This window comes from Uniformispora flossi, assembly GCF_049534875.1.
Lineage (GTDB): Bacteria > Actinomycetota > Actinomycetes > Streptomycetales > Streptomycetaceae > Yinghuangia > Yinghuangia aomiensis.
In genome coordinates this window covers 57039-287724 of the sequence record NZ_JBMULZ010000009.1, presented here as the reverse complement: position 1 = coordinate 287724, position 230686 = coordinate 57039, and the positions used below count along the sequence as shown (strand labels likewise).

Below are 230686 nucleotides of genomic sequence, written 5' to 3'. Positions count from 1 at the left end.
CCGACGGGCTTGGGCACGTCGGGCATCCGCATCCCGGCGATGCTGCAGCGCATGCAGGCGCTCGGCTGACGGGTCGGCGCGGTCGTCGTGCCCCGGTGGATGGGAGGCCGCCGGGGCACGGCCGCGCCGGGGTGCCGGACGGGCTCGCGCAGGGTGGGTGACGTGGGTGGCTCCCCTTCCGCGGCGCCGCGCCGCGGATGCGAGAATCGCGGTCCGCGGCCCGGGTGCGTATGTCCCGGCCGGTCACACCGAGGGGGGAAGCGTGCTGGAACGCCACGAGATGGAGGCTTTTCTCGCCGTCGCCTCGGAATTGCACTTCGGGCGGGCCGCCGAGCAGATAGGCGTGTCACCGGCCCGGGTGAGCCAGGCCATCCAGAAGGTCGAGCGGCGCATCGGCGCGCCGCTGTTCGAGCGGACGAGCCGCCGGGTGGGGCTGACCCCGCTCGGCGCCGGGCTCTACGCCGAGGTGCGGCCGCTGTACGACGGCATCCAGGCGGCGCTGGACCGGGCCCGGGACGCGGCGCACGGGGTCGGCGGGACGCTGCGGCTGGGCATCATGGGCGCGCTCGGGCACCTGATCCTGGACACCATCGACGCCTTCACGGACCGGCACCCGGAGTGCGAGGTGCAGATCCGGGAGATCCACTTCAGCGACCCGTTCGGGGCGCTGCGCGCGGGCGAGATCGACGTGGCGGTGGTGTGGCTGCCGGTGCGGGAGCCGGATCTGCGGGTGGGGCCGGTGGTGGTGCGGGAGGGCAACGTGCTCGCGGTGTCGTCGCGGCACCGGCTGGCCGGGCGGGAGGCGGTGTCGCTGGAGGACATCGCCGACGAGCGGGTGATCGGGGTCGACCGGCCGGAGGTGCCGGAGTACTGGGAGATCGCGCACGCGCCGCGGCACACGCGGAGCGGGCGGGCGATCCCGCGCGGCGACCGGGCGACGACGTTCCAGGAGATCCTCGCCGCGGTGGTGACCGGGCCGGAGGTGTCGTTCGTCTCGGAGCACGCGAAGGACTTCTATGTGCGGCCCGGCATCACCTACATCCCGATCTCGGACGCCGCGCCGATCCGGTGGGGCCTGGTGTGGCGCGGCGCGGGCGAGCTGCACCGGGTGCGGGCCTTCGCCGAGGCGGCGGAGGCCGTGTCGCTGGCGAAGGGGATCCCGCAGGAGTGAGCGGCCCATCCGGAGCGTGTCCTAGCGGCCGGTCCACCGCGGCGGGCGCTTCTCCAGGAACGCGGTGAGGCCCTCGCGGGCGTCGGCAGAGGCGGTGACGGTGCGGAAGCCGTCCTCGGTGGCCTGCCAGCCGAGGTCGTCGTCGGCCGTGACGGCGCGTTCCACGGCTTGGAGGGTCTGGGAGACCGCGGTGGGCGAGTTCAGGCAGATCCGCTCGGCGAGTTCGAGGGCGGCGTCGAGGGCGTGGCCGGGGTCGGCGAGGCGGTTGACGACACCGAGCCCGTGGAGGCGTTCGGCATCGACGGGGTCGCCGGTGACGAGGAGTTCCCGCGCGACGTTGAGCGGCAGCGTCCGCGGGGCGCGGAAGATCGCGCCGCAGTTCGCCAGCAGTCCCCGGCGCACTTCAGGCAGCCCGAACCGGGCGCCGCGGGCGGCCACCACCAGGTCGCACGCGAGCACGATCTCGAAGCCGCCCCCGAGCGCGAGGCCTTCGACCGCGGCGATGAGCGGCTTGGTCCGGGGCCGGCGGATGATGCCGTACTGGCCGCCGCGCTCGGTCTTGGGTGCGTAGCCGGCGGAAAGGTCGGTACCCGCGGAGAACACCGTGGAGGTGCCGGTGAGGACCCCCGCCCACAGGTCGGGGTCGTTCTCCAGGACGTCGAGGGCGGCTTCGATGCCGTCGCTGATCTGCTGGTCGACGGCGTTGCGCTTGTGCTCGCGGCGGAGGGAGATGACGAGGACGCGGCCGTGGCGGGCGTGGGTGACGGTGGGGGTGTCCGAGCCGGCCTCGGTGCCCTTGGTGTCCTTGGTGTCCTTGGTGTCTTTGCCGTCCTTGGTGTCCGCCATGGGGGGCCTCCGCTGTCGCACTTTAACTTGACGAAGTCAACTTACTTGGCTCCGCTATACGGAAGCGAGCGCCGTCACCAGCGCGGACGTGGCCGCTTTGGCGGCGGCTTCGACCTGGCCGACCCCGGCGTCCATCGAGCCCTGGCCGTCGGACAGCACCACGACGAGGAGCTCACGGCCGCCGCGGGTGACCCGGCCGATGCTGTTGACCACCCACAGGCCGGTGTCGCCGCGCGGCAGCCAGCCGTTCTTCAGCGCGGTCGGCCCGGCCTCGTCGGCGGCGGAGACGCCCCAGGCCTGGTCGGCGTCGACGGAATCCATGAGGTCGAGCAGGTAGGCGCGCGCGTCGCTGTGCAGGGCCGAACTGTCGGAGGTGACGGCGGTCAGGAGGTGGAGCTGGTCGTCGGGGGTGGTCGTCGTCAGGCCCCAGTAAGTGTCCGTGCCGGGAGTGGTGGACGTGAGGCCGAACACGGTGTTGGCGGCGTTGAGTCCGGCGGCGCCGCCGATGTCGGCCCAGAGTGCGTCGGCGGCGTCGTTGTCGCTCTTCTCGATCATCGCGGCGGCGCTGGTGCGTTCGTCGGCCGTGAGGCCGCGGCCTTGCTGCTGTGCTTCGAGGAGGAGCGCGGCCAGGATGTCGACCTTGACGATGCTGGCGGTGGCGTAGGAGCGCCCCGTCGCCCCGGCGGTGGCCCGGCGGCCGGACGCGGTGTCGAGTATCGCCACGGTCAGGTTGCCCCCGGCGGGGGTGGGCAGGGCGGCGGCGAGCGAGGCGTCGAGGTCGACGGTGGTAGCGGCGGGCAGAGCGCGTTGCTGGGCGGTTTCGGTGGGGGTCGCCCTGGCAGTGTCGGCCGGGGTGGCCGTCGGGGTCCGGGTGGCGGTCGGGGCCGGGGCGGCGGCCGTCGGCGGAGTGGCCGCGGCGGTGACGGTCGTGGATCCGCCGACCCGGCCCCACGGGGTGAGGAAGAGCCCCGCGAGCAGCGCGATGATCGCGATGATCGCGACCGGCAGCATCGCCGAGGGGTGGATACGGTTGGCGTTGCCGCTGCGGGTGGTACGCCTGCTGCTCATGACACCCACGGTGGCAACCGGACCTGGAGAGAGGCTGAGGGGACTCTTGACAGGAGCTGAGAATCACCAGCCGCCCCGCACCTCAAACCGGACCGTTCGAGCGATACCGCCGAAGCGTCAGCGCCCGACGGCCACCCGGCCCGCGCGCTGCGCCGCCCGCACCGTGGTCCCGGTCGCGCTGCCGGTCCCGGTCCCGGTGGGCGCCGACACCATCGGCCCCGACGCCGGGGCCGCGCCGAAGCCCTCGATGACCGCGTGCCACGGCAGTTGCAGACTCGGCAAGGTCGATCCCACCGCCCACACCGAGGCCCGTCCCGGCCGGGCGCCCGGCACCACGGCCACCGAGAACAGCGACACTCCGGTCTCCGGCGCGGCGGCGACTTCCTGCCACGTGCGGCCGTCCCAGCGCATGGTCAGCGCCTTGTCCGCCGCATCGGCCCGCTCGCCCACGGCCCACACGTCACCGCGCTCGCCGGACACCCCGTGCAGCGTTCCGTCGACCGCGGGCATCGCGGCACGCGTCCACGTCCGGCCGTCCCAGTGGTAGGCCAGCGGCTGCGACGCGCCCACCGCCGTGCTCACGCTTCCGACCGCCCACACATCGTCGGGAGCCAGCACCGTCACGCCTTCGAGGCTGTACGCCTTGTCGGCGTCGTGCGGCACGTCCACGATCCGCCACGCCCGGCCGTCCCAGCGCTCGGCCAGCGGCCGCCCGGTGCCGTTCGCGTCGTAGGCGACGCCGACCGCCCACACGCCGCCGGCGCGGTCGGGCGCGGCCGCGAACAACAGGGCATGGCCGCCGGTGTCCGGAGTCGGGACATCCGTCCACGCCTGCCCGTCCCAGTGGTACGCCAAGGGCTTCGCGTCGTCGAGGCGGTCGACCGCGGTCGCACCGACCATCCACACGTCCGACGGCCCGAGCGCCGCCGCACCGAAGGCGTAGGCCGACACGTTCGCGGGCGTCGGCGGCACCGGCGTCTCACGCCACGTCCGCCCGTCGAAGTGCATCGCCAGCGCCCGGTCGTTGTACGCGGCCGCGTCGTTCCAGTGCCCCATCGCCCACACGTCGTGCGGTCCGACCGGCAGCACCGCGTCGAACTGGCCCTTGCCGTCGTGGCCGGACACCGGGACGTTGCGCCATGCGGTCCCGTCGAAGTGCTGGACGATCGGCGGTCCGCCGCCGCTGTCGCCCTGATAGCCCACCGCCCACGCGTCGCGGGGCCCGAGGGCCGCGACCGCGCGGAGTTCCTGGTCGTCCTGCCCGGAGCCGAGCGGCCAGACATGCCAACCGGGTTCCTGGGCACGGGAGTTGCCTGCCCAGGCGGGTCCGGCCGGGTGGGCGAGGGTCAGCGTGACCGCCGCCGTTGCGGCGGCCAGGACCGCCCTGCCGCGCGTACGCATGCCACGGCTCCTTTCGGGGGATGTCGGGCCGTCGACGTTACAAGATCGTTGCCTGGCGACCGCCCCTCCGATCCGCCCTATCGCCGCACCCCGGGGGGAAGTTCACCCGCCCGGCCCAGCCGCGCTAGGTCGCCCACGGGTGCGGCGAGGACGACGACCCCGATTTCGACGTCAAGACGAAGTAGGTCACCAGCAACCCTGCCGTCCACCCGACGGCGAAGAGCACCGCCCCCACCCGCCGCATGGTGAAGGCCGCCGCGCTCGGCTCCGCCGCGTCGGGGTTCTTGTACTTCCACGCCTGCGTGGCCCGCCACCCGGCCGACCCGGCCGTCATCCACTGGAAAACGCTCCCGGCCATCGTGATCAGCCACACCAGGAACAACCCGAACCCGAAACCCATCGCTCCCCCGTTCGCGGTCTCACGCCGCCGACGACGATCGACGCTAGACCCGCCCCGGCCGGAATCCATCCGTTCTCGTACTCAGTTCACCCGCCCACCGCCCGGCAAAGATGATCTTCACAGCATCAGACAACCGTCGATATGTTCGCCCGATGACCACCCCGAGACCCCTGGGCCGCCCGGCCGAGGCCCCCGAAATGCCGCACGCCTTGGTCGTCGCCCAGCGCCTGCTCTTCGTGCTGCCCGCCGTCTGCCTCGCCGCCATGATCTACGTGCTCGCCGTCGGCGACGACCCGTTTCTCGCCAGCACACTCTGCGGTTCGGCGCTCTTCGCCGGCATCGGCACCGCCCTCGGCGCCCGCTTCCGGAAAGGCCGCGACGGCGTACGCAAGGGCCTCATCGCCTGGGCGTCGTTCATGCTGCTCGCCGCACTGTCGGCCCTGGGGAACGGCGCCTCGGGCGCCTTCCTCCAGATGATCGTCCCCGGCGTCACGATCGCCCTGGTCAGTCAGCCCGACTCGCGCGCCTGGTTCACCCGCCGTTGGCGGTGACGCCTGCCCCGGTCCCGGTGAATTCACCCTCAAGATTCCACCAAATTGTTGAACACACAACGACTCGATGGTTGAATTCACAACGACCGGCACCTGCGGGTTCCTCCCCGGCATCGGCCCGCGCCGTCGTTTCCCCCCATCACTCCAGGGAGTTCCGCATGACCACCGCTCTCCAGCGCCCCGAACTCGCCGCCGGCACCTGGGTCGTCGACCCGGTGCATTCGGCCGTTTCGTTCACCGTACGGCACCTCGGCCTCGCGGGTGTCCGCGGCGCCTTCGGGCAGTTCTCCGGCGAGATCACGGTCGGCGACGACCCGCTGGCCGCCTCGGTGCGCGCCGAGATCGCGATCGCGTCCGTCACCACGCTCAACGAGATGCGCGACGGGCACCTCCTCAGCCCCGACTTCTTCGACGCCGAGGCCCACCCGACCGTCGTCTTCGCGTCCACCGGCGTCAAGCAGGTCGCGGGCGACGAGTACGTCCTGTCCGGCGACCTGACGCTCCGCGGCGTCACCAAGTCCGTCGAGCTGACGCTGGCCTACAACGGCACCCAGACCGACCCGCAGTCCGGCGCCGAGAAGGCCGGCTTCAGCGCGGTCGCGAACATCCTGCGCAGCGACTTCGGCGTCGGCCCGCAGATGTCGCTCCCGTCGGGCGCGCTCGCGATCGCCGACAAGGTGCGCATCGAGCTGGAGATCCAGGCCGCGCTCGCCGGCTGACCAGGCTGCTCATTCCGCGGTCGGGCGGCCGTCCACCAGGTAGACCGTGCCGCCCGACCCGCGCATCTCCAGCGCCACCGCCGCCCGCCGGGCCACGCGCGGGTGGAGCGCGGCCAGGGCGTCGTCCGGCGGCAGTGCGGCGGCGCCGACGAGTTCGAGGTCGACCGCGCGCAGGTCGCGGACCTCGGCGTCGGTGAGCGGACGCGTGTCGAAGACGAAGTGCAGGACCGGGCGCCCGTACACGGCCGCCGACGTCACGTCGCACACCAGCAGGCGCCCGATCGGCAGGTCGAGCCCGATCTCCTCGGCGACCTCGCGGGCCGCGCTTTCGTGCGGCGCCTCGCCCTCCTCGGCCATCCCGCCCGGCAGTTCCCAGCCGTCCTTGTACGCGGGGTTCACCACCACCAGACGCCCGGCCCCGTCGGTGACCACCACCGCGGCCGAGTACGGCGCCGCCGGGAAGTCCGCCACCAGGTCCTTGACGTCCTGCGGAACCTCGAGGTCGGCGACCCCTTCGCCCTGGTCCACACCCACCGTGCCCACCGTGCCTTCCCACGCCGATGCGGGCAGCCCGGATCAGGGCCGCCCGCATCGACGTTAGTGGCACCACCCCTCCGGCTACGGTGCCGACACCGCGCCGAGGATGTCCTGCTTGGCGGCCCGCGCCGCCGGCCGCGTCCCCGCGAGCAGTCCGCCCAGGGCCCCGGCGGCCAGCAGGATCGCGAGCTGCCCGGCCGGAACGCGGTACGGCACCGGCTGGTCTCCGGCGAGCACGCCGACCGCCGCCCAGGCGAGGAACGCGCCGAGCGCCAGCCCGGTCAGCGCGCCGAGGACGGCGACGAACGCCGACTCCCAGCGCAACGAGGCCCGTACCTGGCCGCGTTCCGCACCGATCGCACGCAGCAGGCCCAGTTCGCGGCGGCGTTCGTGGGCGGCCAGCGCGAGGGTATTGGCGATGCCGCCGAGCGCGATGAGCAACGCCAGGGCGAGCAGTACGTAGACCACCGTGACGAACTGGTCGACCATGGCGAGCGACGCGTCGATGTAGGCGTCGCGGTCGCGTACCGGCGGATTGCCGTACGCCGCCGCGGTCTTCGTGATCTCGGTCTTCACCTGCTTGACCGATGCCCCGTCGACGAGTCCGACCACGGCCATCGCGTCGACGTCCGCCACCGAGTGCGGCGCCCAGGCCTGACGGTCGATCAGGTAGTCGCCGGTCACCGTCGTGCGCGTGTAGATCCCGGCCAGGGTCAGCGACGCCCGCGTGCCGTCCGGGTAGACGACCGGCACCGCGGTCCCGACCCGCCAGCCGTGGTCCGACGCCACCGAGTCCGCCACCGCGATCTTGTCCGGGCCCAGGCCGGTGGCGGTCCCCGCGTCGAGCCCGAGATCGAGGACGCGGTCGAGCCGCCCGGTGTCCGCCGCCATGATCTGCTTGCTGGACCCGTCCACGAGCGCGTTGCCGCGCTGCATGCCGACCACCGCGTCCACGCCCGGCAGTCGGGCGATCTTCCGGGTCAGCTCCGGGCTGTGTCCGGAACTCGCCCAGCCCGCGGTACTGGTGGCGACCACGAAGTCGCCGGTCACGGTGTCGCGGGTCTCCCCCTCCGCGCCCTGCTTGAGCGACGCGGCGAAGATCGCCACGACGGTGACCACCGCAATACCGACGACCATCGCGGTCGCCGCGCCCGCCGTCCGCCGCGGGCTGCGCAGCACGTTCGCGCGGGCCAGCATCGGCCCGGCGCCCATCCGGGCGAACGGCGCGGTCAGCAGCCCGCCGAGGAACCGCACCACGACCGGCGCGACCATCAGCACGCCCGCCAGGCACAGTAGCGCGCCGATTCCGAACAGCAAGGCCGCCGATCCGGTGGCCGCGACCGCGATGCCCGCGGCCAGCAGGATCGTCCCGCCGACCGTCCGGCGCCGCGGGATGCCCGCGTCCTCCGCTGCGGTCGACCGCAGCGCCGCGATGGGCGCGACGCGCGAGCCGCGGATGGCCGGCACGAGCGCCGACACCAGCGTGACGACGATGCCCACGGGCAGCACGATCGCCGCGACCTGTCCGCGGAACGTCATGCCGCTGATCGGGAAGGCGAACCCGAACGCGGAGAACAGTTCCTTGAGCCCGACCGCGAGCCCTGCCCCGGCGGCCAGCCCGAGCAGCGACGCGGTCACGCCGATCACCAGCGCCTCGGCGAGCGCCTGTGCCCGGATCTGCCGCCGCGACGCGCCGAGCGCCCGCAGCAGCGCGGCCTCGCGCATGCGCTGCGCGGTGACCACCGAGAACGTGTGGTTGATCGAGAACGCGGCGACGACCAGCGCGATGGCCGCGAACGCGGACAGGAACGTCCGGAAGATGGTGAGGAACCCGTCCGACACCGCGTCGACCTGCTCCTGCGTCGCCTCGCTGCCCGGGAGCGCCTGCACGCCCGGCGGCAGCACACGCTGGATCGCCGCCGCGGCGGACTCCTGTGCGGCCTTGTCGGGTTGGCCGTTCAGCCTGACCGACACCGAGGTGACCTGGCCGGGGTCGCGGGCGATGTGCGCGCGGGCGCCGTCGAGGCTGAAGGCGGTGTAGGAGCTGCCACCGAACGCGTCCGCGTCGCCGAACGTCGCGATGCCGACGACGGTGACCGGCACCGGAGCGGGCGTCAGGACGGTGATGCGGTCGCCGACCTTGAGGTGCCCCTGCTTGGCGGAGGCCCGGTCGACGACGACCTCGTCCGCGGTCCGCGGCGCATGGCCGTTCGCCAGCTTGTACGGGTTGAGCGCCGGGTCGCCGACCCAGTTCCCGGCCAGGCGCGGGCCGTTGCCGGTGAGCATGTCGCCGTCCTTGCCGACGAGTTGGCCGTACCCGACGACGACGGGTTCGGCGGCGGCCACCCCGGGCACGCCGCGGACGGCATCGGCGACGTTCGCCGGGATGCCCGCCCGGTTGGTGCCGGGCTGGTCGGTGACGTCCGTGGCGTTGCGGACCACGACGTCGGTGCCCGCGCCGTTGTCGCGGATCAGGCCGGTGATGGACGACTTGAGCGTGTCGGACAGGATGAGCGCGCCGGACAGGAACGCGGTGCCGAGCAGCACCGCGACCATCAGGCCCGCGATGCGGCGCTTGTAGGCGGCGAGGTTGCGCAGCGTCAGCCTGCGGAGGCCGAGTCGGGGAAGTTCCGTGGTCGGTGTTCCCGGTGTTCCCGGTGTTCCCGGTGTCGTGGTGCTCATGACCGCACACCCGTCTTGACCGCGTCGAAGGCCTTCATGCGGTCGAGGACGGCGTCCGGGGTGGGCGCGTCCATGCGGTCGGCGATCCGGCCGTCGGCGAGGAACACCACGGTGTCCGCGCAGCCGGCCGCGACCGGGTCGTGCGTGACCATGAGCACGGTCTGGCCGAGGGTGTCGACGGACTCCCGCAGCAGTGCGAGGACTTCGGCGCCGCTGCGGGAGTCGAGGTTGCCGGTGGGCTCGTCGGCGAGGATCAGTTCGGGCCGGGTGGCCAAGGCGCGGGCCACGGCGACGCGCTGCTGCTGGCCGCCGGACAGTTCGGCGGGCCGGTGGCCGAGCCGGTCGCGCAGGCCGACCGCGTCGACTACGCGGTCGACCCACGCGGGGTCCAGCCGGGTCCCGGCGAGGGACGCGGGCAGGGTGATGTTCTCGCCCGCGGTGAGGGTGGGCAGCAGGTTGAACGCCTGGAACACGAAGCCGATGCGGTCGCGGCGCAGCCGGGTGAGCTGCTTGTCGGACAGCGTGCCGAGGTCGGTGTCGCCGAGCAGGACTTGGCCGCCGGTGAGGGTGTCGAGGCCGGCGAGGCAGTGCAGGAGGGTGGACTTTCCGGACCCGGAGGGGCCCATGACCGCGGTGAAGCGGCCGGGGGTGAAGCCCACGGTGACGTCGTCGAGGGCGCGGACTTCGGTGGCGCCCGCGCCGTAGGCGCGCACGCCGTTCCGTACGCATGCGGCGTACCGGGGAGACGTACCGGACATGACAGGGCTCCCGGATGAGAGGGGGCGGGAGGCGGGATTCCGGTCGTGCGACCGGGTCGCCTTGGATGCCTCCAGCCTTGTCGTGCGGCGGTGCGGAATCGTCCGGCGGCGGGAGGCTCGTGGCGGTCTCCCGGCGGAGGCGGCGGGCCTGCCGCGAGGGTGTCCGGCGTACTCCCCGGGGAGCAGTCCGCGCGGGCCGACTGCGCCGTGCGGAGTCCGGGCGATGCCGCCGCGCGCGGGACGGAAGCCGCAGGTCGCGCGCCCTAGAGTGGCGAAGGTGAGCAGAACGTCCCGAGTCCTCCCCGAAGCGGAACCCGATCCGGACGGCAGGCCTGCGGGCGGTGCCGGGCCGGCCGACGCCGGCGGTCCGCTGTTCGGTCCGCGGCTGTTCGGTCCGCGTTTGGCGCCGCCGCTGGCGTGGCTGCCGCGCGATGTGCTGCTGTCCGTGTTCCTGGGTGCCCTGCAGATCGTCGGCACGTTCGGTGCGGCGCGCGGCCAGCGGCACACCGCCGGGCTGCGCGATCTGGACGCGTTGGCGATCGTGCTGGCGTGCATCGGCCCGCTGCTGCTGCTCGTGCGGCGCCGCTACCCGGTGCCGGTGCTGATCGCGTCGGTGCTGCCTCCGCTGGTGTACGCGCTGCGCGACTATCCGCCCGGCCCGGTGTACCTGTCCCTGGTCGTCGCGCTGTTCACCGCGATGACCGCCGGCTACCGGGCGGTGTCCTACGTCGTCCTGGTCGCGGGCTACGTGGTCATAGGCTGGATCGTGCCGTGGGTGCGCGACGACGAGCCGCCGAGCGCGGCTTGGGCCGGTGGGGTCGCGGCGTGGCTGATGGTGCTCGCCGCGTTCAGCGAGGTCGTGCGGGTGCGGCGGGCGTACGTGGCCGCCGAGCGGCAGCGTGCCGCCGAGGAGCAGGCCGCCCGCGAGGAGGCCGAACGCCGCCGCGCGGGCGAGGAGCGGCTGCGCATCGCCCGCGAACTCCACGACGTGCTCGCCCACCACATCTCGCTGATGAACGTGCAGGCCTCGGTGGGCCTGGAGTTGATGGACGCGAACCCCGAGCAGGCCCGCACCGCGCTCACCGCGGTCAAGCAGGCGAGCCGGGAAGCGCTCGGCGAACTCCGGGGCGTGCTGGCGATCCTCAAGGGCGAGGGCGAGTCGGCGCCGCGTACGCCCACCGCAGGACTCGCCGACCTCGACGATCTGGTGTCCCGAGCCTCGACCGCGCATCTCGCGGTGCGGCTGGAACGCGACCCCGCGGTGCGGGACCTGCCCGGGCCGGTCGGATTGGCCGCGTACCGCATCGTGCAGGAGGCGGTGACGAACGCGGTGCGGCATTCCGGTGCCGCGCACGTGACCGTGCGCCTGTCGCTCGTGGACGGCGGCGGCGCGCTGCGGGTCGCCGTGGAGGACGACGGGCGCGGGCCCACCGGAGCCGCGGGCACATCCGGCGGCCACGGCCTGCGCAACATGCGGGAGCGGGCAAGTGCCCTCGGCGGGACGCTGTCCAGCGGCGCCCGTCCCGGCGGCGGCTTCCGGGTGGTGGCCGTGCTGCCGGTCACCGGCGACAATGCAGGCGACGCGTGGGACGGCCGCGCGGACGCCCACGAGGGAGACGGTGCCGCGTGATCAGGTTGGTCCTCGCCGACGACCAGGCGCTGGTCCGCGCCGGCTTCCGGGCTCTGATCGACGCGCAGCCGGACATGGAGGTGGTCGCCGAGGCCGCCGACGGCGAGGCGGCGTTCGCCGCGGTCCGCGAACACCGGCCCGACGTCGTGCTCATGGACATCCGCATGCCGGGCGTCGACGGCCTGGAAGCGGCCCGCCGGATCACCGCGAACCCGGACCTGACCGCGACGCGGGTCATCATCCTCACCACGTTCGACCTCGACGAGTACGTGTTCGAGGCGCTCCGGCACGGGGTCAGCGGCTTCCTGGTCAAGGACACCGAACCGGCCGAACTGGTGCGCGGCGTACGCTCCGTGGCCTCCGGCGACGCACTCCTGTCGCCCGGCGTCACCCGGCGCCTCATCGAGGAGTACAGCGCGCAGGCCACCCCGCCCGCGCGGACCCCGGGCCTGGAACTCCTCACCGGCCGCGAGCGCGAGGTCGTCGGCTTGGTCGGTCAAGGCCTGTCGAACGAGGAGATCGCGGACCAGTTGGTGGTGAGCCCGCTGACCGCCAAGACGCACGTCAGTCGCGCCATGGTGAAGCTTGCCGTCCGGGACCGCGCGCAGTTGGTGGTGTTCGCCTACGAGACCGGGCTGGTCCGGCCGGGGCGCCGCTGAATCCGGCAATTCGGGTTCTCACTAGGCCCGTTCGAGGGCAAACCGGTGGTCCGCGGGGAAAGCATCCCGGCATGGACGTCCACAGCCTGGCCGCCGTGCTCGGGGCCGCCGCGGGTCTGGCCGGTGCGTACCTCCATCGCCGCGGGCGGGTGCGGGCGTGGCTGCCGCATCTGTTCATGGCCGCCGCCATGGCCGCGATGGCACTGCCCGAACGCGATCCGCTGGGCCCGGCGGGCTGGATGCTGCTGCTCGGCGTGGGCGCGGCCTGGGCGCTGGGGCGTCCGGGGACGCGGCGCGGGCCGGGCCGTGCCGCCGCGGCCCTGGACTTGTACGCGATGGGCGTCCTCACGCTCCTGATGCCGGCCGTGCACGGCGGCGGGCACGCGCACCACGGGGGCGGCGCGGATTCGACGTGGTGGGTGCCGCCGTATGCGGCGCTGCTTGCCGTGTGGTTCGCGGCCCGCCTGGCGTTGGCCACCGCCGAGTACCGCCGTTACGCGGCCGTGCCCGCATCCGGTCCGCGGTTCGACGGCTGCGCGAATCCGTCGGTGTCGTCGGCGTGTTCGACGGCGATGATCACGTCGATGGCGGTGATGGCGTTCGCGGCGTAGCGGCCTTGCTGTGCGGTCAGTCCTCGCGGTCAGTCCTCGCGGTCAGTCCTCGCGGTCAGTTGTCGGCCATCAGCGCCAGCTTGGTCACCGTGTTCCAGTTGCGCGCCGTCCCGCCCGCCTTCAGCTTGCGTTCGACGACGAGCGGCAGCTTGGCTTCGTTGATGCCGCGCGGCAGGTTGTAGTAGATCTCCCGGCCGATGACGGCCATCTCGTCCGGCGGGTACGCGGCGGCGTCGAGGTCGGCCAGCTTGGCGGTGTCGACGGGCTCGGCGAAGAACGTCACCAGGAACTTCGACGGGTGGCCGACGTCGAGCGGGTTGGCGTCGACGACCGCGCGCATCTCGGCGCCGGTGCGGACCATGACGCGGATCGTGCCGCCGAAGGTCTCGGTGATCGCCGCTTCCACGGCGGCGGACACCGCGGCCGGGTCGGCGGCGTCGGCTCCGAAGACCGCGTTGCCGCTCTGCAGCAGCGTGGCGACGTCGGTGTAGCCCAACCCGTCGAGCATCGCGCGGAGTTCCGCCATCGGGATCTTGTTCTTGCCGCCGACGTTGATACCGCGGAGCAGAGCGACGAAGCGGGTCACAGGGGCGTCCTTTCGGGGGGGGCGGGGGCCGTGCGGCAGGTCGTGCCGGAGGTCAGAGCGACGAGTACAGCATCCAGGCGACGTGCATGACCTCCGGCTTGCCGGACTCGGGGAGCGTGTCGTCCTGGACGTCCCACACGGCGGACAGCACCGCCACGACGAACCCCAACATCGTCAGCATCTCGCGGCCGAGATCGGCCCCCGGTACCGCGCCGTCGAGTTCCTCGGCGAGCACGCCGATCCGGCTGTCGAGAATGCGCGCGGCACCGCAGCCGGTCGAGCGGCTCGGCAGCAGCCCCGGATTCCACAGCATGACCGCGGTGTCGAACCCGGGGTCGCCGCGCAGCCCCTTGGGGTCGATCGCCAGCCAGGTCGGGGCGCCGCCGCGGGTGGCGTGCAGCAGGTTGCCGTGGTGGAGGTCGCCGTGCAGGAGCAGGCCGGCGTACGGGGCGGAGGCCAGGTCGCGGAAAAGGCCACGGGCGGCGGCGAAGAGGTCCGGGTCGAGCGGCCCGGCGGTGGGGTGAGTGTCCGCATACCAGTCGAAGTCTTCGGCGTACTCGACGACTTCGGGGATGCGGACGGTGTCGGTGGTGCCGGGCACCGCGAGGGCTTCGGGGGCCGGCTGCCACAGGCCGCGCATCGCGGCGGCCAGGGCCCGGGTGGCCGCGACGTCGTCCGCCTTGATGCCGACCGCTGCGGCGCGCGGCGGCCACGTGGCGTCGGCGAGCGTCTCGGCGGTGTACCCCGGCTCGGCGCGTTCCAGCAGCATGATCCGGGCGTCCGGGTCGTGGTGGTGGAGCCGCGTCGCGCCGCGGCCCTGCCAGGCGGCGAGCACGGCGGCCTCCCGCGCCGCGGTCTCGGCCCCGGGCGGGGCGGCTTTGACCACGTAGCCGGTGCCGTCGGCCGCGTCGGCGGAGGCGACGAAGTTGTAGGAGAGCGGATAGGGCTCGCCGACGGTCAACCCGTGCGCGTCCGCGTACGCGCCGACCAGCTCGGGCAGCCCGGCCAGCCAGGCCCGGCCTTCGGCTCCGTACAGGCTGCTGATCGTGTTGCGGAAAGCCCGCGGCGGCTTCCAGTCCGCGCGCACGGCTGCTAGCTCGCGGCGCGCAGGCCGACGGGACGCGGCTGGAGCAGGGCGTCGACGAGCGGCGCGGACGGGTCGATCGTCAGATCGAGCGGCGCGGGCGGGCGTCCGGCCCGGATCAGCAGGTCGCCGACGGCGGCGGTCATCGCCCCGTTGTCGGTGCACAGCCGCAGCGGCGGCACGCGCAGCGTGATCCCGGCGGCCGCACAGCGCTCCTCGGCCAGCGACCGCACCCGCGAGTTCGCCGCGACCCCGCCGACCACGACGAGGGTGTCGACCCCGCGGGCCCGGCAGGCTGCCACGGCCTTGCGGGTCAGCACGTCCGCGATGGCCTCCTGCAGCGACGCGGCGGCGTCCGCGACGGCGGGTTCGCGCCCGGCACGCCGCTCCGCCTCGGCCCACCGCGCCGCGGCGGTCTTGAGCCCGGAGAACGAGAACCCGAACGCGGCGTCGCGCGGCCCGGTCATCGGCCGCGGGAAGGCGACCGCCTTGGCATTGCCGGTCTTGGCGGCCCGGTCGACGTTCGGGCCGCCGGGGTACGGCAGCCCGAGCACGCGCGCGGCCTTGTCGAAGCACTCCCCCGCGGCGTCGTCGACGGTGTCGCCGAGGTGCTCGATCGGGTCGGTGGCGAGGTCGCGGACGTAGAGGAGCGAGGTGTGGCCGCCGGAGACGATCAGCACGATCGACGGGTTCGGCAGCGGTTCGCCGTCGAGCGTGGCGGCGGCGACGTGCCCGGCGAGGTGGTGGACGCCGTACAGCGGCACGTTCAGCGCCAGCGCGTAGGCCTTCGCGGCGGCGACCCCGACCTGCAGTGCGGTGGCCAGACCCGGGCCGGCGGTGACGGCGATCGCACCGACGTCAGCGAGCGTGACACCGGCGTCGGCGAGCGCGGCACGGACCACCGGGGTGACGGAGTGCAGGTGCGCGCGGGCGGCGATCTCCGGCACGACACCGCCGAACCGGGCGTGCTCGTCCATGCTCGACGCGACCGCCTGCCCGAGCACGACCCCGTCCCGGACCAGCCCGACCCCGGTCTCGTCGCACGACGTCTCGATCCCGAGAACCACCGGACCCACCGTGACACCGCCTTCACCCTGGGAAACCGCGGCTCCTGCGCCGCACCGGGGCAAGGTTAGCGGGCCGCCACCGCAGAGCCGCGGTCCCCCGATCGGCGTAGCGTGGAGCGAGGGGCAACTCCAGCGCCATCGAGGGAGACGTCCAATGCCCGGATCGACCACCCTGAGCCGCCACGCGTCGGCGACATTTCTCGACCACACGGACGCGGAACGCCTGCTCGCCGTCGTCAACGAACTCGCCCGTATGACCGTCGACACCCCGAACCGCCTGTCGGACGCCCAGGTCGCCGCACTGTGCGGGACGGCGATGTCCGGCCGGGCCGAACTGGCCGCATGGCTCACCGGATTGAGCGTGACGGTGAGCGAGCAGCAACATCATGGTTTGGGGCACGCCTGAAAGTTGCTACGGTCTGTGGTGGGAGCCGCACCGGTTGTGACATGGAGGGGCCGTTGGCCGAAGTTGAAATCAGCGTTCGCATCGACGAGGCGGTCTTGGCGGAAGCAAAGTCGTTGATGCGCACCGAGGGCAACGAGGAGACGCTGCTCGAGGCCGTGACCGTGGCCATCGGCGCCGTGTACCAGCGCCGCGCCGCCTTGCAGCGGATGCAGCAGATGGCGGCCGATGGCGACCTGTTCACGGAGAACGTCCGGGAGAAGCGGCCGGCGTGAGCGAGAGCTACTTGATCGACGCGAGCGCCTGCCACCGGCCCGTCCGCAATGCAGCAGTTGCACGCGAGTGGAACGAGGTAGTCGAAAAGGGTCGGGTCGGCGTCAGCGGATATACCCAACTCGAACTCGTCCACGGCATGAGCGACCGCGCCCATCCGGCGTTCGTGGAACGCGATCTGCTGAATGCGCTCACATGGACCATCGATCCCGACGGTGTTGTGAGACGAGCCAAGCAGGTCCAGGGCATGCTGCGTGAGCGCAGTTGGCATCAGGGCCCCGGCGTCGTGGACCTGCTGGTCGCAGCGACCGCCCAGCTCCTCGGGCTGACGCTGCTGCACTACGACGCCGATTTCGAGACCATCGCCAAAGTCACCGGCCGGCCCCACCGCTGGATCGCGCTGCGCGGCTCTGTCTCCTAAGGCGTAGCACGTCTGCTGGCGGGGGTCGTCGCGCAACTCGCACACACTCCCGTCAGCGCCACCCCCATCGGGTCCAGCCTGAACCCCGCATCGTCCGCCAGGCGCTTGGCCGCGTCGTCGAGCAGGTCTCCCGCGGCCCGTGTCACCGTCCCGCAGACGTTGCAGCGGACGTGGACGAAGGTCTCGTCTTCCCCCGTCAGTTCGCCGGCCAGCCGGTAGGCCGCCGCGTCCTGGCCCATGCGCGTCTGGACGACCAGCCCCAGCCGTTCGAGCGCGTCCAGCGCGCGGTAGATCGTCGTGCGGTGCACGCCCGGCGCCGCACGGTTGACCTCGGCGAAGATGCCGTCCGCGGTGAGGTAGCCGGGAGCCGACGGGTCGGCCAGCACCCGCAGAACCGCCGTGCGAGCGACGGTGACCCGCTCGCCGTGGGCGCGAATCCGGCGGACCGCTTCGTCGACGGTTTGCGCCGGGGTGGGGTGTGGCGATGCGGGGTCCATATGCAACAGTGTTGCATGTAGCCCGCCACCCGGTGATCCGGGCCGGGCGTCGGAAGCCTTCGACGCGAAGGCGCGCACCGCACACCGGAGGGAGCAGCGCATGGACGGCACGCCCGTGGTCCGCGACCGCGCCGACGCCTGCCCCGGCGCGCTCGACGCCGCGCCCGCCGACGACGGACTGATCGCCCGCGTCCGCCTCCCCGGCGGACGGCTCACCCCCGCCGCGGCGCGCACGCTCGGCGCGTGTGCCGACGCGCTGGGCAAGGGCCACGTCGACCTGACCGTCCGCGCCAACGTCCAGATCCGCGGGCTCACCCCTGACGGCGTCACCGCCCTCGCGCCGCGCCTCGCCGCCGCCGGGCTGCTGCCGTCGCCGACTCACGACCGGGTCCGGAACATCGTCGCGTCGCCGTTCGCGGGCCGGGACCCGGGCGCGCTGGTCGACGGCGAAGCGATCGTCGCCCGCCTGGACTCCGCACTATGCGGGGATCCCGAACTCGCCGCGCTGCCCGGCAGGTTCCTGTTTTCCGTCGACGACGGGGGGTTCGCGGTGGCGACCCGCCGGCACGACGTCGCCCTGGTGGCGGTCGGCCCTGACACCGTCGCCTTGTGGGTGACGGGAACGGACACCGGGCTGCGCGCGACCGCCGCCGAAGCACCAGGCTTGGCCCTCTCGGCAGCGCGGGCCTTCCTGCAGCTGCGTGCCGCCGCCGGGAACGGCGCGTGGCATGTCCGCGAACTACCCGGGGGACCCGAGGAGTTGGCACGCGAGTTGGGCGGGACCGCCACGGTGGCCAAGCCGCGACGCGCAGACCCGAGGCTCGGTCCGCACCGGCAGGCCGACGGCCGCTACGCGGTCTCCGCTCTCGTCCCCCTCGGCCGCTTGGCGGCCCGGCAACTGACCGTGCTGGCCGACCTTGCGGACGACGCGGTCGGCTCGGATCGCGGTCGCCTCCGGGTCTCCCCGTGGCGCGGCATCGTCATCGGCGACGTGTCGGCCTCACGAGTAGCCGACGTCGTCGCCGCGCTGGCCGCGATCGACGTGCCTGCCGACCCCGACTCGCCCTGGCGCGACGTCAGCGCCTGCAGCGGCGTCGGTGAGTGCCGACGGGCGGACGCGGATGTGCGGGGGCTGGCGCGGGCGTTCGCCGAGACCGTGGGCGCGGCAGTCCACGAGCCCCGTCGGGAAACACCCGGCAGACAGGAACTTCGCCGCGCCGCGGTCCACTTCGCCGCCTGTGAACGGGCATGCGGACGACCCGCCGGAGCGGCGACCGCGCTGGCCCACGGCAGCACCACCGACGTGACGATCGTCGGCGCATCGGCGGAGATCTCCGGGGCCGTCAGCGCCGCAGTCGGCATCGCCGCCGCCGTGCTTGCCGGCACGTCACCCTCGGGCTCGCCCCCGCACGCCGACCCTGCGCCGAAGGCGCCCCTCACCCACGCCCCTTGCCCCCGCCCCGCCGAACCCGCCGTGGATCGGGCGGAGTCGGTGTCGGCTGCAACCGTCGTGCTTCCTTCCGACTGACCACTGCACTCCGCCACTCCACTCCCACTCCCCGCTTCTGTCTCCCCCGAAAGGCCGCCCGTGGACGACTGGATCAAAGACGGCGCCGAGATCTACCGCCGTTCGTTCGCGACGATTCGGGCCGAGGCCGACCTCGCGCGGTTTCCCGAGGACGTGTCGCGGGTCGTCGTCCGCATGATCCACGCGTGCGGCATGACCGATCTTCCGCAGGACATCGGGTTCCACCCGGACGTCGCGCGGGCGGCGAGTGCCGCGCTGCGCGGTGGGGCGACGATCCTGTGCGATGCGCAGATGGTGGCCTCGGGTGTGACGCGCGCGCGGCTGCCGCGGGACAACGACGTCAAGTGCCTGCTGTCCGACCCGCGCGTGCCGGAACTCGCCGCGGCGCAGGCGACGACCCGCAGTGCGGCGGCCGTCGACCTGTGGGGCGACGACCTCGACGGCGCCGTCGTCGCCGTCGGCAACGCGCCGACGACGCTGTTCCGGCTGCTCGAACTCCTCGACGCGGGCGCGCCGAAGCCCGCCGCGATCGTCGGCGTTCCGGTGGGCTTCATCGGCGCCGCCGAGTCCAAGCAGGCACTGGCCGAACGCGCCGGCGACATCCCGTACTTGGTCGTACACGGCCGCCGCGGCGGCAGCGCGATGGCGGCCGCCGCGCTCAACGCGATGGCGAGCGAGAAGGAATAGGCCGCCGGTAGCGCAACCTGCGGTGCTGTCCACCTAGCTGTTGTCCACGTACGGCGAAGCCCCCACGTTCCCCCACTCCCCCACGTCCCCCGCTCGACCCCGGAGACCCCTGTGACCGAGTCCGCCCCGCCCGCCCCCGTTTCCGCCGTGCCGCCGACCGGGCGGTTGTACGGTGTCGGACTCGGACCCGGCGACCCGGAGTTGATGACGCTCAAGGCGCACCGGATCATCACGTCCGCGGACGTCGTGGCGTACCCGGTCAAGAAGGGCGCCCCGGGGGTCGCGATCACCATCGCGGGTCGCTACCTGAACGACGGTCAGGTTCGGCTGCCGCTGGAGTACCCGGTGACCACCGGCACGACGGACCACCCGGGCGGCTACGACGGCGCCCTCGCCGAGTTCTACGACACCACCGCCGCCGAGATCGCCGCGCACCTCGATGCGGGGCGCGACGTGGCGGTGCTGTGCGAGGGCGATCCGTTCTTCTACGGCTCGTACATGTACTGGCACGAGCGGCTGGCCGACCGCTATTCCGCCGAGGTCGTGCCGGGTGTCACGTCGGTCAGCGGCGCGGCCGCGGTGCTCGGGCGGCCGCTGGTGCAGCACGACGAGGTGCTGACGATCCTCCCGGGCACGCTGCCCGCGGAGGTGCTCGCGGCCCGGCTGCGCACGTCGGACTCGGCGGCGGTCATCAAGCTCGGCAAGCGGCATTTCCCGGACGTGCGGGCCGCGTTCGAGGAAGCCGGGATCGCCGAACGGACGTGGTACGTGGAGCGGGCCACGACCGATCGCCAGCGGATCGAGCAACTCCCGGACGTGGCAGCCGAGTCCGTCCCCTACTTCGCCCTCGTGGTGGCCCCGTCGGCGTCGCCGGGCACGCCGTTCGCGACGAACCGTACGCCGGTCGAGCCGGTGGCGGAGTACGCGGTCCCCGCGCCCACCGGCGTCCTCGGCTCGGTCGACGTCGTCGGCCTCGGCCCGGCCGGCCCGGCGTGGCTGACGCCGGAGGCGCATGCCGCGTTGGCCGCCGCGGACGACCTGGTCGGGTACGGCCCGTACGTCTCCCGCGTATCGCCCCGCCCCGGGCAGCGCCGGCACCTCACCGACAACCGCGTCGAGGCGGAGCGCGCCCGGCACGCGCTGGCGCTCGCCGAGGCGGGTGCCCGCGTGGCCGTGGTGTCGAGCGGCGACGCCGGGGTGTTCGCGATGGCGTCGGCGGTGCTGGAAGCCGCGGACGAGACGAAGAGCCCCGTGCCGGTGCGCGTGGTGCCCGGACTGTCGGCGATGCAGGCCGTCGCGTCGCGGGCCGGTGCGCCCCTGGGGCACGACTTTGCGGTGATCAGCTTGTCCGACCGGCTCAAGCCGTGGGACGTCATCGCCCGCCGCCTGACCGCCGCCGCGCAGGCCGACCTCGCGGTCGCGATCTACAACCCCGCGTCGAAGACCCGCCGTCACCAAGTCGCGGATGCCCGCGACCTGTTCCTCGAACACCGCGACCCGGCGACGCCGGTCGTGGTGGCGCGGGACGTCGGCGGCCCGACCGAGGCGGTGCGGATCGTGGCGCTGGGCGACCTCGACCCGGAGATCGTCGACGTGCGCACGATGCTGATCGTCGGCGCGTCGACGACTCGCACGTACGCCCGCCCGGACGGGACGACGGGGGTCTACACGCCGCGCCGCTACCCGGCGTGAACCACGGCGGCACGGGGCGGGCGTGGGACAGTGGGCGCGCCATGAGCACCGTCACTCTCCACCGGTTCCGCGGCGGGTCGGCCCAGTTTTCGGGCCTACCGCAGGCCGCGCACCCACGCCTCCGCCTCGTCCGCACTCGCCACGCACCGCTCGGCGGTCACCGGCGGGCGGTCGATCATCACCACCGGCACGCCGAGTTCCCTCGCCGCGGCGAGCTTGGCGGCGGTCTGGGTGCCGCCGCTGTCCTTGGTGACGAGTACGTCGATGCGGTGGCGGCGCAGCAGCGCGATCTCGTCCTCGACGGTGAACGGACCGCGCGCGAGAAGCAGTTCGAACCGCGCCGGGACCGGTCCGGTGGGGGGCTCGACGCTGCGGAGGAGAAACCACAGGTCGTCGAGTGCGGCTGCGGCGTAGGGGGCGGTCTCCAGGCGTCCGGTGGTGAGGAAGACGCGGCGGCCGAGCGCGGGGAGCAGGGCGGCGGCGGCATCGGCGTCGGGGATCCGGCGCCAGTCGTCGCCCGCTTCCGCCGTCCAACCGGGACGCTGCAGGCGCAGCAGCGGCACGTCCGCCCGGGTGCACGCGGCGACGGCGTTGGCGGAGATCCGCGCGGCGAAGGGGTGGGTGGCGTCGACGACGGCGGTGACACCTTCACGGGCGAGGTGGGCCGCGAGCCCGTCCACACCGCCGAACCCGCCGATGCGGGACTCGCCGACGGGGAGCACGGGCGCCTTGGTGCGCCCGGCGAGCGACGAGACGACGCGGAGGCCGGGGGTGCCGTGCAGGCGCGCGGCGAGCGTGCGGGCGTCCGACGTCCCGCCGAGGATCAACACGTGCACGGGTACTCCTTTGCCGCTCCCCGCCCTGCCGTTCCCCGCCATCCCATCACCCGCGGTTCGGAGGCTCGCCGATGACCCGCCCCCCGGGACCGCTGCGCCGCGGCTGGACGACGGGCGCGTGCGCGACGGCCGCCACCACCGCGGCCTACCAGGCCTTGCTGACCGGGGAGTTCCCCGACCCGGTGACGATCACGCTGCCGGGCGGGCAGACCCCGGCCTTCGCCCTCGCCGTCGAGTCGCTGTCCGACGACGCGGCGATGGCGGGCGTGGTCAAGGACGCGGGCGACGACCCGGACGCCACCCACGGCGCCCTGATCCGCGCCACGGTACGCCGCGGCACCCCCGGCAGCGGCGTGGTCTTCCGCGCGGGCCCGGGCGTCGGAACGGTGACGCTGCCGGGCCTGCCGCTGGAGGTGGGCGAACCGGCGATCAACCCCGTCCCGCGCCGCATGATGCGCGACCACATCGCCGCGGTCGCCGCGGCCCACGGCGCCTCCGGCGACGCGGTGGTCGAGATCTCCGTCGACAACGGCGAGGAGATCGCCACCCACACATGGAACCCCCGCCTGGGCATCCTCGGCGGCCTCTCCATCCTCGGCACAACGGGCATCGTGATCCCGTACTCCTGCTCGGCCTGGATCGACTCGATCCGCCGCGGCATCGACGTGGCCATCGCCACCGGCGAGACGCACGTCCTGGGCGCGACGGGCACCACCTCCGAACGCGTCGGCGCCGAGATCCACGGCCTCTCCGGCACGGCCCTCCTCGACATGGGCGACTTCGTCGGCGCCCTCCTGAAATACCTCCGCCGCCACCCCATCCCCCACGTCACCATCGCCGGCGGCTTCGCCAAACTCAGCAAACTCGCCGACGGCCACCTCGACCTGCACTCGGCCCGCTCCCAGGTCGACCTGACCTCCCTGGCCGAACGCGCCGCCGCCCTGGGCGCCACGCCCGCCCTGACCTCCGCCATCCGCAACGCCAACACCGCCCTCCACGCCCTCCAACTCGCCGAAGCAGCCGCCCTGCCCCTGGGCAACGCCGTCGCCGCCGCGGCCCGCGAGGCGGCCCTGCGGCACCTGCACGGCAGCGCGATGCCGATCGAGGTGGACGTGATCGCGGTGGATCGGATGGGGAGGGTGGTGGGGAGGGCGGCATGAGACCCCGGCAGCCGACTGCGTGGAGGTGCTGCCTATATAGAGGTACAGTTTATATAACTGTACCTATACATTCGCGGAGAGGCCTGTGCGCAAGCCCGCCGAGATGTTCGATCGCGAGTACGAGTGGTCGGCACTGACGCGCTTCATCACCGACGAGCAGCCCGGCGCCACGCTCGGCGTCGTCTCCGGGCGGCGACGCCAAGGCAAGACTTTCCTGCTCGACGCGGCATGCCGGGCCGCGGGCGGGTTCTACTTCGGGGCGACCGAAGCCACGGACGCCGAGTCTTTGCGCCGCATCAGCACGTCGCTGACCGCGCACGTGCGGCCCGCCGCACCGTTCCATTTCGCCAACTGGAGCGAAGTGATGGACGCGCTGTTCGCGCTGGGCACGGAGCGGCCGGTGCCGGTCGTCATCGACGAGTTTCCCTACCTGGTGCGGGCCAATCCGGAGCTGCCGTCGATCATCCAGGAGGCCTTTCGGCCGCTGCGCGATGCCCGGGCGGCATCGCGCGCGCGCGTGCTGCTGTGCGGGTCCGCGCTGTCGTTCATGGGCAAGCTCCTGTCCGGCAGTGCCCCGCTGCGCGGACGCGCCGGGCTGGAACTGGTCGTCCGCACCCTCGACCACCAACTCGCCGCCGAGTTCTGGGAGATCACCGACCCGCACCTTGCGCTCCGGGTCAACGCCATCGTCGGCGGCACGCCCGCCTACCGGCGCGAATTCGCCCGGGGCGACAGCCCCAGGGACGGCGAGGACTTCGACCCCTGGGTCGTGCGCACGGTCCTCAACCCCGAGACTCCGCTCTTCCGGGAGGCTCGCTACCTCCTCGCCGAGGAACCGGACCTCCGGGATACCGCCCTGTACCTGTCCGTCCTCGGCGCGGTCGCCGACGGGAACGCGACGCGTGGCGGCATCGCCGGGTACCTCGGCCGCAAGGCGACCGACCTCGCCCACCCGATCACCGTGCTGGAGGACGCCGGACTGCTGCACAGGGACCAGGACATCTTCCGCGACAACCGCCCGACGTACCGCATCGCGGAGCCGCTCATCGGCTTTTACCACGCGGTCATGCGCCCGGTCTGGGACCAGCTCGAACGCCCCGGAAGCGCCGCCCGGGTATGGAAGGCCACCCGGCGCCGCTTCGTCTGCAACGTCGTCGGGCCGCACTTCGAGCAGGTATGCCGCGAGTGGGCACTTCACCACGCCGATCCCGAGCTGCTCGGCGGGCTTCCGGCCCAGGTCGGGCACGGAGTCGTCCACGACACGACAGCGCGCGTCGGCCACGAAGTGGACGTTGCCGTAGTCGGACTCGCCGACGGCCGCAAGCCGCCACTGCTCGCCATCGGCGAGGCCAAATGGAACGACGTCATGGGTCAGGCACACATCGAACGCCTGCGCCGCATCCGGGAAATCGCCGGCCGAGCGGGACGTTACGACGCCTCCGCCACCAAGCTCCTGTGCTTCAGCGGCGCGGGATTCAACGACAAGGCGCGGGCCGCGGCTGACGCGGACCCGACGATCGAACTGGTCGATCTCCGGATGCTGTATGGCTTGAGCTGACGTGGGCGGTTGTACCTGGGAGACCACCGGGCTCGGTCAGCTCGGCTCCGGCACCCAGCGGACGCCGATGGCGTCGAGCCAGGTGTAGTCGTAGCCGATCAGGTCGAGTTGTCGGCGCATCCAGGCGCGGCAGGAGTCGTCCTTGGACACCCAGGCGAGTGAGAGCGGGTGTGGCTGTATCGGGGGCTGACTGCGGCGCCGGAGCCGGCGACGGCGCGGGGGATCGGCGACCGCGCGCGTGGGCCACTCCATCACGAGTTCGGCGACGGCGTAGATCTGGCGGCGGGCGTCCGTCGTGCCGTTCCATCCGGAACCCGGGCCGTAGTACAGCCGGTCGCCCAAGGCCATGCTGCGGATTTCCCGGAGCGCGCGGTAGGACAGGAAGGCCATGGCGCCCTGGTCTTCCTTGGTCAGCGGCCGCGCCGTCACCCGGAGCACGTCTTCATGGGAGGTGATGATCCGCAGATCCGTGGCCATGTTGGCAATCGTAAGCGGCTGCCCCGGCCAGGGAGATCGCCCGGCGGTGCCTTCCGTCAGCTTCCCACCGTCGCCTCGGTCCGCAGTTCCTCGTGGTTCGGTTGCTGCTGTCGGTTGCGCGGCTTGCGCATAACGGCCACGGTCAGGGAGATCAGGGCCAAGGCCGTGACCACGCTGCCGTAGACGACTGCGGTGCGGAGGAGGCCCGCGTGGGGGACGGTGAAGCCGGCGATGACGGCGGGGACGCAGAAGGCCAGGTAGTTGAGGACGTAGAGGGCGGCGAAGAGTTCCGCGCGTTCGGCGGGGGCGGCGGTCGGGACGATGGTGGTCAGCGCGCCGAGGAAGGCCGCGCCGAAGCCGTAGCCCGCGACCGCGCTCGCCGCGAAGAACAGTGCGGTGTTGTGGAGGCCGAGCGCGGCGAGGGTGGCCGCGGCGCCGGCGGCGAGGGCGGTCGAGCCGATGATCAGGGTCGGGCGGGCCGCGCGGCCGCGCATCGTGAGGGAACCGGCCACCGCGCCGGACATCATCGTGGTGATGGCGAGTCCGGCGACGAAGTGGTTCTGCACGTGCAGGATTCCGGCCGCGAGGGTCGGCGCCAGGGACAGGTACAGGCCGCCGAGCGCCCACACCGCGACCAGCGCCGGGAGCACGGCGACCAGCGGTCCCCGCGACGCGCGCGGTAGGCGGACCTGCGGCAGCAGCGAGCCCGCCGCGCCGGGCCGACGGGTCACCGTCTCGGGTATGCAGACGAGGACGACCGCTGCGGCGAGGCTCGCGGCGAGCAGCACGACGAACACGGTCACGCGCGGCGCCGGCCCGTACTCGACCAGCAGACCCGAGCCGAACGCGCCGAATGCCAGGCCCGCGGTCGACGCCGCGCCGTTGATGAGCGCGCCGAGCCCCGGCCGGTTCTCCGGCTCCAGGTCGACCAGCGCCGCCGCGATCGCGCCGGTCGCGATGCCCGTCGCGAGGCCTTGGACGGCCCGCGCGGCCAGCAGCCACCCGACCGACCGCGCCTCGGCGAACACCAGCATGGCGACCGCTTCCACGACGAGCGCCCCGATCATCACCGGGCGTCGGCCGAGGTAGTCGGACAGGCTGCCCAGCGTCAGCAGCGCGAGCAGCAGGAACACCGCGTACACGGCGAACACCGTGGTCAGCATGCCCGCCGAGAAATGCCAGCGGGCCTGGTACACGACATACAGCGGGGACGGCGCCGACGCGGCGAACATCAGCACCAGCAGAGCGGCGGTGACCAGCCAGAACGCCGCGGTGCGGGACACGCGGAAGGAACCGGGCATGCGGGGGACCTCGGGGCGGCTCGAAAGCGAGGCGCAAGGCGGTGGACCGCGGCCCCGGGCAGGAGGTGGGTGCCGCGACGGCGTGCAGACCCCACCGCCCTAACACAAAGATCTTGGCTTTAATGGACGCTACACCTGACTCCGCCAAAAGCAAAAGTCCTGGCGTTAAGGTGGCGGAGTGAGCCCAGACACCCCGGTCGGCGCGGACGAGCGCCCTCCCGTCCGCCGCGAAGGCGGCCGCAGCGCGCGCGTTCGCGCGGCGGTGTTCGCCGCCGCCGCCGAGTTGATCGCCGACGGCGGCGCCGAGCGCCTCAGCATCCCCGCGGTCGCCGCCCGGGCGGGCGTCAACCCGACCACGGTGTACCGGCGCTGGGGCGACGCCGCCGGCCTGCTCCGCGATGTGACCGCCAACCGACTGGCCCCCCACGACCCGCCCCCGGACACCGGCACACTGCGCGGCGACCTGTCCGCCTGGGCCGCGCAGACCCTCGGCACCATCACCACCACGGAGGGCCTGGCCCTGCTCCGCGGGTCGGTCGCCTGCGCCGCGACGTCCGAGGGCCCCAGCCCCCGCATGGCCGCCCGCGAAGGCCAACTCGCCGCGGTCCTCGCCCGCGCCGCCGAGCGCGGCGATCCCCACCCGACCCTGCGCCAGACCCTGGACTACCTGCTCGCCCCCCTGTACCTGCGCGTCCTCCTCAACCTCGCCCCCGCCGACACCGACTACGCGGACACGCTGGTGGACGACTTGGTACGGCACTACGCGAAGCCCGCGTAGCGTGCGCGGCGACGGGGCGGGCGCCGGCGCCGGGACACCGAGACGACGTCATTGCGGAACAGCGATGAGTCCGTGCCCCCGCGCGGGTCTACCCCACGAGAGCTTCTCGACTTCGCCTGAAGGATGGTTCTGCCGTGAGTGATTCGTCCCGTTTCCCGGAAGACGTGCGCGCGCTCGTCGCCGGCACGAACATCGCGCACCTGGCCACGCTGCTGCCCGACGGGTCGCCGCATTCGGTGCCGCTGTGGGTGGGCCTCGAAGGGGACCGGATCGCGTTCCTGACCTCGCCGGAGTCGCGCAAGGCCCGGAACGTCGCGAAGGATCCGCGGGTGGCGCTGTCCTTGCTGGACGCGGAGCAGCCCACGCGGATGGCGCACGTCCGCGGCCGGGTCGTGGCGTCGGTCGACGGCGACCCGGGGTGGGCGATCATCGACCGCATGGCGCAGAAGTACCTGGGCATGCCCTACCCGCTGCGTGAGGACCGCGTGGTCTACCTCGTCGAGGTGGAACACGCCGGAATCATCGCGTTCTGAGGGACGGGACGCGCCGGGCACGGCCGCCGGCTCGGGAGGCAACAGCGAACTCCGGTTGCACGCCGTGGACATGCTGCGGCGTGCAACCGGAGTCACGCCGCGCGCCCCTGACGGGGCGTCGGCGTCGAGGGGTGGTCAGCGTTCGAGGAGCGCGATGCGGAGGGCTCGTTCGACGTGGGTGGCGGCGTTGGCGTGGCCCTCGGCGTTGGGGTGGACGAGGGTGACGCGCTTGTTGATGAGGCCGCAGTTCAGGAGCGTGCCGGGGAGGCTGCTGGGCCAGTAGGACTCCGCGTCGCCACAGAGTCCTTCGACCCACTTGGTGCCCGCGGGCTGGCACGCGTCGTGGCCCACACTGGAGGAGTAGATGTCGACGTAGCGGTCGCCGAAGAACGACGTGACCCGCTGGATCGTGCTGTTGAGCTGCTTGAGGACGTCGTCGCGGAGCCAGTCGACGTCGGCGTGGGTGATCGAGCCGAGTTCGGTGAGGGCGAGGCGGTTGCAGTCGCTGCCCTGCTCGGGCAGGACGGCCGGGTAACCGACCGTGATCACCTTGGCGTTGGGCGCGGCCTGGTGCACCTGCGCCAGCATCTCGATGTACTCGTCCTGGACCCGGGCCAGCTTGTCCTGGACGCTCTCCTCGCCCTGCGGCGGGCTGGTGTAGTACTCGCGGCAGGACTTGCCGACCAGGCCGGTTTCGAGGCACTTGAGGAGCATGCCGCCGAAGGGCAGGCTGTTGCCGCCGACCCCGATGGTGACGATGTCGGTCTGGTCGTTGAGCTTGGCCCGCTGGATCTGCGGGTCCACCGGCGACCAGCCGTCCGCGGGAGGCTGCACGGGGCTGATCGGCGTCTGCTTGGCGGTGGCGATGTCGGTGGTGGTGGCGCCACCGCAGCTGACATTGGTCAGGTGGACGGGCTTGCCCGGCGGGAACTCGGCCAACTCCCGGTCGACGACGTCGGGGTAGGAGTTCGTGGTGCGGTCGCAGCCGTCGCGCGCCGCGTCGCCCAGCGGGGGCTGCGGGTCCCCGACGAAGACGCCGGCGGTGTACGAGTCGCCCAGCGCGGCCCACTCGTACTGGTCGGCCGCCCCCGCGGAGCCCGAGGGCAGGAACGCGGCCGTGGCCAGCGCGAGTCCCGCGGCCAAGGCGCGCAGGCGCAGCCGGGAAACAGGGTGTCGCATGGATCCTCCAGGATCGGCGGAAGACACCCGGGCCGGGGCACGGCCGCGGGCGGAGGTCACCTCGGCGAGATCATCCACCTGGTTGGATGGTTCGACGGGCGAATGCCCCGCGCAGCCCCTGATCGGCCTAAATGGTCAGATCTTCGGCAGCCGCCGCCCCGCGGACGGGTGTCCGGGCACGCCGGATCGACACGCCCCCGACCGGAGCAATAGGGCTGCCGGTGTCGGGTCGTTGCGGAGTCTGGAGAGCGACAGGCCTCAGTCCCCTGTCGCTAAGGAGCCCTCATGAAGATCCGTCGTTTCTGCGCCGTGGCCACCCTGGCCGCCGCGGCTCTGGCCGTTGCCGCGCCTGTGGCGTCCGCCGGTGTCGATGTCCACAACGTGGAGAAGTCGCACGTCAAGGTCGGCCACCACGTGTCGGTGTTCCAGCTGAAGGTGCAGGACGTCAAGGTCGGCCACGGCCACGTGTCGGTCTTCCAGAAGACCGTCGACGCGGTCAAGGTCGGCTGACGCCGAAGACCGGAAGCCACACGCGCAACGCGACGGAGGCCGGGCCCCGGGAGACTCCCGGGTCCGGCCTCTCGCAATTGCGGGGGACAGCCATGTCCCGACGGACGCGCGGCGGGGATGGTCACGTCCCCGCCGGACGCGCGGAGGCCCGGAAGCTACGTCCCCGCCGCCGACCGCACCCGCTCCGGTGAATACAGGTGGCTCTCGCAGAACCCCGGTGCCGAGTCCTCCAGGACCCGGCCGATCATGATCACCGCGACGGCCTTCACCCCGTTGTCCCGCACCAGGGCCTCAAGGTCCGCCAGGCGCCCCCGCACCACCAGCTCGTCGGGTCGCGACGCGCGCGCCACGACGGCGACCGGGCAGTCGGTGCCGTACAGCGGGGTCAGCTCGGCGACGATCCGGGCCGTTTCGCGCACCGCCAAGTGCAGGACCAGCAGCGCACCCGAGTGGCCGAGGGTCGCCAGGTCCTCGCCCGGCGGCATCGCGGTCGAGTTGTTCGAGACACGGGTCAGGACGACCGTCTGGCCGACGCCGGGCAGCGTCAGTTCGCGGCCGAGGGCCGCCGACGCGGCGGCGAAGGCCGGGACGCCGGGGGTGATGTCATATGGGATCCCCAACGCCGCCAAGCGGCGGATCTGTTCGCCGACCGCGCTGTAGAACGACGTGTCGCCCGAGTGCAGCCGTACGACGTCGAGCCCGGCGTCATGCGCCGCCCGGAACTCCGCGACGATCTCGTCGAGGGTGAGGTCCGCGGTGTCGACGAGGCGCGCGTCCGCCGGTGCGGCGTCGAGGAGTTCGTGCGGCACGATGGCGCCCGCATACAGGCACACCCGGGCCGACTCGATCAGCCGCAGGCCCCGCACCGTGATCAGATCGGCCGCACCCGGGCCCGCACCCACGAAATGGACGGTCATGAACGGGGCTCCTCTGCCACGCGCGCGGCCTGGTCAGCCGACCGGCCCGGTGCCGGGTCGACGGCAGTCGGGCGGGTCACGATCCACTGGGTCACCGGCATCGACGCCCGCCACCCGGTGAACCTCCCCACCGGGGTCGACCGGCTGATCTGAATACGCGTCAACTCGCCGCCGAGCAAAGCCCGCTGACGCACGATCTCGGCCTCCGTCTCGACCGTGACCGCGTTCGCGACGAGCCGCCCGCCGGGTCGCAGCGCCGTCCAGCAGCGCGCCACCACCTCGGGCACCGTCAGGCCGCCGCCGATGAACACCGCGTCCGGGGCCGGCCCGTCGGACAGTTCCGCGAACACGTCCGGGGCCGCGCCCTGCACGACGACCAAGCCGGGGGCGCCGAGCGCGACGCGGTTTGCGGCGATGCGGCGGACGCGGGCGGGGTCGCGTTCGAAAGCCACCGCCCGCCCCGTCGGATTGGCCCGCAGCCACTCGATCCCGATACTGCCGCTCCCCGCCCCCACGTCCCAGAGCAGTTCACCGGGGCGCGGGGCGAGCGCGGCCAGGGTCAGCGCACGGATCTCGCGCTTCGTGAGCTGGCCGTCGTGGTCGAACGCCTCGTCGGGAAGACCTGGCGTGAGGACGTCCGTGAGGGGATCAGACCTCATCCTCGCCGCCCTCCAAATCCCCCTCGACCTCCAGGTACGCCTCCCGCAGCCCCTCCAGCGTCGCCGCGTCCGGCTTCGCCCAAAGCCCCCGGTCGGCGGCCTCGATGAGTCGCTCGGCGATCCCGCGCAGCGCCCACGGATTGGACGTGCGCATGAACGCGCGGTTGGCCGGGTCGAGCACGTACTCGGCGGCGAGCTTCTCGTACATCCAGTCCTGCACGACCCCGGTCGTCGCGTCGTACCCGAACAGGTAGTCGACGGTCGCCGCGAGTTCGAACGCGCCCTTGTAGCCGTGCTTGCGCATGGCCTCGATCCACCGCGGGTTGACCACCCGCGCCCGGAAGACCCGGGCGGTCTCCTGTTCGAGGGTCCGGGTGCGCACCGCGTCGGGCATCGTCGAGTCGCCGATGTACGCGGCCGGCGCCGTTCCGGTCAGCGCGCGCACGGCGGCGACCATGCCGCCGTGGTACTGGAAGTAGTCGTCCGAGTCGGCGATGTCGTGTTCGCGCGTGTCGGTGTTCTTCGCGGCGACGGCGATGCGCTTGTAGGCGCGCTCCATGTCCTCGCGGGCGAACACCCCGTCGAGTCCGCGGCCGTAGGCGTAGCCGCCCCACGTCGCGTACACCTCGGCCAGGTCCGCGTCGTCGCGCCACGTCCGGGCGTCGATGAGCGGCAGCAGCCCGGCCCCGTAAGCCCCCGGACGCGAACCGAACACCCGTGCCGTGGCCCGTCGTTCGTCGCCGTGCTCGGCGATGTTCGCCCGCACGTGCGCCCGGACGAAGTTGTCGTCGTCCGACTCCTCCAGCCCGGCGGCCAGGCGCACCGCGTCGTCGAGCAGCAGCACGACGTGCGGGAACGCATCCCGGAAGAAGCCGGAGATCCGCACGGTGACGTCCACCCGCGGCCGATCCAGCTCGGCCAACGGGATCGGCTCCAGGCCGGTCACCCGCCGCGACGCGTCGTCCCACACCGGGCGGATGCCCAGCAGGGCGAGCACTTCGCCGACGTCGTCGCCGCTCGTGCGCATCGCGCTCGTGCCCCACACCGACAGGCCGACCGAGCGCGGCCATTCGCCGTGGTCGGCGCGGTACTTGGTGAGGAGCGACTCGGCGAGCGCCTGTCCGGTCTCCCAGGCCAGGCGGCTCGGGACGGCCTTCGGGTCGACGGTGTAGAAGTTGCGGCCGGTCGGCAGCACGTTGACCAGGCCGCGCAGCGGCGAACCCGACGGGCCGGCGGGCACGTAGCCGCCGTCCAACGCGTGCAGCACGGCGGCGATTTCGTCGCCCGTGCGGTCCAGCCGCGGGACGACCTCGGTGGCGGCGAAGGCCAACACCTCGGCGACCGGGGGAGCTTCGGCACCGAGTACCGAGGACACGACCGCGGGCGCCGCGGCCGGGTCCCAGCCGCGCTCCTCCATCGCCGCGACCAGCGCATGCGCGGCCGCTTCCGCGTCGTCGGTCTCCCGGCGCGTCGCGGTGCCGCCCTCCACCAGGCCGAGGGCCTCGCGCAGACCGGGCAGCGCGGCCGTACGGCCGCCCCACACCTGCCGGGCGCGCAGCATCGCGGTGACCAGGTTCACCCGTCCCTCGCCGGTCGGGGCGGTGCCGAGGATGTGCAGGCCCTCGCGGATCTGCGCGTCCTTGACCTCGCACAGCCACCCGTCGAGGTGCAGCAGGAAGTCGTCGAACTCGGCCTCGTGCGGCCGGTCGCCGATACCGAGGTCGTGGTCGAGGCGGGCGGCCTGGACGAGGGTCCAGATCTGCGCCTGCACCGCCGGGGCCTTGGCCGGGTCGAGGGCGGAGACGTTGGCGTACTCGTCCAGGAGCTGTTCGAGACGGGTGAGGTCGCCGTAGGTCTCGGCGCGCGCCATCGGCGGCACGAGGTGGTCGACGATCACGGCGTGCGCGCGGCGCTTGGCCTGGGCGCCCTCGCCCGGGTCGTTGACCAGGAACGGGTAGACCAGCGGCAGGTCGCCGAGCACCGCGTCGGGCCCGCACTCGGCGGACAGGCCGAGGTTCTTGCCCGGCAGCCACTCCAGCGTGCCGTGCTTGCCGAGGTGGACGAGCGCGTTCGCGCCGAAGCCGCCGGTCGCGCGGGCGCTGTCCAGCCACCAGTAGGCGGCCAGGTAGTGGTGGCTCGGCGGCAGGTCCGGGTCGTGGTAGATCGCGACGGGGTTCTCGCCGAAGCCGCGCGGCGGCTGGATGATGAGGACGACGTTCCCGGCGCGCAGCGCGGCGAGGACGATTTCGCCGTCCGGGTTGCGGGAGTGGTCGACGTACAGTTCGCCGGGCGGCGGGCCCCAGTGCTCTTCGATGTTGGCGCGCAGGCCGACCGGGAGCTTGGCGTAGCGCTCGCGGTATTCGGAGGCGCCGATGCGCACCGGGTTGCCTTCGAGCTGGGCTTCGGACAGCCACTCGGGGTCTTGTCCGCCGGCCGCGATGAGCGCGTGGATCAGCGCGTCGCCGTCCGCGGGTTCCAGGCCGGGCAGCGCGTCGGAGCCGGCCACGGGACCGACGTCGTAGCCGGCATCGCGCATTGCGCGCAGTAGGGCGACGGCGCTGGCGGGGGTGTCGAGGCCGACGGCGTTGCCGATGCGGGCGTGCTTGGTCGGGTACGCGGACAGCACGACGCCGATGCGCCGTTCCGCGGGCGGCACATGCCGCAGCGCGGCGTGCCGGACGGCGATCCCGGCGACGCGAGCGGCGCGTTCCGGGTCGGCGGCGTAGAAGGTGAGGCCGTCGGCGCCGGTCTCCTTGAAGGAGAACGGCACGGTGATGAGGCGGCCGTCGAACTCCGGCACGGCGACCTGGGTGGCGGCGTCCATCGGCGAGAGGCCCGCGTCGCCGGCTTCCCATTCGGCGCGGCTGGTGGTGAGGCTCAGGGCCTGGAGCACGGTGATGTCGAGGGCGGCCAGCGCGCCGACGTCCCAGGCTTCGTCGTCGCCGCCCGCGGACACCTCGGCGGGGCGTGCGCCGCCCGCCGCGAGCACGGTGACGAGGAGGGCGTCGACCTCGGCGATCGCCTCGAACAGCTCGGGGTCGGCGCCGCGCAGCGAAGCGCACCAGACCGGCACGGCGCGTCCGCCCGCGTTCTCGATGGCGTCGCACAGGGTGCCGACGAAGGCGGTGTTTCCGGCCAGGTGGTGGGCGCGGTAGTAGAGCACGCCGACGGCGGGCGCGTCCGGGTTGCGCGACTCCCGCTCCAGGCGTCCCCAGGTGGGGACTTCGGCAGGCGCTTCGAAGCCGTGGCCGGTGAGGAGCAGCGTGTCGGAGAGGAACCGGTAGAGGTTCGTCAGGTTGTCCGCGCCGCCCTGCGCGAGGTACGCGTGGGCTTGCGCGCTCACCCCGGCGGGCACCGTCGCCAGCTCCATGAGGGCGGCGTCGGCGGCTTGTTCGCCGGAGACCACGACGACCGGGCGGGGCCCGGCGAGGAGTGCGTCGAGGCCTTCCTCCCAGGCGCGGCGGCCGCCGAGGAGGCGGACGACGACGAGGTCGGTGCCGTCCACCAGCGCGGGCAGGTCGGCCGCGGACGTGCGGGCCGGGTTGGCGAGGCGCCATGCGCCGTCGCTCGCCTTGGCGCTGAGGAGGTCGGTGTCGGAGGTGGAGAGGAGGAGGATCACCGGGCCGACCGCGCCTTCGCATCGCCGCGCCGGGTCGCGGATGCGGCCGGTGCGTATACGTGCGTGCAGGTCGGACGGCAGGACGAAGTCGCCACAGCGCGCGCCTCTCCGGGGTCCTCGCCCCATCGGACAATCGGGGCCGGGCGCGCAGTTCCTGACTCCCCGCCGCATGCTGCGGCGGGTCACAGTGGCGGGACCGTCCCGGATTCGCACCGGGTTCCTGACTGCGCCCTCCCCACACCGGCGACGCCGGCGCCCGCTCAGCATCGCCTAGCGGCCGGTCGCCCTGCAAGTTCCCCCAATCGAGGGATTTGCCACGTTCGCGGCGGCGGCGCGCGGTGCCTCCCTATCCGGTCGGCTCGCAGAGCCCCCACTCGTGGGCGAGCACCGCGGCCTGGGCCCGGCTGCGCACCCCGAGCTTCGGCAGGATCCGGCTGACGTGCGTCTTGGTGGTGGCTTCGGCCATGTCCAAGTGCACCGAGATCTCCAGGTTGGAGAGGCCGCGGCCGAGGCAGGCGAGCACCTCGCGCTCCCGCGGGGTGAGCGCGGCAAGCGCCTCGGGCGGTTCGGCCGGGCCGCGCGGACGCGGCGCGGCGAACTCGGCGATGAGGCGGCGGGTGACGGCGGGCGCGATGATGCCTTCGCCGCGGGCGACGGTACGCACGGCCTCGGTCAGCACCGCGGCCTCCGCGTCCTTGAGCAGGAATCCGGCGGCGCCCGCACGCAGCGCCCCGAACACGTATTCGTCCAGGTCGAACGTGGTGAGCACCAGCACATCGGCCAAGTGTTCGGCCACCACCGCGCGGGTCGCGGCGACGCCGTCCAGGCGCGGCATCTGCACGTCCATCACGACGACGTCGGGGCGCAGTTCGCGGGCCAGCGCGACGGCCTCCTCGCCGTCCGCGGCCTCGCCGACCACCTCGATGCCGTCGGCGGCGCGCAGGATCATCACGAGTCCGGCGCGCACGGCGCCCTGGTCCTCGGCGACGACGACCCGGATCACGACGCGGCCTCCCGGGCCTCCCGGGCCGCGCGCGGCGCGCGGGCGGCGTCGCGCTGCTCGGCCTTGCACGGCAGTTCGGCGCGCACCCGCCACAGCCCGTCGTGCGGTCCCGCCTCGAAGCGGCCGCTGAGCAGCGCGGTGCGTTCCCGCATGCCGACCAGGCCCGCACCGGCGCCGGGGGCGCGCGGCCCGTCCGGGGCGGCGACGTAGGTGCTTTCCACGGCGACGACCAGGCAGCCGCGGGTGTGCCGCACGCGCACGGTCACCGGACCGGGCGCGGCGTGCTTCATCGCGTTCGTCAGCGACTCCTGCACGATGCGGTACGCGGCCAGTTCGACCGGCGCGGGCAGCACCGTGCCGACCGGGCGCGTGTCGTCGAGGACGAAGGTGAACCCGTCGGCCGAGCCGCTGCGCTCCGCGCGCCCCATCATCGCGTCGAGCGAGTCCAGCCGCGGCACCGCCGCGGACTCCTCGAATCCGGTCTCGCCTCCGCCGCCGTCGCGCAGCAGCCCGATGAGGCGGCGCATCTCGGCAAGGCCTTGCACGCTGCTCTCCCGGATGATGCCGAGCGCCTGCTTGGTGGCGTCCGGGTCGCCGGCCGCGACGGACATCGCCGCGGTCGAGTGGATCGCGATCGCGGACAGGTGATTGGCGACCACGTCGTGCAACTCGCGGGCCATCCGCGCGCGTTCCTCGGAGACCGCGGCGCGGCGGTCCAACTCGGCGAGCAGCGCGGTCTGTTCGGCCCGCAGGCGCTCGGCGGCTGCTTCGTCGCGGTGGGTGCGGATGATCCACGCGGTCGACGCGGGCGCCAGGGTGATCAGCCCGGCGAAGACGCCGATCAGCAGCGCCTGGGGCTGCTGCATGATGCCGAGCGCGACGATGGTGGCGGAGAGCGAGAGGACGAGCGCCGTCGGGGTCATACGGCGCGCCCACGGCAGCGGGCCGTAAAGGGTGGTGGCGTACACCAGGTCGGTGAACATCACGATCGTGGCGATGTTGCCGCCGGAGACGGTGTCCGCGGCGAGGGCCGCGAAGCCGACCAGGACCGCGGCACGCGGCGCGATCCGCCGGGCGACTTCGGCACTGGCCATGACGGCGAGGGGCACCAGCTGCCAGGCCCGCGGGACGCTGAAGTCGTTGTTCTCCAGGCCCAGCGTCCACAGCACGACGCCGCCGACCAGCCCGGCGACGGCGATGCCGACGTCGCTCCGGTGAGGTCGGGCCGATTGCATGCGCCGCCTTCCGCGTGGTGTCCGATGGGTGCCCGGGGGCCGGGCACAGGCTCCGGGCGGCGGCCCCCGCGCCGCGGCCCTCCGGGCCTCCCGGCCACCCTACGTGACCGGTGCCGCCTCCTCTCCCGGTCGCGGACGCGCCGCCGGGCGTACATCGAACGATGCAGCCGGTAATCGGCGCGGGTGGCGACGAAACGGGGCCCTTACGCCGGAAGGCTGGGGTGTGGCGCCCGACCGTGGCCCTCATCGGACCGGCCGGCGCCGCCGTCCCCACCAGGCCGGCGCCACGCACGCGCCGGCCGACGATCTACGGAGCCGTCCCATGCTGGTCACCCTGGTCATCGCCTGCGAGGTCGGGTTCTGGCTGCTGCTGGCGGCCGGGTTGACGGCCCGCTACGGCCTCAAGTGGCGGCGGACAAGCGGCGTCCTGCTGGTGTCCGTGCCCGTCGTGGACGTCGTCCTGCTGGTCGCCACGATCGTCGACCTGCGGCGCGGCACGACGGCGAACTGGTCGCACGGCCTCGCCGCCGCCTACATCGGTTTCTCGGTCGCCTACGGCCACTATCTGGTCAAGCGCGCCGACGCCTGGGTCGCCTACCGCTTCGCGGGCGCACCCAAGCCGCCCAAGCCGCCGAAGTACGGCACGGCGCGCGCAAAATACGAGTGGCAGATCGCCCTGCGCACGGTCATGGCCGCAGTCGTCGCCATCGGGCTGCTCCAGTGCGCGATCTGGATGGTCGGCGACGCCGCGCGGACCGCGGCCCTGACCTCGACGCAGAGCCGCATGCTGTGGATCGGCGGCATCAACGTGGTCATCGCGCTGACCTACACCCTGTGGCCGAAGGAGGCCCCGAAGTCCGCGGACAGTGCGCAGAAGGAGCGGAAGGACCTGAAGGCGGACCTGGTCAAGGCCTACGTGCTCGACAAGGCCGCCCGCCGCCACGGCACGGGCACCGGCGACTACGGCACGGGCACCGCGGGCAAGAACCCGCGCGACCGCGACCGGGCATCCGGCGACGCGTCCGCGAACGCGTCGGCCCCGGCGTCGAAGAAGCCGTGAGGCGCGTCCGGGTAGGTCGCGAACGCGTGCGGGCACCCGGCCGCGGTCAGCGCGGCGTCGAAGCGAGTCGGTTTCAGTTGCCGCCGCCCATGTGCGGGTACCGGTAGTCGGTCGGCGGAACCAAGGTCTCCTTGATGGTGCGGGTGCTGGTCCACCGCATCAGGTTCTGCGCCGCGCCGGCTTTGTCGTTGGTGCCGGAGGCGCGCCCGCCGCCGAAGGGCTGCTGGCCGACGACGGCGCCGGTGGGCTTGTCGTTGAGGTAGAAGTTTCCGGCCGCGAAGCGCAGCACCTCGGAGGCCTCGGCGAGCGCGGCGCGGTCCTGCGCGATGACGGCACCGGTGAGGGCGTACGGCGACACCGATTCCATCTGGCGCAGCATCGGCGCCCAGTCGGCGTCCTCGTAGACGTGCACGGCGAGGATCGGGCCGAAGTACTCGTCACGGAAGACCTCGTTCTCGGGGTCGTCGGAGACCAGCAGCGTCGGGCGGACGAAGTAGCCGACGCTGTCGTCGTACGTGCCGCCTGCGACGATCTCGACGCGCGGGTCCGCGGCGGCCCGGTCGATGGCCGCCTTGTTCTTGGCGAAGGCGCGGGCGTCGATGACCGCGCCCATGAAGTTGTCCAGGTCGGTCACGTCGCCCATGGACAGGCCGTCGATCTCCGCGATCAGGTCGTCGCGGAAGCCGGACTCCCACAGCGACCGCGGCACGTACGCCCGCGACGCCGCCGAGCACTTCTGCCCCTGGTACTCGTACGCCCCCCGCACCATGGCCGTCTTCAGCACCGCCGGGTCCGCCGACGGGTGCGCGACGATGAAGTCCTTGCCGCCGGTCTCCCCCACGATCCGCGGATACGTCCGATAGCCGCCGATGTTCGCGCCGACGGTGGACCACAGGTGCCGGAACGTCGCCGTCGAGCCGGTGAAGTGGATGCCCGCGAGATCGGGGTCCGCCAGGACGACCTCGGACACCGCGAGGCCGTCGCCCGGCAGCATGTTGACGACGCCGGGCGGCATCCCGGCTTCTTCCAGCAGGCGCATCAGGTGCCAGGCGGCGACCGTCTGCGTCGGCGACGGCTTCCAGATCACCGTGTTCCCCATCAGCGCGGGCGCCGTCGGCAGGTTGCCCGAGATCGCGCTGAAGTTGAACGGCGTGACCGCGTAGACGAAGCCTTCGAGCGGCCGGTGGTCGAGCCGGTTCCAGACGCCGGGCGAGCTGATCGGCTGCTCGGCGAGGATCTGCCGGGCGAAGTGCACGTTGAACCGCCAGAAGTCGACGAGTTCGCACGGGGTGTCGATCTCCGCCTGCTGCACGGTCTTGGACTGGCCGAGCATCGTCGCGGCGGCGAGGCGCTCCCGCCACGGACCCGCCAGCAGATCCGCGGCCTTGAGGATGATCGCGGCGCGGTCGTCGAACGACAGCGCGCGCCACGCCGGGGCGGCGGCCTTGGCGGCGGCGACGGCGGCCCGCGCGTCGTCCTGCGTGGCGTGCGCGAAGGTGCCGAGGACGGCGGTGTGGCGGTGCGGCTGGACGACGTCGACGCGCGGCCCGCCACCCATCGACTGGACCCCGCCGATCGTCTGGGTCAGCTCCACGGGTTCGCCGGCCTGACGCTTCAATTCGGCTTCCAGGCGGACGCGTTCGGGGCTGCCGGGGGCGTACGAGCGGACCGGTTCGTTGACCGGTGCCGGGACCTGGGTGACGGCGTCCATCAGGGCATGCCTTTCGGTGGGAGGTGCGGGCGTCGGGGCTGCGGGCCGGGCGGGGGCGGTCAGCGGCCGGGCACGAAGGAGCGGAGGAAGAACGCGACGTTGGCGGGGCGTTCGGCGAGGCGGCGGGTGAAGTAGCCGTACCAGTCGGTGCCGAAGGGGACGTAGACGCGGACTTTTTCGCCGTCCTCGGCGAGGCGCTGCTGTTCGGCGGTGCGGATGCCGTAGAGCATCTGGAACTCGTAGGTGCCCGGCTGCCGTTCGTGGCGCAGGGCGAGTTCGCGGGTGATGGCGACGAGGCGCGGGTCGTGCGTGGCGACCATGGGATGGCCGTCTCCTGCCATGAGGATCTTGAGGCAGCGCACGTAGGCGAGGTCCACGGCGCGGCGGTCCTGGTGGGCGACGGACGCGGGTTCGCGGTAGGCGCCCTTGACCAAGCGCACCCGGGATCCGGCGGTCGCCAGGCGGCGGCAGTCGTCCTCGGTGCGGAACAGGTACGACTGGAGGACGGCGCCGGTGCCGGGGTGGTCGCGGCGCAGGTCGTCGAGGATGCCCAGGGTGGAGTCGGCCGTCGTGTGGTCTTCCATGTCGAGCGTGACGGTGGTGCCGGCGCGGGCGGCGGCCTCGGCGACGGGCCGCACGTTGGCGAGCGCGAGGGCGTGCCCGTCGGCGCCGAGGGACTGGCCGAACGCGGAGAGCTTCACCGACACCTCGACGCGGCCGCCGAGGCCGAGGGGCGCGACGGCGTCGAGGATCCGCAGATAGGCGTCGCGGTTGCGTTCCGCCTGGGACGCGTCGGTGATGTCCTCGCCGAGGTAGTCGATCGTGACGTCGAGGCCGCCGTCGGTGAGGCCGCGGACGACGGTGAGCGCCTCGGGCAGCTCTTCGCCGGCCACGAAGCGGTCGACGACGGGGCGCGTGACCGGGGCGGTCGCGACGAAGTCGCGCAGCCGGTCGCTGTGCGACGCGGTGAGGAGCAGGCGGCCGAGCACGGCGGGCCTCCGGGGGCGGTCGGCGGTACGGGGCCGCGTTCCGGCCCGTGCCGCGAACGTACGTCGGCCGTGTGGCCTGCGCATATGGACCGCAGTCGCGTTCCCGGCGGCAGATCTTGTACATATGTATGAAAGGGTCGGGTGGCCGGTTTGTCGGGGTTCACCCGGTCGCCCCGCGAGCGGCAGAGGAGACGGGCGATGGCGGCGCAGCGGGATTACCAGCGCATCGTCGAGGAGGTCGCCGCGCTGCTGGGCGCTCCGGCCACGTTGGAGGACCGCGACTTCACGCTGGTCGCGTTCGCCGCGCACGAAGGTGACGCGGATGTGGTGGCGGACGACGTGCGGGCCCGGTCGATTCTCAGCCGCCGCTCGTCGCCGCAGGTGAAGGCGTGGTTCGAGAGCTTCGGCATCACGCGGGCGACGCGGCCGGTGCGGATTCCGGCGGACCCGGCGACCGGGGTGCGGGCACGGCTGTGCTTGCCCGCGCGGCATGGCGGGGTGACGTACGGCTATATCTGGCTGCTCGACCCGGGCGGCGCGGAGTGGCCGGACACCGACCTGGCGGCGGCGTTCGCGCTGGCCGGGCGCGCGGGCGACCTGCTCGCGGAGGAGGCGCACGCGGGCACGGAGCTGGGCGAGCGGCTGCGGGCGCTGGTCACGGGGACGGGCGACCCGCAGGCGGTGGCGGCGCTGGAGGCGGCGGGGGCGCGGACGGGGACGGGTCCGTACGCGGTGGTGGTGCTGCGGGGCGGGCTGCCGGATCCCCTGACGGTGCTGGGCCAGGCGTCGGTGGTGGCGGCCTACACAGGTGCTTTTGTGCCGGACGCCGAGCCGGACGAGCTCGTCGCGCTGATCCGCACGCCGCGTGCGCCCACCGAACCCGCCCGCCGCCTCGCCCGCCTGCGCAAGGGCACCCGTGCGGGCGTCTCGGCGGCCTTCCCCGGCCCCGCCGAGGCGGCGGCCGCCTACGCCGAGGCGGTCGCCGCGGTCCGGACCGCGAGGGCCTTCCCCGCGTACGGCCCGGTCGCGTCCTGGCCGGAGCTGGGCCCCTACCGGCTGATCTCCCACCTCCCCGCCGCCCCGGATCCGGCCGTGGCCCCGCTGCTGGCCCCCCAGCACGCGGAACTCGCCCGCACGGCGGAGGTCTACCTCGACCGCGCCGCCCACGCGACGCAGGCCGCGGAGGTCCTGGCGATCCACCGTCAGACGCTGTACTACCGCCTGTCCCGGGTGGAGGCCCTGACGGGGTTGGACTTGGCGAACGGAGAACATCGGCTGCTGCTGCATATGGGGTTGAAGGCGGGGCGGATGAGGGGCTGGTGAGGGGCCGGGTGGGGCGTGGGGAGGCAGACGAGACGGCCTCGGGTGACGGGGTGGTGCGCGGGCGGTTCGCGAGGCGCGAGCCTCACGGTGCGAGCGCAGACACCGTGGTGCGGTGCGGGCCGGGTGGCGGCGCGACGGCGGTACGGAGCGCGGTGCGGGCGCACGCCACGTGGCAGCCGCTGCTCCGGCCGGCGCGGCAGGCTCGTGGCCACAGCCACGCCGCGCAGCCGGGCGGGGGATGGGGAGCCGAGGGCCGTCGCGTCGTGGCCGACCCGTCCGTCGCGGCCGTCACCGCGTCCTCTGCTCCCCCGCTCTCCCCGCGGCTTCCGCTCCGCCCGCCCGTCGTTCTCCCGCGCCCGCTACGATCGGCGCGATATGAGCGCCACGATCGTCGTCAAGGACCTCTCCGCCGGGCACGGTGACCGCGTCCTGTTCTCCGCGTTGGATCTGGTGGTCGCCCCCGGCGACGTCGTCGGGCTGGTGGGGGTGAACGGGGCCGGCAAGTCGACGCTGCTGCGGATGCTGGCGGGGTTGAGCACGCCGGAGAGCGGCTCCATCCAGCTCAGCCCGCCCACCGCGACCGTCGGGCATCTGCCGCAGGAGCCGGAGCGCCGCGCGGGCGAGACCGTGCGCGCGTTCCTGGGGCGGCGTACCGGCGTGACCGACGCGCAGGCCGCGCTCGATGCCGCGACCGAGGGACTCGTCGAGGAGCGCCCCGGCGCCGACGACGAGTACGCCGTGGCGTTGGAACGCTGGCTCGACCTCGGCGGCGCCGACCTCGACGAGCGCGCCGACGAAGTGGCCGCGGACCTCGGCCTCGCCGTCGACCTCGACCAGCCGATGACCAGCCTCTCCGGCGGCCAGGCCGCACGCGCCGGGCTGGCGTCGCTGCTGCTCAGCCGGTACGACGTGTTCCTCCTCGACGAGCCCACCAACGACCTCGACCTCGACGGCCTCGACCGCCTCGAAAAGTTCGTCACCGGGCTGCGGGCGGGCGTCGTCCTGGTCAGCCACGACCGCGAGTTCCTCACCCGCACGGTCACCCGCGTCGTCGAACTCGACCTGGCACAGCAGAAGATCCGCATGTACGGCGGCGGCTACGAGGCCTACCTGGCCGAACGCGAGGTCGCCCGCCGCCACGCCCGCGAGGAGTACGACCAGTACGCCGACACCCGCGCGTCCCTCGAAGAGCGCGGCCGCACCCAGCGCGCCTGGATGGACAAGGGCGTCAAGAACGCCCGCCGGAAGTCGAACGACAACGACAAGATCGGCCGCAAGTTCCGCTCCGAGGCGTCCGAGAAGCAGGCCGCGAAGGCCCGTCAGACCGAGCGCATGATCGAGCGGCTGGAGGTCGTCGAAGAGCCCCGCAAGGAGTGGGACCTGCGGATGGAGATCGCCGCGGCGCCGCGCGCGGGCGCGGTCGTGGCGACCTTGCGCGCCGCCGCCGTCACGCGCGGCGAATTCACGTTCGGCCCGGTCGACTTGCAGGTCGACTGGGGCGACCGTGTGGCGATCACCGGACCGAACGGCTCGGGCAAGACCACGCTGCTCGGCGCGCTCCTCGGCCGGATCCCGCTGGACTCCGGGCAGGCCGCGCTCGGCCCGGGCGTCGTGGTCGGCGAAATCGACCAGGCTCGCGGCCTGTTCCTCGGCACCGAGGCCCTGCTGGACGCGTTCGGTGCGGCCGTCCCGGACCTGCAGCCCGCCGACGTCCGGACGCTGCTGGCGAAGTTCGGACTGAAAGCGGACCACGTGCTGCGTTCCGCGGACACCCTCTCGCCGGGCGAACGCACGCGCGCCGCACTGGCGTTGCTTCAGGCCAAGGGCGTCAACCTGCTGGTCCTCGACGAGCCGACGAACCACCTGGACCTGCCCGCGATCGAGCAGTTGGAGTCGGCGCTCGCGTCGTACACCGGCACGCTGCTGCTGGTCACCCACGACCGCAGGATGCTCGACGCCGTGGAAACCAACCGCCGCCTGCACGTCGCGGCAGGCCGCGTGACGGGCGGCTGAACACCGCCCGACCAGTTCGACCCCCGCACGGCTCCGCTGCTTCGGTCGGCCGCGCCCCGACCGCACCACCATCGAAGGACAGAACCCCCGCCATGAAGCGCCGTATTGCCAAGAAGCTGTCGAACCGCCTGGTCATCGCCGTGCATTACGCCGACCTGGAAGCCACCCGCCGGCTCCTGCGCGCGGGCGCGGACGCGGACCGTCCGGACGCGGACGGCACGACGCCGCTGTACGCGGCCGCGGTGCGCGGCGACGCCGACATCGCGGAACTCCTCCTCGGCGCGGGCGCCGACCCGAACCGGGAGAGCGGCAACGGCGACGAAGGCCTCCCGCTGTGCGCGGCCGCGGTGTGGGCGCACGACGACGCGGTCGGGGTCCTGCTGGCGGGCGGCGCCGACCCGAACCTGCGCGAGGACGGCGGCTTCGGCAACTCCGCCATCCACTGGACGGTCCGCGAGGGCCACACCTCGACGACGGCGCTGCTGTCGGCGGCGGGCGGCCGTCGCCCGCTGCTGTTCGCGTAAGGCGGGCACGGCGGCCGCCGGGGCCGGCTCACCCGGCGGTGTGCCGGGCAGGGCCGCGGCGCGGAACGGTGGCGCCGGGCGTCCGCCCGGCTGAGTGCCGGGCAGTCCGCGGCGCGGGCTGTCCGACCGCGGAGCGGTCGTCCCCGGCGGCCGCTCGATTCAGTCCGCGAACCGCCCGTCGACGTACACCCACCGCCCGTCGACCCGGCTGAAGCGGCTGCGCTCGTCGAGGACGTGTTCCCGGCCGCCCTCGCGGTAGCGGGCGCGAAAGGCGACCGCGCCTTCGGCGTGGAACGGGCCGCCGTCCTCCGCCCCCAGGATCTCCAAGCCGAGCCAGCGCGTGCGCGGGTCGAGGTCGAGCGCCGCCGGGCGGGTCTCCGGATGCCAACTCGCCAGCAGGTAGGCGGCATCGCCGACCACAAAGGCGCTGTACCGCGACCGCATGAGCTGCTCGGCGGTCGTGGCGGCCGCGTCGCCGCGGTGCAGACGGCCACAGCAGTCGGTGTAATCCGCCGGGAGCCCGCACGGGCACGCGGTCGGCGTGGCGAACGCCGCGGGCGCGACGGAACGGGGGGCGGAGGCCTGCGGGCGGGTCTTGCGTCGGGACATGCGGTGATTATCGCGCCACCGCCGACCGCTCCCGAGCAGTGCGTCGGCAGGCGCCGCGCGGACGGTTCCGCGCGGCGTGGCTGTGCGGCGTGGTGGCGCAGGTCTCCGTACCCGACGGCACAGCCGCGCGGCCGACCCCGCGTCGGCACCGCACAGACGCGCCGATCGGACCTGCCGCACAGACCGTCCGCCCGGACTCGCCGTCCGAACCGTCTCAGTGCGCCGTCCATCCCCCGTCCACCGGCAGCACCGCCCCGGTCAGATACGACGCCGCAGGGCTTGCCAACAGCAGCGCGGCGCCGCCGAGTTCGGAAGGCTGGGCCCAGCGGCCGAGCGGGACTTGGTGGTCGAGGAAGGCCCGCACCTGCGGGTCGTCGTCGACGCCGTCGTTGAGCGGCGTGCGGAACGGCCCCGGCGCGAGCGCGTTGACGCCGATCCCGGTGCCCGCGAGTTCGACGGCCAGGCTACGGGTGAACTGGACGACGGCGCCCTTGCTCGCCGCGTAGGCGCTGCGTTCCGCGGCGCCGACGACGCCGAGGGCGCTGGCCAGCGTGACGATGCGCCCGTAGCCGGCAGCGCGCATCACCGGCACCGCCGCCTGGCAGGCCAGGAAAGTGCCGGTCACGTTGACGTCCAGGCACCGACGCAGATCGGCGACGTCGAGCTGCTCGATCCCGCCGCGGGCCTGGATGCCGGCGCTGGTCACGAGGATGTCCAGTCGGCCTTGCCGCGCGGTGACCGCGGCAACCGCCGCACGGACGGCGTCGGCGTCGGTCACGTCGCAGGCGACGCCGGACACGTCCGCGCCGGTCTCGCCGACGATCGCCTCGGCGGCCTTCGCACACGCGTCGCCGCGGCGGCTCGCGACGACCACGGCCGCCCCGGCGGCGGCCAGCGTACGGGCGATCGCGAAGCCGAGGCCTTCGGAACCGCCGGTGACGAGCGCGGCCTGACCGGAGAGGTCGAACGCGGCGCCGGAGGTGGGGTCGGACGTGCTGGTGGCAGGCATGCCGCGATCATCACAGCTGCGTTGTCGATCACGCAGCCGGATTTCCCGCATCGCGGGTGACCTGCCGGCGACGGGTGTATGAAAGTTGAATGACCGCTGATCACACCCCGTCTTCCTCCCCCGCCGAACCGCCGCGGCCGTTGTCCGGGTTCCAGGACGAGATCTACCTGCAAGGGCTCCTGGAAGACCGCGTGCCGCCGTTCCCCACCGACCCGGCGCGGCTGGAGGAAGCCGCGCGGCGGGTGCTCGCGGCGGGCCCGTTCGGCTACGTCGCCGGGGCGGCGGGTACCGGGGCGACGGCGCGGGCGAACCGGGAGGCGTTCGACCGGTGGGCGATCGTGCCGCGCATGCTGCGCGACGTGCAGCACCGGACGCTCGACCGCGAGGTGCTCGGCACGCAGATGACCGCGCCGGTGCTGCTCGCGCCGATCGGGGTGCTGTCGATCGTGCACCCGGACGCCGAGCCGGCCGCCGCGCGGGCCGCGGCCGGCCTCGGGCTGACGAGCGTGCTCAGCACGGCCTCGTCGACCCCGTTGGAGGAGGTCGCCGAGGCGGCCGGGGACGGCGACCGGTGGTTCCAGCTGTACTGGGCGCGCAGCCCCGAGGTGACCGCGAGCCTGCTGGCCCGGGCCCGCGCGGCGGGCTACCGCACGCTGGTGGTCACGTTGGACACGGCGATGCTGGGGTGGCGGCCCCAGGATCTCGACCAGGCGTACCTGCCGTTCCTGCGCTCGATCGGCATCGCGAACTACCTGTCCGACCCGGTGTTCCGCGCGGGGCTGGCGAAGCCGCCGGAGGAGGATCCGTTCGGCGCGGTGGCGCACTGGGCGGGCATGTTCTCCAACCCGGGTGCGACGTGGGAGGACTTGGCGTTCCTGCGCGAGCACTGGGACGGCCCGATCGTGCTCAAGGGCATCCTGCACCCGGACGACGGGCGTCGGGCGCTGGACGCGGGCATGGCGGGTGTCGTGGTGTCGAACCACGGCGGGCGGCAGGTCGACGGGGCGATCGCCGCGCTCGACGCGCTGCCGCTGGTCGCGGAGGCGGTCGGGCAGGACCTGACGGTGCTGTTCGACAGCGGCGTCCGCACCGGGTCGGACGTGGTGAAGGCGCTGGCCCTGGGGGCACGGGCGGTGCTGCTGGGACGGCCGTACGCATACGGGCTCGCCCTCGGCGGCGAGGAGGGCGTGCGGCATGTACTGCGGTGCGTGCTGGCCGAACTGGACGTGACGCTGGCCCTGTCCGGCCATGCCCACGTGGACGACCTGACGCCGCGGGACGTGGTGCGCCGATGAGCGAACGCCCCGATGACGGAGGGGAGTTACCGCAGGCGGCCGGTCGGGGGATCGGAGGCCGGCGTGCACCAAATCAACTGGTGGGCCCTCGCCCCGCGTCCGCTCGCAGTTCCGATGCGCCGGTTTCGTTGTCGGCGGCGGTGCGGCGACCTAAAGTACCGCTATGCCCGGCACACCCTTCGCGTCCGTCCTTACCGAGGAGGAGCTTGCCGTTGTGGCACACGCCGCGGTGGCGGACGTCGCGCACGATCTGACCCTCAAGGCCTTCCGGGATCCGCGGGAGCCCGCGCCCACGGTCGAGGCCGCCGTACGCCGTGACGCCCTGGCGGAGCTGCGCGTCCTGATGCACCTGCAGTTGGCGGTGGAGGCGCACATGCGCGTGGCCGCGGCGGTGGCCGCAGAGGCGGGCGCGGGCTACCCGGAACTGGGCAATGCCTGCGGTATCACGCGCCAGGGCGCCCGCCGACGGTGGCCGGGCCTCACCACCGGCGAGCCCCGTCCGGAGCCGGTTCTCCACCTGCACCGGGACGCGACCGCGTCGTGAGGCCGGCCGCGATGCCGCCGCCGCGTCAGGCGGAGGGCCGGGTGGGGAGCGTCGCGGTGCGGAAGAAGAACGCGTCGATGCCGTGCACCGCTTCGGTGAAGGCGTCGAGATCGATCGGCTTGGTGATGTAGGCGTTCGTGTGGTTCCGGTAGGCGTCGCTGACGTCCTGGGGCGCTCCGGACGTGGTCAGCACGACGACGGGGATGGCCCGGAGGTCTTCGTCGTTCTTCAGCACCGCGAGCAGTTCGCGTCCGTTCATCCGCGGCATGTTCAGGTCCAGCAGGATGAGGTCGGGCGGCGGGGTGGACCGGTCCCGCAGGTGTTCCAGCGCGGCGACGCCGTCCTCGGCTTGGACGACGCGCCTCTCGGCCACCTGACGCAGCGCGTCTTCGATGAGCAGAGCGTCCGCCGCGTCGTCTTCGACCAGGAGGATGTCGTACGGACGGCGGGAGACGAGGGCGGACAAGAACGGCCTCCGGTTGCTGGCGCGGGCACGCGGCCCGCTGGGGACGCGACCGGCTGCGGCCGCTGCCCCACCCTACGTGGTGCCCCACCATGCGACAACGCCCGTTGTCGGCGGGAAATTACGGCCGGGTAAAGTGTGCGGGTTCGGCAACGGGCCCGCATGGCCCCCGTCTGGAAGGAGGTCGGTGCGTGGTAGCCCCCGTGGAGCCCGTCGACACGGCATCCCGATGGACCACCCAGCGCTGGCTGCGCGTCTCGGTCGGGCTCGCCCTGACCGTGCTCGTCGTCTTGGGCGCACTCGGCACATGGTCGCTCGCCCGGGCGTCGCAGGTCACCGACACACTGGTGAACCGCAGTACGCCCGCGTTCCTGGACGCCCTCCGCCTGCAAGGGGCTCTGCTCGACCAGGAGACCGGGATCCGCGGGTACGGCCTGTCCGGGGATCCGGCGCTGCTGGAGCCGTACCTGACCGGGGTCGCCGACGCGAATGCGGCCGTCGACCGGCTGCGCCCCCTTCTCACGGACGACGCCGACGCCCGCCGGGACCTGGCGGGGCTGCTCGCCGCCGCGGAGGAATGGCAGACCGCCGTCGCCCGGCCCATCGCGGCGACCCCGGCGGGCGCCCCGGCACTCGCGGAAGCCCGGCGGGTCGGCAACGGGAAACAACTCTTCGACAAGGTCCGCGAGGCCGCGACGGCCCAGCAGGGCCACCTCCAGGACAAGCGCGCCGACGCGGCGCGGGCCCTGGACACGGCCGAGACACAGCGCAATGCCGTCTTCGCCGCGGCCGGCGCCCTGATCCTGGTCATCGCCGTGCTGTCCTTCGAAGGGCTGCGCCGCGGCGTCACGGCGCCGCTCGATCACCTGTCGGCCGATATCCGGGCCGTCCGCGAGGGCGACTTCACCCACCCCGTCGAGCCGACCGGCCCTTCCGACCTGCGGGCTCTGGCGCGCGACGTCGAGGGTATGCGCCAACGCCTCGCCGACGAACTGGACTTCAACGTCGACGCACGGCGCCGGCTCGACACGCAGGCCGAGGAGCTGCGCCGGTCGAACGCCGAACTGGAGCAGTTCGCCTACGTGGCGTCCCACGACCTCCAGGAACCGCTGCGCAAGGTCGCGAGCTTCTGCCAGCTCCTGCAACGGCGCTACGGCGGGCAGCTGGACGAACGCGCCGACCAGTACATCGGGTTCGCCGTCGACGGCGCCAACCGGATGCAGGCCCTCATCAACGACCTTCTCGCGTTCTCCCGGGTCGGGCGGCTGGACAGCGACCACACGCCCGTCGACCTCGAAGAGGTCTACGCCGCGACGGTCGACGTCCTCTCGCTCGTGGTCGAGGAGACAGGTGCGGAGATCACCCACGACCCCTTGCCGACGCTGACCGCGAACCCCGCGCAGATGGGGATGCTCCTCCAAAACCTGCTCGGCAATGCGGTGAAGTTCCGGGCCCCCGACCGGGTTCCGCGCATCCACTTGTCCGCCGACCGGGACGGCGATGTGTGGCGGTTCGCGGTCACGGACAACGGCATCGGCATCGCTCCCGACTACGCCGAGAAAGTCTTCGTCATCTTCCAACGCCTCCATGCCAAGGACGCTTATCCAGGCAACGGCATAGGCCTGGCCATGTGCAAGAAGATCGTGGAGTACCACGGGGGTTCCATCTCCGTGGATCCCGGACACACCGATGGCGCACGTATTGCTTTCACGCTGCGCGCGGACGCGGCCGAAGGGGAATCCCCGAACTGCGTGGCTCCCCCGGCCCTCGCGTTCGCCGGGGCGACCGCCCGCGAGGACGATCTGCCGTGACGACGCCCGCCTCACCCGCCGACCGCCCCGCCACGACGGGGCCCATGCGCATCCTCCTCGTCGAGGACGACGCCGGCGACGCGCTGCTGGTCGAGGAGCTTTTGGCCGACACCGGGCTGGACCATGTGCTGAGCTGGACCAAGAGCCTCGGCGAAGCACGAGCCCACGCCGCCGGCCACCCCACCGACGTTGTCCTCCTCGACCTGCATCTGCCCGACGCATCCGGTGTGAGTGCCGTCGCGGCGATCCAGGAGGCGGCTCCCTCGGCCGCCGTGGTCGTCCTCACCGGCCTCGCCGAATCGGAGGCGGGTGCCCGCATGGTCGCGGCGGGCGCTCAGGACTACCTCGTCAAGGGCGAGGTCCCGCCGGAGCTGATGGAGCGGGTGCTGCGCTACGCCGCCTACCGCAAGCAGGCCGAGCAGGCGGCCGCGGAGCTGCTGGAGCGGCGGATGCAGGCCGCGGAGAACGTCCGGCTCGAACGCGGTCTCCTGCCGGCCCCGCTGCTCCACGGCACGGATGTGTCCGCGTGCATGCGCATCCGCCCCGGACGGCAGCGTGCGCTGCTCGGCGGGGATTTCCTCGACGTCGTGCAGACCGAGGACGGGATTGTGCACGCGGTGATCGGGGACGTGTGCGGCCACGGGCCCGACGAGGCCGCGCTCGGCGTGGCCCTGCGCATCTCGTGGCGGGCGCTGACGATGACCGGCCTGCGGGGCACCGCGTTGCTGGACGCCCTCGAAAGGGTCCTGGTCGCCGAGCAGCCCCACCAGTTGTTCGCCACCTGCGTCCTCGTCGAGATCGACCCGGGCCGCGCGGAAGCCACCGTCGTCCTGGCCGGACACCATCCGCCGCTGCTGGTGTCCGGCGGCACCGCGGTGGAGATCACCGCGGAGCCCGGCATCGCGCTCGGCCTCCTGCCCGGCCACGGCGGTTGGCAGCCGGCCAAGGTGCGTCTGCCCCGGGAGGACGCGGCCCTCATGCTCTACACCGACGGGCTCATCGAGGGCCGTGCCGGTGACGACGGCGCACGACTGGACACCGAAGGGCTGATCGACCTGATCATCGACGCCGGCATCCAGGAGCCGGACAAGCTGCTCGACCACCTCGTCACCACGACCCAGGCCCTCAATGCCGGGCGGCACGCGGACGACCTGGCCATCCTCCACCTGAGCTGGGTCGCCAACGTCGTACCTCCGGGACGGATCGCCACGGGTGGGAGGCCGACTGTGGGCGCTGGGGACTCCAAGCCTCCCCTGCCTCGGCACGAGCAGGACGGGGGCCCGGCAATTGCGCCGGCACCGGAGAGGCAACGTCGGAGGTGACCTTGTTGTCCGCTCGAACCGGGATACGCGCCCGCGGTGGGATGAACACGGCGGCCCGCTTGCGCCGGGAACGGGCGCGGGCGGGGTTCCCCCGGGGCGTCGTGGCCGACTGCCCCCCGCCGCGGTTCCGACGGGTCATGGAGCTGTTCCGGCCGGGCTCGGACCGGATCGAGGTGACGCGGTGACCGCGGGCATCCGGCCCCAGGCGTTCGTGCACCCTGCGCTGTTCTACCGCGGCCCGCAGGACTACGCCCGGCGCACCGTGGCGTTCCTGAAGGAGGGTTTGGCCCGGGGCGAGCCGGCGGCCGTCGCGGTTCCCGGCCCCAACCTGGAGCTGATCAAGGCCGGGCTGGGCCCGGACGCCGACGGCGTTGTCTTCCTGGACATGACCGACGTCGGCCGCAACCCCGGGCGGATCATCCCCCGAGTACTGCTCCGCTTCGCCGACGCCCACCCCGCCGGGCGGGTGCGGATCATCGGCGAGCCCATCTGGGCGGGACGGTCCGAGGCGGAGTATCCCGCGTGCGCGCAGCACGAGGCGTTGATCAATGCCGCGTTCGAGGGGAGAGGCGCGACGATCCTGTGCCCCTATGACGCGACGCGGCTCGCCCCGGCAGTGATCGCAGACGCGCGGCTCACCCATCCGGTGCTCATCGGCGAGGACGGCCGGGAGGAGGCCAGCCCGGCCTACGACTGGCAGGCAGTGGTGGCCCACTACAACCAGCCGCTGGTCCCTGCCGCGGACTCCGTCGTCCGGTCGTATGCGCGCCGGGACCTGTCGTCCGTTCGCCGATACGCCGCCGACCGGGCAGCGCACATGGGACTGGCCGGACAGCGGCTCATGGACCTGGAACTGGCCGTCGCGGAACTCACGACCAACAGCGTGGTCCACGGCGGAGGTTCCGGAACGCTGGCGATGTGGGTCGACCAAGGGCAGTTGGTGTGTGAAGTCCGCGATCGCGGCCTGCTGTCCGATCCGCTGGCGGGCCGCAGACCACCCGGCGGGCAGCAGATCGGCGGCCGGGGGCTGCTGCTCGTGCACACGGTGGCCGATTTGGTGCGCATACACACGAGCGGCGACGGCACGGCCGTCCGCGTCCACTTCGGGCTCTGACCTGGTGCGCCGCCGAGCGGCAGCCGTCAACCCGGGTCCGGAGCCGCCACTCCCGGGGTCACCAGGGCCGTCTCGTAGGCGAGGATGACCGCTTGGACCCGGTCCCGGAGCCCGAGTTTGGCGAGGATACGCGTGACATGGGTCTTCACCGTCTCGATGCTCACGGTGAGCGCGGCTGCGGCTTCGGCGTTGGTCAGGCCGTGCGCGAGCAGCCGCAGGACCTCGAGTTCGCGTGGTGTCAGCCGTGCCAAATCCGCGTGCACGGACGGCGCGGCCCGGCCCGGATGGGCGAACCGCTCGACCAGCCGCCGGGTGATCGCAGGGGCCAGCAGGGCGTCGCCCGCGCTGACGGCCCGTACCGCGGCGACGAGTTGCTCGGGTGTCACGTCCTTCAGCAGGAAGCCGCTCGCACCCGCGTTGAGCGCGGCGTAGACGTAGTGGTCGAGATCGAACGTCGTCAGCATGAGGATCCGGCACGGACGGCCGTCCGCCGCCGACGGCGGATCGGCCATGATGCGGCGGGTCGCGGCCAGACCGTCCAGGTTGGGCATGCGGATGTCCATGAGCACCACGTCCGGGCGCGTCCGCCGCACCGCCGCACACGCCTCGTCGCCGGTCGCCGCCTCGGCCACCACGTCGATCCCGGCGACCGTGAGAATCATGCGGAATCCGGAGCGGACGAGTGCCTGGTCGTCCGCGACCACGACACGCAGCGGCACCGCGCTCTGATCGCCACCAGGCGCAGCACCGACCACCCCGCCGGGCGCCCCGCCGGCCACCCCGCCGGTCACCGCGGCGGCTCCGGGTCGGCGGCCACCGGAATCACCGCGCTCAGCCGGTAGCCGCCGGCCGGGCGGCGCCCGGCCCGGAGTTCCCCGCCATGCAGCGCGACGCGTTCCGCGAGGCCCACCAGGCCTCGGCCGCCACCCCACGCCTCGGGACGGCGGCCGTCCGCGGCACCCTCGTCGGCGACCTCGATACGCAGCACGTCCGCACCGTACGCCACACACACTTCGGCACGCCCTCCCGGCGCGTACTTCAGCGCATTGGTCAACGCCTCCTGCACCACGCGGTACGCCGTCAGCTCCACCCCCGGCGGCAGCGGCCGCACCAAGCCCTCGCCGCGCAGCCGGACGTCCAACCCGGCCGCGGCCACCCGCTCCACCAGGACCGGCAGCCGGGCCAGGTCCGGCTGCGGGGCGAGCGGCGGGCCGAGCGCGTCGCCGGGCGGCTCGTCCGACGCGGCGTCGGCCGAGGACCCCGGCACCCTCGGGGAAGCGTGTTCGGCGGCCAGCACGTCGAGCATGCGCCGCAACTCGGCCATCGTCTCGCGCCCGCCCGCCTCGACCGCGTGCAGCGCCTCGGTCGCCGCGTCCGGGTCGGACCGCAGCACGACCCGCGCAGCCCCGGACTGGATCACCATCACGCTCACGTTGTGGCTGACCACATCGTGCAGCTCGCGGGCGATCCGGGCACGTTCGCGGGCCACCGCCTCGGCGTGCGCGCGTTCGGCACGCAACGCCCGGCCGTGCAGCGCGCCCGCTCGGGTGCGCCACGTGCCGATCGTGCGGCCGAGTGCCCATATCGCCAGCATCACCGCGGCCGGCAGCATGCCCGGCGGCCCGCTGTCGGGCGCGGGGAACTTCAGTGCGAGCAGCAGCGTCGCCACACCGAACGCGGCCGCGGCCGTGCGGACTTCCCGCACATGCGCGGCAACCGAATAGGCGCCGACCGCCAAGGCCATGAACGCGGCCATCGTCGCGTCGTGCGAATCCGTCGCCGCAACCGCCATCCCCTGCACCGCGAACGCCGGAATCGGACTGCTGCGCCGCCACGCCACCGGGACCGCGGTCGGCAGCGCCAGCAGCAGCGCCCAGAACGTGAGTGTCTGCGGCTGCTCCATGACCATCGGCCGCCCCATGACGTCGACCCCGGCCGGGTGGTCGCCCTGGGGATCCGCGACGTACACGAGCAGCACCAGGTCGGCCAGCAGGAGCCCGGCCGCGAGGAGCGCGTCGGCGCCCCGCGGACCGGGCCGGCGCAGAAACTCCCCGAGCCGGCCCCGGCCGTGCAGCGTGTCGGCAGGTGTGATCGGCGTCATCCGGTCATTGTTCCGACGGCCACGGCCGCCGCGCATCATGCGTGCGTGCCAATCCGCGTCCCTCGTCGGAGCTACCCCGCTGCACGTAGCTCCCACGGGGGACAGGGGATTGGCTCGCCCGATGGACGTCCGCCCGCCCGGCCCGCGCCTACCGTCCGAACCCATGACCGAGACAACCCGACCCGCCCCCGGCCCCGCCGCCGCGGTCCCCCAACCGGCCGACGCGCTGCGCCTGGACGCCGTCACCAAACGCTACGACGCCTCCGGCCCCGCGGCCCTCGACGGCGTCAGCCTGACCGTCGGCGCGCACGAAGCCGTCGCCGTCATGGGGCCTTCCGGCAGCGGAAAGTCCACGCTGCTCAACCTCGTCGCGGGCCTCGACCGGCCGTCGACCGGATCCGTCACGGTCGCCGGCACGGCCTTGGACGGCCTGTCCGAGACCAAACTCGCCCACTTCCGCCGTCGGCACATCGGCATGGTCTTCCAGTTCTTCAACCTCCTCGACGACCTGACGGTCGTCGACAACGTCCTCATGCCCGGCCGCCTCGGGGGCACCCCCCACCGGACTGCCCAGGCCCGCGCCGCGGAACTCCTCGACCGACTCGGCATCGCCCGCCATGCCGACGCCTACCCCGCCCGGCTGTCCGGCGGCGAACGCCAACGCGTCGCCATCGCCCGCGCCCTCATGAACCGGCCCCCGCTGCTCCTCGCCGACGAACCCACCGGTGCCGTCGACAGCGCGAACGGCCGCACCATCATGCATCTCCTCGCCGAACTCAACCGCGACGGCCAGGCCCTGCTCGTGGTCACCCACGACGAGCGGTTGGCCGCCGAGTGCACGACGCGGACGGTGCGGATCACGGACGGCCGCATCTCCGACAACGGCGATCCGGGCGGTGCCGCCCCCGGACTTCTCGGGGCCGGCGGCGTCACCGGCTCCAGCCGGGGAGACGCACGATGAAAGCCGCCCTGCACGCGGCATGGGCGGCCGTGACCCGCCGACGTCTGCAGACCACGGTCACCGCCGCGGTCGCCCTGCTCGCCACCACGACGGCCGTGCTCGCCCTCGGGCTGCTCGTCGCGTCCTTCGGACCGTTCGACCGCGCGTTCTCCGATCAGCGCGGTGCACACGCCACCGTCGGCATCGACCCCGCGAAAGCCACCCCCGAACACATCCGGGCCGCGACGGGCAACCCCGGCATCACCGCGGTCGGGGGCCCCTACCCGGAGACCTCGGTACAGCCGACGATCGCCGGCAGCGTCCGGCGCGGCGCCCCGCCGATCAACGTCGTGGGACGCGACGACCCGGACGGCGCGGTCGACCGGATCACCCTGCAGAGCGGGCGCTGGGTCCGCGCTCCGGGCGAGGTGGTGCTGTCCCGGGCGTTCGCCCGGACCGCGACGCCGCGGTCGGGCGACGGCATCGCCGTAGGCGGCGTCGTCACCATGAACGGCCGTGACTTCACCGTGGTCGGGATCGCCTCGTCGATCACCGGGACGGCCGACGCCTGGGTCCGGCCCGGCGAGGTGGCGTCGCTGGCGGGGCCCGACAGGGCTCCGACGTACCAGGTGCTCTACCGGTTCGCGCACGCCGGCGATGCCGACGCGATCCGTGCCGGGATGGCGGACGTCCGTGCGAAGCTCCCGGCGGACGCCGTCCTGGGTTCGTCGTCGTGGCTCGAAGCACGCCGCCAGTCCGCCGAAACCGCCGCATTGGTCGTCCCGTTCGTGACGGCCTTCGCGATCCTGGGACTGGTGATGGCCGTCCTCATCGTCGCGAACGTCGTCAGCGGAGCCGTCGTCGCGGGCTATCGCGGCATCGGCATCCTCAAGACCCTCGGATTCACCCCGGGCCAAGTGACCGCCGTCTATGTCCTGCAGGTGCTGCTCCCGGCACTCGTCGGCGTAGCCGTCGGCATGGCGGCAGGACACCTCCTCGCGATCCCCCTGCTCGCCGATACGGCCGACTCGTACAACCTGCCGCAGGCCACGGGAGTCCCCCTGTGGGTCGACGTGGCCGTACCGCTGGGAGTGGCCGCGGTCGTGTGTGCGACCGCTCTCGCATCCGCGGTACGTGCCGGCCGTGTCTCCGCCATACGCGCGATCGCCATGGGCCGCGCACCGCGCGCCGGACGCGGCTTCCGCGCCCAGCGGCTGCTCGCCCGCGCGCCCCTCCCGCGGGCGGTCGGGCTGGGACTGGCCGGCCCGTTCGCCCGGCCCGCACGCAGCGCGATGACCCTGGCGGCGCTGCTCCTCGGCACCGCCGCCGTCACGTTCGCCTACGGGCTGGGAAGCACCCTGACCCGTGCCGAGCACGGCCTGGCCCGCACCGGATCGGCGCAAGTGGAAGTCGGGCTCGCGGTGCGGCAGATGGCGGCGGACCCGTCGGCACCGCCCGGGCAGGCACCGCCGGGTTCCCCCGCGCCGGGGCTCGGGGAGGCCGGCGACCCGGGCACGGCACCGCGCGTCACGGCCGACCCGGCGGCCATCGCCGCCGCCTTGCGCGCCGATCCGCGGACCGACCGCGTCACCGCGTTCTCCCGCGAACAAGTCCGGGTCCCCGGCCGGTCCGACCCGATCGAAGCCGTCGGCTATGACACCGACTCGGCGTGGATCGGCTACCCGCTCGTCGCCGGGCGGTGGTTCTCCGGCGCGGGCGAGGCGGTCGTCCCCACGCCGCTCCTCCGTGACGCGGCGCTCGGCATCGGAGATTCCCTCACGCTGGAAGTGGACGGCCGCCGGACGACTCTCCGCATCGTCGGCGAGGCGTTCTCCAGTGACTCCGACCAGATCCTGACCGACCGGGGCACACTCGCCGCGTTGTCCGCGGAGCCACGCATCGACGGCTACGAGGTGCGCGTCAAACCCGGCACGGACGTCGCCGCCTACACCGAAAGTGTCGGCGCCGGCGCGGTGTTCGCCGATGCCCTGATCATGCCGCGGGACGACGACAGTTCGACGATCGACATCATGCTGGGGCTCATCACGACCCTGACCCTGTTCCTCGCGGCGGTGGCCGGGCTGGGCGTCCTCAACACCGTCGTCCTCGACACCCGCGAACGCGCCCAGGCCATGGGCGTCCTCAAATGCCTGGGCATGACGCCGCGCCAGACCACCGTCATGGTGCTGACGTCGGTGGCCGGGCTCGCCGTCGTCGGCGGACTCGCCGGACTCCCGTTGGGCGCCGCGCTGCACCACACGGTCGCCCCCGCCATCGCGGGGACGGCGCAACTACGGCTGCCCGATGCGATGCTCACGGTGTACTCGCTGCCGATGTACGCACTTCTCGCGGCTGCCGGGCTGGTCCCGGCCGCCCTCGGCGCGGCAATACCGGCGATCCGCGCGGCCCGGGCCCGGGCGTCAGGGGTACGGACGGAGTGATCCGAAGCCGGTGTCGGCTTCCGGCCGCTATCGCGGGTCTTCGGCACCGGCTTCCGCTTCGAAAACCAGCTCCCGCGGCGGTCCCACCAGCAGGTCGGGACCCGCCGCGAGGGCTTCCTTCAGGTGCGGGCTGTCCAAGTGCGCGGCGAACGCGCCGCGGTCGCGCCACTGCTCGAACACCAGCCACGCGCCCGGGCGTTCCGGGTGCGTGTAGGCCTCGTAGGCGAGGTTCCCAGGCTCGTCCTGCGACGGCGTGACCATGGACAGTGCCTGCGCACGGACGTCGTCCTCGCGGCCCGGTGCCGCCTCCAGTAGGGCGATCGCGGTGACCGGCCGGGGTGCCGGGGCGAACAGTGCCAGCGTCTCGCGGAGTTGCGAGTGCACCGGCGACGGCAGCGCGTCCGGCGCGAACCACTCCAGGGCGTCGAACTTGTGTGGCTCCCCGATCGCCACCGCGGCCGGGTCCACGCGCACCGCGAACACCGCGGCCACCCAGTGCGACTCGACGGGGTCGCCGCGCAGCACGTTGCGCATGCCGAGCGGGGTGATCTCCAGCGGCGCCGCCGTGTACTCCTCGGTGACCTCACGCGTCACCGCGGCCTCGAACGTCTCGCCGAACTCCAGGGCCCCAGCCCCGCAGTCCCAGGTCCCGGCCTCGTCCCGGGCGCCCGGCGCGCGGCGGGCGAGGAGGATGCGGCCGGTGCCGTCGTGGCAGACGAAGACGCAGGACACGGAGGGGGTGGCAGACATGCGGATCCTGTTCGGGAGAGCCGTGCGGACACGGGTGGGCAGTGCGGTCCTGGGTCAGAAGTGGTGCAGCAGTTCCGCGAACGACGCCAGCTGCAGAATCCCGCGGTCCGCGGCGTCCACGACGTCCTGTTCCAGCACCCACGTGTGCTCGTGCGGGATGAACACCGCCCGCAGCCCGGCCTCCCGGGCCGGCAGGATGTCGGACTTCGGCGAGTTGCCGATCATCCACCCGGTCGCCGGGTCGAGGCCCAGTTCGGCGATCAGCGCGAGGTAGGTCGCGGTGTTCTTCTCCGGGACGACGTGCACGCTCCGGAAGTGGTCGCCGATCCCCGACGCGGCCACCTTCGCGGTCTGTTCGTCCAGGTCGCCCTTGGTGACGAGCCGGAGTTCGTGCCGGGCGCCGAGCGCCGTGAGGGTATCCGCGACGCCCGGGATCAGTTCGATCCCGCCGCGGCGGAGCAGCGGTGCGGCGAGCAGTTCGATGTGCTCGCGGTCCGCGTCGGTCGTCGGCAGGCCGGTGAGCTTGGCGGCGCATTCGGCGAGGCTGAGCAGGAAGACCTGGCTGCCGTAGCCGAGGGTGACCGCGTTGGCGTGCTCGATCGCGTTCAGCTCGGTGCGGACCTGCGCGCGGGTGAGTCCGGGCGGGGTCAGCCAGTCGAGGTAGGCGTCGATGACCCGCTCGAACAGGATGTTGTTCTCCCACAGCGTGTCGTCCGCGTCGATCAGGAGCACCTGGGCTGCGGAGACGGCGGGCGGCGGGCCGGGCGGCGTTGCGTGTCGGGTCACGCTGCAGAGTAAACAGCGCATGCGGTGCGGATCAACGCGATTTGTGCCCCTCGTGCAAGGGCCTGCGGCCGGGTCCGGCACCGCTTCGGCGGGCACTGCTCACCCGGCCGTCCGGCCGTGTTCACCGGGGTGTCATGCGGGCGTGCGTGGATGGTCCGCGTCGGGTGGGCGCGGGTCGCGGGGGTGGGGTTTCGGGTGCAACGTCCGGCGTCCGGGTCCCCTGCCGATCCCCTCGCGTCCCTGCCCCCCGACGGCCATACGGTCGTCCGCACACTGCGCTCGGACGCGCACGGCACGGTGCTGCTGTGCCGTGGCGACGACGACGCTCTTCGTGCGGTGGAGGTCCTGCGGGCCCGCGCGGGGACCGAGGCCGCCCGGCTCGCGTTGCACGCCGAGCTGCTCGCGGCGGCCGCGGCGGGCCGGCATCCGTGCGCGGTCGCCGTGCACGACGTGGGGGTGACGCCCGACGGGCGCGGCTTCGTCGTCCGCGACTTCCTGGAGGGCGGCCCGGTGGCCGGGCCGCTGCCGGTGGCCGAGGTGGTGTTGGCCGGGATTCGCTGCGCGCTGGCGTTGCGGGCGGCGCACTGCCGCGGCGTGCTGCATCTCGACGTGCGGCCGGGGGTGCTGCTGCGCGGCGGCGACGACGAGGTGTATCTGTCCGGTGTCGGCATCGCCCGGGTGCTCGCCCGTACGTCCCCGTCGGCCGCGGAGGGCCGGGATCCGGCGTATCTGCCGCGCGAGTTGGCCGGGTGGGAGCTGCCCGGCCCGGCCGCGGACGTGTACCTGCTCGGCGCCACGTTGTACGCGCTGCTCGACGGCGTCCCGGAAGACGCCGACGACGTGCTGTTCCGTGCGCTCGTCGACGGCCGCCCGCCGCGTCCGCACGGCGAACCGATGCCGGCGCGTCTGACCGATCTGCTGCGACGTATGGCCGCCCCCTATGCGGCGGACCGCCCGTCTCTCGGCGAAGTCCACGGTGTGCTGTGCGGGTTGGTGCCCCGCGAGGCCGCGGACCGGGTGCCGCGGCTGGATCCCGAGCCGGACGAGCCCGATCCGCTGCTGCGCCCGGATCCGCCGGAGGAGCCGTACGAGGACGAGGAAGACGATCCCGACCATGCCGCCCGGCAGCGTCGGCGGCGGCGTTGGATCGCCGGCATTGCGGTGGCGGCCGCGGTGCTGTTCGCGGGCGGGGCCTATGCGTTGACGCAGACCGGTGGGGGCGGCGGCACATCCCGTTCGGGCACCGGCACTTCCCCGTCGGGGGGTGTCTCATCGGGTGCGCCGCGGCTGTTGGCGGGCTCGCAGGCCGCGCAGTTCACGCCCAAGGACGTCACCACGGCGGCCTTCGGCGGCAGTACCCAGGTGGCGTGGCAGCCGCCCGGCGACAGCGCCCAAGTGGCCGGGTTTCTCGTGCTCGCGCAGGACCCGCAGACCGGTGCGGTCGCGGACCGGCGGCAGATCCCCTCGGGCACGTCGAATGCGGTCTTCACGCTGCCGAAGGGTGCGGCGGCGGCGTGCTTCACGGTCACGACGCTGGTGCGGATGCCGGACGGGACGCTGGGTCTGGCCCCGGCGCCGCAGGTGTGCCCACCGCGCCCGTCCGCGACGCCGCCGACGGCGCGCCCCTGAGTCCGGGGCGGGCGCGCCGCACGGCGTTGCCGCTCAGGGCATCGTCGGGTGGGCCACGCCCCATGGCATGGCCGAATCGACGGTGTCCCCGGCCTCGGGGATCATCTTGGCCACCCGCTTGGTGGTGATCTCGATGATCCGTTCGTCCTGCCAGCCGGGCTTGGGCCGGTGGGCGAACAGGTGCCCGGGCTGGTCGAGGTTGTTGAGCAGCCCGGACTGCCCGGCCCATTTGGTGGCCATCTGCTGGCTCGCACCGCCAGCGAAGCCGGTGCTGCCGCTCAGGCCGAGGTCGACGGCCCAGTCCATGGCGCCCATCTGCTTGTGCTCGACGTTCACCTTGTAGAGGTCCTCGGCGGTCTTGCCGACGAGGCTGGACGCCATGCTGTTGAGGCCGCCGGTGTACCAGTGGCGTTTGGACGCGATCGTGTCGGCCGTGGTGTCGAGGAACTTGGCGGTCTTGCTGGTGTAGCGGTAGCCCCCGTCGGCGTCGAGGCCTTGGGCGCGGTTGCCGTGCTCCTTGGCGCGCGCTTCGGCTTCCTGGGCGCGGGCCTCCTGCTGACCGGCCTTGACCTCGGCGCGGTGTTCGGCCTTGTCGGCGGCGTCGGCGGCCTTGTTGGCGTCGTTCTGCGCCCGGGTGGCCTTCTCGTCGAGTTCGTGGGCCTTGGTCTGCGCGTTCTCGGCCGCGGTGCGTTCCGTGTCGGCCTTGGTCTGGGCCGTGTGGGCGGCGGCCTGCTCGGTATCGCGGTGGCCTTGCGCGGTGTTGGCTTGGTCCTGCGCGTGGGTGGCGCGGGCGTCGGCGGCGTCGGCCTTCTTCCCGGCGGCGTCGGCCTCCTTGTGGGAGGTGTCGGCGTTGCGGCGTGATTCGGCGGCTTGGTCGTGGGATTTCTGCTGGGCGTCGCGGGAGGTGTTCGCGTCGCGTTCGTGGGCTTGGGCTCGGTCGTGGGCCTGGGTGGCGCGGGTCTCGGCTTCGTCGGCCTTGGTGTGCTGCTGGGTGGCTTCGTTGCGTTCGTGTGTGGCCGCGGCGCGTTCCCGGGCGGCGGCGTCCTGGTGCTGTTTGGCGTTGGCGGGGTCTTGCTGCGCCTTGGTCTCGTGTTCGCGGGCCTTGGCGTCGTGGGTGCCGGCGTTCTGTTCGTGGTCGCGCGCGGCGGTGCGGTGGCCGTCGGCGGTGGCTTCCTCGGCGTTGCCCTTGGCGCGTGCGGTGGCCGCGTCCTGGTCGGACTTCGCGGCGGCATTGCCGTGGGCTTGAGCGTCGTCGGTGTGCTGTTTGGCCGCGGCGGTGTGCTGATTGCCTTCGGAGGTGTGCTGGTTGGCGTCGGCGCGGTGTTGTCCGGCCTCCGTGCGGGCGTCGTCGGCGGTCTTTTGGGAGGCGGCACGCTGGTCTTCGTGGGCCTGCGCGCGCTGTCCGGCTTCGTCGGCCTTGGTCTGGTGGGTGTGCGCTTCGTCGCTGTGCGCCTTGGCGGTGTCGTGGGCGGTGGAGGCCTCGGTCTTGGCGTGGTCGGCGGCGGTCTGCTTGGCAGTGGCGTCGGCGCGCTCCTGGGCGGCGTTGGTGCGGGCCTTCGGCACGTTCTCGTTGGCCCGGTGGTCGGCGGCGCGTTCGTTGGCGGCGTCCTGCTTTGCGGGGTACTTCGCCTTCTCCGCATCCGTGGCGCCGCGCTGCTGTGCCTTGGTGCTCGCGTCGCGTGTGGTGCCGCCGTTGCCGTCCGGGATCTTCTTGCCGAACTTGAGGCGGTCGCGCAGTGCTTCGCCGGCGCCCTTGCCGCCGACGCTGACGAACGCACCGGCGGCGGCGTTGATCAAGGCGCCGGACTGGATCAGCTTGACGTCTTCGCCGCTGAGGTACTGGGCGGTGAGCGTGGTGGCGTACTTGGTGCCGAAGTTGGCGGTGTACTGGAGGCCGTACTTGGTGACACCGACTTTGGTCTTGCCCCAGCGGGTCGGCGCGGGGGCGTTCTTCCACTCGCCCTTGAAGCCGCGGGCCAGCTTGGTGTCCTTCATCCAGTCGCCGACCCGGTTGAGCCGGGTTCCGGCACCGGCGGCCAGGGACTTGACCTTGTTGGCCGCGCGCACGAACTTGCTCGCGGTGTTGGCGCGTTGGGCGAACTTGGCGAGGGATATCGCGGTCTTGAGCTGTTTGATGCCGGGGATGACGTCCAGTAACGACATGAAGACGTCGCCCATGGTGGCGCGGCCTTGGGTGGCTTCGTAGATGGTGGATGCGGCCACGAGGAGGGCGGCGCCGAGCAGGATCCAGGTGAGCGGCCCTCCGACGAAGAGGGCCACCACGCTGAGGATCGCAATGCCGATCTTCAGCCACGGCACCACGTTCTCGTAGAACGAGTCGACCATGCGGCCGAACCAACTCTTGTTGTGGATGCCGGCCTTGGAGGCGTCTTTGAGCGCGCGGGCGGCCGCCGACCCGGCTTGGTCGCGCATGCTCTGGGCGTCCTTGAGCAGGGTCTGGGCGGCGCTGAAGTCGTCGTTGGCCTTGGTGACGGCGTTGCCCGCGTTGGTGACGTCGTCGTTGGCATCCCGCAGGCGCTTGGCCGCCGCGGTGATCTCGGCCGGGGTGGGCACGGGCAGGCCCAACTTGACGTGGTTGGTCTGGCGGTCGACCTCGGTCTGCGCGCTCTGCTGGTGGCTTGCCGCCTGGGACTTCCAGGTGCCCGCGGACGTCCGGGCGGTGTTGGCGCTCTCGCCCTTCTGGCGGGCCGTCTCGGCCTTGGTCTGCGCGTCGCGCAGCAGCGGGTGGTAGACGGACAGCGCGTCGGCGGCCTTGCGGTAGGAGGCCTCCATCTTGTCGAGATCGGGCACCATGTCCTCGGTGTGCCGCCGGATGGCGGTGGCGGTGCGCCCGATCATCTGCGCGATCTCCGAGTCGCGGCTGTTCTTGTCCACTTGTGTACGGGCGTTCGCGGCGCGGTCGGCGTACTGGGCGAACGCCTGGGCGAGCTTCTTGACTTCGTCCGGATCGCCGGGCACCGGGTCGTCGTGGATGCCGAAGACCCGGAAGTCCGTGTTGCGGCCCATGGTCTCCCCTCGTGGTCGTCGTGTGGCCGGGCACACCGGCGCGCCGCCCGGATCGATCGGCCGGGCGGCGCGGGTGGGTACTGCTCCTTGCTTGCCGACTTGCGTTCCGGCTTGCGTTCCGGCTTGCTCGCCAACCTGCCTGCCGACGCGCCTGCCGGCTTGCCCGCCGACGTGCTTCGGGGAAGCGGCGTCAGCCGTTGAGGCCCTGGCTGAGCTGCATGTCGGTGTTCTCGAACGTCTCGGCGGCCTTCTTGAGGTAGCCGCTCATGCCTTCGAGACCCGCGATGGTCTGGCTCGCGCCGCGGTTGAACTCCTCGTAGGAGGTCTCGAATTGCTTGCTGGACTTGTCGGTGACGTAGCCCCCGTTGACCAGCGTCTTGATGAGCGTCTGGAGGACGGTGAGCTTGTCGATGATGTCGGCGTGGCCGTCCTTCAGGTCGTCGGCGGCCTTGCGCATGTCGTCGTACGTGACGCTGAGGTTTCCGGCCATGGGGGAACTTCCTCTCTGGGTACGGGGCTTCGCTGCGACCAGGCTCGGCCTAGGCGTACGTGAAGCAGAAGGTGGCGCTGATCGCGTCGAACAGCTCCAGGAAGGGGTCCTGGAGCGGCAGGTTGGGGCTGGTGGCGGTGATGACGGCGACCCGGTCCGGGCTGCCCGGCACGCGGACGAACGTCTGCATGGTGATCATGCGGGCGGACCGGTGGGTCCCCGGGACCGGCAGGTCCTCGACGCCTTCGGTGCGCACCGCCGTTCCCGCGCTCGGGAGTTCGAGGACCGCTACGCGTTGCCAGGTGTCGTCCGCGTTCTGTGCCTGCTTGGCGGGGAACCGTTTGGCCATCGCCTGCGGGTCGGTGTCGAGGGATGACCCGTCGTCCCGACGGGTGTCGACCACCGCCATGGTCAGGCCTGCGGTCACCGGGGTTTCGGCGTCGAGCGCGTCCGCGTAGCAGCCGCAGTAGACCGCACCGGAGTCCCACGCGTCGCGCGCGCTCTGCCGCAGGATCCGGAGCAGCATCGGCCGGTACGGGGCCAGTTCCGGGTACGCGCGGACGCGCTCGTTGACCGCCTTGCGGATGTTGTCGTCGCGGCCGGCCGGATGGATGTCGAACTCGTACCAGCTGTCCGGCACGCGGATCGACACTCCGACAGGCGCGCCTGTGCCCGTGCTCCGCACCTGCCCCGCCTCCCCGTGCCCCCGTGGATCCCGCCTGGAAGATTCCTAACGCACGCCGGGGAAGCAACCGGATTCACCGAGGTGAACAGCAGGGAATATCAAGGTGAATAAGTCTGCGTGGTGATGTGGTTCTTCAGCGCGGCATCCGTCGCGATGAAATTCTCGACGGTATCCGAGGCCATTTTGGCAAGCGCGCCGGTCGACTGGACGATGCGCTTGCGGCCGTCCCGCCAGCCGCTCACGAAGTGGTCCAACGCCCCTGCCAGCTCCCCGGATCCGAGGTATCCGCGGGCCAGGTCGATGTCGTGCTGGGTGCCGTTGAGGTTCGTGGCGATGGCTTCGAGCCGCAGTGACATCAGCTTGAGTTCGGTCGTCTTCAGATACAAGTCGGCCATCGTTATACCCTTTCACGCAGTGCTGGGGATTACGACCGTGACCACGATAAGCGGCACCGCCGCCGTCCCGTTGCCGGATCCCCGATATGTCAATCTCCGCGCCGCGTTGCCGGGCGCGGGCCGGGAATGCGGGAGCGGCATGGAATTCCGGGTCGGCATCGCGGCGCCGCACGGCGGCGAGGCGGACAGCGCGCTGGGTGACGTGCTGGGCGCCGTGCTGGTGGAGGCCGCGGCGGAGACGCCGGTCGGGGCGCTGGCCGTCGAACTCGCGGGCTACGCGGGGGTTCCGGTGCCGCCGTACGGTCCGCCGGACCTGTTCGTCGCGGGGCACCGCCTGGACGCCGGACAGCCGGTGGGCGAATCGCCGCTGCGCGACGGGGTGGTGGTGACCGTCGGGGAAGCCGGCTCCTCCCCGTTGCCGGACCAGGCCGGTGTCGAAATCCACGTCGTCGGCGGCCCGGACGCGGGCGGCGTCCACCGCCTCGGTCCGAGCACCGCCGTCCTGGGCTCCGGCACAAACGCCTGGATCCGGGTCGCCGACCCGGCGCTGCCGGCCGAGGCCGCCGAGGTGGACGTGGCGGTGGACGGCGCCGTGACGGTACGCCCGCTCGACGGCGCCGAAGTGCACCTCGACGGCGAACTCCTCGACGGGGAAGGGGAATGGCCGCTGCGAAGCGTCCTGTCCTGCGGACTGACCCTGTTCGAGCGCGCGGTGCCGTCGTTCCCCAACACCGCCCTGCGTCCGGCCGACGACGGCGCGGGCCTGGACTTCAATCGCCCGCCACGGGTGCAACCCCTGCCCCGGCGACGCAAGTTCCAGATCCCGACGCGTCCCGAGCAGCACGAGTCGGCGCCGCTGCCCTGGCTGATGATGCTGAGCCCGCTGGTGGGCGCGCTGGCGATGGCGTACCTCATGCACACCACGCGCATGCTCTACCTGGCCGTGCTCAGCCCTCTCTCCATGGCCGGGATGTATCTGACCAACAAGCGCCACGGCCGGCGTTCGTTCCGTTCCCGGCTGGCCCGCTACCGGCAGCGCAAGGCGTCGATCGAGGAGCAGGTCGAGCACGCGATCACGCTGGAGACGCTGCAACGCCGCGTGGCCTGCCCGGACCCGGCGAAGGCCGCCCTGATCGCCACCGGCCCCCGGCAGCGGCTGTGGGAACGGCGGCGCACCGACCCCGACCGCTTGCTGCTGCGGGTCGGCACCGGCGCCGTGCCGTCCGAGGTGGAGGTGACGGACCCGCGGCGCGAGGAGCACCGGCGCACGGATCCGCGCAGGCTCACGGACGTTCCGGTGACGGTGCCGCTGCCGGACGTCGGGGTCCTCGGCGTCGCGGGCAGCGGCGCGCTGCCGCGGGCGGTGGGGCGGTGGCTGGTCGCGCAGGCGGCGGTGCTGCACAGCCCGGCCGAGCTGCGGATCTGCGTGCTGTCCGAGCAGGCCGGTGCCGCGGACTGGGACTGGGTGCGGTGGCTGCCGCACACGCGCCCGGAGAACGGCGGCCAGGCGGTCGCCCTCGTCGGCACCGACGCCGATTCGGTAGGACGACGGATCGCGGAGTTGCTGGCCGTGCTGACGGCCCGGCAGGCAGCGCTCCGCGACCGCACCGACGGAGCACCGTCGGGGGACCCCGACTTCCTGATCGTGATGGACGGTTCGCGCCGCCTGCGCACGGTCCCGGGCATCACCCGACTGCTGCGCGACGGGCCCGCGGTGGGCTTGTTCGCGGTGTGCCTCGACGCCGACCGCCGGCTCCTGCCCCAGGAGTGCGGCGCGGTCGCCGAGGAGGACTGGTACGGCACCCTGCGCGTCACCCGCGCCGGCGCCGCCGCGGCCGACGGTGTCCGCCCGGACGCGGTCTCCGCCGCGTGGTGCACGTCGGTGGCGCGCGCCCTCGCCCCGATCCGCGACGCGAAGCAGGACGAGGCCGTCGGACTCCCCGACGCGTCCCGGCTGTTGGACGTCCTCGAACTGGAGCCGCCGACCGGCGACGTCATCGCGGCGCGGTGGGCGATGGGCGGCCGCTCGACGGTGGCGATCGTCGGCGAGTCCTTCGACGGCGCCTTCGGCGTCGACCTGGTCCGCGACGGACCGCACGGCCTGGTCGCCGGCACCACCGGCTCCGGCAAGTCCGAGCTGCTCCAGACCATCGTCGCATCGCTGGCCGTCGCCAACCGCCCCGACGCCATGACGTTCGCCCTCGTCGACTTCAAAGGCGGCGCCGCGTTCAAGGACTGCGCCCGCCTCCCGCACACCGTCGGGATGGTCACCGACCTCGAAGCCCGCCTCGTCGAGCGCGCGTTGGAGTCCCTGGCCGCGGAACTCCGGCGCCGCGAGCACATCCTCGCGGCCGCCGACACCAAGGACCTGGAGGACTACCAGGTCGCGATGCGCACCAACCCCGCGCTGCAGCCGCTCCCCCGGCTGCTCATCGTCATCGACGAGTTCGCCGAGATGGTCACGCAGATGGGCGAATACGTCACCGCGCTCGTCAACATCGCCCGCCGGGGCCGCTCGCTCGGCATCCACCTGATCCTGGCCACCCAGCGCCCGAGCGGTGCGGTATCCGGCGAGATCCGCGCCAACACCAACCTGCGGATCGCGCTCCGGGTCACCGACACGGCGGAGAGCGCCGACGTCATCGACGCACCGGACGCCGGACGGATCTCGAAGTCCACGCCGGGCCGGGCGTTCGTCCGCCTGGGTGCCACCTCGCTGCTCCCCTTCCAGTCCGCCCGCGTCGGCGGCCGACGGCCGGGTGCGGCCGGGGACGCGGAGATCCCGCGGCCCCGGGTCGTCGACATCCCGTGGTCGTCCCTCGGCGCACCGCCGCCGCCCCCGCCGCGCAGTGCGGCGGTGGAGAGCGACGACCTGCTGACCGACCTGGCGGTCCTCGTCGACGCGGTGCGGGAGGCGAACGACCGGCTGGGCATTCCGGCGCAGCACAGCCCGTGGGCACCGCCGTTGCCTTCGCTGCTCACCGTCGGCGAACTCCGCCCGTACGACGGTCCCTTCGCGGACACGCTGCGCCCGGCTCCCTACGCCCTGGAAGACGTCCCTACCGAGCAGGCGCGCTACGTCCGCGCGATCGACTTCACCAGCTTCGGCCACCTGATCGCGGCGGGCGCGCCGCGCTCCGGACGTTCGCAACTTCTCCGCACCATCGCCGGATCGGTCGCTCTGGCGAACTCCTGCGCGGATGTCCACCTGTACGGCATCGACTGCGGCAACGGCGCGCTACTGGCGTTGGAAGCTCTCCCCCACTGCGGTGCCGTGGTGCGCTCGACCGACACCGAACGGGCCGTGCGGCTGCTCGGCAAGATCACCGACGAGGTGAAGCGGCGGATGGCGCTGCTGGGCGAACGCGGCTTCACCGACATCGCCGAGCAGCGCGCACATGCGGCCGCGGAGGATCGATTGCCGCACATCCTCCTGCTCCTGGACCGCTGGGAGGGCTTCACGACGAGCATCGGCGACCTCAACCACGGCGAGCACACCGACACGATCCTGCAGTTGATGCGCGAGGGCGCGAGCGTCGGCGTCCACGTCGTCGTGAGCGGCGACCGGACGCTGCTGACCGGCCGGATCTCGACGATCACCGAGAACCGGCTGGCGTTCCAACTGAGCGACAAGAACGACTACGGGTTGGTGGGTTTGATGGCGCGCAAGGCGCCGGATGCGTTGCCGCCGGGTCGGGCGTACCGCATCGGCGCGGTGGAGCTGCAGGTGGCGCTGCTCGGTGCGGACCCCGCGGGTCAGGCACAGGCTGCCGACCTACGGGCGATCGGGGCGTCGGCGGCGGCCCGCGATGCCTCCGTGCCGCGCTCCCGACGCCCGTTCGGCGTGGACGTGCTCCCGACCCGGATCGCGTACGCGGCGGCGGTGGCGCTGCGCTCGCGGGGCGGTGGCGTGGCGGCCGCTGCGAGCCCGCTGTGGGCGATGATCGGCGTCGGCGGGGACACGTTGTCGGTGCTGGGCCCGGATCTGGCGTCGGCCACGCCCGCATGCGTCATCGCCGGGCCGCCGCTGTCGGGGCGCAGCACGACGTTGCTGACGATCGCCCGCGGGTTCCTGTCCGCCGGCACGGAGCTGATCGTGCTGGCGCCGCGCACCTCGCCGCTGCGCTCGCTGGCCGACCTGCCGGGCGTCATCGCGGTCTTCACCGGCCCGGACGTCCCCCGCGACGAGTTCACCGCGGCCATCGACAAGCTCTCGGGCCCCGGCGCGGTCCTCGTCGACGACGCGGAACTCCTCCGCACCTGCGACGCCGCGGAGCAGCTGACGGCCCTGATCCGCCGCCAACTGCGCCCCGACCTGGCTCTCGTCCTGGCCGGCGACGCCGATGACATCTGCGCCGGCTTCACAGGCTGGCAGGTGGAGGCGAAGAAGGCCCGGCGAGGGCTGCTCCTGTCCCCCCAGAACAACGCCGACGGCGATCTGATCGGTGTCCGCCTGCCGCGCGCTTTCGTCGGCCAGCCGATCCACCCCGGCCGCGGAGTCCTGCACTTGGGCGACGGCGAACTGACGATGGTGCAGGTACCCGCGGCAGGGGGGTGGCCGGGCGGCGAGGCCTGAGCCGCAGAGCCGCTCTGACAGTGGGCGCACGCAACACCCCGCCCCGAGCCCGACATCAGTCGCCTCGACGTGCCGCAATCGCGTGCTGCGCCGCCGCGACCGCGGCCGGGACGGCGACGACGGCGGCCACCCCCGCCACCACGCCGATCGCCGTCCACGGCATCAGCAGCGGGCCCACGCCGGTCAACGACACCAGCGCCGTCCACAACGGCAGCAGCGTCAGCGCGGTGGCCAGCAGTCCCAGAACCACACCGACTGCCACCGTCAGCGCGGCCTCGGCGGCCGCCGTCCGACGGATCTGTGCCCGCGTCGCGCCCGCCAGGCGCAACGCCTGCCACGCGGGGGCCTGGTCGGCGGCCGACATCGCGGTCGCGTTCGCGATGGCCAGGCAGCCGAAGAGCACGGCGAGACCGAGCACGAAAGCCACGGACAGCCGCTTGCGATCGTCCTGCGACCCGCCGCTCTGCGCCTGCGCCCACTGGTCGCCACTACGGACCGCCGCGCCGTACCGGGCCGCCGTGCCGCGCACCGCCGCTTCCGCCTGCGTGTGCTCCGCCCCGGCAGGCAGCCGGACGAAGGTCTCCGCCGGTGCGCCGGGCGGCGCGTACGACCGGCTCACCAGCACGGGCGACCCACTTGCGCCGGGCTCGACCGTGGCGACGATCCGCAGCGTGTGCTCGCTCCCGTCGGCCATCCGCACCGGAATCTCTGCTCCGAGGGTGTGCTGCTCCCAGTCGTCCGGGACGACCACACCGCCCGCGTCCAGATCGGCGATCGCCCCGGAGGTGACGCGCAGGCGCAGGGCGTCGCCCCAGGTCCGCGGGTCGATCGCGTAGGCCTCCGCCACGACCCAGATCGACGCGGCCGGGGTCAAGCGCACCGTCATCGGCACCGGTGCCGTCGCCACCACGCCCGGAATGGCCTGGAGTTCGGCGGACGGCACGCGGGCGTCGACGACGAAGTCCGCGGTCACCCGGTCCTGGGTCTCCCGGACCTTCGCCGCCTGCACGGTGTCCGTGCCGGCGATCAGCGTCGCGCCGAGCGCGACGGTCATCAGCACCGGCGCGACGGTGGCCGCCGTACGCCGCGGGGCCGCCGCCGCACCCGCGCGGGCGAGTTCGAGGGTGAGCGGAGCCCGTCGCGTGGTGATCCGTCCCAACGCGTGCAGCAGCCCTCGGACGAGCAGCGGCGCCAGCAGGGCGACGCCGGGGATCACCAGCATCGGGGCGACCGTGCGGTGCTTGCGGTGGATCGCCTCGTCCGGCATGAAGAGCGCAGTGGCCAGCAGATAGCCGAACACCGCGACCAGGAGGACCGCACCGACGATCAACCGGCCCCGCGCCGCCCCCGGCTCGTCGAGGGCCGCCTGCCGCAGCGCCTCGACGGGACGGACCCGCGCCGCCTGCCGGGCCGCGGCAACCGCACCGCTCACCGCGACGACGACGCCGGTCGCGAACGCGACGTACAGCGGCCACTGCGCGCTGCTTGCGGTCAGCCACGCGGGCGCCAGCTCGTGCCGCCCGAGCCACGCGATCAGCTCCGGCGCGGCCAGCCGCCCCAGCAGGCAGCCCAGGACACCCGCCGGCACCGACAACCACACGGCCTCGCGCAGCACCATCCGCCGCACCTGGCGCGGCGTCGCACCGACGGCACGCAGCAGCGCGAGTTCACGCCGCCGCCGGGCAACCGAGAACGCGAACGTCGACGCAACCACGAACACCGCGGCGAACACCGACGTCCCGACGGCGGTACCGGCCAAGGCATCCGTGGCGATCAAAGCATCGTGGTCGTCACCGCGCCCGTGCGCGGTGGCCGACGAAGCGAGCACGATCAGCATCGCGGCCACACTGGCCACACCGAAGGCAAGCGTCACAAAACTGCCGGCGAGGTCGCCGAACCTGCCGTGCAGGGAGGGGAATCTGATGCGGCGCCGCGCGGCGCCGATACGGGTCGAAGACACGCCGTTCAGTGAATCGGCATTGACGCTGGGCGCCCATGGTGCCGACGCCCGGAGGCGACGGGGGGACAGCCCCCGTGCCGCCGGGGTCGGGTGGGAGATAGCCGGCCGTCCCGTGCTGCCGCCGAGGCATCTCCCGGGCAAAGGAAGGGACTTGGTCGGCCCCACGAGGTCTGCAAGCGGTTGCGGCGGCGGGCTCACCGCGCCGCCGCCGCAGAACAACACCGGTGCGTCCGAGGCGCTGTCGCTATCGCTTGATGGAATCCATCAGGGCAGACCACGAGGCTGAGGAGAGGGCAAGGTGGCCGCGGTCGGTGTCCTTGCTGTCGCGGACGCCGATGGCGTGGCCAAGGGCGGCAGTCTCGACGCACTCGCCACCCTGGTTGCCGCTATGGCTCGACTTCCGCCATTGGCCGTGTCCGGACGGGAGAACGGCTGTCTCGACGCACGCACCGCCTTGGTTGCCGCTGTAGGTCGACTTCCGCCAGAGAACGGCTGCCTCGATGCAGTTGCCCCCTTGATTGCCGCTGTGACTCGACTTGCGCCACGCCGGTCCGCTGGGCGTCGTCATCGGATGCCATCCCGTAAGTCACCTATGAGGTCCTCGCTGGTCCAGAGGACGCGCCACCCAACCAGTCAATGTAGCCCAATGCCGATGCGGTGCGGGATAGCGCGCAGCTACCAAACGGGAGCCCGTTGTGCAGGTACGCAATCCGTCCCTCGGAGAGGGCCCGAACGGCGGCGGCCAAGAGGCGGCAGACCCTGTCCGGTACGAGCTCCAGAGCCTTGCCGACCACGACGAAGCGGGCCGAGCCGAAGGCGCTGAGCGGCTGATGCCAGGAACTACAGCAGGAAGCAATCGGGGCTTGGTGGGATCACGTACGCGGCAGGGGGGCTGCGGCCGGGAGTGCCGTCACCGCGGGCTGAGGCCTTCGATCACCGCGCGGGGGAGGTAGTCGGACTCGACCCGCACCGGGATGCCCCGGTCGTGGGCAAGGCAAGCCAGTCCGAGGGCGTCGAAGGAGAGTTGCCCGTCCGGGTCGTCGATGCCGTCGCCTGCGCTGTAGTAGTCGGCGTACAGGCCCAGTGCGTCGGCGAGGGCGGCGTTGAAGCCGTCCGCGTCGTCCTCCGTGATGCGGTCGAGCAGTCGGACGCGGGGGTTGCGCAGGCACTCCCAGTGCGCGTCGCCGGAAGTCCTGGCCAGTGCGCGCCGCAGATGCGGGCGCGGATCGGTGCCGCGCAGGACGGCGTGGCACGAGCGGGCGTAGGAGTTGGTGTCCCCAAGCGTCGCGTGCAGGTCGTCGGCATCGAACGCGGCCAGGGCCGCGAGGTCTGCCTGCCTGCGGGACGTCCATGCCAGCGCGGCGGCCCGCACGTACGTCCAGTCCGAGGCGTCGCCGTTCCGTCCGGACGCGGGCAGTTCCGCAGTGTGCCCGGCCAGGGTGACGGCGACCATGGTGCCCCGCGGGACGGCGGCGAGCCGGAACGCCGACGCCAGCGACTCGCTCGCGAGGGCCACCCCGTCGATGTAGTCGGCGCTCTCGGCGCGCGGGTCCAGGACGGAGCGGAACGACAGCTCCATCATCGTGTGCTCCCCGGGACCGGCCATCGCCGAGAACCGGAACTGGACGAGCACGTCCGGGTGGAACGCGGATCCCACCCGCGATGCGGAACGCTTCCCGGAGTTCGCCAGCCAGCGGGCGGCGCGCTCGGCATCGAAGGCGGGCCGGGCGATCGGGCCGTCCGCGCTCGGCTTCCTTGGCCCCGCGCGCGTGAACAGCCGCTCGGGCAGGTAGCCGGACGCGACCTCGACCGGCAGTCCGGTCTCGTGCGCGAGCGCGGCCATGGCCACCGGCCCCCACGCGACGAGGTCACGCGGATACTTCCCGGCCCGTTCGCGGTGCCGCCGCAACGCCTCGGCCAGGGCAGCGTTGAACGCGGCGGCGTCGCGTTCGGCGATGGCGCGGAGCATCGTGCCCTCGGGGGAGTCCGGGTAGCTCTCGGCGGGCTGCTTCGCCCAGAAGGCACGCAAGCCCTGAAGGTCGTCGTCCTCGGGCAGGTGCCGGGTCAGCGCGTACAGCCCGGCCAAGACGTCGTCCGCGCCGCCGGCGACCGCGACTTGCCAGGCCACGAGCCAGTCGTGCGCGCTCAGGCGCGCTTCCTCCTCCTGCCGGAAGCCGAACCCGACGCCCAGGTAGTCGACGAACGCCCGGACCTCCTCACCGACCGGCACGGTCCGAGCGACCGCGAAGTCCCGGTACAGCGCCGCGGCAGAGGTCAGCGCGAGCCAGGTCTCGCGTGTCTCGACGTACGGGTCGATCTCGACCGTGCGCGCGGCCGCGTAGTCCAGCAGCATGTCGGCAAGCATCTCGATGCCGTACGCACCGCCGTTCTCGGCGAGCTTGGTATCCCGGTCGAGCCGCTCGGGCACGGCTGCCAAAGCGGCGGCGACGGCGGCTGGGGCGATGCTGTGGCGATCAATGTGCATGGGGCGTGATGGTAGTCATCGGCTGCCCGCCCGGCGCTCGATCCGACACGCGGCCGCCGCAGACCAACACCCGTGCGTCCGAGGCTCTCGCGCTATCGCTTAAGGGACTTCGTGAGAGCAGACCACGAGGCCGTGGAGAGGGTCAAGTGGCCACGGTGGGTGTCCTTGCTGTCGCGGACGCCAATGGCGTGGTCGAGGACAGCCGTCTCAACACAGTCGCCGCCTTGTTGACCGCTGTGGCTCGACTTCCGCCAGAGCACGGCCGTCTCGACGCAGTTGCCACCCTGCTGACCGCTATACGAAGACTTGCGCCACGTGAGCCGGGGAAGTGCGGTCATGCTGTTCCCTCCAGGAGGTCTCTCAGATGCCGGGCGGTGCGTTCGGGTGACAGCGTGTCGGCCCGCAGCAGATCGTAACGGCGCTGCACCTCGGAGACGCCGTGAATGTCGGTCGACATCCGGCCCTCGAAAACGCCTTCGGCGTAAGTGCATTCTCCTTTGCCGGGCACGCTGAGCAGCACGAACGCTCCGTCCATGCAGGCGTGCAGACCAGCCTCGATCGGGACCATCTCCAACACCACGTTGTTCAGGTCGACCAACTCCAGCAGGTGCGTGAGCTGAGCTTGGGCTACCGGCTTGTCCTGGATGAGCCTCAGCAGCGCCGTTTCGTCAACAACGGCCCAGTACTCGGGCGCATCCCGCTTAGTGAGTAAGTGCTTACGCTTCAGTCTGCGATCGACCCACGTGTCGATCGTGCTCGTCGGCACTCGGGCCCGACGCAGCAGGATCCGCATGTACACCTCGCACTGCAGCAGCCCTGGAATTACCTGGGGTTGAAACGTGCGGATCCGCACCGCTGCGGCTTCTGCTTTGGCGAACGTGTCGAACCACCCCGGCTGGTCATCCGCGAGCCGATTGGCGTGAAATGCCGTGGCGATCAGCAGCCCCTCGGCACCGAGCCGCTCGTCGAACTGCGCCACGAACTCCTCGCCAGGGTGTCGTTCCGCGGTCTCGATCTGTCCAACGAACGACCCTGTTGCATGCAGATCCGCGCCCAGCCGATCCTGCGTCAGTCCCGCGCGCAAGCGGAAAAAGCGCAGGTAGGCGCCGAAGAGGTCCCACATCGAAGCTTCCGGATCAAGGGTCTTGGGAGCGGGCATCGTTCGTCTATCCCCCAGGTTCAACTGCTGAACTTCGCGCCGTTCCCAAACTACGCGTCGCCATGTTCCTCTGCGTAGCGAATCGGTCACTGGGAGGCTGGAAATGATGCGCGGTGAGAGTCGGATGACCATCCGTACGTACACGCCCGGCGCGGGCGGCAATCAGCAACGCGACACGCAGGTTCGGGTCATCCGTCCCCACGACGGGTTTCCGCCCTCGTCCGTCTTCTCCTGGCCGGCGTGCAGGTGCCCGCGGTGCGTGCCGAGCGGCGGCAAGTGATGGCTACCGACGAACAATTGGCCAAGCTTCAGGCCGCCGAGGAATACGCCGCGCGGATCCGGCAGCGCATCGAGCACCCCATCGTCCACCTCCCCGGCGGCGGGACCGGCATCGTCGAGTCCCGCTCGGAGGACGGCACTTCACTCGTCCGCGCGTTGAGGGACGGCAGCAGGGTCATCCTGCCCTGGTGGCTGGTGCGTCCTGTCGACGACAACTAAACCGTGGCAACCCGCTGTTCCGACGTCACCGGCCGACGGTCTGAGAGCCCGACGCCTCCGCCAGCCTCTGGAAGCCACCCGCGAGCGCCTGGCCGTCCCTCCGGCTCCCCCATCGGGTGAACGTGACCGACCCACGATCGGTGGTCTGCACCTCAACGACCGTGCGGCGGAACCGCCGACGCGACGCAACACCTGTAACGGCGTCGGTGGCCAGCGCTCCCGCCGGCTGCGCCGCGGCGCGGCCGTCGACGCGTCGGGCCAGCCATTGCAGATTCAGCTCGCAGAATCCGAAGGTGACGATCTTGGTCAGGACCGCCAGCACTCCGTACACGAGCAACCCGACGAGCCAAACCCCACCCGGCACGGCGCATGCCATGGCGACCACTTCGGGCGCACCGGCGAAATAAGCAAGGGTGCCGATCCATGCCAAGGCGAGCGACGCCAGCACCGCAAGCCAGAACCGTACGACCCAGTCATGCCAGCGGACCGGCGACGTGTAGAACACCGCCTGGCTCGGCAAGAACCGAACCTTGACCCGCGCACCCGGTCGCGATCTCACGAAGTCCGCCTCGGCCATGCCTGCCTCCCCGTCCGGCCGCACGCTGTCGATGCTTCTTGGTGAGAATACAGCTCACACCTTGCGCGTCTTTTACGTTCAGCCAGGCAGGTCGTGCCGCCGCCTCAGCTCAGACCCGTCGGCCGGCCTTCACCGCGCGCAGAACCACGAACTTGCGGTCCGAAGCCACCACTTCACCGTTCCCGAAGATGCGCTTCAGCTTCGTGTGGTAGCCCAGATGCCGGTTGCCGACCACCCACAGCTCGCCGCCCGGGCGCAGCGCTCGGCGGGCACCGGTGAACATGCGCCAGGCAACGGCGTCGGTGGTGGCCTGGTGGCTGTGGAACGGAGGGTTGTTGAGGACCACGTCGGCCGTCCCCGGCGGGAAGCCCTCCAGCGCGTCGCCCACGACGAACTCCGCATCGCCGTCAGGGACGTTCGTACGGAACGTCGCCTCCGCCGATGCCACCGCCTGATACGACTCGTCGACGAATGTCACCGAAGCCGACGGGTCGGCGAGCGCCACCGCCGTCCCGACGACACCGTTGCCGCAGCCCAGGTCGACCACCCGCGTCGGCTGCCCGGCCGGACCCGGCAAGTGCCCCAGGAAGAACCGCGTGCCGATGTCGAGCCGTTCCGCGCAGAAGACACCGGCGTGGTTGACCACCGTGCGGCCCGACACGGCCCCGACGTCCGGGGGCAGGGCGTAGCTGTGCGGCCAGGGGTTGTCCGGCCGCGCCAAACCGGGATCGGGTGTGGTCAGGATCAGCCGGGCCTTCTTCTCCGCCAGTGTCGTCCGGGTCGGGCCGAGGATGCGCGCGAACAAGTCGAGGGTGGACGCGTGGATCTCCGTCACCATCCCCGCCCCGACGATCACCGTGTCCTCGTGCACCGAAGGCGCCAAGCGGTGCAGCTGGTCCTCCAGCAGCGCGAGGCTCTTCGGGACCCGGACGATCAGGACGTCGATCCGCGCCGGCACCGGATCCTGCGTCGTCACCACCCGCGCGCCCGACGGCGACCCGTTGCGCGCCACGTTCGCCCGCGTCGCCTGCACCGTAAGAAACGAGTCCGTCACCAGCGTCGGACGATGCGCCTCCAATGCGGTCGTCAAAGCCCCCCACCGGTCGCCGACCACAACGACCTCACCGCCGAGGTCCACCGCCGGCACGTCGACGCCTTCCGGCCCCGGCACACCGGCGAGCCGACGCAGCGCGTAGCCGTCCGCCGCGTCCCACGCCCGCAGCTGATCCCGCGGGTCCTCCGGGTACCTGGTCAGGTCGAAGTCACCGAACGGCGTCGTGAAGACGGCAGGGGCAGAGGAAGCGGGGTGGCTCATGATGCAACCCAGCGTAACCGGCGCCGCGCCCCCGACCTCACCCCGCCGCGGCGTGCTGGTGCTGCTCCGGCAGTCGGCTCTCCGGGTGCGCCCACACGACGACGTTCCGCAGCGGCTCGCCGTCCGGGCCGGTCACCCCGCGGAAGAAGTCGACGACCTCCCGATCCGCATGCCGCAGGCTGAAGTGGGTCAGGACGAAGAGCGTCGACGGGTGCGCCTCCACCACCGGCCGCAGCCTGCTCCACACCGTGTGCCCCACGCGCTCCGCGCGCTCGGCCTCCGCATCGTCCAGGAACGTGCACTCGGTGACGATCACCGGGTAGTCGAACAGCCACGGATTGCGCTCGAACACCCTCGGGTGGGTGTCGCCGAGGAACGCGAACACCGGCTCCGCCACCTCGACCTCGACCGGCTCCCCCGCCTTCCGCCGTCGCGCCGCCTCGCGGCCGAACTCGGCGCCACGCCCCGCGCGCACCAACTCGTCACGCATCTGCTGGAGTTCGGGCACCAGCCGCTTTGCCGGAGCGGAGAAGGCATAGCCGACGCACGGGATCTTGTGCTCGCACGCCACGACCCGCACCTGATAACCCCGCCGCCCGAACGCGAACTCGTCACCGTCGCACACACCGTGCACGCGATAGCCGCCGTCCAGCGCGGGGTCATAGTCCGGACCGTGGTTCAGCTGCGCCGACGTCCGCAGGTACGCCTCGACGTACGGCACCGCCTCCGCCGGCACGTACACCTCCGCCCCCGCCGCCGTGGCCGCGTTCACCGCCAGGAAGTCCAGGTCTTTGACGTGGTCGTGGTGGGTGTGCGTCAGGAACACCGTGTCGACGCGCCGCCCCTCGCACAGCCCCGCATCGAGCGCACAGCGCAGCTCGGGCACGTGGAAGAACGTCTTGTCGTTGGCACGCGAATAGCCGGTGAGGGTCAGGTCCGCACCGGGCATCCGCCAGGTCTTCCATTGGCGGAACGGGTGTCCGTGGCCGAGGAGTTCGACGGGCGGGAGAGGCGTCTCGGAGGCGGAGTCGATCACCCGCGCACCCTACGCGCGGTATTCCGCACCGGGCATCCGCTTTTCGCGGTTACCGGACAGCCCCGGTGAGGCCGGCCCCTACATTCCCTGAGCCACGCACAGCACGTTGCCCTCGCTGTCCCGGAACCACGCCGCGCGTCCGCCTTCCGGCGACTCGGCGACGCCGTTCACGGTCTTGAGACCCGGGAAGTCGTAGTCCTCGAAGACCACGCCTCGGCCGCGCAGGTCCTTCATCGCCGCGTCGAGGTCGTCGACCTTCCAGCTGGCGAGGGTGTGCTGTGCCTGGCCGCCGTACGGCGTCTCGTACATGGAGAACTGCGTTCCGCCGCACGTGAACGTGACGTCCTCGGCCCGCTCCTCCTTGACGGCGATACCCAGCTTGTCGCGGTAGAAAGCCACCGCCCGCGCCCGGTCGGTCACGGGGACGACTGCGGTCAAAGGTGCATCGGCAATCATGATGCTCACCTCCGTCCTCCCAGCCTAGGCCCGGCAACCGCGGCTCCGGACTACCCCTGGGGGGCATCTGGTGCCCCGGAAAACACGGTCATGCATATGCAACGGCAACGGCCGAGGCAAAGCCCTCACACCGGCACGCGCACCCGCATCCGCTCCCCCACGGCCACCGCCTCCGCCACCCGCACCGCGGTACGCCACGCCTCCGCCGCCGCGGCCTCGTCCGGTTCCAGCCCCGCATAGCCCACGGCATTCACCAGGTCGGCCAAGGCCGCGACCGACCGATCACCGGACTCCCCCACGAATCCGTCCCAGAACTCCGCCACCTCCGCCACGGTCAACGTCCCCGGCGCCGCCATCCCCGCCCCGTGCAGGCTCGCCCCGATGCGCCGCCACGCCGCCACGACCTGCGCCGCCGGACTCCCGCGCCGTTCCGCACGCCGCATCCGCCACGGCCGCAGCGCCCGCCACCCCGCCCAAACCGCCCAGGCAACGAGACCCGCAACCCCGACAACCACCAACACCCACCACCAACGCAGGCCGCCCCCGCCCCCACCCCCGGCAGCGGGCCCCGGCACCCCACTCCCCTGATGCGGCGCATCGATGATCTGCGCATCGTCGAGCAACCGCTGCGCCCCCGCGCCCGGTGCCGCCGCCCCCTCCGGTCCGGACGGTACGGCCGCCGGTCCGGCCGGCGCCGCCGTCACCCGCTGCCCGGGCGTCGGCTGGAACGGCACCCAGCCGACACCCGCGAACTCGACCTCCGGCCACACCACCGCGTCCGCGCCGGTGACCTGCCACCCGTCGGGCGTGGCGGTGCCGTGGTGGAAGCCGACGACGAGGCGGGTGGGCAGCCCCAGCGACCGCGCCATGACGGCGAAGGCCGCGGCGAACTGCTCCGACGTCCCGCGCTTCGCCTCGGTCAGGAAGAACTCCAGGCTCCGGTACGTGTGCCCGGGCGCCGCCTGCACGTCGAACACGTGCCCCTCGCGCAGCCACGCCGCCAACCGCAGCGCCTGCTGGTACGGGAACGTGCTGCCCTGCGTCGCCTGCTGCCCCAGCTCGCGCAGCAGGTCGCGGGTCGGCGAATCGGGCAGCCGGGTCATCGCCGGGTCCACCGCGGTCGGCGCGTACTGCACGAGCCGCGCGTCGAAGACCGGCACCCGGGACGCGACCTGGTAGCTGTCCCCGTCCCGGATCGGCGCCGTGTCCGCGAGCGCTCCGGTATCCGGGTCGACCGCCAACCGATCCGCCACCGGCCCGGTCACCCGCACCGGCCGGTCGGCGGACGGCAGCCACACCCCGCCGAGCTGCTGCACGGTGATGCGCTGGTCGAGGGGCACGCGCCGCACACCCGCCTCGGGCGTGCCCGCCGCGCCGCCCGGCACCCGCCCGCCGGTCGGCCGCAGCAGCCCAGGTGGTGACCACGTGCTGCCGTCGAAGTCGGTGAGGACCGCCAGGCGCCAGTCCTGATCGGCGAGTTCGGCGGCACGGACCTTGAACAGCGGCCGCGCCGGGTCGAGCAGCCACGAGGCGACCAGGTCGAGCGGATTGCCGCCGTTGACGTACGCCGGTTCCCGCGCGGCCGCATCCGCCCGCAGGCTCACCGGAGTACGCCCGTCCACCCCGGTCGCCACCGGCGCCACGACGGCCGCCACCAGCGCCTGCGCGGCGATCAAGGGCACCGCGGCCACCACCGCCCGGCGAGCACGCGGCCGGGAGGTGTGCACGCGCGGCGCGCGCAGCACCACCAGCAGCCCGACGGCCACCAGAAACCCCGCCGCCGCGGGCACATTCGTCCCCGGCCCACCGGCGCCGAGCACCACCGCCACCCCGAACACCACTACGCCGGGCAGCGCCGGGAACAAGACCGTCCCGGTCCGCAACGCCAGTTCGGCCCCCGCCGAGGCGGCGAGCCACACGGCGGTGAACGGCAGGATCAGCAGCGCTCCCTCGGCGGGCAACGGAGTGATCATGGTCAGCACGCGGTGCGGCGCGTCGAGGAGGTCGATCCCCATCCGCCGCACCAGGCCGGGGGTGAGGCTCTCCCGCCGGTAGAGCAGACCCCACGCGCACAGCAGCCACGCAACGGGCCCGGCAAGGGCCGCACGCCACAACGGTGCTCGCGTGCCGTCGCGCCGCACGGACAGCAGACCCGAGAGCACCACCGGGGCCGCGGCAGCGATCACCACCAGGGGCAGCAAGGAACGCAGTTCGTAGACCCGGTGGAAGCCCGCGCCCGCCGCTGCCGCCGGCAGAAAAGCCGTCGGCAGGGCGGTGAGCCGACGCCGCGGATCGACGCCTTCCGGCCGTCCGGAAGCCTCCGGGACAGCGGACGCGGACGGCCCCAGCCCCCGCGGGCGAAGCCCGTTCACCGCGCCGCCTCCCGCTGCCACACCGTGACCAGCACCTCGGCACTCGCCGCGTACACATACGGCGTCCCGGCCGGCAGCGCCGACGCCGGCGCCTCGTCGGCGGCAGCCGCCGCACCGCCGACCCGGACCACCAGCACCCGCTCGAACCGTCCCGACACCTTGGCCAGCCCACCGAACCCCGCGGTATCGCCGGTGCCCGTCACCACGACCAACGTGCCGTCGGCGCGCGACCGGTCGAGTTCGTCGAAGGCGTCGGCCGCCGACGTGCCCTCCGACACCGCGACCACGGCCAAGACGTCCAGGAGTTCCTCCCCCGCCGACCCCCGCGCCGAGTCGGCCAACGCGATCCCGCCCTCCGTCAGCAGCCGCAGCGGGAAACGGTGCAGCAGCGCCGCGCAGCACACCGACGCCGCCGCCTCGACGGCGAGTTCGAAGGCGTCGGCGGCGCGCTCGGGCAGCCCCGGGTAGGCGGCGCCGCGCGTGTCGAGGACGACTGTCGTCCGCGGCATGCTCACGTCCACCATCTGCCGCACCATCAGTTCGCCGGTGCGTGCGGTGGAGCGCCAGTGGATCCGGCGCAGGTCGTCGCCCATGACGTAGGCGCGCAGGGTGTGGAACGTCTGGCTGCCCCCGTCGGCCGACGCCGAGTCGGGGCCCTCGATGTGGTGGGCCCGGCCGGACGCGAGCAGCGGCAGGGGGTGCACGCGGGGGCGTACGAGGACGGCAGTGTCGTCCGCGCACCGGCGTGCGCGCCGGGCCAGACCCGCCGGGTCCGCGCGCACAGCGTGCAAGGGCCCGACGGCAAGCCTCCCGCGGCGTCCGGTGGGCAGCGGATAGCGGGTCACCGCCGCGGCATGCGGGGCGACGTCGGCGACGGACACCGCGACCGGGCGCCCGTCGCACGCATCCTCGAGATCGACCCGGCGGGCACCGCGGCGTCCGCGCACCGTCACCGTGACGACGGCCTCCGCCCGGTCACCGCGCGTGACCCGCGCCGGGGTCACCGTGCGGGCGGCGTCGACGCGGAGCGGCGGCAGGACCCACGCGACCGCACCGAGCACGGCGAGCAGTCCGCCGCCCCCGAGCACCGCCGCTTCCGGGTACCCCAGCGGCCACGACAGTGCGAGCAGCAGCACGGACACGGCAAGTACGCGGGTCCCGACGGGAGTCGGCAGCCACCAGCCGTCGGCACCAAGCCGACGCGCCGGAACCGGATCGCGCCGCTTGCGGAGCCCCGCCCGATCACGCGCCACTGGCCGATGATCCGTTCCCGCCCGCCGTCGGCTGCGGCACCGCCACCCGCGCGAGCACCTCGGCGATCAGATCGGCCGCGGTCACCCCGGCCAGCTCCGACTCCGGGGCGAGCACCAGCCGGTGCGCGAGAACGGGCCCGGCGAGCGCTTTGACGTCCTCGGGGAGCGCGTACGCCCGACCCCGCGCCCCGGCGCGCACGCGGGCGGCCCGGACCAGCGCCACGCTCCCCCGCGGACCGGCACCGAGCCGGACGCCGGGCAGTTCACGCGTCGCCGCGGCCACGCGGACCGCGTAGTCGACGACGGGCGGCGGCACCCGCACCCGCTCGCGCACCACCTGTGCGAACTCGGCGACGTGCTGCGCAGTGGCGATGGTCGGCAGCGCCGCGATCGCGGGCCCGACCGCCGTGCCGCCCGCGACCTCCACCTCGGACGCGTGATCGGGGTAGCCGACGGTCACCCGCATCATGAACCGGTCGAGCTGGGCTTCCGGCAACGGATAGGTGCCGGCCATCTCGACCGGATTCTGCGTCGCGAACACCAGGAACGGCCGGGGGACTTCGTGCGTCACCGCGTCGACCGACACCTGCCCTTCCTCCATGACTTCGAGCAGCGCCGACTGCGTCTTGGGCGACGCCCGGTTGATCTCGTCGCCTATCACGACGTTCGCGAACACCGGACCGGGCAGGAACTCGAACCGGCCCGAGTCCTGCCGGAACACCGACACCCCGGTGATGTCCGACGGAAGCAGGTCGGGCGTGAACTGCACGCGGTGGCACGTCCCGTCGAGCGAGGCGGCCAAGGCGCGCGCCAGCGTGGTCTTGCCGGTGCCGGGCACGTCCACGACCAGGATGTGGCCTTCCGCGAACAGGCAGATCAGCGCCAGCTCCACGACCTCGTGCTTGCCCTTGAGCACGCGTTCGATGTTGTCGGCGAGCGCCGTGAAGCACGCGGTGAAGAGCTTGAGCGCCGCACCGGGAGCGGACTGCGTGCCGGGGGTTTCGAGGGAAGCCGTCGTCACGGTGGGGACTCCTGTGCGGGGGGTGGGGACGGTTCAGAGGCCTAGAGCTGCCGGGCGCACGGGCGGCAACCGGCCCGGCGCGGCGGCCACCGAGCCGGACGATGGTGCGGGACTCCCGCTTTGTCCGGTGCCCGGGCTCTTCGGCGGCGCGGTCAGGTCAAGGGACGCGTTGCTCGCCGGCCCGGACCCGGCCGCGTTGGCCGCGGTGACGGTGATGGGGTACTTCTTCCCGTTGGCCAGCCCGGCGACGGCGAACGTCGTGGCGCCGGTCTGCTGGTCGGGGCCGCCGCCGACCTTGACCGTGTACCAGACCTTGCTCGCGCCGTGCGCGGCCGCGGCCGTCCAGCCGAGCGTGCCGCCGTCGCCCGTCGCGGACGGCGTCGCGGTGACGGTGCCGACGGATCCGGGCGCGGTGCACGGGCGGACGGGCGTCGATGCGGTGGAGGTCGCCGAGGCGCCGCCGTCGTAGTGCGCGACGACCTTGTACGCGTACTCCTTGTCGCACGAGCCGCCCGACACGGTGAACTGCAAGCGCTCGCCGGGCGCGATCGTGGACGGTGAAACCGTCTGTCCGGAAACGAGGTTGGTCAGCGTGTACCCGGTCGGCGTCGCACCGGACGCGGGCGGGAAGGCGAGGACGATGCGCCCCGGTCCGGAGGTCGCCTCCGGTGCGCCTGGCGGCGTCTGCGGGAGCGTGGGCGGCTCGGTGGTCGGCGGCGACGTGGTGGGCAGAGTCGTCGGCGGGGTCGTCGGCGGTTCGGTGGTGGTCGGAGGCTCGGGGGTGGTCGCAGGCGCCGTGGTGGCGGGCGCGGTGGTCGCCGGGACCTCGGTGGTCGCGGGCGCGGTCGGCGTCGGGACGACCGGACCGCCGCCGGGCGGCAGCGCGGTGCGGGTCGGACCGGGGTAAGCAGTCCTGTCCGGACGACCGTTGCCAGTGCCAGTGCCAGTGCCGTTGCCGCCGCCCACCGGCCCGGGCACCACCGGAACCGGCAGGACCGGCACCGAGCCGCTCCCGTCCGGTCCGACGGTCACCGGCGGTTCCGGCCGCTGGTTGCCGGGCTCGTTGCCCCCGGACGGCGGGACGGACGACTGCGGCGCGGGGCCGGGCCCGACGGGGCCGTTGACGTAGCCGTTCCTGCCGTTGCCGCCGTTGCCGCCGTTCCCGCCGCCGACCCCGATGCCGCCGGCCGCCCGTTCCTCCCCCGGCGGCACCTTCCAGTCCACGGTGTTCCGGCCCGGCAGGTCGCTCGCGGCGACGCCCGCACCCGCGGGCGAGTCCGCCGCGTACTTGCCGACCGGATGTGCGACTCCCGCCGCGTCGATGACCGCGGCGGCCGAGCTGTTCTGGTCGTTGACCCACAGCATGCCGTCGCGCACGAACGAGTCCAGCGGGCCGGGCTTGCCGGTGACCGCGATCTGCGGATCGAACTGCGCCTTGGCGGTGTCGTACACGATGACGTTGCCGTGCCCGCGGTCCGGGATGTAGACGCGCCCGCCGAGCACTTGCGGCGGTGCGTACGACCCGGCCGCCGCGCCGATGCCCAGCGACACCGCCGTCACCGACCCCTTGTCCAGATCGACCAGCACCAGCGTGCCGGTGTCCCCCGCGAGCACCGGGACGACCGCGCCCGGCGTGGTCTCCGGCGTCAGCACGCGTGTCCCGTCGCCCTGGCCGAAGACCGTCGGGAGCGTGACCTGCCGGGTCGGACCGCCCGGCGTCACCACGGTGACAGTGCCAGCCCACGGGTCCGTGACGACCGGCCGGTCGCCCGCCAACGTCAACCGCAGCGGACTGCCCGGCGCGGCCACCGCCACCGCCACGCCCGGCACCGCGCCGCGGACCGGCACGATCTGCCCCTTGCCGGGCAGCGGCACCCACAGCGTCCCGCGCGAGTCGGCCTGCGCCCGGCCGACGGGCTTGTCGCCCAGGTCGAGGGCGGCGGACAGCGGTTGCAGGTCGAGGGGGTTGATCTGCCGTACGCCGCCCTGGGCTTCGTCGACGAGCCAGCTGCTGCCGCCGCCGCTCACCAGGCGCAGCCCGGGGGTGCCGTAGTCGTAGCGGTACGGCACGGACAGCTGCGCGGGGTCGATCCGCGACACGACCCCGGTGGTCTGGTCGACGACGAGGATGCTGGTGCCGTCTTCGGCGACCTGGATCGGATGGCCCTGCGTACCGGGCAACGGGACCCGTCCGTCGGTGCGGCCGGTCGGCCCGTTGACGTGCGACGCGCTGCCGTTGCCGGAACTGGGGAGCCAGGCACCGAGGTTGCCGAGCTTGGGCAGCGCGTCGGCGGCGCCAAGGCCAACGATGACGGAGGCGGCGATCAGCACGGCGACGAGGCCGAGGGCGACATAGCCGATCGCCCGGTCGCCGCGACGGGTGAGGACGGCAGCCGCGCGGCGTATGCGCGACGGGCTTCCGTCATCGGGCTTGGCGGCCTCGGCGGTCTTTCCGGGCCGGGCGGGCACCGCCGGCTTCTTCGGTTTCTCCGTCTTGGCGAGCGCACCCTTGGTCGGCGCACCCTTGGCCGGCGCCCCTTCGGCGAGCACCCCGGTTGTCTCCGGCTCAGCGAGCCGATGCGGCCGCAAGCCTGGCCCGTCTCCACCCATGGCGCGCCGCCACCCCCGCGTTCGTACCCCCGTCGTCCCCGAATCCCGTTGCGGTTTCCGCGAATTCCGCTATCCGGAAGGCGCCGATCCGTCGGGACATTCGGAACGCTACCCGCGCTTTCCGGAAGATCCAGTCCCCGAACAGCCACAACGCGCAGCTTTCCCCGACCCGTCGTCCCGCGTTCACCGGGACGTCACCGCCGCCACGGGAAGCCGCCGAACCCGGCACGTGTCACCGGCGCAAGACCTTTATCCGACACCGTCCAGCGCTTCGATGTCCGGCAGCCAGTCGTGGTCCGGGTCGTACTCCAGCCAGCGGCGGCGCGCCCCGTGCTCGGCGAACGCGGCCAGCACGTCGTCCAGTTGCGGATGCGGATCGGCCTCCCGCCACAGCAGCGACCACGCGTACAACGGCGTCGGACCGGCGAGCGGCACCGCCCGGACGCCCGGCACGTCGGGCAGCGGGACGTCGGCCGGGAGCAGCGTGAAGCAGTCCGGATGGTCGCGCACGTGCTCGATGCTGTGGGCCAGGCCCAAGTTGGCGCCGGACGCGGTCCGGGCGATGCCGAAGCGGTCGGCGAACTTGCGCAGGAAGTCCAGGCGTTCCAGGGATGCCGGGCACCACATGACGCTGTCCGCGAGGTCGCTCGGGCGCAGGACGTCGGCGGCGGCCAGCGGGTGCCCGACCGCGAGCAGTACATCGACGGGTTCAAGCCGGGCCAGCCGGTGCGCGAGCCCGGTGAAGCGGCGGCCCGGGATCGGGTGTACCCGGCCGAAGCCGAGGTCGGTGTCCCCGCGCAGCAACGCGTCGGCCACACCCGGCAGGTCGCGGCCGGAGCCGGGCTCCACCGCCACGCCCGCCGGCGCGTCGACGATGTGGGCGACGGTGCGCATCGGGGCGTAGAGGTGTCCCCACACGTCGAGGCGCAGCGGGCGGGTCTCGGTGTCCCGCGCGGCGGCGACGAATTCGCCTGCCGCGGTGAGCAGCCGCGCCGCCGGCCCGGCCAGCGACTCTCCGGTCGCGGTCAAGGACACGGCGGATGCGCCCCGGTCGAACAGCACCACGCCCAGTTCGCCCTCCAGCCGGGCGATCCGCTTGGACAACGCCTGCTGGGTGATGCCGAGCACCTCCGCCGCCCGCCCGAAGTGCAGCAGTTCCGCGGTGACCGCGAACGCCCGCACGCGTGCCAGATCGAGATCCGGACCTGGATGCACACCCACCTCCACCAGTGCCGACAACCCTCGGTTGTCGACCCTAGCCGTCGGTTGTTGGACCGGCCTGGGCGCCCCGCGGTGAGCTTGGCACGTCACCGAAACAACGGCACCGAGGAGCCCCGATGCGCGCCCAGATCCCCACCGGAAGTCGCGACATTCCCGTCGAGTTCGGCACCCGTGCCCAGCCCGTGCCCGGCCCGGACGAGGTGCTGGTCAAGGTCGGCGCCTACTCGGTCAACCGCGGCGAGACGTTCCAGCTGGAGAACCCGGCGCCGGGCCTGGTGCCCGGCAAGGACATCGCGGGCCTGGTGGTGCAGGCCGCCCGGGACGGTTCCGGGCCGCCCGTCGGGCGGCGCGTCGTCGGCCACCCGCCGTCGGGCGGTTGGGCCGAGTACGCGGTGGTGCCCGCCGACGCGCTCGCGGAGATCCCCGACGGGGTGTGCGTGACGCAGGCCGCCGCGCTCCCCTTGGCCGGCCTCACCGCGCTCACCTTGCTGCGGGCCGCCGGGCCGCTGATCGGACGACGGCTGCTCATCACCGGCGCGTCCGGGGGTGTCGGGCACTACGTCACCGAACTGGCCGCGGGCGCCGGAGCGGAGGTCACCGTGGTGACCGCCGACGCGGAACGCGGGACGCGGCTGGCGGAGTTGGGTGCCGCCGCGGTCGTGCACGACGTCGCCGAGGCGGCAGGCCCGTTCGACGTGGTGATGGAGTCGACCGGCGGCACCGCCCTGCCGGTCGCGCTGGGCAAGCTCGCGCGCCGCGGAACGCTGCTGTGGTTCGGGCAGGCGAGCCGGACGCCTCCGACCGTCGACTTCTTCGACTTCTTCGCGGGCCCGGTGTCCGCGACCGTCAAGCACGTCGCCTACGCCGACCACGACGGCCCGGTCGGCCCCGATCTCGCCACTCTGGTGCGGCTCGTCGCGGAAGGGCGCCTGCACCCCGAGATCGGCCGCGTCGCCGACTGGACGCACACCGCCGAGACCCTGACCGACCTCCGCGACCGCCGCATCCGCGGCAAGGCCGTCCTCACCGTCGGCTGACCGCACCCCTTGTTCCAAGCTCCAGGAAAGGACCTGCCATGTCCCCCAAGGACGTTGTCATCCGCTATGTCGAAGCCGTCCGTACCGGCGATCTCGCGGTGATCCGCGACAGCTTCGCCGCCGACGCCACGTGGGAGTACCCGGGCGAAACGCCGTGGTCGAAGGTGTGGACCGGGCGCGACGCCATCGTCGACGACTTCCTCGGCGGCGCCGGTGCGCGGTTCGTCCCGGGGTCGATGGTGATCGCCCTGGTGAACGTCCTCGCCGACGGCGACCAGGTCGTCGCCGAGTGGACGTCCGACGCGGTCACCGTCGACGGCACGGAGTACCACAACCGCTGCCTGGGCGTGTTCGGCGTACGGGACGGGCGGATCACGTCGGTCCGCGAGTACGCGGACACGCAGCACACGGCGCGGGTGTTGTTCCCCGGGCTTGGTGGCTGAAGGAGTCGGCGGGTGACGGGGGCACCGGGCGGACTGGCGCGTGGGGGCTCGCCCGGTGCAGCCGACGATCCGCCCGGGTGCCCGAGCCACTCCTCCCGGCAGCCCCTGCCCGGCCGAATCTCCGCGCGATCCACCCCGTGCGTCCGCCGAACAGCCCCCGCCCGACCGAGCCTCAGGGCCCTTATCCGCCCGGCCAGGGAAAGCGCCCGCCGACCCAGCCGCGCCCGATCCGCTTTCCTCGGCGGCCGCCCCGGCCAGACCCACCCGACCCGCCCGACCCACCCGACCTACCCGACCTACCCGACGCACGGAGCCTGCATCCGCCATGTCCTGCTTCATCGACACCCCGGGAATCACCCCCGACTTCATCAGCCTGAACCGCTCCCGTGCCGTCGGTGCGGGTCTCGACCCCTTCGCCTACGACCGAGTCACCGCGGGAGTGCCGGATCTCCACGGCTGGCCGCACGTGCTCGCCGAGGCAGCCCGCGCTCACCTCGCCGCGGCGGTGCGTGCCGAGGCCGACGGCCTCCGGGTCACCGCTGCCGCGGAGTTCCGCATAGCCGCACGCTGGTTCCACATCGCCACCGTGCTGCCGCACCCGGACACCGACCTCCTCGCCGCGCTCGAAGCCGAGGCCGACGCTGCCGACGGCCGGGCCCTCGCGCTCGCCGAGCCGGACCGCGCCGAGCGCATCGAGGGCCCCGGGTTCGTCGGCCGGCTGCGGCGTCCGGCCGAGGTCACCACGCCGCCGGTCGTCCTCATCGCGCCCGGACTCGACTCCTCCAAGGAGGAGTTCCACGTCCTCGCGGACGCGCTGCTGGCCCGCGGGCTGGCAGTCGCCGCGTTCGACGGACCCGGACAAGGCGTCCGCGCCGCCACGAGCGCGCCCGAACCCGCCTACCACCGCGTGGTCGGCGCCGTGCTCGACCGCCTCGCGGACACGCCGGGCATCGACGTCGGCCGCGCGGCCCTGGTCGGCATGAGCCTCGGCGGCTACTACGCCGCCGAATCGGCCGCGCACGAGCCGCGGTTGCGGGCCGCCGTCGCGGTCAGCGGGCCGCACCACTTGGTGTGGGAGGAACTCCCGCCGTTCGTCACCGACACGCTCACCCGGCGCTGCGGTTCGACCGCAGCCGCCCGCGCGTTCGCCGCCGCCGTCGACCTACGCCCGCTCGCGCCGCGCATCCCCGTCCCCCTCCTCGTCGTGGAAGGCGGCACGGACGTCACCCCCGGCGTCGCCACCGCGGCCGCAACCGCCGACGCCGCCCCGCACGGCGAACTGCTGCTCGTCCCGCACGGCGACCACCTGCTCGGCAACGCCCAAGGCGATTGGCTGCCGCAGACGGCGGATTGGCTGACCTCGCGACTCGGCACCCGGCCCGCCTGACCCGTCGGCCCTGGCCCGAGAGCAGGCCAACCCGGCAGCCGGACCACCCCGCCTCAACCCGCCGACATCGAGGCCCGGTCGGTTGGCACGTGTCCGGCTTTCGCGCTCGGAGCGCCGGGCAGTCGACCGGTGCCCGGCTGCGCCCCCGGACGAGACCGGGAGTCCGTCACTGGCGGACCAGGCAGAAGGGGTGGCCGGCAGGGTCGGCGTAAACGCGCCAGGCCTGCTGTTCGGCGCCGCCGTCGAGTGCGGTCGCACCGATGGCCAGGACCTGTTCGTGGGCGCGGTCCAGGTCGGCGACGCCGAAGTCCAGGTGGAACTGCTGGGGGTGGGCGGGGTCCGGCCACCGGGGCGGCCGGTAGTCCTCGGACCGCTGGAAGGCGAGGACGAGGCCGGTGGGGGTGTGCAGCGTCGCCCACGTGTCGTCGACCGCCCAGCGCCGGTCGGGCCGGTCGACGGTCCCGCCGAGGAGCGCCCGGTAGAACGCGGCGAGGACCGCCGGGTCCGGGCAGTCCAGCACCACGCACTGCAGGTCCGCGATCATGTACAGAGCGTAGGCCGTGTCCGCCGGTCCGCATGCCCCGGACGGCGCCCTCCGCACGGCCTCGTCCGCCGCCACCTCCCCGCCCGCCGCCGTCCCCACCGCGCCCGACCGGGCGGACACGCGCGCCGCGGTGCGACATTCGGGGCCGAACATCGGCAGAATGCCCGGGTACCCCAGTGTGAAGGTGGTTCAGGTCCGTGGTGACATCCACACCCTCTGTACATCCCTCTGTCAACAAGAGGATCGCCGACGAACTCGGCGTACGCGAAGGACAGGTGCAGGCCGCCGTCGACCTGCTCGACGGCGGGGCGACGGTGCCCTTCATCGCGCGGTACCGCAAGGAGGTGACCGGAACCCTCGACGACACGCAGCTGCGCACGCTGGAAGAGCGCCTGCGCTACCTGCGCGAGCTGGAGGAGCGCCGCGCGGCGATCCTGGAGTCGATCGACGCGCAGGGCAAGCTCGACGACGCGCTGCGCGCGCAGATCATGGCGGCCGACGCGAAGGCGCGCCTGGAAGACATCTACCTGCCGTACAAGCCGAAGCGCCGCACCAAGGCGCAGATCGCGCGCGAAGCCGGCCTCGAGCCGCTCGCCGACCTGCTGCTCGGCGACCCGGGGCAGGACCCGCAGGCGAGCGCCGCGGCCTACGTCGACGCCGACAAGGGTGTCGCGGACGTCGGCGCGGCACTGGAAGGCGCGCGGTCGATCCTCGTCGAGCGGTTCTCCGAGGACGCCGACCTGGTCGGCGAGCTGCGCGAACGCATGTGGACGCGCGGTCGCCTGGTCGCCAAGGTCCGGGACGGCCGCGAGGAAGCCGGCGCGAAGTTCTCCGACTACTTCGACTTCTCCGAGCCGTTCACGCGCCTCCCGTCGCACCGCATCCTGGCGATGTTCCGCGGCGAGAAGGAGGAGATGCTCTCGCTGACGCTGGAGCCCGAGGACGGCGACACCGACCCGGCCGCGACCACCGACTACGAGCGCAGCATCGCCCACCGCTTCGGCATCGCCGACCGCGGCCGCCCCGCCGACCGGTGGCTCGCCGACTGCGTCCGCTGGGCGTGGCGCACCCGCTTCCTCGTGCACCTCGGCATCGACCTGCGCGGGCGGCTCCGCCAGGCCGCCGAGGACGAGGCGGTCCGGGTGTTCGCCGCGAACCTGCGCGACCTGCTGCTCGCCGCCCCGGCCGGGGCCCGCTCCACGATGGGCCTCGACCCGGGCCTGCGCACCGGCGTCAAGGTCGCCGTCGTCGACGCGACCGGCAAGGTCGTGGCGACCGACACGATCTACCCGCACGAGCCGCGGCGCCGCTGGGACGAGTCGATCGACACGCTGGCCAAGCTCGCCGCCGCGCACAAGGTCGAGCTGATCGCGATCGGCAACGGCACCGCGTCGCGCGAGACCGACAAGCTCGCGGGCGACCTGATCAAGCGGCACGCCGACCTCGCGCTCACCAAGGTCGTGGTGTCCGAGGCAGGCGCGTCGGTGTACTCGGCGTCCGCCTACGCCGCGCAGGAACTCCCCGGCATGGACGTGTCGCTGCGCGGCGCGGTGTCGATCGCGCGCCGGCTCCAGGACCCGCTGGCCGAGCTGGTGAAGATCGACCCGAAGTCGATCGGCGTCGGCCAGTACCAGCACGACCTGTCCGAGGTGTCGCTGTCGCGTTCGCTGGACGCAGTGGTCGAGGACTGTGTGAACGGCGTCGGCGTCGACGTCAACACGGCGTCCGCGCCGCTGCTCACCCGGGTGTCCGGCATCGGCGGCGGGCTGGCCGAGAACATCGTGCAGCACCGCGACGCGAACGGCCCGTTCAAGAACCGCAAGCAGCTCAAGGACGTGGCGCGGCTCGGCCCGAAGGCGTTCGAGCAGTGCGCGGGCTTCCTGCGGATCCCCGGCGGCGACGACCCGCTGGACACGTCGAGCGTGCACCCCGAGGCCTACCCGGTGGCGCGCCGCATCGTGGCCGCCGCGGGCGGCGACATCAGCGGCGTCATCGGCAAGGAGAACGTGCTGCGGGCTTTGCGGCCGCAGGACTTCGTGGACGACACGTTCGGCCTGCCGACGGTCACCGACATCCTCGCCGAGCTGGAGAAGCCGGGCCGCGACCCGCGTCCGGCGTTCAAGACGGCGATGTTCAAGGAAGGCGTCGAGCAGCTCACCGACCTGACGCCGGGCATGATCCTCGAGGGCGTGGTCACGAACGTGGCCGCGTTCGGCGCGTTCGTCGACGTCGGCGTGCACCAGGACGGCCTCGTGCACGTCTCGGCGATGTCGGACAGCTTCGTCAAGGACCCGCGCGACGTCGTCAAGCCCGGCGACATCGTGCGCGTGAAGGTCCTCGACGTGGACATCCCGCGCAAGCGCATCTCGCTGACCCTGCGGCTGGAGGACGAGGCCGAGCGCCGCGAAAGCCGGGACAACCGCGGCGAAGGCGGCCGCACGACGCCCGGCCCGCGCCGCCCGCAGCAGGGCGAGCGCCGCCAGGGCGGCGGCGGCAACCGGCAGCAGGGCGGGGACAACCGTCGGCAGGGCGCGGGCGGACGCCGGGACGACCGCGGCGACCGCGGCGGCAACCGGCAGGGCGGCAACGCCCCGCTCGGCGGCGGCGCGCTCGCCGACGCGCTGCGCCGGGCCGGCCTGGTCGACGGCGACGGCGGCCCGGGCCGCGGCCGCCGCTGACCGACGGCATGGCGGCATGGCGGCATAACCGCACGAACAATTGAGGCCCCCGAACCCCCGCACTCCGGCGGGTGGTTCGGGGGCCTTGTCGGCGGCCCGGGGGCGGGACGGGACGAGCTGCCCGTCCCGCCCCCGTCCTAGGCGTTTACCGGAACTCCACAACCTCGGTGGCGTGCCCGGTCGCTTGCGTGTGCGCGCGTCCGGCGACCTGTGCCGCGTGCGCCGTGCGGTACCGCTGGCGATCCCGTCCCCGGTTGGCCGAGCAGGACGAGTTGTGGCACTTCCAGCCCCAAGTACTCACGGGACACCTCCGTGTGCATCGAACGGTGTACCTCTTCCTCACTCGCGGGAGTGAGATCGAGATACCGCACACCACATCAGCGGCCGACAACTGAGTGGTGGCCGCCGCAGGCATCGGCACGTAATTCACACGGAATCGCCACGAAACCAAGAAATTCGCAATCATTTCGCGATCTTCCCCGGGGGCGGAAACGCCAAAATATCACGCTCCGCTTTCGATTGATTACGGATCGCATTCACTCGCATGTGTGTTGCGCACGGCCGGAAGATCACCCTCGGACGCGCGCACCCGCGGGGTCGTGCAGGACCCCCGCGGCGACCTCCGCCCCGCAGGTTTCGCCGAACCACTCGATCTGCGCGCGGGTGCCGGGCTTGGCCCGGTCCGCCGGAAGGTAGGCGTAGGCGATCGAGCGCCGGACGGTGTGGCCGAACCCGGCAGAGGTCACCCGCCCGACGACCGTGCCGTCCAGCAGCACCGGTTCGCTGCCGAGGCACACCGCCGTCGGATCGTCGAGGAGCAGGCAGGCCAGCTTGCGGCCGATCCCCTCGTCGCGCGCCCGCAGCAGCGCGTCGCGGCCGAGGAAGCCTCCGGGTTTGTCGCTCTCGCGCAGCTTGACGGCGAAGCCGAGGCCGGCTTCGTACGGATTGGTCTCCGGGGTCAGGTCGCTGCCCCACACCCGGTAGCCCTTTTCCAGCCGCATCGACTCGATCGCCCGGTAGCCGCCGGGCGTCACCCCGGGGCGTTCCGCGAGGGTCCGCCACAGCGCGGCGCCGTACTCGGCGGAGCAGGAGAGTTCCCAGCCGAGTTCGCCGACGAAGGTGACCCGGCTCACGCGGACCGGCACGTCTCCGACGGTGATCTCCCGGGAGGTGAGATACGGGATCGCCGCGTCGTCGATCGCGTCGGGGGTGAGCGGCCCGAGGACGGTGCGGGCGTCCGGACCCCACAGTGCGAAGCACGCGAAGGCGCCGGACACGTCCGCGATCCGCACGCTGCCGTCGCGCGGCGCATGCTTGCGCAGCCACGCCAAGTCCCGGGTGCCACACGCGGTTCCGGTGTAAACGAGGAACGCGTCGGGGGCGGTGCGGGTCACCGTCACGTCGGCTTCGATGCCGCCGCGGGCGTTGAGCATCTGCGTGTAGGTGACGTCGCCGACGGCGCGGGCGATCCGGTTGGCGCAGAGCCACTCCAGCAGGTCCGCGGCGCCGGGCCCGGTCACTTCGAGCTTGGCGAACGACGATTCGTCGAAGAGCCCGGCGGCGTTCCGGGTCGCGAGGTGCTCGGCCGCGACAGCCGGGGTGTGGTCGTGGCCGGCCCAGCCGCGGGGGCGGTGCGCTTCGGTTGCGGTGGTGGCGTTGCCCGCATAGAAGTTCACGCGCTCCCAGCCGGCCTTCTCGCCGAACACCGCGCCGCGCCCGGCGTGCCAGGCGTAGGCGGGCGATACGCGCAGCGGACGACCGGCCCGGCGTTCCGCGCCCGGGAACGGGATGTCGTAGTACGTCTCGTAGTTCTCGGCGGTGCGCTTGAGCGTGTAGCCGGGCGAGCGGTAGTGCGCGGCGAAGCGGCGGATGTCCATGTGGTGCACGTCGAGGCCGGGGTCGCCGTCGAGAATCCAGTCGGCCATGAGCCGCCCGATGCCGCCCGCGCCCGCGATGCCGTGCGCGCAGAATCCGGCGGCCACGAAGAAGCCGCCGACTTCGGTCTCGCCGAGGCAGAACTCGTTGTCGGGAGTGAACGCTTCGGGCCCGTTGATGAGCTTGCGGACGCCCGTGTCGGCCAAGGCCGGGACGCGGCGGACGGCGTTCTCGGTGATCTCCTCGAAGCGCGGCCAGTCTTCGGCGAGCAGGCGGCCGTTGAAATCCGCGGGTACGGCGTCGCGTTCGCCGTGCGCGAGGGCGAACGTCCGGCTGGTGCGCTCGTATCCGCCCATCAGCACGCCGTCGACCTCCTCGCGGAAGTAGACGAGGTTGTCGGGGTCGCGGAGCGTGGGCAGGTGGGTGCCGTCGCGCGCACGCACCGGGTCGGTGACCAGGTATTGGTGCGACATGGGCACGAGGGGGACGCGGACGCCGACCATGCGGGCGATCTCGGCGGCGTAGATGCCTCCGCAGTCGACGACGATCTCGGTCTCGACGTCGCCTTGGTCGGTGCGGACGCGGGTCACGCGCCCGTTCTCGGTGTCTATGCCGAGGACGCGGGTGTGCGTCGCGATGGCCACTCCCCCGGCGCGGGCGCCGGCGGCGAGGGCGTAGGTGAGTTGCGAGGGGTCGACGTAGCCGTCGGTCGGCAGGTAGGCGGCAGCGCGTACGCCGTCGAGGTCGGCGAGTGGGAACAGTTCCCGGACTTCGGCCGGGGATATCTCCAGCAGCGGTAGCCCCATCGTCCGGGCCCAGCCGATCTGCCGTCGTATCTCCTCCAGCCGCTCGGGCGTGCACGCCAGTCGGATGCCGCCGCACTCCACGAACCCTGGTGGCGTTTCCCCGCGTTGGAGTTCGCGGTAGAGCTCGGCGGAGTACATGTTCATCCGCGTCAGCGTCGGGTCGGCGCGCAGTTGGCCTACGAGGCCGGCCGAGTGGAACGTCGATCCGCTGGTGAGTTCGGCCCGGTCCACCACGAGCACATCGCGCTCGCCGCGTCGGGCGAGATGGTACGCGACGCTGGTGCCGCCGACTCCGCCGCCGATGACGACGACGCGTGCGCGGGAGGGGAGTTCGCGGGTCACGGCGTGCTGCCTTCCGTTCGGTGCGGGGCTTGCCGCGGGATGTCCTGCGGGGTGTCGTGCGGGGTGTCGTGCGTGGTCCAGACGACGACGCGGGTACGGTCGCCGCGGAACAGGTCGTCGGCGTGCTCGACGGGCACGCCGGCGGCGTCGTAGGCGACCCGCTCGATTGCCAACAGCGGTGTTCCGTAAGTGACTTCCAAAAGCACGGCGATCTCGTCGTCGGCCGCGACGGGCTCGATGCGTTCGACGGCGTGTGCGGGGGCGCGGCCGTAGCGGGTGCGCAGCAGGTCGTACACCGATCCGCCGAGGGCCTGTTCGGCGAGATCGGGGAACAGCGCGACGGGGAACCGGGATCGCTCCAACGCGATCGGCTCGCCGTCGGCGAGCCGGACCCGGGTGACGTGCACGGCCAGGTCCTCCGGGGCGATGCCCAGTGCGGCGGCCGCCCTCGGGTCGGCGGGTGCGAGGCTGACCGACAGGATCCGCGAACCGGCTTCCAGGCCTTGGCGGCGGATGTAGTCGGCGAGGCCGGTGAAGTGCCCCAGATCGCGCTCGACTTTGGGGGCCGCGACGAAGGTGCCACCGCCGCGGCCGGGGCGGCGTACGACGTAGCCGGAGCGTTCCAGATCGTGCAGGGCGAGGCGGAGCGTCGAACGGCTGACGCCCAACCGGTCGGCGAGTTCGCGTTCGGACGGCAGGCGGTCGCCGGGGCGGTAGCCGCCGGCCCGGATGGTGTCGGCGACACCGCGCCAAGCGCGGCCGCGCAACGAGGTGTTCTCGTCGGACATGGCGCATTGCTACCACCCGGAACCGCTTAAAGGACATACCAATTGGTGAATTGGACGGACCGAAGTTCCCTTTGACGCCCTCTTGACGCCGTTGCCCCGGACTCGCAGACTTCCGGAGCACCGCACGTCAATGCCGCGCCACCGAGCACTCCACAAGCACTCCGTGTCCGCCCCCGACTGCCCGCAATCACGTTCTGTTTCGAATGGGTTAAGGGCAACCCATTGGCCATCCGTGAGTAGCGCCGACCGCTGGGACCACGCCGTGACGGCTGCCTTCGCCGAACTCCTCGCCCGGGCCGGGCTAGACCCCGGTGCGGACGCCGACTACACCCCGCTGACCGGCGGGTTGAGCCACCGCGTGGTGCGCGTCGACGCCGGACGGCGCCGCTGGATCCTGCGGGTCTTGGACCCGGCGGTCAGCGCGGCCGGACTGGGCGTCCCCGCGCGACAGGAGATCGCCAACACGCTGGCCGCGGCGCACTCGGGCGTCGGACCCGCCGTCCTCGGCACGGTCGATGAACCTGCTGCTGTCGTGCTGGAGTTCGTGGAGGCGCGCACCCTCGATGCGGACGGCGTCGCGGATCCGGACGCGCTCGTGCGCATCGCCGCGGCCTGCCGCCGCCTCCACACGTCCACACCGCCGTTCGCGAACCGCTTCGACATCTTCCGCAAGACCGAGGAACTCCTGGCCCGTTGCCGGCGCCACGACCTGCCGGTGCCGGACGGCTACGCCGACCGCCTCGCCGACCTCGCCCGCATCGAACACGCCCTCTCCGCGGTTCCGTTGCCGCAGGCTCCGTGCCACAACGACCTGCTGCCCGCGAACCTGCTGGACGACGGGCGCAGCGTGCGGATCGTCGACTACCAGCTGTCCGGCATGAACGACCCGGCGTTCGACCTGGGCGACATCGCGGCGGAAGCGCAGCTCGCGGACGACCTGGTCGATCTGCTGACAGCCGCGTACTTCGGTGCGGAGACGAGCCCGCGCCTGCTGGCGCGCGTGCTGCTGTACCGGATCGCGTCGGACGTGGCCTGGACGCTGTGGTTCGCCGTGCACCACGGGCTGCTGGCCGGCACGGCTGCGGCACCGGCGTTCGACTACCGCGCCGAGGCCGCGGACAAGTGGGCGCGCGCCGTCCGGGCCCTCGACGCGGACGACTTCGGCACCCTCCTCGACCGGGCCGCGGGCCGGGCCGCCGCACCGTCCGCTCAAGGCGGCGTGCCGGACAGCCGAATCAGCAGGCAGGAAAGCGGCCGAAGAAGTTAGCCCCCGCGGTCGACGAAGTCTGCCGCCCGACCACAGCCAGGAGGTGCCATGGCGACCACCGTTCCCGAGGAAGCCCCGCATGTACCCGAGCCGCCCGTGGACGACGACGCGGCCCGGCTCGCGCAACTCGGGTACAAGCAGGAGCTGTCCCGGACTTGGAGCGGGTTCTCCAACTTCGCGATCTCGTTCTCGATCATCTCCATCCTGTCCGGCTGCTTCACGACGTTCGGGCAGGCGTGGAACAACGGCGGGCCGGTCGCCATCGCGTGGGGTTGGCCGATCATCTCGGTGTTCATCCTGATCATCGGGTTCTGCATGTCCGAGCTGGTGTCGGCGTATCCGACCGCGGGCGGCATCTACTGGTGGGCGGCGAAGCTCGGGAAGCCGGTGCATGGCTGGTTCACCGGCTGGCTCAACCTGGTGGGCCTGATCGCGGTGACGGCGTCGGTCGACTACGGCTGCGCGACGTTCCTCAACATCCTCATCAAGATGTACTCGCCGGGCTGGGACGGCGACCTCAACACCGTCTTCCTGCTGTTCCTCGGGATACTGGCGGCGCACGCCGTCATCAACATCTACGGCCACAAGCTGATCGCGCTGCTGCAGAACGCGTCCGTGTACTGGCACGTGTTCGGCGTGCTGGTGATCATCCTGGTGCTGTTCTTCGGCCCCGACTCACACCAGAGCGCGAAGTTCGTGTTCACCGAGCAGATCAACAACTCGGGCTTCGGCGACGGCTGGTACTGGTTCTTCATCCTGCCGCTGGGCTTCCTGCTGACCCAGTACACGATCACCGGCTTCGACGCGTGCGCCCACGTCTCCGAGGAGACCAAGGGCGCGTCGGTGTCGGCCGCCAAGGGCCTGTGGAAGTCGATCTTCTACTCGGCGATCGGCGGCTGGATCCTCCTGCTGGCGTTCCTCTTCGCCGCCAAGGACGTAGCCGCGATCAACGACGGCAGCGGCGCCATCGACGTCTTGCTGACCTCCGCGCTCAGCGCGAAACTCGCCAAGCTGGTCATCCTGATCTCCGTCGTCGGCCAGTTCCTGTGCGGCATGAGCTGCGTGACCAGCCTCTCGCGCATGGGCTACGCCTTCAGCCGCGACGGCGGCGTCCCCGGCGCCAAGCTGTGGGCCAAGGTCGACGCCAACCGCACCCCGGTCAACGCCGTCATCGGCGGCTGCGTGGTGGCCGCCCTGATCACCCTGCCCGCCCTCTACAAGAGCCCCAACGGCGCCCCGACGGCGTTCTACGCGGTCACCTCGGTCGCGGTCATCGGCCTCTACCTGGCCTTCCTGATCCCGATCTGGCTCCGCCTGCGCCAAGGCGACGCCTTCCAGACCGGCCCCTGGAACCTCGGCGCGAAGTACAAGTGGATGTGCTGGGTGGCCGTGGCGGAAATCGCCGTCATCTCGGTCTACTTCATCCTCCCGTTCTCCCCGGCCGGCATCCCCGGCCGCAGCGAGTTCGACTGGACGGCGGTGAACTACGCCCCGATCGCGGTCGGCGGCGTCCTCATCGCCATCACGGCGTGGTGGTTCGCCGGCGCCCGCAGCTGGTTCACGGGCCCGCGGAGGACCGTGGAGGAGACCGCGAAGACCGACTAGCACCAGGCGTTAGCGCCCCGGACTGCCCGAGGGGTCCGGGGCGCTTGGGCGTGCCGGACGGCCCGGCGGCCGGCGGTCTCCGGCGGTGCGGTCGGCCGGCGGAGCCGAGCCGTGCCGGTTGGCCACCCCTCGTGCCCCGGCCCGACCGAGCCCCCGGGCCCCTCCCCCCCCCTGACGTCATTCCAGGTGCAGGGCCTCCAGTTCGTCGTCGTTCAGCAGGGCCTCGATCAGGGCGGGCGAGCCGACGACCTTGGTGCCCCACAGGTCGTAGTCCGTGCACAGGAGCCAGGAACGGTCTTCGGGCCAGAGGTTGGACGGGCTGAAGTCGGCTTCGCTGTCGTCGTAGAGGGCTGCGGCGTCGCGCAGACGTCCGGTGCGGACGTGGACGTTGTCGAAGTCCTGGCAGACGAGCGGGTTGTGGAAGGCCAAGCAGCGCGTGTCCAGGCCTGCCGCGCTGTGTGTGGCGAGCACGTCGATCAGCCCCAGCCAGGTCTCGCGGTCCAGGCTGCCCTCGGCGGGCGGGATGATACCGACCGGCCAACTGCCGTTCTTCTTCACGGACGGGAAGCACCCGGGGCAGGGCAGCATTCCGTCGGAGACCACCGGATCGCCGATCCGCCTGGCGAGTTCCGCCCAACGCAGTCGGCGCCAGCCCGGGCCCGGGTGGCGGGCACGGCCGAGGCTGCCGCCGGTGGCGACGCCGATCGCGGTGAAGTCGATGTCGCCTATCATCTGCGGCCGCATCGTGCCGTCGGCCAGTGCCGCTTGCTTGCGCTCGTCGTACGACACCGTGCCGGGGCCGCGCTCGTGCTCGTACATCGCGTTGAGCACCCACGCCGCGTCGGGCATCGGCGGAGCTAGGAAGCCGGTCACACCGTCGTCGTCGCAGAGTTCCCGCAGCCACACGACGGCGTCGGGCGGGGCGAGCGGCCAGGCAGCGTCCAAGGGGCCGACGTCTTCGGACATGGACCCCATCGTGGCACCCGCCTTGATTCCCACCTCACCCGGTTGGCCGATGCCCTCTTGAAATTCTGACCGCTCGGTCTATGCTTTGACCATGCGGTCAGAAAATGCCGGTCGGCAGCTCAGCAGGACCCGTCGGGCGCGGCGTGAGGACGTCGTCGCGGCGGCGGTGGCGGTGCTGGACCGGGACGGGTTCCCCGCGGCCTCGCTGGAGGCCATCGCGGGCGAGGCCGGGACGACCAAAGGCACGGTGCTCTACCACTTCGGTTCCAAGCAGGCCGTGTACGAAGCCGTGGTGGCCGGTCTGTTCGACGCCGGCACCGCGTACATGACCGCCCGGATCCTCGCCGCCGAGGGCCACCGTGAGCGGCTGCACGTCTACATCGAATCGAACCTGCGGTTCATCGCGGAGCACGCCCGGCACGTGAGCGCCGTGCACCGGATCGTCGAGAACTCCGGGCGCCGCGTCGAGGACGACACCGCCGTACCGGGGCTGGCCGGGATCCTGACGGCCGGGCAAAAGGACGGCGTGTTCGGCGACTTCGATCCGGAGATCGTCGCGCTCGCGATCCGTGCCGTCATCGACGGCGCGTCGTTCTACTTCACCGCGAATCCCGACCTGGACATCGACCACCACATCGCCGAAGCCGTCCGGCTCTTCGACCGGGCCACCGCCAAGGAGGCAGTGTCATGACCACCACCCCGGCGATCCGCCGCCTGATCGGTACGTACGTCATGCTCAGCATGCTCACCGTCGTCGCGCTCGCCGTGCTGGCCGGTGCGGACCCCGGGCAGGCCACGCCGGAGGCCTGGGTCCGCGGCGTGATCGTCGCGGGGACGTCGATGCTGACGCTCCTGTTCGCCACCCGTGCCGCGAAGGGCGACGCGCGTGCCGCGCTGCGCCTGCGGATCATCGTCGCGGTGCTGCTCGTCGCGTTCACCGCGGTGCTGTTCTTCCTCCCGCTGCCGGCCTGGATGGTCGGCGAGCAGGCCGTGTGCGCGGTGCTGCTGCTGGCGACGGCGGTGCTGATCTTCCGCCGCCCGCAAACCCGCTGACCGCACAGACCGCACAGACCGCAGCGAACCGAGGAGCCTTGCCGATTCGGCAAGGCTCCTTGCGCGGCCCCGCGGCACCGTCCATGATCGGTTGTGCGGCGTCGCGAATCGGGCGAATCCCCCGAGGCGGCCGCACGACCCGGAGGTGACGCAGTGCCCGCGGAGATCCAGCACCGGTCGGTCCCGACCCCGGCCGGCCACGTCCACGTCGCGGAACAGGGCACCGGGCCGCTGGTCCTCCTGGTGCACGGCTTCCCGGAGTCCTGGTACTCGTGGCGGCGCCAGCTTCCGGCACTGGCCGCGGCCGGGTACCGCGCGGCCGCCGTCGACGTCCGCGGCTACGGCAACTCCTCGGTCCCCACCGCCCCCGAGGCCTACCGCATGGTCGAACTCGTCGAGGACAACGTCGCCGTCGTCCGCGCGCTCGGCGCCGAATCGGCGGTGGTCGTCGGCCACGACTGGGGTGCGGGCATCGCCGCGAACTCCGCGCTGCTCCGGCCCGAGGTCTTCCGCGCCGTCGGCATGCTCAGCGTCCCGTACACGCCGCGCGGCGGGCCCCGGCCGAGCGACGTCTTCGCCGGCATGGGCGGCGACGAGGAGTTCTACGTCTCCTACTTCCAGGAGCCGGGCCGCGCCGAGGCGGAGATCGAACCCGACGTCCGCGGCTGGCTCGCGGGCTTCTACGCCGCCCTGTCCGCCGACACGATGCCCGGCGCCGACGCCCCCGACCCCCACTTCGTCACCCGGGGCGGCACGCTCCGCGAGCGTTTCCCCGCCGACGTCCTGCCGGGCTGGCTCTCCGAAGCCGATCTGGACTTCTATGCCGCGGAGTTCGCCCGCACCGGCGTCACCGGAGCGCTCAACCGCTACCGCAGCATGGACCGCGACTGGGCCGATCTCGCGGTCGTCGACGGCGCCCCGATCACCCAGCCTTCGCTGTTCGCCGGGGGTCGCCTGGACGCCTCCACCATGTGGCTCGCCGACGCCATCGACGCGTACCCGAAGACCCTGCCCGGCCTCATGGGCTGCCACCTGCTCGACGGCTGCGGACACTGGATCCAGCAGGAACGCCCGGACGAGGTCAATCGCCTGCTGATCGACTGGCTCGGCGCACTGCCGGAAAGCGGACTGCCCGCATGAACCGACCGCCCCGTCAGTCCGCCCACGCGCCGTCGCGCATCACCCACCGGCCGGCGAGTTCCGGTACACCGCGCCACACCTGGATGCTCCGCGGCTGCACACGGAAGTACCCGTAGGCGTCGCCCTCGGCACGCGGGTCCCACGCCCAGTCCGCCGCGATGGCGTCGGCGACGGCCGTCGGAACGTCGCGGACCGTGAACGTCTCCACGGTGCCGTCGACGAGCACGACGTCCCAGGGGTCGCCCAGCGACACCCGGGCGCGGGGCACGGCACGCAGGTTGCGGCCGGTCGGGTTGGTCGACCGGGTGGACAGCCACAGCGCCGTCCCGTCCCAGTGGAACCACAGCGGCACGAGGTACGGCTCGGCGTCCGGGCTGCTGGTCGACACCCAGGCTTCCCGCTCGCGCGCCAGGCGCGCCAGGAGGTCGTGCTTGCGCTGCCGGGTGTCGCGGGGCGGGACATCCATACCGGCCAACGGTAGCTATCCCGCCGCCGCCCGCGCCGTCGCCAGGAGTTCCGGCAGTGTTCCGGTGAAGTCCGGGAACAGGTGCAGCGCCACGGTCCACGCGTCCGGGTTGGTGCCCAGGTGTTCGTCGACCAGCGCCTGTGCGGCCTCGCACGGTTCGGCCCAGCGTCCGCGGCGGCGATTCTGGTACCGCCGGTCGAAGGCGACCACGTTCAGGTAGCGCGCCGGCTGCGGCGCGTGACGGAGCAGGTCCTCCGGGGTCAGGCCGCGGAGCAGGAGGTGCTCGCGCCAGTCGGCGGAGCGCAGTTCGCCGTTGCGGGCTCCCCAGCGCAGTGCGGCGTACGCGAACTCGGTCGGGAGTTCCCGGCGGTCGACGAGCGCGTCGACGACGTCACGGTCGAGCGTGTCGGCGTCCGCCGCGGCGACCGCGGCGTCCCACGGCACGTCGCGGCCTTCGCCGATGAGCTTGCGGAGGCGTTCGTAGGCGTACCCGGACTTCTTGCGGAGCCGCTTCAGGAACTCCTCCGGCGCGTCGTCCGCCGCCATGCGGGCGCGCAGCCGGTCGATGCCGTCGGGCTGGGCGAGTGCCGCTTCGACGGCCTTCACGGTGCTCGCCGGGAAACGGTCCATGTCGAGGATCTCGCGGACGCCTTCCGGCCCGTTCCGCTCCCATACCGCGACGAGAAGGCGCATCCGGCCGCCTTCGGTGGCGAGCCGCAGCCGCCCGGCGATCACCCGGGCGACGCCGAGGTCGCCGGAGGTCAGGCCGGCCGTGACCCGGTCGCGGTAGTGGCCGAGGTTGACTTCGCCCAGGACGTCGAGGAGTTCCTGGGGCACCGGGCCGCGGCTGCCGTCGGTGCGGATCCCGGCGAGCATGCGGACGCGGTCGGCGTCCGTCAGTGGCGCATGGGCGAACAGCGAGGCGTCGGTGGCCGGGTCGTCGTGGGCCATCAGCCATTCGACGCGGTCGCGCTCCAGCGCGTGCGCGGCGTATCCGGCCAGGGCGACCGAGCCGTGGGCGGCGACGAGCGCGTCGCGCACCGTGTCCGACGGTTCGCGGTAGACGAGGATGTGCTGGACGCTCCGCGCGTCGAGGTACGGCGCGAGCGCGACGGTGACCTCGTCCGGCATGGCGCGCAGGATGCCCAGGAAGGTCTCGCGGGTATTCTCCGGCGGCGTCGCCGGCATCGCGGCGGGGAGCGGGCGCGGGAACTTGGTCGCGCGCTTGCCCGCGCCGGACGCGACCTCGTCGACGAGCGCCGCGATCGTTCCCTCGAAACGCGGCAGCCGCGAGTACAGCGTCAGCCAGTTCACCGGGTCGTTGCCCAGCGGCGCGAGGGCCTTCGCCAGCGCGGTACCGACCTCTTCGGCGTCGTACGGCAGTGCCCCGGCGATGCGGCCCGCCGGCGCGGCTTCGGTCAGCAGCCGGTCCAGGGGCAGCCAGCCCGCGGTGACGCCGCGACGGACCACGTCGCGGAAGTGGTAGTTCCAGTCGGCCAGTTTGCTGTTGTCGACGATGTCGAACGGCAGCCTTGCGGCGTACTCCACGGTGCTGACGAGGTTTGCGGACAGCGCGGCCTCGACGAGGTCGTCGGGGCAGTCCGGCCAGCGGGTGAGCGACGGGAGGCTGTCCCGGTCGAACGGACGGCGTTCGTGTTCCCGGCGGACCAGGTCCCAGTCGAGCGGCGGCAGTTCCGCGTCCAGCGACGGCTTGCCGTCGTGTCGGCGGACCGCCGCGATGGCGCGGACCGCGGCGGCGTCGATCCATTCCTCCGGCGGCCGGAGGTCGGCGAGGTAGGCGGACGGCGACGGGGCGTCGGCAGCGGCCATCACCAGGTCGTTGAGTCCCGTGTGCACCAGGTCGCGGAGCGCGAGGCGGCGCAGCATTTCGCGGTCGCCGCGGTCCGCGACGGCGACGCAGAGGTCGATCGCGACGGCGTACGGCAGTTCCTTGCAGAGGTCGGACGCCACGTCGAACACGAGCTTGGGGAACGGCCAAGCGGCGGCGGCGAGCGGGTCGGCGGCCGCGTGCGCGCGAAGTCTGTGGACGAAGCCACGTTCGACGTGCCAGGCCGGGTCTTCGGGGTCGGTGATGTGGGTGCGTATCTCCCGCAGAAGGTCCTCGGGTATGCCGCCTCGCCGGTCGAGGAGTGCCAGGGCGACCCGCGGGTCGCCGAGACGCGCGGCGCGCAGCATGAGGTCGTCTTCGAGCGGGCCGCCCTCGGCGAGGTAACCCGCGGCGTCGAAGTCTCCGTCCGCGAGGATCTTCGCGATGGCCTGCTCGGGGAGCTTCGCGTACTCGGTCACCGTCGTGGTCATCTGCGTGCGGAAGCGCTCGACGAGCGCGGCGCGGACGTCGGGACCGGCGAGCCTCAGGGCGGTGACGAGTTCATGCACGGGAGGTGATCCTCGGCCTTCGCGTTTCGGGGACTCCGCATTCGAACGCCCGGAGCGCCGAACGGGTCAGATCCTGGCACAACACGAGGACACCCGGGCGGGTGCGATCGGCGTGCGAACAGGCGGGGTACGCGCCCACGCCGGGCGACCTACTGGTGCCACACCACCGCAAGTGTCTTGCTCACGATCCCGATGACCGCGAATACCACGGCTCGTGTCAGGTAGCCCGCCGCCGCCAACGCGACAACTCCGGTGCCGAACCATCCCAGCTCGAACACCACGCGCGCGGCGCCGTGCAGCTTGTGGGACGCGGTAGGCGCCCCGAACATCCCCCACAGCACGATCAGCACCGCGGGCCCTCCGAGGCCGAGCAGCAAGCGCCATATCAGCTGCGGCCGGAAGGTGAATCCCCACAACCCGGCGGCGGCCAGGACCGCCAGTTCCATCAGGAAGATCACCCCGAGGTTGATCCCCTTGATCACGCCCATAGCCCCTCCGGATCCCCGCCCCTGCATGATCACCGACGTCGACGAGCGGAGCCTAGGGCTCCGCCCGCCGACGCACGCGGGGTGGGTGGGTCATCTCCGGTGCGGCGTCAGTCTTCGCGGCGCCGCGGACCCGGCGTCCGCGGCGCGGGCGTGGGATCCGCCGGAATCGGCATCGCACGGGGCGCCGACGGCGGTTGGCCGCCGTCCGACAGCCACTTCGGGGAGCGCAGCGCGGGCGCCTCGCCGCCCCGGCCGCCGCCGTCCCCGCCGTGCGCCGCAATGCCGCCCGTGACACCGCCGGCCGTTCCGCCACCGCCGCCCCCGGGGCCCACGGTCCCGGTCGACGCCGCGGCCGCCGGAGCGGTGCCCGCGCGGCCCGCGTGGACGCCCATGCCGGCCCGCACGTACGACGCGGGCCCCCCGGTCAGTGCCGTCTTCGTGCTGCTCTGCATCTGCATACGTCCGGCCCGCAAGGCCGAGACGTCGTCGCCGAGGGCGGGCACGAACCGGTACACCATGACCGACGCGAAGATCGCCAGGAACATGATCGCCAGGCCGGTCAGCACGCCCGCAAGGGCGTCGCCGCCCGAACCGCCGCCCGCACTGGCCGCCATCGCCAGCCCGAGCACGATCACGATGATCGGCTTGGCGAGCAGGATCGCCACCATCATCCCGGCCCAACGGCGCACATGGCCCCACAGGTCGCGGTCGACGATGCCCGCATAGACGACGGTGCCGAGGATCGCCCCGACGTAGAGCAGCGCGGCGCGTACCAGTAGTTCGATCCACAGGATCATCGCGGCGAGGATCGCGAACATCGACACGAAGATCAGCGTGACCGGCCCGCCGCCCAGCGAGTTGGGGTCCAGGCCCTTGGAAAAGCCGTCCAAGAACTGGTCGGTGTCCTGTTTGGTGCCGCTCGCAATGGCGGCCGTGATGGAGTCCACCATCGATACCGACAGATGCAAGGCCAGCGGGGTGAAGGCCGACGCCATCACAGCCAGCCACAGGTAGCCCACCGCTTCGCCGATCGCCGTGCCCAGCGGAATGCCGCGCACTGCACGCTTGGTGACCGCCACCATCCACACAATCAGGGTCATGAAGGCCGACGCCGCGAACACGACGGCGTACTGCTTCACGAAGTTCGGATTGGTGAAGTCGACCCCCGTGGTGGCGTTGATGGCCTTGGCGAGCTTGCCGATGAACCACACGGCGGCTTCGGCGGTGGCCTTGGCGATCGAGCCGAGCGGGTCGGAGGCGAACCCGAGGGGGTTGGCGCCGTTCTGCTGGTTGCACTGCTCGCGGGCGGGACTGGGCAATTGGTCGCAGAAGTTCGTACCGCCGCCACCGCCGCCGGCACCGGGCGAGGTGGTGCCGCCGGGCGTGGGAGTCCCCGACGAACTCCCGCTCGGCGATGGCGTGGGCGACGGCGTGTCCGCCGCGGCCAGTCCGGTGCCGAGGATCAGCGCCGCCACCACGCCAAGGAGCAGCACGGCGACCCGGCTGAGCCTCGCGTGCGGTCGGTCGGTCATGCGAACTCCTGCGTCGGTGTGGCACGTTCGTGGATCATGGTGACGTCGTCGAGCGCTCGGCGGAAGTGCGGGGCCGCGAGGGCACTTCCGTCGTCCGTTTGTCCGACCCGGTTCACCGTACGGCCATGCAGCCGTGCGTTTTGCCGGCACCGATGGATCGGCGGCCCGGGGCCGCTTCCGCGTGCCGGACGAGCGTGCCGAATCCGCGCGATGCGACCCCGGAGAGACGCCGTGAGGAGCTGCCCGGCAAGCGGGTTTCCTCCCGCGCGTTCCCGCGTTTCTCCCGTCGGCGGCACGGCTAGGGCACCGCGCGCGGGTCGAGCTTGACGTCGTCCGGCCCGACTTTTCCGGTGACGGACAGCGGGTCCGGGGTATGGGGAGCGGTATGGGTATCCGAGTCCGCGGGCGCCTGCGCGTCGGCCGTGTGCGCGCCGCCCGCCCCGGTCGGCACCGTGGCGGCATCGGGGCCGCCGCCGGTGTCGAGGTCCGCCGTTTCGCCGGCCGCGGGAGCGACGGAGGGCTTGGCCGCCGTCGGCCTGGCGGTGTCGGCCTCCCCGTCGCCGGTAGGCACGACGCCGGACGGCCCGTCGTCGGACTTCCCGTCGTCGGCCTTCGCAGTGCTCTGGCCGGTGGACACGGGCTCGTCGACGGACGCAGTGCCGCCGCCGGCGGATTCCGGGTCCGGGGTTTCGGCGCCGCGCGCCTGTACCTCCCCGGATCCCGCGGTGGGCTCCACAAGGCCGGACACCGGTTCGTCCGCCGTAACCGATGGCGCGTCCGCTGGTTCGGCCTGCGGCTTCTCCTCCACCGCCGCTGGCGCCGCCGCCTGCGTGCCTGGCTGCTGCTCCGGGGTGGACACCCCGGCGCCGCGTGCCGGCGGCTGAGCGGGCGTTGAGGGGTCTTCCGGCCGGGTCTCCGCGGCCGGAAGCACGTCGACGACGGGTTCGGCGGCCTCGGGAAGGTCGGCCGGGAGGACGGCCGGGACCAGCGCGGGCACCGTGGTGCGGGTCGGACTCGTCGGCTTTTCCGCAACCGGTTTGGTGCCTGTTTTCGTGCTCGACGTGCCGGACGGCTTCGCCGGGGCCACGGCCACCACCGGGAGGGCCTTCTGCGGGGGCGTGGACGGCTTCGCGGGCGTTCCCGGGGTACCCGGCTTGGTCTTGCCCGCAGGCGGCTCCTGCTCGTCGTCCACGCGCGGCACCGCGGGGTTGGCCGGGACCGTGCCCGGATCCGCGGGACGCGGCGCGGGCGGCAGTTCGGGCACGTCCGGGACGGATGGCCCCAGCGGCAGATGCCCTCCATTGCGCCCCGCGTCGCCTTGCCGGAACACCGCGCTGTCGACCGCGGCGGGCGGAAACTCCTGGGCGGGCGCGGGCAGCGGGAGATCGTCGGCGGCCATCGGGCCGAAGGCGGTCGGACGCCGCGTGGGTGCGTAGTCGGCTTGCGTGACCGTTCCCGGAGCCGCCGGTCCGGCCCCCGAGGCCGCGGCCGGGAAATCCGCGGCCGGGGCGGGGAGGGGTTGGTCGGCGGGGGCGGTGGGGCCCAGGGCGGTGCGGGGTGAGGCCGCGGGGACTGAGCCTGGTGCGGTGCCCGGGGAGAAGGTGCCGAGGCCGGGGATTCCGGGGCCGGTGTCGGCAACTCCGGTGTTGCCAGGGCCCGTCTTGCCGGGGACGGCATCAACCGGCGTGCCGTTGCCCGGTTGCGCGGTGCCCGGTTGTGTGTTGCCTGGTTGTGTGTTGCCCGGCTGGGTGGTGCCTTGCGGGGTGGTCCCGGGGGGCGACGGTGTCGCGGGACGGTCGTTGCCGCCCGCTTCGCCGTTCCCCGGAAGGGGTGCGGTGCTTCCGCCGCCGGCCGGGGTTGCGCCGGATCCGTCGCCGGGGTTCGGTGCGCCACCGGACGGGGCGGTAGGCCCGGAGGACGGAACTTCGGACGTTCCGGCCGGCGGCTTCGGGCCGGAACCCGGCCCGTCCGGCTCCGGAGCGTTCTTCCCGTTCCCCGCCGCGGGCAGCGACGGCACGTCGGGCACCACCGGCCCACGCCCCGGCGTACCGCCCGAAGATCCGTCGGACGAGCCGGGTGTGCCCGGCTCGCGTCCCACTTCCGACGACGCGCCGCCCGGCAGTTCGGCGCCGTGCGCCGCCGCGGCCGAGGAGAACGCGGCGACGGTCAGGGACACCGAGACGGCCGCGGTCATCACCTTGCGTCGCAGCCCGTGGTTCATACGGCCACCTCCTCCGAGGGGTCCTTCGCCGGCCATCGGCCTGACACTCCGTCAACATACGTGACGGAAAACGGCATTCCGTCTGCCTCCGGACGAAATGCCAAGCAGCCGCGCGACCGAGCGGGTCCGTGCGGCACCGACTCCGCCATCCCACCCTGCGCTAAAGCCGCTTCGCGGCCGCCGTCCGCCGTTCCCGTGCCCATCTCGGCCCCCCTTGTCGTGCGTTTCCCCCACCGAGGCTTCCCGGTCTGGCGTGTCTCCCGTGTGTTCCTTCCCAGCGGCTGCGGTGCCCACCACTCGGGCGCTATCTCGGCTCCGGCGTAAGGGCGTACAACGTCGGCGTCGTCGTCGGCGTGCTGTCCAGGATGAGCAGCAACTGCCCGGTCGGACCACCCCACGGGAGCGGTACGCCGGCGCCGAGCGGCGTCGGCGGCTTGGCCGGGTCGGTCGCGTCGAGGACGAGTGTGGTCTGCGGGTCGGAAACGCTTTGGCCGTACAGGAGCTTGCCCCACCCGACGACGGGTCCGAACCCGGGGCGCACCGACGCTTTGTTCGCCTGGAGGTCGTAGACGACCGGTCCGAGGGCGGCGACGCGGCCGTCGGTGCCCCAGACCCACGCGGTCTTGCGGACTTGGTCGAGCGGCGCGTCGGTGGTGACGAGGGATTGGCCGGAGGTCGCGTCGTAGAGGACGACGGTCACCGTGGCGGCGTCGGGCCCGTTCCAGATGACCGCGACGCGGTTGTGCCCGGCCGCGGCGATACGGAAGATCGTCGCGCCCGCACGCGGCGGGACGGGCGTGACCGCGACGGGCTCGCGGCCGGGCGCGGCGCTCCACCACGGGCCGACCGGGACGGCGGCGATGACGGTGGCCCCGTCGGCGGCCATGGCGGTGGCGTTGGGGGGGAGGTCGACGGAGACGAGCTTGGCGTCCTCGACGACGGACGCGGCCGTGCCGGCGACCACCAGCGGCGCGTCGCCCGCATAGCTGACCTGCGCGTTGTCGGGCAGGTCGAGGACGGTCGGCGCGGCGGACCCGTCGGCGGGGGCGTACGCGAGCTGGTTGCCCGCCTGCACGAGGACGGACTCGACGCGGTCGACGAGCGCGAGCCGTACGCCGCGGTGTTCGCCCGCGGGCAGGTCGAACGCGCGGCGGACGTGGCCGGTGGCGGGGTCGAGCAGGGCGACCTTGCCGTCCGTGGTGATGACGGCCACGGCGGTGGTACTGGCCGCTACCGTCGGGGCCTTCGCGGTCGGGACGGCGACGGTGGCGATCCACGCGGCGTTCTTCGACCAGCCCGGCGGGGCTTGGGCGGGGAGCACCGGCGGACCGGGTTTGGCCCCGCCCGTGGTGGCGTTCGCGGACGGCTCGGGAGTGCGCTTGTCGTCGGCGCCGCTGCCGCCTCGGTGGACCAGGGCGACGACGACGAAGGCGATGACGAGGATGCCGACGACGACGCCCACGATGACGAGACGGCGGAACAGCGCGGGCCGATCGGCGGCTTCCTCCCAGGCTTGGTCGCCGCGGAAGCCGATGACCTGCGTGCCGCCGTCGTCGTGCTCGGCCGCTTCGGTGGCGCCACGCGGCGTGGTGTAGGCGGCCGCGGGGAACGGGTCGGGTTCGAGGTCGGCGGAGGGGGTGGGGGGCGCCGACGGGGTGTCCCAGTGCACGGAGGCGTCCGGGGACGGCGGTCGGGCGCTGCGGCTTGGGGGTTCGTTGGGCGGTGGTGGCGGGGACGTCGGGGGCGGGGCACTCCGGCTCGCGGACGTGTCGGCGGACGACGCGCCCGCCGCGGGCGCAGGCGCGGGCGCCTCGAAGCGGGGCCCGGCGGGCGGCGCGAAGGCACCGGTAGCCGTGCCGGGTTCGTCGGCCGGCGGCCGCGCGGGCGGCGGCACGCTCGGCGGCCCCCACGGCCCACCGGCAGACGGCGCAGTGGGCTCTTCGACACTGCTGCGCGGATGCGGGGTCACCAGACCGTGGGAGTCACGCCGCGCCGCGCTGTCCGGGGCCTGAGGGAAAGGCACTTGCGACGGCTGGTCTGCCGCGTGGGCACGCGGCGCCGAGTCGCCGGGGCCCGCCGCGTCGGCCTCGGTCGCGGGCGGAGGTGAGCCGACAGGCGCACCCGGCTCCCCCGAACCGACACCGACGGCCGGCGCCTCGGGAGCACGCGGCGGTTCGCCGCCGCTTCGTGCACCACCTGCGTCGGAGCGCGGGCCGGGCGTCCGAGGGGCAGCAATCGAAGGGGCTTCCCCCGGAGCGCCTCCGCCCGATTTTTCCGAGGCACCCGAACTTTCCGAAGCATCAGCCCCCGGAGCGCGCGCCTCGTCGGCCGCCCCCGCGCCCTCCGGTGCGGCAAGCCGCCCCTCGTCGCCCCCCGGCGCGCCCCCGCCCTCGGGCTCCTCGTCCAGCAACCACGCCGGTACTGGGAGCGCCGCGCCGACCTCCGCCGCGTCCCCGTCCCGCTCCCGTCCTCCGGCCGCCACCGCGTCCCCTTCCCCGCGCTCGGTGCCGCTCCTCACCGCGTCACGCCCGCACGCCCAGGTCGGCAATCCGCCACGGTTCCGCCGGTGTCGCCCGGGTCAGTGTCACGAACACCACCACCAGCGACTCGGTGCCCTTCCAATTGTCCCGGCCCGTCGGGGTGTACCGGACGGTCCACTGCCGGTACGCGAGCACGTCGCTGTCCGGCGGCGCCGCTTCGTTCGACTGCGTCATCGTCGGCTTCGTGTAGGCCTTGTGCCCGGTCCACAGCGTCCAGTCCGCCCCCGGCGGCGCGACCACGATGTGCTCGCGCTGCGTGGCGGCGTACTTGTCGGTCATCCACTGCTGGGCCCGGATCGCCGCGTCCTGCCCCGTCGTGTCGGTCATCGTGTCGTACGAGAACAGCACGGTGAGCGCCGCCTGCGACACCGCCGTCGCGTCCGCCGACGCCTGCGCGTCGAGGCTGGGCAGCGGCTGCGTCGGCGTGCCGGGGCCGCGCGGAATCGGCTGCGCGGGCGGCACGCTGACGATCGGCGGCAGCGTCGACGCGGACGGCGAAGCCCCCGCGTCGGACGCCCGGTTCTGCTTGCCGATCAGCGCGCACCCACCGAACAGCGCGGCGCCGACCAGCAACGCCAGGAACACCAGCAGTCCGACCGCGCCGCGCAGGCCTTGCGCCCGCATCTGCGGGCTGCCGCCGCTCATCCGTACCTCCGGACCTTCCAGATCGAGTTCGCGTAGTACGACTCGCTCAGGTTCGACACCTTCACGACGTCGCCCGTCTTGGGCGCATGCACCATCTGCCCGTTGCCGATGTAGATGCCGATGTGGCTGAAGTCCCCGGTGTGGTGCGGGTCGAAGCCGATCACATCGCCCGGGATCATCGCCCGGGGGTCCACCGCCGTACCGGAGTTGACCTGCTCCTGCGACACCCGCGGCAGCACCACCCGGCCGCCCGACGCCTGGTAGACCGAGTACTGGACGAGGCTGCTGCAGTCGAAGCCGATCACGCCGGCGCCCGACCCGAAGCCCCCGGACGGGCCGCTGGTATCGCCGCCGCCCCACGAGTAGGGCGTGCCGCGCCACCGCATCGCGTAGGCGACGACCGCCGCCCCGAACGGGGTTCCTTCCTTGAGGTCCGTGATGACCGTCTGATACTTGGTCATCAGCCGGTGGATCGTCGTCACGTAGCCGCGCGTTTCGGCATACGGCGGAATACCGCCGTACTTGAGCACGGCTTCCGGGCCCGCGTTGTAGCCCGCGAGCATCAGGTCCTGGATGTCGCCCGAAGCCAGGCCGCGTTGCACATAGCCGCGGACCTGCTGGGCGATCGCACAGTCGTACCGCGCCGCCGCCATGATCGCGTCGGGCGGACTCCACACGCTGGCCGTGCCGTCGCCGTCCCCGTCGGTCGCCCACGTCACCCACGTGCCCGGCATGAACTGCGCGATGCCCTGAGCACCGACCGGGCTGACGATCGTCGGGTTCCACCCCGACTCCTGCTCCAACTGGGCGGCCAGGAGCTGCGGGGTCACTTCGGGGCAGATCGCCCCGGCTTTCGCAACCCATTGGCGGTACGCCGCCGGGACTTGGCCCTCGTTGTACGCCGCGTTGTACGCCGCACCGGCCACACCCGCCGACGGAAGTCCGCCCGCGAGCGCCGCAATGACCAGCAGCCCGCCGACGGTCAACACCAACGGGACGACCAGGACGGCGAGTACCGCCCGGCCCGGCTTCACGGCACGCTCCGCGTACGCGCGCAGCAACGCCCGGCGGCTGTCGTCGTCTGCCGCATGGTGCCCCCGATCCCTCGGCCGCGCCGGGCAGGGCGGTGCCCGGGTCGGCCGACAAAACGTCCCGCCGGTCCCGGACGATGCCGGGTTCGGTCAGGTCATCCTGCCCCGACGCCACCCCCGTGTGTCCAGCCGCGCCCCCTGGTGTGGCGGACGATTCGCACTCCTGTGCGTTTCCGTGCGCTCGGTTTCGCTCCGACCCGCATATGCGTGCGAGACGTAGGGCATTGTGCCGTGTATCGGGCCAACTCGTATGCACTACCGGAAGGTTGGAAGGGTGGCCCGGCCTCGGGTCATACCGGGTGCATCGGGACGTGCGGTAGGTTCCCGCTGCTGGCCGGAATCGCGTCATCGCGCGGGGGTGGGCAATGTCCAGGGACGAAAATTCCAGGCGGGATGCGGTCTCGGCGTACCCGGAAACGGAACCGGCCGCGGCGCGCCGCGGGTTCGTCCTGCTCGTCGCAGGTGTCGGACTCGGCCGCCGCAAGAAGCGCGCGCTCGAGGACTCCGAGGCCGCGCTGGCCGGCTGGGTCGGCCTGCCGCCGCAGATCCTCATCGCGGACGCGCCCGCCGACGTCGTGCAGTTGCCCGCGGGCTCCGGCCCGCAGACCGTGCGCGGCTACCTGGAGAGGGCGTCGGTCACCCGCGGCCCGGTCGTCGTGTACGTCACCGGCCACCTCATGCCGGACCGGCGCGGCGAACTGCACCTCACGCTGCGTGATTCCAGCCCGGGCAGCGTGCGCTACGACGGCCTGCCGTGGGCGTGGATCGCCGAAACGCTGCGCATCCGGGACGCGCGGGACACCCTCGTGGTCGCCGACCTCACCGCCTCGGACGACGTGCGCGCCCGCGTGCACGCCGCCCCGGAGGAACTCGCCGCGCGCCTCCCGCTGTGGGCGGTCGTCGCGCCGCCGCCGTCGTCGCACGACGAGCCGGCGCACGCGTTCACCCGCACCCTGACCGTGGCCGCGCGCCGCGGCTTCCTCGGATGCCCGGCGCGGGTCGAGGTGGCGGCAGTGCACCCGTCGATCTTCGGCCGTTCGCAACTGCCCGACGGGACCGTGCAAATCGTGCCACCGGAAGGCGGTGCGCTGCGGCTGGCCAACCGCCTGCCGGTCGACGACGTGTCGACCGAGTACGTGGTGACCGTCACACGGCCGGATTCCGCACCCGCGCCGGTTCCCGCGCCGGCCGGGGACGGCGCGGAGTATCCGGCGCCCACCGGCGAGCCGTTCGCCGCGGCGCCGCCCGCCGGAGCCGCTCCGAGTCCCCCGCCGAGTCCCCCGTCGAGTCCCGCTCCGGAGCCTGGTCCGAGTCCCGTCGAGCAGGCCCCGGAGACGTCTCACCTGCGGGTGAACTGGCCTGTCTCCCCCGCACCGGCGCCCGCCGCGGAGACCATGCCGGACGGTCCGCCGCAGTCGTCGGCGCCCTCGGGCGCACCGCAGTTCCTCCGCCGGGTCGCCGAACTACGCGCGGCGATGGCCGCGGGCAACTTCGACGTGGCGTTCGGCGAAGCCGAGGCACTCACCCACGACATGGAGACGCGCTACGGTCTCGGCCCGGAGCACCGCGAGACCATCGAGGCGCTGCAGACCTGGGCGTGGCTCGCGGCCCGCACCGGCCGCACCGGGCAGGCCGTCCGCCTCTACACGGAGTCCGCGCGCCGCAACGCCCGCGTGCACGGCCCGGGCCACCCGGCCACGCAGGCCGCGGCGGACGCCGCACACACCCTGTGGCTGCAGGTCGCGGACGTCGCCACGGCACGCGAACTCGGTCCGGCGGTCGTCGCCTTGCGCGGGCTCGTCCTCGGCCGCGGCCCGCACTCGCGCGAAGCGGCGGCGGCACACCTGGCGGAACTCGCGGGGGCCGCCGAGGCGCCCGCGTCGGCACCGATCCCGGCTCCGCCGCAACCGCCGACGCCAACGCCAACGCCGCCGTACGCGTCGACGCCGCCGTCCGATGCGGCACCGGCGTCCCCGTGGGCACCGGCGCCCGACTCCACGCCGCCGCGGGCACCGGGCCCGGGATCCGGCCCGAGCGCCGCGCCCGGACCCAAGGCGGAGCGCCCCGCGCCGCCCGCGCCGGAGCCCGCTCCGGCGCACGACACAGCGTCGGCGACCGCGCGCGAGTCCGCACCCGAAGCCCACGGCGAGGCCGCTCCGACGGCCCACCGTGCCACCAACACCGCGCCCGCCTCGCACTCTTCGGCCGCCCCGGCTTCCCACGCGGCCCCCGACGCCGAGCCCCTCCTCGACGACGCACTCCCCCCGCCTCCCGAACTCCGCGAGGCGCTCGACGAGATCGCCGACACCGCCGCCGACGGCCGCTACACCGAAGCCCTCGGCGCCGCGGACGCGGTGATCGCGGCGCTGGTCGCCGACCTGGGCCCGTGCCACGTGCACACCCTCAACGTGCGGGAAATCCGCGCCTACTTGGCCGCCGAGGCCGAGCGGCTGCCCGAAGCGGTCGCCGCCTACCTCGACATCGCCGAGGACCGCATGACGGTCGGCGGACCCGAGCACCTTGACACGGTCTCCGCGGTCGACAACGCCCACGTGCTGTGGCTGCGCCTGCCCGACGGTGCGACCGCGACCGCGGCGGGCCACCGCCTGGTCGCCCTGCGCACCCGCGTCCCGGGGCCCGGCGGACGGGCGTTGGAAGGCGCCTTGGCCCGCATGGACGAGCTGACGTCGACGCAGCCGCCGCCGACCGTGGGGCCACCGACGGCCCCGGCGGCCCCCGCCGGCACCGAGACACCGGAAGCCGCGGCACCCACCGCCCCTGAACCGCCCGACCAGGACGGACCACACGAACGACCCGAACCCCCGGCACCGCACGACGCCGCCGACCGCTCGGGTGAAGTCCCCGCGTTCCCGGGGAACCCAGCCACCGAACCGGGCGGCACGCCGGCCGACTCACCCGCGTCGTCCGCGACCACCCCGTCCGACTCCACCACCCCTCCGTCGGCCGCGCCCGCGGAAGCCCCGGCCCCCGCCGCGCCGCCCGCCGCCCCCGCCGGTCCCCCCGCCATCCCGGCCCCGCCCGTGCCCGCGCCCCGCGCTCCGGTCCCGGCCCACGCACCCGAGCCGCCTCGCGCGGCACAGACCGAACCCCGCGGGACCACCGAGCCGCCGCAGACCCCCCTCGCGCACTCCGGTTCCCCCGCACCCGCCGATCCCGCCGCCATCCCCGCGCAGGCGCCCACAGCACACGCGGAAACCCGCTCCACCCCCCAAGCCCCGCCGCCCGAATTCCGCGCCTACCTCACCGCGATCAAAGCCGCGACCGCCGCCGACAACCACGTCGAGGCGTTGACGCTGGCCGAGGAACTGACGCGCGGAGTCGAGGCCAAACACGGGCCGGGGCATCCGCACACGCTCAACGCCTACGAGGTGCGCGCGCATCTGACCGCGTCCGCCGGTCTGTTCGCCACCGCCGCGCGCCAGTACGCCGCCCTCGCCCAACGCTTGGCCGACGCCCGGGACCCGGCCGACCCCGGCGCTTGTTCGGCCGCGGACGCCGCGCAAGCCCTGTGGCTGCGCCTGGGCAGCACCGACGCGGCGCGCCACCTCGGGCCGGGCATCGTGGACCTGCGGCGGCGCGTGCCGGGCCCGGACGGTCTGGCCTTGGACGCGGCGCGCGTCCACCTCAGCGTCCTGATCGCGAGCGATGTCTGACAGTCGGCGAAACCATGCCGCCTGCGCCCCAGGTTCGTTGCCATACGCCCCGATCTTCCGATACGTCAAGTCGCGCCCGGGGAACGCCATTCGCCTGGGACGCGTCTCATCGCCATATGGATATCTCGATCAATACCGTTGAGTTCGGCAGGGAACTGGGTAAGCGGATGTTCGCGTTGCGTGAACCTCCGTCGCCTGTCGCACCCGACAGGCATGCTGGAACCGGGCAGGACGATCACGACAGGCTGGAGAAGGCCGATGCTGGACACACTGGTCGAGCGCTACCGGTGGGCTGAACAGGATGCTCTTGTCGCCCTCACCATTTCGGTCGTGGCAGGCCGGAGCGAGGAAGACGTCGTACAGGCATTCGGCGGCAGCACAGCACCCCGGCGAGTGATGACGTTCCGTCAGATAGGCGACGTGCTTGCGGTGCCGGAAGCGGGTTCCTTCCACCCGATGCTGATCGTGTCGACCGGATCGTGCGTGGTGACCATCGAGAACACCGGGTATCACGGGAGCATCCCGGAGATCGCCCGCCGAGCGTCCGCCGACGGCGGGCGTTTTTTCAGCGCCTATTGGGACATGCACGGCGACCACCAGGTGATGTACGCGGAGGACGGCCGGGTCCAGGTCGCCTACGACCCGGTCGACGACTCCCGGGTACCGGCCGGCGCCACGGTGCCGCTGCCGCGTTGGGCGGAAGGCGTCCGCCCGGACGCGGCCGCGCCCGGCGCGTCGTGCCTGGCCCTCATGGAACGCGTCATGCGCGTCCGGATCGACCCGGACTGGATGGTCCGTCCGCTGAGCGCGGTGATCCTGCCCGACCCGGCTACCATGTTCGACGATCCGGAGGCGGCGTGGCGGCCGTGACCCGGCTGTCTTGCCCGGGGAGTCCGCCGGGACTCCCCGGCGGAATCGGAGTGACGGCGTGCAGGCGACCATCGACCACATCGTGATCTGGGTGAGCGACCAACTCCGTTCGCTCGACTTCTACGAGCGCGTGGTCGGCTTCGCGGGGGTGCGCGCCGAGGAGTTCCGGGAGGGCAAGGCGCCGTTCCCGAGCGTCCGCGTCTCGGACCACGCGATCATCGACCTGATGAACCGCGCGAAGGCGGAAGGGATCGACGAGCTGGTGCACGCGCCCGGCTCCTCCGGCCACCGCGTGAACCACATCTGCGTCGCGGTCTCGCACGCCGACTTCACCCTGCTCCGGGCCCGCCTCGACGCCGAGGGCGTCGACACCTCGGTCGGCATCACCGACTCGTTCGGCGCCCGCGGCCTCGCCCCGGAGACCTTCTACTTCGCCGACCCGGACGGCAACATCCTCGAGGCCCGCCACTACGACTGAGCGGTCGGCCGGTCCCGGGGGCTGTCAAGATCCACCGGACACGCCCTAGTCTCCCCGCGTGACGCGAATACTCGGGGGGCTCGCGCTCCTGTGCGCGGCGTGTGCGGTGGTGGTGGGCAACCTACCGCTCTTCCTGCTGCCGCCGAAGGCGCCGGTACTCTATCCGGCCGTTGCCGCCTTGGTGTTCGCCTGTGCGTGGGCCGCGGTGGCGGCTGTCCGGCAGCGCGGAGTCTCCCGTTTCGACCTGACCCACCCGGACGGCGGCAAGGCCCGAACGCCCCTCCTCAACGCGTTCCTGCGGCTGTGCATCGCGTTGCCGATCGTCCTCGGTCCCAGTGCCGCGCTCGGTCAGGCGATCGGGCCCGACGGCGCGCACGGCCGACACGTCGCCGATGTCCGCGAGGCGGGCGGCGGCGACCACGAGCTGCGGATCGACAGCGTCGTCGGGAAGCCGCGGGACACCGGCGTCACCATCAACGACCACGTGCAGTACGCCGCGACGGTCACCGTGACCGTCCCGTTCACGTCCGGCCCGCGCGTCGTCACCGTCGAGGGCGTCCACACGCTGGGCGCTCCCGTGCCGGGCGAGACGGTGCATCTGCTCTACGCGCCCGACCGCCCCGACTTGGGGGTGCTGGAGAATCCGTACGGGTTCTTCGACACGCTCTTCCCGATGATCTTCATCTGGGGCTTCTTCGCATTCCCCGCGCTGTTCGTGCCCTTCGTGATGTCCGCCGATTTCCTGCGGCGGGCACGGGTCTTCCACCCGCTGGTGCACTTGCCGGCGTTCGCCATCCTGACCGCGGGCGGCGCGCTGTCGCTCCCCCTGGCTCTGGGCTATCCGGCGAGCGGGGTCGACTTGGCGCTGGCGATCCCCGCGATGGTCACCCCGTGGCTGGCCGCCGTCTGGGCCGCGGTCGCCCTGAACCGCGTGTAGCGGTGCCGCGCTAGTCGGCCGCTCCCGGCTCCGCGCTCGCGGACGCGGTGCTGACCCGGGTGCCCGAGCCCTCCGGCTGGGCGTCGCCCGTCCCCCGGGCTGCGGCGAGGCGGGCCAGGTAGGCGTTGTAGGCCTCGAGTTCCTTGTCGCCGTCGCGATCGGCCTGGCGGTCCTTGCGGCGGGCGAGTCGTTCCTCGGAACTCATCCACTGCGAGAAGATCACCAGCAGCACGATGACGGTCGGGACTTCGCCGAACGCCCACGCGATCGCGCCGCCGACCTGCTGGTCGTTGAGGGTGTCCACGCCCCACGACGCCGGGGGCTTGGCGAACGAGTCCACGAACAGCGTCGACGACATCATCACCGCGACGCCGAAGAACGCGTGGAACGGCATGCCTGCGAACAGTTCCAGCATCTTGATGACGTACGACGGCTTCCGCGGCGCCGGGTCGATGCCCATGATCGGCCAGAAGAACAGCAGGCCGACCGCGAGGAAGTGGGCCATCATCCAGCGGTGGCCCCACATGCTGCCCATCGTCGTGTCGAAGATCGGCGTGAAGTAGAAGACGTAGAGGCTCGCGATGAACAGTGGCAGTGTCACGAACGGCGAGGACATCACCTGCGCGTAGCGGCTGTGCAGCAGCGCGAGGAGCAGTTCGCGCGGGCCGCGCTTGCCGCGCGGCGCGGGCCGCAGGGCGCGGAGCGCGAGGGTGATCGGCGCGCCGAGCAGCAGCAGGAGCGGCGACAGCATGCTCAGGATCATGTGCTGGATCATGTGGATGCTGAACAGCGCGGTGCCGTACGCGGCGAGGCTGCTGGACGTCGCGTACAGCACGGTCACGATGCCGGCGAGGAACGCGACGGTGCGGCCGATCGGCCACTTGTCGCCGCGCGCATGCAGGCGCCACACCGCGGCGAGGTAGAGCATGGCGGCCGCGATGGATCCGGCGACGAAGATCGGTTCCGGGTACCAGCCGAACATCTTCGACGCGCTGGGCTTGCCGAGGCCCGCCGCCATCCCGGCCATGCCGCTGAGGCCGTCGCCGTGCTCCCCGTGCTTGCCGTGCAGGTCCTGCTGGCTGTCGCCGAGCATCAGCGCGCCCAGGAAGAGGGCGATGCCGAGAGCGATCAGCGCCACCGCGCGGAAGGCGCCGGGACCGGGCGTGCGGGCGGCGGTGCGGGCCCGGGCGTCGCCGGGGGCGCGGCTTGCGGTGGACCCTGAGGTGCGGGGTGCGGGAGCCATGGCATCCACTGTGACGCATCGCCGATGGCCTGCCGCCACCGGGGCACGGTATGTCGCCCGTTTCGGCGACGCCTTCCACAACCGGCCGGTACGCCCCCGTCCGGGCGGCCGGTTCCCGGCGAAACACCGGAAACCGACCGCCCGGAAAGACCTCGGTCAGTGCGCCCCGATACCCGTCAGCGCGCGCACCTCCAGCTCGTCGAAAGCCAGCTCGTCCTCCACCGTCCGGCGGCGGCTGCTGAGCAGCGTTCCCACCGCGGCGCATGCGAAGCCGACCGGGATCGACACAAGGCCGGGGTTCTCCAGCGGGATCGGCGCGACAGCCGTACAGGACCCCAGGGCGGTCGGATTGCCCACATTTGTCGCGTTGGCGGCGACACCGCACTTGCTCGCCTGCGTGGCGGACAGCTTCACGGCGGGCTTGGTGTCGCTCGCGCCGCCCCACACGATCGGCGACAGCGCCACGACGGCGATCGCCGAGACGAGCCCGCCGAAGACGCCGGCGATCGCGCCGGCCTTGGTGAAGCGCCGCCAGAAGATCGAGAACACCAAGGCGGGCAGGTTCGCCGACGCCGCGATCGCGAAGGCGAGCGCGACGAGGAACGCGACGTTGAGTTCGCGGGCGAACACGGACAGCGCGATCGCCACCGCCCCGATGACGACCGCCGCGATCCGCGCGACCCGCACTTCCTGCGCCTCGGTCGTCCGGCCCTGCCGGATCGCGCCCGCGAACAGGTCGTGCGCGAACGACGACGACGAGGCCAGCGTCAGCCCCGCCACCACCGCGAGGATCGTGGCGAACGCGACCGCCGCGATGAACGCCAGCATCACCGCGCCGCCGTCGCTGCCCGCCCCGCCGCCGAGGTGCTCGGCCAGCCGCGTCGCCGCCGTGTTGCCGGACGGGTCCGCGGTCTTGATCGCCTTCGTACCGACCAGCGCCGCCGCACCGAAGCCGATGACCAGCGTCATCAGGTAGAAGGCCCCGATGATGACGATCGCCCAGTTCACCGACTTACGCGCCGCCTTGGCGTCCCGCACCGTGTAGAAGCGCACGAGGATGTGCGGCAGCGCGGCGGTACCGAGGACCAGCGCGATGCCGAGGCTGATCAGGTCGAGCTTCGACCACGCGTCCGTCGCCCCGTACTTCTGACCGGGTTCGAGGAACGCGCTGCCCTTGCCGGACTGGCTCGCGGCCGCACCCATGAGGTCGGAGAAGTCGAAGTGGAACTTCGCCAGCACCCACACCGTCATGACGCACGCGCCGACCATCAGCAGCACGGCCTTGACGATCTGCACCCATGTGGTGCCCTTCATGCCGCCGACCGTGACGTAGAAGATCATCAGCGCGCCGACCGCGACGATCGTCCAGATCTGCGCCGCGTCGGACGTCAGGCCGAGCAGCAGCGCGACGACCGCCGCCGCGCCGACCATCTGCGCGATCAGGTAGAACACCGACACGACGATCGTGGAGATCCCGGCCGCGACCCGGACCTGCGGCGAGCGCAGCCGCTCGGAGATCGCGTCGGCCATGGTGAACCGGCCGCTGTTCCGCAGCGGCTCGGCGACCATGAACAAGGCGACGACCCACGCGACCAGGAACCCGATCGAGTACAGGAACCCGTCGTAGCCGGACAGCGCGAGGATGCCCGTGATGCCGAGGAACGACGCGGCGGACATGTAGTCGCCGCCGATCGCGATGCCGTTCTGCAGCGGCGAGAACGACCGGCCGCCCGCGTAGAAGTCCGCGGCGCTGCGGGTGCGGCGTCCGGCGACCACGGTGATGGCCAGCGTCGCCACGATGAAGACCGTGAACAGCGCCACGGTCAGGGTCTTGTGGTCGGTCACGCGGCCACCTCCACGTCGGGTGCGGGTCCGGCGGCGCGCAGCTCGGCGGACAGCGGGTCGAGGCGCCGGTTGGCGAACCGCCAGTACAGCCAGGCGGCCAGGAACGTGGTCGCGAACTGGGCGAGGCCGAAAAGCAGGGCGACGTTGACGTTGCCCGCCACCTTGTGGGCCATGAAGTCGCGGGCGTACGCGCACAGCAGCACGTAGAGCAGGTACCAGGCGAGGAACACCGCGGTCATCGGGAAGACGAACCACCGGAAGCGCCGCTTGAGTTCGACGAACCGCGGATCGCTGTGCAGGGCGGCGGCCCGCCCGGGCGTGCGGTCTTCCGACGGGGACGCCGCCGCGGTCGTGGAGGCGGTCATCCGCGGCTCCCGGCGGGCAGGCGGGCGGGGCTGGTCATCGAGGCCACTCCAGGGGCGGGCAGGGATCGGAATCGGACACGGTTGCGTGTGCCTGTGGGGGTCGCCCGCGGCACGCCGCCGGACGGTAAACCCGTACGTGGCATCACTCGGTCGGACGCACCCTCTCCTTGAGTCCCTCGTTCGAGGGAACCCTGCGTCGCCGTGGTTGGTCCCGGAACCCCCGGGAAGGAGCCGCGCATGCAACTCGACCACGTCTCGTACGCCGTGTCCCCCGAGGAATTCGTCTCCACCGTGGGGCGGCTCGGATCACTGCTCGGCGCCCCGTTCCAGGACGGCGGCGTGCACCCCCGGTTCGGCACCCGCAACTTCGTTCTTCCGCTGGCCGGCGGCATGTACCTGGAAGTCGTCACGCCGCTGGACCACCCGGCGACGGACTCCGCGCCGTTCGGCCGCGCCGTCAAGCAGCGCGCCGAACTCGGCGGCGGATGGCTCGGCTGGGTGGCCCGCGTGGACGACATCGGCGCCGCCGAGGAGCGCCTCGGCCGGCCCGCGGTGGACGGTCACCGGGTGCGGCCCGACCGGGTGGACCTCAAGTGGCGGCAGATCGGCGTGCTCGACCTGATGGACGACCCGCAGCTGCCCTACATCATCGAGTGGCTGGATATGAACCAGCACCCGTCGGCCGACGCCCGCACGACCGTGTGCATCCGCAAGCTCGCCATCGCGGGCGACCCGGCGACGGTGTCGCAGTGGCTCGGCGAACCGGAGAACCACCCGCTCGACGACGTCGACGTCGACTGGTCCGCCCCGGGCGCCCCGGACGACGATGACGACGCGGGTTCGGGCCTCCTCGCGGTGTACTTCGAAACCCCGGACGGCATCGTCCGCATCGACTGACCCGGCCGCGGCAGGCGGCCGAGGACGCTACCGGGCGGGCGCGAACCTCAGCGCGCTCAGCCCACCGGAGTGCCCCGGCCGCGCCGCACCCGGGCGCCGACCCGGTCCCAGCGGACGGTCCGCAGGACGCCGACGCCGGCGATCAGGCAGATCGCCAGTTCGGGCCAGTAGCCGACCCGGTCGGCGAGCGTCGTGCCGTCCCGCAGCGGCAGCTTCGCGACGAGGTAGTCCGGCTCCCACAGCCCGGTCTTCTGCAGCACCGTGCCGTCCGGCGCGACGATCGCGCTGATGCCGACGGTGGACACGACCACGGTGGCCCGGTTGTGCTCGACCGCACGGATCCGCGACATGTCCAGCTGCTGCTGGCTCTGGCCGGCCTGGATACCGCGCTCATAGGTGGCGTTGTTGGTCTGCACGACCATGAGGTTCGCGCCCGGCGTGACCGTGCTGCGCACGTTGCCGTCGTAGCCGACCTCGTAGCAGATGGTGTCGGCGAGGACGATCGGGCCGACATGGAACAGCTGGGGCTTGTCCGGACCGGGCTGGAAGTCGCGCGGGATGAGCTGCAGGTCGCCGAGGCCGCCGATGACGTCCCGCATCGGGATGTACTCGCCGAACGGGACCAGGTGGCGCTTGGCGTACCACTCGCCGGGCCCCGGCTGCGCCTGCGGCGTGCCGTCGGCGTTGGTCGCCGGACGCCACATCAGCCCCGCGTTGTACGGCCGGTCACCGGGGCCGTCGAGGATCGCGCCGACCAGCACGGGCGCGCCGATGTCGTTGACCGCGGCGTCGATCATCGGCCGCAGGTCCCCCAACGCGAACCGCGGGTCGGTGTCCGTCGCGTTCTCCGGCCACAGCACCAGGTCGGGCTGCGCGACCTTCCCGGCCTTGACGTCCGCGGCCAGCTGCTCGGTGACGTTGACGTGGTTCTGAGTGACGTTCTTGACCCGGGTCTGCTCCTCCAGGTTCCGCGCCTTCGGCACGTTCCCCTGCACCGCCGCGACGGTCACCTCGGGCCCGCCGCCGGAGCGCGCGGGCAGCAGCAGCGGCCCCGCCGCGACCAGGCCGACCGACCCGGCCAGCATCGCCGCCGCGCCCCGCCGCCCCCACGCGCCGTCGGCGAGCACCAGCCAAGCCAGCGCGACCGGCACCAGCACCACGATCAGGCTCAGCCCGGGCGCTCCGGCGACGCCCGCCCAGCCGAGCGCGGGCGAATCGGCCTGGCTGAACGCGAGCCGTCCCCACGGGAACCCGCCGAGCGGTTCGCGCCCCCGGATCGCCTCGACGGCGATCCACCACGCGACCGCCCACAGCGGCCACGCGCGGCTGCGCAGCAGTGCGGGCACCGGCATGGTGAGCAGCCCGAACAGCGCCGACTCGGCGACGGTGAGGCCGATGTAGGGGGCCCAGCCGAGATTGCTGAGCCAGAAGATCAGCGGCGCGAAGAGCGCGAGGCCGAAGGCGAAGCCGTAGGTGAACGCGGTCTTCGCCCGGCGTCCGCGCAGGGCGACGAAGAGCAGCGCGGGCCCGACGAAGGCCAGCGGCCACCAGCCGACCGGCTGGAACGAGGCGAACAGCACGAGCCCGCCGAGCGCGGCGACCACGCGGCCCCAGCGGCGGGACAGCGGCCGCCCGAACACGGTGGGCACAGGGTCGGGCGCGGGGGCGCCGTCGACCGCTTCGGCGACGTCCTCGTGTCCGGTGGCTGCCCTCGTGTCCATGCCGCGTATCTCATCACAAAACTACGGCGCCCAGTCCCGACGCGATCACGGGTCGGCGTTCCCCGGCCGACCCGCTTTCCGCCTACTTCACCTCCACCACCGGAAGCCGCAGTGCTCCCGGGGCCGCTTCGGGAACGGCGGGGTGGTGCGGGGCGACGTACCCGATGCGGCGGTAGGCCTCCCCCAGCGCCGGCCGCGGGTCGGCCTCCCCCTTGTTGGGCCACATCGCGCTCGCCCGCTCGGCCTGGGCGGTGATGGTGAGGGACGGGTTGACGCCGAGGTTGGCGCTGACCGCCGCGCCGTCGAACACGTGCAGGCCGGGATGCCCGTACACGCGCTGGTACGGGTCGATCACGCCGGTCTCCGCCGAGTCCCCGATCACGCACCCGCCGAGGATGTGCGCGGTCATCGGCACGTTGAACAGGTCGCCCCAGGTGCCCCCCGCCATGCCGCCGAGCCGCTTGGCGAGCCGTTCGACGGCCTCGTGCCCGGCCGGGATCCAGTTCGGATTGGGCCGCCCGTGGCCCTGCCTGGTGGTGATGCGCGTTTTCCCGAGCAGGCCGCGCTTGCGGTAGACGGTCAGCGAGTTGTCTATCGACTGCATGACGAGCGCGATGATCGTGCGTTCCGACCAGTTCCGCACCGACATCATGCGGGCCTTGCGCGGGTCGCGGAGCAGTTGCCCCACGAACTGCCGGACGCGGGGGCGGTCGCCGTCGGTGAGCAGGGTCTGCAGCAGCCCCATGGCGTTGGAGCCCTTGCCGTAGCGCACCGGTTCGATGTGGGTGTCGGTGTCCGGGTGGAACGACGAGGTGATCGCAACTCCCGCGCTGGCGTCGACCACGCCGGTCTTCAGCGCCGCCGCGCCGAGCAGCGCCTCGGAGTTCGTGCGGGTCAGTTCGCCGAGGCGGCGGGAGAGCCGCGGCAAGGTGCCTTCGCCGGCCATCCGGTGCAGCAGGCGCTGGGTGCCGAGGGTGCCCGCGGCGAAGACCACCTGGTCGGCGGTCCACGTGCGGTGCCGGCCGCGGCCCCCTCGGGCTCGCGTCGCCACTGTCTCGACCGCGTAGCCGCCGCCGGTCAGCGGGCGGACCCGGCGCACGGTGCGCTCGGCGTGCACGACGGCGCCGGCCTGTTCGGCGAGGTGCAGGTAGTTCTTGAGGAGGGTGTTCTTGGCGCCGACGCGGCAGCCGGTCATGCACGCGCCGCATTCGGTGCACGTGGTGCGCTCGGGTCCGGCGCCGCCGAAGTACGGGTCGGCGACGCGCTGCCCGGCCTTCTGGCCGTCGCCCGGGAAGAGCACGCCGACCGGCGCGAGGTGGAAGGTGCCGCCGACGCCCATCTCGTCCGCGACCGCCTTCATGTGCACGTCGGCGGGTGTCATGTGCGGGTTGACGACGACGCCGAGCATGCGGCGGGCCTGCCGGTAGAAGGGCGAGAGTTCGGCCTGCCAGTCGGTGATGTGGCCCCACTGCGGGTCGCGGAAGAACGGCGCGGGCGGCTCGTAGAGGGTGTTGGCGTAATTGAGCGAGCCGCCGCCGACCCCGGCGCCCGCGAGCACGACGACATCCTTGAGCACGTGGATGCGCTGGATGCCGAACATGCCGAGCTTGGGCGCCCACAGGTAGTTGCGGAGGTCCCACGAGGTCTTCGGCAGCTGGGCGTCGGCGAACCGGCGACCGGCCTCGACCACGCCGACGCGGTAGCCCTTTTCGGTCAGCCGGAGCGCGGCGGCCGAGCCGCCGAAGCCGGAGCCGACGACGATCACGTCGTAGTGGTGCCGCGGGCCCGCGACGGACGGCTCGGCCCCGTCGGCCGGGTGCGGCCTGCTCTGCTCGCTCGTCATGGCGCCGGACATTACTACCCGGTAACTCCGCTGTGAAGCCCCGCACGCGGGCGTTCACGACGTGTCCGGATACCTCACCCGCATCCGGAGCCTCTCCTCCCACATGGCAGCAACTGCCGCAATTTTCCACCAATTTGCCGATCAGTCGACAGAGGGGCCACGCACAGTAATTCACCGGTATAGGAACCTTGCGACGCTGGGCACCCGGGGGTAGACGTGGGGCGAGCCGGGAACGCCGGTGCGGCGGGCGCGGCTCGGGCGGGGGCCGGGGCCACGGTCGCCGGCAGAGTCGGACGGAGAGCCTCTATGCCACAGGACGTGCACTTCTCGATTCCCTTCCCCTCGCGGATCAGCCCGGACTTGGACCGGGCCCGGGTGCGGAACCTGGACTGGACGTGGAACCACGGCCTCGTACGGGGCGAGGCCGGGCTGCGCGAGTACGCGTCGTGGGACTTGGCCCAGGCGGCCGCCCGCACGTACCCGTATGCGACCGGTGACGACCTCGACATGCTGATCAACTGGTTCGGCTTCGCGTTCCTGTTCGACGATCAGTTCGACGCGTCAGGCGACAAACCCGCGCAGGTATCCGCGGTGGCGCGCGAGATGATCGCCATCCCCTTCCGCCCGGCCGGTACACCGCCGGAAATCGTCTGCCCGGTGACACTCGCGTGGGTCGAGATCTGGCCGCAAATGAGCGAGGGCATGTCGCTGACCTGGCAGAACCGGTTCGCGAGCAACTGGGCGCGGTTCATGGCAGCGGCGGTGTGCGAGATCCACCTCGCGTCGCACCGGCAGATCATGGACCTCGCGGGCTACTCGGCACTGCGCCAGCACACCGTGGGCCTGCAGCATTCGCTCGACGCCATCGAACGGATCGGCCGGTTCGAGGTTCCGCCGCAGGTCCAGGCGCACCCGGTGATGGCCGCGCTGCGGCACACCACGACCGACTGCATCGCCTACATGAACGACGTCCACTCCCTCGACCGCGAGGAAGGCCGCGGCGACCAGCACAACCTGGTCACCGTCCTGCAGGCGGAACTCGCGTGCGACCGCGCGGCGGCACTGGAGGCGGCCATCGAGATCACCTACGAGAAGCTCCACGAGGTCGTCGAGCTGATCGACCGCATCCCGGCCATGTGCGACGAGCTGCAACTGACCGACGAGGACCGCGAATCCGTCGACCGGGCCGTGGAGGGCTGCGCGAACTGGATACGCGGCAACTACGAGTGGGGCCTCAACAGCGGCCGCTACGCCCCCAAGCAGCCGACCCGTGTCGCGGGTGCCCCCGCCCCGTACCTGCAGAGCCTGGACCGGCTGCCGCAGGCGGGGTGACCCCGGGGCCGCGACAGCGCCCGGGCCGGCTTGCGGGAGCCGGCTCGAGGGCGCGCGAGCGCTCGGACCGGGGCGGTCCCGGCGCGGCCGGGCGGGCCGCCCCAGCCCGATATCTCCCCGTTCGGCTTCTCGTGGCCGGTGCGCCGGAGTTCTACCCTGGAGGCACACGGGCTTTCTGCCGAGCCATCGGAGCTTGCCATGGCCGTAGTTGTCGTCGTTGTCGTCGTCGTGGCCCTCATCGCGCTGATCACGGCCGCTCGCGGGGCGCGGGTGATCCAGCAGTACGAGCGCGGTGTCGTCTTCCGCCTGGGCCGCGTCCAGGGCGAGACCCGTCCGCCGGGCATGACGATGGTCGTGCCGATCATGGACCGGGTCCGCAAAGTGAACGTCCAGATCGTGACCATGCCGGTGCCGGCGCAGGAGGGCATCACCCGCGACAACGTGACGGTGCGCGTCGACGCGGTCGTGTACTTCCGGGTCCGCGACCCGGTCCGCGCGATCGTCGAGGTGCAGGACTACACGTATGCGATGTCGCAGGTCGCGCAGACCTCGCTGCGGTCGATCATCGGCAAGAGCGACCTCGACGACCTGCTCACCAACCGCGAGCCGCTCAACCAGGGCCTGGCGCTGATGCTGGACTCCCCCGCGGTCGGCTGGGGCATCGAGATCGACCGCGTCGAACTCAAGGACGTCGCGCTGCCCGAGTCGATGAAGCGGTCGATGTCCCGCCAGGCGGAAGCCGAGCGGGAACGCCGCTCGCGCATCATCACCGCGGACGGCGAACTGCAGGCGTCCGAGAAGCTCGCCGCCGCCGCGCAGGTCATGTCCCAGACCCCGACCGCGCTGCAACTGCGACTGCTGCAGACCATCGTGGAAGTCTCCGCGGAGAAGAACTCCACGCTGATCCTGCCGTTCCCGGTCGAGCTGCTGCGCTACCTCGACAACGCCGGCGCGGAACTCGGCTCCCGCGCTGCCGAGCGCGCGGCTCCAGCGGCCGCTGCCGCGGGCACCCCGGAACTGCCGGCGGCCCCGGAACCCGCGGCTGCGGCGGCGTCACCGCCCGCCTCGTCATCCGCCCCGTCGTCCGCCCCGTCATCCGGCTCGTCGTCCCCTTCGTCGGCCGGGCAGCCGGACCTGCTGCGCACCATGGCCGCCAAGCTCGCCGAGGCGATGAGCACCGAAGACGAGCAGGTCACCAGCCCGAACAGCGACAACCCGCGCGGCAGGCCGCCCGAGACACCCGACGAACCGCCCGCAGGGGCCTGAATCCGGTCAGCCGACCGACCGGCACCGCCCGCGCCCGAACCGCGCCGCCGCGCACAGCAGCCCGACGGTGCCGAGCGCCACGAATCCGCCGACCAGCCGCTGCCCGCTCCGCTCGCCGTGCCCGCCCTTTCCGCGGCGGCTCCGGCACTCGTGTGCGTCCATGTGCCCGCCGCTGGACCGCCACGACATCACCGAACCGCGTGAATCGGCCGACATGACCGACCACAGCGATCCCGACGACAGGGCCGATCCGATGCTCAGCCACGATCCGATCGAGAACGCCGACGCCGCCGACCCGATGGACCCGATCGACGCGGCCGACCCAATGGACCCGATCGAGAGAACCGATCCTTCGGACGCGATCGACAGCACCGAGCCGTGGGACCACAGCGACAGCACCGAACGCCCGGACCGCCCCGGCCGGTTCACCTTGCCTTCACGCTCCGCATCACCCATTCCCCCATCGTGCCCCACGCGCCCCTCCCCCACCGAATCCCGCCACGCCGCCGCGCGCCCCGGGCCCCGGATACGCCGCAGCCCCCGCGTCCACGGAGGAGACGCGGGGGCTGCTTCAGGCGCGGATCAGGGCGCCGTCACTTGTTGATGCACACGTTCCCGGCCGTCGGGTTCAGCAGCCCGATGATGTTCACCGAGTTGCCGCACACGTTGATCGGCACGTGGATGGGCACCTGGACCACGTTGCCCGACAGCACACCCGGCGAGCCCACCGCGGCACCGTTGGCCCAGGCGTCGGCCGACGCGGTCCCGGTGGCGAAGGCGAGCGCGGCACCGGTGGCAGCCAGCGTCACGGCAGTCTTCTTGACCCAGTTCGTCACGTGAATAACTCCCTACGAGCCTCGGAAAAACCAGGAGCCCGCCACGGACCGGCGGCCTCCTGATCCACCGTCGGCGCCGCGACGCCCGATGACAACCGGCAACCGGGTGAAAACGGAGGGTTATTTTTTGCAGGGGCGAACCGGCTCAAAGCCGGTCGACCCCGGTCACGCGCACCACCGCACGCCCCTCGTCGTCCGACGCGGCCAGGTCGACCTCGGCGCTGATGCCCCAGTCGTGGTCGCTCTCCGGGTCGTCGAAGATCTGCCGGACCTGCCAGCCCCAGTCCTCCTCCTCGACCAGCAGCATCTTCGGCCCGCGCGCGTCCGGCCCGGTGCCCAGTTCGTCGTGCTCGGCGTAGTAGGCGCCCATGGCCTCCGCCCAGCGGTCGGCGTTCCAGCCGTTCTCGCCGTCCAGCTCTCCGAGGTCGAAGTAGCGGCGCAGTGCCGCGAGTTCGACGCGGCGGAACAGGGCGTTGCGGACCAGCACGCGGAAGGCGCGGGCATTGGAGGTGACCGGCCGGGTCTTCTCCTCGAGGACGTCGGGCCCGGCGGCTTCGACCGCCTCGGGGTTGGCGAGCTGTTCCCACTCGTCGAGGAGGCTGGAGTCGACCTGGCGGACGATCTCGCCGAGCCATTCGATGAGGTCGAGCAGTTCGTCCGTCTTGAGGTCGTCGGGCACGGTCTGCTGGAGGGCCTTGTAGGCGCTCGCGAGGTAGCGGAGGACGATGCCCTCGGCTCGGGCCAGCTCGTAGTAGTTGGTGAACTCCACGAAGGTCATGGCCTGTTCGTACATCGTGCGGACGATGGACTTGGGGCTGAGTTCGTGGTCGCCGACCCACGGGTGTCCGGTGCGGTAGACCTCGTAGGCGTGGTCGAGCAGCTCGTCGAGGGGCTTCTCGTAGGTGATGTCCTGGAGCAGCTCCATGCGCTCCTCGTACTCGATCCCGTCGGCCTTCATCTGCGCGACGGCTTCGCCGCGGGCCTTGTTCTGCTGAGCGGCGAGGATCTGCCGGGGGTCGTCGAGGGTGGCTTCGACGACGGACACCATGTCGAGCGCGTACGACGGCGACTCCCGGTCCAGCAGGTCGAAGGCGGCGAGCGCGAAGGTCGACAGCGGTTGGTTGAGCGCGAAGTTGTCCTGGAGGTCGACGGTGAGGCGGACGATGCGCCCTTCCGCGTCGGGCGCCTCCAGCCGCTCGACGATGCCGCCGTCGAGCAGCGACCGGTAGATCGCCACCGCGTCGCGGATGTGCCGGCGCTGGGCGGGCTTGTCCTCGTGGTTGTCGGTGAGCAGGCGGCGCATCGCGTGGAAGGCATTGCCGGGCCGGCCGATGACGGAGAGCAGCATCGCGTGGCTGACCTTGAAGCGCGAGGTCAGCGGTTCCGGTTCGGCGGTCTGGAGGCGGTCGAAGGTTTCGCCGCTCCACGACACGAAGCCTTCGGGGGCCTTCTTGCGGACGACCTTGCGGCGCTTCTTGGGGTCGTCGCCGGCCTTGGCCAGCGCGCGCAGGTTCTCGATCTCGTGCTCGGGCGCCTGGACGACCACGTGGCCGACGGTGTCGAACCCGGCCCGTCCGGCGCGGCCGGCGATCTGGTGGAACTCGCGGGCCCGGAGGCGGCGCACCCGGGTGCCGTCGTACTTGGACAGCGCGGTGAACAGCACGGTGCGGATCGGCACGTTGACGCCGACGCCGAGGGTGTCGGTGCCGCAGATGACCTTGAGCAGCCCGGCCTGGGCGAGGCGCTCGACGAGGCGCCGGTACTTGGGCAGCATGCCGGCGTGGTGCACGCCGATGCCGTGCTTGACCCAGCGCTCCAGGTTGCGGCCGAACTTGGTGGTGAAGCGGAAGTGGCCGATGAGGTCGGCGATCGCCTTCTTCTCCTCCTTGGAGGCGAGGTTGATGCTCATCAGCGACGCGGCGCGCTCGACGGCGGCGGCCTGCGTGAAGTGCACGACGTAGACGGGCGCCTGGCCGACCCGCATGAGTTCTTCGAGGGTCTCGTGGATCGGCGTGGTGACGTACTCGTAGGTCAGCGGGACGGGCCGGACCGCCGACCGGACGACCGCGGTGGACCGGCCGGTGCGCCGGGTCAGGTCCTCCTCGAACCGGGCGACGTCGCCGAGCGTCGCGGACATGAGCACGAACTGGGCGTGCGGCAGCTCGATGAGCGGGATCTGCCAGGCCCAGCCGCGGTCGGGTTCGGCGTAGAAGTGGAATTCGTCCATGACGACCTGGCCGACGTCGGCGTCGCCGCCGTCGCGGAGCGCGATCTGGGCGAGCACCTCGGCGGTGCAGCAGATGATGGGCGCGGTCGCGTTGACGGACGCGTCGCCGGTCATCATGCCGACGTTCGACGTCCCGAAGGCTTTGACCAGGTCGAAGAACTTCTCGGAGACCAGGGCTTTGATCGGCGCGGTGTAGAACGTGCGCACGCCGCGGGCCAGGGCGTAGTAGTGGGCGCCGAGGGCGACCATCGACTTGCCGGAGCCGGTGGGGGTGCTGAGGATGACGTTCGCGCCGGAGACGACCTCGATGAGGGCTTCCTCCTGCGCCGGGTACAGGCTGATCCCGCGCTCCTCCGTCCACGCGGAGAAGGCCTCGAAGAGGCTGTCGGGGTCGGTGTCGGAGGGGAGCCGGTCGATGAGGTTCACGCCCCCCATCCTGCCTGCTCCGGGCGGCGGCCGGGGAACCCGGTCCGACGGGCCCCGCGGCGGTGCGGGGCCCTGCGGACGGATCGGCCGACCGGCGGGCCCGCAGGGTCGGCGGGGTCGGCGGGGTCGGCGGGTCAGCGGGTCAACGGGTCAACGGGTCAACGGGTCAACGGGTCAGGACGACGACGCGGCCGTCGACGTTGACCACGTGGCCGCCGCCGAACCGGGCGAGCGGTCGATCCCAGTGCACGTGGCCGCAGACGGTGAGCTGGGTGGCGCCTTCGAGCAGGTGTTCGCTGATGACGGGGTTGCCGTACTGCTCGCGGCGGGCGCCGTGCGGGCCCTCGTGCAGCACGAGGACCTCGGGGGCGGCTTTGCCGACTGCGGCGAGGAGGGCGAGGAACTCTTCCTCCGCTCTGCGGTCGGTGCGTCTGGGATCGCCTATGACACCGCTGACCCCGCCGAACCGGACGCCGCCGTACTCCACGCAGTCGCCGTCCAGGAGCGCCGCTTCGCTGCCGAGCCCGGCGACCTCTTCGGCGGTCAGCAGGTCGTGGTTTCCGGCGACGCCGACGATCCACGCGCAGCCCGCCGCGGCGAAGGCCAGCCACACGTCGACGACCTCGCCGGACGCGCCGCGCCGGTTCGCCCGGGGTGCGGAGTAGAGGTCGCCGGCCAGCACGACGCCGGTGCGGTCGAGGGCCGGGAGGAGGCCGCTCGCCGACCACACGGCCATGTGGTCGGCGAGCGCGATGCCCAGCAGCACGTCCTCGCCGCCGTAGGGCGAGGGAGCGATGCCTTGCAGGTCGCCGGTGAGGACGACGGCGTCGACGCCCTCGGGGAGCGTGTCGACGCGGAGGTTCTCGACGGTCAGGAGCGCGCTCTCGGTGCCTCCGCCCCGGCGCGCACGCCGGTATCGCACCTGGGTGACCTGCTCCACTTTCCCATTGAGAACGCGCATGTCTCCCAAGGTACGGCTTCACACTGTCGACATGCCGCGGTGGATCACCCCCGATTACCGCCGCTGCCTGGCATCTTCCCGCCCCGGGCGGCCGCCGGGGACGGTCCGCGGGTCAGTGCCGGACGGACAGCCGGAGGCGCGGCCGCCGCCCCGGCGCATCGGCGGCGCCGAGCGCGGGGGGCGTGCGCGGGTCGCGCACCCAGGCGAGCAGGAGCATCGACACCAGGGCGGCGAGGGCGCACCACGTGGAGGCGAATTCCACCGTCCACAGCCAGCCGCAGACGAGGGCGCCGACGGCCCCGACCGCGCCGAAGCGGACCAGCCAGCGGTCGCCGGACGCGAGGAGCGCGCCCAGGGTCGCGACGAGGTATCCGGCGATGACCGGATGAGGGTTGGGGATGCCGATGGCGTATTGCACGGTGTGTCCGTGGATCTCGGCGCGGACCCCGGAGGACATGGCGTCGAGGAGCAGTCCGGCGACGACGGCCCCGACGGCGAAGAACCCGCCGAGCACGATGCGGCGGTTGCGGGAGGCCTGCGGCCACATGGCGACGAGCACGCCGAGCGGGACGAGGAAGGGCAGGAGCGGGAAGGCTATGAACGCCCATATGTTCCGCGCGAGTTCGGCGGTTCCCGGGGCGGTTTGCCCGAGTTCGCCGCGCCACACGAACGCTTCGACGAGCTGGTGGAATCCGAGGACGAGCGGGAGCGTCGCGAGCGGGATGTCGCGGGGCCGCCGTACCGAGGCGAGCGTCGCAATCCCGACCGCGCTGACCACGGTTCCGGCGGTGATGTCCGCGGTGGGGCTCCAACACATGCTTTGTGACGCTCCGTTCTCGTTCCAGCCTGGCACACGGGCCTCGCGCCCGCCCGCGGGAGGTCCGGGATATACCTGGACTTCTGCGGCCGGCGGCCCAGCCGGTCGCCCGAGGGCAGGAGGCCCCGATGGCAGCGCACTCCCCCGAGCACCGCTACGGCGTCGAGATCGAGTGGACCGGCAACACCGGCGGCGGGACGGCCGACTACCGCAGCTACAGCCGCGACCACGACGTGCGCATTCCCGGTAAGCCGACCCTTCTCGGTTCGGCGGACCCCGCGTTCCGCGGCGACGCGGCGCGGTGGAACCCGGAAGACCTTCTGGTGGCGTCGCTCAGCGAGTGCCACATGCTGTGGTTCCTTGCGCTCGCGGCGCAACAGGGCGTGGTGGTGACGGCCTACCGGGACCGTGCCGAGGGCCTGATGGTCACCGAGGCGGACGGCGCAGGGCAGTTCACCGAGGTCGTGCTGCGGCCGGAGGTGACGGTGGCGGACGCGTCGATGGCGGCGAAGGCGGATGCGCTGCATGCCACGGCGCATGCGAAGTGCTTCATCGCCCGGTCGATGAACTTTCCGGTCCGGCACGAGGCGACGACCGCGATAGCCGGGTGAGCGCACGAGCAGGCGCACGAGCGGGCGCACGTGTGAGCGCGGCTGTCGGCATGCGACCGGGGAGTGACGTCACTCGCACGTGTGGTTCCGCAGAGGTCGTTTTCGGCCCCTGACGTTCCGTCACAGGTAGGGCATAGTGCGCCGTTTCGCCGACGGCCGGAACTTAAGCCTTCCTTAAATCGGCGACAGCAGGTGTTCAACGGCCCCAGATCTCGTTAACGTTGCACTGCAGGCCGTCGGGTATACATGGGGCTCCCCCCCTCCGGACGGCCGAGGCTCGACCCAACCCCCCAGGGTCTGTGCCATAAGGGGACTTGGTCCCCTGGCGCGGGTACACCCACCCCCACCCGGTGTGCCCGCGCCCCTTTCTTTTCCCCGGCACGTTCTCCGCGGCGCGTTCGCGACTGTTGCCCTTCCTGACGCGTTTCCGGATTCCGCGGTTCCGTGCCGCCCGGCCGGGTAGCTTCCCCGACACGCCGACACGCCTTAGCGGCCGGACTTCGCGCGTGCCCGGCGTCCGCGGCGGCCGGTGCGGGCCGCGGGCGGGCGGGCGCCGGCGCCGAAGCGTACGGCGATCTGGGCGCCGCCGAGCACCGACCGCTCCAGCCGCACGGCGCCGCCGCTGGTTTCCGCGACGCGCCGCACGATGTCCAGGCCGAGGCCGGTCGATCCGTCGCCGCCGTGGCCGTGTCCGCGGCGCAGGGCGCTTTCCGGGTCGGCGATGCCGGAGCCGCCGTCGGCGACCAGCAGGATGACGGTGTCGGGGCCGCCGACGTGCAGGGTGACGGCGAACGGCGAGCCTTCCGGGGTGTGCCGGAAGATGTTGCCGAGCATCGCGTCGATGGCGGCGGCGAGTTCGGCGCGCGGCACGGGTACCCGGACGGGGCCGTCCGCGGCTTCCGCGCCGTCGAGCCGCCAGTCGCGTTCCTCGTCGTCGGCGAGGGCGGACCAGAACGCCATGCGTTCGCGGACGACTTCGGCCAGGTCGGAGCCGGCGGGTTCGGCGACGGCTTCGGTCTGGCGGCGGGCGGTGCGGATGATCCGGTCGACTTCGCGTTCGAGCTGGGCGACGGCGTGCCGGGTCTGTTCGGCGACTTGGCCGTCGCCGAGGGACGCGGCGTTGAGGCGCAGCGCGGTGAGCGGGGTGCGCAGACGGTGCGACAGGTCGGCGGCGAGTTCGCGTTCCGCGGCCATGAGTTGCTCGACGCGGTCGGCCATGCTGTTGAAGGCGTGCGCGGCGTCGCGCAGTTCGGTGGGGCCCTCGGGGGTGAGGCGCACGGTGAGGTCGCCGCCGCCGAGGGTCTGGGCGGCGCCGGACAGGCTCTTGGCCGAGCGGACGACGCGGGCGCCGAGCCGGTCGGCGACCACCAGCGACCCGCCGACAAGAGCGACGGCCACGCCGGTGAGCACGAGCCAGGCTTTGCCGACGCCGCGGCTGAGCTCGCCGCCGGGGACGTAGACCTCGACGACGGTGACCTGCCCGTTGAGCGCGACCGGCTGGAGCAGCACCCAGCCGCCGCTGGTGGGCACCCGGAAGGCCTGGGTGCGGTCGCGGGCGCGCTGGAGGTCGCGCGGGTCGGCGTGCGGGTGGCCGATGACGGCGGTGCCGGGCAGGTAGATGGCCATGCGGCCCTCGGAGCCGGCGGTGGCTTTGGCGAGTGCGGGTTCGAGGGCGACGGGGTCGGTGGTGATGGCCAGCGCCGGCTGGAGTGCGGCGGCCTGCCGTTCGGCGTCGGAGAACGCCCGGTCGCGGGCGATCTCGCGGACGACCAGCCCGAGCGGGATGAGGAACGCGAGCGCGACCATGGTGGTCACCGCGAGGGCGACCCGCAGGACGGTGCTTCTCATCGGCGGGCCGTCATGCGGGAGGCTCGAGCTTCACCCCGACGCCGCGCACCGTGTGCAGGTAGCGCGGCTGGCGGGCGGTTTCGCCGAGCTTGCGGCGCAGCCACGACAGGTGGACGTCGATGGTCTGGTCGTCGCCGTAGGCCTGGCCCCAGACTTCGGCGAGGATCTCGCGGCGCGGCACGACGGCGCCCGCGCGCGAGGCGAGGAACGCGAGCAGGTCGAACTCGCGGCGGGTGAGGTTGAGGGGGGTGCCGTCGAGGTCGGCTTCGCGGCGGCGGATGTCGATGCGGAGTCCGCCGCACTGCAGGACGTCGCCGGTGGTGCGCCCGCGGGTGCGGCGCAGCACCGCGGAGAGCCGGGCGCCGAGGTGTTCTCCGGAGAACGGCTTGGTGACGTAGTCGTCGGCGCCCGCGTTGAGGAGCCGGACGACTTCCGCCTCGTCGTCGCGGGCGGTCGCGATGATGACGGGGACGTCGGATATGCCGCGCAGCATCTTGAGGGCTTCCCCGCCGTCCAGGTCGGGCAGCCCCAGATCGAGGATGACCACGTCGAAGGGATGCTGGGCGACCTCGCGGAGCGCCTCCAACGCGGTGCCGACGCTTCGCACCCCGTGGGCCTCCTGGGAGAGGTACCGGATCAGCGCGGACCGTACGAACTGGTCGTCTTCGACCACAAGCACCTGTGCCATGGCGTGAAACCGTATCGTCCGACGATCGAACCAGTGCAACTTCCCGGCGAATCCCGACCCGGAACCGTTTCCTCCGCCTCGGCAGGGCAGGATGTGCCGCGTGCGACGAGCGATCACGAAGGTGGGGGCGTGGACCGCGGTGACGGCCGCGGCTGTCGCGCTGTCCTGGTACGGCGTCCGCAGCGTGCTGCGCGACACCGTCTTCGAACCGCCGCGTGCCCCGGCCTTGGGAGCGCAGCACAGCGACGGGCCGCCGCCCGTCCCGCCGACGATTTCCGCGACGGCGCGGCCAACCGGCTCGCCTTCCGCGTCGCGGTCGACGGTCCCGGTGTCGCCCGCGCAGGCGAGTAGCCCGAAGGCGCCGACGAGCGCCCCGGCCGCTCCCCCGAACGCCCGCGGCAAGGCCGACAGCGGCGTCGACGGCGCCGGTCCGCATGCCTACGAGGTGCGCGGCGGCCGGGCTTCCTTCACGTTCAACTACAGCCCGGATTCGGCCACGCTGATCTCCGCGACGCCCAACCCGGGCTGGTCGTCGAAGGTGTGGACGAGCGAGCAGTGGATACGTGTCGACTTCACCCGCGGCACCGCCACGTCGTCGATCTTCGTCACCTGGAACGACCACCCGCCGCTCGCGGAGACCTACGAAGCGTGAGCGGCGAGCCCGCTCCCGAGCCGTCCGCCGGTTCACCCGCCCGGCCCATCCGTGCAGGCCACCGGCACAATCCTCCGCAACGCCCGCATTTCCGCTCGTAACACCCTGCTCATCGCCCTCTGCTTTCCGTCCCTCACCAACCGCGCGCATGCCGCCGTTACCCAGCGGGTAGGCGCCTCGCGGGTTGAGTCGAGGGAATCCTCCAGGAGAGGGCGATATGTCCCACGCCACGACGGCAGCCAACGCTGCCCACGCAAACGCCGCGATACCCCTGACCGAAGCCGCGGCCGAGGAGTACGCCGCCGAGGCGTCCTTCCGGACCGGCACGCCGCACCGGGTGGGCGTCGAGATCGAATGGCTCGTCCAGGACGCCGACGATCCGGCCCGCCACGTCACCGGCGAACGCGTCTTCGCCGCCCTGTGCCCCGCGGACCTGCCGGCCGGCGGGGCGATCACCCTGGAGCCGGGCGGCCAACTGGAGCTGAGCAGCGCGCCCCAGCCCGACCTGGAGCGATGTATCGAGGCGGCGCGCCGGGACGCCGCGATCCTGCGCGGGACCGCCGCCGAAGCGGACCTCGTCCTGACCGGCACCGGGGTCGACGCCTACCGCGCGCCGCACCGCATCCTCCAGACGCCGCGCTACACGGCGATGGAGCGCTACTTCGACCGCCGCGGCCACTGGGGCCGCGTGATGATGTGCAGCACCGCCTCCGTGCAGGTCTGCCTCGATCCCGGCGACGACTCCGCGTCCTGGTCCGGGCTGCGCCGCCGTTGGGCGCTGGCCCACCGGATCGGCCCCGTACTGCTCGCCGCCTTCGCGAACTCGCCGCATCACGGCGGACGTTCCACCGGCTGGGTGTCCACCCGCCAGCTCGCCTGGTCGCGGCTCGACGGCTACCGCGCGCGACCGCCCGCGCACCCCGACGGGGACCCGCGCGAGGTGTGGTCCCGGTACGTCCTCGACGCGCCCGTGATGTGCATCCGCCGCGACGAGCCGCGCGAATGGCTCGTGCCCGACGGCCTGACCTTCCGCGCCTGGACGCGCGGCGCCCTGCGCCCGGCCCCCACCGCGGCCGACTTGGAGCTGCACCTCAGCACGCTCTTCCCGCCCGTCCGCGCGCACGGCACGCATCTGGAACTGCGCATGCTCGACGCGCAGCCCGGCGACGGCTGGACGGTGCCGCTGGCCATCGCCACGGCGCTGCTCGACGACCCGGAGGCCGCCGAGGCGGCCTGGGTGCACACCGAGCAGCTCGCCAAGTCCGCGGCCGACGCGCCGCCGTTCGCGTGGTGGCTGCGCGCCGCCCGCTTCGGCCTGGCGGAGCCGCTGCTCCGGACGACCGCCCGCGCTCTCACGGCCGCCGCGCTGGACGCCCTGCCGGGGATGGGCGTGAGCCCGGACGTGTTCACGGAATGCGTGGAGTTCGCTTATCGCTACACCGATCGGGGGCGTTCCCCGGGAGACGACCTGCTGCCGGGGGCCGCGCACGAAAGGGCCCGCCATGCCGCACCCGCAGTCTGAACAGAACCCCTCCGAGCCGCGGACCACCGCGCACGACCCGGCCAGTTCCGGCTACACGCCCGCGGAGGCGTGGATCGCGCTGGAGGCGGCCCGCGTCCGCACCGCGGGGCTGACCGACCCGGTCGACGAGGCGGACCTGGTGCGCCAGCACTCGCCGCTCATGTCGCCGCTCGTCTGGGACCTCGCGCACATCGCCAGCCAGGAAGAGATCTGGCTGCTGCGCAACGTCGGCGGCCGCGACCCGCTGCGGCCGGAGATCGACGACCTGTACGACGCCTTCCGCCACCCGCGCGCGTCGCGCCCCCAGCTTCCGCTGCTGGATCCGGCCGAGGCCCGCGCGTACGCCCACGAAGTGCGCGGCAAAGTGCTGGACCTGCTCGACCGGGCACCCGGCGACGATCCGCTCACCCGCGACGCGTTCGCGTTCGGCATGATCGCCCAGCACGAGCAGCAGCACGACGAGACCATGCTGGCGACCCACCAGCTACGGGCCGGGGCGCCGGTCATCGACGCACCGGACCCGCCCGCCGCGATCGACCTGCCGCCGGACGAAGTGGTCATCCCTGCGGGCACGTTCACCATGGGAACGTCCACCCACCCGTGGGCCCTCGACAACGAGCGGCCCGCCCACGAGGTGGCCGTCGCCGCGTTCGCCCTCGACACCAGTCCGGTGACCTGCGGCGCGTACATGCGGTTCATCGAGGACGGCGGCTACGACGATCCCCGCCTGTGGACCGACGAAGGCTGGCGCCACCGATCCGACGAGGGCATGACCGCGCCGCTGTTCTGGCAGCGCGACGGCCGCGAGTGGCTGCGCCGCCGCTTCGGCGTCCTCGAACCGGTGCCGCCGGGCGAACCCGTCGTGCACGTGTCCTGGTACGAGGCCGACGCCTTCGCCCGCTGGGCCGGACGCCGCCTGCCGACCGAAGCCGAATGGGAGAAAGCCGCCCGGCACGACCCGGAGACGGGACGCTCGCGCACCTACCCCTGGGGTGAGGAGCCGCCGCGCGCCGCACACGCCAACCTCGGCCAGCGGCACCTGCGCCCGGCCGCGGCGGGGGCCTACCCGGCGGGCTCGTCGGCCTACGGCGTCCGGCAGCTGCTGGGCGACGTGTGGGAGTGGACGGCATCGGACTTCACCGGCTACCCGGGCTTCCGCGCGTGGCCCTACCGGGAGTACTCCGAGGTGTTCTTCGGCCCCGACTACAAGGTGCTGCGCGGCGGTTCGTTCGGCACCGACGCGGTGGCGTGCCGAGGCACCTTCCGCAACTGGGACTACCCGCAACGGCGGCAGATCTTCGCGGGCTTCCGCACCGCGCGCGACGCCGGGCCGGTGGCCCGCGGCTCGGGGGCCGTCTGATGTGCCGGCATCTGGCGTACGTCGGGGACGAGACGACGCTGCGCGCGCTCGTCGTCGACCCGCCCGGCGGCCTCTACGAGCAGTCGTGGCGGCCCCGGCACCAGCGGCACGGCACGGTCAACGCGGACGGGTTCGGCGTCGGCTGGTACGTCGACGGCGACCCCGTCCCGGCGCGCTACCGGCGCGCGGTGCCGATCTGGGCGGACCCGTCGTTCGCCGACGTCGCCCGGGTCACCCGGACCCGGGTGCTGCTCGCCGCCGTCCGCTCCGCGACCGCGGGAACGGCGGCGGGCGAGGAAGCCGCCGCGCCGTACCGCGACGGCCCCTGGCTGTTCAGCCACAACGGCACCCTCGACGCCTGGCCCGACGGTCTCGGCACGCTCGCCGCCGACCTGCCGCCGGAGGACCTGCTGCGCCTCGAAGCACGCTGCGACTCGGCGCTGCTGTGGGCGCTGATCCGGCGGCGGCTCGCCGACGGCGAACCCGCCGGCGCCGCGGTCGCCGCGATGGTCGAGCGGGTCGCCGCGCACACCGCAGGCCGGTTCAACGTGCTGCTGACCGACGGCGAGACGGTCACCGCGACCGCCTACGGGGACACGTTGTTCGTCGCGGAACGCCCCGACGGGGTGCGGGTCGCCTCCGAACCGTCCGACGACGGCGACTGGCGCCAGGTCCCGGACCGGACCCTCGTGACCGCCGACCGCAAAGCCGTCCGCTTCCGCCCGCTCGGGAACGGACGGGCCAGACCCCCGGCCACCTGACCCGGCAGCCGGACTCCTCGTGCCAGATCTCTTCCACCGGACGTGCTTTGCCGGACTCTCCGCCATCGGCTCCGCGCTTTCGCCGGGCCGCACGGACACCATCGACAGGAGCTGATCACCCGTGACCGGAACGACCAGGCTCAGCGTGCGCGGCCACCTCCCCGAGGGCTACCTCGCCGACGCGCTGCGCCGCGACGCCGAACTCGGGCTGACCGCGCATCCGAAACGCCTGCCGCCGAAGTGGTTCTACGACGCGCGCGGCAGCAGGCTGTTCGAGGAGATCACCAAGCTTCCCGAGTACTACCCGACCCGCGCCGAACGCGAGATCCTGCGCCGCAACTCGCTCGACATCGCCGAGTCGCTGCCCGCGCACACCCTCGTCGAGCTCGGCTCCGGGTCGTCCGAGAAGACCCGGCTGCTGCTGGACGCGCTGCGCGCGGTCGGGTCGCTGGAACGCTATGTGCCGGTCGACGTCAGCGCCCCGGCGCTCGTCGAGGCCGGCGAGTCGCTGCTGCGCGACTACCCCGACCTGACCGTCGAGGCGGTCGTGTCCGACTTCGACGCCCACCTGGGCATCCCGGAGGAGCCCGGGCCGAAGCTCGTCGCGTTCCTCGGCGGCACCATCGGCAACCTCACGCCGGACCAGCGCGGGGTGTTCCTCGCCGCGGTCCGTTCCCAGCTGCGGGCCGGGGACGGGCTGCTGCTGGGGGCGGACCTGGTGAAGGACCCGGAGGTGCTGGTCCGCGCCTACGACGACGCGCAGGGCGTGACGGCCGAGTTCAACCGCAACGTGCTGCACGTGCTCAACCGCGAGCTGGACGGCGACTTCGTACCGGAGCGCTTCGAGCACGTCGCGGTGTGGGACTCCGAGGACGAGTGGATCGAGATGCGGCTGCGGTCGCTCGGCGACCAGACGGTCAAGCTGGGCGGCCTGGACCTGGTCGCGGAGTTCGCGGACGGCGAGGAGATGCGCACGGAGATCTCCGCGAAGTTCCGGGCCTCGGGGCTCGCGATGGAACTGGAGCGGGCGGGCTTCGCGGTCGCCCGGTGGTGGACGGACCCGGAGAACCGCTTCGGGCTGGCGCTGGCCATCCCCGTGTGAGGCAGCGGTTCACCTTCCCGGCGTCGTTCGGCGGGCGGCCGCGTCCGGCGGGCTCGGTTTCGACCGGGCTTCGCCGGACGCGGCCGTTCGGCGTTTCCGGATTCACGCCACCCGCCCGATAGTAGCCATGTACGTTATTTGGCATGAGCGACGCACCTTCGGCCCCCACGCCCGGTTTCCTGGTCTGGCGCCTGTCGATGAAATGGCGCGTGGCGGTCGACCGCGCGTTGGCGCCGCTCGGCCTCACCCAGGCGCAATACTCGCTGGTCGCCGCGCTGCGCGACATGCGGCAGGCCGGGCGCAAGCCCACCCAGCGCGAACTCGCCGACCACACGGGCCTGGAGGCGCTGTACGTGTCCAAGCTCGCGCGGTCGCTGGAGGCCGCGGGCCTCGTCGAACGCACGCGCGACCCGATCGACACCCGCGCGGTGCGGCTCGCCCTGACCGACCGCGGCATGGAGCTGGCCGTCCAGGCGATCGACCTGGCGCACGAGCGCTTCGAGGTGCTGCTGGCGCCGCTGGGCGGCCCGGACGCGGACCGCACGCGGGAGTTCACGCGGGAGCTGGCGCAGCTGTTGGAGGTCCCGGTCGAGTGAACGGGAGCGGCCCCGGATCCGGGTGGATCCGGGGCCGCTCCGCTCGCGCGCGTGTGCTCAGTCGCGGGACGCCGGGTTGGCGGTGCCGCGCGACGAGTACATGGCGACGGTGAGTTCGCGGATGAAGTCGGTCCGGCCGTCCTCGTCCAGCCGGACCAGGGCACGCCGGGTGAACATGTCCACGGCCTGCGAGACGGTGTCCACGACGTCGTCCAGGACGGCGGTGCGGGTGGCCGCGTCGAGGCTGGCGATCCGGCGGCGCAGCATCGACTCGGCGACCTGCGGGGCGTAGTCGATGTGCAGGGCCTGGACGGAGAACACCTGGACGCCGGCCGCGGTCATCGCGCCCGCGAGGCGCCGGGTCATCTCCTCCCCGATGTGCTCGGTGTCGCGGAGGGAATCCGCGCCGCGCGTGAAACTGTCGCACGGCAGGCTCGCCGCGACGGTGCTCACCGCGGCTTCGATCTGCTGGCGCAGGTACTGCTCGTGGTCGCGCACCGCGAACTTGGCGCGGGCGCTGTCCCGGACCTGCCAGACGACGAGCACCATGACCTGGAGCGGGGTGCCCTGCCGGTCGGTGAGGTCCATCGGACGGCTGCGCCAGTGCCGCAGCCGCACGTCGACCTTGCGGCGCCGGGTCAGCGGCACCGCCCAGACCAGGCCGGTGCGGCGCACGGTGCCCTTGTACCGGCCGAAGCGGCTCAGCACGCGGACGGTGCCCGCGTGCACCACGAAGAAGCCGGCCAGCAGCGCGAGCGCGACGGCGGCGGCGGCGATGCCGGTGCCGAGGACGGCGGTAGGCGACGCGTCGAGGAGTTCGCTGCCGCGCAGCTGGTCCGGCAGGCGCGTGTCGAGGTGTCCCGACGCGGCCGCCGCCCACGCGATCGCCGACACCGCGGCGAGCAGCGCGGCGCCGGCCAGCCACCCGGGCAGCGTGAACGCGCCGCGCTCCCGCAAGTCCTGGTCGGCGCGCGGGAACCGGGCCCGGACGACGGTCGGCTGCGCCTTGTCGGCGGTGGCGTCCGCGGCCGCCGCCCGATCGGCGTGGGTGCCGTCGCCGCCGGAGTAGCGGGCGGGGTCGGCGGGGGTGCTGTGGGTCGTCGCCATCTGCGTGCCTCGTTCCCGAGGTGGCCCGTCGGCGTGCCGCGGGTGAGCCGAGCCGAGTCCGGACGCGGTGAGCGCGCGGACTTCGGCGGTGTCCAGGATGCGCCCGTCCAGCGCGGTATCGCCGCCGCCCGCCGTGTCGTGGTCGAGGACGGTGACCACGAACGGCCCCGGAGCCGAAGCGGGCACGCTCTCCCGCACCGCCACCGGCTCCCGCGCGGCCCCGACCCGCGCCGCCAACTTCCGCCGCGCCCAAGCCCCCGCGGCGGCGGCCCGCGCGGGGAAGGGGGAGGGTGAGGCGTGCCTGGGGGCGCGGAGTTGGCGGAGGAACGGGAGGGAAACGGTGGTGCGCAGAGCTTCGACGGGGATGGAGTTGAGGGCTTCGGCGGCTGTGGGGGTGGGGGTGGGGGTGAAGTGGGGTTGCCGGGTCGGAGTGGCGCGAGCTTCGGACCGGGCGGCAGCTCCGACCGGCCGCTCGGCCCCGGGAACGGTCCCGCCCCGGCGCTCTGCCCCTGCGGGGGCCCCGGCCGGGTACCCGGCCGCTTCCTCCGCGCGACCCGGAGGCGACATGGAGGCCCGGCCCGCGGCCGCCGCCCGACCGTCGGCGGAGGAGTGGGCACCGGGATGGGCACCGGGATGGGCACCGGGATGGGCACCGGGGACGGATCCGGAGGCGCGTGTGGCCGGTTCCGCCGCGTGGCCCTGCGACGACGTGGGAGTCCGGCCCGCGGCCGCCGCCTGACCGTAGGCGGAGGAGTGGGCACCGGGGACGGATCCGGCCGTGCATGTGGCCGGATCCGCGGCCGGGTCGTGCGGCAGCGCAGACGTTCGGCCCCAGTCCCCCGCCTGATTGTCGGGGAAGGGGCGGGCCCGGTTGGCGGATCCGGCCGAGCCCGTGGCCGGATCGGCCGCGCCGCCCTGCGGCCACGCGGAAGCTCGGCCGGCGGCTGCCGCCCGACCGTCGACGGAGCGGTGGGCGCCATTGGCGGATCCGGCGGCCCGGGCCTGCGACGACGCGGAAGCTCGGCCAGGAGTTCCCGACCGACTGTCGGCGGAGGGGCGGGCGCCGGGGGCGGATCCGTCCGATCCCGTGGCCGGTTCCGCCGCCCGGCCCTGCGAGATCCCGGACGGCCGACCCGACATCCCCGGCCGACTGTCGGCGAACGAGTGGGCGCCGGGAGCGGATCCGGCCGAGCCCGCAGCCGGTTCCGCCATACCGCCCTGCGAGACCCCGGAAAGCCGACCCGACATCCCCGGCCGACTGTCGGCGAACGAGTGGGCACCGGGAGCGGATCCGGCCGAGTCCGCAGCCGGTTCCGCCACGCCGCCGAGCGACGGCGCGGAAGCTCGGCCTGGGGCCTCTGTCCGGCCGTCGGCGGCCCGAGTGTCCGAAGCGGAGTTGCGAACGAGGCCGGACGCCGCGGCGGCACGGGTGACGCGCGAGGTGTCCGGACCTGCGGGGGAACCGGCCCGGTCCCACCCGTACCCGGCGCGACCGGGACGGCTCAGGGCCGGGCTCGCGGCGATGACGGCGTCCCGGGCTGCGGCGGCGCTCTTTGCGGCGGCCGTCACGCGGGCGGGGGGCGCGTCGGTGGCGGGCGTGGTCGCGCGCGCGTCGACCGGCGCCGACCGGGTGGTGAAGTGGCTTTCGGGGCCTCGGCGGTCGGGGCTTCGCGGCGGGATGCCGTCGGCGCGGGCGGGCACGCCGTGGTCCGTCGAGGGTGCGGCGGCGGTCGTGTCCTGGCGACGCGGGTGGCCGGCCGAGGGTTCGAGCGCGGCGCCTACGGCGCGGGCGGCGTCGGCTGCGCGGGTGAGCGGCGTCCGGGGGGCCGGCCCGGTCGTCGCGTGCGGGTCCGGGGCGGCTTGGCGTCCGCCGTCCGTGGTGGCGTTTCCGGCGAGTTGTCGGGTGCCGTCGGGTCCGTGGCCCGTCCGTGCCGGGCGCCCCGTCGAGTCTTCGCGTGTCACCAGTGCTCCTCACGCGTCGTACGTCGACGCCTTGCTGTGGCGGTGGACGTTCCGCCAAGTGGTCCGTTCGTGGTGTGGCAGGTCCCGGCGGGCCGCCGGAAGCCGCCCACCCGTGCGGGTAGGCGGCCGTTGTCGAGGTTCCGGAGTGGTCAGCGCATCAGCAAATCCCACGTGTCCGGACCGGGTATCCCGTCCGCGTCGGAGCCGGTCCAGCCCTGGGCGCGTTGGAAGGCCGCGGTGGCGTTGCGGTCCGCCGAGCCCCAGGACGGGCCGGGGCCGACGCTGTAGTAGCGGCCGTAGCCCTTGGCGACGAGCGCCGTACCGAGCTGCGTGATGTACGCGTTCGACTTCCCCGGTCCGAAGTACTGCACACCGGGGAATGGCGGCGTGGCAGGTGTGCTCCCGCCTCCGTCGCCGCCTGTCGACCCGCCGGAACTGCCGGACATGAGCAGGCTCCAGGTGTCCGGCCCCGGAATGCCGTCCGCCTCGGAGCCGGTCCAGCCCTGGTCGCGCTGGAACGCCGCGGTCGCGTTCTGATCCGCGGACCCCCATTCCGGGCCGGGGCCTTCGGAGTAGTACATGCCGTAGCCCTTGGCCACGAGGGCTTGGCCCAGCTGGGTGACGTACGCGTTCGACTTGCCCGGGCCGAAGTACTCGACGCCGGGGAACGCCGAGCTGCCCGGGCTCGTCGTGCCGCCCCCGCCGCCGTCGGTGACGTTCTTGTAGCGGTAGGGCTTGTAGCTCGACGAGTTGGTGAAGTACGCGTACGGGATGGTCCGGTGCTTGGTGCCGGGCGGGGTCTGCTCGTAGCCGACGTAGCTGGTGTGCGACGAGTCGGCCCACTTCTCGAAAATGGTCACGTGCGAGCCGCTCACCGGGTTGGCCGCGTTGTGGAAGAGCAGGATGTCGCCGGGCTGCAGGTCCGAACGGCTGATGGGCACGGCGTAGTCGGCGAGGTTGCCGGTCCAGGCGTTCTCGCTGAGCCCCCAGACCATCGACACGTAGCCGGAGCAGTCGGTGCGGTAGCCGTTGCGGTACGCCGACTGGCTGTACGGCACGACCGCGTCGGCCCAGGACCGGGCGCGGTCGAGTATCTGCTGCCGGCTGATCGTGTCGAGGCCGATGCGCTTCGGGGTGGCGATCGAGGAGGCGACGCTCTTGCCGGCGGTGCCGACGGCCGTGCCGAAGCGCAGCGGCCCGGGATTGCCCTGCGGCGAGCCGCTGCCGTCCCAGCCCGCGAGTCCGGTACCGGGCGGGAGTTGCTCCTGCGCGTCGGATCCGTCGGCGAGGGGTTGGCGCGGGGAGTTCTCGTCGAGGGTCTTGTCGTGGTCGAGCACGTGCGCGACGGTGGGGCCCACCCCGGCGGCGACGAATCCGGCGGTGACGAAGGTCACGGCGGTACGCCGCGCGCGCCGCAGGGGACTTCCGCCGGTGCGGAGGGCGAGCGCCTCCAGCCTGCGGGCGCTCACGCAGGGGAGGCACGTGCAGGAGGGATCGGCGACGTCGTCGAATTCGGGGGCGTCCATGAGCACCTTCCTCGCCGTCACAACGCAGAGTGGCCAAGACGATTGAACACCATTAATCACACAAGTCACGCCCATTCGGGCCAATTCGATCGAAATCGACCATATGGGACCAAACCCCGGGTCACTCGAAGGGCCGCGGGACGGGCCTCCTCACCTGGGCGCTCCCCCGCTCCCAGCGCCGAGGTCATCCGTCGCGGACTTCGCGGCGCCGGGACTCTGGTGACCCCGTTCCCGGCCGGGCATACTGCGGCCGTTGTCACCTGCGGGGAGGGGCGCCGTCATGCACGCGGTCGATCCGATCGACGCCGAGACGTACCACCGGGACATCGTGCCGGGCCTGTTGGCCGGGGAACGCGGGCCGATGGCCGCGACCGGCCTGGGCGGGCTGCGACCGCTGACGCTGCGCGTCGGCGACTCGCGCTGGACCTACCGGGGCGTCGACGGGCGACTGCGAGTCGAGCCCGGCGGGCGTGCCGGCGCGTGCGAGTGCACCTTGTCGGTGACCGCGTGGACGGACTTCGTCAGCCAGCTGCGCACCGCCGCCGCGCTGGCGATCGCGGGCGAAGTCGACGTGCGGGACGGCACCGTCCTCGACCTGTTCGCGTGGGAGCCGGTGCTGCGCGCGCTCTACCAGGGCATTCCGATCTTCCTGCCGACCGGAGCCGCGTTGAGCGACGCCCAGGGGCGGCCCGTGGATCTCGACCGCGCCTGGACGCTCGACGACAGCGACGCCGACTTGGCCGCGTTCTTCGCGGCGACCGGCGTCATGCGGGTACGCGGGGTCTTCTCCCCCGACGAGGTCGCGGCGCTCAACGCCGAGGTCGACCGGCTCGCCGACGCCGCCCGGCCCGGCGACGACCGGTCGTGGTGGGCGGCTACCGACGACGGCGAGGACGTCCTGTGCCGCCTCGTCTACGCGAGCGAGCATTCCTCGGCGATCGCCGAACTCGCTCACGATCCGCGGCTGTTGCGCCTGTCGCGCCTTCTGCACGACGACCTGGCGCCGTCGACGGACCGCATGGAAGGCATCGTCGCGCTGCTGAAGCCCCCAGGGCGGCTCAAGGGCCTGGCGAACATTCCGTGGCACACGGACTGCGGCCTCGGCGGCCACCCCGTCATGTGCCCCTCGGTCGCCGTCGGCATCCAACTCACCGGCTCGACACCGGAGACCGGCTGCCTGGAGGCGGTCGCGGGCACCCACGGCAAGACCTGCCCGCCGCCGGACCAGGGCGACCTGGCGGATCTGCCCTACATGCTGGTCCCGACCGAGCCGGGCGACGTGACCGTGCACATCGCCGATGTGCTGCACGCCTCGCCGGCACCGACCGGGGAGGGCGGGCGGCGGACGGTGTACGTGACGTACCGCCCGCCGGCCCTGTTCGAGAACGTCGGGCCCGGCCTGGCGTCGAACGACCTGATCCGCAGCCGCAGCGCGGACCAGCTGGAGGAGGGGCTGGGGCGCTGACGGCGCCTGCGCGGCCGACACCGGCGACGCTGCGGACGCCGGTGACAGCGTGCGGCCGACGGCAGTGCCGTCGGCCGCGCGGTGGTCCGGGTCAGCCCTTGAGCAGTTCCGGGTGGAACTTCTCGACCATGCGGCGCATGCCGTCCTTCCAGTGCACGTTGGTGGTGCCGATCACCTCGTGCATGCGGGTGAGGTCGAGGGCGACGCTGCTGATGGTCGCGTCGGTGGCGTCGAATTCGGGCTCAAGGCCGGTGAGTTCGCCGAGGTAGGTGCACCATTCCTCGACGGAGACGGCTTCGGTGCCGCCCCAGTTGACGACGGTCGGCGGAGTCCCGGCGGCGGCGAACAGCTTGGGCAGCGACGCGACGATGTCTTCTTCGTGGATCGGGTGGTAGATGCTCGGCGCATCGCTGTGCACCTGCACGGGCGCGCCCGCGATCATCATCTCCAGGTGGATGGCGGGCCAGCCGCCGTTGTCGCCGTAGGGGACGCTGAGGCGGGCGATCGTCGTCGGCAGGTTGTACTTCGCGGCGCCCCAGCGGGCGGCGCCTTCGGCGGCGATCTTGCAGATGCTGTACGTCTCCAGGAACGACCAGACGCGGTGGTTGTCGCCCAGCGCGTCGGACTCCTTGAACTTCCGGTGCCCGTTCGGCTGGTAGACGGCCGTCGACGAGCAGTGCAGGAAGGCGCGGGCCGAGCGGTGGTGGTCCATCAGCCACAGCACGCCGCCGGCGTTGGCGTCCAGGTCGGCGTCCCAGTCGCCGCTCTTCGCGACCGCGAAGTTGATGACGTAGTCGGCGTCCGCGGGAAGATCCGCGACCTCGCCGGCGCCCAGGTCGATCTTGACGCAGGTCACACCGGCGGCTTCGAGGCGCTCCCGGGCTTCTTCGTCGCCGAAGCGGGCCGCGCCGTACACGTCGTTGTCGCGCGCGAGGAGCTTGGCCACCGGCTCGGCAACCTGTCCGGTCACCCCTGTGACGACGATCTTCGAGCCTTCGAGTGCCATGCCGAGCCCTCCTGCGTTGCGGGTATTGGCGGCAAGTTAGCGCAGGCCCTTGACAGGAGCAATCATTTCGCGGGGCGCGGGCACGGGGGTGGGGCGCTGGAGAGGGGGCAGAGAGGTATGCGCGGCCGTAGGGCAGGCACGGGGGCGGGGGGCCGGGGTCCCGGGCATGCGATAGATACGGGGGCGGGTCGTTCAGCGTGCGGTTGAGTTTTGCGGTTTCGCGGTTTCGCGGTCCGGGTTCGCGGTTGAGCCCGCGGTTTCGCGGTTCGCGGTTTCGCGGTTCAGCCCGCGGCGACCGCGCCGGTGGAGTCTTCGTCGGCCAAGGCCTCGTCCAGCGTGGGGTGGACGTCGAAGAGGCGGCGCAATCCCAGTGCGGTGAAGACCCGGTTGACATGGTGGTCGGTGCTTTCCGGCATGACGAGGCGCAGTTCGCCCGAACAGGACCGCAGCAGGCGCCGAGCACCCACCAGCGCGCCGATGCCGGTCGAGTCGAGGAACACGACCCGGGTCAGTTCCAGGATCAGCTGGTGCCGCCCCTGGGCCACCGCCCGTCTGACGTGTTCCCCCAGTTCCGGGACGACGGCGAAGTCGACCTCCCCGGCGACGAAAAGCACGGTCCAGCCTTCGTGGTCCTCGGTGGTCACCTGGAGATTCACGATGGGCAGCTCCCTGATCGCGGACGGATCCGCGCGGCGACCCGTGCGTCCCTGGCCGCGCGGCGCGGGAGCCGGGCGGTCGACCCGGCCGGTCACCACCGTAGTGCCCGCCGTCGGCCGACCCCAGGAGGGCACGGTCACGCGGGGGTCTCGGTTGCTGTCCGAATTCGTCACCGGCGGTGGTTGATAGTGGGTCAAAAGCCGCTATCTGCTGGTGTTCTGACGATGTGTCATGGAGTGGGGGACACGGAGGGTGAGGGGCCGTTGACACCGGCATGCCCTGTCCGTCGGCCGGGTCGGGCCGACCACCCGCCCGCCGTGCCGGTGAACCGGGACGCAGAGCGTGTCAGGCGTCGCCGCCGCGGAGTTCCGGCACGTCGGCGACGACGGTGCAGGAACCGGGCGCGATTTCGGTGAAACCCGCGTCGCGGACGAGCGGCAGGTCCCCGCGGGTGAGGGCCGGCCAGTCCGCAGCCGACGCGGTGCGGACGGCGAGCGGGAAGCCGTCGGCGGCCCACCGCATGCGGGCCTCGTCGCCGAGGCGCAGCCAGGCGAGTTGGGCGCCGTGTCCGACCTGGGCCATGGCCTTGCCTGCGGTCATGTCGAGTTCGGGGTTGAGCCACAGCACCGGAACTCCCGGACGGGGTGCGGGCGGCGGCTCCAGGTCGGCCAGATCCGTGCCGGAAACCTGAAGCCGCGCGAGGTCCTTCGGCCACGCGTCCAGCGGGACGGGCGGAAACACCCGGACTTCGGCACCGTCGTGCTCCCACGTGAGCCCGTCGAGCGCGGACGCCCGCCGCCATTCGGCACCACGCGCCCGCCGGACGACCTTACGGATGCGGCCGTCCGTCCACGCGGTAATGCGCTCCGCCCACTCCCCGTCCCCCACCGACCGCCCGTCGGCGAGAAACGCCAGTACGGCCTGCGCGGCCGCTTCGAGGGCGGCGGTGCGGGTGGGCGGGACGTCGCGCTCCAGGCGGACGACGAGCGGGAGGACGTACTGGGGAGCGGCGTCGCGGTCGGGGGTGGTGGTCACGGGTTGATCATGCCTTAGCGGGGGCGGGGGTGCGGGGCGGCGCGAGGGGGTGGAGGCCGCCACTGAGCCGTCACGCCGCACGCCGTCAGGCCGTCAGGCCGTCAGGCCGCACGCCGTCAGGCCGTCAGGCCGTCAGGCCGTCAGGCCGTCAGGAAGCGCACCATCGACTCCATCGCCCGCGCGCTTTCCGGCAGGTCCGGGAACACCGTCGGCCACACGTGCTGCATTCCGCTTACGAACGACGCCTCGACGGTGCCGCCGGCCGCGGCGACCCGGCCGGCGAATGCCGTCGCGTCGTCCAGCAGCACTTCCGCGCCGCCCGCGAACAGCAGGACCGGCGGCAGCCCGGCCAGGTCGGCGAGCAGCGGCGAGACCAGCGGGTCGCGCGGATCGTGCCCCTGGAGGTACAGCTCCGAACCGGCCCGCGCGGACTCCAGGCCGAACATCCGGTCGGACTCGCCGTTGCGGGCGTAAGCCTCCGCGCCGAACGTCTGGTCCAGCCACGGCGACAGCAGCACCAGCCCGGTCGGTGCCGGCCGGCCCGCGTCGCGGATCGCCAGCGCGAGCGCGACCGCCAAGCCGCCGCCCGCGGAGTCGCCGCCGACGGCGAGCGGACCGTACGCCGCGCAGGCCGCGTCGTAGGCCGCCGCGGCGTCGCGCAGCGCACCCGGGAACGGCGCCTCGGGGGCGAGGCGGTAGTCGACGAGCACGATCCGGGCCTGCGCGGCGAGCGCCAAGCGGGAGGCGAACCCGGTCCAGCCGGCCGCCTCGCCGAGGCGATAGCCGCCGCCGTGCAGATAGAAGAGCGTGCGGGCCGGCGCGAGAGGTTCGACCACGAGCGCGGGCGTGCCGCCGAGGGTCTCCGGGCGCACCGTCGCCCCGGGCTCGACCTGCTGGGGTAGCCCGGCGACGGCTTTGCGGCGCGCGGCGAGGTCGTCCGGCGCGGGTCGCCCCGCGCGCTCCTCGGGCAGATTCCACCCGTCCAGGCTCATCGCACGCCTCCTTCGCCCCGGCCCGCACCCGCTTCCCGGACGCGGGCGCCGTGATCAACGATGCCGTGGCCGCATCGTGGCATGAACGGGCGAAGGATCCGAGGGGTGCGGGCGGCTGCCTGTGGACAACAACCCCGGTGTGGAAAAGACGGAGGCCTTGCCGGTCTGATTGTCGACGGGGGGAGGCCCCCCGACGGGCCCGGTCTACCACGGGGGTGGGTGGGGGTGCGTGGGGCGATCCACAGGCCGGGGAGACAGCGTGGGTTCGGGCAATCCACGCCGCGGGACCCACGGCGGCGCGTCCGGCGATCCACGCCCGGGATCACGTCGAGGCAGGCGATCCGCGGCCGGCCTCGGGCCACCGCGGCGGCGGATCCGCAGTCGGCGTCACACCAAGGCGGCAGCCGAGCCCCACCTCACTCCCTCCCCCGCACCCCTTCCACCACAACCCCCGCCAACCGCTCCACAAACTCCTCCGACATATCCCCCCGCACCACCGTCCGGTTGAACACCGCCCCCATCAGCGCGTCGAAGACCACGTCCGCATCCGCGTCCGCCCGCACCTCGCCGCGGGCCACCGCCGCCGCGACCAGGGACCGGAAGTGCTCCCGTACGCGTGTCTCCAGGCCGTCGATCACGGTCGCGCGCAAGTCCGGCCGGTCGTGCAGGTCGCCGAACAGCCCGGGCAGCGCCGCCCGCGCCTCGGGCCGCGAGTACGACGCGACGGTGGTCGCCACCATCCGGCGCACGTCCGCCGCGAAGTCCCCGGTGTCGGGGATCAGCGGCGTGTGCCCCGGGGTCGGGAACACCGCCTCGTGCACGAGCTGGGCCTTCGACGACCAGCGCCGGTAGATCGTCGGCCGTGTCACCCCCGCCCGCCGGGCGACCGTCTCGAAGCTGAGCTTGGCGTAGCCCTCCTCCGCCAGCAGCGCGCGGACCGCGCCGAGGATCGCCCCGTCGATCTGCGGGTCGCGCGGCCGGCCGCCCATCGGGCGGCGGCGGCCGGGCTCCTCGGCGGGGCTGCCCGCGGGTTCCGGGGCGGGCGGGGCGGAAGGTCGGTTCGGCACGGCCGGGATTCTTCCAGCCGTCCCGAAGCCTTGACTAGTTCACCTAGTTAAATTACAACTTGCATCGTAACCGGAAGTGAGGCCGCCCCCCTCGGAGCCGCCTCCCCCGCCCGAGCACCGCGGCAAGGAAGCGAGGAGACGGCCATGGCCGATCTGCTGGTACGTGGAGGAACGGTCGTCGACGGCACAGGCGCGCCCGCCTACCGCGCCGACGTACGCGTCACCGGAGGCCTCATCACCGAGGTCGGCCCCGACCTCGCGTCGCGCGGCGAGCCGGAGATCGACGCGTCCGGAGCGTACGTCGCACCCGGCTTCATCGAGGCCCACACCCACGTCGACGGCGCGATGTGGTGGAACCCCGACCTGGACCCGCTGCCCGCCTACGGCACCACCACCGTCGTCTTCGGCAACTGCGGCATGTCCGTCGCCCCACTGAAGGAGAGCGCCCGCGGCCCCGTCCTGGACCTGTTCACCTTCCTCGAGGACCTCCCCCTCGACGCGTTCCACAACAACGTGCCGTGGACCTGGGAGCGCTGGCCCGAGTACCGCAAGGCCTGCGAAGGCCAGCGGACCACCGTCAACGTCGCGGGCTTCGTCGGACACCTCACGCTGCGCACGACCGTCATGGGTGCCGAAGCCGCCTGGGCGCGCGCCGCCACGCCGGACGAAATCGCCGCGATGGCCGAGCTGCTCGACGAGTCCCTCAGCCACGGCGCGATCGGCCTGTCGACCAACGTCTTCGACAAGGACCGCTACCTCAAGCTGGTCCCGACCCGGCTCGCCGAGGACGCCGAGTTCGAGGCCCTGATCGACGTGCTGGCCAAGCACCCCGGCGCCACCCTGCAGATGATCACGCGGTTCAACGAGCCGGAGAACATCGACGGGGACGTCGAGCGGTTCGCGCGCATCTGCGGCCCGCGCGGCGTGCGCGGGCAGTGGACCGCCATCCCCTCCACCGTGCGGGAGGACTACCTGCGCGAGCAGACCATCGCGCTGCACCGCCGGCTGCGCGAGCAGGGCATCGACTTCTGGCCCAACGTCCCGCACAAGCCCCTCGAGCCGTTCTTCAACTTCGAGCGCGCCCTGACCTTCCAGCGGGTCGCCGCCTGGAACGAGTGGATCAACGGCCCCGCCGAGACCAAGCTCGCCGTCCTCGCCGACCCGGAGTGGCGCGCGCAGGCCCGCGAGGACTACGACAACCGCATCAGCTCGTCGACGTCCCGCCTGGACCGCCCCGAGTCGCTCATCTTCGCGATCTCCGAGACCGGCGCGGGCCCGCTGGACATCTCGTGGCGCGCCTACGCCGAGCAGGAAGGCAAGCACCTCTCCGACGCGCTCGCCGACTGGATCATCGCCAACGGCCTCAAGTCCTGCATGAAGGGCATCCCGGACGAGTTCGACGAGCCGGTCGTCGCGGACCTGTTCAAGGAGCCGCACACGCTCACCAACATCAACGACTCCGGCGCGCACCTCCAGCTCTTCTGCGGCTCGGGCGAGAACGTCTACCTCCTCACCCACTACGTGCGCGACGCGGGCCTGCTGAGCGTCGAGGAGGCCGTGCACAACCTGACCGGCAAGCTCGCCGGCTACTTCGGCCTGCGGGACCGCGGCGTCATCGCCGAAGGCAAGGCCGCCGACCTCACGGTGTTCGCCCTCGACGAGATCGAGGTGCGGCCCGAGATCAAGCTGTACGACAACCCCGACGGGTCGTGGCGCTTCAGCCGCGGCAACTCCGGCGTCCGCGCGACCGTCGTCCGCGGCGTGCCGACCGTCCTGGGCGCGGAACCCACCGGGGAGCGGCCCGGCACGATGATCGGTCGCAGCGCCTGACCCGCACACCGGAGTCCGGAGCGGCACCGAGAGGGGAAGCGGGGGCGGTCGAAACACCCTGCGCGCGGCAGACGCCGTACCGCGCCCCCGCATGACCACGGCCAAACGCCGGGTCGGGCACCTTGCCCGGCCCGGCGTTTGTCACGCTCGTGTAACAGAACGCGAAACAGATGGCATGAACGGCTCGAAACGCCTGGCCGGAGCGTCTTTCCGAGGGAGGGGATTTGGCACGGGGCGTATCCGGAGGGCAACCTGGAAGGCACGAGCAGGCACGATCGGGCATCCCTCCGGCCGTGTGCCCGGCCAGGAAAGATCCCAGAACCATCCGATTTTGGTGATTTTTCCGTGCTCCCGCGGTCAAAGAGTGGCCGAGGTGGGGAGCGCAACGACCCTCAGTCTAGGTAGCATCCGCCGAATGCCGCCCGCCAATCACGGGCACGCCCCCGACAAAGGTTCTCGATGAGTGACGATTCCCCCGCGCCGACTTCCGCAGCCACACCGCCGCGCCGCCCGGCCGTGCGCCTCGCCAAGGGGGCTTCCCCCTGGCTGGTGCCGACCGCGCTGACGGCCGCGGTGACCGGCTGCGCGGCGCTCCGCTCCCGGCGCTGGGCCTTCGCGGCCGTGCCGACGCTGGCGTTGACCGGCGGCATGCTGTGGTTCTTCCGCGACCCGGAGCGCACTCCGGGCACGGACGGCATCATCGCCTCCGCGGACGGCGTCGTGCAGAGCATCGACCCCTGGCCGGACGGCCGGATCCGGGTCGCCACCTTCATGAGCCCGCTGAACGTGCACGTGAACCGGGCTCCGCTGACGGGTGTCGTCAAGTCCGTCGAGCACAAGCCGGGCGGCTACATCCCGGCGTTCAACAAGGAGAGCGAGAACAACGAGCGCGTGGTGTGGGTGTTCGACACCCCACGCGGCGAGATCGAGCTCGTCCAGATCGCCGGGACCGTGGCGCGGCGCATCGTGCCGTACCTGGAGCCCGGAGCAGAGGTGGCGGTCGGCGAGCGGATCGGCCTGATCCGGTTCGGATCGCGCGTCGACGTGTACCTCCCGCCCGGCGTCGAGCCGGCGGTCACCGTGGGACAGCGGACGCAAGCCGGGGAGACACGCCTTGACCGGGATTGATTTCGACCAGATCGCCGAGTTCGGCGACGACCGGCCGATCCCCAAGATCGACTGCGTCGACGAGGAGACCCCTCTCTCGTCGCGCATCTCGGCCGCCGACGTCCTGACGCTCGGCAACGCCGCGTGCGGTTTCCTCGCGGTGTACTTCCTCGCGGTCGCGACGGTCGCGCAGCACATGGACGGCTATGGCGTCCCCGCCGACCGGCGCAGTGCCGGCGCGGCCGTGGTGCTGATGCTGATCGGCGCGCTGTTCGACCTGTGCGACGGCCTGGTGGCGCGCAAGCTGCGCCGCTCGGCGCTGGGCGCGGAGCTGGACAACCTCGCGGACGTGATCACGTTCGGTGTGGCGCCCGCGTTCTTCGTCGTGACGTGGGCGGCGGTGCCGCTCGGCCCGGGCAAGACGCCGGCCGTGCTGGTGGCGCTCGCGGTGCTGATCGCGGGTGTGCTGCGGCTCGCCCGGTTCGCGTCGACGCCGGGCCGCCCCGGGGTGTTCCAGGGCATGCCGATCCCGATGGGCGCGCTGACGGTGGTGTCGATCGTGCTGCTGGACCTGCCGTTCGCGGTGGCCGCGGCGGGCATCCTGACCACCGCGTGGCTGATGGTGAGCCGGATCGAGTACCCGAAGCCGCAGGGCAAGCTGGCGCTTCTGACCATGCTGTTCATCGCGGCGAGCGTGAGCTGCCTGACGCTGTGGGCGACCGACTCCCCCGGCGGCGACTCGATGCTGATGATGGGCGCGAGCCTGCAGATCTGCCTCGCGATGAGCATTCCGGTCGCGGCGATGACGCGACGCGGTGCGCGCTTCATCGGCGTCCGGATGATCCGCTGACCGCGCTCGCGGTACGGCGGTAGGACACGTACGGGCGACGGCCCCGGCTTCGGCCGGGGCCGTCGGCCGTTTCCGGGAGTTCCGGAGGTGCCGGGAGTTCCGGGGGTGCCGGGAGTTCCGGCGGTGCGGGGACTTCCGGCGGTGCCGGGAGTTCCGGACGGTGCACGGTGGGGCACGACCCACCCGAAGGCGTCGAGGAAGGGCGGAGGGATGGGGCGTACGGTCCGCGCGGCGGGGCGGGGGCTCCGCGGCGTGCACGACTGGGCGGCTTCGGCGCCCGGCACGTACATCTGGCTGCTGGTGCTCTATGTGACGACGTACGTGTACCTGCATCTCGATCCGGACCGCAGAACGTCGTTCCTCAAGCAGCGCAGCACGAACATCAAGCACCTGAACCAGAATCCGGTGGAAGTGCTGACGGCGAGCGCCGTGTGGGCGGACGGCCCGCACCTCGTCAAGTTCACCGTGATGTTCACGCTGATCTTCGCGATCGCGGAACGGTGGATGGGCACGTGGCGCTGGTTGTCGGTCGCGGTGCTCGGGCACGTCGGCGCGACCTACCTCAGCCAGTCGCTGGTGCTGCTGGGCATCAAGTTCGGGACGCTGCCGGTGCGGCTGCGCAACGCGGTGGACGTCGGGCCGAGCTATGCGCTGATGGCAATCGCGGGCGTGCTGTTCTACCGGTTCGGCGGGCCGCTGCGGTGGTGCTACCTGGCGCTGCTCGGCGCGTATGTCGGGGTGCCGGTCTACGTCGACCGCGACTTCACCTCGGCCGGGCATGTGACATCCGTGCTGATCGGGCTCGCCTGCTACGAGTTGGTGAAGGACCTGCCGCGCTGGAACGCGCCGACTCTGCGGCTGTCTGGGAGGCTTTCAGGGAGGATTTTGTACAAATCTCCCGAAAGGTGACGTGCCGTGCGGCTGACGGACACCAGGCGGACGGTGGCCCGCGTCGCCCACTTCGTCCGCGACTGGATCAAGTCGGCGCCGGGAACGTACATCTGGTACCTGATCCTCTTCATCACCACCTTCATCTACAACTCGCTGCCGGAGGACGCGCGCGAGGTCTTCCTGAAGCAGCGCAGCACCAACATCGACCACCTCAGTTCCGACCCGGTGCACGTGCTGGTCGGCAGCGCGCTGTGGACCAGCGGCGGCGGACTGGTGCACTACGCGATCATGTTCACCGTCTTCCACGCCGTCGCGGAACGGTGGCTGGGCACGTGGCGGTGGCTGTCGGTCGTGGTCATCGGGCACGTCGGCGCGACGTACCTGAGCCAGGGGCTCGTACTGCTGGGGATCCACGCGGGGGCGCTGCCCGGCAGCCTGCGCGACGTGGTGGACGTGGGCGTGAGCTACGGGCTGAAAGCGGTCATGGGCGTGCTCGTCTGGTACGTCGCGCGGCCGTGGCGCTGGCTCTACCTGGCCGGAATCATGCTGTCGGTGAGCATCCCGTTCGTCGACGGGACGACCTTCACCGACATCGGGCACTTCACATCGGTCCTCCTCGGCCTGGCCTGCTACCCGCTGGCCCGCGGCAAGGGGACCTGGGACCCGGCGGTCACCGCGCGGACACTGTGGGCGCGGCGGCCTCGGCCGCACAAGGCTCCGGTGCGGCGGCCCGCCGGGGCGTGATCCGCTCGGCTCCCGTGGCGGCGGCGGGATCCGGACTGCCGGATCCCGACTCTCGGATCCGGACGCTCGGATCCGGACGCTCGGATCCGGACCGTCGGCCCCAGACCGTCGACCAAGGTCGATGCGGCTGTAGACCTGCGGCTGTTCTGCGCCGCCGGACCGCGTGGCTAGTCTCGTCGGGTGCCCGACCTGCGACGTTTGCTCCCGGCTCCGCGGACCGCCCGCCTATGGGCGGTCGACGCGGCCGTCACCCTGTGCGCCCTCGTGCTTGGCACCCTGCTGCTGCTCGCGAGCCTCGTCGACGACCCGGGCCTCCGTGACACCCTCGGCCTCCACATCGGTGTCGGGCTGGGCGCGGCCGTGCTGTTGCTGCTGTACCGGCGCCAGTTCCCGACCGGGCTGGCCGTGCCGTTCATCCCGGTCGGGCTGATCGCGCCCGCGGCAGCGGGGGCGACGCTGGCCGCGCTGTGCAGCACCGCGGCGGCGCGCCGGCCGCGGATCGCCCTGACCGTGACGGGCGCCCACGCGCTGCTGGTGCTGCTGCTGTTCTGGCCGGCGTCGTCGTCCTGGCACGACTACGCGCAGGGTGCGGGCACCTTCCTGTTCCTGGACGCGGTGGCGCTCACCTCCGGCATGCTGCTGCGGTCGCAGCGCCGCCTGGTCGGCTCGTTGAAGGAGCGTGCCCGGCAGGCCGACGAAGAGCAGCGCCTGCGCGTCGAGGAAGCCCGGCACCTGGAACGCGAGCGCATAGCCCGCGAAATGCACGACGTGCTCGCGCACCGCATCTCGCTGCTCGCGGTGCACGCGGGCGCCCTGGAGTTCGCCGGGGGCACGCAGACCGCGCAGACCCGCGCGGCCGGGATCATCCGGGAATGCGCGCACGAGGCGCTGGAAGACCTGCGCGACGTCATCCGCATGCTGCGTACGGACGGGCCGGACGGCGGCCCGGCCGGGGGCGCCGACGATGCGGACCGGCCGCAGCCGACGCTGGCCGACCTGCCCGGGCTGGTCGAGGAGACGCGGCGCACCGGGATCGCGGTCGCGTACGACGGAGGGCGCGCGGATGCGGAGGCGGTGCCGCCGCGGGTGGGGCGGCATGCGTACCGGATCGTGCAGGAAGGGCTGACGAACGCGCGCAAGCACGCGCCGGGCGAGCCGGTGCGCGTCCTGGTCGATGTGGCGTCACCCGGAACGCTGACCGTCGAAATCGCGAATTCGCTGCACCACCCGCCCACGGTCGACCGGCTGGTGGTGCCACCGGCCTTGCCCGGTGCGGGAGTCGGGCTGATCGGGCTGCGCGAACGCGTCGCGCTGGTCGGCGGACGGCTCGAACACGGGCACGAACAGGGAGAATTCCGGCTCCGGGCATGGCTACCGTGGAGCCCGTGACCTCCCACGAACCGTCCGCGACGGACCACGTCCCCGCCGAGCAGGCAACCTCCGACGACGCCGCGCCGGTGCGCGTCCTGATCGTGGACGACGACGCGCTTGTCCGCATGGGGCTGTCCATGATGTTGTCCGTGGATCCCGGCATCGCGGTGGTCGGCGAGGCCGCGGACGGCACCGGCGTCGCCGCGGCGGTTCGCGAACTGCGGCCGGACGTCGTCCTGATGGACATCCGCATGCCCGGCATGGACGGCCTCACCGCCACCGCGCGGCTGCGGGCGCTGCCGGATGCGCCGCAGGTGGTCGTGATGACGACGTTCGACACCGACGACCACGTGCTGCGGGCGCTGCGCGCGGGCGCCGGCGGTTTTCTCCTCAAGCACACGCCGCCCGCCGAGATCGTGCGGGCGATCCGGCAGGTCGCGGGCGGCGAACCCATGCTGTCGCCGTCGGTGCTGCGCCGCATGATGGACTTCGTCGCGGAGACCGGCGCCGACCCGCGCCGCGACCGCGCACAGGCGCTGCTGGGACGCCTCACGCCCGGCGAACGCGACGTCGCGGAACTCGTCGGCAAGGGCCTCGGCAACGCGGAGATCGGGCGGGCGCTGTCGCTGAGCGTCGCGACGGTGAAGGCTTACGTATCGCGGGTGTTCACGAAGCTGGATCTCAACAACCGGGTGCAGATCGCGATCCTGGTGCATGACGCTGAACCACCGCGGTAGGTCGATTCCCGTGCCGGGCCGCCGATCTTTGGCCACGGGCCCTGGCGGTGGGGTCCTCTCCGGGGCCTGCGGCGTCCGGTCGTCGGTCTGAATCGTCGGTCTGACCGGGCACCGACTTGCGGCGGGTGGATTCTCACCCGAAGTCGACGCAGGTCTCGACCTCTGGCCGCTGCCCCGGCCCGGGGCCGGCGAGCACGCTCGAAGGCATGATCCAGGTCGAGAAACTCAGCAAGCGGTACGGCGACCACCACGCCGTCCGGGACGTGTCGTTCACGTGCGCGCCGGGCACCGTCACGGGGTTCCTCGGGCCCAACGGCGCGGGCAAGTCGACGATCATGCGGATGATCTGCGGGCTGACCGCGCCGACGGCGGGGCAGGCCTCGGTGCTCGGCGTGCCGTATCGCACGATCCCCAATCCGGGGCGGCATGTGGGCGTGCTGCTCGACGCGGCGGCACGCCATCCGGGGCGCAGCGGCCGCGAGACGCTGCTGCTCGCCGCGCGCGCTCAGGGCGTGCCGGATGCCCGGGTCGACGCGGTGTTGGACGAGGTGGGGTTGGCGTCGGCGGCGAAGCGCCGGGTGGGCGGCTATTCGTTCGGCATGCGGCAGCGGCTGGGCATAGCCCAGGCGCTGCTGGGCGATCCGGCGGTGCTGATTCTGGACGAGCCGTCGAGCGGGCTGGATCCGGAGGGGATCCACCACATGCGCGGGCTGCTGCGCGGGTTCGCGGATCGCGGGGGGACGGTGCTGCTGTCGTCCCATCTGCTGTTCGAGGTCGAGTCGGTCGCGGACCGGTTCGTGATGATCGCCCGGGGCCGGCTGGTCGCGCAGGGTGCGAAGGACGAGCTGACGCAGGGGCGTTCGGGTGCGGTGGTGCGTGCCGCGGACGATCCGGCGGCGCTGCGGTCCGCCTTGTCGGCGGACGGTTTGGCGGTCCGCGAGGCGCGGGCCGACCGGGCGTTCGTCGTGGACGCCGAGCCGGCCCTGGTCGGCCGCGCCGCGGCGCGCGCCGGGGTGGCGCTCGCGGAGCTGCACGGCACCGCGGGGGTCGGGCTGGAGGAGTTGTTCCTGTCGTTGACCGGTTCGCCGGAGGCCGGGGAGGGCGCATGATGAAGGTCCGTACGACACCACGGGGTCAGATTCCCGCGGGCGGGCTCGGCCCGGTCGCGAGCACCCCGGGGCGGCTCCTCGACGCCGCTCCCCCGGTGCCGCAGCGCACTCTTGTCGCGCTGGAGTTGCGCAAGACCGTCGATACCCGGTCGGGGCGTTGGGTGTTCGCGGTGATCCTCGCGGCGACGGTCGGCATGGTGTGCCTGGTCGTGTTCGCGGCGGACCGCGACGAGCGCGACGCGGCGGGCCTGTTCTCCGCGTCGCAGACCGGTGTCGCCGTGCTGCTGCCGGTGGTGGCGGCCGTGGCGATGTGCGCGGAGTGGACGCAGCGGACGGCGCTGACGACGTTCGCGCTGGTGCCGGACCGGGGCCGCACGGTCGTCGCCAAGTGGCTGGCGATGCTGGTGCTGACGGCCGTGGGCGTGGGCGTCGGCCTCGTCGCGGCGTTGGGCGGCCATGCGTTTGGCCGGGCGACCGGGCAGGTCGGCGCGGATGTCGGCCGGCTGCCGTCGGGCCGGCTGGTGGCGACGAGTCTCCTCGACACCGGCTTGTCGGTGACGATGGGCCTGGCGCTCGGCATGCTGCTGGCGAACGCGACGCTGTCGATCCTGACGCTGTTCGGCATACCGGCGGTGCTGGGCATCCTGAGCGGCACGATCGGCGCGTTGGAGCGGCCGTTCGGCTGGCTGAACCCGGGTCAGGCGTTCGGGCCGCTCGGCGATCCGGCGGCGATATCGGCGACGGAGTGGGCGCGGGTCGGCACGGCCGCGGCGCTGTGGGTGCTGGTGCCGTTCGCGGCCGGCTGGTGGCGGACCGTCCGGCGCGACGTCAGTTGACCCGGCCGAGGCGGTGGTCGAGACCGGTCCAGCGTTTCCCGGCGGACACCGTGCGCACGGCTTGGCCGAGGGCGCGGCGCGAGCCGACCAGGACGACGAGCTTCTTGGCGCGGGTGACGGCCGTGTAGAGCAGGTTGCGTTGCAGCATCATCCACGCGCTCGTGGTCAGCGGGACGACCACCGCGGGGTACTCGCTGCCCTGCGAGCGGTGGATGGTGACGGCGTAGGCGTGCGCGAGTTCGTCGAGTTCGGCGAAGTCGTAGGCGATGTCCTCGTCTTCCTCGGTGCGGACGGTCAGCGTCTGGTCGACCGGGTCGAGGCCGGTGACGACACCGCCGGTGCCGTTGAACACTCCGGAGGAGCCCTTGTCGTAGTTGTTGCGGATCTGGGTGACCTTGTCGCCGATGCGGAATGTGCGCCCGCCGAAGCGCTTCTCGGCGAGACCGGGGCGGCCGGGCGTGAGGGTCTGCTGGAGGAGCAGGTTGAGGGCGCCGGCCCCGGCCGGCCCCCGGTGCATCGGGGCGAGCACCTGCACGTCGCGGCGCGGGTCGAGGCCGAAGCGTCGCGGTATGCGTTCGGCGACCACGTCCACGGTCAGTTTCGCGGCGTCCTCGGCTTCTTCCACGGGGAACAGGAAGAAGTCGGCGAGGCCGTCGGTGACCGGCGGGCGGCCCGCGTTGATCCGGTGCGCGTTGGTCACCACACCGGACTTCTGGGCCTGGCGGAACACCCGGGTCAGCCGCACCCGCGGCACCGGCTGCGCGGCGAGCAGGTCCCGTAGCACTTCGCCCGCGCCGACGCTGGGGAGCTGGTCGACGTCGCCGACGAACAGCAGGTGGGCGCCGGGCGGGACGGCTTTGACGAGTTTGTTCGCGAGAAGGAGGTCGAGCATGGACGCTTCGTCGACGACCACGAGGTCGGCGTCGAGCGGCCGGTCCTGGTCGTAGGCGGCGTCGCCGCCGGGTTTGAGTTCCAGCAGCCGGTGCACGGTCGCGGCTTCGCCGCCGGTCAGCTCGGACAGGCGTTTCGCGGCCCGCCCGGTGGGGGCGGCAAGCACCACCTTCGCCTTCCGGGCCACGGCCAGTTCGACGACCGAGCGCACCGTGAAGCTCTTCCCGCAGCCGGGGCCGCCGGTCAGCACGGCGACCTTCTCGGTGAGGGCCAGGCGGACGGCGGCTTCCTGCTCGGGGGCGAGTTCGGTGCCGGTGCGGCTGTGCAGCCAGGCCAGCGCCCGGCCCCAGTCGACGCTCCGGAACGCGCCGAGCCGGTCGTCGGGCGTGTTCAGCAGCGCCCGGATCCGACCCGCCAGCGAGATCTCCGCACGGTGGAAGGGCACGAGGTACACCGCCCGCACCGGGTCCCCCTGCGACCCGGACGGGGTGACCGGCCCTGGCATCTCCTCCCGGACCACGCCTTCCTCTTCGGCGAGTTCGTCGAGGCAGCGGGCCACCAGGCCCGGCGGCACGTCGAGTATCGCCACGGCGTCGGTGACGAGCTGGTCCTGCGGCAGGTAGCAGTTGCCGTTGTCGGCGGCCTCCGACAGCGTGAACTGCAGCCCGGCTTTGACGCGTTGCGGCGAATCGTGCGGGATGCCGACGGCTCGGGCGATCGTGTCCGCCGTCTTGAACCCTATGCCCCACACGTCGGCGGCGAGCCGGTAGGGCTCGTTGCGCACGATGTCGATCGACCGCTCGGCGTACTGCTTCCAGATCCGCACCGCCGGCGAGGTGGAGATGCCGATGCCCTGCAGGAAGACCATGACTTCCTTGATGGCCTTCTGCTCTTCCCACGCCGCGGCGATCAAGTCGCGGCGCTTGGGCCCGAGTCCGGGCACCTCGATGAGCCGGGCGACGTCCTGCTCGATGACGTCCAGCGCGTCCGCGCCGAAGTGCTCCACGATCCGGTCGGCGATCCGCGGCCCGATGCCCTTGATGAGCCCGGAGCCGAGGTAGCGCCGAATGCCCTGCACGGTTGCGGGCAGCACGGTCTCGTAGGAATCCACGAGGAACTGCCGCCCGTACTGCGGATGGCTGCCCCAGCGGCCCCACAGCCGCAGCGACTCCCCCGGCTGCGCCCCGAGCAGCGGCCCGACGACGGTCAGCAGGTCACCGCCGCCGCGCCCGGTGTCGACGCGGGCGACCGTCCACCCGTTGTCGTCGTTCTGATAGGTGACGCGCTCCAACACGGCATCGAGCCGCGCCCCCACCCGCTCGGCGGGGGCCCCGGCAATGCCGCCCGCGGCACCCGGAAACGCACCGGTACTCATAGCGCCCGAGGCTATCCACTGCCGCGGACAGGGGTGGACAACCACCGGCCACCCTGGGGACAAAACCAACAGCCTTGCACCACAGGCCACTGCTTCCGTGCTCAGCGCACGGTCAGCGTGTACGCGACGTTGAGCCGGAAGGTGCCGTTCTTCCCCACGATCGACAAGGTGTGCTCCCCCGGCGACAACGGCCCCGCGGAAAACCACAGCCCGCACACGGTGGTCCGCACCTTGCCCGCCCGCCCCGAAACGACGTTGTCCGCAACCCCGCTGAACGTCACCGGCTCGGCCGCGATCGTCGTCACCGGGACGTCCTCGGCGTCCAGCCGCACGGCCACCACGCCTTCGGCCAGCCAGGCATTGCACTCGTCCGCCGGTGTCGCCCACAGGTTGAGTGCGGGCCCGGCGATCCGCGTCCCCGCCGGCACGCTGCACTTGCGCCTGACGGTCTCCCCGAACGACCCCGCCACCAGCCACACGTCCCCGTGCTGTCCGCGCCCGCAATACGCCCCGCTGGTGTCCGACACGGGATCACTCCCCTGCGGCTGGGACGCCACCCACTCCAGCCACCGCGCCTGGATCCCGTCCAGCCCCTGCGCCGCCCCGCCCGTCGCAGAGGGCGACACCCCGGTGGCCCCCGACCCCGCCGAGGCCTCCGCAGAAGGCGCCCCGCTCGCCGTCGGCACCGACGCCGACGGCACCGCCGACGCGGAAGCCGGAGCCTCCGACCGCACCGACGACGCGGCCGAGCCCCGTCCCCCACCCGAACACCCACCGAGCAGCAGCCCGGCAACAACCACCACGACCCCGGCGATCCCGGGTCTCCGACCGATCATCCGGGCATGCTACAAACCCCGCACCAGGCCTCGCGCCGGCTGCCCCGGGCTCGACCGGAAGCTCACCACAGCCTCCCCCGCAGCGCCGGCCGCGCGATTCCGCGCGGAACCGACGCGCCACCCGCACGGCGGCGCGAAGGTGGTCGGTTGGTCCGACGCAGCTCCACCCCACCCGTGGTCAGGGCCCCGGGCGCGGCGGCCCCGGTACGGGCCGGCGCCACGTGGTGACCGGCGGCACGGCCGTTCCGCGCGGCGGCACGGCCGTTCCGCGCGGCGGCATGGGAGCGCCGAAGGCCGGCACCGCAAGATCGCCACCCGCTCGTGACCAGCCCACGAGCCGAGTACCGCGCTGCGCCGTCCGGCGTCGCAGGCTTTGGGCGGCGGGCCCGCACCGCAGCCGACCGGCCGCGACCGGTTCACGAGCCGACGCGCGGGGCTATATCGACTCGTCCGACACCAAATTCACCGACCGCGATCAACCCGCCCCCACGCTCGACCGGCCACCGGCCGGACGCCACGAAGTCCGGCGGCAGTCCGCCCTGGTAAGCAAGTCCCCCCCACCCGCACGCCACACCACCGCGAAGGACGCCCCGCCATGGACACCTACGGGCACGAGAACACCTTCGGCGGCCTGCCCGTCGCCTGCCTGCACGACCTTCCACAGACGAAGGACACCCGTCGCGCCGGCGCCCCCACCCCGGACCCGCAGCCGCTGCCCGCCGCGCACGAAGCCGCCTGGAGCCTGCGCATACCGGCGTACCGGCCGTCCGAGACCTTCCCCGAGCACTTCGCGCGCTTCGTCGCCGCGGTCGACATCACGCAGGTGCGCGCCATCGTCATCGGCTGCTGGGGTGCCGGAGACACGAGTTCGCGCATCGTCGTCGACGAACTCCTCGCGCACGCGGACCGGTTGCCTGCGCTTCGCCACCTGTTCTTCGGCGACATCTGGTCCGAGGAGAACGAGATCTCCTGGATCCAGCAGAGCAACATCACGCCGCTGCTGCGGGCATTCCCCCGCCTGGAGACCCTGATCGTCAAGGGCGGCTCGATGCTCGTCCTCGACCCCGTCGAACACACGGCGCTACGGCACCTGGAGTTCCAGAGCGGCGGTCTCCCGGACGACGTGGTGCGCGCCGTCGGCGCGTCGGTGTTCCCGGCCCTGGAATCCCTCGAACTGTGGCTCGGCGTCGAGGAGTACGGCGGCGACGCCACCATCGCCGACCTGGCCGGCATCCTCGAAGGACGCGGACTGCCCGCACTCACCACCCTCGGCCTGATGAACAGCGAGATCCAGGACGAGATCGCCGCAGCCGTCGCCGCGGCCCCGATCGTCTCCCGCCTGCGCCGGCTCGACCTGTCGATGGGCACGCTCGGCGACGAAGGCGCCGAGGCCCTGCTCACCGGTCAGCCGCTCACCCACCTCGACCAGCTCTTCGTCAACCACCACTTCATGACCAAGCGCATGCGCGACCGCCTGGCGGCGGCTCTTCCCGGCATCGTCCTCGGCCTCGACGACGTCGAAGAGGAAGAGGACATGGGCGACGACGAGGTCTGGCGCTACGTCGAGGTTTCCGAGTAGCCGAAACCGCTGCTTGTCCGGGGTTGCGGAACCGCGGAGGCACGCGCGACGCCCCGGCTGCGCGCGGCAATCGGGGTCTGTTCGGCCTTCGGCGGCACCATCGCGCGATGTGCGCGACGGGGATCGAGGTCTGGCCGCGTGCTCGGTGTGGCTGATCTTCACCGTGTGCGGCAGATACTCCGGCCGGATCGTGGACGGGTCCTGGGCCTCCCCGTAGACGGCGTAGTCCTCGTCGTCGACTCGGGTGGCATCGCGGTTTCCGTCGGTCCAGCCCGCGACGAGGGCGGCGTCCAAGTCCCGTGTCCAGCCCACTTCGCCGACGGGCAGGATCCGTTCGACGGACTCGGCGGTGTCGAGCCCCCATCGGTCGTCAGCAGGAACCGCCGGTAGGTCGGCGGCAGTTCGGCGCCCACGCGTTCTTCGAGAGCGTCGAGATCCTGGATCGTCGCGCCGCCCGCACCCAGCCAACGGGCCCGGCGGATGTCGTCGGGAAAGGGCTCGGCTCGCTCCTGCTCGTGCAGGACCGGGTCGAGCCAATCGTCACTCCAGCGCTGCAGCAGATCCCGCCAGGCACGCATCGAGCCTGCGCCACCGCCCGATTCATCGCCCATGGGTGCGGCCTAATGACGGCCGCTCACGTGCGCGGCCGGGTCCTGCGGGCCGGAACATGCACGCGTGGTCGGTTCGGGGCTCGACCGCAGTCGGTCCTACGGGCGCCCCACGCCGATCGGGTTCGGCAGCGGGATTTCGGACGTGTCGAAGAGGTGGCGGGACAAAGGCGCCGCGAGGGCGATGGCTTCCTCGACCGCGTACTCGCCGAGGGTGCGGACGGGGGCGGAGGCGAGGCGGTTGGTGGCTTCCTCCACGGCGGTGCGGAGCGCGATGCCGGATTCGGTGAGGTTGCCGTCGGTGTCGACGACGCCGCGGCCGATCAGGTCGACGAGGGCGCGTTCCCACTGCTTTTCGGTCCACCCGCGGCTGATCTGGACGCGTTGGCCGTCCGTCAGCCCGGTGGCGCTGTGGGTGATGGAGGCTTGCAGGCCGTCGAGGCCGTGGTCGACGGAGGCGAGCACGTGGCCGTCGCCGCGGTGTTCGCGCAGCACGGTGGCGGCGAGCCACGCGCGCAGGCGCGGGTGCGCGTCGTCGGGGAGCCGGACGCCGGACCACCCAGCGGCGAGCGGGCGGGCGCCGAAGTCGCAGCCTCCGGCGGCGTGTTCGAGGAGCGTGGCAAGCCGGGTGAGGTCGGCGTCTTCGGGCAGTGCGCGGGCCAGGGCCCGGTCGACGGCTTCGAGGCGGCTGGCGAGGACCGCGCGCGGGGTGGCGAAGTCCCACGCGTCGGGCAGCGCGCGGCTGACCTTGGCGGGCGCGAAGCCGAAGAACATCGCGGTGACCGCCTCGGGGCCGACCGCGCCGAGGGGCGCGGCACGGCCGGCGAAGTAGCTCATGTACCAGCCCTTGAGCCCGACGGCCGCGGCGGCGTCGGCGACTTCCGGCGCGAAGTAGACGACGGCGTGGAGTGGCTCGACGGCGGTCCAGAGCCGGCGTGCGGGATGCGAGTCGACGGTCACGGGCCCTCCTCTGCTCGATGGTGGCGCCTCCCATTCTGCGCCGCGGCCCACGCGCCACCGCGACCGGGGACCGGCCCGGGGCCGGAACACCGCGGCGGGCCCCGGCCCGAGCCGAGGGCGACCGGCAGTCCGGGCGGCGGGCAAGGCGTAGGCCGAGAACGGAGAGGGGACGCCGACGAGGAAGCGGAAACCAGGCCGACCGGGACCCGAGCCGCCGGCCACGACCCGGGCGACCGGGGCGACCGAGGCTGAGGCCGGCAAGCGAGCCGTGCCCGCAGACAGATCGACCGGCACCGGAGGACGCGGACCTGGCAGACCACGCCCAGGCCGGAGCCGGAGTCGGCACGAGGGCAGGTCCACACTCACCCGGCCAGGCGCGGGCCACGGTGTCGTCCGACTCCTGCGTGCGCTGCGGACGGCGACCCGGGGCGGCGATGGGCAGTCGGACGGGGGACCACCCCGCGCCACCCCGGTTCGTTGCGCCGGGTCTCGCGCCGGGCCGGCGCGGCCCCCTTCCCGCTCGGAGTGCCTACGTTCGGCGGCAGACACAGCCACACAACACCCGTGCGCGCGTTCGGTAGCGGAGATCGGCGCAGGACCCACGGCCGCAGCTTGCAGCACCAAACCCGGACCTGCGCGACCTGCTCGGTAGCGGCGGAGGCCGGGTTCGTGGGGATGCCGCAGCGGCGTGAGCACGGGCAGGTCCGCCGAATGCGGCCGTGTTCTGGAGCGAGTGATCGCGGCCAGGGGGGCCGGAGGCGAGGTGATGGCGCCGGAACAGGCCAGGCCCGCTGTCGGTCGTTCGTCGGCACAGTGGGGGTCCGGCCACGCCGTGATCGATCCGCGTCGCCGACGGTCGTTCGTCGGGCAGCGTGGAGGTCCGAGGTCCGAGGTCCGAGGTCCGAGGTCTGACCACTCCATCACCGGCGCCGGAGCAAGCTCCCCCCCGCGGTGTCGATCCACACCCCACCCCCGGCCGGGTGCGGGGCGGCGCGCCCAGCCGTGTCGTTCCGGGGCTTGCGACCGGATGCGCGGCGGCGGCGCATCCGACGAGGCAGGTCCGAGACAGCTCGGAGAGAGGTGGGAGGCAGGTCAGAGTGCGCTCACGGGGTCTGCGTCCGGCCCGGGGCCGTGGCCCGGATCAGGCACTGCAGGACCTCGAGTACCTCGGCGTGCAGGTCGTCCGGGTCCCGTTCGGCGAGGCCGGATGCGGGGACGAGGTAGCTGGACAGGAGGCTCCAGCCGAGCACGGTCAGCACCGAGGTCGCGGCGATGACGCGCGGGTCGAAGGCGGTTCGGGTGGACGGCGGGGGCAGGGTGCCGGCCGCGGACTGGGTCCACTCGTGTTCGATGAGTTCGCGGAGTTTGCGGATGCCGGGGGTTTCCGATTCGAAGACCTGGGAGCTGTCGCTTTCCAGGACCGCGAAGGCCAGCATGCGGGCGAAGGCGCGCGGGTCGTGGGCCAGGATGGCGAGGGCGGTGGCGGAGTCGGCGACGTCGTCGAGGACGCGTTCGCCGCGTTCCGCGGACATCCGGAAGACGGCGGCGAGGACGCCTTCCTTGGTCCCGTAGTAGTGGTGGATCAGCCCGTAGTTGACCCCCGCGTGCCGGGCGATTTCGCGCAGCGAGACGGCGGCCGGGCCGCGTTCGCGGAAGAGTTCCACGGCGGACGCGAGGATCTTCTCGGCGGCGTTCGGCGGGCCGGGGGTTCGGGGCGAGCGGGTCGCGCCGGACGGGCGGCGGGACCGCCCGGCGCGTGCGGAGTGCTCCGCGGGGTCGTTCGTCATGCGCCAAGTCTGCTGGACGGAAGCCATCGGCGGATCGTTACCGGGGGGACAAGTGGATCTTGGTGAACGACCCCTGACGCAGCGTCAACCAACCCCGGCCTCCTGTCCCGCCTCCGCCGCACCGGCCCGCGCGGGCGCCTCCACCCGGTGCCGGATCAGGAGCGCCACACCCGCGGCCGCCGACGACACCGCCGCCAGCAGGTACCAGACGTGCGTGTAGCCGTCCGCCGAGGCGGACGAGCCCAGCAGCAGCACCGTCACCGACACCCCCAGCACCGCGCCGATCTGCCGCAGCATCGTCACCACGCCCGATCCGGTCGCGGCGTGGCTCGCGGGCAGCGCGGTGGCCGCGGCGGCGACGAGCGTGGGCAGCATCAGGCCGACACCGAGCCCGGTCAGCAGCAGGCCCGGCAGCATCGCGGCCGCGTAGGTGCCGTCGGCGTCGAGGCCGAGCGCCCACAGCAGCGTCCCGGCGGCGAAGACCACGCCGCCCGCGGCCGCGATCCGGCCGGCGCCGATGCGCGGCGCCCACTTCCCGGCCAGGACCGCGGTCGGCGGGACGAGCAACGGCCCCGGGGTGAAGGCGAGTCCGGTGGTGAGAGCGGACCAGCCCCACACGTCCTGGCACCACAGCGTGATGCCGAGCAGCATGCCCGCGAACGCGGTCCCGAACAGGACCGACGCCGCCCCGGCCACGGCGAAGTCGCGGACCCGCAGGACCGCCGGCTCGACGAGGGGGCGCGGGTGCCGGACGGTGCGGACGGCGAACCACGTCCCGAGGACGGCGAAGGCGGCCAGGGCAGTGAGCACGCGGACCGAGCCCCACCCCCAGTCCTCCGCTTTGACCAGGCCCAGCGCCAACGCGGCAACCGCCGCGACGAACAGCAGCGCGCCGGCCAGGTCGGGCATCGGCGTGCGGGCGGCCGCCGCCGAGCGCGGCAGCACGCGCGCGCCCAGCACCACGGCGGCAATACCGATCGGCACGTTGACGAGGAACACCCAGCGCCAGCCCGGTGCGACGAGGAGTCCGCCGAGAACCGGGCCGAGCGCCGCGGCGAGTCCGCCGATGGCGGCCCAGGCGCGGACCACCGCGGCGCGGCGTTCCGGCGGTGTCGTGGTGAGCAGCAGTCCGAGGGACGCGGGGACGAGCATCGCCGCCCCGCCGGCCTGCAGCAGCCGTGCGGCGACCAGCCAGGCGACGCCGGGTGCGGCCGCGCACAGGGCCGAGGCGAGGGTGAACAGGGCGGTGCCGCGGAGGAACGCCGCGCGGTGGCCGCTGCGGTCGGCGAGGCGTCCGGCGGGCACGAGGAGGGCGGCGAAGACGACCGCGTAGCCGTTGAGGACCCACGACAAATCGGCCAGATCCGCGCCGGACCAGGTGCGGGCCATCGCGGGCACGGCCACGTTGACGATGAACAGGTCGAGGTTGACCAGGACGACACCGGAGCACACCACGGCGGCGACGAGCCCCCGGGCGGGCGGGGCTGCCGATTGGGCTGCCGATTGGGCGGCGGACTGGGCTGCCGATTGGGACATGGATCCCCCAAGAAGAAGCACGAAGGAAGCACACGAAGGCGCGCCCGAAGGAAGACCGCGGCGGACGGCCGGAGCCGAAGGCCGGGCGGGTGAGTTCCATCAAACAACTCACTCCGGATGCGCCCACCGTAGAGACACCGGGTCTTTTCACGCAACCCACTCGGCCGAGATGAGTTCCGTCAAACAACCCACTACCCTCGGTCCCATGCGCCGCAAGAGCTTCGAAGACATGCCGTGCTCGATCGCCCAGTTCCTGGAGGTCGCAGGCGAGTGGTGGACGATGCTCGTGGTCCGCGACGCGTTCTTCGGGGTGACCAGGTTCGACGACTTCCAGAGCCGGCTCGGCATCTCCCGCAACGTGCTCACCCAGCGCCTCGAACACCTGGTGGAGCACGGGGTGTTGGCGCGTGAGGCGTACCAGGACAATCCGCCGCGGTACGACTACCGGCTGACCTCCAAGGGCCGCGCGCTGTGGCCGGTGCTGACCGCGATGCGGCAGTGGGGCGACGTGTGGGCGGCGCCGGACGGGCCGCCGGTCGTGGTGACGCACGCAACGTGCGGTCAGGCGACCACGGCCGTGATGGTGTGCGACCACTGCGGAGAGGCGCTGGACGGTTCCGCGCTCACCGTCTCACCGGGCCCGGGGGACCCGGACGGCACGGTCCTGCCGCCCCGTCTGCACGGCGCCTGAGGGCCGGCCACCCACCGCCAAAACCCTTGTACAGCCCGCACTCGGACCGACACCGACACCATTGACTGTGCCAAATATCGGCGGTAGCTTCGCGGCATCCGGTCCGACGGGGGTTCGGCTGTGCGCGCCGGTACACGCGCAATCCCTCCTCGATGGACCACTCGCACCACCCGGAACTGCGATAACCGCACGCGGCGGTCCGCCCGCCCCCGTGCCGAGCAGAAGGACCATGCGCATGCCTGTCATCAACGAGCAGATCGAGATCGCCGCCAAGCCGGACGCGGTCTGGGCCCAGCTGACGAACTTCGCCGACTTCGGCAAGTGGATGGTCCCGCACGTCGAGTTCCCGGCGGGCGGCCCCGAGAAGCTCGAAGCCGGCGTCGCGTACGACGAGAAGATGAAGCTCATGGGCTTCCCGGCGGACATCAAGTGGACGATCAAGAACGTCGAGGAGGGCGTCCGCTTCGACCTCGACGGCAAGGGCCCGATGGGCGTCAGCATGATCGAGTCGTTCATCGTCGAGGCGAGCGGCGAAGGCACGCTGTTCAAGATCGACTCCGAGGTCAAGGGCGGCGCGGTCTCGATGATGGCCGGCAAGGTCACCAAGGCCACGCAGGAGGCCCTGGTCGAGTCGCTGGCGAAGTTCCAGGCGCTGTTCGCCTGAACCCGAGCCTGACGACCCGAGCTTCGGCTCGGGCCTGAGCTGCTCCGGATCCGGGTGCGGTTCCGCCATGACTTCCGTGTGACCCGCGACGGGGTCCGCGGCGTACCGGGTCGGCCCTCGCGGCCGGCCCGGTACGGGCGTATCCGGACAACCGCGCCCGAACGCCGCCCCGCCAGGCGCGACCTGCTGGAATACTGATCGTCCGAGTGGGCCGTCGGTGCGGGGCGCGGTGCCGTGCAGGGGCGTCCCGGAAGGGACGATCCGCCGTGCCGCATGATGCCGCCTTCCGGTGGCCCATCCACCAGTCCGTGCTCGCGAACGGCCTGCGCGTGGTGGTCAGCCCCGATCCGTCCGTGCCTCTTGCCGCCGTCAACCTCTGGTACGACGTCGGCGCCCGCCACGAGCCGCCCGGCAAGCACGGATTCGCGCACCTCTTCGAGCACTTGATGTTCGAGGGTTCCGCACACGTCGCCAAGGGCGAGCACTTCGCTCTGATCCAGGCACGCGGCGGCGACGCGATCAACGCGTCGACCAATCCGGACCGCACGAACTACTACCAGACCGTGCCGTCCGGGCAGCTCGAACTCGCGCTGTGGCTCGAGGCGGACCGCATGGGATCCCTCGGGCTCACCCAGGAGACCCTGGACAACCAGCGCGACGTGGTGAAGAACGAGCGCCGCCAGCGGTACGACAACGTGCCGTACGGCCGCTGGGCCGAGGTCATGGTCGGCCTCGCCTACCCCGAGGGCCACCCCTACGCGCACTCCACGATCGGCTCGATGGCAGAACTGGACAGCGCCTCGCTGGCCGACTTCACCGCGTTCCACGACACCTACTACGCGCCCGACAACGCCGTCCTCACCGTCGTCGGCGACGTCGACCCCGAACGCGTCGCGGCACTCGCCGAACGCTACTTCGGCCGCTTGGAGCCGCGCGGCTCCGTCCCGCAGCCGGACGCCAAGCCGCTGCCGCGGCAGTTCGGCAGCCCGCAGCGCGTCACGCTCACCGAGGACGTGCCGATGCCGCGCATCTACCTGTGCCACCGCGGCCCGGCCTGGGGTTCCGCCGACGCACCCGCCGCCGAGCTGCTGACCACGGTGCTCGGCCGCGGCCGCGGATCGCGGCTGTACCGCACGCTGGTGAGCGAACGCCGGCTGGCACAGGCCGAGTCCGGGTTCATGGCCTCGTGGGGCCTGATGCACTACCCGTCGATGGTGATGGGCGCCTGCGCGCCGCGTGTCGGCATCGAGCCCGACGCAGTGGTGGACGCGTACTTCGAGGTGTGCGACGACGCCGTCCGCGGCGGCCTCGAACCAGCCGAACTCGACCGGGCCCGCGCGATGATCACCGCCGACTGGTTCCGCGAACTCGCCACCGTCAACAGCCGCGCCGACACCCTCGGCCAGTACGCCACCCGGTTCGGCGACGCGGAAGCCGTCCGGAACCGCATCGCCCTGCTCGACGCCGTGACCCTCGACGACATCGCCCGCGTCGCCGCCGAGACGTTCCGCGACGACAACCGCATCGTGCTGACCTACCTGCCCGCCGCATCCGCCGCCGGGACGGCCGACGAAGCCGAGGAGAGCGCCGCATGACCGCCGAACGCCTGGTGGCCGAACGCCCCACGGGCACCGCGCCGCGCCCCTACGTGTTCCCCGACGTCCGCCGCATCGCCGTCCCCGGCGGCGGCGAGATCGTCGCCGCGCACCTGCCCGGACGCCCCATCGCCTGGGCGGGCCTCGTCATGGAGTGCGGCGCCCTGCACGACCCCGCCGGCCTGGACGGCCTGGCCCGGGTGACCGGCGGACTGCTCGACGAGGGCACCCGCTCGTACACCGCCGACGAATTCGGCCTCGCCGTCGAAGGCCTGGGCGCCCGCTGGACGTGGAGCCACGACTGGGAGACCCAGAGCATCGGCATCGACGTGCCGGCCGCGCTGCTCGGCGCGGGCGTGGACCTGCTCGCCGAGGCCGTCCGCCGCCCCGCGTTCACCGACGCGGACGTGGACCGCTTCCTCGCCGACGTCGCCACCTCGCTCCAGCACGCCTGGTCGCAGCCCGGCACCCGGTCCCAGCAGGTCTACCGGCGCGCCCTGTTCGGCCCGGAGAGCAGGTTCGGGCGGATGCTCGACGGCACGCCCACGAGCAACGCCCGCATCACCGGCGACGACATCCGCGGCTTCCACGCCAAGGTCATGACCGCGCCCGGCACGCTGCTGGTCGCCGCCGACCTGGACGCGGTCGACCTCGACGCGCTGGCCGCCACGGTGTTCGCCGACGCCCCCGGCGCCTCCGGTCAGGCGGACGTGCCCGCGATGCCGGAACCGCCCTCCGAGGTGCGGGTCTTGCTCGTCGACCGGCCCGGCGCCGTGCAGTCGGTGCTGCGCATGGGCCACACCGGTCCGCCGCGGTCCACGCCCGACCTGGTGGCGATCGACCTGTTCGCGGAGGTGCTGGGCGGGTCGTTCACGTCGCGCCTCAACCACCAGCTGCGCGAGGTGAAGGGTTACACCTACGGTGCGGGCGCGTCGTTCCTGCACGGCCGCCGCATCGGCACCTTCACCGTCGCGGCGTCCGTGCACACCGAAGTGACCGCCGACGCCGTGGCCGACGCCCTCGCCGAGGTTCGCCGGATGCGTGAAGACGGCATCACCGAGGACGAGTTCACCACCACTCGCGCGCACGTGCTGGGCAGCATGCCCATCCACCTGCAGACGCCGCGCGGCATCGGCGCCCGGCTGCGCGAAGCGGTCGTGCACGGGCTGCCGGACGACCACGTGACCCGCGAATACGCCGAGGTCGTCGCGGCTTCCCGGGACGACGCCAACGCGGCCGCGGGGCGCTACCTGCGCCCGGACGCGCTGACCATCGTCGTCGAAGGCGACGCGGCCGTCGTCGAACCGGACCTGGAAGCGGCCGGGTTCGCGGTGACGCGGGTCGTCCCCGAGGAGTAGCGGTTCACTCGCCGGGCGCCTGCCGCACGTACTGCTGGCGGTAGGCGCTCCACACCGCCGGGCCCAGCCCTGGGCCGACACCAGGCGGCAACGGCCAGATCGGTCCTTGGAGTTCGCAGAGGATGAGGTGGCGGCCCTCGCCGGCATCGAACCAGCGGACGCCGACCACCCCGGCGGCCCGGAGCAGCGCGGGCGCGGCCTCGTCGTCCAGCCACCGCCGGACGGCGGGCCCCTCGCCCTGCACCGCCAGGTGCAGCAGCTTCTCGCCCGCCGGGAACAGCCGCGCGGCGGACACCCCGGGCCAGCGGTGGCATTCCCGGGCGACCAGCCGCCCGGCCGCCTCGCCGTCGCCCAGACCGGGGTCGGCCCCGGTAGCCGCCATCGCCCGAAAGGCGGTGGTCTCCGGGATGCGCGGATGCTTGAGGTCGTAGAGCGTCAGGTAGCGGGCCGGGTCCGGTAACACCCCCGGCTCGACGACGATGTCCGGCTCCGCGCCCGCGAAGGCGCCCGCGAGTTCGAGGCGGCGGACCCGCCGCACGCCCGGGACGCGCAGCACCAGCCCGTGGTAGCGGTCGCTCCACGGCGTGAGCGATCCGTCGATGGCTTCGGGCAGGTCAGACCGCACGTGCAGCAGGCCCGCCCCGAACGCGAACCGGGCCGCGAAACCGGCGGGGTCCTCCCCCGCCTCCCATGCGCCGCTCATGGCCACCGCCTCCGCTCGGCGTCGTGGCTGGGTTCCGGGTCCCGGGCCGGTGCTCCGCCGGCCCGGAATCCGGTCGCTTGGCGCGGACTACCTACCCGGCCGGGCGCGAAAGCATGTCCTGCTTCCCGAACATCCGCGCCGTGTCGGCCGCGGACGGCGATCCCGCGTCCGGGTCGGCACCTGCGTCGAGCAACGCGCGGGCGATCTCGGGCTCGTTCTTGAACACCGCGCCGGCCAGCGGGGTCTGGCCGCGGTCGTTGGCCTTGTTCGCGTCGGCGCCGCGCTTGAGCAGCACCTGCACGGATGCCACGTGGCCGTGGTACGCGGACAGCATCAGCAGCGTGTCGCCCGCCTCGTTGGCCAGGTCGACGGGCAGGCCCGCGTCGACGTAGCTGGCGAGCATCTCGGCGTCGCCGGCCCGCGCGGCGCCGAAGACGCGCGCGGCGAGGTCGGCCATCGCGGCCTCGTCGTCCGTATCGGGCTGGAAGGGTTCGTTCTTGTCGCGGGTCATGGCCGCTCCCGTTCGTTGGCTCGCCGTGGGGCTCTCGCGCCCATCCTGTCCCACCGGCGCGTATGCCGGACCGAACGACCCGGCGGCTGGGAGGATCGAAGCGCCCGAGGCCCTGTGGGAGGAACGATGGACACGTCCAAGAACGTCCGGATCACCGACGAGCTGTACACCTACATTCTCGACCACTCCACGCCCCCGGACCCGGTGCAGGCGGAGCTGATCGAGCGCACGCACCGGTCGTTCGCGGGCCCGTCCGGCATGCAGATCCCCCCGGAGCAAGGCACGTTCCTGAGCATCCTCACCGCGGTCGTCGCGCCGCGGTTCGCGGTCGAGGTCGGCACGTTCACGGGGTACTCGTCGCTGGCGATCGCGCGGGCGCTGCCCGAGGGCGGAAAGCTGCTGTGCTGCGACGTGTCGGAGGAGTGGACGTCGGTTGCGAGGGAGGCGTGGGAGAAGGCGGGCGTGGCCGACCGGATCGACCTGCGCATCGCCCCGGCGATCGAGACGCTCAACGCGCTGCCGAGCCACCCGCACATCGACTTGGCCTTTGTGGATGCGGACAAGGACGGGTACATCGGGTACTGGGAGGCACTGATCCCGCGCATGACCCCGGGCGGGTTGGTCCTGGCGGACAACGTGCTCTTCAGCGGACAGGTGGTGGACCCGGCCGCGACGGGAGCCCCGGCGGCAATCCGGCGCTTCAACGAGCATGTCCGGAAGGACCCGCGGGTGGAGGCGGTGATCCTGCCGGTGGCGGACGGGTTGACGGTGGCGCGGGTGAAGGGGTGAGAGGCGGCGTACGGTTGAGAGGCGTCGAGCGTCTGGGGGTTGGCGGATGCAGGAGTGCATCGGGGATCGCATCGCACGGCTCAGGCTGCGTCGCGGCTTCACCCAGGAGTCACTGGCCGAAGCAGCCGGGGTGTCGGTGGACACCGTGCGCAAGCTCGAACAAGGGCAGCGCCTGACGGCTCGGCTGTCGACGCTCAACAGGCTCGCCCGGGCGCTGGATGTCGAGACCTCGCGGTTGCTCGGACAGCCGACCACGTTCGAGGCGACCGACGAACGCGGCACGCTGCCCAGCCTGCTGGCGCTGCGCCGCGCGGTGACGCCGGTCGCCGATCTGCTGGCCGACGAAGCCGCGGTCGCCGACGAAGCCGCGCCGCCGCTCGCCGAACTACGGGCAGCGTTGCGGTCGACGGAAACCATCCGGCGCGACGGCCGCCTGTCCGAGATCGCCGCCGTGCTGCCGCGGTTGATCGCGGACGCCAAGTCGGCCACGCGCGAGCACACCGGCGACGACCGCGCGGCGTCCTTCGCCGTGCTGTGCGAGGCCTACCAAGTCGCCGCGACCACGCTCGCCGCCTTCGGCAAGGAGGACGCGGCATTCACCGCGATGGAACGCGCCCGCGACGCGGCCCGGCAGTCCGACGATCCCCGGCTGGAGATCATCGGCGTGAGCACGCTGAGTTGGATCTTCAGCAAGCAAGGCCGGGTCGACGACGCGCAGCACGTCGCCCAGGCCACGGCCGAACGCATCGAACCATCGTGGACCAAGTCGGCGGCCATCGACGTCTCGCTGTGGGGCATCCTGCTGCTCCGCGCCGCGTCCGCGGCCGTCCGTGCCGAACGCCAGGACGCCGCCGACGATCTCCTCCGCCTCGCCAACGCAGCCGCCACCCGGCTCGGCACCGACCGGCTCGACTACGCCACGCCGTTCGGACCGGCGAACGCCGGAGTCGCCACGGTCAACGCACTCGTCGAAATGGAACGCCCCGCCGAAGCCCTCGCCACGGTGCGGCGGATCGGCCCCGTCACCGCACTGCCACCCACCTGGCAGGCCCGCCACCATGTCGACCGCGCGCTGGCCCATGTCGACCTCGGCCACGACGCACACGCCACCACGGCCCTGCTTGCCGCCGAGCGCATCGCCCCAGAGTGGATGCGTTACCACGCCACTTCGAGGCGCGTCGTCGCCGACCTGTACATCCGCGAGCGCCGCCGGACATCCCCGGTGGCGGCGTTGGCCGATCGGTTGCACATCGCACCCGAATAGCCGGGGTAGGACACCGCGTCCCACCCCGGCGACAAGCTGGCACAAGGCGTCCCTGGGCCTGCGGTCCGGCAGTTCCTAGCGTCGCAGGCAACCTTCCAACCAGTCGGGGAGCCTGCCATGACCGCCGCCGAACGCTTACCTCGTGCCGCACGCATGACCATCCGGGTCTACTCGGTCGATCCCGCCACGGGCGTCACCACGACGCTCCGCCCCACCACCGAAACTCTCTCCGGGTGGGCGATCTCCCTTCCCCCTCCCCCGATGTCCGGTTATCCGCCGTGCCGTTGTCCGCGGTGTCGGGGCGCCCGCCTCGACTAACCGGCGAGGATCGTCTCCAGGCGCCGGGCTTCGACGGCGATCCGGGACGTGCCCTTTCCCAAGTACGGCTCCAGCCCCGGCAGGAACTGCCGCGCTCCCGACCGCGCCGCGCATTCCGCCGCGACCGCGAGCAGATCACCGAGTCCGGCAGGGCGTTCGCCGCGCAGGCCCGGGATCATGCCGGCCAACACGGCCCAGACGGCCGCGCTCGCGCCGCCGGCGACCGCTTGGCGCAGCGACTCGGCCAGGCGCGTCGTCCTGATGATGTCCATGCGGATCAGTTCCGACAGGTGTCGGCCGAGGTCGGCCGGGTTCCAGGCGTCCGTGCCGCGGCCGGCGAGGACGATCAGGCCGTCCACCGCGTGGGCGCGGTCGACGGCTTCGCGGGCCGCCAGGCCGTAGGCGAACGCCACCGCGATGCCGTCGCCGGCCTGGCCGTCCGCCGCCGCGAGCACCGGCAGGACATCAAGGCCCGCACGCGGGTTGTCGACGGCGTGGATGATGTTCAACGCCGCGTGTGCGGCGATCACGTCGCGGTGCCCCGGGACAATCAGCGGCCAGCTCGACGCCTCCGGGAACCCCTGCCACGCCAAGTCCTGGAACCGCTTGACCGGCTGATCCATCCCGCAAAGCGCCCGCGCGAGGACCCGGTCGGCGAACGGCTCCGGGACGTCACCCACCGTCGGCAGCAGGTGGTACCCGATGGGCTGCGTCTGCCAACGGCTCCTGTTCACGGACTCCACCACGGCCACCTCGGGGGCCGGCATCCCGCCCGCGGCCATCACGTCGGCCGCCCACTTCCCGGCCGGAGTGCCCAGCCGCTCGACCCTGGCCACCACCTCGGGGTCGATCGTCGACGGCAGGCGCAGCAACGCCTGCTCCAAGTCGAGCGGCCACGGGTCGCGTCCGGCCGCCGCGCACTCCTCCAGCCCGCGCACGAACTCGGCCGCGTCGACGTATCCGCGGGCGTCCGCGGGACGCGACAGGTAGGGCACCGGGAACGGCGTCCGCAGCCGCTCCGCCGTCTCGAACAGCCTTCCGGCCAGGACCCGGTGCGGCGCGGCGAGATGCCCCGACATACTCCCGCGGCCGTTCCTGCCGTCCGGGGAAGCGAAGAGTTCCTCGAACCACCTCCGGCCCACCTGCGGGCCGCCCGCCGCCGCGACGACGGCGCTGCCGAGGCCCGCCGCCGCGTCGACCTGGTCGTCCCGCCAGCCGAGGAGCCCGGCCTCCTGCACCCGGTCCGCCATCGGTCCCATCGCCGCGGCCAGCTCGCGGCGGTCGCGGGCGTGCTCGCGCAGCATCGCCGCGATGATGCGCTCGATCGTCCACGGGTCCTCGCTCGGCGCGTTGCGCGCGCCGGTCCACGACGAGCGCCGCCGTGCGGCGATGAACGCGGCAACCTCCGACACCAATTCGTCGAGGGACTCGATGTCCGGCGGCAGCTCGGCGGGAACGTGGACCGGCGCGGCATCGCCTTCCGGAGCGGCGTCCTCGGCCGACTCCCCCAGCAGCTCCAGCACCCCCGCCCGGGTCGTCCCCGTCAGCATGTCCACCGCCGAACGCAACTCCTCGCGCACCGGCTCCGCCTCGGTCTCCGCCAACTTCGGCAGATGCTTCGCGATGAAGGCCAGCGTGCGGTCCTGGATACCGGAGTCCGGATGAGCGAAGGCAGTGGCGGCTGCCGCGACCAGCATCCCCGCATGGTCCGCGTGCCGCTTGACCGCCTTCCCCAGCCACGTGAACTGCGGCCGCAGCAGCTTCTTCTCCGAGCGGAACAGCACCGCCCTGGTGGCTTCCTCGACCTGTTCGGCAGTGAGTCGGTCCGCCTCGTCGAGGCGGCGCAGCGTCACCTGCGCGACAACCGCGACAGACGCCGGGGCATCGGCCAGCAGACGGAGGTAGGTCACCGCATGCAACGCAGCTTCGTCGTCGGTGACGTCCAGACCTTCATACAGCGCCAGGAAGCCGCGAATGTGGCGTGGCTCCGCGCCGCGCAGCATGCTCGCCAGGCAACGGTCGACGATGTGAGCGCGGTCGACGAGGCCCTCGTCGCAGAGCGTCCGCAAGGCCACGGCCCACGTTCGTTCGGGGACGTCCGTGTTGGCCCACATCTCCAGCTCTTCGCCGACCCCGTCGGTCGCGAAGATGCGGGGGACCATCACCGGGGTATAGCTGTCGGCGCGAAGCGAGTCGGCAAGCGACGGCACTTTGGTGTTGCGACCGTGGAAGGACAGCCAACCCGCCATGTAGGAGTCGGCACCGGGCGGCGGGCCGCCCGCGGCCCGGGCCAGGCAGTCCACCAGGAACCAGTTCTGCCCCGAGGTCCGCACGGTCATCCGCTGCGCCAGTCGCTCCGCGACGTTGCCGAGCCATGCCGGGTTCCGGTCGCGGATGATCTCGGCGACCGCCTTGTGCAGCGGATCCCGTCCTTCCGCCCCGAACACGAAGTCGCGCTTGGCGAGCCACTGTGCGATGCCCGCCGGGCCGCCCAGCAGTGCCGGTCCGGCCAACATGAGGGTCCGGGCCAGACGCACGCGGGCCTGCCAGGACACGGTTCCTTGCAGCGCGGCGGACGCGTCCTTGAGCGCGGGGGACAGCGTCTTGCGGTCCTTCTCCGGCATGCCCCGGAACAGTTCCGCGAGCGCGGAGGGGCCGCGCTTGCCGGCCCACTCGATGTCCGGCCACGCCACCGCCGCCCCGGCCCCGGCCGTCGTCTCCTCCAGGCTCATCGCGCCACCCCGGCGCTCTCCCGCTCCCGGACGGCCATCTGCGCGCCCAGCAAATGCTTGCAGGGCCCGCGTCCACCGCGATACTTGGCCCACCATTCGCACGTGCACGCTCCGTCTCCCGCCAGTCGCACCTGATATGTCGCCCCGGACGGGCTCGCCACCACCGCCGTGCCGTCGCGCAGTTCGACGCGCTGTTCGGCGACGAGCTTGCGGGCGTCCCGCAGACGCGGGTTCATCGCTTCGGCGCGGCCTGTGTCGTAGGGGAGTTCGCGGTGGAAGTAGGCCGCCTCCGCGACGTCGTAGCCGATCCGGCCCGCGGTGCCGAGCCGCACCAGCGCGGCGCGCACGCGGTCGATGTCCAGCCCCGATTCGGTCGCCAGCTCGCCGAGTTCGATGCGCGGCTCCCAGGCCAGCAGCGCCGAGACGAGGTCGGCGTCCGCGGCGCCCGAGGCCGACGACAGGTCGCCGAGGACCGCGCCCTCGCCGGAGAATCCGCGCGCCGCGTCCGGGGACAGGGTCAGCGTCAGCCGCATGCCCGGCAGTTCGATCTCCCACGCGGACGCGACCGGCCCGGTCGGCGCGGGCGGGCCGTACACGCGCAGCGCCGTGGCGTGCCGCAGGACCCGGGCGAAGGCGCGCAGCCGGTCGGGGCCCGCCAGGCAGACCGCGCCGCGAGCCGGGCCGGAGGCGGCGCGCAGGGCGCGGCCGACGGGCTTGAGCCACAGCACCTGGCGGGAGTTCTTCGGGAGCGTCCGCAGGAAGCGGGTGGCCTCGACGCCGGTCATCTCCGCGCGCAGGTCGAATCGGGCCGCGATGACCTGGACTTCGGCGAAGCCGCGCAGCCAGCGGTCGGGCAGCGGGACCTTCTTCTCCACGACCGGGCCGTCGAAGGTGGTCACGGTCACGTCGTCCGGTCCGACGGCGACGTGCAGGGGTTCGCCGCCGCCGATCATCGCGAGGGCTTCGCGGAGCGGGGCGTTCACGTCGACGTTGGTGGTGCCGTTGCCGAGGATCTCGCCGTCGATGCCGCCCGGGAGGACGTCGAGGCGGGCGTAGACGCCGCCGCAGCCGGAGAACGACTCGAAGCGCAGCCGGTCGCCGTTGCCGGTGACCACCGGGTCGAGCGAAGCGCGGTTCTGCGGTTGGTAGTAGCGGGTCGCGGCGACGTCGGCGACCGCGAGGAGGCTGCCCGCGGCGGCCGCGGGGGCGGTGAGGAACCCGGTGAAGAACCGCGGATGCGGCGCGAGTCCGTACGAAGTGAGTCCGCCGCATGTCTCCAGGCCGAGCGACGGAGTTCCGCCGGGTTCGGTGTGCAGCGCGGAGGCGCGGAGATAGGAATAGGACTGGACGAGGGAAGCCATGTCCGCAACGTACGGCGGAGCTCCGACACCCCCCCCGGGGGTTCCGATACGGCCACGGCCCTTGCGGACTCGGGTTGTTGGGAGAACCCTTGCCTTCGGCGCGCAACCTTTCGGCAGCTTCACGGGTCGGACAGAGATCAAGCACCCGTCGTGAGGCGGGCGCACGCGATCGGTTCGACACACCGTCGGGGTGATGGTCCGCACGAGTGATCGCGGACCGTAGGAAGATGGCGTGAAGCAACCGTTGATCCCGCGTTTGGGGGACACGCGAGATGGCGCTGTCATACTATGCGCTGGTCCATTCTGCCGGAGGTAGGACGTATGCCCACAGCGCAGCCGGGGAGCGGCTCGACGGTTCGCCGTATTCTCCTCGGTTCCCAGCTCCGCCGACTGCGCGAAGCCAAAGGCATTTCGCGGGAGGACGCGGGGTATGAGATCCGCGCCTCCGAATCGAAGATCAGTCGAATGGAGCTGGGCCGTGTCAGCTTCAAAGACCGCGACGTCGCGGACCTGCTGACGATGTACGGCGTGGACGACGAGACGGAGCGGGAAGCCCTCCTCAACCTGACCCGGGAGGCGAACGCCACGGGCTGGTGGCACAGTTACGGTGACATCCTGCCGAGCTGGTTCCAGGTGTACGTCGGCCTGGAAGAAGCGGCGTCGGTCATCCGTACGTACGAAGTCCAATTCGTTCCCGGCCTGTTGCAGACGCCGGACTACGCCCGCGCGGTGATCGTGGCGGGCCAGCCCACCGCGTCGCCGGCCGAGGTGGAGCGCCGCGTGGGCCTGCGCACGCAGCGTCAGCTCATCCTGGAGCGCCAGAAGCCGCCGCGGGTATGGGCGGTGCTGGACGAGGCCGCCCTGCGGCGGCCGATAGGCGGTCGCGAAGTGATGCGCGGCCAGATCCAGCACCTGATCGATTCCGCGGCACTGCCACACGTGACGATCCAGGTGATGCCGTTCCGTTTCGGCGCGCACGCCGCCGAAGGCGGGCCATTCACCCTGCTGCGTTTTCCGGAACCGGATCTTCCGGACGTCGTCTATCTCGAGCAGTTGACCAGTGCGCTGTATCTCGACAAGCGCGACGACGTCGACCAGTACACCGAGGTCATGGAGCGGCTGAGTGTCGACGGCCTTCCGCCGGACCGGAGTGTGGATCTCCTCGCGCGCATCCTCAAGGAGACCTGAGACAAGACCGTCCGGGACAAGGCCGCCGGCGCGCAAGGCGGCCCGGAACACGGTGTCCTGAGATGCGGAAACGGACCGCCCCGAGGTGATCTCGGAGGCGGCCCGTCGGCGTTTTCATGCGGTCCTGGGCGGTCCCGGAACGGCCCGGTGTGCCGCGGCGCGGGTCAGGCGAGTCAGGCGATCAGGTTGTCGAAGTCGCCGTCCTTCGCGCCCAGGATGAGCGCGACGATCTCGGCATGCGTGTAGATGAGCGCGGGGCCTTCGGGATAGCGCGAATTGCGCACGGCTATGTCGCCGCCGGGCAGCTTGGCCATCTCGACGCAGTTGCCCTGCGAGTTGCTCCGTCGACTCTTCTGCCACGTCACTCCGTGCAAAGACCCGGCCGGCATCCCGTTGTGCGTTCCGTGCATGACATGTCTCCTGGACCTCTTGCCGGGCGAACCGGCGACGATTGCCCACCCCCGGTGGTACGACCTGTGCCGTTCGTCGCGTCCGGAGCTGCGCCGCGGGGGGTCCCGCACGGCTCGGCACCGTTCGCCGTGTCCCTGCCGTTTGTATCTGCACGTGCATCTGACCATGCAAATGCAGCGTACAAGCTGATGATAGCGCACGCCCCCAGGGCGCCACGCAAGCTCCGCGCGCGATATAGCGAGCATTACACCGGGAGCCTAAGAAAGGCTTAAAGAATCGCCGCACGAGGCGCTCGAAAGGGGCCACAACCAGCCTGGCACGGCAAATCGCCCATGCCGGACGGCGGAAATCGGGACATTGTCGGACGGGATTGCCCGGAAAACCCCGCGGCACGGCTGCGCAAAAAGCCGAAAGGCGCGGTGCGGGCACCGTGCCGTTCGGCTCAATACGTATCGGAAGAGGTTCGCGCACGCGTCGCGTACCGGAATCCCGGAATACCGGAAGCTATTGCCCGGGTATCTGGAACATCGCCCAGACCACTTTCCCGGACCGGGTCGCCGCACCGTTCAGCGGAAACCAGCCCCAGGCGGTACTGAAGCATTCCACGATATGCAGACCGCGCCCTGTCTCGGCACCGTCGCCGAGTTCCTGCGGGGTCGGCAGACCGCATCCGGGATCCTGCACCGCGCACATCACCCGGGTGCCCTTGCGGAGCATCGCGAGTTGGACGGGATGCCCCGACGGGCCGCGGTCGTCGTCCGCGTCCCCGTCGGGGGCGGCGGGCGCATCCGCCATCCCGTGGCACAGCGCGTTCGTGACCAGCTCGGACACCACGAGAGTGAGATCGCCCGTGAGCTTGGCGGCTCCCCAGCGGACAAGCGTCTCGCGGGCGAAGTCCCGTGCGGATTTGACGGATTCGCGGCGCGGGCCGAGCGCACACACCGCGATGTCGGTGGCGGCGCCGGTCTCGGCCGACGGCACGTCGGTCTCCCCGAGCGGGTCCATACGGAACAGCGTGGCCACAGAGAATCCCGCGGCACTGACGGCGGTCATGCGCACCTCCGGGCGGGCACCCGACGTGAGCGCGCCAACCGCGCCCTTCCTAAGCGCACCGGGCCCGCTCCGGTGCAGCGGTGGACTGTGCAAACCACCGTCTTGCCTCCCGCGAATCGAACCGGCCCGTCGATGCGTATCCACGCGCTTACGTCGCGCGTGCACTCTGTTCATTATGTCGATGCTCACGGCGGGTGCAAGACCAGATGCACGTGCAGTCTCGATTTATGCAAGTGCAAGCCTCGGATGCACGTGCATCGTCAGGGTGCACGCGGCAAATCGGCCGTGTTTCCGGCAAGATTTCCGATTTGGTGCCACGTGGCGGCCGTCACACTCGGTGCCCGGCTCCAGCCGTTCCACGCCAGGCGGCCTTCGCGCGGCGGCTAGACAGGGGGTGCCGGTCGAGCCGGACGCGCCGATCACGTCGGTCGCGCTGCCCGGTCGGGCCGGGAAACGCCGACGGGCGGCCCCGCCGCAGCGGAACCGCCCGTCGAGCGGGAAGGAAAGGCCGGCTAGTCCGCCTGCTCCTCCTTGCGCCCCAGCGGCAGCAGGGCGGCACCCGGGATGACGATGAGCCCGATACCGGCGATCAGCAGGTACCACGGGACCTGGGAGACCGGAGTGTCCGCGGACGGGATGCTGTCCGCGTCCTTGAAGCTGTCGATGTTACGGCCGATGTCCTCGACCATGCCGTTGAAGCGGGCGAGGATGCGCGGGGTCTCCTTCAGGCCCTTGCCGAGCGCCTGGTACTGCGACGCCATGCCCGCCGTGTACTGGTCCGGCGACTGCCCGCCCAGCGTGGCCAGCGTCGGGATCGCCTTGGTCTGCATCTCGTTCGCGAAGGCGGTCAGCGTCTGCATGTCCTCGTGCATCTGCTGGTACTTCGCCTCGGTGAAGACCGGCCGGAAGGCGTTGAACATCTTCTCCGCCGACTTGGTCTTGTCGATCTGGTCCGTGGCCAGGGTGCCGGCCACCAGCAGCGCGCCCATCGCCACCGAGACGCCGAGCGCGACCGTCGGTATCACCGAGCGGCGGCCGCGGATCGAGAAGAAGAGGCCCGCACCGCCGACCACGGCCAGGATGATCCCGGGGATCAGGAAGGTGTAGGTGACCGCGGTGTTCGGGACGTCCGCGGTGGGGATCTCGTCCGCCTTGCGGAAGTTCTCGCCCTGCGCCTCCATCGTGCCGACGACCGCCTCGAAGCGCGGCATGATCGTGTCGACCTCGGCGAGGCCCTTCTTCACCGCGGGGAACGCCCCGAGCAGCACCATGAACTGATCGGGCGTCTGGTTGTTGCGCGCGGCCAGCTGCGGGATCGTCTCGGTCTTGAGCTGCTTGAGCATCGCCTGCATCGTGACGAGGTCGTCACGGCTGGTCTTGAGCCCCTCGACGGACATGCCGTCGCGGAACGTGTTCTGGACGTTGTCCACGCCCTGGGTCTTCTTCGGCATGCCGTCTGCCAGGGGAAAGATGATCAATCCCACACCCAGCAGGAACACCAGTGCCAACGCCACCTGGCGGATCGTACGCACTAGCCCGGATCTCCCTTCGCGCGCCGCGGGGGCCCGGGGACCGTTCGGGTCCGCTCGGGCACCGGCCCGCAGGAGCGTTACTTCAATCGGATGGGTCACTCGCGGGTGAGATCTTTGCAGCCGCGGAGCCTGCGGTCACCTACTCGCGAGTAACTGGTGGGGAATGTCACGCGATCGAGATCTTCGCGAGCTTTTGACCCTGTCAACGTCGAATGACCCCCGCTACGGTGCGCGAGTGAACTTGGAACCGACAGAGGACCAGAAGACGGTCCGGGACGCGTTCGCGAGGTTCTTCGCGGACCGCTGTCCGATCAACGTGGTGCGTGACGCCGAACCCCTTGGGCACTCCCCTGCCCTGTGGGCCCGGCTGCGCGAGACAGGCGCGCCCGGCATGGGCGTGGACGAGAAGCTCGGCGGGGGCGGGGCGACCGCGATTGACCTGCTCCTCCTCATGCAGGAAGCCGGCAAGGTGCTCGCCCCGGTCCCGCTGGCCGAGCACCTCGCCGCGACCAGGACGCTGGCGCGCACCGCGCCCGGTCGCGACGCGGCCTGGTTCGGCGACGCCGTCGAAGGCGACATCATCGCGGTGCCCGCACTGCACCCGGCCGTGGACGGAACCGCCCGGCTGGTGCCCGGCGGCGCGGTCGCCGACGTCGTGGTGGCACTGGACGGTGACCAGCTGGTCGCGGTGCGTTCCGACGCCCCGATGACCGCACCTCCGAACCACGCGTGCGCGCCGCTGGCCGACCGGGACGTGCGGAACGGCGACCGGATCGTCCTCGCGGACGGTCCCGACGCGGAGGCACTGTCCGCCCGGATGCGGGCCGAATGGCAGCTCGCCACCGCGGGCGCCCTCGCCGGTCTCTCCGCCCGGGCCCTCGAGATCGGCATCGCCTACACCCAGGAACGCCGCCAGTTCGACCGCCCGATCGCCGCCTTCCAGGCCGTGCAGCAGGGCCTCGCCGACCTCGTCGGCCCGATCGACGGCACCACGCTGCTCGCCGCGCGCGCCGCGTGGGCGGACGACTCCGGCGACGCGGCGGAAGCCGCCCGCCTCGCGTCGATGGCGTTCCTCGCGTGCGCCGACGTCGCCCGCAACACGACCTACCGCTCCCTGCACTACCACGGCGGCTACGGCGTGACCCTCGAATACGACATCCAGCTCTACTTCCGCCGGGCCCGCGGCTGGCCGCTCGTGCTCGGCGACCCGGACGACGAATACCTGCGCCTCGCCGACCGCCTGTTCGGCCCGGCCGCGCCGGAGGTGACCCGCTGATGGACTTCGCCCCGAAGCCTTCCGTCGAGGAGTTCCGCGCCTCGATCCAACGGTTCATCGCCGACCATCTGACCCCCGAGATGGTCGAACGCGCCCATCGCACGGGCACCTTCCACGACTGGGAGTTCCACCGCGCGCTCGCCGCCACCGGCATCATCGCCGAAGGCATGGCGGGCGCCGGCCGGGAGAGCGGCCGCGACCCGCTGGAACTGTACGTGCTGTTCGACGAGATGGGCCTGGCCGGCGCGCCTTTCTACGGGCTCGCCAACGCCATGCTCGTGGCGGGCGTCATCGAGCAGATCGGCAGCGAGTTCCACGTCGCCGAGGTGCTGCCGAAGTTCCACAGCGGCGAAGCCATCGCCGCACTCGGCTACACCGAACCCGGCTCCGGGTCCGACGTCGCGGCCGCGGCCACCCGCGCCGAACGGATCCCCGGCCACCCGGGCGACGAACCGGTGTGGCTGGTCAACGGGTCGAAGATGTTCACCACCCTCGTCCACGAGGCCGGCTACATCATCCTGCTGACCCGCACCGACCCCGATCTGGCCAAGCACCGCGGCCTCACGATGTTCCTGCTGCCGATGGACCTGCCGGGCATCGAGTTCCAGGCCGTCGAAACCATGGGCGGCGACCGCACGAACATCACCTACTTCACCGACGTCCACGTCCCCGACCGGTGGCGGCTCGGCGAAGTCAACGGCGGCTGGGACGTCATGAAGGTCGCGCTCGCCTACGAACGCGGCGTCTTCGGCAACATGAACCAGGGCGTCACCCTGCTGCGCCGCTTCGTCGACTGGGCGCGCACCGCGGAACGCTCCGACGGCACGCGGCTGATCGACGACCCGGCGGTGCGCCGCCGCCTGGCGAAGATCGCCGTCGACAACGAGGTGACGGCGCTGCTCGCGATCCGGCCGGCGCTGATCGCCAGCCAGGGGAAGCTGCCGACCACGGAAGGGTCGGTGGCGAAGCTGTACGCGAGCGAGGCGTACAACCGTGCGGCGGAAGCCTGCCAGGAGATGGCAGGCGTCGCCGGTCTGCTGTCGCCGACGCATGCGGCGGGCGAGGAGTGGGGATTCGTCGACCTCGCGGCACGCGATGCGCCGGTGACGACGATCTATGGGGGGACCAGCGAGATTCAGCGGAACAACATCGCCGAGCATCGGTTGGGGTTGCCGCGGGCTCGGTGAGGTGGGCTCGGCGTCTCGCGGCGGCAGCGCAGGCGAGGAGGTCGCGGGAGTCCACGGCTGACGTGGTCGAGGCCGTGGGGATGGTTCGTTCCTGGAGCTCGGTCGAGCGAGCCCGCTCGGCGGGTCCTTTCGAGCAGTCGGGTCCGTCGGGTCCGTCGGGTCCGTCGGGTCCGTCGGGTCCGTCGGGTCCGTCGGGTCCGTCGGGTCCGTCGGCGACGGTGATACCGCCGCGGCCGAAGTCGGGGCGGGCCGGGGTTGGCGGGGGCGGGGCTTCGGCTTCGGCTTCGGCTTCGGCTTCGGCTTCGGCTTCGAGTGACGGTGAGGTGGGCTCGAACGCGGGGTCGGCGGTTTGCGGCGGCGGCTCGGGCTCGGTGGGCTTGCGCGTGGGCGCGCACACTGGCGCGGGCCCGGTGCGCTGTGGTGGCGGTGGCGACGCGGGTTGGGTGATGCTGCCGACTCCGTCGCCGCCGGTGTTGCTGTCGTCGCGGTCGTCGCGGTCGTCGCGGTCGTCGCTTTCGTCGAGCTGACGGTGTGCCAGGGGGCCCGGACTGCTGGGGAGTTCCCGGTGGTCGCGGGCCCTTTGGCGTGCGTGGGCGCGAGGCCGCGCGCGGGCCCGCTCGTGCGCGCTGGCGCGCGGGCGGCGTGCGCCCCGGCTCGCGTCTGCGGGATTTTTACTGCACTTCGACGCGCCGAGCGTCCGTGATCACCCGTCCGGCCCCTTCACTTCTGGCAGACTGCGTCCCCGTACGGTGGGCCGGATCCGTGGGTGGCGCGCGTCCGCAGCCCAGGAATCGGCCCGACCGCGGGAACGGCGTCCGTGCGCCGGGATCGGGCCCGACGAGGGAGTGCGATGCGGGCCCTGCACCAAGACGAACCGCTGCGGATCGGCGGCATTCGGCTCGTCGGCGTGCTCGGCGAGGGCGCCATCGCGCAGGTGTTCGTCGGCGCCACCGCCGAGGGCAAACCCGTCGCGGTCAAAACCGTCCGTGCCGCCGCCGCACGCGAACCCGGCTTCCGCGCCCGCTTCGCCCGCGAAGTGTCCGCCGCGTCCCGCATGGAGAGCCGCTACGCCGTCCCGGTCGTCGACGCCGACACCGCCGGTCCCACACCGTGGTTGGCGACTGCCTACCTGCCCGGCCCGTCGCTCGCCGAAGCGGTGGAAACCCACGGCCGGTTGCCCGGCCGTACCGTGCGCGCGCTCGCCGCGGGCATCGCCGACGCCCTCGCCGCCCTGCACGAAGTCGGCCTCACCCACGGCCGGCTCGCCCCGCACCACGTCGCGTTCGCACCCGACGGCCCGCGCATCGTCGACCTCGGCGTGGCACGCAGCCCGGACGGGCCGACGGTCACCGACCGGGGTGTCGTGGTGGGGACGGTCCTGCCGTCGCCCGGCTTCCGCTCCCCCGAACAGCTCGACGGGCGAACCGCGGAGGCCGCGTCCGACGTCTTCTCGCTCGGCTCCCTGCTGGCGTTCGCCGCCACCGGAATCCCACCGTTCGGCGCCGACGACGAAGCCGGTACGGGCGAACGCGTCTTGCGCGGCGACCCCAACCTGACCGAACTTCCCGACTGGCTCCGCGAGTTGGTCGCCGCGTGCGTCGCCAAGGACCCCGCCGACCGGCCGACCGCGGCACAGATCCGCACCGCGACCGCGACCGAGGAAGACGGCCTCGGCTGGCTGCCGAGCACCCTGTCCGCGGAGGTCGCGCAGCGCGCGGCGGCGGTGTGGGGGCTCACCGCGGACGGGACACCGCGGTTGGGGACGGACGCGCTCCCGGCCGACGACCTGCCGGAGGTGGACACTGCCGCCGCGCAGCCGGTCGCGGCGGGACGGCCGTCGGGGAACCGGCTCGTCGACGACCTGATGACCGGCTTGGCGGGCGCGGCGCTGCGGATAAGCAGCACGGTGAGCACGTGGGACGCGTTCGCCCCGCGGCGCAAGGCGTCGGAGGACGGGCTGCGGGAGATGGGGACGCAGCACGAGTCGGCGGGGGCTGGCGCGCCGAGCGGGGCGGGCGCTGCGGCCGGCTCCGGTTCCGGTGGGTCCGGGGCGGCGGGGCGGCCGTGGCCGGACGAGGCTTCCCCACCCGGGGGCGGGACGTGGCAGCGGGACCGGCTGCGCGAGACGACGTCGGCGTCGGCGGCGCGCGAGGACGTGGTCGTGGCCGCGGAGGACTTGATGGTGAGCAAGGCCGCGGCGACGGAACGATCCGTTCCGCCGCGCCCGAACACCCCGCCGCGTCCGTCGAACGCGCCGAAGGGGTGGGCACCACCGCGGCCTTCGACGCCGCCGGACACGGGGACGACAGGGGGGACGGGGGCGACAGGGGCTGCGACGGGTGGCGGGGTGCCCGCGGGGGCGGTTCCGCCGCGGCCCATGACGGCTCCGCAGGGGAAGGTACCGGGGCAGGTGCCGCCTCGGCCGGTGGTGGATCCGCCGGGTGGGGGTTCAGGCGGGGGCAAGGAGGCCGCGCAGGAGTCTGTGGCTGACGTGGTCGAGGCCGTGGGGATGGTTCCTGGGGCTCGGTCGGCGGAGTCCGCTGCATCGACTTCTTCGGGTCCTTCGGGTCCTTCGCCAACGGTGATACCGCTGCGGCCGGAGACGCCACCGAAGGCGGGGCGGTCCGGGGTCAGCGGGAGCGGGACGTCAGCGTCGGGTGACGGTGTAGCAGCTGCCACGGCGCCGGTTGGGGTGCCGCCGCGTCCGGTTGGCCTCCCGACGGTGCCGGCAACGGCTGAGGCGAGGGACGAGGACGGATCGGCCGCTGAGGCGTCGGACGGCACCGGGGCTTCGACGGCGCGCGGCTCGGCGACGACGGCCGACGGCTTTGCGTGGCATGGGCTGCGTGCCGTGCCCGAGGACTCCGACGCGGAGATGACGGCACAGCTGCGCGTGGTCAGCCGACGGCGGCCGATGCGGCAGCGGCGGCATGGCGCGGCGGCGAAGCCCGCCGAGGCGCCGACGGCGGCCGACGAGCGGTCTCCCAACGGCCCGTCGGGTTCCGGCAGTGCGGCGGATCGTGCGAGCAACGTGGGGCAGGAAAGCAGCCTGTCCGGCAGTCTGTCGGACGGAACCACGAGCGAGCCGAAAGACGAGGCCGCGGAAGCACCCGTCACGGCCTCTCCGGCGGGGCAGGCGAGCGGTCCGGCGGACGAGGCGACGGACGGGGCTACGGACGCGTCCGTGGCGGCGTCTTCCGTGGCGCGCGAAGCTTCCGAACCTTCGGCCGCAGGCCGGAGTGACGGATCGGGCGACGGCTCCGCGGCGGCAGACGGCCCCGAGGGCCGCGCCCCAACCGGCGAGACCGCACTCGCAGACGGCGACGGCGTGGACGCGGCGCCCGACAAAGCGGCCGATTCGGTGGGTGACGAGACCCGTTCGGTCGATGTCGCTACGCCGCCTGTCACGGCGTCCGAGGGCAACCACGTCGCGGTGCCCAGTCCGCGGCCGGCGGCGGACGATGCCGCAACGCCCGGGGACTCCGAACCGGGGCAGTCCGCCGCGGGCGAAGCGGCAGGCGCTACGGTCCCTGGCTCCGCCGAGGCGAACAGCTCGGCCGGATCCGTTCCCGACAGCGCGGAACGAGCCGCCGATCGGACCGACGCCCCTGTCACGCAGCCGGAATCCGGTGACCGGCGCAGCGATGCGCCCGCCCCCGAGGACTCCGACGGTGCGGAGGACTCCGATGAACAGGGCGGCGACACCGAGCGTGTCGCCGGCGGCGTAGCGGACGACGCCGATTCCGCAACCGCGGGTACGGCGAAGTCGCGTCAGGCGCCGGTGAAATCGACGACGTCCGACGGCACTCGGAAGCCTGCTTCCGGCCCCGCCCCCGCGGACCTGCCGTCCGTCGAGCAGCCATCCGCGTCTCCGACTACCAAGCCCGTCGAAAGATCGGTGGCTTCGGTGGCTGAATCGGACGTGCCGACGCCTGAGGAGGCAGTCGGCGCACCGCAACCGGGCAAGTCGCGCAACAGCGCGCGTATTCCGAGCGACGAGGCGGTCGAGACCACCCCTGCCGCGAACTCCGCCACGGCATCCGCCCCCTCCGCGTCGGAGTCGACGACCGGGCAGAGGAACGAAAGCGCTGCGGACCGCCCAGGCGGGCGCCGCGACCGTGCCGACAGCCCGGGCGTCGGGACCGACGACACCACCACGACCACCGACTCCGCCGCCACTTCGGCCTCGACGACCGCATCCGCGTCGAAGCCGACGACGGTGCAGGGCGAAGCAGTTGGCGCACCGCGACCGGGCAAGTCCCAAGACCGTGCGGGGAGCCGCGGCGCCGAGGCCACGGAGACACCCGCGCCCGCGGACGGTTCCGACCCGGAGTCGGCTGGAGCGCAGGACTCCGACGCGCCCGCCGACGGTCTTGCCTCGGCGGACACGTCGGAGACTCCCTCGGCCCGCGAGCAGGCTTCGGACGAGCCGAAAGCCGACGAAGCATCGACTGGCGCGACATCCGCTCCTGCGGCGGACGGCGCGGATCGTGCGGCTGCTGCGGCGGCCGCCGTGACCCCCGGCGAAGCCGCCCCTGGCTCCAACGCCCCCGACGCGGCCTCGGACGCCGCCACCGCCGGCTCCGCCGCACCCCCGGCGTCGGATCAGCCTGCGGACGCAACTGCCCCGCCGCACGAGCGCCCCCGGCGTCCCGGCGAACCCGCCGCCGACTCGCCCCGCGCCACTCGCCCACGGCGTCCGCACACCCCCACCGCCGCCGAACGCGCCGCCGAACGGGCCGCGGAGCACGCCGAAGCCCGGCGCGCCGCGACGCAGCGGGCGGAGGAAAGGCGGGCTGCCCAACGTCTCGCCGCGGAGCGCCGCGCGGAGGAACGTCGCGAGGAAGCCCGGCGCGTACAAGAACGCCGGGCCGAGGAGCGGCGTGCCGCGGCGGCTGGTGCGCGGCGTCGCCCGCGACCGGAACAGGAGAACGGCGGCGAGTTCGGTCCGGGCTTCGCACGGGCCGGGGACGTCGAAGTGATCGACGCGGAACTGGTAGACCCCGACGAGCCGTTGCCGCCCCTGGTGTCGTCGCAGGAACTCCTCGGCTGGTTCACCGAGGCTCTGCCGGACCGCCCACAGCGCCCGGAGCCGACCGCCGCCCCCCGTACCCCGAACGGCACGGACGACAGTGGCCCCCGGCGAGGCCTGTTCGGACGCAAACGCCGCGCCTAGGAAGCTTCCTGACGCCTTTGCCACTGTCGGACAGCGCACCGGTCGGGGCGTGCGCGGGCAGGGGCACTCTCGGGCGGGCCAAGGCTGAGGCCTGTGTCGAGAATCGCTATCCGCTAAGTTACTTTGCGGATAGCGATTCCCCCGAACACGTCGATTGCAGCCCTGGCCCAGTGCGTGGCCAGAGCGGAGGGACGGCACGCCGACTTCGGGCCTCGGGCCGGGAACATCGCCGTCGCGGAACTGGGCGAGCCCGACGAGCCGTTCCTGCCCCTGGTGTCATCGCCGGGACGGACGCCGACACCGGGCTGCGGGCTGCGGGCTGCTCATGCTCAGGCGCCGGGCGTAGTGCGGCCCCCGGGCATGTCAGCGGGTCGCGGCAGTCCAGTCGGCGGGCAGGGTGTAGTGCCAGCCGGGGCGCCAGGCCGGCGGAGCCGTGACGAGGTCTTCGAGTGAGGCTCCGGTGAGCAGGCACTCCAGGGCCCAGCGGTTGGCCGAGTGGGCGATCAGCAGGATCCGGGTCCCGTTCAGGCGGACGGCCAGGTCGTGGAGAAGCGCGTCGGTGGCGGCGAGGACTCGGCGGTAGCTCTGGCCGCCGGGGAAGGGGACGTCGATGCGGTGGCGCCGTTGGGCGGCGATGTGGGAGACCGGGCTGCCGTTGAGGTGGCCGTAGTTGCATTCGCGCAGCCGGGTGTCTTGGTGGAGCGGTGGTGTCCCGTCCGGGAATGCGATCTGCGCGGTCTCGACGGCTCGGTGGAGGTCGGAGGTGAACACGGCCGCGAAGCCGCCGGCGCGGCGGCGTTCGCCGAGTTCCACGGCTTGGCGGCGGCCGAGTTCGGAGAGCCGGCCGGGTAGCCAGCCGGTGGCGATGCCCGCTTCGTTGTCGGTGGTGGTGGCGTGCGTCTCGTACACGATCTCGACCGCCATCGTCGCTCCGTTCCTAGGCCGTCTCCTCGATGTGGGCGGAGCCGGAGGAGTGTTGCGGCGAGGGTGAGGGCGACTTCGTAGCTGGTTGCTGTTGTTGTAGCGGGTGGCGATGCCGCGGAAGTGTTCGAGTTTGCTAATGCAGCGTTCGACGGCGTTGCGGCGGCGGTAGACATATGGGTTGAAGCCGCAGGGGCGTTCGCCGCGGCGGGACCTGCCGCCCAGCTGGTCGATCCGTTCGGGGATGGCTCCACACGATCCCGTTCAGGGCCCGGCGGTCGTCCAGCCGCGGCCGCCCCTTGCGCGGCCGCGGCAACCACGGCTCCATCAACAGCCAATCGTCATCAGTCAGTTCATAACGCCGGATCACACCGGCCATGATCCCGCGTCAAAACTTTGAAGACACCGCTAGGACCGAGCGAACAATCAGCCCCCCCAACCCGCCCGCCGGATTTCGGCAACTGTCCCCCTTGCCCCACCCACCCCACCCGTCCCCTTCCGGGCATCCGATCAACGTTACGCCCCACCCGCGCGCACCGTCCCGCTTCGCCGGAACCCGCACCCCGTGCCCCCTGCCCCGGCCTAGCGTCGCTGTCGCTCCGCCTGCGCGTCGTGTCCGGCCCGTCCGCCCTTCGGCGGCCGTACCCCGGCCCACGAGGGCGCGGTCCGCCTAGCCACGCCGTCCGGGTGCGTCGAATGAGATCTCGCAAAGCCGTAGAACCCCGCAAGCCCCGCGATACGCCACCCACCGGCGTACCGCTCCCCGCGCTGCCCGCGGCCACTCCCCCGACGAGCCCGCCGCCCCCACCCCGGCCCGCGGAGCCACCCGCGGACGAATCCCTTCCCCCTCGCCCCCCGAACCTCACTCCGCCCCACAATCCCACCGCCACCGCTCTCCGCCACGAGAACCTCGCCCTGGTGGCGCCGCGCGCCGACGACCTCGTGGCGCACTTCTACGCCCTGCTCTTCCTCGAGCGCCCCGACCTCCGCGCGATGTTCCCGCCGATGATGAACGCGCAACGCGACCGCCTCCTCGCCGCGTTGCTCAGGCTCAGCACGGGAGACCCCGACGACCACACCGGCTTCCTCCGCCAACTGGGCCGCGACCACCGCAAATACGGTGTCCTCCCCGACCACTACACCGCCGTCGGCCACGCCCTGATCGGCGCGCTCGCCCGCTACAGCGGCAGCGCCTGGAACCAGGCGACCCAGGACGCGTGGCTCGCGCTCTACACCTGGGCATCCGACGTCATGATCGACGCCGCCGAGCAGGACGCCGCCGAGTCCCCGCCCTGGTGGGACGGCACGATCATCGCCCACGAGCGCCGCGGCTCCGACATCGCCGTTCTCACCGTCGCCCCCGACCGTCCGCTGCCGTACCGCCCCGGCCAGCACGTCACCGTCGAAACGCCCTGGTGGCCGCGCGTGTGGCGGCACTATTCGATCGCCAACGCGCCCCGGCCCGACAACCTCCTCGAACTGCACGTGCGTGCTGTCCCCGCGGGCTGGGTGAGCCGTGCGCTGGTCCACAAAGCCGCCGTCGGGGACCACATACGCCTCGGCCCGGCCCGCGGCGCCCTCGTCATGCGGGGCGAGTCGCTGCGGCGTGCGCTGTGCATCGCCGGCGGGACCGGCCTCGCCCCGATCAAGGCCCTGGTCGAGCACATGGCCCAGCGTCAGCTCGCACACCAGGCACACGTGTTCATCGGCGCCCGGCACAGCTCGGAGCTGTACGACCTGCGCGCCCTCAGCGCGATGGCGGACATGTACCCATGGCTGCACGTCGTGCCCACCGTCTCCGAGGACCGCGACTTCGGCGGCGCCCGCGGCACGCTCCCGGACATCGTCGCCCGCTACGGCACGTGGCAGGACCACGACATCTTCATCAGCGGCTCGTCGGCGATGGTGCAGGCGACCACACGGCGGCTGACCGCCGATCTGGGGGTGCCGCCCGCCCGGATGCTGACCGAGAGCCTGGACACCGTGGCGCAGGGAGACCGGCTCTTGGGGGCGGGTCGGCCCGGGGACTAGCGTGTGACCTGCACCCTCAGGGCTCGAAAGGCAGGCGCACACTCATGGTCACCAAACCACCCGTCTCGGATGTCGACGACAGCGGGATGACCGTGGGCGCGCCGAAGCGGTTCGCCGCGGGTGTTCCGGCGGTCCTGTCGACGCTCAAGCACGCGGGCCGCGAGATGGGCGTCAAGCGCAGTGCGCAGACGCTGCTCAAGGTGAACCAGAAGGACGGGTTCGACTGCCCCGGCTGCGCGTGGCCGGAGGGCGACCACCGGAGTCCGATCGGCGAGTACTGCGAGAACGGCGCGAAGGCGGTCGCCGAGGAGGCGACGCTGCGGCAGGTGACGCCGGAGTTCTTCGCGGCGCACTCGGCGGCTTCCCTGGCGGAGCGCACCGACTTCTGGCTGGGGCAGCAGGGGCGCCTGACGCATCCGATGTACCTGGCCGACGGGGCCACGCACTACACGCCGATCTCGTGGGACGACGCGTTCGGCGTGGTCGCGGAGGAACTCGCGGCATTGGACTCGCCGGACGAGGCGGCGTTCTACACGTCGGGCCGGACGAGCAACGAGGCCGCGTTCGTGTACCAGCTGTTCGTGCGCGCGTTCGGCACGAACAACCTGCCGGACTGCTCGAACATGTGCCACGAGTCGAGCGGTTCCGCGCTGTCCGAGACGATCGGCATCGGCAAGGGCTCCGTGTCGCTCCAGGACCTGCACGAAGCCGACCTGATCATGGTGGTGGGCCAGAACCCGGGCACCAACCATCCGCGCATGCTGAGCGCGCTGCAGAAGGCCAAGCGGGCGGGCGCGCACATCGTCGCGGTGAACCCGCTGCCCGAGGCGGGCCTGATGCGGTTCAAGAACCCGCAGCGGCCGAGCGGTATTGCGGGCAGCGGTACGCCGCTCGCCGACGAGTTCGCGCAGATCCGGGTGAACGGCGACCTGGCACTGTTCCGGGCCCTCAACCGGATGCTGCTGGAGGCCGAGGATGCCTCGCCGGGCACCGTGGTCGACCGTGCGTTCGTCGACGCACACACGTCCGGCTACGAGGAGTTCGCGGCCGACGTGCGGGCGACGGACTGGGCGGACGTGCTGGAGGCGACCGGTCTGCCGCGCACCCAGATCGAGCGGATCCACGAGCGCGTGCTGAAGTCCCGCCGCGTCGTGGTGTGCTGGGCGATGGGCCTGACGCAGCACCGCAATTCGGTGCCGACGATCCGCGAGGTCGTCAACTTCCTGCTGCTGCGCGGCAACATCGGCCGCCCGGGTGCGGGTGTGTGCCCGGTGCGCGGGCACAGCAACGTGCAGGGCGACCGCACGATGGGCATCTACGAGAAGCCGTCGGCAGCGTTCCTGGACGCGCTGGAGGCCGAGTTCGGGTTCGCGCCGCCGCGCGAGCACGGGCACGACGTGGTCGACGCGATCCGGGCGATGCGCGACGGCCGGGTCAAGGTGTTCTTCGCGGTGGGCGGCAACTTCGTGGCGGCGACGCCGGACACCGCGGCCACCGAGGCGGCACTGCGGAACACCGCGCTGACGGTGCAGGTGTCGACGAAGCTCAACCGCTCGCATGCGGTGACCGGGCGGCGGGCGCTGATCCTGCCGACGCTGGGCCGGACGGACGCGGACGTGCAGGCGAGCGGCCCGCAGTTCGTGACGGTCGAGGATTCGATGAGCGCGGTGCACGCGTCGACGGGCCGGCTGCACCCGGCGTCGCCGGAGCTGCGGTCCGAGGTGGCGATCGTGTGCGGGCTCGCCGAGCGGGTGCTGGGCGACCGGGTCGCGGTGCCGTGGCGGGACTTCACGGGCGACTACGACCTGATCCGGGACCGGATCGAGCGGGTGATCCCGGGGTTCGCGGACTTCAACGCGCGGGTGCGGGTGCCGGGCGGTTTCGTGCTGCCGCACGGGCCGCGCGACGAGCGCCGGTTCCCGACGGCGACCGGCAAGGCGAACTTCACGGTCAACACGCTGGAAGTGCTGCGGGTCCCGGACGGGCGGCTGATCCTGCAGACGGTGCGGTCGCACGACCAGTACAACACCACGATCTACGGGCTCGACGACCGCTACCGGGGCATCAAGGCGGGCCGCCGGGTGGTCTTCGTCCACCCCGCCGACCTGGCCGCGCTGGGTGTCGCGGACGGCGAGGTGGTGGACCTGGTGAGCGAGTGGAAGGACGGGGCCGAGCGGCGCGCACCGGAGTTCCGGGTCGTGGCGTATCCGACGGCGCAGGGCTGCTGCGCGGCGTACTTCCCGGAGACGAACGTGCTGGTGCCGCTGGACAGTACGGCGGAGGTGAGCAACACGCCGACGTCGAAGTCGGTGGTGGTGCGGTTGGAGCAGCGGGCCTGACGTCCCGTGGTGCCGGGGGCGTCGACGCCCCCGGCACCGGTGGCGTCAACAGCCGCAGTCGCACCCGCCGCAGTCGCAGCAGTCGCACCCGTCGCAGCAGCTGCAGCAGTCGCCGCAGCCGGAGCAGCAGTCGCAATCGCAGTCGCAGTCCCGGCAGGGCCCCTTGCGCAGTTGGCCGGTGCAGGGGTCGTTGAACTCCTCGCGGCAGCACGCCTGGCAGGTGCAGCACAGGCCGGTCCAGATCAGGCACGCCAGCAGCGGGTTGTGCCGCCGTCCGGGTCCGCGGCCGCCGCCGCCCGGAGGCGGGTTCCACGGGCCGTTGGGCTGCTGCGGGTTCCAGTTGGGGCTGCCGTGCTGCGGCCCGAACGGGTTGCCGGGCTGCTGCGGCGGAGCCTGCGGGTTCTGCTGCGGCCACGAGCCGGCCGGGGCCTCGCGGTTGCCGAGCACCGCGGCGTTCCCGAGCACCTCGGGCGCGGCGATCAGCCCGAGCCCGACCGCCGGTTCGCCTTCATGCCGGTGGTTCTTGCCCGAACACGACGCCCCGTGCTGCTTCTTCTTCGGCGGCGGGAACCCGGCGTGCGAGAACGTCCGGTCGACCGCGTTGTCGACCTCGTGCACCAGCAGGGTGTGTACCAGGCGTTGGTCGGTGAACACGGCATCGCGCAGCGCGAGCTTGATGCCGTGCGCCGCGTCGCGGCAGAGCCGGTAGGCCTCGTCGGGTCCGGTCTCGGTCGCCAACAGCGGGTTCCAGGACCCGGACTCGCGGTCCGCGTACACGTCCTCGACGGCGTCCAGCAGGTGCGCGAGGCGGCCGAAGAGCCGACCGGCCTCGGCGAGCGCCTCGGCGTTCTCCGGCCGCCCGGCGAGTACCGCGGTGTGCGCGAACGCCGCCCCCGTCGCGGTCTCGGTCGGCTCGGTGACCGCCAGGATCGGCGTGCCGGGCCCGGCGAGCGCCTCGACGTCGCCCTGCCGGCGCACCGCGTCGGTCAGCAGCGCCGTGTCGAACCCGACCTCCTGCCCGGTGTCCCCGCCCTGCCGCGCCCACCGCGAGGCGACCTTCCGGGCCCCGCCGGCCACGGTCTTGCGCGCGAACACACCGTCGCGGTCGTCGACGTGGTCCTGCATCTTGGCGGACGCGAGAACCAGCGACACGGCCGCGGCCAGCCGGGCGCCTTCCCCGCGCGCCACCTCCGCCGTCCGCATCCCGCGCAGCGGACAAGGCCCGGCCTTCCGCCGCCCGGAGCCGTCCCCGGGCTCGGCCTGCGCCTCGACGAGGACCGAGATGATCAGCCCGTCGTAGTTCGTCGCCACCCGCGCGGCCTGCCCGTGGTCGTCGCGCAGTGCCAGGCACAGCCCGCACAAGTGCGCCATCCACGAGTCCCGCAACCCCTCCGCCAACGAATGGCGGCACGGCCTGATGATTCCGAACAACGCGTTCCCTCCCCGAGGCCCGGTCCACCGCACGCGGTGTCCCCGGCAAGTCGTACTGGCCCAGGTCCCCCTGACAGACCCCTCCCTCGAACCCGCGACGGCACGCCCCCGGGCGCCGCAACGACACCCACCCGCACCGACCCACCGATCCGACGCGCCTCAGGGTAGCGATGTCCACCCCTCGCCCGCTGAGACGCGGAGCAGGAGCAGAACACGGGATATACAATTTTTCGTATGTCCTACGACGTCGAAATCGAGCAGGAGGTCCGCGCATGGTTAGGCGGCCTGCCGCGCGCGCACTACCTCTATGTGCTCGGCGTGGTGCGAAGGCTGAAGGCGACGCCGACCGCATTGGGCGATCTGACGAAGTCCCTGGGCGAAGGACTCTGGGAATTGCGGCTCAAGCGAGTCGGAGACGTGTCGATCCGGATCACGTACTGGATCGCACCCGACAAGCGGATCATCCTGCTGACAGTGTTCGACAAGACCCGGATGAACGAACGCAAGCAGGTGCAGCGCGCCAAGAAGGCACTACAGGTGTGCCGCGCAGGCGCGCATCCGCATCTGGCGGCGCTGGAAACGTACCAGCGCTACGAGGACGAGTAGCCCGAGGACGAGATGACTGACGAACGGAAGGAATCGACTGCGGTGCCGGACAGCAGTGGCCGCTGGGACGTCGACGCGGAGATCGAGGCCCTGCCCGACCACGACCGCGCGGTGCTCGACGAGGTCGACCAGGCGCTGGACTTCGGGCTCGCCGTGCACGCGGCTCGCACCGCCAAGGGATGGACGCAGCAGCAGCTCGCCCTCGCCGCGGGGATGAAGCAGTCGAACGTTTCGCAGATCGAGCGCGCGGGCGTGGTCCCGACGTTGGCGCTGGTCAAGCGGCTCGCCAAAGCGCTCGGAGTGCGCGTCGTGATCGTCGTGGACGAGGTCGACGGCCATGAGGTCACACAGTTCACGCTGACTCCGCGCGCGGCGTAGGCCCACACGGCCATGTCTCGGACGGCACCCGCCCCCGGCATCGGACCAACCCCGATATCCCGCCGCCGCGGGTCGCAGTACCGTTCCCCCATGATCCTCGTGGTGTGTACCGGCAATATCTGCCGTTCGCCGATGGTGGAGGCCATGTTGCGGCATCACCTGGCGGGGGTGCCGGGGGTTTGGCAGGTCGCGTCGGCCGGGACTCTCGGGTGGGGGGAGGCGGCGATGACCGAGGAGAGCGCGGAGGTGCTGCGCGAGCACGGGATCGCGCCGCATGCGCATACGAGTCGGAAGCTGACGGCCGAGATGCTCGACGAGGCGGACGTCGTCGTGGGGATGACCCGCGAGCACGTGTGGGGCATGACGGCGCGGTCGGCGGCGGTGGAGCCGCGGGCGTTCGTGCTGGGCGAGTTGGCGCGGCTCGGGGAGAAGGCGGGGCCGCGGGGGGAGCTGACGGTGCGCGCGTGGGTGGCGCAGGTCGACGGGTTGCGGGACGCGCGGCGGATGGCGCGGGCCGACGACGAGTTGGCGGATCCGCTGGGCGAGCCGATCGAGACCTACCGGGCGCTCGCCGACCGGGCCGAGGGCCAGGTCCGCCGGCTGGTCGCGTTGCTCACGGGCTGACGCCGGCCGAACACGTTCCCGACGGGGGTCGAAATCCGGTTCCGTCGCGACTAGGATCCACGGCCTGCCACGAAGGCAACTGTCCGGTCGCACAACTCGTGTGCGCATCACGGGGGAACAGGATCTCGGCACCCATGTCCAGTAGAGGTTTCGACGGCGCCAAAGGCATGCTCGGCGCCGTCCTCGGTCTTCTTCTGATCGGCGCCATAGCCGTCGGCGGTCTCGTCGGCTACCGCGCCCTGTCCGACGGCGACAACACCGGCAACGCGTCCGCGACCGCCCCGGCGACCATCCCGGTCAGCACACCGCCGCCGCCCACACCGACTTCGGCCCCGACGCCGACGTTCACGTCGCCGAGCCCGGAGCCGTCCGCCACGGAATCGGCTTCCGCCTCGCCCGAGCCGTCCGACACCGGCCCCGGCTCCCGCACGATCGACCCCGAACTGCAGGCCGTCGCGGAGGCCGCCGTAGGCGACCGCACCATCGCGCTCGTCGCGCTGAACGTCGACAACGGCGAGATCGTCGCGATCACCGGCCAGAACGACGCGCTCTCCGGAGCGACCGCACCCGGCTCCACGTTCAAGATCGTCACCTCGGCGCTGCTGCTGTCGAAGGGCATCGTCAGCCCGAACGGTCCCGCACCGTGCCCGGCGACCTCGAACGTCGACGGGCAGCCGTTCCACAACGTCGACAACATGGCGATCCCCGGCGCGACGTTCCGGCAGGACTTCGCCCGGTCGTGCAACACCGCGTTCATCGAGCAGCGCGGCAAGATCGGCAACAGCGACCTCGCCGACTTCTCCCGCACGTACTTCGGCCTCAACAGCAACGCCTGGCAGGTCAAGCCGGGCCTGGGGACGGTCGACGGAAAGGTCCCCGCGGCGGGCAGCGAGAACGAGAAGGCCGCGCAGATGATCGGCCAGGGCCGGATCCAGATGAACGCGATGACGATGGCGTCGGTCGTCGCCACCGCCATCACCGGCGAATTCCACCAGCCGGTCCTGGTCCGCGGCGGCCCGGTGTACTCGACGCAGGCCAAGCTGCCGCGCTCGGTGACCACCGCGATCCGCGGCATGATGGCCGACTGCGCGACGAACGGCACCGCCAAGGACGTGTTCCGCGGCATCCCCGGCGTCGGCGCGAAGACCGGCACCGCGGAGAAGGGCGGCGACACCACCGACGGCTGGATGGTCGCCTACCGCGGCAAGATCGCGGTGGCGGCGTACGCCCCCGGCGGCGCGTCCGGTTCGAAGGCCGCGGGCCCGGCCGTCGCCGAGTTCCTGCGCGCCGTCCCGGCCAACTGACGTCCGGCCCGGCCGACCGACCGGGGCCGCGGGCGTGCGCAACGTCATGAATTCCGCGGGCGCGCGTGCATCGCTCCGCGCCCCCGTATCTGGCACCATGACGACGTGAGCGATCTTCCCGAGGGACGGCCGGGCCGTCCGGACACCCCGGCCGCGTCCGGCCGCCCGGTGGCCTTCGCCGGCGGCCGCGCCGAAACGTTCGTGGACCTGCTCGCTCTCGAGGAGATCGAGAAGAACATCTTCCGCGGACACGTCCACGCGGGCGCCCCGCTGCGGGCGTTCGGCGGGCAGGTCGCCGCGCAGGCGCTGGTCGCGGCCGGACGCACCGTCATGTCCGACCGGCACGTCCACTCGCTGCACAGCTACTTCCTGCGCCCGGGCCGGACCACGTCGCCGATCGTCTACCTCGTCGACACCATGCGGGACGGCCGGTCGTTCACCACCCGCCGGGTCACCGCGGTGCAGAACGGCGAGACGATCTTCGCCCTGTCCGCATCCTTCAAGGTGCCCGAGGAGACCCCCGAGCACCGCCGCGCGATGCCGGACGTGCCCCGGCCGGAGAACCTGCCGGACCCGTACGAAGGCCTGCCGCGCGAAGCCCGCGACCACTACGAGGTCTCCCAGACCCGCCTCGTCATGGACATGCGCTTCGTCCCGCCGGAGAGCACCGCGGTCACCCACATGACCGACGGCATCCCGCACCAGCGCGTGTGGATGAAGGCCGCGGAGAAACTCCCGGACGACCCGCTGCTCCACGTCTGCGCGATGGCCTACATGTCCGACCTGACCCTGGCCGGCACCGCGGCGGCCCCGCACATCACCGACCCGCAGAACCTCCAGATGGCCTCGCTCGACCACGCCATGTGGTTCCACCGCCCGTTCCGCGCCGACGAGTGGCTCCTGTTCGCGCAGGCCTCGCCGACGGCCCAGGACGCGCGCGGGCTGGCGATGGGCGAGTTCTACGACCATCAAGGGATCCTGGTGGCGAGTGCGGTCCAGGAAGCCTTGATCCGGCAGCACTGAGCTTCCGGCCCACACCCCGCAGAACCCGACCTCGGTTGGTGTCGGGCGCGATTGCTAGCTTTGCGCCCAACCAACGAGTGAGGGCAAGGGCATGGGTTTTTGGGGTCACATCGTCGCGGTGCGCTCGACGCGGCCGGCGGCGGAACTGCCCGTGCTGCGGAACAACCCCGCATGGGCGTCGAGCGGCGACGGCGACTACGACGTCCGGCACGTCGCCGAAGGCGGCTGGCAGATCATCGATGTGCACAGCGACGAGGCGTTGCCGCTGGATGCGCTGGCGCACGATTCGGGTGCTCCGGTGCTGGCCGCGTACGTCCTCGACAGCGACGGCGTGAACCTGACCGGCTTCGGTCCCGCCTCAGGTCTTTGGGAAGGCTGGATCGGTCCGGAGGGCTCGTCCTGCTACGCCATCGACGATCCGTACGCGGCCGACGATGCCGCCTTCGACGCCGCCGAAGCCCGCATCCGCGCCGAACTGCCCGAGCGGGCACGGCAAGCCGTCGCCTGGGCCGAGGAAGCCGGACTGACGCCCGACCCGGAGGCGGTCCTGGCCGCCATGCAAGGCGACGAGACGTTCGCCGAGGATCTGTTCGTCCGTGTGCTCGCGGCGCTCGGCGTGCCGGGGATTCCGGAAGGCGAGGACTGAGAACCGGCACGGACGTGCGGCGAGGCAGCCCGTCACCCGGGCTGCCTGCCGCCAACTCGCTTGCTACAGCACCGCGTTGATCTTGTACACGTACCCGCCCGGCGCCTCCGTCACGTCCGCCGTCCCCGACGCCCGGGCATACGCCCCGGTCCCGCCGATGACCATCAGCCGCATCGGGTCCGCCGTCCCCGGCATGACCGTGACGTCGCGGTAATGGTGGGTGCCCTCGATCAGCAGCGTTCCGCGGCCCTCGACCGTCAGGCTGTGGAAGCAGTGGGCGATCAGCCGCTCGGCGCGGGCCTTTTCGACCGTGCAGGCGATGCTCGCCTCGCCGACGCGCCTGTTGGTGGCGGTGTCGATCAGGCGGGCGTAGGTGCCCCACGTGGTGCCCTCGACCGCGTCGTGGGGCTTGCCGCCGCCGACGACGGCCGCGCGGTAGCCCGGTTGCGGGGCCGGGTCGGCGCCCGCGGCGCCCGGGGCGGCGAGCAGCGTCGCGAGGGCGGCCAAGAGGGCCACCACAGGGGCGGTGCGTCGGGCGAGGCGCGGCATCGGGTCCACCTTCGTGCGGCCCCGCCGGGTGTGGGGCATCCACGGCGATCGTGTGCATGGAGGGCGCGCGGCGGGCGGGTGCCACGCGGCGGAGTCGCCTGTTCGGCGCAGTTCCGGCTCGACCTCGGCGCGGTCTCGGCGCGGTCTCGGCGCAGTCGGGGTGAGTCCGCCGGTGGGCGGTGCCGGGTCGGGGTTCCCCCTGCGGTGTCCGGGACTCGACCCCGACTACGCCCCGTGACCACCCAACCCGTTTTGTGATCTTGCGCGGGGCGCGGCGGGGCCGCCATCGTGTGGAGGTGCAACAACCTCCGCGCAGTTCGCCATGGCCCGACCTCGACCGTCTGATCGTTTCCTCGCGGCCGGCCCGGGACTACGAGTTGATGTTCGCCCTGGAGTTGGCCGCGTTGGCGGGGCGGCGGGTGCTCGATTGTCCGGGCGGGGCTTCGTCGTTCGCGGCGGAGGCGGCGGATGCCGGAGCGGACGTGTCCGCGGTCGATCCGCTGTACGTGCTCGCCGCCGACGAGTTGCGCCGTCGGCTGGCCTCCGACGTGGAGCTGGCGTTCGGCGTGCACGACGAGCGGCCGGAGATCGACTCGGACTGGTTGGCGGAGCAGAAGGAGCGCTGGCGGGTGGCCGGCGAGCGGTTCTTCGCCGACTACCGCCCGGACGGGCGGAAACGCCGCTACCAGCCCGCCGTCCTGCCCGATCTCCCCTTCGCGGACGCCGAGTTCGACGTCGCGCTGGTGTCGCACCTGTTGTTCACGTACGACGCTGTCGACCCGGACGCCGGGCTTCGCGAACTCCTGCGCGTCGTCCGTCCCGGCGGCACCATACGCATCCACCCGCTGGTGGCGAGCGACGGCGTGCCTTACCCGGTCGAGCGTGTGCTCGCCTGGCTGGAAGGGGACGGCCACCGCGGCGAGGTCGTCGAGGTCCCGTACGGCAAAGCGCGCGGTGTCGGGCGCAGCCTCATCGTCACGCGCGGGGCCGCCACGCGGTAGGTTCCGGGCGGACTCCGGGGATCAGGCCGGGAATCGACACGATCGTCACCCGGTAGTCGGTGCGGGCCAGCGGCGTCCACGGCTCGGTGATCAACGTGGAGACGCGGTAGAGGAGTTCCCGGTTCGGGTCGTACCACGGGTGTTCGGGGCGGGAGTTCCAGCGCGGCGTCAGCGTGTGCCCGGACGACGCGAGGCCGCGTTCGCGGGCCGGGACGTGCTCCCAGCGGTGCTTCCAGTACGGGCTGACCGTCGCCAGGTAGCACGTGACCGCGTCCAGGCGGCTGCGGCAAGGCTCGTGGGCGCAGTGCCGCAGCCAGGTGGCTTTGAACGCGCCGATGAACCGGTCGAGGTACTCCTGCCGTTCGGGTGCGGGTTCGGGGAATGCCTTGGCCCCGTCGTGCCATTCGCTGCCGTCGCGGCTGACGGCGCGCCGTTTCTCGGAGAAGATCATGGCGAGCGAGTTGCGGCCGATCGTCTCGGGCGCGTCGGGCTCCAGCAGGTCGGAAAGCCATTCGCCGGCCGCCTGGTTGCTGCGGACGATCTGCCACCACGGCCCGGTGACGTAGGCGGGGACTGCCAGCGAGTCGACGAACTCGCCTAAATCGCCGAGTGTTTCCGGTGCCTGGCTGATGCAGTCGACGACCGGCCGTCCCCGGTCGGCGGCTTCCGCGAGCGGGGCGATCTCCTCGGCGTCCAGCGCGAAGCCGGTGATGATCTGGTGCAGCGCGTGGTCGCGCAGCGGCCTGGTGTGCTCGTAGTGCCGGTAGGTGGCCACGCCCGTGACCTGCGCGGCTTCGTCCTGGGTGTACCCGCGGTCGTGCCGCAGCCAGCGCAACGCTAGTGCGGAGGCCGGTAGTTGCGCCGTCCTGGTGCTGTCTCGTGGCATCGGCTCGTCGCTCCCCCGGCTCTGCCGGACCTCCGGCGGCGCCGATCATAGGTCGCGGCCGCGCTGCCCGGTAACCGTTCAAAAAATGGACGTTGCCCCGCAGCAAAGCACGTCGCGAGGATGGCCGCGAGGGCCGCCACCCTCGAAGCCGCCGCCGACCACCTGACGGGTGGGACGCGGCGGGGCGCGTCGGGCCGCGTTCGCGGCCCGTCCGGAAGGCCGGGGGCCCGCACACCCCTGCCCCTGCATCGAGGTGTGTGCCGTGCCCGTCGTCCGGATCACCCGCCGCGGCCGCCCAACCCCGCGTCGGCGCGACCGCTCCGCCGCGCGCCCGTCGGCGTGGCCCCGCGAGCCCCTTTCCGGGGCCTACGGGGCCACGCCCGGCGGCGGGCTGCCCGGGTTGGTCGCGGCGGTCCTCCGCCGCCCCCGAGGCACTGCGGGCCCGGCCGCCCGGGAGCCGTGGCCGGGCCCCGCGGACACCCTCACCGACGCCCAGCGCCGCGGCCGCACGTGCATCGCCTGCGACACCGCCCACCCCACGCTGCGCCCGATCGGCCGCCTCGCGTCCGGCACGCCCGTCTTCGCGTGCCGCCCTTGCCGCACCGCCGCCCTCCGCGCCGGATCCGCCGACCGCACCCCCTGACCGCGCGGCCACCCGGCCCCGCGGCCCCCGCCCGGCCGTCGACCAGGCAGGCGTCGGCCGGGCGGGGCAGAACCCGCCGGACACGATCTAGACCTGGACGCTGCCGAGCTGCCGCTCCGCGGCGCGGACGGTCTGGTCGAGCAGCACCGCGATGGTCATCGGCCCGACCCCGCCGGGGACGGGGGTGATGAGGCTCGCGCGTTCGAGGGCGGACGGGAAGTCGACGTCGCCGACGTTGCCCGGGTTGTAGCCCGCGTCCACGACGACGGCGCCGGGTTTGAGGTCGGAGCCGTGGATGAACCGCGGGCGTCCGACCGCCGCCACGACGATGTCCGCGTCGCGCAGCCGGGCACGGAGGTCGGCGGTCTTCGAGTGGCAGTAGGTCACCGTCGCGTCCCGGGCGAGGAGCAGCATCCCGGCGGGCTTGCCGAGGATGGGGCTGCGGCCGACGACGACGGCGTGCTTGCCGCGCGGGTCGACGGCGTAGGCGTCGAGCAGGCGCATCACGCCGCCGGGTGTGCAGGAGACGAAGCCGGGCAGGCCGAACGCCATGGCGGCGAAGGACCGCATGGTGACGCCGTCGACGTCTTTCTCGGGGGCGATCGCTTCGAAGGCCGCGCGTTCGTCGATGTGCGCGCCGACCGGGTGCTGCAGGAGGATGCCGTGGACGGCCGGGTCGGCGGACAACGCGGCGACGGTGTCGACGAGTTCCGCCGTTCCGGTGCTCGCGGGCAGGGCGACGTGCCGGGACGCGATGCCGGCTTTCGCGCAGCGGTTCTGCTTCATGCGCACGTAGGTCACGGACGCCGGGTCTTCGCCCACCAGGACGGTGGCCAGGCACGGCGCGACGCCCGTCCGGGCGGCGAGGGCGGCGGCGGACGCGGCGGCTGCGTCGAGCGTCTGCCGGGCCAGGGCGGTGCCGTCCATCAGACGGCCTGCGACGGGGCGGGTTTCCGGGGTCATGCGGGCTCCCTGGGGCTCCACGGGGAATGCCCAGGCGCACGGCTGCGGTTCATCGCACGACGTCGTGTCGGGCCGCTCCCCGGTGGTTGTCCCACCCTGGGGACGGTGCTCCCGCACGGTCCCGCAGCGCCAGTCACGGCCTGGCGCCACTGTAACCCAGGGGTCGGGGCGGTCCCGGATGGTTTTCTCCGTCCCGGGACCGTCCCCGAACCGCCCCGGCGGTCCTAGCCTGCCACGGCCCGGACGCGGACCGGGATGCCGTTGACGGCGGCGTTGCCGGAGATCGCGTCGACGAAGGTGCCGGGGGCGAGGATGTTGGAGTTCACGCCCGCGTGACTGCGGGCCGTGTCCATGCGGGTGCCGGGTTCGTCATGGCCCCAGCCGTGGGGCATGGAGACGACGCCGGGCATCATCTCGTCGGTGACCTGGACGGCGACCTCGATCACGCCTTCGTCGGAGGCGACTTCGGCGGGGCGGCCGTCGTGGAGGCCGCTGCGGGCGGCGTCGTCGGGGTGGATCAGCAGGGTGCACTTGTTGGACCCGCCGACGAGAGCCGGGACGTTGTGCAGCCACGAGTTCTTGGAGCGGAGGTGGCGGCGGCTGACCAGCAGGAGCGTCGACGGGTCGGCCACCCGGTCGAGGTGGGCGCGGAGACGGGGCAGGTCGGCGGTGATGTAGTCGGGGGCTATCTCGACCTTGCCGGTGGGCGTGGTGAGGATTTCGGCGACGCGCGGCACCATCGGGCCGAGGTCGATGCCGTCCGGGGCGGCTTTGAAGTCGGCGAGGGTGAGGCCGTCTTCGTTCCGGCCGTAGCGGTCGCCCCAGGGGCCGGTGCGGATGGACAGGTCGACGATGCGTTCCGGGCCGCCGTGGTCGTAGTGCGGCAGGATCTCGTCGGGGTCGAGGCCGCAGGCGCGGGCGAGGACGCCGAACCACATGTCGTCCAGGGCCGCGACGTCGACGCCCGCGGCGGGCTGTCCCGCGGCGATCGCGGCGAGGCGCAGCACGATTTCCCATTCGGCGGGCCGGTCCGGGTCCTCGGGTGCCACGACCGGCTCGGACCACTTGCCCGCGCTGCCGACCGCGAAGTTCCACATCAGGTCGTCGAAGTGCGGGCTTTCCAGCGGGCCGGGGCCGGGCAGGATGACGTGGGCGTGTCGGGTGGTCTCGTTGATCCAGTTGTCGATGCTGATCATCGCGTCGAGTTTGGGCAGCGCTTCGCGGAGGCGGGCCGCGCCGGGGGCGCTGACCGCCGGGTTTCCGGCGATGGTGATGAGCGCGCGGATGCGGCCTTCGCCTTCGGTGTCGATTTCCTCGGCGAGGCAGGACACCGGGACCTGGCCGAGGACTTCGGCGGCGCCGCGGACGCGGGAGTGCCAGCGGCCGAACGGCGCGCCGTCGGCGTTCTTGCTGCCCTGGGTGAGCGTCGCCACGGACCAGTTGACGGGCTTGGGGAACATCAGCCCGCCGGGGGTGTCGAAGTGCCCGGTGAGGATGTTGACGACGTCGACGAGCCAGCTGGCGAGGGTGCCGAACTCCTGGTTGCACAGGCCGATGCGGCCGTAGACGACGGCGGACTCGGCGGCGGCGAGTTCGCGGGCCAGTTCGCGGATGCGGTCGGCCGGGATGCGGCAGGTGGCGGCGACGGATTCGGGGGTCCAGTCGCGGGCGAGTGCGGCGACCTGGTCGACTCCGGCGATATGCGGGGCGGCGTCGCCGAGTTCCACGAGCTTCTCGTCGAACAGGGTGTGCACCACGGCCATGAGCAGTGCGGCGTCGGTGCCGGGCACGATCGGCAGCCATTCGTCGGCGGCGTCGGCGGTGCCGGTGCGGCGCGGGTCGATGACGACGACCTTGCCGCCGCCGCGGCGGATGCGTTTGATCTCGCCCATGATGTCCGGGCAGGCGAGCAGCGAGCCTTGGGAGGCCTGCGGGTTGGCGCCCATGACGACGAACAGGTCGCTGGTGCGGCGCAGGTCGGGCACCGGGATCGTCCACATGCCGCCGTACATGAGCAGCGACGAGACGTTCTTGGGCCACTGGTCGACGGTGCCGGACGAGTAGATGTGGTGGATTCCGGCCATGCCGATGAGGATGCCGGAGTAGCGGGCGAGCGCCATGTTGTGCGCGAGCGGGTTGCCGAGGAACGCGGTGAGGGCGCTGGGGCCGTGGGTTTCGCGGACCGGCCGCAGGAGGCGTTCGCATTCGGCGAAGGCCTCGTCCCAGGTGGCTTCGCGCCAGGTGTCGCCGGTGCGGATCATCGGGCTGCGGAGCCGGTCGGGGTCGTTCTGCAGGGCGCCGAGGGTGGTGCCCTTCGGACAGATGTGCCCCTTGCTCCACACGTCGTTCTTGTTGGGTTTGATGCGTTGCACCGAGTTGCCGGAGACGGTGATCTCCAGACCGCACATGGCTTCGCACAGGTGGCAGGTGCGCCGGTGCACGGTTGTCGTCGGTTCGGGGCCGGCGGCCCCGTTCGCGCCGGTGTTCGGGTCTACTGCGCTGGTCACGGCGTGCCTCCCCTGGTCGCGCTGAAGCGTCGGCGACTATGGCAGAGATGCCCTGCAGGATGAAGAGTGCGAGGAGTGCAGCATGCCCACCGTCGCCGATCAGCTGGTGACCGTTCTGCGGCAGGCGGGGGTGCGCCGCATCTACGGGGTGGTCGGTGACAGCCTCAATCCGGTGGTCGATGCGATCCGGCGTTCGGATGGCGCGATCGAGTGGGTGCATGTGCACAACGAGGAGGCGGGCGCGTTCGCCGCCGCCGCCGAAGCGCAGGTCACCGGGCAGTTGGCGGTGTGCGCGGGTTCGTGCGGCCCGGGTAACACGCACCTGGTCCAGGGCTTGTATGACGCGCAGCGCAGCGGCGCGCCGGTGCTGGCGTTGGCCTCGCACATTCCGGCGTCGCAGATCGGCACGGGCTTCTTCCAGGAGACGCATCCGGAGCTGCTGTTCCGCGACCTGGCGCAGTGGTGCGAGATGTTGTCGCAGCCCGAGCAGATGCCGCGGATGGCGCGCACGGCGGTGCAGCACGCGATCGCCGGGCCGGGGGTGTCGGTGCTGGTGGTGCCGGGCGACATCGCGGACAAGTCGGCGTCGAACCCGGTCGGGCGCAGCGCGGTGTCCGCGTCGACGGGCGTGCTGTCGCCGGCGCCGGACGCGGTGGCGGCGCTCGCGGAGAAGATCAACGCGGCGTCCAAGGTCGCGCTGTTCTGCGGTGCGGGCGTGCGCGGGTCGCATGCGGCGGTGATGCGGCTGGCGGCGACCGTACAGGCGCCGGTGGGGCATACGCTGCGCGGCAAGGAGTGGATCCAGTTCGACAACCCGTACGACGTGGGCATGATCGGCCTGCTCGGCTACGGCGCCTGCTACGACGCGGTGCACGACGCCGACTTGGTGGTGCTGCTCGGCACGGACTTCCCCTACGACTCCTTCCTCCCCGGCGCCCGCACCGTCCAGATCGACCGGGACGCGAGCCGCCTCGGCCGCCGCACGCCGCTGGAGCTGGCCGTGCACGGCGACGTCGGCGCCACGCTGGAGGCGTTGCAGCCGCTGCTGCGGCAGAAGCGGGACCAGAAGTTCCTCGAGACCATGCTGCGCAAGCACGAGAAGACACTCAGCGGCGTGGTGGACGCGTACACGAAGGACGTCGACCACCACGTGCCGATCCATCCCGAGTACGCGGCCAGCATCCTGGACACGGTGGCCGCCGACGACGCGGTGCTCACCGTCGACACCGGCATGAACAACGTGTGGGCTGCGCGCTACCTGACTCCCAACGGTCGGCGGCGGATCATCGGTTCGTTCACCCACGGCACGATGGCGAACGCGCTCCCGCACGCGATCGGCGCGGCGTTCGCCGACCGGGAGCGGCAGGTGGTGTCGCTGTCGGGCGACGGCGGACTGAGCATGCTGCTGGGCGAGTTGATCACCGTCGTGCAGCACGGGCTCGGGGTGAAGACGATTGTCTTCAACAACGCGTCCCTGGGCATGGTGCGCCTGGAAATGCTGGTGGACGGAATGCCGGCCTACGGCACCGACCATCCCCAGGTCGACTTCGCCGCGATCGCGCGCGGCGTCGGCATGCCGTCGTGGCGGGTGACGTCGCCGACGGACCTGGAAGGCGTCCTGCGCGAGGCGCTGGGCACCCCGGGCCCGGCTCTGGTGGACGTGGTGACCGACCCGAACGCCCTGTCCGTGCCGTCGCACTTCACGTTCGGCCAGGTCAAGGGGTTCGCGCTGGCGGCGGGCAAGACGGTGCTGGCGGGCGGCGTGGGCAGCATGCTGGACCTGGCGCGGTCGAACCTGCGGAACATTCCGCGGCCGTAGGCGCGCCGGACTGCCGTGGTCGGCTCAACCCGCGAGCGAGCGGCCTGGTTCGGGGACGAGTTCGGCCGCCACCGCATGCGCGGTCGCGAAGGCCCGCGCCACGGTGAACTCCTGCGCGGATCCGTTGACCACATCAGCCGCCACGGGAGACCGTTTGGCCTTCATGTCCGTCGCGGACGCGAGGCCGGCCGCGACGCGGTCGAGGCGCGCCACGGCCTCCCCGACCTGCTCGCGCGTGGGGTCGATCACCGGTCGGGCACCGTCAGGGGCCGCGAGCCAGGCGGCGTAGCGCCGGACTTCCCTCTGGCCCATCTGGGCGGCGAGGCCCGCGTGGTGCACGGCCTCGGCGAGGTTCCGCCTGCTGTGCACGGCCGAGCGGGGCTCTTTCACGGTGTCGCCCTGCGCCTGGCGGATCTCGGCGTGTCCCTGAGCGGCCGCGGCCCGGCCGCCGAACTCGACCGCCAGGTTGAGGGCGTGCACCTGCTCGCGGTCGGCCGGTCGTCGGCCGAGCTTCCCGCTCTTCGCGTCGATCTCCGCCGCGGCCCAGGTGTGGTCGTGCGACGTTGCGGGCGGCGGGCCGGGCTGCGCCCCGGCGTCGGACGACCTGCCGGACGCTGCCGCGGTCACGCGCCCGGCAACGTCCCGCGTGGCGTCCCGCATCGACGGCTCACGCAACGGCGACCCGTGGAGGTAGTGCAGGGTCTTCTTCACGACGGTGTCCGTTACCGCCCCGATTGCCTTGGTGAGGACGCCGTCGCGCTCGTGCTCCAAGTGCTGCGCGTACGCCGCCATCAGCGCGGCCGGGTCACGGCCGGCCGGCGGCGGCACCAGCAGCGGCACTCCGTCCGGGCCGGAGCCCGCCTGCCGCAGCGCCAGTTCGTGCGCGCGCACCGCGATGATCCGTCCCAGGACGTCCGCGAGCACCGGCGCGGCCGCATCCAGCGGGGGCCGTCGCTGCGTCCAGCGCATGGCTCCCGAGGGAAGCCGGACTCCGGGCCGGCGCGGCGCCGCTCCGCTCGCGGATCCACGCTCGGGACCGCTCACGTCCACCTCCTCGATGACCCGCCGAGCAGCGGGGCCGGGCCGCCACGCCGTCGGCTCGATGTCGCACCGCCGCCCGCGTCGTATCGACCATCACACGCACATGTGCCGCGGCGCCATCCACGCCGCGCGAATCCTCACGACCGCCGATCACCCTTGTCGCCTCAAGCAATGACCTTTAAGTTAACGCTAGTTCAGCTCCACTGGTCGATCCCGGTCCGGGAACGCGAGGCGCAGGGGGTCCGATGTCCGACGAGGTGCTGGTCGAGCACGCCGACGGGATCGCCGTCGTGACGATCAACCGGCCGCGTGCCCGCAACGCGGTGAACCACGCGGTGAGCGAGGGAATTGCGGCCGCTCTCGACGAGTTCGAGGCGCGCGACGATCTGATGGTCGCGATCCTCACCGGCGCGGGCGGCTCGTTCTGCGCGGGCATGGACCTGAAGGGGTTCGTGTCGGGCGACAACCCGATCCACGACGTACGCGGCTTCGGCGGGATCACCGCCAAGCCGCCCGCGAAGCCGGTGATCGCCGCGGTCGAGGGCTACGCGCTCGCGGGCGGCTTCGAGATCGCCCTGGCCTGCGACCTGATCGTCGCCTCGCACGAGGCGCGGTTCGGGCTTCCCGAGGTCAAGCGCGGTCTGGCGGCGGGCGCGGGCGGCCTGATGCGGCTGCCGCGCCGGATCCCGTACGCCGTCGCCCTGCAACTGGCGCTGACCGGCGACGAGTTGTCGGCAGTCGATGCGCAACGTCTGGGCCTGGTGAGTACGTTGACCGCGCCCGGCGAGGCGTTGCAGGGCGCGCGGGCACTGGCGGCGCGGATCGCGGCCAACGCTCCGCTGGCGGTCGCGGCGACGAAGCGGATCGTGGCGGAGTCGCAGGACTGGCCGGTGGACGAGGCGTTCGCCCGGCAGTCGCCGATCCTCGCGCCGGTGTTCAGGTCGGCGGACGCGCGGGAGGGCGCGGTGGCGTTCGCGGAGCGGCGGGCGCCGGTGTGGCGGGGCGAGTGACGGTGCGGCACACGGCGGGCCCGGCCTGCGACCGACCGCGCGGCCCCGACACGCCTTAAGGCCGTTCCTGGCGCCGGATCCGGACCGCCATCCACAGGTCGAACCGGTCGCCGCCCGCGTCGAGGTGCCGGCCGGTCGCGGCCATGGCCTTGTCGATGCGGTTGCGCACGGTGTGCCGGTGGACGCCGAGGCGGCGTGCGGTCTCGTCCCAGGATCCGCCGGCTTCGAGCCAGGCTTCCAGCGTCGTGGCCAGTTCCCCCGACGGGTCTGCGGCGTCCAGCGGGCCGAGGACGGTGTCCGCGAACGCGGTCAGCGTGTCCCGGTCCGCGAGGTCGAGCAGCAGCGCGCTCGACCCGCCGTGCTCGGCTTCGACGGGGCGCCCGGACGCGCGGCTCAGCGGCAGCAGCGCCCGCGCCTGCCGGACCGACGAGGCGGCCGCTTCCGGCGGGGTGACGGGGCCGATCCCGGCTGCCCGTCCCGGCGCGAACCGGTCGAGGACTTCGCGGACGTCGAGGTCGTCGCCGCAGACGGCCTCGATCACGACGCCGCCGATCCGGACGAGGCCGCCGGGGAGGGCCAGGGCGAGGTCCGCGGCCAGCTCGGCGGCCGGGCCCGGGTCCGCACCGGCCCGGACAGGTGCGTCGGCGGTCGGGCCCGGAACCGGGCCGCCGCCCGACCACGACGCCGCTCCCCCACCCGGCTCGGAAGCCGCCGTCCCCCGCGCTCCACTCCGAGCCGTCCGGGCAGCTGCCCCCACACCCGACTCCGCCCGCTCGCCCCCGCCGCCGCTTCCGCCGCCGCTTCCGCCTCCGCCTCCGCCTCCGACGGCCGTCTCCACCACAAACCCCCGCACCCGCTCCGCCGCCAGCCCCGCCGCGGCCAGCACGTCGCGTGCCTGCTCCCGCGTGGTCTCCGCGGCGAGCAGGCGGCCGAGCAGGGCCGCCCGCCGACGCCGCATCGGTTCGTCCGCGAGGTGGCGCCGCTCGAGTTCCAGCGTCAGCAACGACACCAAGCCGGACGCCAGCAGGCGCTCCTCCGCCCCGATGTGCCCGCCGAGGACGAGCAGCCCGCGCAGCCGCTCGGCGCCCAGGGGCAGCACCTCGACCCGCAGGTCGCCGCGGATGCTGCTGCCGCTGCCGTGCAGGCCGCGGGCGGCGACCCGGCCCAGGAGATCCCCAGCCGCGCCGAGGAGGCCGAGGGAGGAGTCGCCGACCTCCCCCGACGCGTCGGCCTGCGGCGGTTCCCCGACGATGACTCGGCCTGCGCCGGGGGAAACGCCCGTCTCCGTGGCCGCCGATGCGACGCCGCTCCCCCCGCCCGAGACGGAGCCCTCCCCGGCCGACGGCTCGCCGCCCCGACGGCGCCCGCCCGAGCCCCCGCCCACGGCACGCCCGACCCGCGAGCCGTTCTCCCCCGCATCCGCGATCAACCGGCCCAGCGGATCCGTCACCACCGCCGTCACGCCCGTCGCCACGGTCCATGCCCGCAGCGTCGCCGTCAGGCCCTGCCCCGACGCGGCCGCGGTGGTCAGCCGCCGCTGCGCTTCGAACGCGCGTTCCAGCGCGCGCCGCTGCACGGCCGCCCGGGCGTCGAACACCGCCTTGGTCACGGCGATGAACGGCACCTCGTCGGGCACCGTCAGCAACGGCATCCCCGCCGCCTCCGCCGCCCCGACCAGCGGTTCCGGGGCGCTCTGGTACGGCAAATCGCGTCCGAGGCCGAGCACCAGGCCGCACGCGCCCGAGCCGCCCGCGGCCGCGTCGCGCACGTACGCCGCACACGCCTCGTCCGTCATCGGCAGCAGCAAGCCGATCGTCATCAGCAGCTCGCCGCCCTGCAGCCACTGCCCCGGCGTCAGCAGCTCGGACACGTGCGCGGCCTCGACCGGGCGGCCGAGGTGCGCCGCGCCCGCGACGACCGCAAGGCGAAGCTCCCGCAGGGCCACCAGATCGGCGATCCGCACCACGTCCGCCCCCACGCCCGACGCACCCGTCGAAACACCCGAGAAACCACCATCACCGGACATATCCCTGTGGGCATCCATGGACACAGTGTCGACGACTTTTCCCCAGGTTCGACAATTTTTCGATCGTTTACGGTTGTACGGCAGGCATACCTTCACCAGGTCATCCCTGCCGCGCTCCCCCAGGAGACCCGTATGGACACCACCGAACGCCCCGCCGCGGGACCGGTGAGAGTCTCCGGACTCGACGGACCCGCCCCCCTGTCCGGGCGCATCGAAACCCGGTCGATCGACTACGTGCCCGCGAACGAACGGCACGGCAAGGTCTGGCACCAGGGCCCCTTCTGGTTCACCGGCAACTTCGTGCTCACCACGATGGTCACCGGCTTCATCGGCCCGTCCCTCGGCCTCGGCCTCGGCTGGTCGGTCCTCGCGGTCGTCCTGGGTGCGTGCTTCGGCACCTTCTTCATGGCGTTCCACGCCAACCAGGGCCCGCGCATGGGCCTGCCGCAGATGATCCAGTCGCGCGCCCAGTTCGGCCTGCGCGGCGCGATCCTGCCGTTCGCCGCCGTCGTGTTCGTGTACGTCGGCTTCAACGTCTTCAACGTCATCCTCGCCACCGAGGGCCTGCAAACGGTGCTGCCCGGCGGCAAGGTCTTCTGGTACGCCGCGCTCATCGGCGTCGCCGTTGTCCTCGCGATCATCGGCCACGACCTGCTGCACCTGGTGCAGCGCTGGCTGACGTACATCCTCATCGCGGTCTTCGGCATCCTGACCGTCGGCGCGGCCGTCAACCTCGACGTGCACGCGCCCGCGACCGGCGGCGGCCTGGACTGGACGTCGTTCCTCATCGTGTTCTCCGCCGCGGCCGGCTACCAGATCAGCTACGCGGTCTACGTCTCCGACTACTCGCGCTACCTGCCCGCGAACGTCCCGGCCCGCAAGGTCATCTGGTGGACGTACGCCGGCGCCGCCGGGTCCGCCGCGTGGCTCATGTCGCTCGGCGCGCTCATCGCGTCCGCGCTGCCGGAGCCGAGCGCGATCGGCGCGATCCGGCAGGTCGGCAACGACATCATGCCGGGCTTCGGCACCTTCGCCGTGCTGCTGTCGTCCGTGGCGCTGATCGGCATCATGGCGGTCAACGCGTACGGCGCGATGCTGACCACGACGAGCGCGGTCGACGCGTTCCGGCCGGTACGCCCGACGATCCGGGTGCGGGTCACCGGCATCGGCGTCATCGCGGTGGTCGTCTTCGTCGTCGCGCTGGTGCTGCCGGACGACTACCTGGCGAACTTCAACGACTTCGTACTGATGATGCTGTACTTCCTGGTGCCGTGGACGGCCGTGAACCTCACGGACTTCTACTTCGTGCGGCGCGGGCACTACTCCATCGCGGCGATCTTCGACCCGAAGGGCCCGTACGGGAACTGGCAGTGGCGCGGCATGGTCGCCTACGTCGCCGGCTTCGCGGCCATGGTGCCGTTCTTCAAGATCTCGTTCTTCACCGGCCCGGTGGCGGACGCGCTGGGCGGCGCGGACCTGTCCTTCCTCGTCGGCCTGCTGGTCTCCGGCGTGCTGTACGCGTGGCTGGGACGGGGTATCGACACCGCCGCGGAACAAGCCGCCGAGGCGGATGCGGACGCCGCACTCGGGGCACGGGAGGCCTGACGTGGACGGCGCTGCGACGGAGTCGGGGGCCGGGGCCGGATCCGGTACCGGCTCGGGGGTGACGGTGGTGGCCTGCGCCCAGGTGCGTTTGGCCGTGGGCGATCCGGCGGCCAACCGCGCCGCGACCCTGGACGCGATCGACCGTGCGGCGGAGGCCGGGGCCCGGATCGTGGTGCTGCCGGAACTCGCCAACAGCGGCTACGTGTTCCGGGACGCCGCGGAAGCCGCGGCACTCGCCGAACCGGTCGGGCCGCTGGTCGGGGACGGCTCTGCAACGGAAGCCGCGGGGCCGACGGTGGGCGCGTGGACGGAAGCCGCCCGGCGGCACGGCATCGTGCTCGTGGCCGGGCTCGCGGAAAAGGCGCCGGACGGGCTGATCCGGAACTCGGCGGTGCTGATCGACCCGGACGGGGTGCGCGCCGTCTACCGGAAGGCGCACCTCTGGGGGCGGGAAAGCGAGTTCTTCGTGCCCGGCGACGCTCCCCCGCCGGTGGTCGCCACCGCGTTCGGCGACGTGGGCCTGATGGTCTGCTACGACCTGGAGTTCCCGGAATGGGTGCGGCTTCCGGCGCTGTCCGGAGCCGAACTGCTGTGCGCACCGGTCAACTGGCCGTACGCGCCCCGCCCGGAAGGCGAACGCCCCGCCGAGGTCGTGCGGGTGCAGGCGGACGCCGCGGTGAACCGCATGTTCGTCGCCGCGTGCGACCGGGCCGGACCGGAACGCGGCACCGACTGGGTCGGCGGCTCGGTCATCACCGACCCGGACGGCTTCCCGCTCGCCGGGCCGCACCCCGGCGAGGAAACCCTGCTCCTCGCGGAATGCCGCCTGGCGGACGCCCGCGACAAACACATCGGCACGTACAACGACGTACACGCCGACCGACGGCCGGAGCTGTATGCGCCGGTGGCGGCCGGCACCCGCAACACCGTTGGTGACAACCCCGCAACGAAGAAGGACTCCCGATGAACGACCCCCGAGGCTCGCTTCAGGGCCCTGTCGACGCCACGCGCATCCCGCGTTTCGCCGGGCCCGCCACCTTCGCGCGCCTGCCGCGCGCGGACGAGGTCGAGCACGTGGACGTCGCGGTGGTGGGCGTCCCGTTCGACAGCGGTGTCAGCTACCGGCCGGGCGCCCGGTTCGGCCCCGTGCACGTGCGCGCCTCGTCGAAGCTCCTGCGGCCGTACAACCCGGCGCTCGACGTCTCGCCGTTCGCCGAACTGCAGATCGCCGACGCGGGCGACATCGCCGTCAACCCGTTCGACATCGAAGACGCCATCAAGACCGTGGAACTGGCCGCGCGGGACTTCGCCGCGCAGGGCACCCGGCTGCTCACCATCGGCGGCGACCACACCATCGCCCTGCCGCTGCTGCGTGCCGCGGCCGCCGCGCACGGGCCGGTCGCCGTGGTGCACTTCGACGCGCACCTCGACACGTGGGACACGTATTTCGGCCAGCCGTACACGCACGGCACCCCGTTCCGGCGCGCGTCGGAGGAAGGGCTGCTGGACCCGACGCGCTGCCTGCACGTGGGCATCCGCGGGCCGCTCTACAGCGAGCAGGACCTCACCGACGACGGTGTCCTCGGCTTCCAGGTCGTGCACAGCGACGACTACCAGGACGCCACGGTCGCGTCCGTGGTCGAGCGCATGCGGGCCCGGCTGGGCGACGGGCCGGTGTACGTGTCCGTGGACATCGACGTGCTGGACCCGGCGCACGCGCCGGGCACCGGGACGCCGGAGGCCGGCGGCCTCACCAGCCGCGAGCTGCTCGGGACGCTGCGCGGCCTGGTCGGACTGAACGTGGTCGGGGCGGACATCGTCGAGGTCGCACCGGCCTACGACCACGCCGAACTGACGGGTGTCGCGGCCGCGCACACCGCGTACGAGCTGCTGTCGGTGCTGGCGCGGAACCGGCGGGACGGCGGCTGAGCGGGGCGGAAACGGGAGGACGGGGGGATGGAGGGCACGGGGGAACGGGGGCGGAACTGTGCGTGCGGTCCCGGGGCAACGGCATGAGCCGCGGCCCCGGGGCTGTGTGCTTTTCGCGGTGCCTAGGCGCTGAGCGGCCGGCTGGGATGGGTGTCCCGCCAGACCTCGCGCTGGGTGCGCAGCAGGTACGCGCCGAGGTCGACGCCGCGGCGCAACTGCGCGTAGGCGCGGTAGGCGCGGACGTAGGTCTCCTCGACGAGGGTCTCGGCGTCGGCGCGGTCGCCGTGCGTGAGGTGGAGGCCGACGGCGTAGAGCGTGTCGAGGTGCACCAGCGCCTCGTGTTCGAAGCGGCGGGTGAGGTCGGCAGGCTGCTCCGGGATCGCGGCCGCGGTACCCGGTGGCCCCGACTCCGGGCCGTGTCCGCGCGGATCCGCGGCATCGCGGCCGGGCGTGCCGACGGGCGTGGCCGCGGGCGGGGTCGACGAGCGGGCTGCGTCTTCGAGGCGGGTCGACATCGGGGGCTCCCGTGGTTGGCGAGGGGGTGGGCGGTGGCCGGCATGGGGGTGAGCTGAGTTTCCTGGTCCTACCTTCCGATTTCCGGGGTGGGCGGATCAACGGTGTTTTGGGGAATGCCGGGTGCCTGTGGCTTAACGATCGGATGGCAATCGACGGAGATGGCACGCATTCCGCAGACGTTCGGCGCCGCGTTCGGTACCGCGTTCCGCGCTGCGCCCGCGCTGCATCCGCTCTGCGCCCGCGCTGTGTCCGCTCTGCGCCCGCGCTGTGTCCCGCGCTGTGTCCCGCGCTGCATTCCGTATACGACGTAATACCGCCGAGTAATCGGCCCACCACACGCGTAGACCCCCGCACCATGGCGGGATTTCGCCTATGCCATCATCGACGCCGCGCAGTCGGCCTTCCGATTTCGCCCCGGCGCCGGGTGGGGTTCCCGACGTAACGCGCCCGGACGAAACAAGGCCTTGCTGAGCCTCTCCCCGGCCTGCACATCACGGCCGCCTCCTCCGCTCGTTCCGAAGGGAACCCCCCGCCATGGGGCACATCGACCATTTCTCCTCGGGTGCGCTCACACCCGTGCTCGCCTATGTGATGTCGTGCGTCGGCGCATCACTCGGCCTCCTGTGCACGTCCCGGGCCCGCGCGCTGACCGGCTGGGCCCGCGTCGCCTGGTTCACGCTCGCCGCGGTCTCCATCGGCGGCACCGGCATCTGGGTCATGCACTTCGTCGCCATGCTCGGCTTCTCCGTCGAGGGCACGCCGATCCGCTACGACGTCCCGCAGACCGTGCTCAGCCTGCTGGTCTCCATCACTGTCGTGGCCGCGGGTCTGATCACCGCGGCGACCGGCAACGGCGGCTACCGGCGGCTCGCCGTCGGCGGCCTCCTGACCGGCGGCGGCGTCGCGGTCATGCACTACATGGGCATGTACGCGATGAACATGCACGGCCACCTGTCCTACGCCCCGGCCACCGTCGCCGCGTCCGTCGTCATCGCCGTGGTCGCCGCCACCGCCGCGCTCTGGTTCGCCCTCAACGTCCGCGGCCCGCTGGCCACGACCGGCGCCGCGCTGGTCATGGGCATCGCCGTGTGCGGCATGCACTACACCGGCATGGCCTCGCTGAGCGCGACCGTGCAGACGAGCACGGCGCCGGTCACCGGTGCGCAGGCGAGCAACTTCATCGCGCCGCTGATCACCGGCATCAGCCTGTTCACGGTCATCACACTGTTCGTCGTCGCGCTCTCCCCCACCGAGGACGAACTGCGCGAGGACGCCGACTTCGACGAACGCCTCGACCGGCTGTCCCGCGGCCGACAGGGCAGGCACGCCGGCACGCCGGGGCGGTGAGACGGAGCCGCCGGCCTGTCGGGCCGGCGGACTCCTGCGGCGTTCTTCGTTTTTTCGCGGTTCCGGCTTCGCGGTTCCGGCTTCGCGGTCCCGGCTTCGCGCTTCCGGCCTCGTGCGGCGTTCTTGGCTACAGGGGCGTGGCCGAGGCGGTGAGCGCCACGGCGGCTTCCGGCGAGTACAGGGAGAACGTCAGGGACTCGGTGAGGTAGAGCCGTACCGTCGTCGCGTCGTGCGACTCGTAGCCGATCGACAGGTCCTGGCCCAAGTGCAGGGTGAAGTCGCCGCCGCGCGTCGACATCAGTACCGCGCCCTGCAGCGCGGGCGCCCACACGATCTCGCCGCCGCCGGCCAGCACCCGGGCGACGTGCTCGCGGACCGGATAGCCGTGGTTGGACGTCTCGTTGACCGCCGTGTAGGCATCCGCGCCGAGGAGCAGCGCGTACGGCCCGCCCACACCCGCCAGGCGCAGCGCGGTGAGGCCGCGCGACACCGCGTCAGGGTAGTCCTCGACGCGCGGCGGCAGCGCCACCGCAGCGGTACTCGCGTCCGCGCGGATCCCCTGGATACCGACCGCGGCCCAGCCCTCGAACACGGCGCGGTCCTCGGCGAGCGCCATGGTGCGGGCCGCGTCCTTGACCGGCTGCCAGTCGGAGTCCGCGGAGCCGCGCAGCACGTCGTCGACGGCCTCCCGGTCCAGCTCGAACGGCACGCGCAACTCCACCAGATGCTGCGCCTCGCGCCGCCGCGCCTGGACGCCGTCGCCGGGCGAGTCCAGTGCCGTGAGGTGCCCGGTGCCGACGGCGGCCAGCGCGGTCCCCGACGGCCCGTCCAGGTCGACGACGCGGCGCGCGGCCAGGTGCAGCGTGAACGTGCGCTTCGCCTCCTCCTCGATTTCGGCCCAGGCGGCCTCGGAGACGGGGGCCAGTTCGCGGTGGAGGTTGTTCATCGGGCGTGCTCCTGTTCGGGCTTGCGGCTTGCGGCTTTCTGCTGGCGGGGGGGCGGGGTTCGGCTTTCGGCCGACGGCTTGGCTGCTGTTCCGGCCGCTGCGGCTGCGGTGGCTGCGATGGCTGCGG

At 72.7% G+C, this 230686-nt stretch carries 192 protein-coding genes, 1 pseudogene and 2 riboswitches (1 of these 195 running past the window's edge); of the genes and pseudogenes, 92 read left to right on the top strand and 101 right to left on the bottom strand.

Annotated features, from left to right (window positions below):
* On the top strand, window positions 1-69 hold the final stretch of the coding sequence (locus ACPA54_RS21730; protein ID WP_423532296.1) for a terpene synthase family protein. Its footprint begins 2130 nt before the window's first position; the window shows 69 of its 2199 coding nt (coding positions 2131-2199); the start codon falls outside the window, past its left edge; it ends in the stop codon at window positions 67-69.
* A 193-nt stretch (window positions 70-262) separates the two neighbouring features.
* The gene (locus ACPA54_RS21725) at window positions 263-1171 is read left to right on the top strand and encodes a LysR family transcriptional regulator (protein ID WP_423532236.1); all 909 of its coding nucleotides are present in this window, start codon (window positions 263-265) and stop codon (window positions 1169-1171) included.
* 21 nt (window positions 1172-1192) lie between these two features.
* On the opposite strand, the gene ACPA54_RS21720 is transcribed toward ACPA54_RS21725, so the two are convergent.
* The 4 genes from ACPA54_RS21720 to ACPA54_RS21705 form a co-directional block, all read right to left on the bottom strand.
* A complete protein-coding gene (locus tag ACPA54_RS21720; protein ID WP_423532234.1) occupies window positions 1193-2017 on the bottom strand; it encodes an enoyl-CoA hydratase-related protein in 825 nt (274 codons plus the stop codon).
* A gap of 54 nt (window positions 2018-2071) precedes the next feature.
* Entirely contained in the window at window positions 2072-3085 is a 1014-nt protein-coding gene (locus ACPA54_RS21715; protein WP_423532232.1) for a serine hydrolase, read from the bottom strand.
* Window positions 3086-3202: 117 nt separating this feature from the next.
* Window positions 3203-4486, bottom strand: a complete 1284-nt coding sequence (locus ACPA54_RS21710; protein ID WP_423532230.1) for a hypothetical protein — start codon at window positions 4484-4486, stop codon at window positions 3203-3205.
* 124 nt (window positions 4487-4610) lie between these two features.
* Window positions 4611-4886, bottom strand: coding sequence for a DUF6199 family natural product biosynthesis protein (locus ACPA54_RS21705; RefSeq protein WP_423532228.1), 276 nt, complete (start codon window positions 4884-4886; stop codon window positions 4611-4613).
* 152 nt (window positions 4887-5038) lie between these two features.
* Here ACPA54_RS21705 and ACPA54_RS21700 point away from each other — a divergent pair, with 152 nt between their 5' ends.
* Window positions 5039-5437: a hypothetical protein gene (locus tag ACPA54_RS21700; protein ID WP_423532226.1), complete on the top strand. Its 399-nt coding sequence runs from the start codon at window positions 5039-5041 to the stop codon at window positions 5435-5437.
* Between the two features lie 158 nt (window positions 5438-5595).
* Window positions 5596-6156: a YceI family protein gene (locus ACPA54_RS21695; RefSeq protein WP_345675054.1), complete on the top strand. Its 561-nt coding sequence runs from the start codon at window positions 5596-5598 to the stop codon at window positions 6154-6156.
* Between the two features lie 9 nt (window positions 6157-6165).
* On the opposite strand, the gene ACPA54_RS21690 is transcribed toward ACPA54_RS21695, so the two are convergent.
* The 3 genes from ACPA54_RS21690 to ACPA54_RS21680 all read right to left on the bottom strand — a co-directional run bounded on the left by ACPA54_RS21690 (window position 6166) and on the right by ACPA54_RS21680 (window position 10133).
* The gene (locus ACPA54_RS21690) at window positions 6166-6690 is read right to left on the bottom strand and encodes an NUDIX domain-containing protein (RefSeq protein ID WP_423532224.1); all 525 of its coding nucleotides are present in this window, start codon (window positions 6688-6690) and stop codon (window positions 6166-6168) included.
* Window positions 6691-6774: 84 nt separating this feature from the next.
* The gene (locus tag ACPA54_RS21685; protein WP_423532223.1) at window positions 6775-9375 is read right to left on the bottom strand and encodes an FtsX-like permease family protein; all 2601 of its coding nucleotides are present in this window, start codon (window positions 9373-9375) and stop codon (window positions 6775-6777) included.
* On the bottom strand, window positions 9372-10133 hold the full coding sequence (locus tag ACPA54_RS21680) for an ABC transporter ATP-binding protein (protein ID WP_423532221.1): 762 nt from the start codon (window positions 10131-10133) through the stop codon (window positions 9372-9374). The genes ACPA54_RS21685 and ACPA54_RS21680 overlap by 4 nt, the downstream gene beginning before the upstream one ends.
* Window positions 10134-10410: 277 nt before the next feature.
* Here ACPA54_RS21680 and ACPA54_RS21675 point away from each other — a divergent pair, with 277 nt between their 5' ends.
* From ACPA54_RS21675 to ACPA54_RS21665, 3 genes are all read left to right on the top strand, one after another.
* Entirely contained in the window at window positions 10411-11763 is a 1353-nt protein-coding gene (locus tag ACPA54_RS21675) for a sensor histidine kinase (RefSeq protein ID WP_423532219.1), read from the top strand.
* Complete coding sequence (locus tag ACPA54_RS21670; protein WP_423532217.1) at window positions 11760-12422, top strand: response regulator transcription factor; 663 nt, start codon at window positions 11760-11762, stop codon at window positions 12420-12422. Before ACPA54_RS21675 ends, ACPA54_RS21670 begins: the two co-directional genes overlap by 4 nt.
* A 71-nt stretch (window positions 12423-12493) precedes the next feature.
* Window positions 12494-13033 (top strand): DUF5134 domain-containing protein, encoded by a 540-nt coding sequence (locus tag ACPA54_RS21665; RefSeq protein WP_423532215.1) that lies wholly within the window; start codon window positions 12494-12496, stop codon window positions 13031-13033.
* 55 nt (window positions 13034-13088) lie between these two features.
* On the opposite strand, the gene ACPA54_RS21660 is transcribed toward ACPA54_RS21665, so the two are convergent.
* Genes ACPA54_RS21660 through tsaD form a run of 3 tightly spaced genes read right to left on the bottom strand, consistent with a single transcriptional unit; the run spans window position 13089 to window position 15770 of the window.
* On the bottom strand, window positions 13089-13619 hold the full coding sequence (locus ACPA54_RS21660) for a DUF1697 domain-containing protein (protein WP_423532213.1): 531 nt from the start codon (window positions 13617-13619) through the stop codon (window positions 13089-13091).
* 52 nt (window positions 13620-13671) lie between these two features.
* Window positions 13672-14706, bottom strand: a complete 1035-nt coding sequence (locus tag ACPA54_RS21655; protein WP_423532211.1) for an aminoglycoside phosphotransferase family protein — start codon at window positions 14704-14706, stop codon at window positions 13672-13674.
* A 5-nt stretch (window positions 14707-14711) separates the two neighbouring features.
* Window positions 14712-15770: a tRNA (adenosine(37)-N6)-threonylcarbamoyltransferase complex transferase subunit TsaD gene (tsaD, locus tag ACPA54_RS21650; RefSeq protein WP_423532209.1), complete on the bottom strand. Its 1059-nt coding sequence runs from the start codon at window positions 15768-15770 to the stop codon at window positions 14712-14714.
* 154 nt (window positions 15771-15924) lie between these two features.
* On the opposite strand from tsaD, the gene ACPA54_RS21645 reads away from it, so the two are divergent.
* The 3 genes from ACPA54_RS21645 to ACPA54_RS21635 are packed head-to-tail and all read left to right on the top strand — an operon-like array spanning window position 15925 to window position 16867.
* The gene (locus ACPA54_RS21645; RefSeq protein ID WP_423532208.1) at window positions 15925-16176 is read left to right on the top strand and encodes a hypothetical protein; all 252 of its coding nucleotides are present in this window, start codon (window positions 15925-15927) and stop codon (window positions 16174-16176) included.
* 53 nt (window positions 16177-16229) lie between these two features.
* Window positions 16230-16448 (top strand): hypothetical protein, encoded by a 219-nt coding sequence (locus ACPA54_RS21640; protein WP_423532206.1) that lies wholly within the window; start codon window positions 16230-16232, stop codon window positions 16446-16448.
* Entirely contained in the window at window positions 16445-16867 is a 423-nt protein-coding gene (locus ACPA54_RS21635; protein ID WP_423532204.1) for a PIN domain-containing protein, read from the top strand. Before ACPA54_RS21640 ends, ACPA54_RS21635 begins: the two co-directional genes overlap by 4 nt.
* Here the strand turns inward: ACPA54_RS21635 and ACPA54_RS21630 are convergent.
* Complete coding sequence (locus ACPA54_RS21630) at window positions 16864-17364, bottom strand: Fur family transcriptional regulator (protein ID WP_423532202.1); 501 nt, start codon at window positions 17362-17364, stop codon at window positions 16864-16866. The genes ACPA54_RS21635 and ACPA54_RS21630 overlap by 4 nt on opposite strands.
* 100 nt (window positions 17365-17464) lie before the next feature.
* On the opposite strand from ACPA54_RS21630, the gene cobG reads away from it, so the two are divergent.
* From cobG to ACPA54_RS21615, 3 genes are all read left to right on the top strand, one after another.
* Window positions 17465-18892, top strand: coding sequence for a precorrin-3B synthase (gene cobG / locus ACPA54_RS21625; protein ID WP_423532200.1), 1428 nt, complete (start codon window positions 17465-17467; stop codon window positions 18890-18892).
* A 60-nt stretch (window positions 18893-18952) separates the two neighbouring features.
* Window positions 18953-19579 (top strand): precorrin-8X methylmutase, encoded by a 627-nt coding sequence (locus ACPA54_RS21620; protein WP_423532198.1) that lies wholly within the window; start codon window positions 18953-18955, stop codon window positions 19577-19579.
* A gap of 111 nt (window positions 19580-19690) precedes the next feature.
* Complete coding sequence (locus tag ACPA54_RS21615; RefSeq protein WP_423532196.1) at window positions 19691-21271, top strand: precorrin-2 C(20)-methyltransferase; 1581 nt, start codon at window positions 19691-19693, stop codon at window positions 21269-21271.
* Window positions 21272-21366: 95 nt separating this feature from the next.
* Here ACPA54_RS21615 and ACPA54_RS21610 read toward each other — a convergent pair whose 3' ends face one another.
* Window positions 21367-22107 carry a cobalt-precorrin-6A reductase gene (locus tag ACPA54_RS21610; RefSeq protein WP_423532194.1) on the bottom strand — a complete coding sequence of 247 codons (741 nt, stop codon included), beginning with the start codon at window positions 22105-22107 and terminating at the stop codon, window positions 21367-21369.
* A 71-nt stretch (window positions 22108-22178) separates the two neighbouring features.
* Here ACPA54_RS21610 and ACPA54_RS21605 point away from each other — a divergent pair, with 71 nt between their 5' ends.
* Both ACPA54_RS21605 and ACPA54_RS21600 read left to right on the top strand, forming a co-directional pair.
* The gene (locus ACPA54_RS21605; protein ID WP_423532192.1) at window positions 22179-23267 is read left to right on the top strand and encodes a cobalt-precorrin-5B (C(1))-methyltransferase; all 1089 of its coding nucleotides are present in this window, start codon (window positions 22179-22181) and stop codon (window positions 23265-23267) included.
* 85 nt (window positions 23268-23352) lie between these two features.
* A complete protein-coding gene (locus ACPA54_RS21600; protein WP_423532190.1) occupies window positions 23353-24825 on the top strand; it encodes an AAA family ATPase in 1473 nt (490 codons plus the stop codon).
* A gap of 36 nt (window positions 24826-24861) precedes the next feature.
* Here ACPA54_RS21600 and ACPA54_RS21595 read toward each other — a convergent pair whose 3' ends face one another.
* Both ACPA54_RS21595 and ACPA54_RS21590 read right to left on the bottom strand, forming a co-directional pair.
* Window positions 24862-25302, bottom strand: coding sequence for a hypothetical protein (locus tag ACPA54_RS21595; RefSeq protein WP_423532188.1), 441 nt, complete (start codon window positions 25300-25302; stop codon window positions 24862-24864).
* 56 nt (window positions 25303-25358) lie between these two features.
* Window positions 25359-26603, bottom strand: a complete 1245-nt coding sequence (locus tag ACPA54_RS21590; protein ID WP_423532186.1) for an MFS transporter — start codon at window positions 26601-26603, stop codon at window positions 25359-25361.
* A gap of 178 nt (window positions 26604-26781) precedes the next feature.
* On the opposite strand from ACPA54_RS21590, the gene ACPA54_RS21585 reads away from it, so the two are divergent.
* Both ACPA54_RS21585 and ACPA54_RS21580 read left to right on the top strand, forming a co-directional pair.
* Complete coding sequence (locus ACPA54_RS21585; RefSeq protein ID WP_423532184.1) at window positions 26782-27381, top strand: TetR/AcrR family transcriptional regulator; 600 nt, start codon at window positions 26782-26784, stop codon at window positions 27379-27381.
* Between the two features lie 134 nt (window positions 27382-27515).
* On the top strand, window positions 27516-27914 hold the full coding sequence (locus ACPA54_RS21580) for a PPOX class F420-dependent oxidoreductase (RefSeq protein ID WP_423532182.1): 399 nt from the start codon (window positions 27516-27518) through the stop codon (window positions 27912-27914).
* Window positions 27915-28049: 135 nt separating this feature from the next.
* Here ACPA54_RS21580 and ACPA54_RS21575 read toward each other — a convergent pair whose 3' ends face one another.
* On the bottom strand, window positions 28050-29093 hold the full coding sequence (locus ACPA54_RS21575; protein WP_423532180.1) for an SGNH/GDSL hydrolase family protein: 1044 nt from the start codon (window positions 29091-29093) through the stop codon (window positions 28050-28052).
* A gap of 285 nt (window positions 29094-29378) precedes the next feature.
* Between ACPA54_RS21575 and ACPA54_RS21570 the strand changes: the two genes are divergently transcribed.
* A complete protein-coding gene (locus ACPA54_RS21570) occupies window positions 29379-29603 on the top strand; it encodes a hypothetical protein (RefSeq protein WP_345675078.1) in 225 nt (74 codons plus the stop codon).
* A 155-nt stretch (window positions 29604-29758) separates the two neighbouring features.
* On the opposite strand, the gene cobM is transcribed toward ACPA54_RS21570, so the two are convergent.
* The 5 genes and pseudogenes from cobM to ACPA54_RS21545 form a co-directional block, all read right to left on the bottom strand.
* On the bottom strand, window positions 29759-30520 hold the full coding sequence (cobM, locus tag ACPA54_RS21565; RefSeq protein ID WP_423532178.1) for a precorrin-4 C(11)-methyltransferase: 762 nt from the start codon (window positions 30518-30520) through the stop codon (window positions 29759-29761).
* Window positions 30517-31146, bottom strand: a pseudogene (gene cbiT, locus ACPA54_RS21560) (precorrin-6Y C5,15-methyltransferase (decarboxylating) subunit CbiT); the annotation flags it as partial. The gene cobM and the pseudogene cbiT, both read right to left, overlap by 4 nt.
* A gap of 22 nt (window positions 31147-31168) precedes the next feature.
* Window positions 31169-34798, bottom strand: a complete 3630-nt coding sequence (gene cobN, locus ACPA54_RS21555) for a cobaltochelatase subunit CobN (protein WP_423532294.1) — start codon at window positions 34796-34798, stop codon at window positions 31169-31171.
* Window positions 34799-34925: 127 nt separating this feature from the next.
* A riboswitch (cobalamin riboswitch) is annotated at window positions 34926-35065 on the bottom strand.
* 79 nt (window positions 35066-35144) lie between these two features.
* A complete protein-coding gene (locus tag ACPA54_RS21550; protein ID WP_423532174.1) occupies window positions 35145-35801 on the bottom strand; it encodes a response regulator in 657 nt (218 codons plus the stop codon).
* Window positions 35798-37036, bottom strand: a complete 1239-nt coding sequence (locus ACPA54_RS21545; protein ID WP_423532172.1) for a sensor histidine kinase — start codon at window positions 37034-37036, stop codon at window positions 35798-35800. Before ACPA54_RS21545 ends, ACPA54_RS21550 begins: the two co-directional genes overlap by 4 nt.
* 322 nt (window positions 37037-37358) lie before the next feature.
* On the opposite strand from ACPA54_RS21545, the gene ACPA54_RS21540 reads away from it, so the two are divergent.
* Window positions 37359-38096, top strand: a complete 738-nt coding sequence (locus tag ACPA54_RS21540; protein ID WP_423532170.1) for a hypothetical protein — start codon at window positions 37359-37361, stop codon at window positions 38094-38096.
* Window positions 38097-38169: 73 nt separating this feature from the next.
* Here the strand turns inward: ACPA54_RS21540 and pruA are convergent, their stop codons facing one another.
* A complete protein-coding gene (pruA, locus tag ACPA54_RS21535) occupies window positions 38170-39807 on the bottom strand; it encodes an L-glutamate gamma-semialdehyde dehydrogenase (RefSeq protein WP_423532168.1) in 1638 nt (545 codons plus the stop codon).
* 59 nt (window positions 39808-39866) lie between these two features.
* On the bottom strand, window positions 39867-40796 hold the full coding sequence (locus tag ACPA54_RS21530; protein ID WP_423532166.1) for a proline dehydrogenase family protein: 930 nt from the start codon (window positions 40794-40796) through the stop codon (window positions 39867-39869).
* A gap of 198 nt (window positions 40797-40994) precedes the next feature.
* Between ACPA54_RS21530 and ACPA54_RS21525 the strand changes: the two genes are divergently transcribed.
* The 3 genes from ACPA54_RS21525 to ACPA54_RS21515 all read left to right on the top strand — a co-directional run bounded on the left by ACPA54_RS21525 (window position 40995) and on the right by ACPA54_RS21515 (window position 44656).
* Window positions 40995-42119: a helix-turn-helix domain-containing protein gene (locus ACPA54_RS21525; protein ID WP_423532164.1), complete on the top strand. Its 1125-nt coding sequence runs from the start codon at window positions 40995-40997 to the stop codon at window positions 42117-42119.
* 375 nt (window positions 42120-42494) lie between these two features.
* A complete protein-coding gene (locus ACPA54_RS21520; RefSeq protein WP_423532162.1) occupies window positions 42495-44132 on the top strand; it encodes an ABC-F family ATP-binding cassette domain-containing protein in 1638 nt (545 codons plus the stop codon).
* Window positions 44133-44224: 92 nt separating this feature from the next.
* Window positions 44225-44656, top strand: coding sequence for an ankyrin repeat domain-containing protein (locus ACPA54_RS21515; protein WP_423532160.1), 432 nt, complete (start codon window positions 44225-44227; stop codon window positions 44654-44656).
* Window positions 44657-44815: 159 nt separating this feature from the next.
* On the opposite strand, the gene ACPA54_RS21510 is transcribed toward ACPA54_RS21515, so the two are convergent.
* Complete coding sequence (locus ACPA54_RS21510) at window positions 44816-45265, bottom strand: YchJ family protein (protein ID WP_423532158.1); 450 nt, start codon at window positions 45263-45265, stop codon at window positions 44816-44818.
* A 214-nt stretch (window positions 45266-45479) separates the two neighbouring features.
* Entirely contained in the window at window positions 45480-46274 is a 795-nt protein-coding gene (locus ACPA54_RS21505) for an SDR family NAD(P)-dependent oxidoreductase (RefSeq protein WP_423532156.1), read from the bottom strand.
* 89 nt (window positions 46275-46363) lie between these two features.
* Here ACPA54_RS21505 and ACPA54_RS21500 point away from each other — a divergent pair, with 89 nt between their 5' ends.
* Both ACPA54_RS21500 and ACPA54_RS21495 read left to right on the top strand, forming a co-directional pair.
* Window positions 46364-47569 (top strand): alpha-hydroxy-acid oxidizing protein, encoded by a 1206-nt coding sequence (locus tag ACPA54_RS21500; protein WP_423532154.1) that lies wholly within the window; start codon window positions 46364-46366, stop codon window positions 47567-47569.
* Window positions 47570-47732: 163 nt separating this feature from the next.
* A complete protein-coding gene (locus ACPA54_RS21495; RefSeq protein ID WP_423532153.1) occupies window positions 47733-48113 on the top strand; it encodes a hypothetical protein in 381 nt (126 codons plus the stop codon).
* A gap of 25 nt (window positions 48114-48138) precedes the next feature.
* Here ACPA54_RS21495 and ACPA54_RS21490 read toward each other — a convergent pair whose 3' ends face one another.
* Window positions 48139-48579, bottom strand: a complete 441-nt coding sequence (locus ACPA54_RS21490; protein WP_423532151.1) for a response regulator — start codon at window positions 48577-48579, stop codon at window positions 48139-48141.
* Between the two features lie 188 nt (window positions 48580-48767).
* Between ACPA54_RS21490 and ACPA54_RS21485 the strand changes: the two genes are divergently transcribed.
* The 3 genes from ACPA54_RS21485 (at window position 48768) to ACPA54_RS21475 (ending at window position 52823) form a co-directional block, all read left to right on the top strand.
* Window positions 48768-50387 (top strand): sensor histidine kinase, encoded by a 1620-nt coding sequence (locus tag ACPA54_RS21485; RefSeq protein WP_423532149.1) that lies wholly within the window; start codon window positions 48768-48770, stop codon window positions 50385-50387.
* A complete protein-coding gene (locus ACPA54_RS21480; protein ID WP_423532147.1) occupies window positions 50384-51709 on the top strand; it encodes a PP2C family protein-serine/threonine phosphatase in 1326 nt (441 codons plus the stop codon). Before ACPA54_RS21485 ends, ACPA54_RS21480 begins: the two co-directional genes overlap by 4 nt.
* Window positions 51710-51890: 181 nt before the next feature.
* Entirely contained in the window at window positions 51891-52823 is a 933-nt protein-coding gene (locus ACPA54_RS21475; protein WP_423532145.1) for an anti-sigma factor RsbA family regulatory protein, read from the top strand.
* A gap of 26 nt (window positions 52824-52849) precedes the next feature.
* Here the strand turns inward: ACPA54_RS21475 and ACPA54_RS21470 are convergent, their stop codons facing one another.
* Together ACPA54_RS21470 and ACPA54_RS21465 are read right to left on the bottom strand one after the other, a co-directional pair.
* On the bottom strand, window positions 52850-53542 hold the full coding sequence (locus tag ACPA54_RS21470; protein ID WP_423532143.1) for a response regulator: 693 nt from the start codon (window positions 53540-53542) through the stop codon (window positions 52850-52852).
* Between the two features lie 68 nt (window positions 53543-53610).
* Window positions 53611-54924, bottom strand: coding sequence for a sensor histidine kinase (locus tag ACPA54_RS21465; protein WP_423532141.1), 1314 nt, complete (start codon window positions 54922-54924; stop codon window positions 53611-53613).
* 163 nt (window positions 54925-55087) lie between these two features.
* On the opposite strand from ACPA54_RS21465, the gene ACPA54_RS21460 reads away from it, so the two are divergent.
* Together ACPA54_RS21460 and ACPA54_RS21455 are read left to right on the top strand one after the other, a co-directional pair.
* Window positions 55088-55885, top strand: a complete 798-nt coding sequence (locus ACPA54_RS21460) for an ABC transporter ATP-binding protein (RefSeq protein ID WP_423532139.1) — start codon at window positions 55088-55090, stop codon at window positions 55883-55885.
* Window positions 55882-58305, top strand: a complete 2424-nt coding sequence (locus ACPA54_RS21455; protein ID WP_423532137.1) for an ABC transporter permease — start codon at window positions 55882-55884, stop codon at window positions 58303-58305. Before ACPA54_RS21460 ends, ACPA54_RS21455 begins: the two co-directional genes overlap by 4 nt.
* A gap of 27 nt (window positions 58306-58332) precedes the next feature.
* On the opposite strand, the gene ACPA54_RS21450 is transcribed toward ACPA54_RS21455, so the two are convergent.
* Together ACPA54_RS21450 and ACPA54_RS21445 are read right to left on the bottom strand one after the other, a co-directional pair.
* Complete coding sequence (locus ACPA54_RS21450) at window positions 58333-59055, bottom strand: antibiotic biosynthesis monooxygenase (protein ID WP_423532135.1); 723 nt, start codon at window positions 59053-59055, stop codon at window positions 58333-58335.
* Window positions 59056-59109: 54 nt separating this feature from the next.
* The gene (locus tag ACPA54_RS21445; protein ID WP_423532133.1) at window positions 59110-59841 is read right to left on the bottom strand and encodes an HAD family hydrolase; all 732 of its coding nucleotides are present in this window, start codon (window positions 59839-59841) and stop codon (window positions 59110-59112) included.
* A gap of 195 nt (window positions 59842-60036) precedes the next feature.
* Between ACPA54_RS21445 and ACPA54_RS21440 the strand changes: the two genes are divergently transcribed.
* Window positions 60037-61470, top strand: a complete 1434-nt coding sequence (locus ACPA54_RS21440; protein WP_423532131.1) for a serine/threonine-protein kinase — start codon at window positions 60037-60039, stop codon at window positions 61468-61470.
* 33 nt (window positions 61471-61503) lie between these two features.
* Here ACPA54_RS21440 and ACPA54_RS21435 read toward each other — a convergent pair whose 3' ends face one another.
* The 4 genes from ACPA54_RS21435 to ACPA54_RS21420 all read right to left on the bottom strand — a co-directional run bounded on the left by ACPA54_RS21435 (window position 61504) and on the right by ACPA54_RS21420 (window position 66067).
* A complete protein-coding gene (locus tag ACPA54_RS21435) occupies window positions 61504-64497 on the bottom strand; it encodes a hypothetical protein (RefSeq protein WP_423532130.1) in 2994 nt (997 codons plus the stop codon).
* Between the two features lie 190 nt (window positions 64498-64687).
* Window positions 64688-64987, bottom strand: coding sequence for a WXG100 family type VII secretion target (locus ACPA54_RS21430; RefSeq protein ID WP_345675098.1), 300 nt, complete (start codon window positions 64985-64987; stop codon window positions 64688-64690).
* A 49-nt stretch (window positions 64988-65036) separates the two neighbouring features.
* Window positions 65037-65627 (bottom strand): hypothetical protein, encoded by a 591-nt coding sequence (locus ACPA54_RS21425; RefSeq protein WP_423532128.1) that lies wholly within the window; start codon window positions 65625-65627, stop codon window positions 65037-65039.
* A 143-nt stretch (window positions 65628-65770) separates the two neighbouring features.
* A complete protein-coding gene (locus tag ACPA54_RS21420) occupies window positions 65771-66067 on the bottom strand; it encodes a hypothetical protein (protein WP_423532126.1) in 297 nt (98 codons plus the stop codon).
* 139 nt (window positions 66068-66206) lie between these two features.
* Here ACPA54_RS21420 and ACPA54_RS21415 point away from each other — a divergent pair, with 139 nt between their 5' ends.
* The gene (locus ACPA54_RS21415) at window positions 66207-70643 is read left to right on the top strand and encodes an FtsK/SpoIIIE domain-containing protein (RefSeq protein WP_423532292.1); all 4437 of its coding nucleotides are present in this window, start codon (window positions 66207-66209) and stop codon (window positions 70641-70643) included.
* 55 nt (window positions 70644-70698) lie between these two features.
* Here the strand turns inward: ACPA54_RS21415 and ACPA54_RS21410 are convergent, their stop codons facing one another.
* From ACPA54_RS21410 to ACPA54_RS21390, 5 genes are all read right to left on the bottom strand, one after another.
* Entirely contained in the window at window positions 70699-72603 is a 1905-nt protein-coding gene (locus tag ACPA54_RS21410; protein ID WP_423532124.1) for an FtsX-like permease family protein, read from the bottom strand.
* Between the two features lie 244 nt (window positions 72604-72847).
* The gene (locus ACPA54_RS21405; protein ID WP_423532122.1) at window positions 72848-73171 is read right to left on the bottom strand and encodes a DUF397 domain-containing protein; all 324 of its coding nucleotides are present in this window, start codon (window positions 73169-73171) and stop codon (window positions 72848-72850) included.
* Window positions 73172-73513: 342 nt separating this feature from the next.
* Window positions 73514-75088, bottom strand: a complete 1575-nt coding sequence (locus ACPA54_RS21400) for an immunity 49 family protein (RefSeq protein WP_423532120.1) — start codon at window positions 75086-75088, stop codon at window positions 73514-73516.
* 92 nt (window positions 75089-75180) lie between these two features.
* Window positions 75181-75426 (bottom strand): DUF397 domain-containing protein, encoded by a 246-nt coding sequence (locus ACPA54_RS21395; protein ID WP_423532118.1) that lies wholly within the window; start codon window positions 75424-75426, stop codon window positions 75181-75183.
* A complete protein-coding gene (locus tag ACPA54_RS21390; protein WP_423532116.1) occupies window positions 75423-76247 on the bottom strand; it encodes a helix-turn-helix domain-containing protein in 825 nt (274 codons plus the stop codon). The genes ACPA54_RS21395 and ACPA54_RS21390 overlap by 4 nt, the downstream gene beginning before the upstream one ends.
* 279 nt (window positions 76248-76526) lie before the next feature.
* On the opposite strand from ACPA54_RS21390, the gene ACPA54_RS21385 reads away from it, so the two are divergent.
* Entirely contained in the window at window positions 76527-76745 is a 219-nt protein-coding gene (locus ACPA54_RS21385; protein WP_423532114.1) for a hypothetical protein, read from the top strand.
* A 25-nt stretch (window positions 76746-76770) separates the two neighbouring features.
* Here ACPA54_RS21385 and ACPA54_RS21380 read toward each other — a convergent pair whose 3' ends face one another.
* The 9 genes from ACPA54_RS21380 to ACPA54_RS21340 form a co-directional block, all read right to left on the bottom strand.
* A complete protein-coding gene (locus tag ACPA54_RS21380) occupies window positions 76771-77322 on the bottom strand; it encodes a hypothetical protein (protein WP_423532112.1) in 552 nt (183 codons plus the stop codon).
* Between the two features lie 109 nt (window positions 77323-77431).
* A complete protein-coding gene (locus ACPA54_RS21375; protein WP_423532110.1) occupies window positions 77432-78637 on the bottom strand; it encodes a methyltransferase in 1206 nt (401 codons plus the stop codon).
* Between the two features lie 37 nt (window positions 78638-78674).
* Window positions 78675-79673, bottom strand: coding sequence for an MBL fold metallo-hydrolase (locus ACPA54_RS21370; protein ID WP_423532108.1), 999 nt, complete (start codon window positions 79671-79673; stop codon window positions 78675-78677).
* 78 nt (window positions 79674-79751) lie between these two features.
* Entirely contained in the window at window positions 79752-80129 is a 378-nt protein-coding gene (locus tag ACPA54_RS21365) for a VOC family protein (RefSeq protein WP_423532106.1), read from the bottom strand.
* Window positions 80130-80254: 125 nt separating this feature from the next.
* On the bottom strand, window positions 80255-82501 hold the full coding sequence (locus tag ACPA54_RS21360; RefSeq protein ID WP_423532104.1) for a transglutaminase TgpA family protein: 2247 nt from the start codon (window positions 82499-82501) through the stop codon (window positions 80255-80257).
* Window positions 82498-83754 carry a DUF58 domain-containing protein gene (locus ACPA54_RS21355; RefSeq protein WP_423532102.1) on the bottom strand — a complete coding sequence of 419 codons (1257 nt, stop codon included), beginning with the start codon at window positions 83752-83754 and terminating at the stop codon, window positions 82498-82500. The genes ACPA54_RS21360 and ACPA54_RS21355 overlap by 4 nt, the downstream gene beginning before the upstream one ends.
* On the bottom strand, window positions 83744-84775 hold the full coding sequence (locus ACPA54_RS21350) for an AAA family ATPase (protein ID WP_423532100.1): 1032 nt from the start codon (window positions 84773-84775) through the stop codon (window positions 83744-83746). The genes ACPA54_RS21355 and ACPA54_RS21350 overlap by 11 nt, the downstream gene beginning before the upstream one ends.
* A 33-nt stretch (window positions 84776-84808) precedes the next feature.
* On the bottom strand, window positions 84809-87325 hold the full coding sequence (locus ACPA54_RS21345; protein WP_423532098.1) for a hypothetical protein: 2517 nt from the start codon (window positions 87323-87325) through the stop codon (window positions 84809-84811).
* Window positions 87326-87634: 309 nt separating this feature from the next.
* On the bottom strand, window positions 87635-88600 hold the full coding sequence (locus ACPA54_RS21340) for a LysR family transcriptional regulator (protein ID WP_423532096.1): 966 nt from the start codon (window positions 88598-88600) through the stop codon (window positions 87635-87637).
* A 122-nt stretch (window positions 88601-88722) separates the two neighbouring features.
* Here ACPA54_RS21340 and ACPA54_RS21335 point away from each other — a divergent pair, with 122 nt between their 5' ends.
* The 3 genes from ACPA54_RS21335 to ACPA54_RS21325 all read left to right on the top strand — a co-directional run bounded on the left by ACPA54_RS21335 (window position 88723) and on the right by ACPA54_RS21325 (window position 91473).
* Window positions 88723-89643: a zinc-binding dehydrogenase gene (locus ACPA54_RS21335; protein ID WP_423532094.1), complete on the top strand. Its 921-nt coding sequence runs from the start codon at window positions 88723-88725 to the stop codon at window positions 89641-89643.
* A 38-nt stretch (window positions 89644-89681) separates the two neighbouring features.
* A complete protein-coding gene (locus ACPA54_RS21330; RefSeq protein ID WP_423532092.1) occupies window positions 89682-90086 on the top strand; it encodes a nuclear transport factor 2 family protein in 405 nt (134 codons plus the stop codon).
* Between the two features lie 325 nt (window positions 90087-90411).
* Complete coding sequence (locus ACPA54_RS21325) at window positions 90412-91473, top strand: alpha/beta hydrolase family protein (RefSeq protein WP_423532090.1); 1062 nt, start codon at window positions 90412-90414, stop codon at window positions 91471-91473.
* A gap of 166 nt (window positions 91474-91639) precedes the next feature.
* Here the strand turns inward: ACPA54_RS21325 and ACPA54_RS21320 are convergent, their stop codons facing one another.
* The gene (locus ACPA54_RS21320) at window positions 91640-92017 is read right to left on the bottom strand and encodes a VOC family protein (protein ID WP_423532088.1); all 378 of its coding nucleotides are present in this window, start codon (window positions 92015-92017) and stop codon (window positions 91640-91642) included.
* Window positions 92018-92214: 197 nt separating this feature from the next.
* On the opposite strand from ACPA54_RS21320, the gene ACPA54_RS21315 reads away from it, so the two are divergent.
* Entirely contained in the window at window positions 92215-94695 is a 2481-nt protein-coding gene (locus ACPA54_RS21315) for a Tex family protein (protein ID WP_423532086.1), read from the top strand.
* Between the two features lie 569 nt (window positions 94696-95264).
* Here ACPA54_RS21315 and ACPA54_RS21310 read toward each other — a convergent pair.
* Window positions 95265-97718 (bottom strand): GcvT family protein, encoded by a 2454-nt coding sequence (locus ACPA54_RS21310; RefSeq protein WP_423532084.1) that lies wholly within the window; start codon window positions 97716-97718, stop codon window positions 95265-95267.
* Complete coding sequence (locus ACPA54_RS21305) at window positions 97715-98506, bottom strand: GntR family transcriptional regulator (protein ID WP_423532082.1); 792 nt, start codon at window positions 98504-98506, stop codon at window positions 97715-97717. The genes ACPA54_RS21310 and ACPA54_RS21305 overlap by 4 nt, the downstream gene beginning before the upstream one ends.
* Window positions 98507-98738: 232 nt before the next feature.
* Between ACPA54_RS21305 and ACPA54_RS21300 the strand changes: the two genes are divergently transcribed.
* Together ACPA54_RS21300 and ACPA54_RS21295 are read left to right on the top strand one after the other, a co-directional pair.
* A complete protein-coding gene (locus tag ACPA54_RS21300; protein WP_423532080.1) occupies window positions 98739-99773 on the top strand; it encodes a phosphotransferase in 1035 nt (344 codons plus the stop codon).
* Window positions 99774-99821: 48 nt separating this feature from the next.
* Window positions 99822-101378, top strand: a complete 1557-nt coding sequence (locus ACPA54_RS21295; protein ID WP_423532078.1) for an amino acid permease — start codon at window positions 99822-99824, stop codon at window positions 101376-101378.
* Window positions 101379-101555: 177 nt separating this feature from the next.
* Here the strand turns inward: ACPA54_RS21295 and ACPA54_RS21290 are convergent, their stop codons facing one another.
* Window positions 101556-102344 carry a hypothetical protein gene (locus ACPA54_RS21290; protein WP_423532076.1) on the bottom strand — a complete coding sequence of 263 codons (789 nt, stop codon included), beginning with the start codon at window positions 102342-102344 and terminating at the stop codon, window positions 101556-101558.
* Between the two features lie 91 nt (window positions 102345-102435).
* Here ACPA54_RS21290 and ACPA54_RS21285 point away from each other — a divergent pair, with 91 nt between their 5' ends.
* The 3 genes from ACPA54_RS21285 (at window position 102436) to ACPA54_RS21275 (ending at window position 104537) form a co-directional block, all read left to right on the top strand.
* Window positions 102436-103035, top strand: a complete 600-nt coding sequence (locus ACPA54_RS21285) for a TetR/AcrR family transcriptional regulator (protein ID WP_423532074.1) — start codon at window positions 102436-102438, stop codon at window positions 103033-103035.
* Window positions 103032-103397: a hypothetical protein gene (locus tag ACPA54_RS21280; RefSeq protein WP_423532072.1), complete on the top strand. Its 366-nt coding sequence runs from the start codon at window positions 103032-103034 to the stop codon at window positions 103395-103397. Before ACPA54_RS21285 ends, ACPA54_RS21280 begins: the two co-directional genes overlap by 4 nt.
* Window positions 103398-103550: 153 nt before the next feature.
* Window positions 103551-104537 carry an alpha/beta hydrolase gene (locus ACPA54_RS21275; RefSeq protein WP_423532070.1) on the top strand — a complete coding sequence of 329 codons (987 nt, stop codon included), beginning with the start codon at window positions 103551-103553 and terminating at the stop codon, window positions 104535-104537.
* Window positions 104538-104550: 13 nt separating this feature from the next.
* Here ACPA54_RS21275 and ACPA54_RS21270 read toward each other — a convergent pair whose 3' ends face one another.
* From ACPA54_RS21270 to ACPA54_RS21235, 8 genes are all read right to left on the bottom strand, one after another.
* Window positions 104551-105003 (bottom strand): pyridoxamine 5'-phosphate oxidase family protein, encoded by a 453-nt coding sequence (locus ACPA54_RS21270; RefSeq protein ID WP_423532068.1) that lies wholly within the window; start codon window positions 105001-105003, stop codon window positions 104551-104553.
* Between the two features lie 15 nt (window positions 105004-105018).
* Complete coding sequence (locus ACPA54_RS21265) at window positions 105019-107400, bottom strand: hypothetical protein (RefSeq protein WP_423532066.1); 2382 nt, start codon at window positions 107398-107400, stop codon at window positions 105019-105021.
* A 149-nt stretch (window positions 107401-107549) separates the two neighbouring features.
* Window positions 107550-107888 (bottom strand): YrdB family protein, encoded by a 339-nt coding sequence (locus tag ACPA54_RS21260; protein ID WP_423532064.1) that lies wholly within the window; start codon window positions 107886-107888, stop codon window positions 107550-107552.
* 107 nt (window positions 107889-107995) lie between these two features.
* Window positions 107996-109420 carry a hypothetical protein gene (locus ACPA54_RS21255; RefSeq protein ID WP_423532062.1) on the bottom strand — a complete coding sequence of 475 codons (1425 nt, stop codon included), beginning with the start codon at window positions 109418-109420 and terminating at the stop codon, window positions 107996-107998.
* 298 nt (window positions 109421-109718) lie between these two features.
* Window positions 109719-111641, bottom strand: coding sequence for a hypothetical protein (locus ACPA54_RS21250; RefSeq protein WP_423532061.1), 1923 nt, complete (start codon window positions 111639-111641; stop codon window positions 109719-109721).
* A 304-nt stretch (window positions 111642-111945) separates the two neighbouring features.
* On the bottom strand, window positions 111946-113310 hold the full coding sequence (locus tag ACPA54_RS21245; RefSeq protein ID WP_423532059.1) for a hypothetical protein: 1365 nt from the start codon (window positions 113308-113310) through the stop codon (window positions 111946-111948).
* Between the two features lie 853 nt (window positions 113311-114163).
* A complete protein-coding gene (locus ACPA54_RS21240; RefSeq protein WP_345675133.1) occupies window positions 114164-114826 on the bottom strand; it encodes a hypothetical protein in 663 nt (220 codons plus the stop codon).
* Window positions 114823-115860: a C40 family peptidase gene (locus ACPA54_RS21235; protein ID WP_423532057.1), complete on the bottom strand. Its 1038-nt coding sequence runs from the start codon at window positions 115858-115860 to the stop codon at window positions 114823-114825. The genes ACPA54_RS21240 and ACPA54_RS21235 overlap by 4 nt, the downstream gene beginning before the upstream one ends.
* Before the next feature lie 422 nt (window positions 115861-116282).
* On the opposite strand from ACPA54_RS21235, the gene ACPA54_RS21230 reads away from it, so the two are divergent.
* The 4 genes from ACPA54_RS21230 (at window position 116283) to ACPA54_RS21215 (ending at window position 121876) form a co-directional block, all read left to right on the top strand.
* Complete coding sequence (locus ACPA54_RS21230; RefSeq protein WP_423532055.1) at window positions 116283-119591, top strand: hypothetical protein; 3309 nt, start codon at window positions 116283-116285, stop codon at window positions 119589-119591.
* 258 nt (window positions 119592-119849) lie between these two features.
* Complete coding sequence (locus ACPA54_RS21225; RefSeq protein WP_423532053.1) at window positions 119850-120461, top strand: hypothetical protein; 612 nt, start codon at window positions 119850-119852, stop codon at window positions 120459-120461.
* Window positions 120462-120519: 58 nt separating this feature from the next.
* A complete protein-coding gene (locus ACPA54_RS21220) occupies window positions 120520-120939 on the top strand; it encodes a VOC family protein (protein WP_423532051.1) in 420 nt (139 codons plus the stop codon).
* A 58-nt stretch (window positions 120940-120997) separates the two neighbouring features.
* Entirely contained in the window at window positions 120998-121876 is an 879-nt protein-coding gene (locus ACPA54_RS21215) for a hypothetical protein (RefSeq protein WP_423532049.1), read from the top strand.
* Between the two features lie 10 nt (window positions 121877-121886).
* Here the strand turns inward: ACPA54_RS21215 and ACPA54_RS21210 are convergent, their stop codons facing one another.
* The 3 genes from ACPA54_RS21210 to ACPA54_RS21200 form a co-directional block, all read right to left on the bottom strand.
* On the bottom strand, window positions 121887-122903 hold the full coding sequence (locus tag ACPA54_RS21210) for a cytochrome c oxidase assembly protein (protein WP_423532290.1): 1017 nt from the start codon (window positions 122901-122903) through the stop codon (window positions 121887-121889).
* Between the two features lie 372 nt (window positions 122904-123275).
* Entirely contained in the window at window positions 123276-124964 is a 1689-nt protein-coding gene (locus ACPA54_RS21205; RefSeq protein ID WP_423532047.1) for a solute symporter family protein, read from the bottom strand.
* On the bottom strand, window positions 124961-125329 hold the full coding sequence (locus ACPA54_RS21200) for a DUF485 domain-containing protein (protein ID WP_423532045.1): 369 nt from the start codon (window positions 125327-125329) through the stop codon (window positions 124961-124963). The genes ACPA54_RS21205 and ACPA54_RS21200 overlap by 4 nt, the downstream gene beginning before the upstream one ends.
* A 237-nt stretch (window positions 125330-125566) precedes the next feature.
* Between ACPA54_RS21200 and ACPA54_RS21195 the strand changes: the two genes are divergently transcribed.
* Window positions 125567-126226 (top strand): VOC family protein, encoded by a 660-nt coding sequence (locus tag ACPA54_RS21195; RefSeq protein ID WP_423532043.1) that lies wholly within the window; start codon window positions 125567-125569, stop codon window positions 126224-126226.
* A 56-nt stretch (window positions 126227-126282) separates the two neighbouring features.
* On the opposite strand, the gene lnt is transcribed toward ACPA54_RS21195, so the two are convergent.
* Window positions 126283-127947, bottom strand: coding sequence for an apolipoprotein N-acyltransferase (lnt, locus tag ACPA54_RS21190; RefSeq protein WP_423532041.1), 1665 nt, complete (start codon window positions 127945-127947; stop codon window positions 126283-126285).
* An 82-nt stretch (window positions 127948-128029) separates the two neighbouring features.
* Window positions 128030-129790, bottom strand: a complete 1761-nt coding sequence (locus ACPA54_RS21185) for a GMC oxidoreductase (protein ID WP_423532039.1) — start codon at window positions 129788-129790, stop codon at window positions 128030-128032.
* A gap of 306 nt (window positions 129791-130096) precedes the next feature.
* On the opposite strand from ACPA54_RS21185, the gene ACPA54_RS21180 reads away from it, so the two are divergent.
* Window positions 130097-131122 carry a terpene synthase family protein gene (locus tag ACPA54_RS21180; protein ID WP_423532037.1) on the top strand — a complete coding sequence of 342 codons (1026 nt, stop codon included), beginning with the start codon at window positions 130097-130099 and terminating at the stop codon, window positions 131120-131122.
* 198 nt (window positions 131123-131320) lie between these two features.
* On the top strand, window positions 131321-132388 hold the full coding sequence (locus ACPA54_RS21175; RefSeq protein WP_423532035.1) for a slipin family protein: 1068 nt from the start codon (window positions 131321-131323) through the stop codon (window positions 132386-132388).
* Between the two features lie 6 nt (window positions 132389-132394).
* Here the strand turns inward: ACPA54_RS21175 and ACPA54_RS21170 are convergent, their stop codons facing one another.
* From ACPA54_RS21170 to ACPA54_RS21150, 5 genes are all read right to left on the bottom strand, one after another.
* The gene (locus tag ACPA54_RS21170) at window positions 132395-132844 is read right to left on the bottom strand and encodes a hypothetical protein (RefSeq protein ID WP_423532033.1); all 450 of its coding nucleotides are present in this window, start codon (window positions 132842-132844) and stop codon (window positions 132395-132397) included.
* A 137-nt stretch (window positions 132845-132981) separates the two neighbouring features.
* Window positions 132982-133224, bottom strand: coding sequence for a chaplin (locus tag ACPA54_RS21165; protein WP_423532031.1), 243 nt, complete (start codon window positions 133222-133224; stop codon window positions 132982-132984).
* Window positions 133225-133369: 145 nt separating this feature from the next.
* A complete protein-coding gene (locus ACPA54_RS21160; RefSeq protein ID WP_423532029.1) occupies window positions 133370-135886 on the bottom strand; it encodes a DEAD/DEAH box helicase in 2517 nt (838 codons plus the stop codon).
* 157 nt (window positions 135887-136043) lie between these two features.
* Complete coding sequence (locus ACPA54_RS21155) at window positions 136044-136838, bottom strand: metallophosphoesterase family protein (RefSeq protein ID WP_345675148.1); 795 nt, start codon at window positions 136836-136838, stop codon at window positions 136044-136046.
* A 112-nt stretch (window positions 136839-136950) separates the two neighbouring features.
* Window positions 136951-137655, bottom strand: coding sequence for a DUF6629 family protein (locus tag ACPA54_RS21150; protein WP_423532027.1), 705 nt, complete (start codon window positions 137653-137655; stop codon window positions 136951-136953).
* A gap of 128 nt (window positions 137656-137783) precedes the next feature.
* Between ACPA54_RS21150 and ACPA54_RS21145 the strand changes: the two genes are divergently transcribed.
* Window positions 137784-138266, top strand: coding sequence for an OsmC family protein (locus tag ACPA54_RS21145; protein ID WP_423532025.1), 483 nt, complete (start codon window positions 137784-137786; stop codon window positions 138264-138266).
* Window positions 138267-138752: 486 nt separating this feature from the next.
* Here ACPA54_RS21145 and ACPA54_RS21140 read toward each other — a convergent pair whose 3' ends face one another.
* On the bottom strand, window positions 138753-140114 hold the full coding sequence (locus ACPA54_RS21140) for a HAMP domain-containing sensor histidine kinase (RefSeq protein ID WP_423532023.1): 1362 nt from the start codon (window positions 140112-140114) through the stop codon (window positions 138753-138755).
* 10 nt (window positions 140115-140124) lie between these two features.
* Window positions 140125-140802 (bottom strand): response regulator transcription factor, encoded by a 678-nt coding sequence (locus ACPA54_RS21135; RefSeq protein WP_345675152.1) that lies wholly within the window; start codon window positions 140800-140802, stop codon window positions 140125-140127.
* Between the two features lie 100 nt (window positions 140803-140902).
* On the opposite strand from ACPA54_RS21135, the gene ACPA54_RS21130 reads away from it, so the two are divergent.
* From ACPA54_RS21130 to ACPA54_RS21105, 6 genes are all read left to right on the top strand, one after another.
* Window positions 140903-141454, top strand: coding sequence for a hypothetical protein (locus ACPA54_RS21130; protein ID WP_423532021.1), 552 nt, complete (start codon window positions 140903-140905; stop codon window positions 141452-141454).
* A gap of 217 nt (window positions 141455-141671) precedes the next feature.
* The gene (gene egtA, locus ACPA54_RS21125; RefSeq protein ID WP_423532019.1) at window positions 141672-142976 is read left to right on the top strand and encodes an ergothioneine biosynthesis glutamate--cysteine ligase EgtA; all 1305 of its coding nucleotides are present in this window, start codon (window positions 141672-141674) and stop codon (window positions 142974-142976) included.
* Complete coding sequence (gene egtB / locus ACPA54_RS21120) at window positions 142957-144336, top strand: ergothioneine biosynthesis protein EgtB (protein WP_423532018.1); 1380 nt, start codon at window positions 142957-142959, stop codon at window positions 144334-144336. Before egtA ends, egtB begins: the two co-directional genes overlap by 20 nt.
* Window positions 144336-145097: an ergothioneine biosynthesis protein EgtC gene (gene egtC, locus ACPA54_RS21115; protein WP_423532016.1), complete on the top strand. Its 762-nt coding sequence runs from the start codon at window positions 144336-144338 to the stop codon at window positions 145095-145097. Before egtB ends, egtC begins: the two co-directional genes overlap by 1 nt.
* Before the next feature lie 121 nt (window positions 145098-145218).
* Complete coding sequence (gene egtD / locus ACPA54_RS21110; protein ID WP_423532014.1) at window positions 145219-146199, top strand: L-histidine N(alpha)-methyltransferase; 981 nt, start codon at window positions 145219-145221, stop codon at window positions 146197-146199.
* Window positions 146200-146342: 143 nt separating this feature from the next.
* Window positions 146343-146795 (top strand): MarR family winged helix-turn-helix transcriptional regulator, encoded by a 453-nt coding sequence (locus ACPA54_RS21105; RefSeq protein WP_423532012.1) that lies wholly within the window; start codon window positions 146343-146345, stop codon window positions 146793-146795.
* Between the two features lie 57 nt (window positions 146796-146852).
* On the opposite strand, the gene ACPA54_RS21100 is transcribed toward ACPA54_RS21105, so the two are convergent.
* Both ACPA54_RS21100 and ACPA54_RS21095 read right to left on the bottom strand, forming a co-directional pair.
* Window positions 146853-148088 carry an SPFH domain-containing protein gene (locus tag ACPA54_RS21100; RefSeq protein WP_423532010.1) on the bottom strand — a complete coding sequence of 412 codons (1236 nt, stop codon included), beginning with the start codon at window positions 148086-148088 and terminating at the stop codon, window positions 146853-146855.
* Between the two features lie 1925 nt (window positions 148089-150013).
* Window positions 150014-151390 carry a peptidoglycan-binding protein gene (locus tag ACPA54_RS21095; RefSeq protein WP_423532008.1) on the bottom strand — a complete coding sequence of 459 codons (1377 nt, stop codon included), beginning with the start codon at window positions 151388-151390 and terminating at the stop codon, window positions 150014-150016.
* Window positions 151391-151670: 280 nt separating this feature from the next.
* Between ACPA54_RS21095 and ACPA54_RS21090 the strand changes: the two genes are divergently transcribed.
* Window positions 151671-152855 (top strand): phytanoyl-CoA dioxygenase family protein, encoded by a 1185-nt coding sequence (locus tag ACPA54_RS21090; RefSeq protein ID WP_423532006.1) that lies wholly within the window; start codon window positions 151671-151673, stop codon window positions 152853-152855.
* 91 nt (window positions 152856-152946) lie between these two features.
* Here ACPA54_RS21090 and ACPA54_RS21085 read toward each other — a convergent pair whose 3' ends face one another.
* The 5 genes from ACPA54_RS21085 to ACPA54_RS21065 form a co-directional block, all read right to left on the bottom strand.
* Entirely contained in the window at window positions 152947-153861 is a 915-nt protein-coding gene (locus tag ACPA54_RS21085; RefSeq protein WP_345675162.1) for an NAD-dependent epimerase/dehydratase family protein, read from the bottom strand.
* 281 nt (window positions 153862-154142) lie between these two features.
* Window positions 154143-154517: an STAS domain-containing protein gene (locus ACPA54_RS21080; protein WP_423532004.1), complete on the bottom strand. Its 375-nt coding sequence runs from the start codon at window positions 154515-154517 to the stop codon at window positions 154143-154145.
* Window positions 154518-154863: 346 nt separating this feature from the next.
* The gene (locus ACPA54_RS21075; RefSeq protein ID WP_423532002.1) at window positions 154864-155553 is read right to left on the bottom strand and encodes a peptidyl-tRNA hydrolase; all 690 of its coding nucleotides are present in this window, start codon (window positions 155551-155553) and stop codon (window positions 154864-154866) included.
* 140 nt (window positions 155554-155693) lie between these two features.
* On the bottom strand, window positions 155694-156545 hold the full coding sequence (locus ACPA54_RS21070; RefSeq protein ID WP_423532000.1) for an alpha/beta hydrolase: 852 nt from the start codon (window positions 156543-156545) through the stop codon (window positions 155694-155696).
* A 416-nt stretch (window positions 156546-156961) separates the two neighbouring features.
* Entirely contained in the window at window positions 156962-157612 is a 651-nt protein-coding gene (locus ACPA54_RS21065) for a TetR/AcrR family transcriptional regulator (RefSeq protein ID WP_423531998.1), read from the bottom strand.
* Between the two features lie 144 nt (window positions 157613-157756).
* Here ACPA54_RS21065 and ACPA54_RS21060 point away from each other — a divergent pair, with 144 nt between their 5' ends.
* The 9 genes from ACPA54_RS21060 (at window position 157757) to ACPA54_RS21020 (ending at window position 167087) form a co-directional block, all read left to right on the top strand.
* A complete protein-coding gene (locus ACPA54_RS21060) occupies window positions 157757-159442 on the top strand; it encodes an N-acyl-D-amino-acid deacylase family protein (RefSeq protein WP_423531996.1) in 1686 nt (561 codons plus the stop codon).
* Window positions 159443-159901: 459 nt separating this feature from the next.
* A complete protein-coding gene (locus ACPA54_RS21055) occupies window positions 159902-160570 on the top strand; it encodes a phosphatidylserine decarboxylase (protein ID WP_423531995.1) in 669 nt (222 codons plus the stop codon).
* A complete protein-coding gene (pssA, locus tag ACPA54_RS21050) occupies window positions 160557-161399 on the top strand; it encodes a CDP-diacylglycerol--serine O-phosphatidyltransferase (RefSeq protein ID WP_345675169.1) in 843 nt (280 codons plus the stop codon). The genes ACPA54_RS21055 and pssA overlap by 14 nt, the downstream gene beginning before the upstream one ends.
* Window positions 161400-161609: 210 nt before the next feature.
* Window positions 161610-162308: a rhomboid-like protein gene (locus tag ACPA54_RS21045; RefSeq protein ID WP_423531993.1), complete on the top strand. Its 699-nt coding sequence runs from the start codon at window positions 161610-161612 to the stop codon at window positions 162306-162308.
* A gap of 6 nt (window positions 162309-162314) precedes the next feature.
* A complete protein-coding gene (locus ACPA54_RS21040; RefSeq protein ID WP_423531991.1) occupies window positions 162315-163034 on the top strand; it encodes a rhomboid-like protein in 720 nt (239 codons plus the stop codon).
* Between the two features lie 180 nt (window positions 163035-163214).
* Window positions 163215-164423, top strand: coding sequence for a sensor histidine kinase (locus ACPA54_RS21035; RefSeq protein ID WP_423531989.1), 1209 nt, complete (start codon window positions 163215-163217; stop codon window positions 164421-164423).
* 107 nt (window positions 164424-164530) lie between these two features.
* Window positions 164531-165142, top strand: coding sequence for a response regulator (locus ACPA54_RS21030; protein ID WP_423532288.1), 612 nt, complete (start codon window positions 164531-164533; stop codon window positions 165140-165142).
* Window positions 165143-165348: 206 nt separating this feature from the next.
* Window positions 165349-166251: an ABC transporter ATP-binding protein gene (locus ACPA54_RS21025; protein WP_423531987.1), complete on the top strand. Its 903-nt coding sequence runs from the start codon at window positions 165349-165351 to the stop codon at window positions 166249-166251.
* Window positions 166248-167087, top strand: a complete 840-nt coding sequence (locus ACPA54_RS21020) for an ABC transporter permease (RefSeq protein ID WP_423531985.1) — start codon at window positions 166248-166250, stop codon at window positions 167085-167087. The genes ACPA54_RS21025 and ACPA54_RS21020 overlap by 4 nt, the downstream gene beginning before the upstream one ends.
* On the opposite strand, the gene recD2 is transcribed toward ACPA54_RS21020, so the two are convergent.
* The gene (recD2, locus tag ACPA54_RS21015) at window positions 167080-169353 is read right to left on the bottom strand and encodes an SF1B family DNA helicase RecD2 (RefSeq protein WP_423531983.1); all 2274 of its coding nucleotides are present in this window, start codon (window positions 169351-169353) and stop codon (window positions 167080-167082) included. The two genes, ACPA54_RS21020 and recD2, sit on opposite strands and share 8 nt — an antisense overlap.
* A 101-nt stretch (window positions 169354-169454) precedes the next feature.
* Complete coding sequence (locus ACPA54_RS21010; protein ID WP_423531982.1) at window positions 169455-169880, bottom strand: hypothetical protein; 426 nt, start codon at window positions 169878-169880, stop codon at window positions 169455-169457.
* A 904-nt stretch (window positions 169881-170784) separates the two neighbouring features.
* On the opposite strand from ACPA54_RS21010, the gene ACPA54_RS21005 reads away from it, so the two are divergent.
* Complete coding sequence (locus ACPA54_RS21005; RefSeq protein ID WP_423531980.1) at window positions 170785-171768, top strand: STM4015 family protein; 984 nt, start codon at window positions 170785-170787, stop codon at window positions 171766-171768.
* A 158-nt stretch (window positions 171769-171926) separates the two neighbouring features.
* Here the strand turns inward: ACPA54_RS21005 and ACPA54_RS21000 are convergent, their stop codons facing one another.
* The 4 genes from ACPA54_RS21000 to ACPA54_RS20985 all read right to left on the bottom strand — a co-directional run bounded on the left by ACPA54_RS21000 (window position 171927) and on the right by ACPA54_RS20985 (window position 176659).
* Window positions 171927-172346: an SMI1/KNR4 family protein gene (locus tag ACPA54_RS21000; protein WP_423532287.1), complete on the bottom strand. Its 420-nt coding sequence runs from the start codon at window positions 172344-172346 to the stop codon at window positions 171927-171929.
* Between the two features lie 129 nt (window positions 172347-172475).
* The gene (locus tag ACPA54_RS20995; RefSeq protein WP_345675177.1) at window positions 172476-173336 is read right to left on the bottom strand and encodes an SCO6745 family protein; all 861 of its coding nucleotides are present in this window, start codon (window positions 173334-173336) and stop codon (window positions 172476-172478) included.
* A 1103-nt stretch (window positions 173337-174439) separates the two neighbouring features.
* Entirely contained in the window at window positions 174440-175123 is a 684-nt protein-coding gene (locus ACPA54_RS20990; RefSeq protein ID WP_423531977.1) for a TetR/AcrR family transcriptional regulator, read from the bottom strand.
* A gap of 84 nt (window positions 175124-175207) precedes the next feature.
* Entirely contained in the window at window positions 175208-176659 is a 1452-nt protein-coding gene (locus ACPA54_RS20985) for an MFS transporter (protein ID WP_423531976.1), read from the bottom strand.
* A gap of 205 nt (window positions 176660-176864) precedes the next feature.
* Here ACPA54_RS20985 and ACPA54_RS20980 point away from each other — a divergent pair, with 205 nt between their 5' ends.
* The 4 genes from ACPA54_RS20980 (at window position 176865) to ACPA54_RS20965 (ending at window position 180967) form a co-directional block, all read left to right on the top strand.
* Complete coding sequence (locus ACPA54_RS20980) at window positions 176865-177350, top strand: winged helix-turn-helix transcriptional regulator (RefSeq protein ID WP_423531974.1); 486 nt, start codon at window positions 176865-176867, stop codon at window positions 177348-177350.
* 235 nt (window positions 177351-177585) lie between these two features.
* Window positions 177586-178014, top strand: a complete 429-nt coding sequence (locus tag ACPA54_RS20975; RefSeq protein WP_345675181.1) for a type II toxin-antitoxin system Rv0910 family toxin — start codon at window positions 177586-177588, stop codon at window positions 178012-178014.
* 266 nt (window positions 178015-178280) lie between these two features.
* Entirely contained in the window at window positions 178281-179609 is a 1329-nt protein-coding gene (locus ACPA54_RS20970; protein ID WP_423531972.1) for a M16 family metallopeptidase, read from the top strand.
* A complete protein-coding gene (locus tag ACPA54_RS20965) occupies window positions 179606-180967 on the top strand; it encodes a M16 family metallopeptidase (RefSeq protein ID WP_423531970.1) in 1362 nt (453 codons plus the stop codon). The genes ACPA54_RS20970 and ACPA54_RS20965 overlap by 4 nt, the downstream gene beginning before the upstream one ends.
* Before the next feature lie 4 nt (window positions 180968-180971).
* Here ACPA54_RS20965 and ACPA54_RS20960 read toward each other — a convergent pair whose 3' ends face one another.
* Together ACPA54_RS20960 and ACPA54_RS20955 are read right to left on the bottom strand one after the other, a co-directional pair.
* On the bottom strand, window positions 180972-181670 hold the full coding sequence (locus tag ACPA54_RS20960; RefSeq protein WP_423531969.1) for a hypothetical protein: 699 nt from the start codon (window positions 181668-181670) through the stop codon (window positions 180972-180974).
* A gap of 91 nt (window positions 181671-181761) precedes the next feature.
* Complete coding sequence (locus ACPA54_RS20955; RefSeq protein WP_423531967.1) at window positions 181762-182181, bottom strand: ankyrin repeat domain-containing protein; 420 nt, start codon at window positions 182179-182181, stop codon at window positions 181762-181764.
* Between the two features lie 126 nt (window positions 182182-182307).
* Here ACPA54_RS20955 and ACPA54_RS20950 point away from each other — a divergent pair, with 126 nt between their 5' ends.
* Complete coding sequence (locus tag ACPA54_RS20950; protein ID WP_423531966.1) at window positions 182308-182970, top strand: O-methyltransferase; 663 nt, start codon at window positions 182308-182310, stop codon at window positions 182968-182970.
* 46 nt (window positions 182971-183016) lie between these two features.
* Entirely contained in the window at window positions 183017-184234 is a 1218-nt protein-coding gene (locus ACPA54_RS20945) for a helix-turn-helix domain-containing protein (protein WP_423531964.1), read from the top strand.
* Window positions 184235-184548: 314 nt separating this feature from the next.
* On the opposite strand, the gene ACPA54_RS20940 is transcribed toward ACPA54_RS20945, so the two are convergent.
* Both ACPA54_RS20940 and ACPA54_RS20935 read right to left on the bottom strand, forming a co-directional pair.
* Complete coding sequence (locus ACPA54_RS20940) at window positions 184549-187284, bottom strand: DUF6493 family protein (protein WP_423531962.1); 2736 nt, start codon at window positions 187282-187284, stop codon at window positions 184549-184551.
* On the bottom strand, window positions 187281-188645 hold the full coding sequence (locus ACPA54_RS20935) for an SWIM zinc finger family protein (RefSeq protein ID WP_423531960.1): 1365 nt from the start codon (window positions 188643-188645) through the stop codon (window positions 187281-187283). The genes ACPA54_RS20940 and ACPA54_RS20935 overlap by 4 nt, the downstream gene beginning before the upstream one ends.
* Before the next feature lie 321 nt (window positions 188646-188966).
* On the opposite strand from ACPA54_RS20935, the gene ACPA54_RS20930 reads away from it, so the two are divergent.
* On the top strand, window positions 188967-189833 hold the full coding sequence (locus tag ACPA54_RS20930; RefSeq protein ID WP_345675190.1) for a helix-turn-helix domain-containing protein: 867 nt from the start codon (window positions 188967-188969) through the stop codon (window positions 189831-189833).
* 173 nt (window positions 189834-190006) lie between these two features.
* On the opposite strand, the gene ACPA54_RS20925 is transcribed toward ACPA54_RS20930, so the two are convergent.
* From ACPA54_RS20925 to ACPA54_RS20915, 3 genes are all read right to left on the bottom strand, one after another.
* Window positions 190007-190243: a DUF397 domain-containing protein gene (locus ACPA54_RS20925; RefSeq protein WP_345675191.1), complete on the bottom strand. Its 237-nt coding sequence runs from the start codon at window positions 190241-190243 to the stop codon at window positions 190007-190009.
* A 505-nt stretch (window positions 190244-190748) separates the two neighbouring features.
* Entirely contained in the window at window positions 190749-191297 is a 549-nt protein-coding gene (locus ACPA54_RS20920; RefSeq protein ID WP_345675192.1) for an ATP-binding protein, read from the bottom strand.
* A gap of 512 nt (window positions 191298-191809) precedes the next feature.
* Window positions 191810-192811, bottom strand: a complete 1002-nt coding sequence (locus ACPA54_RS20915) for a hypothetical protein (protein ID WP_423531957.1) — start codon at window positions 192809-192811, stop codon at window positions 191810-191812.
* Window positions 192812-193064: 253 nt separating this feature from the next.
* Here ACPA54_RS20915 and ACPA54_RS20910 point away from each other — a divergent pair, with 253 nt between their 5' ends.
* The 3 genes from ACPA54_RS20910 to ACPA54_RS20900 all read left to right on the top strand — a co-directional run bounded on the left by ACPA54_RS20910 (window position 193065) and on the right by ACPA54_RS20900 (window position 200468).
* A complete protein-coding gene (locus ACPA54_RS20910; RefSeq protein ID WP_423531955.1) occupies window positions 193065-194105 on the top strand; it encodes an acyl-CoA dehydrogenase family protein in 1041 nt (346 codons plus the stop codon).
* On the top strand, window positions 194105-195292 hold the full coding sequence (locus ACPA54_RS20905) for an acyl-CoA dehydrogenase family protein (protein WP_345675195.1): 1188 nt from the start codon (window positions 194105-194107) through the stop codon (window positions 195290-195292). The genes ACPA54_RS20910 and ACPA54_RS20905 overlap by 1 nt, the downstream gene beginning before the upstream one ends.
* An 850-nt stretch (window positions 195293-196142) precedes the next feature.
* The gene (locus ACPA54_RS20900; protein ID WP_423531953.1) at window positions 196143-200468 is read left to right on the top strand and encodes a serine/threonine-protein kinase; all 4326 of its coding nucleotides are present in this window, start codon (window positions 196143-196145) and stop codon (window positions 200466-200468) included.
* A gap of 363 nt (window positions 200469-200831) precedes the next feature.
* Here the strand turns inward: ACPA54_RS20900 and ACPA54_RS20895 are convergent, their stop codons facing one another.
* On the bottom strand, window positions 200832-201392 hold the full coding sequence (locus tag ACPA54_RS20895) for a histidine phosphatase family protein (RefSeq protein ID WP_423531951.1): 561 nt from the start codon (window positions 201390-201392) through the stop codon (window positions 200832-200834).
* A 915-nt stretch (window positions 201393-202307) separates the two neighbouring features.
* Between ACPA54_RS20895 and ACPA54_RS20890 the strand changes: the two genes are divergently transcribed.
* Both ACPA54_RS20890 and ACPA54_RS20885 read left to right on the top strand, forming a co-directional pair.
* Window positions 202308-203420 carry a globin domain-containing protein gene (locus tag ACPA54_RS20890; protein ID WP_423531949.1) on the top strand — a complete coding sequence of 371 codons (1113 nt, stop codon included), beginning with the start codon at window positions 202308-202310 and terminating at the stop codon, window positions 203418-203420.
* Between the two features lie 44 nt (window positions 203421-203464).
* On the top strand, window positions 203465-205759 hold the full coding sequence (locus tag ACPA54_RS20885) for an FdhF/YdeP family oxidoreductase (protein WP_423531947.1): 2295 nt from the start codon (window positions 203465-203467) through the stop codon (window positions 205757-205759).
* A gap of 45 nt (window positions 205760-205804) precedes the next feature.
* On the opposite strand, the gene ACPA54_RS20880 is transcribed toward ACPA54_RS20885, so the two are convergent.
* Entirely contained in the window at window positions 205805-207190 is a 1386-nt protein-coding gene (locus tag ACPA54_RS20880; protein ID WP_423531945.1) for a DUF5685 family protein, read from the bottom strand.
* A 234-nt stretch (window positions 207191-207424) separates the two neighbouring features.
* Here ACPA54_RS20880 and ACPA54_RS20875 point away from each other — a divergent pair, with 234 nt between their 5' ends.
* From ACPA54_RS20875 to ACPA54_RS20850, 6 genes are all read left to right on the top strand, one after another.
* Window positions 207425-207796 (top strand): type II toxin-antitoxin system RelE/ParE family toxin, encoded by a 372-nt coding sequence (locus tag ACPA54_RS20875; protein WP_423531943.1) that lies wholly within the window; start codon window positions 207425-207427, stop codon window positions 207794-207796.
* Between the two features lie 12 nt (window positions 207797-207808).
* On the top strand, window positions 207809-208174 hold the full coding sequence (locus ACPA54_RS20870) for a helix-turn-helix domain-containing protein (protein WP_423531941.1): 366 nt from the start codon (window positions 207809-207811) through the stop codon (window positions 208172-208174).
* 12 nt (window positions 208175-208186) lie between these two features.
* Window positions 208187-208798 carry an arsenate reductase/protein-tyrosine-phosphatase family protein gene (locus ACPA54_RS20865; RefSeq protein ID WP_423531939.1) on the top strand — a complete coding sequence of 204 codons (612 nt, stop codon included), beginning with the start codon at window positions 208187-208189 and terminating at the stop codon, window positions 208796-208798.
* A 134-nt stretch (window positions 208799-208932) separates the two neighbouring features.
* Window positions 208933-210102 carry a penicillin-binding transpeptidase domain-containing protein gene (locus tag ACPA54_RS20860; protein WP_423531937.1) on the top strand — a complete coding sequence of 390 codons (1170 nt, stop codon included), beginning with the start codon at window positions 208933-208935 and terminating at the stop codon, window positions 210100-210102.
* A 168-nt stretch (window positions 210103-210270) separates the two neighbouring features.
* Window positions 210271-211125 carry an acyl-CoA thioesterase gene (locus ACPA54_RS20855; protein ID WP_423532285.1) on the top strand — a complete coding sequence of 285 codons (855 nt, stop codon included), beginning with the start codon at window positions 210271-210273 and terminating at the stop codon, window positions 211123-211125.
* A gap of 91 nt (window positions 211126-211216) precedes the next feature.
* Window positions 211217-211771, top strand: a complete 555-nt coding sequence (locus tag ACPA54_RS20850) for a hypothetical protein (protein ID WP_423531935.1) — start codon at window positions 211217-211219, stop codon at window positions 211769-211771.
* Window positions 211772-211834: 63 nt separating this feature from the next.
* Here ACPA54_RS20850 and ACPA54_RS20845 read toward each other — a convergent pair whose 3' ends face one another.
* Complete coding sequence (locus ACPA54_RS20845; RefSeq protein WP_423531933.1) at window positions 211835-212320, bottom strand: hypothetical protein; 486 nt, start codon at window positions 212318-212320, stop codon at window positions 211835-211837.
* A gap of 296 nt (window positions 212321-212616) precedes the next feature.
* On the opposite strand from ACPA54_RS20845, the gene ACPA54_RS20840 reads away from it, so the two are divergent.
* Window positions 212617-213321, top strand: coding sequence for a class I SAM-dependent methyltransferase (locus ACPA54_RS20840; protein ID WP_423531931.1), 705 nt, complete (start codon window positions 212617-212619; stop codon window positions 213319-213321).
* On the opposite strand, the gene ACPA54_RS20835 is transcribed toward ACPA54_RS20840, so the two are convergent.
* Window positions 213296-214207, bottom strand: a complete 912-nt coding sequence (locus ACPA54_RS20835; RefSeq protein ID WP_423531929.1) for a helix-turn-helix domain-containing protein — start codon at window positions 214205-214207, stop codon at window positions 213296-213298. The genes ACPA54_RS20840 and ACPA54_RS20835 overlap by 26 nt on opposite strands.
* A gap of 262 nt (window positions 214208-214469) precedes the next feature.
* Here ACPA54_RS20835 and ACPA54_RS20830 point away from each other — a divergent pair, with 262 nt between their 5' ends.
* Window positions 214470-214850, top strand: coding sequence for a hypothetical protein (locus ACPA54_RS20830; protein ID WP_423531928.1), 381 nt, complete (start codon window positions 214470-214472; stop codon window positions 214848-214850).
* A gap of 87 nt (window positions 214851-214937) precedes the next feature.
* Here ACPA54_RS20830 and ACPA54_RS20825 read toward each other — a convergent pair whose 3' ends face one another.
* Window positions 214938-215813: a bifunctional 5,10-methylenetetrahydrofolate dehydrogenase/5,10-methenyltetrahydrofolate cyclohydrolase gene (locus ACPA54_RS20825; RefSeq protein ID WP_423531926.1), complete on the bottom strand. Its 876-nt coding sequence runs from the start codon at window positions 215811-215813 to the stop codon at window positions 214938-214940.
* Between the two features lie 21 nt (window positions 215814-215834).
* Window positions 215835-215960: riboswitch (ZMP/ZTP riboswitch) on the bottom strand.
* Between the two features lie 77 nt (window positions 215961-216037).
* Entirely contained in the window at window positions 216038-218320 is a 2283-nt protein-coding gene (locus tag ACPA54_RS20820) for a molybdopterin-dependent oxidoreductase (RefSeq protein WP_423531925.1), read from the bottom strand.
* 82 nt (window positions 218321-218402) lie between these two features.
* Here ACPA54_RS20820 and ACPA54_RS20815 point away from each other — a divergent pair, with 82 nt between their 5' ends.
* Window positions 218403-220139: a pyruvate dehydrogenase gene (locus ACPA54_RS20815; RefSeq protein WP_423531923.1), complete on the top strand. Its 1737-nt coding sequence runs from the start codon at window positions 218403-218405 to the stop codon at window positions 220137-220139.
* 24 nt (window positions 220140-220163) lie between these two features.
* On the opposite strand, the gene ACPA54_RS20810 is transcribed toward ACPA54_RS20815, so the two are convergent.
* Window positions 220164-221108 carry a hypothetical protein gene (locus ACPA54_RS20810; protein ID WP_423531921.1) on the bottom strand — a complete coding sequence of 315 codons (945 nt, stop codon included), beginning with the start codon at window positions 221106-221108 and terminating at the stop codon, window positions 220164-220166.
* A 317-nt stretch (window positions 221109-221425) separates the two neighbouring features.
* Between ACPA54_RS20810 and ACPA54_RS20805 the strand changes: the two genes are divergently transcribed.
* A complete protein-coding gene (locus ACPA54_RS20805; RefSeq protein WP_423531919.1) occupies window positions 221426-222190 on the top strand; it encodes a crotonase/enoyl-CoA hydratase family protein in 765 nt (254 codons plus the stop codon).
* A 55-nt stretch (window positions 222191-222245) separates the two neighbouring features.
* Here ACPA54_RS20805 and ACPA54_RS20800 read toward each other — a convergent pair whose 3' ends face one another.
* A complete protein-coding gene (locus ACPA54_RS20800; protein WP_423531917.1) occupies window positions 222246-224234 on the bottom strand; it encodes a PucR family transcriptional regulator ligand-binding domain-containing protein in 1989 nt (662 codons plus the stop codon).
* A gap of 114 nt (window positions 224235-224348) precedes the next feature.
* Between ACPA54_RS20800 and ACPA54_RS20795 the strand changes: the two genes are divergently transcribed.
* From ACPA54_RS20795 to speB, 3 genes are read left to right on the top strand one after another with little or no spacing between them, the layout of a single operon-like run.
* On the top strand, window positions 224349-225821 hold the full coding sequence (locus ACPA54_RS20795) for a purine-cytosine permease family protein (RefSeq protein ID WP_423531916.1): 1473 nt from the start codon (window positions 224349-224351) through the stop codon (window positions 225819-225821).
* A 1-nt stretch (window position 225822) separates the two neighbouring features.
* The gene (locus tag ACPA54_RS20790) at window positions 225823-226788 is read left to right on the top strand and encodes a nitrilase-related carbon-nitrogen hydrolase (protein WP_423531914.1); all 966 of its coding nucleotides are present in this window, start codon (window positions 225823-225825) and stop codon (window positions 226786-226788) included.
* Complete coding sequence (gene speB / locus ACPA54_RS20785) at window positions 226785-227750, top strand: agmatinase (RefSeq protein WP_423531912.1); 966 nt, start codon at window positions 226785-226787, stop codon at window positions 227748-227750. Before ACPA54_RS20790 ends, speB begins: the two co-directional genes overlap by 4 nt.
* Window positions 227751-227872: 122 nt before the next feature.
* Here the strand turns inward: speB and ACPA54_RS20780 are convergent, their stop codons facing one another.
* Complete coding sequence (locus ACPA54_RS20780; protein ID WP_423531910.1) at window positions 227873-228265, bottom strand: RNA polymerase sigma factor; 393 nt, start codon at window positions 228263-228265, stop codon at window positions 227873-227875.
* 535 nt (window positions 228266-228800) lie between these two features.
* Between ACPA54_RS20780 and ACPA54_RS20775 the strand changes: the two genes are divergently transcribed.
* Window positions 228801-229613, top strand: a complete 813-nt coding sequence (locus ACPA54_RS20775) for an MHYT domain-containing protein (protein WP_423531908.1) — start codon at window positions 228801-228803, stop codon at window positions 229611-229613.
* A gap of 127 nt (window positions 229614-229740) precedes the next feature.
* Here the strand turns inward: ACPA54_RS20775 and ACPA54_RS20770 are convergent, their stop codons facing one another.
* Window positions 229741-230559 carry a family 1 encapsulin nanocompartment shell protein gene (locus tag ACPA54_RS20770; protein ID WP_423531906.1) on the bottom strand — a complete coding sequence of 273 codons (819 nt, stop codon included), beginning with the start codon at window positions 230557-230559 and terminating at the stop codon, window positions 229741-229743.
* Window positions 230560-230686 lie beyond the last annotated feature (127 nt).

Excerpts from the sequence above, each read along its gene's own strand:
- ACPA54_RS21720 (WP_423532234.1), bottom strand. The coding sequence starts at position 2,017 with ATGGCGGACACCAAGGACGGCAAAGACACCAAGGACACCAAGGACACC.
- ACPA54_RS21715 (WP_423532232.1), bottom strand. The coding sequence starts at position 3,085 with ATGAGCAGCAGGCGTACCACCCGCAGCGGCAACGCCAACCGTATCCAC.
- ACPA54_RS21710 (WP_423532230.1), bottom strand. The coding sequence starts at position 4,486 with ATGCGTACGCGCGGCAGGGCGGTCCTGGCCGCCGCAACGGCGGCGGTC.
- ACPA54_RS21705 (WP_423532228.1), bottom strand. The coding sequence starts at position 4,886 with ATGGGTTTCGGGTTCGGGTTGTTCCTGGTGTGGCTGATCACGATGGCC.
- ACPA54_RS21700 (WP_423532226.1), top strand. The coding sequence starts at position 5,039 with ATGACCACCCCGAGACCCCTGGGCCGCCCGGCCGAGGCCCCCGAAATG.
- ACPA54_RS21695 (WP_345675054.1), top strand. The coding sequence starts at position 5,596 with ATGACCACCGCTCTCCAGCGCCCCGAACTCGCCGCCGGCACCTGGGTC.
- ACPA54_RS21685 (WP_423532223.1), bottom strand. The coding sequence starts at position 9,375 with ATGAGCACCACGACACCGGGAACACCGGGAACACCGGGAACACCGACC.
- ACPA54_RS21680 (WP_423532221.1), bottom strand. The coding sequence starts at position 10,133 with ATGTCCGGTACGTCTCCCCGGTACGCCGCATGCGTACGGAACGGCGTG.
- ACPA54_RS21665 (WP_423532215.1), top strand. The coding sequence starts at position 12,494 with ATGGACGTCCACAGCCTGGCCGCCGTGCTCGGGGCCGCCGCGGGTCTG.
- ACPA54_RS21645 (WP_423532208.1), top strand. The coding sequence starts at position 15,925 with ATGCCCGGATCGACCACCCTGAGCCGCCACGCGTCGGCGACATTTCTC.
- ACPA54_RS21630 (WP_423532202.1), bottom strand. The coding sequence starts at position 17,364 with ATGGACCCCGCATCGCCACACCCCACCCCGGCGCAAACCGTCGACGAA.
- cobG (WP_423532200.1), top strand. The coding sequence starts at position 17,465 with ATGGACGGCACGCCCGTGGTCCGCGACCGCGCCGACGCCTGCCCCGGC.
- ACPA54_RS21605 (WP_423532192.1), top strand. The coding sequence starts at position 22,179 with ATGACCCGCCCCCCGGGACCGCTGCGCCGCGGCTGGACGACGGGCGCG.
- ACPA54_RS21595 (WP_423532188.1), bottom strand. The coding sequence starts at position 25,302 with ATGGCCACGGATCTGCGGATCATCACCTCCCATGAAGACGTGCTCCGG.
- ACPA54_RS21590 (WP_423532186.1), bottom strand. The coding sequence starts at position 26,603 with ATGCCCGGTTCCTTCCGCGTGTCCCGCACCGCGGCGTTCTGGCTGGTC.
- ACPA54_RS21575 (WP_423532180.1), bottom strand. The coding sequence starts at position 29,093 with ATGCGACACCCTGTTTCCCGGCTGCGCCTGCGCGCCTTGGCCGCGGGA.
- ACPA54_RS21570 (WP_345675078.1), top strand. The coding sequence starts at position 29,379 with ATGAAGATCCGTCGTTTCTGCGCCGTGGCCACCCTGGCCGCCGCGGCT.
- cobM (WP_423532178.1), bottom strand. The coding sequence starts at position 30,520 with ATGACCGTCCATTTCGTGGGTGCGGGCCCGGGTGCGGCCGATCTGATC.
- ACPA54_RS21545 (WP_423532172.1), bottom strand. The coding sequence starts at position 37,036 with ATGCAATCGGCCCGACCTCACCGGAGCGACGTCGGCATCGCCGTCGCC.
- ACPA54_RS21540 (WP_423532170.1), top strand. The coding sequence starts at position 37,359 with ATGCTGGTCACCCTGGTCATCGCCTGCGAGGTCGGGTTCTGGCTGCTG.
- pruA (WP_423532168.1), bottom strand. The coding sequence starts at position 39,807 with ATGGACGCCGTCACCCAGGTCCCGGCACCGGTCAACGAACCGGTCCGC.
- ACPA54_RS21525 (WP_423532164.1), top strand. The coding sequence starts at position 40,995 with ATGGCGGCGCAGCGGGATTACCAGCGCATCGTCGAGGAGGTCGCCGCG.
- ACPA54_RS21520 (WP_423532162.1), top strand. The coding sequence starts at position 42,495 with ATGAGCGCCACGATCGTCGTCAAGGACCTCTCCGCCGGGCACGGTGAC.
- ACPA54_RS21515 (WP_423532160.1), top strand. The coding sequence starts at position 44,225 with ATGAAGCGCCGTATTGCCAAGAAGCTGTCGAACCGCCTGGTCATCGCC.
- ACPA54_RS21510 (WP_423532158.1), bottom strand. The coding sequence starts at position 45,265 with ATGTCCCGACGCAAGACCCGCCCGCAGGCCTCCGCCCCCCGTTCCGTC.
- ACPA54_RS21505 (WP_423532156.1), bottom strand. The coding sequence starts at position 46,274 with ATGCCTGCCACCAGCACGTCCGACCCCACCTCCGGCGCCGCGTTCGAC.
- ACPA54_RS21500 (WP_423532154.1), top strand. The coding sequence starts at position 46,364 with ATGACCGCTGATCACACCCCGTCTTCCTCCCCCGCCGAACCGCCGCGG.
- ACPA54_RS21495 (WP_423532153.1), top strand. The coding sequence starts at position 47,733 with ATGCCCGGCACACCCTTCGCGTCCGTCCTTACCGAGGAGGAGCTTGCC.
- ACPA54_RS21465 (WP_423532141.1), bottom strand. The coding sequence starts at position 54,924 with ATGACGCCGATCACACCTGCCGACACGCTGCACGGCCGGGGCCGGCTC.
- ACPA54_RS21460 (WP_423532139.1), top strand. The coding sequence starts at position 55,088 with ATGACCGAGACAACCCGACCCGCCCCCGGCCCCGCCGCCGCGGTCCCC.
- ACPA54_RS21455 (WP_423532137.1), top strand. The coding sequence starts at position 55,882 with ATGAAAGCCGCCCTGCACGCGGCATGGGCGGCCGTGACCCGCCGACGT.
- ACPA54_RS21450 (WP_423532135.1), bottom strand. The coding sequence starts at position 59,055 with ATGTCTGCCACCCCCTCCGTGTCCTGCGTCTTCGTCTGCCACGACGGC.
- ACPA54_RS21435 (WP_423532130.1), bottom strand. The coding sequence starts at position 64,497 with ATGGGCCGCAACACGGACTTCCGGGTCTTCGGCATCCACGACGACCCG.
- ACPA54_RS21430 (WP_345675098.1), bottom strand. The coding sequence starts at position 64,987 with ATGGCCGGAAACCTCAGCGTCACGTACGACGACATGCGCAAGGCCGCC.
- ACPA54_RS21420 (WP_423532126.1), bottom strand. The coding sequence starts at position 66,067 with ATGGCCGACTTGTATCTGAAGACGACCGAACTCAAGCTGATGTCACTG.
- ACPA54_RS21415 (WP_423532292.1), top strand. The coding sequence starts at position 66,207 with ATGGAATTCCGGGTCGGCATCGCGGCGCCGCACGGCGGCGAGGCGGAC.
- ACPA54_RS21405 (WP_423532122.1), bottom strand. The coding sequence starts at position 73,171 with ATGACGACGCCCAGCGGACCGGCGTGGCGCAAGTCGAGTCACAGCGGC.
- ACPA54_RS21400 (WP_423532120.1), bottom strand. The coding sequence starts at position 75,088 with ATGCACATTGATCGCCACAGCATCGCCCCAGCCGCCGTCGCCGCCGCT.
- ACPA54_RS21395 (WP_423532118.1), bottom strand. The coding sequence starts at position 75,426 with ATGACCGCACTTCCCCGGCTCACGTGGCGCAAGTCTTCGTATAGCGGT.
- ACPA54_RS21390 (WP_423532116.1), bottom strand. The coding sequence starts at position 76,247 with ATGCCCGCTCCCAAGACCCTTGATCCGGAAGCTTCGATGTGGGACCTC.
- ACPA54_RS21385 (WP_423532114.1), top strand. The coding sequence starts at position 76,527 with ATGGCTACCGACGAACAATTGGCCAAGCTTCAGGCCGCCGAGGAATAC.
- ACPA54_RS21380 (WP_423532112.1), bottom strand. The coding sequence starts at position 77,322 with ATGGCCGAGGCGGACTTCGTGAGATCGCGACCGGGTGCGCGGGTCAAG.
- ACPA54_RS21375 (WP_423532110.1), bottom strand. The coding sequence starts at position 78,637 with ATGAGCCACCCCGCTTCCTCTGCCCCTGCCGTCTTCACGACGCCGTTC.
- ACPA54_RS21365 (WP_423532106.1), bottom strand. The coding sequence starts at position 80,129 with ATGATTGCCGATGCACCTTTGACCGCAGTCGTCCCCGTGACCGACCGG.
- ACPA54_RS21335 (WP_423532094.1), top strand. The coding sequence starts at position 88,723 with ATGCGCGCCCAGATCCCCACCGGAAGTCGCGACATTCCCGTCGAGTTC.
- ACPA54_RS21330 (WP_423532092.1), top strand. The coding sequence starts at position 89,682 with ATGTCCCCCAAGGACGTTGTCATCCGCTATGTCGAAGCCGTCCGTACC.
- ACPA54_RS21325 (WP_423532090.1), top strand. The coding sequence starts at position 90,412 with ATGTCCTGCTTCATCGACACCCCGGGAATCACCCCCGACTTCATCAGC.
- ACPA54_RS21320 (WP_423532088.1), bottom strand. The coding sequence starts at position 92,017 with ATGATCGCGGACCTGCAGTGCGTGGTGCTGGACTGCCCGGACCCGGCG.
- ACPA54_RS21305 (WP_423532082.1), bottom strand. The coding sequence starts at position 98,506 with ATGTCCGACGAGAACACCTCGTTGCGCGGCCGCGCTTGGCGCGGTGTC.
- ACPA54_RS21295 (WP_423532078.1), top strand. The coding sequence starts at position 99,822 with ATGGCGACCACCGTTCCCGAGGAAGCCCCGCATGTACCCGAGCCGCCC.
- ACPA54_RS21290 (WP_423532076.1), bottom strand. The coding sequence starts at position 102,344 with ATGTCCGAAGACGTCGGCCCCTTGGACGCTGCCTGGCCGCTCGCCCCG.
- ACPA54_RS21285 (WP_423532074.1), top strand. The coding sequence starts at position 102,436 with ATGCGGTCAGAAAATGCCGGTCGGCAGCTCAGCAGGACCCGTCGGGCG.
- ACPA54_RS21280 (WP_423532072.1), top strand. The coding sequence starts at position 103,032 with ATGACCACCACCCCGGCGATCCGCCGCCTGATCGGTACGTACGTCATG.
- ACPA54_RS21270 (WP_423532068.1), bottom strand. The coding sequence starts at position 105,003 with ATGGATGTCCCGCCCCGCGACACCCGGCAGCGCAAGCACGACCTCCTG.
- ACPA54_RS21260 (WP_423532064.1), bottom strand. The coding sequence starts at position 107,888 with ATGGGCGTGATCAAGGGGATCAACCTCGGGGTGATCTTCCTGATGGAA.
- ACPA54_RS21255 (WP_423532062.1), bottom strand. The coding sequence starts at position 109,420 with ATGACCGACCGACCGCACGCGAGGCTCAGCCGGGTCGCCGTGCTGCTC.
- ACPA54_RS21250 (WP_423532061.1), bottom strand. The coding sequence starts at position 111,641 with ATGAACCACGGGCTGCGACGCAAGGTGATGACCGCGGCCGTCTCGGTG.
- ACPA54_RS21240 (WP_345675133.1), bottom strand. The coding sequence starts at position 114,826 with ATGAGCGGCGGCAGCCCGCAGATGCGGGCGCAAGGCCTGCGCGGCGCG.
- ACPA54_RS21230 (WP_423532055.1), top strand. The coding sequence starts at position 116,283 with ATGTCCAGGGACGAAAATTCCAGGCGGGATGCGGTCTCGGCGTACCCG.
- ACPA54_RS21225 (WP_423532053.1), top strand. The coding sequence starts at position 119,850 with ATGCTGGACACACTGGTCGAGCGCTACCGGTGGGCTGAACAGGATGCT.
- ACPA54_RS21210 (WP_423532290.1), bottom strand. The coding sequence starts at position 122,903 with ATGGCCGGGATGGCGGCGGGCCTCGGCAAGCCCAGCGCGTCGAAGATG.
- ACPA54_RS21200 (WP_423532045.1), bottom strand. The coding sequence starts at position 125,329 with ATGACCGCCTCCACGACCGCGGCGGCGTCCCCGTCGGAAGACCGCACG.
- ACPA54_RS21195 (WP_423532043.1), top strand. The coding sequence starts at position 125,567 with ATGCAACTCGACCACGTCTCGTACGCCGTGTCCCCCGAGGAATTCGTC.
- lnt (WP_423532041.1), bottom strand. The coding sequence starts at position 127,947 with ATGGACACGAGGGCAGCCACCGGACACGAGGACGTCGCCGAAGCGGTC.
- ACPA54_RS21185 (WP_423532039.1), bottom strand. The coding sequence starts at position 129,790 with ATGACGAGCGAGCAGAGCAGGCCGCACCCGGCCGACGGGGCCGAGCCG.
- ACPA54_RS21180 (WP_423532037.1), top strand. The coding sequence starts at position 130,097 with ATGCCACAGGACGTGCACTTCTCGATTCCCTTCCCCTCGCGGATCAGC.
- ACPA54_RS21175 (WP_423532035.1), top strand. The coding sequence starts at position 131,321 with ATGGCCGTAGTTGTCGTCGTTGTCGTCGTCGTGGCCCTCATCGCGCTG.
- ACPA54_RS21170 (WP_423532033.1), bottom strand. The coding sequence starts at position 132,844 with ATGGGTGATGCGGAGCGTGAAGGCAAGGTGAACCGGCCGGGGCGGTCC.
- ACPA54_RS21160 (WP_423532029.1), bottom strand. The coding sequence starts at position 135,886 with ATGGGGGGCGTGAACCTCATCGACCGGCTCCCCTCCGACACCGACCCC.
- ACPA54_RS21155 (WP_345675148.1), bottom strand. The coding sequence starts at position 136,838 with ATGCGCGTTCTCAATGGGAAAGTGGAGCAGGTCACCCAGGTGCGATAC.
- ACPA54_RS21150 (WP_423532027.1), bottom strand. The coding sequence starts at position 137,655 with ATGTGTTGGAGCCCCACCGCGGACATCACCGCCGGAACCGTGGTCAGC.
- ACPA54_RS21145 (WP_423532025.1), top strand. The coding sequence starts at position 137,784 with ATGGCAGCGCACTCCCCCGAGCACCGCTACGGCGTCGAGATCGAGTGG.
- ACPA54_RS21140 (WP_423532023.1), bottom strand. The coding sequence starts at position 140,114 with ATGAGAAGCACCGTCCTGCGGGTCGCCCTCGCGGTGACCACCATGGTC.
- ACPA54_RS21135 (WP_345675152.1), bottom strand. The coding sequence starts at position 140,802 with ATGGCACAGGTGCTTGTGGTCGAAGACGACCAGTTCGTACGGTCCGCG.
- egtA (WP_423532019.1), top strand. The coding sequence starts at position 141,672 with ATGTCCCACGCCACGACGGCAGCCAACGCTGCCCACGCAAACGCCGCG.
- egtB (WP_423532018.1), top strand. The coding sequence starts at position 142,957 with ATGCCGCACCCGCAGTCTGAACAGAACCCCTCCGAGCCGCGGACCACC.
- egtC (WP_423532016.1), top strand. The coding sequence starts at position 144,336 with ATGTGCCGGCATCTGGCGTACGTCGGGGACGAGACGACGCTGCGCGCG.
- ACPA54_RS21105 (WP_423532012.1), top strand. The coding sequence starts at position 146,343 with ATGAGCGACGCACCTTCGGCCCCCACGCCCGGTTTCCTGGTCTGGCGC.
- ACPA54_RS21095 (WP_423532008.1), bottom strand. The coding sequence starts at position 151,390 with ATGGACGCCCCCGAATTCGACGACGTCGCCGATCCCTCCTGCACGTGC.
- ACPA54_RS21090 (WP_423532006.1), top strand. The coding sequence starts at position 151,671 with ATGCACGCGGTCGATCCGATCGACGCCGAGACGTACCACCGGGACATC.
- ACPA54_RS21085 (WP_345675162.1), bottom strand. The coding sequence starts at position 153,861 with ATGGCACTCGAAGGCTCGAAGATCGTCGTCACAGGGGTGACCGGACAG.
- ACPA54_RS21070 (WP_423532000.1), bottom strand. The coding sequence starts at position 156,545 with ATGAGCCTGGACGGGTGGAATCTGCCCGAGGAGCGCGCGGGGCGACCC.
- ACPA54_RS21060 (WP_423531996.1), top strand. The coding sequence starts at position 157,757 with ATGGCCGATCTGCTGGTACGTGGAGGAACGGTCGTCGACGGCACAGGC.
- ACPA54_RS21055 (WP_423531995.1), top strand. The coding sequence starts at position 159,902 with ATGAGTGACGATTCCCCCGCGCCGACTTCCGCAGCCACACCGCCGCGC.
- ACPA54_RS21045 (WP_423531993.1), top strand. The coding sequence starts at position 161,610 with ATGGGGCGTACGGTCCGCGCGGCGGGGCGGGGGCTCCGCGGCGTGCAC.
- ACPA54_RS21030 (WP_423532288.1), top strand. The coding sequence starts at position 164,531 with ATGGGGCTGTCCATGATGTTGTCCGTGGATCCCGGCATCGCGGTGGTC.
- ACPA54_RS21025 (WP_423531987.1), top strand. The coding sequence starts at position 165,349 with ATGATCCAGGTCGAGAAACTCAGCAAGCGGTACGGCGACCACCACGCC.
- ACPA54_RS21020 (WP_423531985.1), top strand. The coding sequence starts at position 166,248 with ATGATGAAGGTCCGTACGACACCACGGGGTCAGATTCCCGCGGGCGGG.
- recD2 (WP_423531983.1), bottom strand. The coding sequence starts at position 169,353 with ATGAGTACCGGTGCGTTTCCGGGTGCCGCGGGCGGCATTGCCGGGGCC.
- ACPA54_RS21005 (WP_423531980.1), top strand. The coding sequence starts at position 170,785 with ATGGACACCTACGGGCACGAGAACACCTTCGGCGGCCTGCCCGTCGCC.
- ACPA54_RS21000 (WP_423532287.1), bottom strand. The coding sequence starts at position 172,346 with ATGCGTGCCTGGCGGGATCTGCTGCAGCGCTGGAGTGACGATTGGCTC.
- ACPA54_RS20990 (WP_423531977.1), bottom strand. The coding sequence starts at position 175,123 with ATGACGAACGACCCCGCGGAGCACTCCGCACGCGCCGGGCGGTCCCGC.
- ACPA54_RS20985 (WP_423531976.1), bottom strand. The coding sequence starts at position 176,659 with ATGTCCCAATCGGCAGCCCAGTCCGCCGCCCAATCGGCAGCCCAATCG.
- ACPA54_RS20980 (WP_423531974.1), top strand. The coding sequence starts at position 176,865 with ATGCGCCGCAAGAGCTTCGAAGACATGCCGTGCTCGATCGCCCAGTTC.
- ACPA54_RS20975 (WP_345675181.1), top strand. The coding sequence starts at position 177,586 with ATGCCTGTCATCAACGAGCAGATCGAGATCGCCGCCAAGCCGGACGCG.
- ACPA54_RS20965 (WP_423531970.1), top strand. The coding sequence starts at position 179,606 with ATGACCGCCGAACGCCTGGTGGCCGAACGCCCCACGGGCACCGCGCCG.
- ACPA54_RS20960 (WP_423531969.1), bottom strand. The coding sequence starts at position 181,670 with ATGAGCGGCGCATGGGAGGCGGGGGAGGACCCCGCCGGTTTCGCGGCC.
- ACPA54_RS20955 (WP_423531967.1), bottom strand. The coding sequence starts at position 182,181 with ATGACCCGCGACAAGAACGAACCCTTCCAGCCCGATACGGACGACGAG.
- ACPA54_RS20950 (WP_423531966.1), top strand. The coding sequence starts at position 182,308 with ATGGACACGTCCAAGAACGTCCGGATCACCGACGAGCTGTACACCTAC.
- ACPA54_RS20945 (WP_423531964.1), top strand. The coding sequence starts at position 183,017 with ATGCAGGAGTGCATCGGGGATCGCATCGCACGGCTCAGGCTGCGTCGC.
- ACPA54_RS20940 (WP_423531962.1), bottom strand. The coding sequence starts at position 187,284 with ATGAGCCTGGAGGAGACGACGGCCGGGGCCGGGGCGGCGGTGGCGTGG.
- ACPA54_RS20935 (WP_423531960.1), bottom strand. The coding sequence starts at position 188,645 with ATGGCTTCCCTCGTCCAGTCCTATTCCTATCTCCGCGCCTCCGCGCTG.
- ACPA54_RS20930 (WP_345675190.1), top strand. The coding sequence starts at position 188,967 with ATGCCCACAGCGCAGCCGGGGAGCGGCTCGACGGTTCGCCGTATTCTC.
- ACPA54_RS20925 (WP_345675191.1), bottom strand. The coding sequence starts at position 190,243 with ATGCACGGAACGCACAACGGGATGCCGGCCGGGTCTTTGCACGGAGTG.
- ACPA54_RS20920 (WP_345675192.1), bottom strand. The coding sequence starts at position 191,297 with ATGACCGCCGTCAGTGCCGCGGGATTCTCTGTGGCCACGCTGTTCCGT.
- ACPA54_RS20905 (WP_345675195.1), top strand. The coding sequence starts at position 194,105 with ATGGACTTCGCCCCGAAGCCTTCCGTCGAGGAGTTCCGCGCCTCGATC.
- ACPA54_RS20900 (WP_423531953.1), top strand. The coding sequence starts at position 196,143 with ATGCGGGCCCTGCACCAAGACGAACCGCTGCGGATCGGCGGCATTCGG.
- ACPA54_RS20895 (WP_423531951.1), bottom strand. The coding sequence starts at position 201,392 with ATGGCGGTCGAGATCGTGTACGAGACGCACGCCACCACCACCGACAAC.
- ACPA54_RS20885 (WP_423531947.1), top strand. The coding sequence starts at position 203,465 with ATGGTCACCAAACCACCCGTCTCGGATGTCGACGACAGCGGGATGACC.
- ACPA54_RS20875 (WP_423531943.1), top strand. The coding sequence starts at position 207,425 with ATGTCCTACGACGTCGAAATCGAGCAGGAGGTCCGCGCATGGTTAGGC.
- ACPA54_RS20870 (WP_423531941.1), top strand. The coding sequence starts at position 207,809 with ATGACTGACGAACGGAAGGAATCGACTGCGGTGCCGGACAGCAGTGGC.
- ACPA54_RS20865 (WP_423531939.1), top strand. The coding sequence starts at position 208,187 with ATGTCTCGGACGGCACCCGCCCCCGGCATCGGACCAACCCCGATATCC.
- ACPA54_RS20860 (WP_423531937.1), top strand. The coding sequence starts at position 208,933 with ATGTCCAGTAGAGGTTTCGACGGCGCCAAAGGCATGCTCGGCGCCGTC.
- ACPA54_RS20850 (WP_423531935.1), top strand. The coding sequence starts at position 211,217 with ATGGGTTTTTGGGGTCACATCGTCGCGGTGCGCTCGACGCGGCCGGCG.
- ACPA54_RS20845 (WP_423531933.1), bottom strand. The coding sequence starts at position 212,320 with ATGCCGCGCCTCGCCCGACGCACCGCCCCTGTGGTGGCCCTCTTGGCC.
- ACPA54_RS20835 (WP_423531929.1), bottom strand. The coding sequence starts at position 214,207 with ATGCCACGAGACAGCACCAGGACGGCGCAACTACCGGCCTCCGCACTA.
- ACPA54_RS20825 (WP_423531926.1), bottom strand. The coding sequence starts at position 215,813 with ATGACCCCGGAAACCCGCCCCGTCGCAGGCCGTCTGATGGACGGCACC.
- ACPA54_RS20815 (WP_423531923.1), top strand. The coding sequence starts at position 218,403 with ATGCCCACCGTCGCCGATCAGCTGGTGACCGTTCTGCGGCAGGCGGGG.
- ACPA54_RS20810 (WP_423531921.1), bottom strand. The coding sequence starts at position 221,108 with ATGCGCTGGACGCAGCGACGGCCCCCGCTGGATGCGGCCGCGCCGGTG.
- ACPA54_RS20805 (WP_423531919.1), top strand. The coding sequence starts at position 221,426 with ATGTCCGACGAGGTGCTGGTCGAGCACGCCGACGGGATCGCCGTCGTG.
- ACPA54_RS20800 (WP_423531917.1), bottom strand. The coding sequence starts at position 224,234 with ATGGATGCCCACAGGGATATGTCCGGTGATGGTGGTTTCTCGGGTGTT.
- ACPA54_RS20795 (WP_423531916.1), top strand. The coding sequence starts at position 224,349 with ATGGACACCACCGAACGCCCCGCCGCGGGACCGGTGAGAGTCTCCGGA.
- speB (WP_423531912.1), top strand. The coding sequence starts at position 226,785 with ATGAACGACCCCCGAGGCTCGCTTCAGGGCCCTGTCGACGCCACGCGC.
- ACPA54_RS20780 (WP_423531910.1), bottom strand. The coding sequence starts at position 228,265 with ATGTCGACCCGCCTCGAAGACGCAGCCCGCTCGTCGACCCCGCCCGCG.
- ACPA54_RS20775 (WP_423531908.1), top strand. The coding sequence starts at position 228,801 with ATGGGGCACATCGACCATTTCTCCTCGGGTGCGCTCACACCCGTGCTC.
- ACPA54_RS20770 (WP_423531906.1), bottom strand. The coding sequence starts at position 230,559 with ATGAACAACCTCCACCGCGAACTGGCCCCCGTCTCCGAGGCCGCCTGG.